Origin of the sequence: Peribacillus sp. TH27, assembly GCF_016650915.1 — a bacterium.
In the GTDB taxonomy this organism is placed as follows: Bacteria; Bacillota; Bacilli; order Bacillales; family DSM-1321; genus Peribacillus; species Peribacillus butanolivorans.
The window spans coordinates 1499459-1730144 of the sequence record NZ_JAEKEV010000002.1 but is presented as its reverse complement, the minus strand read 5'-3'; the positions used below and the strand labels follow the sequence as shown (position 1 = coordinate 1730144).

The following is a 230686-nucleotide window of genomic DNA, read 5'->3' as shown; positions in this document are numbered from 1 at the left end:
TGAAACTCAATCGATAATCCTCACTGATAAGGAACTTGAAAAGAATAAAGAGTTGAGAGGTATGCTGAATGGGGATCTGGTCCGTAGTAAGGACAACAGCTACTCAATCGTAATCGACAGGGAGACGACAGAAGTCTACACTCTATCACCTAAGTCGATTATAAATATTCCTTACCTGTTTGTTATAGGATTGGTTCTTGTTATATTTGGTATATTTATTGCTTTGGTTATTAAACGTTCAAAACGAAACCAGCCAAAATAATCATATACCTCTCGATTTTTGGTAGCTGCAAAACATTGTCCCCTTGGCTTTGTGGAAAACAGAATCGGGAGGTTACAGCATGAATAAGACCTGGTGGAAAGAAGCGGTTTGTTATCAAGTCTATCCCCGTAGCTTTATGGATAGTAATGGTGATGGAGTGGGAGATTTAAGGGGGTTAATTTCAAAGCTGGATTATCTGCAGGAACTTGGAATCGATGTTATTTGGATTTGTCCATTTTATAAGTCACCCAATGCAGATAACGGCTATGATATTAGTGATTATCAGGCAGTTTCTGAAGAGTTTGGTTCGATTGAAGACATTGAACTTCTGTTGAAAGAGGTTCACCAACGTGGCATGAGAGTGATACTTGATCTTGTTTTGAACCATACAAGTGACGAACATCCATGGTTCGTTGAGTCGCGTTCCTCCCGAGATAATCCGAAACGAGATTGGTATGTTTGGAGAGATGGCCAAGATGGCCGGGAACCGAATAATTGGGAAAGTATTTTTTCCGGAAGTGCTTGGAAATTCGATGAATTGACCAATCAATTCTATTTACACCTATTTGCAGAAAAGCAGCCAGACTTAAACTGGAAAAACAAAGATGTAAGGCAGGCTCTGTATAAAATGGTTAATTGGTGGCTCGATAAAGGCATTGATGGCTTTCGAATAGATGCTATCACACATATTCATAAGCGTGAAGGCCTACCGGATATGCCTAATCCGTATTGGCATCAGTATGTACCTGCCTTTGAAATGCATACCAATCAGGAAGGGATTCTGGATTATCTACAGGAATTAAAAGATGAGACTTTTTCTAAGTATGATATCATGACGGTCGGTGAGGCCAATGGTGTCAGGATTGAGCAAGCTGAAGATTGGGTCGGAGAAGTGAATGGAAAGTTCAATATGATTTTTCAATTCGAGCACCTTGGACTTTGGAATCGTGGACAGAATCAGAATGTTGACGTTAATGGTCTAAAACGTACCATGACTAAATGGCAAAAAGGGCTGCAAAACAAAGGATGGAATGCTTTATTTTTTGAAAATCATGACCAACCTAGAAGTGTATCGACATGGGGAAATGATCATCAATATTGGTTGGAAAGTGCGAAAATGATTGGGGCCCTATACTTTTTCATGCAGGGGACTCCGTTTATTTATCAAGGTCAGGAAATAGGTATGACGAATGTCCAATTTGATTCGATAGATGATTATGATGATGTCGGAATGAAAAATTTTTACCGGATTGAGACCTCCAAAGGTCGTTCACATGATGAAATCATGCACATCATATGGCATAGCGGCCGTGATAATTCTCGAACACCAATGCAATGGAACGATAAGAAAAATGGTGGGTTTACGGATGGCACACCGTGGATGAAGGTCAACTCCAATTATCGGGCAATTAACGTAGAACAGCAGAAGAATAATCCATCTTCTATTTATCATTTTTACAAAAAGATGATCGAACTTCGAAAAAAACACCAGGTTTTTGTTTACGGAGAATATGAATTATTATGGGAAGATCATCCTGAACTTTATATTTATACAAGGAATATGAATGGTGATTCAGCTAAGGTTGTATGCAACTTTAGCACAAATTATCATCAAATTGACCTGTCTCATTGGGGGAAAATGGAACTTTTACTAGCGAATTATGATGATTGTCCGGAAGAAACAATGGTTAATTTGCGACCATATGAAACAAGGATTTATCGTTATTAACCTGTAATACCTTTCTGGATTATAAATGGAAATAAGCTTTAAATCCAGTATTGTTAGTCGTCTGACTTCTGTCCTCGCCCAAAGACACATGCTGTTTTTTAGGAGCTGATCTTAAATCAGCTTCTTTTTGATTTTTAAAAGAGAAGTAAAAAACAAAAAAAGTAAGTATTTTCTGAAAATTGTTGAAAACAGTTAAAAAAGTATGGATATAACTATTGAAGTGAGTGTATTATAGATACATACAAATGTATAATTATAAAATAAATTAGAAAAGTGTTTATTGGTTTTCACCTTTTTTTGAATGAAGTCAATAAAGGCTAAAGAGGGGAGAGGGGAAACGCATGGCCGTCACGATAAAAGATGTGGCACAACTGGCGAATGTTGCTCCTTCAACAGTTTCTCGAGTGATTGCTAATAATCCTCGGATAAGTGAAAAAACAAAGGTACGAGTTCGTAAGGCAATGGAAAAGTTAGGATATCATCCAAACTTCATTGCTCGTAGTCTTGCTAATCAATCAACTAGGATCATTGGATTGGTGTTACCAAGTTCGTCAAACGTTTTTTATCAAAATCCATTTTTCCCGGCTATCCTCCAGGGTCTTAGTGAAGGGGCTCAGGAAGAGCATTACTCTCTGTTACTAAGCACGGGGAAAACAGAGGAGGAAGTCTACGAAGGAGTCGTGAATATGGTTCAAGGGGGAATGGTGGATGGAATTATCCTTATGTATTCAAGGATGAATGATCACATTCTAACCTATTTACAAGCAAGGGCTTTTCCGTTTGTTGTCATTGGGAAACCCTATGATTTTATTGAGGAGATAACGTATGTTGATAACGATAATGTCTTGGCTGCCGAACAGGCAACTGACTATCTCATTCAATTAGGCCATGAAAGGATTGGATTCATTGGAGGAGATGTAACTTTTGTGATGACCCTCGATCGATTATTAGGATATGAACGTGCATTGAAAAGGGCTGGTATCGTTCCAATAAGGGAATATACTATACATGAGGACTTTTTACATGAAGGTGGACTAGCAGCAGCGAAAAGATTACTATCGATTGACGAGCCACCAACCGCTCTTGTCGTCAGTGATGATCTTATGGCACTAGGAGTCGTACATTCTCTTCGAGCGATGGGAGTACGGACTCCTGAGGAAATGTCAATTGTCAGCTTTAATAATGTTCTTTTCTCTGAGCTATCACTACCTGCCCTAACTTCTATAGATATTAACATTTTCGATTTAGGACATCAGGCCGCTAAAAGCATCATTCAAAAATTACAGAATGGTGATACTCCGGCAGGGTCCATTATTCCCCATCATTTTGTGGAAAGACATTCTTGCAGACCAATAAAGCAAGAAGCGATGGCTATGACTTATTAAACAAAAAGAGTATTGTGTAAAAGCAATGCTCTTTTATTAAAATTGTACACTGAAGCTTTTGAATGTATGGACACCGGTTCCGTGTTTGGCTAGTTTGTTCTCTTTAAGGTACTGAACGGCTTCCAGGACTTCATCAAAAATCTTTGGTTCGAGACCGAGTTGGTTATGTCCTCCATAGATTTTGGAAACTCCTTTGATCTTAGCAATTTTTTTCAATGAATTAACAAGGTCTACTGGGTTTGTTGAGGGATAAAAGGCGTAAATTGGAGTCTCGGCATAAAGTAAATCACCGGTAAATAAATATCCTGTTTTATAATCTAAAATTGAGATGTGTCCCGGGGAATGCCCCGGTGTGTGAAATATACCTAAGATCCGGTTTCCTATATCAATAGTATCCCCATCTGAAAGGAGCTTATCAGGATTCCCTTGGTATGGCTTGTATGTAAAAGGATCAAATAATTCTGGGACGGGTATGGTGATATCGCGAGACATATCTTTTCTAATTTGTTTCAACGACAATCCTTTAATTCCGTTAATCAGCCAGTCGGCATCATCATTATGAACATAAATAGTATCAAAATCACCGTGACTCCCAATATGATCTGCATGCACATGTGTCGTCAGGACGATAATAGGAAGATCTGTTAACTGGTCTGTTATCCGTTTAATCGTATCTATGCCTAACCCAGTATCAATTAACGCAGCCTGGTTCTCTCCCAACAGTAAAAAGGAATGTACCTTCTCCCAATGACCATATTCACTGATCGCAAACGTTTTCGAGTCTAATTCTTGAACGGTAAACCATGGATCCACAATGTACGTCAAAGAAAATCACTCCTCACTTAGACTTAGATTTCTATATGTTCAGTCAAAATCCTTCGTAAATAATGAAAAAAAACAGTGGATTTCATTTACGAAAACCACTGCTTTTGAAGTTTATTTCATTATCCGTTTACAACGGAACCACCGTTAACATGAATAACTTGTCCGCTGACATAGGATGAATCATCGCTTGCCAGATATACATAGGCAGGTGCTAATTCTTCTGGCTGGCCAGCGCGGCCCATAGGTGTATTTTGACCGAATTTGGCAACATCTTCTTCCCCGAATGAGGCAGGAATAAGTGGTGTCCAGATTGGACCTGGAGCAACACCATTAACTCTGATTCCATCTTTTGAAATAGAATTCGAAAGTGCTCTTGTGAATGCTAAAATTGCGCCTTTAGTTGATGAGTAATCGATTAATTTTGGATTACCTTGATAGGCTGTGATAGAGGTTGTATTAATGATGCTGCTTCCTTTTTTGAGATGTTTCAACGCAGCTTTTGTTAAGTGGAACATCGAGAAGATATTAGTTCGGAACGTTTTTTCTAATTGTTCAGCTGAAATATCAAGGATGCTTGTCTGAACGTGTTGTTCACCTGCGTTGTTGACTAGAATATCCAAACCGCCGAACTCATCGACAGTTTTTTTGACGACATCCTGACAAAAGGCTTCATCGCCAATATCTCCGGAAATGAGTAAACATTTCTGTCCCTCTTTTTCGACCAATTCTTTTGTTGTTTTAGCATCCTGATGTTCATCTAAGTATGCAATTGCAACATTAGCTCCTTCTTTTGCGTAATAGATAGCGACGGATTTACCTATTCCGCTATCTCCGCCAGTTATGATTGCGGTTTTCCCTTTTAATTTGCCGCTTCCTTTATATTCAGGTTTAACCGACTTGGGGTTCGGATTCATTTTTGTTTCCACACCAGGCTGATGCTGTTGATGTTGCGGTGGAAATCCTTGTTTATTTTGGTTTTGATTTTGACTAGTCATTAAAACCCCTCCTGTTTAATTATCTACACTATTCCTATTCCTTGCTTTTGGAATATGAAAACACGGTAAAAATAACCAATAAAATAAATCTGGAGTAAAATCCCCATTACTTTAACTTAAAACAATAGATTAAATCATTTTTTAATAAGACCTGTAGAAAGCCTAGAAGAAGGGCATAATGTCTAAGTAAAAAGTATATGAGATTCTTCGGATATAAGGGAACATGAATAGCATTTCCATATTCCATTATGGTGATTCATTCGGAAAAAGGACTGAGAGCGTCCTAGAACATAAAAAGAGACCCACCCATAGTGGGTGAGCCTCTAATATTAGCGGTAATTTAAAAATTGTACGTCAATGGATAGGTCAGCGCCTCGGATAGCAGAGATAATACCTTGTAGATCATCCCTATTTTTTCCAGTTACACGGATTTGGTCATCTTGTATTTGACTTTTCACTTTAAGTCCGCTGTTTTTAATGATGGTATTGATTTTTTTCGCTTGTTCCTTATCGATGCCTTGAATGAGTTTAGCCCGTTGGCGAACAGTACCACCAGAAGCGCCTTCTAATTTTCCGTAATCCAGGTTCTTAATAGGTACGTCACGTTTAATGAGCTTACTAATTAGAACATCCTTTAATTGATCGAGTTTATACTCATCGTCAGATACTAAAACTAAGTCTTCTTTATCAATGGTAATGCTACTTAAGCTTCCTTTAAAATCATAACGGGTCTGAATTTCTTTCATAGCCATAGTAACTGCATTTGTTACTTCTGAAAAGTCTACTTTGGATACAATATCAAATGAATTTTCCTTTGCCATCACTTACCTCCAGCAGGGTTTATTTCCTTTATTATAGAGAAAGTAGGATAGGAAGACAACCATATAGGCTGTATATGTATATATCGACAACTACATATAAAAAAGCAGGGGACAGCCCCCCGCCTCATTTATGGTCTGTTTTCTTCGAATAAGAGTGCTTACCTGCTTCGAGGTTTTCCTGATAAGAGATATTTCTTTCAGTATTTATAGCTTGGTTATCTTTTGGTTTTTTATTGTTATCAGTTGTTTTTGACATAATAAAACTCCCTTTCATAATCATGATCAATATATATTGTTCACAATTATGAAAGAGAGTATGTATGTTTATGATTTCGCAGGGGTATCGTTTAAGAAGAAGAGAGCAATTGTTCCAGGACCGGCATGAGCACCAATTACGGAACCAATTGAATGAATCATGAACTCAGTTGTCCCAAATTCATGTTGTATGGCGTCCTTCCACTCCAATGCGGTTTCTGCATCGTCACCATGACTGATAGCGATCGTTTGGGTTGTCAAATTTTTGCCTCGTTCATGCATTAATTCGATAACTCGTTTAATTAATTTCTTTTTACCGCGTATCTTTTCGAGTGGAACCAGCTTTCCTTCTTCAACATGCAATAACGGTTTAATGTTTAATAATCCGCCAACAAGGGCAGATGTTTTGGATATACGTCCGCCACGAGCTAAGTATTCAAGATTATCTACTGTGAATAGATGCTCCATATGATGAGTGCGGAATTCGATGTCAGCTAAAATCTCTTCTTTAGAGGCGCCGCTTGCTGCTAGTTCGGCTGCCCTTTTTACGATTAACCCGACTCCCATTGAAGCACATTTCGTATTGACGATTTCAATGTCCAGGTCAGGGTATTCATCTTTTACCTGATTATGAATCATTACAGCTGTTTGATAAGTTCCTGATAACTCAGAGGAAAATGCAATATAGATACCTTGTCTTTTCTCCTTAGCAAACTGTGTGAAAAGTTCTATAAAGTATTCCGGAGAAGCTTGCGATGTTTTTGGAGCTTTTCCGTCAATCATCGCTTGATAGACTTCATGAGAATTAATGGTAAGTAGGTCTTCATAATTCTCCCCATCAAGATGAACTTGTAAAGGGATTAATGATACATTGTTTTCCTTATAGAAAGACAATGGCAAATCACATGCACTATCTGCAAGAATTGTGATAGCCATAATACACCTGCTTTCTTTTTACAATTTTTAGTAAATGGGTTTTACTCTTTTTAGTGTAGCACGTAACGGCAAAATTTCAATCTCTTCATAAATAGAATAAATAATTAAGGGTAAAAAGATAATAGAATTAGGGTGAAATGGAGGTTTTTAGGATGTATAGAAGTGAAATAAGGAAAATTCTCATAGTAATAGTTGGTGCATTATTGAATGCCATCGCGATGAACTTTTTTTTAATCCCGGCTAACGTATATGCGAGCGGCTTTACTGGGGTGGCACAGCTCCTATCAAGGATTATAGGATCTTTTGCACCTTTTAATATATCGACCGGGATTCTATTGCTTTTATTAAATATCCCAGTAACCATCCTTGCTTGGAGAAAAGTTGGAAAGTCCTTTACCTTTTATAGCTTTCTCAGTGTTATCTTAATGTCTCTTTTCATGGAAATCATTCCAATTACCCGCTGGTCACCGGACATATTATTGAACGCGGTGTTTGGCGGAGTTATAGCTGCAGTAGGAGTTGGGATTACCTTGAAATTCGGGGCATCAACAGGCGGGATGGATATTATCGCGATGCTTCTTTCACGGAAGAAAGATAAGCCTGTAGGTACTTATTTATTTCTGTTAAATGGCGTGATTATTGTAACGGCAGGCGCTGTTTATGGACCGGAAAAAGCATTATATACACTTGTTACGCTTTACACATCAACCCGTGTGGTGGACGCGATACATACACGTCATGAAAAGCTTACAGCTATGATTATTACAAAGAAAAGCGAAGAACTTAAACAGGCAATTCATGCTAAGTTAGTTCGCGGTATTACAAGGGTACCGGCAAAAGGAGCATTTACAAACGAAAGTAAGGAAATGCTTTTGATAGTCATTACAAGGTATGAACTGTATGATCTGGAACGGATCATTAAAGAAGTTGATCCACATGCTTTTACCAATATCATCGAAACTTCTGGAATTGTTGGTACTTTCCGAAGGGAATAAGAATATTAACAAAAAGTTAAGGCCATTACACTTCTATGACAAATAGAATTATTGCGGTGTTTTACGTTTATTGCCAGTACAAATCGGCTAATTTTAATAATGTAGCGCCAATATTAAATCTTAATGAGGAGTGATAATAATGGCTAACAACGAAAAAATGAGTAGAGAAGAAGCAGGACGTAAAGGCGGCGAAGCCACCTCGAAAAATCACGATAGAGATTTTTACCAGGAGATTGGACAAAAAGGCGGCGAAGCTACATCGGACAACCATGATAAAGAATTTTATCAAGAGATTGGACAAAAGGGAGGAGAGGCCACTTCCGATTCTCATGGAAAAGATTTTTATAAAGAAATCGGTGAAAAAGGTGGAAAAGCACGAAACAACTACTAATAAAATAAGTAAAAGCCTCCAGAATCCTGGAGGCTTTTACTTATTTTGGGTGGTTTTCCAGTTCCTCTTGAAGTTCGCGTAATTGCTCTTTTTCAGCATCATTCGTATTGGCAAAAGCCGATGAAAGAGCATTTTTAGCGATTTCCTCAGTTTTTTGCTGGTCACCATCATGCTCAGAGTGGAGAGCTTCTTCAACAAATTCTCTAGCTTTCTGGAATAATTTGTTTCCCATTAGAAGCCACCATAGCTTTGTTCTGACATAATTCTCAATCTGTCTTTTTCAGCTTCTGCAAACGTAGTGTGATAAGGGATTCTTTCGGCATGCTTGGCAACACTTTCTTTGCCTTGCTGTACAAATCGTCTGCTTTTACCCATGCTTATCTCCTCCGATTCTGAGCGTTTGACAACATAACAGGAAGCTGTTGTCCCTATTAGTTTGGCTTCAAAAAGAGATTTTATAAAGGTAAAAAATGGCGGATTAGGATTTGGATTTTAAGTTGAATTTTTCCTCAAGAAATACTGCTATGCCATCTTCTTCATTCGTCAAAGTCATCGTATTTGCGACCGTTTTTACAGGGGAAATAGCATTTCCCATTGCGACACCAGTTCCAGCGTAATCAAGCATTTCCAAGTCATTATCTTCATCACCGAAAGCGATAATTCTATCTTTTGGGATGTCTAGATAGTTGGAAACACGTTGCAGACCAACCGCTTTACTTAATCCGCTCTTAATAATTTCGATGATATGAAATGGTTCTGCCCAGCGGCGATGATCAACTAATTCGGCATGAACATCAGATAAATGCTGGCGGATCTGGCCGACATGCTGACTATCTGTATGAATGAGCATCGATGTGGGTGAATCCTCAAGGAAATTACGTAAGTCACCCGTCTTCATTATCGGATTTCCTACATTGAACATGTCCATCAATTTTTCATCATGATAATGGACATATACATCATCACGAACTTCAGCAATTATGTTGTGATATTCAAATTGATCACAAGCTTCTACAATATCTTTCGCAACACTTATATCCAGTGGTGAATGGTATACCCCCCAGCTTGTCTGTAATGGGTGATGCACGAAAGCACCATTGAAATTAACGATTGGTGTAGTCAATCCCAATTCACGGTAATAAAGTTCACTTGAGCGAAACGGACGCCCGGTAGCGATCATAACTTCGTGCCCATTTTCTTTTAGTTTTAGTAGTGTTTGTTTAGTCCTAGGAGAAATTGTTTTATTATCAGTAAGTAAAGTACCATCAAGATCCAATACGATTAAATGTTTCTCATTCATGTACACACCTTCTGTTCTTTTTGATTTCATTATATGCAAATATTGTTAAGACTATTTTAAAGTAATTGTAAATCTTTTTCATTCTTTATGCATTCCTGTATGATATTACTATATGAAGGATTATAATATTTAAAGCATAGTACATGACTAGGAATCAGCAAAGGGACAACGAAAGATTTGTTGAGAAAGCTTCTGAAGCTTCTTTAATGAAAAAACCGACAGTATTTAAATATTCGGAGGGATTATCTTGATAATAATTGAAAAAGAAAAGATTGGACATATTCCTGTTTTACACTTAAGTGAGCAGTCGGCTTTCAATCAAGAACTGCCGCTTATTATTTTTATACATGGTTTTCAAAGTGCAAAAGAACACAATCTTCATTATGCTTATTTAATGGCTGAAAAGGGTTTTCGTGTGCTTCTTCCTGATGTAATTTATCATGGGGAGAGGGAAGTTGGATATAGTGATTCGCAATTGATGCCCCGTTTTTGGGAAATGGTATTACAGACCATCAAGGATTTAGCTTTGATTAAGGATGATTTATTAGCCAGAAAATTAATTGACTCTAAAAAAATTGGTGTAGCGGGTACCTCAATGGGAGGTATTGTGACCAACGGAGCTCTGGCGGCCTATGATTGGATTACAGTTGGAGTTAGCTTAATGGGGAATCCATCCTATGTAGCGTATGCGGAGCTTCAAATAGAGGAGATTAAGAAAAGGAAAGTGAATTTCCCAATCACGGATGAGGAAGTAAATAAAGTGATTGAACAGCTCAAACCATTTGACTTAAGCCTCAATCAAGACAAGCTTTCAAACAGACCGCTTCTGTTTTGGCATGGTGCTAAAGATCCTGTTGTACCATATCAACATGCATATCGCTTTTATGAAGGAGTAAAAGCGGGTTATAATGAAGCACATGAAAAAATTGATTTTATCCTCGATCAGAAGGCTGGGCATAAGGTAAGTAGAGAAGGTGTGCTTCGGACTGCGGAATGGTTCGAGAAACATTTACGACCAGCTGTGCAAAAAGCTTAAGCTCACATGCTAAATCTGGTATGATTCTATTAAGGACATTGTGTAAAGTCTGAATCGGACATTTATTGCCGCAACCGACTATAAACCGATTATTACAAATCGGGGAGTATTATTCATAAAAGGAGTGATTGAAGTGGATCAAGATACAAAAGACATTATTTTTGGAGCTTTAGAGCAGGTCATTGACCCGGAGCTTGGAATAGATATCGTGAATTTAGGCTTGGTGTATGATGTGGATATGGATGATGCAGGACTAACGACAGTAACGATGACATTGACTGCCATGGGCTGTCCGCTAGCTGGAACGATTGTCGATCAAGTGAAACTAGTGCTGGAAGATATTCCAGAAGTTAAAGAAACAGACGTGAAGATTGTGTGGAGTCCGCCATGGTCTAGGGATCGCATGTCCAGATATGCCAAAATCGCGTTAGGAATTAAATAATTAATAGGTAATAGAATATTAAGCCAGTCCAAAAAACAGTGAACCATTGTTATGGAGCTACTTTTTATTGGTCTGGCTTTTTCTAATACGTCCGGTTAGGGGTGGGAAATTGAACCGTCATATAAAGGATTCATTAGACAGGCCGTTAAGGGATTTAAGAATTTCTGTCATTGATCGTTGCAACTTCCGCTGTCAGTATTGTATGCCGGCTGAAATTTTCCATGAAAATTTTCAGTTCCTTCCTAAAAGTGAGCTTTTATCTTATGAAGAAATCGTAAGGATTTCTAAAATATTTGCAAGCTTAGGGGTTAAAAAACTAAGATTGACAGGCGGGGAACCGTTGCTGCGAAAAAATCTTTCTACGCTCATTTCCGAACTTGTTTCAATTGAAGGAATAGAAGATATTGGATTGACTACGAATGGTGTGTTTTTGAAAAAACACGCGGCAGATTTAAAGGTAGCTGGATTACAGCGGGTAAATATCAGTTTAGACTGCCTCGATGATGAGCTTTTTAAGCAGATGAACGGAAGAAATATCGGGACAAAGCCGGTTATGGAGGGAATAGCTGCTGCAAAAGAAGCAGGGCTTGGTGTTAAGGTAAATATGGTTGTTAAAAAAGAAACCAATGAATCTCAAATCCTGCCGATGGCCCGTTTTTGCAAAGAAGAGGGTATTCAATTACGTTATATAGAATTCATGGATGTTGGGCATACAAATGGCTGGCAGTTGAAAAACGTCATAACGAAAAAAGAATTGCTCGAGATGCTGCAGGCTGAATTCGAGCTGGAACCGGTGGAAGAAGATTATTTTGGAGAAGTCGCGAAGCGCTTCCGCTATAAGGGGACGACTACCGAAGTAGGTTTCATAACATCCGTCTCTGAGTCTTTTTGTTCAAGCTGCACCCGTGCTCGTCTTTCTGCTAATGGCAGTTTATATACATGCCTATTTAATGGAAAAGGACATGACTTGAAGTCATTGCTTCGTTCAGAGATGTCAGATGAAGAATTGACTGACTTTATCATTTCACTTTGGAACCATAGAGACGACCGCTATTCAGATGAGCGGGCTGCCGGAACGAGAAAGAAACAGGAAAAAATAGAAATGTCATTTATTGGCGGCTAACTTTCAATGAGCTCAGAAGAACAATGATTTATTTAACTATGTGAAATTATTGTGATTGAAGAGTCTCTAGATAAGAAAATACGGGATGGCAACTATGCCATCCCGTATTTTCTTATGTATAGTTGGTAAGGCCATGAATGTCTGTCCTGATTTGGATTAATTTATCTCAAATGTATTTTTATACTAAATTTATACATTTTTATAATGCTATATCATAATAACTATCCATTTTTATTAAAGTAAAAATAAATCAAATGACCCAGTAAAGAAAGAGATGCAAGGACTTTAAAATGAATCTAATCCATTACATATATATTTAAGGTACTGGTCAGTATATGAAGTATTCTCTGCTAATTATGGAGGGCGGGGGGTTATTCGATAGTACAGATTTCTATTGGGCAATTTTCACAGTCAATTTCCTGCTTTAAATACTCAAGGTTAAGTATCTTAATGCGTCCTTTTTTAATAGAAACTACATTGTTTTTTCTTAATTGAGAGAGCATTCGATTGACTACTTCACGGGATGTGCCGCAAAAATTAGCAAGCTCTTGGTTTGTAAAGGGAAGAGTGATGACTATACCGTCTTCAACTTCAGTACCATAGCTATTTGATAAGCGAATGAGAGTGGAGTAAAATGCGCCTTTCTTACCGTGCAGGAGCATATCGCGGAATTTAGCCTGATTTTTACGATTTTGAGCGGATAACCATGTCATCATTTCAACTGCAAGATGACTATCCGACGCGATTTTCTCTTCTAATAATTCTTTAGAAATAACCGCTACAACACCATCTTCTAACATTTTTGCATTCATCATATATTTAGGGTTCTGAGAAAAAAGGACAGTTTCTCCAACTAGGTCATTCTCTGAACAAATGCGCATTGTCAATTCTCGACCGTCTGGAACAACCTTACTCACTTCAACTTTGCCTTTTAAAATGTAATACAAATCACTAGCAAGGGTGTTCTCCTGAAAAAGGAAGCACCCTTTTTCTATACGTTTAACATGATGTCTATTATCAAAAAATGCATGCATTCGATTAGATAACGTAAATTCGTTCATTTATTACAACCGCCTTTCAGATACCGTTATAACTCAGTTACTACCTTATTTGATTTAAACGGAAAAAACACTAGTAGTCAACAACTTTGGATAAAACTAGAAGTTTGCGCGGTGGAACTTGTTTTTGAAATTTAAGTTTAGAATTTTATAAAAATACATTTGATTTTATTTTTATTCAGTCTTATAATAATAGAATCAAAGAATTGCAGGGACTTAAAATCTAGGAGTTGGTTTTTGTGAACGTATCAATAGTAGGCGCAACAGGGTATGGAGGAGTGGAATTGATAAGGTTCCTGAATAATCATCCTCATTTGAAAATAAAATCACTGCATACGTCATCCCAATTTGGTCGAAGTTTATATGAAGAAAATGCACATTTAATGCATATGAAAGATAAATTAGAAGAAATTGACCCGGAAGCAATTGCAAAAAAATCTGATATTGTTTTTCTTGCTACTCCTTCGGGTGTTTCCTCACAGTTAATTTCGGAATTTTCCGACCTTAATATTAAAGTAATCGATTTGTCAGGGGATCTTAGGCTTCAAACTCCAGGTGAATATGAACACTGGTATAAAAAAACAGCCGCGCCTCAGCATATTATTGAAAAAGCTGTATACGGATTGGCTGAATGGAATGCAGAAGAAATTAGACAATCCACTATTATTGCGAATCCAGGATGTTACCCAACTGCTTCATTACTTGGTCTTGCTCCTTTATTCACTGAAGGATGGGCTACAGCCACAGATGTCATTATTGATGCTAAATCCGGAGTGTCCGGGGCAGGGAAATCACTTTCATCCGATACACATTACAGTGAAATGAATGAAAACTTTAAAATATATAAAGTGAATCAGCATCAACACATACCGGAAATCGAACAACAGCTTGGAAGGTGGTCATCAGATTTACAACCTATAACATTTAATACCCATCTTGTTCCTATGACTAGGGGTATCATGGCTACGATGTATATTAAGGTAAACAGGCAGACTTCAACAGCTGAACTAAGAGATTTGTATGAAACTGTTTATGAGGATCATCCATTTGTACGGGTACAGCCGCTTGATCGCTTCCCGTCTACGAAACAAGTGTATGGTTCAAACTTTTGTGATATAGGCGTCGCATATGATGAAAGAACAGGTAAGGTAACGATTGTTTCAGTTATTGATAATTTAGTAAAGGGTGCTGCAGGGCAGGCCATTCAAAATGCAAATATATTAATGGGGCTAGAGGAAACAGCAGGACTATGGAGCAGCCCACTATATCCGTAAAATTATTGGAGGTAAATAATGAATACACTACAGCCAGTTGAAGAAATCAAACAAATTAAAGAAGGAAACATCTTAATGCCTAAAGGGTTCAAAGCCTCAGGCGCTCATGCAGGGTTGCGCTACTCAAAAAAAGACATCGGCATTATTTATACAGAAACTGCAGCATCATCCGCTGCTGTTTATACACAAAATGTAGTTCAAGCGGCTCCAATCAATGTAACGAAGGATAGCATAGCAGTTACTGGAAAGCTTCATGGCATAGTAGTTAATAGTGCATGTGCGAATGCTTGTACTGGAGAGCAAGGGTTAAAGGATGCTATTGAAATGAGAAAGCTTGCTGCCCAAAAGTTCGGCTTGGAAGATCATTCATTTGCAGTTGCTTCGACTGGAGTTATTGGCGAATTTATGGAAATGGATAAAATTAAAAACGGCATAGATTTATTGGAGCCAACAGATACAGCTGAAGCTGCTGAAGACTTTGGTACTGCTATTTTAACAACGGATATAGTAACTAAAAGCTGCGGTTATGAAACAGTCATTGATGGTAAACGCGTGAAAATGGGCGGAGCGGCGAAAGGGTCAGGGATGATTCATCCGAACATGGCTACAATGCTCGGTTTCATTACAACGGATGCTGTCATTGAACCGAATGATTTACAGGAAGCATTATCTTCTATAACGAATGATACATTTAATCAAATAACTGTTGACGGTGATTGTTCGACGAATGACATGGTGCTGGTCCTAGCAAATGGAGCAGCAAGAAATGAACCTTTGACAAACACGCACCCAGAATGGTCTGTATTTTTGGAATTATTAAAACAGACTTCTGAAAATTTAGCTAAACAAATTGCGAAAGACGGAGAAGGCGCGACAAAATTAATTGAAGTGAATGTCCATGGCATGAATTCCAAACAAGATTCACAAATGATGGCGAAAACGATTGTTGGTTCAAATTTAGTGAAAACGGCAGCTTTTGGAGCGGATGCAAACTGGGGACGTATTATTGCTGCAATGGGTCGAAGCGGAGTAGGGTTCCAACCGGAACAAACAACGATTTCATTTGGTGAAATCATTGTACTGAAAGATGGCGAGCCTATACAGTTTTCTGAGGAAGATGCAAAGGCATACTTGGAAAATGAAAGTATTATCATTAATGTTTACTTGAAAGATGGTAATGAATCAGGAACGGCATGGGGCTGTGACTTAACCTATGATTATGTAAAAATAAACGGAAGTTATCGATCATAAGGGGTGTTGAAAAGAGTGAACATTTTAGTCATAAAGTGCGGCGGTAGTATTATTAACGAGTTATCAGAGTCGTTTTTTACAAGTGTTAAAGAGTTACAAAGCCGCGGTTACCAGATTGTCTTTGTTCATGGAGGCGGCCCTGATATCAATTCGATGCTTGAAAAATATGAAATTGAACCGGTCTTTGAAAATGGTTTAAGAAAAACGACCACTGAAGTATTGGAAGTTGTAGAACTGATGTTGGCAGGCAAATCTAATCGATGTCTCGTCCATAAATTGGAGGCACATGGTATTAAGGCTGTCGGTCTAAATGGTTCGGACGGCGGAATCCTGACTGGTGAGTATATTGATGAAAAGAAGCTAGGGGCTGTTGGTGAGATTCATCAAGTCGATACAGAATTACTTGGACTTCTATTTGAAAAAGGCTATTGCCCGGTATTGACACCGATTTCGACTACAGAAGATGGAAATAAGTTAAATGTGAATGCGGATATGGCTGCAGGTTCTGTAGCGAAGGCACTCTCGGCTGAAATGTGCTTATTTGTCACAGACGTTAAAGGGGTCTTAAAGAATCAGCAGATTATCGAAAAACTGACTGAAACGGAGACACAGGCTTTAATTACAGATGGCAGTATCTATGGCGGTATGATTCCGAAAGTTAACACAGCATTGTCGGTGTTGAATAAAGGAGTGGAGAAAGTGATGATTGTAAGCGGCAAGGATCACTTCTATGAAAACGGGCAATTTATCGGAACGAAATTTCTACAGGAAGAAGGGGTATTTTAATGAGTTCTTTATTTCCTACATATGCAAGGTGGAACATTGAACCGGAAACAGCGAATGGAATGAAACTTATCAGTACAACAGGTAAGGAGTATCTTGATTTTACATCGGGAATCGGAGTTTTAAACCTTGGCCATAGTCATGAAAAGGTGAAAAAGGCTGTTACGGAGCAACTTAATAAATACTGGCATGTATCGAATATGTTTCAAAGTTCTTTACAGGAACGGACAGCAAAAATGCTAGCAGATGCCTCAGGATTAGGTCAAGTTTTCTTTGCCAATAGCGGAGCTGAAGCAAATGAGGCAGCTATCAAACTTGCTCGTAAAGCTACAGGGAAAAGTAAAATTGTCACATGTCTGCAGTCATTCCACGGCCGTACATTTGCAACGATGGCAGCAACGGGACAGGAAAAAATCAAGATTGGTTTCGGGCCGATGCTAGCTTCGTTTGAATATGTGCCATTCAATGACAACGATGCTTTAGAAACTGCAGTAGATGAGGATACGGCAGCGGTATTGATCGAAGTAGTTCAAGGAGAGGGCGGCATTCATGTTGTTCAGCAATCGTATTTGGACGCAATTCAAGCTCAATGTAAAAAATACGGATCACTTCTTATTATCGATGAAATACAAACGGGAATTGGCCGTACAGGCAAACCATTTGCATTTCAGCATTTTAATATCCAACCAGATATCATTACTTCGGCCAAGGGGCTAGGAAATGGTTTACCTATCGGGGCGATGATTGGCAAAGAAATGTTGTCGGAATTCTTTAGTGCTGGAAGCCATGGATCCACTTTTGGCGGTAATCCGGTAAGTGTTGCAGCAGCAGAAGCTGTTTTAAAAGAAATTTTCCAATCGGGATTCTTAAAAGAAGTCGTGGAAAAAGCTGAATACCTTGAATGTGAATTGACAAAGGCATTAAAGGATTCAGAAGAAGTCAAAGAAATTCGTGGACTTGGGATGATGGTCGGGATCGAATGCAAACAAGATGTTCAGTCGTTTTTAATAGAGCTTCAAGAAGATGGCCTACTCGTATTAAGTGCAGGACCTAATGTTCTTCGTTTACTTCCACCTCTGACAGCGACTAAATCAGAGATCGATACTGCAATTAAGAAAATAAAAAAAGTATTAGCAATAAAACAAACAATCTAAATTTAGTGAATTTTTATAGAATAAAATGAATAATTATGCTATTCTATATATAAATATACGTCATCTACAGAGGTGAAGAACATGAAAAACTATCTACATTTAGAGAATGGTTCCGTCTTTGAAGGGGAACTGTTGACTAAATCAATTAAAAAAGCAATCACTGGAGAGATTGTCTTTTTTACAGGAATGACCGGATATCAAGAAGTATTGACAGATCCTTCATATAAGGACCAAATTGTCATTTTCACATATCCTTTAATCGGAAATTATGGAATTAATGAAATTGATTTCGAAAGTAAGAAGCCGCATGTTGCCGGTGTTATTGTATATGAAGGAAATATGAGCCATTCTCATTATCAAGCTAAATATTCCATTGGTGAATATTTAGACAAATGGAACATCCCTCTTTTGAGTCATGTGGATACGCGAGCGGTAGTTAAAAATATACGACAAGAAGGCTCCATGCAGGCAGCCATCACAGCAGAAACTGCATTCACATTCGAATCAAGTTTGAATGATCTAGAAGCGCACGTAGCCGCAGTTTCTACTAAAGAGATTGAAAGCTTCGGGAAAGGTTCTAAACATGTTGTAATGATGGATTTTGGTTATAAAAAATCCATATTAAATTCATTGCTTGAACAGGGGTGCCGAGTTTCAGTCGTTCCCTTTGATACTAAATTCGAACATATCAAGGACTTGAATCCGGATGGTATTTTGCTTTCAAATGGGCCTGGGGATCCAAAACAGCTTGAATATCTATTGGAAAATATTAAGAAAATCATTACGAATTTTCCTACAATGGGCATCTGCCTAGGTCATCAATTAACGGCCCTTGCTTTTGGGGGAAATACAAAAAAAATGCTGTTTGGACATCGCGGTGCGAATCAGCCCGTGGTCGATTTGAAAACGAAAAAGGTGTATATGAGTTCTCAAAATCATAGCTATGAAGTGGATGAGCCAAGCTTACAAGGAACATCACTTCAAGTTCGCTTCCGGAATGTGAATGATAGTACCGTTGAGGGACTTATGCATAAAGATTTACCGATATTTACGACTCAATACCACCCTGAAGCGAATCCAGGACCGATAGAAAGCTCACTATTGTTTAACGACTTTTTACAAATGATAAATGAATATAGCGGGAGAGAAAAAGCATATGCCTAAGGACAACACGATACAGACTATTTTAGTAATTGGTTCAGGGCCGATTGTAATAGGGCAGGCTGCTGAATTCGATTATGCAGGAACACAGGCCTGCCTCGCTTTAAAAGAGGAAGGATATAAAGTCATCCTAGTTAATAACAATCCGGCAACGATTATGACGGATGATATGAACGCGGATGCTGTCTATTTCGAACCTTTAACAGTAGATGTACTGGAAAAAATCATTGCTAAAGAAAAGCCGGATGGCCTGCTTGCTACATTAGGGGGGCAAACAGGATTGAATCTTGCTTATCAATTGGATGATGCAGGAGTGCTTGAAAAATATAATGTCAAACTATTAGGAACACCAATAGACTCCATCAAAAAAGGAGAAGATCGTGAACTGTTTCGTGAACTAATGTTTGAAATTGATGAACCTGTTCCTGACAGTACAATTGTCCATACTTTAGAAGAGGCACAAGCTTTCGCAGACAAAATTGGTTTCCCTATAATCGTTCGTCCTGCCTATACACTTGGAGGTACTGGCGGAGGGATTGCTGAGACCATGGATACATTCAAGGAACTTGTACGAGGCGGACTTCAAGAAAGCCCGATTACACAGTGCTTGATTGAAAGAAGCATAGCAGGGTATAAAGAAGTCGAATATGAGGTTATGCGCGATGGAAACAATACATGCATTACCATCTGTAATATGGAAAATATCGATCCTGTCGGTATTCATACAGGTGATTCCATTGTTGTAGCTCCATCTCAGACCTTATCTGATGATGAGTTTCAAATGTTACGTGCGGCCTCTATAAAAATTATCTCTGCTCTAGGTATCATTGGCGGCTGTAACATTCAATTTGCACTTGATCCGAATAGCAAACAGTACTATTTAATAGAAGTAAATCCACGTGTTAGCCGTTCATCGGCACTAGCATCCAAAGCAACCGGTTATCCGATTGCACGCATCGCTGCAAAACTTGCTATCGGCTATCATTTATCTGAACTTATCAATCCTGTAACGAAGAGTACTTATTCAAGCTTCGAACCTGCTCTTGATTATGTAGCAGTAAAATTCCCACGGTGGCCATTCGATAAATTCACGACTGCCCACCGCAAATTAGGAACTCAGATGAAGGCGACAGGCGAAGTTATGGCATTACACCGTAGCTTTGAAGGTGGAGTCCAAAAAGCTATCGATTCATTAGAATTAAAAACGAATGGACTGCAACTTTTATCATTAAAAGATAAAACTGTTCCAGAACTTTGGGAAAAGCTCGCTGAAAAATCTGACGAACGCATTTTTGTCATTTTTGAAATGCTTCGTAAAGGTGTGACAGTTGAAGAAATCCATAAAGCAACCATCATTGATTATTTCTTCCTTCAATCTTTTGCTTCGCTGATCGAGAAAGAAAATGAAATCACTGCTAAGACAATCGATTTGGTCACCAAAGAAGAACTGCAGCTGTACAAGGAAAAGGGCTTCTCTGACCGTTATCTTGCCTCCGTATGGAAAGTAAGTGAAATCGAAGTGAGAGCACACCGTAAATCACTAGGCATTACCGCCGTTTACAAAACGGTTGATACATGTGCAGCTGAATTTGAATCACATACGAATTATCATTATTCAACATATTTTGGAGAGAACGAACAGAAAAAAACAGATAAAAAGAAAGTATTGATGATTGGCAGTGGCCCAATCCGAATCGGACAGGGAATTGAATTCGATTACTGTTCCGTTCATGGTGTTTATGCACTTCAGGATGAAAATGTTGAAACGATCATGATTAATAATAACCCAGAAACGGTAAGTACGGATTTCGCAACAGCAGACCGTCTTTATTTCGAGCCATTAACCTTGGAATATGTACTGAATGTTATAGAAGCGGAAGGTATTGAGGATGTAATTGTCCAATTTGGGGGACAGACAGCCATAAATCTGGCAAAGGGACTGGAAGATTACGGAATTAATTTGTTGGGTACCTCATTTGATACGCTTGACCAACTAGAAGATCGTGATCGCTTTTATCAGCTTCTGCAAAAGCTGGAGATTCCACATGTGCCGGGTTCGATGGCCAATAGTGCAGAGCAATTAATTGAGTGTGCTGAGACGATTGGCTTCCCAGTTCTATTACGCCCATCCTATGTAATTGGTGGTCAGGGGATGGAAATTATCCGCTCGAAGAAAAGCTTACTGAATAGAATTGAAAATGGAACGGCACTTGTATTTCCTGTGTTAATCGATTCTTATATTCCAGGTAAAGAAGCGGAAATCGATTTGATTGCGGATGGCAAAGAGATTTATATTCCAATTATTGCTGAACATGTAGAAAAAGCAGGCGTCCATTCGGGAGATAGCATGGCATTACTACCAGCTCAATCCTTATCAGAGGATATCAAAAATAAAATGACTATTTTTGCACAAAAGTTAGTAGTAGAGCTTGGTTATAAAGGTCTTATGAACATCCAATTTGTGATTGAAGGCAATGACGTATATGTTTTGGAAGTAAACCCGCGTGCTAGCCGGACGATTCCAATCATCAGTAAAATCACTAATGTTTCTTTAGTACAGATTGCGACAAAAATATTGCTTGGGAAATACTCGTTGTCGAATGTGTTCGAAAAAACAGGGTTAATGGAAGAAATTCCGTATTCAGTCGTCAAATATCCAGTATTCTCAACGTTTGCACTAAGCGGGCTTGATTCAAAAGTAGGACCGGAAATGAAATCAACTGGTGAAGGCATCGCTATCGGAAAAACGATGACAGAAGCATTAACAAAAGTATTTCATGCTCAAAAGGCTAAACATACCTCAGGTGTGTATCAATCCGAATCAGTCCAATTAAGTGAAGAATTGCTTGTACTAATCAATGAAGCTGGGTTGACATTGATGGATTCCGATTTTGACAAATGGCTTAATGAAGGAAATGCAGCTGTTGTTTTAGCTTATGGAACTACAGAAGAAGATAAGAAGCTAAGGTTATTGGCTGCAAAATATCGACTTCTAGCATTTACAGAAGAAGAGACTTTTAAAGCCTATCTTCAATCGTTAGAAAATGCTGATCCAGGCGTTACCGCGCTGCAGGAATGGCTTGTAACATATTCGAAAGGAGTGTCACACGTATGAGTTCACTAACGGCACCGACACAAACGAAGATTTTAAACGGGAAAGATTTTTTGACCATGAAGGAGTCTACACCCACGGCCATTGCAGATCTGTTAAAGCTAGCGCAGACCATTAAAGCCAAATTACAAGCGGGCGAGGAATATACGCCTTTAAAAGGGAAAACGCTGGGGATGATTTTTGAAAAATCCTCCACCCGTACCCGCGTGTCTTTTGAAGTGGGCATGATGCAGCTTGGCGGGCACGCTTTGTTCTTAAGCGGTAATGATTTGCAAATCGGACGTGGAGAATCTATTTCCGATACGGCCAAAGTCCTTTCCGAATATATTGATGGCATCATGATTCGTACCTTCGAGCATGAAAAAATTATGGAATTGTCTGAAAATGCTTCTATTCCAGTCATCAATGGGCTAACAGATCTTGCCCATCCTTGCCAGGTGATGGCGGATTTCTTGACAATTATAGAGTTAAAAGGACAATTAAAAGGCTTGAAAATGAGCTACATCGGTGATGGTAACAATGTGGCACAATCATTGATGGTTGGCTGCGCAAAAATGGGCATGGATTTTTCTATTGGATGCCCGGATAACTATAAACCTGATGTAAATGTTGTCGCCTATGCTCAAAAAGTGGCAAAGGAAAATGGATGTGAAATTGTTGTGACGAGTTCAGCAGTTGAAGCTATTAAGGATGCAGATATCGTCTATTCTGATGTATGGACCTCTATGGGGCAGGAAATCGAAAATAGTATCCGTTTAGAGGCGTTTAAGGATTATCAAATCAATAGTGAACTTGTAAAGCATGCAAAGGATAATTATATATTTATGCATTGCTTGCCTGCACACAGAGAAGAAGAGGTAACCGCTGAAGTCATCGATGGACCGAATTCCGTCGTTTTCCACCAAGCTGGAAATCGTCTTCATGCTCAAAAGGCGGTTCTTGTGGATTTAATGTCTTAAAAAAAAGCGTCTACTCTATGAGCAGACGCTTTTTTTATACCAATACGATTTATTTCCCATGGACTAATTTCCTTTTTGCCCTGAATTTTTCAGACATGAAAGAAGTGAACCCGGTAATAATAAAATGGAAAGCATGTAAAGGGGTGAAATCTATGGGGCAAAATCGTCAATTTAAACCAGGTCAGAAGGCACCTAATAATGGGGCTTACGTAGAAATCGGTGAAACGGGTAGCACGGTATTAAATCCGAAAAAGGTAAAGCTAGAAGCAGGAGATACTTTTCCTGAAACTTCAAATCATAACAGGATATGGACCTATCAGCGAAAGCCATAATAAAATAAAAAGCAGGAAAAGGGACAATTCACTTCCTTTTCCTGCTTTTTTTATGGGAAATAACCTATCCTATTCTTCAGAATAACCGAAAATATTCGAGATTTCTAAAAAACTCTTTCTTAAATATTGGCTTAAGGGATCTTCATAATGATCCGGTATACTTTCAGTGAAGCCAACAGCAGTAATCGCTCCCAATAATTCTGCATTATAGTTAAAAATCGGAATGGACATGGAAGAAACAGAAGGTACTAAAGGCTCTTTTGCAAAAGCAATTTTGTATTTCTGTATCGCTTGATATTCCTTAGTTCCTACATTATTATCTTTTTCTATCCAGTCTGCCGTTATGGAAGAATCCTGGAATACAGTGAATACTTTGCCGGAAGAAGAAGATGGGGGAAGGCGCGTGCCTAGCTGGGCCCCAATATTTAAGTTTTGATTGGAATTCCATATTTTTGCTGTGATTGGTCCATCGTATGTCCAAACGGAAAATAACACCGTGCAGGAGGTATGATGGCTGATTTCTTGTAAATAAGGAGTAATTCGGCTTGTGACGTCCTCATTCCCAATGGCTGCCATACCATATTGAATCAGTTTGCTCCCGAGGGAATACATACCAGTTGTCTTATCGCGATATAGTAACTCGAGTTGGGTCAAAGTATTTAAATACTTATAAAGGTTACTTTTAGTTATTTCTGTAGATTCTTGAATATCAGAGAATCTTAAAGGGTTTCTTTGTGAAGCGAGTAAATCAATAATGCTCATCCCGATTTGCAAGGATTGAATCGTTGAACCAGATTTTACGATTTCCATATGACAATCTCCCTAATCTGTTTTAATTTAGGTCTAGTATATCAGAGTATGTAAAGTTTAAATGAAAATAAATAAAAAGTATGCTCCATAACGTCCGCATAAACACATCTGTTTACTATACTTCTAGTTTTCGATAAGTCTAGTCATATTTGTATTTGTTAAATTTGCTACTGAAAGCCTCATAATGATGTTGATAATATCATTTTCATAAAAATTTTTGCAATACTTTCTTGACAATTTTCCGAAAATTAAGTTATCATGTATATAAATAGTGAACTAAGTTATCTATAAGTGAAAAATTAAAAATTGATGCGAGGTTTAGTTACCATTTGTCCTCTAGTTTGTGAAAGGACATTCTTTTTATAAACAATGCCTTATTTCAGACAAAGACAGGTGCATCGATAAAACAACTAAAAGACAGCTTTTAAAAAATAATGATAAATAAAGGAGAATGAAAAATGAAATTAGTAACTTTTAGCCGTGAAGGATTTACACGTATTGGCGCAATTTATCCAAATAAAGAGATTGTAGACCTAAACTATGCTTATCAAGCACTTCTTGAAAGTGAAGGGAAACTTCGCAGTGAACAAATCGCTGAAGCTTATGTACCTTCAACTATGGAAGCATTTCTACAGGGTGGGAATGAAAGCCTTTCCATCGCAAGAAAAGCTGCGGATTATGCATTGAATAATCGCGATTCATTCAAACGTACTCTGGTACATGCTGTTGAAAACGTAAAGCTTGAGGCACCTGTCCAAAAGCCAGGGAAAATTATTTGTGTAGGACATAACTACCGTGAACACATTGCAGAAATGGGTCGCGAACTGCCTCCATTCCCGGTCGTGTTTGCCAAATTCGCTAATACAGTAATTGGACCTCAAGATGATATTCCGTTTTTCCCCATTTCAGAACAACTAGATTATGAAGCAGAATTTGCTTTTGTAGTGGGCCAACGGGCACGCAATGTTTCTCAAGATGATGCACTTGATTATGTAGCAGGTTATACAATTGCGAATGATGTCACTTATCGTGATATTCAACGCCGTACACTTGAATGGCTTCAAGGGAAAACAGTCGAAGGCAGTGCACCAATGGGACCTTGGCTAGTTACATCAGATGAGTTATCTGATCCTTCTGGATTAAATGTCCGCTTAACTGTAAATGGTGAAGAACGCCAAAAAACGAATACATCTAACTTCGTATTCGATGTGAAATATTTAGTTGAATTTTTATCGAACTTAATGACTCTTGAACCAGGTGACATCGTCCTAACTGGAACGCCGGGTGGAGTAGGAGTAGCCCGCGATCCACAAGTGTTCTTAAAAGATGGTGACGTTGTCAAAATCGAAATCGACAAAATCGGTTATCTCGAAAACCGTGTGAAACGTGCTGGGGAGGGAAAATAAGAATGGCTTATCAGTCAATCGGTACATCGATCCAATCTTTTCAACAATCAATCGATCACATTCTTGAGACAACAGCTAACCTTTCAGAGAAAACAATCCGTTTCAACCCGACAGAGGAAGAGTGGTCAATCATGCAAATCCTTTCTCATATAGCGGAAGCCATTCCTTACTGGCTAGGTGAAGTGGAAACGGTAGTAGCCACTCCGGGCTCAAAATGGGGACGTGGATTGCAAGATCCAGCTCGACTAGCAGCGGTTACTGATACGGAAAAACTATCAGTTGATGAAGTTTTAAAACAAGTGGATGAACTGAAATATAAAGTTGAGAGCGGCCTCGGGAAATTAGATGAAGAAACACTATCTAAAGAATCACCGCACCGGAACTTTGCCAAATTCGGTAACAAACCTGTTTCTTATATCGTAGATCATTTCATCGATGACCATGTTTCAGGGCACTATGACCAAATTAAGCGAAATCTTTCTAAAATTAAGTGATAAAAAATGAAAAAAGAAAGTAGGGAGTAATGTGGCTGAAAAATCAGATTACATGAACAGTGCAATTGTAAAAGATTTTACAAGGGATATTCAGCAGTACAATCTTGGACCCCTATGGGAAGCTATTCCCGCTCTAATGGATCATGAACCTAAACCACATGCCCATGCTTATTTGTGGAAAGAAGAGCTTCTGACAAAAAAGTTGATGGAAGCAGCTGAAATCTTCACACCTGATCGCGGCGGTGAGCGCAGAGCCATTTATTTTCAAAACCCTGGCCTAACTTATCGCCAGCCTTGGGGCTGGGCTTCAACAACCCAAACGCTTTATGCAGCGGTTCAACTATTGTTGCCAGGTGAAGTAGCTCCTTCTCATCGTCACTCTCAAAGCGCTCTTCGATTTATTACGAATGGTGAAGGTGCCTACACAATTGTTCAAGGAGAAAGAATCTTCATGGAAGAAGGAGATTTCTTAATCACACCTAAAAATCTTTGGCATGGACATGGTCATGTTGGAGATAAACCGATGATTTGGATGGACGCTCTTGATATCCCTACTATCTATTCTATTGGCGGTACTTTCTTTGAACCGTATCCAGACCGTATTGAAACGCCGAAACGTCCGGATAATTTTTCGGAACTTCGTTATCAAGGTGGAATGGTTCGTCCGGTATCCGATCGTTATTCACAAGTAGCTCCGCTTGCAAACTACAAGTGGAAAGGCACGAAAGCAGCGATTGAAGGGTTAATGAACTTTGAACCAGATCCATATGAAGGCTTTGCCGTTGAATATATCAACCCATCTAATGGACAAACGGCTAATCCAACGATGGGAGCTTGGATGCAGAAACTTCCAAAAGGTTTCCATTCTAAAGCACATCGCCATACTCATTCAACAATCTATCAAGTACACGAGGGTTCCGGCTATACGGTTATTAATGGAGTACGGTTTGAATGGTCTAAGGGTGACTACTTTGTAGTTCCAAACTGGGCTTGGCATGAGCACGTTGCAGAAGTAGATTCTTACTTATTCTCGGTAAACGATCTTCCAATAATGGAGCGATTTGATTTAGAACAACAACAGTCACTTGATACAAACAATGGTTTCCAAAAAGTTGAAAGTGAATTTAAGGCTGTTTTAGTATAAGAAAAATCAGGTTGGTACTTCCAGCCTGATTGTCATAAATATTACGATAATGCTGGTCGAATGAAAACGCTTACTGTGTTAGTGGTCTACAACTTTGGACTTATGACAACTTATTTTAGGGGGAATTGAATAATGAACACAGAAAAAAAACCATTCATTGTCATCGGTGGAGGAATAGGCGGGTTGGCAACGGCTCTAGGAATTGCGGAAACAAAACAGTATGTAAAGGTCTTGGAGCAAGCTCCTGAATTTGGTGAAATTGGAGCTGGAATTCAGCTTGCTGCGAATGCAACCAATGTTTTACAACGTTTAGGCGTTATGGATAAAATCAACGAAATTGCAGTTTTTCCAAAAAGATTAGTTTTGATGGATGCTTTTTCGGGCAAAGAGCTTTCCGCTTTAGATTTAGGTGACGTATATAAAGAAAGATATGGAGCACCTTATGTTGTGTTACATCGCTCTGATTTGCATCGAGTGTTAGCTGAAGCATGTGAAAGTAGCCCATATATCGAACTTGTAACGAACCAAACCATTATTGAAACGGTAGAAAATGAAGGTCAAGTTACTGTTACTTCTGCAAATGGAGATCAACATTTAGGAACGGCTGTTATTGGTGCGGATGGTTTATGGTCTAATGCCCGTAAATTATTCGTGGAAGATCAACCGGTATGCTCTCAATATGTTGCCTACAGAGGTGCGCTTCCAATGGAAGAGGTAACGAGTCACGGAGATTTAGATGATGTATATATGTGGATTGGACCGAATCTTCATCTTGTTCAATATCCGGTTAGAAGAGGAGAGCTTTACAATCAGGTAGTTGTTTTCAAAAGTTCTCAATACACCGAAGAAAATGAAAAAACAGATCAATGGGGTACCCCGGAAGAAATGGACCGTGTCTTTGCAGGAACTTGTGAGCTTGTTCAAAATGCGATTTCATTCATTCAGCGTCAACGTCGCTGGCCGATGTACGACCGTTTGCCAATTAATAACTGGACAAAAGGCAGGATCACACTTACGGGAGATGCTGCACATCCAATGCTTCAATACTTGGCACAAGGAGCTTGCCAAGCTTTAGAAGATGCGGCTTATTTGACTGATATGCTTCATAAGAATGGGAATAATGTGGAGCAGGCATTTTTGGAATATCAAGAAGAACGCATTCCACGTACAGCGAACGTTCAAACAAGTGCAAGAATGTGGGGAGAAATTATCCACAATACTACCGATGCGGGGATACTGCTTCGTGATACGATTCTATTAAATCGCACGGATAAGGATTTTAAATTTGTTGATGATTTCCACGGTTACAACAAAGCGTTTGTAAAAGCATAATAACCTGCATTTGCTTCATTCATCCAAAAGTTGTGGTTAGCATATTTTTTAAATCAATACTAGATTTTTGCCTTTCTTCCTTATGAAGAGAGGCTTTTACTGTTTATCCCTTAATAACCTTTGTATTTTTTATAACATTTCTTTACAAGGGAAAAATAAAAAGTATAATGAAACCATAAAGGTCAAAAATGGTCAAACGTTGTAAGAGTTCGTTCATGGAATTGATGAATGGGAGGTTTTAAGATGGATATTAATAAAATGACAGAGAGAACCCAACAGGCGTTTATTGGCGGGCAGGAACTAGCCAAGGATAGGGGAAATCCGGAACTGACGGAGCTTCATTTATTAAAAACCTTAATGGAACAGGACGAGAGTTTATTAATTAGAATTTTATCTGATTCCGATAAAACGGTCAGTCGTTTTGAAATAGAGCTAAATAAGGAACTTAATAAATTGCCGGAAGTGAGCGGCAGTGTTGCTCAGGTATATATGTCAGCTTCCCTACAACAGTTATTGACGGTTGCAGAAAAAGAAATGCAAGTGTGGGAGGACGAATATTTATCCGTCGAACACATCCTGTTGGCGTTGTTAAAGGAAAAAAAACCGAATATAAACAGGCTGTTTTCAACTTGTGGAATAGATTACGATAAAGCAAAACAAGTTATACACGATATAAGGGGGAATCAACGAGTGACTAGTCAAAATCCAGAAAGCACATATGAAGTCCTAAAAAAATATGGCAGAGATCTCGTTGCTGAAGTTAAATCGGGGAAGGTTGATCCTGTCATCGGGCGTGATACGGAAATTCGCAATGTCATCCGGATTCTATCACGAAAGACTAAAAATAATCCAGTATTGATTGGGGAACCTGGGGTAGGTAAAACAGCGATTGTCGAAGGATTGGCGCAAAGGATTGTCAGGAAGGATGTCCCGGAAGGACTAAAAGACAAAACAGTTTTTTCACTTGATATGAGTGCTCTTGTTGCCGGGGCCAAATTCCGTGGTGAATTTGAGGAACGTTTAAAAGCTGTACTGAATGAAATTAAAAAGAGTGATGGTAAAATTCTTTTATTCATTGACGAATTGCATACAATTGTAGGAGCAGGCAGAACGGATGGCGCACTTGATGCAGGGAATATGTTAAAGCCGATGCTTGCGCGTGGTGAGCTGCACTGTATCGGTGCAACAACCCTGGATGAATATCGCCAGTATATTGAAAAGGATCCCGCTCTAGAACGCCGTTTTCAGCAAGTTCTCGTTCCCGAGCCAGATGTGGAAGATACTATTTCAATATTGCGCGGATTAAAGGAACGGTTTGAAATTCACCATGGCGTCAGGATACATGATCGGGCGATTGTTGCTGCCTCTGTCCTTTCCAACCGTTATATAACGGAGCGATTTTTACCAGATAAAGCGATTGACCTAGTGGATGAAGCTTGTGCGATGATCAGAATGGAAATTGATTCAATGCCTTCAGAGCTAGATGAAATTACAAGAAAGGTTATGCAGCTCGAAATTGAAGAAGCCGCCTTGAAGAATGAAGAGGATCCTCAAAGTAAAGCAAGGCTAGGTGTACTCCAAAAAGAACTTTCAGAACTTAAGGATCAAGCGAATAGCATGAAAGCAAAGTGGCAAATGGAGAAATCTGCGCTTCAAAAAGTACAGGACCAACGTGAAGAGCTCGAGAAGCTTCGTCATGAACTGGAACAGGCAGAGAATGACTATGACCTCAACAGGGCTGCTGAACTACGGCACGGAAGGATTCCACAGCTTCAAAAAGAATTGGACGCTATGGAAGATGAATTGGAAAAGGAAAAGCAGGAATCACGATTGCTTCGCCAAGAAGTGACGGAAGAGGAAATCGCATCGATTGTTGCGAGGTGGACGGGTATTCCGGTAAGCAAGCTGGTGGAAAGTGAAAGAGAGAAGCTGCTTCGTCTTTCGGAAATTCTTCACGAACGCGTAATAGGCCAAGGAGAAGCGGTGGAACTTGTATCTGATGCTGTTTTACGGGCTAGGGCAGGAATTAAGGATCCAAACAGACCGATTGGTTCGTTTATTTTCTTGGGACCGACCGGAGTGGGTAAAACTGAACTGGTCAAAGCGTTGGCAGAAACGTTATTCGATAGTGATGAACATATGATTCGAATCGATATGTCGGAATACATGGAGAAACATTCCGTTTCCCGACTAGTCGGTGCGCCTCCTGGATATGTTGGTTTTGAGGAGGGCGGACAACTAACCGAAGCTATTAGAAGAAACCCATACTCCGTCGTGCTACTGGACGAAATTGAAAAGGCACATCCGGAGGTCTTCAATATTTTGCTGCAAATGTTGGATGACGGACGTATAACAGACTCCCAAGGTAGAACTATTAACTGTAAAAATACGGTTATTATCATGACATCCAATATTGGCTCCCATTTCTTGTTGCAGTCCAACCGTAGCGATGGAGCCATTGAAGAAGAAATAAAGGATCAAGTGTTCAAAGAATTAAGAGGACATTTCCGCCCTGAATTTTTGAATCGAGTAGATGACATTGTGTTATTCAAACCGCTTACTCAACATGAAATCGTTGGAATTGTAGAGAAAATGGTTCAGCAATTACAAGTGCGGTTAACTGAACAAAATATAAATCTCCACGTCACCGAAGCGGCTAAGGAATTCATTGCCGAACAAGGGTATGATCCGGTATATGGGGCAAGACCGCTTAAGCGATTTATTCAAAAGCATTTGGAAACAAAAATCGCTCGCCGAATTATAGCGGGGACAGTTGAAAACGAAGAAGGAATCACGATTGATTATGTTCATAACGAATTAGTACTAATCTAAAGTTTATGAAATGTAGTTTAATCAAAAGCAAAGAACGGTATAACAAAAAGGACATCCCCAAAGGATGTCCTCTTTTGCTTCTTAATGTTGATGAGAGTCTTTTGTTGGCCCAGCAGGCATAACAGCAGGGATAATACATATTAGAATAGCCGCGACGATTCCTAAAATTGTTCCCTGTGCGACATCGTATGAAACTCCGATCATGGAAGAAACAACATATACAGTCATATGCACTAATAAGAATGTCCAAAAAATTGTCCAAGCATAACGCATCGAATTTCACCTCATTCCACTACATTCATTTTTATCTTACCATAATTAATATACAGTTAAAACGGCTTTTTCATAATAACCATTAAATAATTAAATACAGTATAACAAAGGTAATCTTTTCTGACAGATGGGTTGGGATTGAAAAGAAAAACGATAATATTTCGAGATCTTCACGAAATTATTCCACCTTGATTAATTTATGAAAAGAAAATAGGCGTCTCCCCTGACCTTTTCAATATTTCAACATAAATTAAGTAGTAGTAGTATTTGTAGGAATATTCCTTAAAGGAGTTTAAAAGATGGAACTGGAACAGCGAACTTTTCAAATTGATGACCAATGGAGTATCGTCTATTATCCGGAGCAGCCCAGTGGTTTTTCCGTAATGGTAATCGGAGACCGTAGTCATTTTGTCGAAAAAGACAGCAGCTTTTGGCTCCAGCATCCTGGCAGGTTACGAATATTGGAGTATTTAAAAGAATGCGGATACACACTATTTTCATCCAATTTCCACGGAGCCAGCTGGGGTAGTCCAAAAGCTCTTGATCTTTCCCTTAAACTATATATTCTCTTCATGAAAAAGGAAATAGTCAATCAAAGGTTTCATGTGTTGGCAGAGGGGACAGGCGCACTTCTCGCATTAAGGCTAATGAATGAACTAGGAAGTAAAATACGTTCTGTCGTTCTTATTGATCCGGTTTTTTCATTGAAAGCACAACTGGAAAAAGAAAAGGAAAATAAGTTTTTTTATAAAAAGTGGTTGACTGAGGTTTCGGCTGCTTATGAGATGAACCCAGCCGAATGTGAACAGCATATTCTGGATTCTGAAGATCCGTTAATTGCGGAGAATATCCCTGTAAAAGTAATTCAGGTTTTTGGAAGCTTGCGTAAAGAACAAGCCTCCTTTTATCGGCAAATCCAACTGGCTAGAAAGGCTGACTTGCGACTAACTTATTTATTACCTGAAAAACGCTATAAAATACCTTATCAAATTCAGAAGTTTTTTAATGAGAATGAAGAGTCTTTATAAGAGTGGATATATTTTCACAATAGTTTGCATACGATACAGCATCTAAAAAAACTTGACGTGCCGGATGAAGCGAGCTTGATGGCATACGAGGAGGCTGTATTTATGCAAACATTCATTGTCATTGGCTCTTATCAATTTGTAGGTTTCTATGTGACCCAATATTTATTGAATCAGGGCGAAGAGGTAATCGGAATTGATTGGACAGATTCCCAAGCAAGTCAGTGTATTATAGAAGAAAAGGAACTTGAAATTGGTCGAAGTGCTAATTATATATATTTTCCGATAAATAAACTTAGATTATTAGATATTTCCCAGCAGGACACTGTTTTTATATCTTGTTACGATATTAGAAAAGGTAAAATAGGTAGAATCAATTGTCTTATAGACGATATCGTTTTCTTTCTTGAGAAATGCAAAAAAAATGGCTTAGATAAAACGCCAAATATTGTGATTCTCATGCCTGTTGAAGACGATGTGGAGGATTTTCAGTCAATAATAACCTCAATTGAAGGAATTGCTTCTGTTAAAATCATATTTTTACCGACGATTTATGGCCCCTGGCAACCAGAAAGCATGTGCTTTGAAGCCGGAATCAACCAACTTGAACAATCAGCTATCAAAGCTACGCTTGCTCGTGAATATACCGAGGATGCGCTCTTTATTACTGATTTTGTGAACGCTTTAGAAAGAGTTGCTACCTTATCAGATAGAAACATCCAGCTGTGCAGCAGTATAGATGATCACTGGAATAAATGTGCCAAGTTTATTTTTGGAGAAAGTATTGATTACTTATTTATTCAACCAGCAACTAAGATAATAAAAGGGACCGTCTTTGAGGTGCAAAGTAAAACGGGTCCAGAAGAAGGTGTTTCCTTACAAAGGAAACATAATAAACGATTAAACTTACTTAAAAAGTGGAGAATGCGTGATTAAAGAGAGCCTTTGGTTAAACTCTAGAAGCACTGTTAAAAAGGGTGCGAGTAATTCAAGAAACTAAAAACATGAATATCAAATCCTATTTTAGGTAAATGTATATGACAAGGCAGGTACAGTATCAATAGACATTAATTCTAGGAAAAATCCAAAACCTGTTAATTTGGCCTGTATCTTATATGCCTCATACTTTAATGAATGGAATAAAACTATCAGGAAATTCATTTTTTAATGTCTGTGCCTTTACGAAAGGGCTACGGGGAATTATGATAATAATGAGATATTCTTTAAGTGAAAAAATGATTATCTGGTAAATTATCAAGTAGATAAGGAGGCAACTAAAAATGAGTTCAGATAAAACACTTGAATTTATGGGAATCGCTATGAAATACTTCCCAGAGGCTAAAGCAAAGCTGGAGGCAAATGGAATTCCTTTTTCAATGGATATGGCAGAGCCGTTCATGGACCTGTTTAAAAAAGTTATGCAAGAAGCTTATGAGCTTGGAAAACAAGATGCTCAGCGTTAATTAAGCTTAGGCTGTCCAGTCATGCGGACAGCCATCATTTTTTTCAGTTAATCTTTGTTTAAGAACTTGGTAATCAATGGGTTCATTTTCTGAATGGTTGGTTTGTATTGGTCATATAATCCCATTAATGTTTCTACGCTCACCATCAATTGCATGTAGTCAACTTTTGATTCCTCCTTTTGGAGTTCAGGCTCCGCTTTTCTACCAAACATCAAATCCGAAAAATGATCATCTTGTGTACTTCGATTGTTGCGAGTGAAAATGTCCATAATAAATTCCTCCTTTTTTCTATAATGTATGTCTATAAAACACCTTGGCGTAGGCCCTTGTCCGATTCAAGAAACAGATTCTTTTATACTTTCAAACTGTTAGCTCTTGCAAGGAAGAGTTTTTTTATATAAAATTAGTACCAGGTAATAATAGATGATGATAATTATTTATTAAAATAAATAAGGGGATGGCAAAATGAACGCTGGAATATTAGGGCTTGGACGCTACTTACCCGAAAAAATCGTTACAAATGCGGATTTAGAGAAAATCATGGACACTTCTGACGAGTGGATTCGGACTAGAACAGGTATCGAGCAAAGAAGAATAGCCGATGATAATACAAATACTTCTGATATGGCTTATGGAGCGGCAAACGCTGCATTGATAAATGCAGACATCTCAGCGGACGAGATAGATTTAATTCTTGTAGCTACCGTGACACCTGATCAGTCGTTTCCTTCTATTGCTTGTATGATTCAGGAGAAATTAGGAGCAAATAAGGCGGCTGCTATGGATGTTAGTGCTGCATGTGCTGGCTTTATGTATGCGATGATTTCAGCACAGCAATTTATTCAGTCAGGTGCTTATAAGCATGTGTTAATTGTTGGTGTTGAAAAGCTTTCAAAAATAACCAATTGGGAAGACCGCAATACTGCTGTCCTATTTGGGGATGGAGCGGGTGCTGCTGTCCTTGGGCCTGTTGCAGAAGGAAAAGGGATTCTTTCCTTCGAATTAGGTGCAGATGGAACTGGTGGTAAGCATTTATTACAGGAAGGAGATTATATTTCCATGAACGGACGTGAAGTGTTTAAGTTTGCTGTCCGTCAGATGGGAGAATCTAGCCTGAATGTACTTGATAAAGCGGGATTGACAAAAGAAGATGTGGATTTACTTGTCCCTCATCAAGCCAATATTCGAATTATGGAAGCTTCGAGGGAACGTTTGGGACTGCCAGTTGAAAAAATGACAAAAACCGTTCATAAATATGGAAATACCTCTTCAGCATCGATTCCGATTGCTCTTGTAGAAGAAATGGAAGCGGGCAGGATTAAGGAAAATGACCTAATCGTCATGGTCGGTTTTGGAGGAGGACTCACTTGGGGAGCAATTGCTCTAAGGTGGGGGAAATAAAAATAGAAAACAAAAAAATCGTACGAGTTTTATAAAAGGAAGGAGCCATTTCTAATGACTAATCGCCGTGTTGTTGTAACAGGTATTGGAGCAATCTCTCCAGTTGGTAATGATGCAGAAACTGGATGGAAGAATATAATTGAGGGGAACTCAGGGATAGGGCCATTAACACGCTTGAATGCTGATGATTTCCCTGTAAAAGTGGCTGCTGAAATAAAAGACTTCGATATTGAGACATATATCAATCGTAAAGAAGCGCGTAAGATGGACCGTTTTACGCATTATGCCATTGCTGCATCAGTTATGGCATTAAATGATAGTAAGCTAGAAATAACAGATGAAAATGCCACACGTGTTGGTGTTTGGATCGGTTCAGGTATTGGTGGACTAGAGACGCTTGAAACACAACATGAAAACTTTTTAAATAGAGGCTATAAGCGTGTAAGTCCATTTTTCGTGCCAATGATGATTCCGGATATGGCTGCTGGCCAGGTTTCTATCTTACTAGGAGCTAAGGGAATCAATTCTTGTACGGTAACAGCTTGCGCAACTGGAACAAATTCAATTGGTGACGCGTTTAAAGCAATTCAACGTGGCGATGCCGATGTAATGATCACAGGTGGTGCCGAAGCGCCGATCACGAAAATGTCGGTTGCAGGCTTCTGTGCGAACACGGCTTTATCGACAAATCCTGATCCAAAAACGGCAAGCCGTCCTTTTGATGCAAACCGTGATGGGTTTGTAATCGGAGAAGGAGCTGGGGTAATTATTCTTGAAGATTTAGAACATGCATTAAACCGTGGAGCCAAGATTTATGCTGAAATAGCTGGATATGGATCGACTGGAGATGCTTTCCACATTACGGCTCCAGCGCCTGGTGGAGAAGGCGGAGCAAGAGCGATGAAGATTGCGATTGATGATGCAGGTTTGAAACCGGAAGACATCCAATATGTAAACGCCCATGGAACAAGTACGCCTTACAATGATAAATATGAAACGATGGCAGTCAAAGAAGTCTTTGGTGACCATGCATATAAACTTGCATTAAGCTCTACAAAGTCAATGACTGGACATATGTTAGGGGCGGCAGGTGGAGTCGAAGCAATTTTCACCATTCAGGCAATCAGAGACAGCATTTTGCCACCGACTATTAATATTGAAACACCGGATTCTGAGTGTGATTTGGACTATGTGCCAAATCAAGCAAGGAAAAGTGAAATTAATGCGGCCATCAGCAATTCACTTGGGTTTGGCGGACATAACGCAACTATTCTTTTCAAAAAATATCAATAATTAATGTTAAGAGCAAATCTTTAGAGATTTGCTCTTTTTTTGTTTGTGATGGTCCATGGATCGAAGCGGTTACCTTCATTGATAGAAAGCTTTGTTTCATTCTTAAACATGTATAGGGAAATAATATGTGTCACCCGCAATTATAAAATCATACGATAGTTAAAAGAGGCGGGGGTGTATGGGATGGGTGTTATTTCAACAAATGAATGGTTGAAGAAGGATTTCGACCGCCCGGTTCAGATGATGGACAGACTTAAAGATAAATTCAACAACAATATTAATGGAGATATGATTTATCGCCACTTACAAAAGCACGGCATGTATTCTCCAAATCAAAAAACGAAAAATACATGGGGAAACTTAACAGAAAATAATGTTTGGGAAAAGACACAAAGCCTTTTTACTTCTTATAAGAAGTTATGGGAAGGGCCAGACGTTCCCATTTATATCTTTCCTCTTATGTCTTCAGGTATGTGGAAGCAATCTATTGAAACGAAATCAGGATTGGCCTTTGAAGATAAATTGTTTCTTTTTTATGACAATGGTATAGCGGAAAGGGAAATGGAGGCCCTTTTGATTCATGAATATCATCATGTTTGCCGATTACACCAATTGAAAAAAGAACAGAAAGATTATACACTTCTCGATACGATGATTATGGAAGGGCTCGCTGAAAGAACTGTTTGTAAATATTTAGGAACGAAATATTTAGCGAAATGGACAAAGTTATATCAGGAAGACAAACTCCGGGGATTTTGGAGTAAGCACTTAAAAGAAAAGCATACCATAAAGCGTACAGACCCACTTCATGATGTTCTTCTGCTGGGGAAGAAGGGGTATCCGTATATGCTAGGATACTGTACAGGATACTATCTGGCGAAGAATGCTGAAAAACTCTCTGTAAAAAAATCATTCATTATCCAATCTGAAGAATTCTTAACAGAAAAGAACTAATTTATACGTTCTATTTTTCTTAATCTGTTTTCTAGAATAGGAATAAAATGTCTGGTTCCTGCCTATACTGATTGACAAACAGAAATTTGTTTAAGTGAGGGATGAATGATGTTATATCTTCATGATGTATGGGTTAATTGGTTTGAAGGAGAAGAAAACGGCTATAATATTTGTCATTTTCATGAATGGAGGAAGGATGATGGGATCGAGCTATTAGATCAAGTTCCTCTGTTGAAAGTCTCAGCAACACTCTTCCACTACATAGAAAATGACTTATCAGAATTACCTAAGCCATTGCTTAGCGATGTCTATCAAAAAGCGTATGCAAGGAAAAACCATGAACGAATTCAGCTTGACTATTGTTTTATCGTTACCGATGGAAATGGAATTCTAGCTGTAGATACAATAGGTTATCATATTCCGATTCGGAAAAGCAGAATAATTCCTCGGCAGGAACAAATTGTTTATGACATGATAGAAAACCATGATGAGATGGATTACACTTTTACTGAAAAACCTACATCTGAGAAAGAATATCATATTTTATCGCCGTCACCCTTATTTATGAATGGATTGACAAGAAAAGAAAGACAGCTAAAGCAGCTTCTATTCATGGCCATGGATCAATTATTTACAGCGAAAAACACTGCTGAAATCCGTTATTGGTATACAGAATGGGCTCCAGAAAAATATGAGAGCATTCAAGAAATGGATTTTCAAATAGCTTGGCTTGAGTTATATGAGGAAATGAAGGAAGGCTGGTCAGAGAAACACCTACAACTATGCGAAAACTTAGTAAAGGGGCAGCCATTTTTTGAAAAGCTTTGGCAAGTAGAGACAGGAGATAGTCCATCAATATTATAGGAGCATTTAACATTCTTAAAAAGAAAAGACGATCCGATTAGGATCGTCTTTTTCTTTTATCTTTTTCTGCCAAGCCCCATACCGTTATACATTTTTCTGATCATTTTATTCGCTTCAATGTTCGCTTTTTCTGCACCACGGTCAAGAATTTCATCCAATTCAGGAGAATCAATTAATTTGTAATAGCGCTCTTGGATTGGTAAGATTTCTCCAAGTACTACTTCAGCTAAATCACTCTTAAAGTCTCCGTAACCCTTTCCTACGTATAATTCTTCAATTTCGGGGTAGGTTTTCCCGCTAAAGATGGAGTAAATCGACATTAAGTTGGAAACCCCAGCTTTGTTTTCCTTATCATAACGGACAATACCCTCGGAATCGGTAACCGCGCTCTTGATGTTTTTTTCGATTTGCTTTGGATCATCCAATAGGGCAATCGTGGCCTTTTTGTTAGAATCTGATTTACTCATTTTCTTAGATGGTTCTTGAAGCGACATTATACGCGCCCCTGCCGTCGGAAGGCTGATTTCCGGAATCTTGAAAATCTCGTTGTACTTATTATTGAATCGTTCAGCTAAATCACGTGTTAATTCAAGATGCTGTCTTTGATCTTCGCCGACAGGAACAACATCTGTACTATAAAGAAGAATATCGGCAGCCATCAGCGGGGGATAGGTCAGCAGTGCTGAAGAAACCCCTTCTTTACCGGCTGATTTGTCTTTAAATTGAGTCATACGCTCAAGTTCGCCAATATAAGAGATACTTTGTAATATCCAGCCTGCTTGAGCATGCGCAGGTACCTCTGATTGAATAAAGATTGTATTCTTTTCCGGATCGAGGCCAATAGCCAAATATAAAGCGGCTAATGTTTTAATGTTTTTTCTTAATTTAAGACGATCTTGTGGAACTGTAATTGCATGCTGGTCAACGATACAAAAGAAACAATCATATTCATTTTGTAAGTTAACAAATTGTTTCATTGCTCCGATATAATTCCCTAAAGTAACGGAACCGGATGGCTGAATGCCGGAGAAAATCCTTTTCAACTGCTAGTCACTCCTCTAAATACGTTTATTAAGTAAATGGATATTCGCTCTTCATTATTGTAAAGGATAAATAGAAAATGAAGCCACTTTTTTTGAAAGTAACTGGCGCCTTATTAAGATAGGAAAGCGCTCATTTATATCTCGTGGAGGGGACGTTTTGAAGTGATCACTTCGTGTATCGACGTCATTCCAGAAATACGAATTGTCCACTATAAATGTATTTTAGCATTTATTCATATTAAATGTATAATCGAAACAGCATAAAGACTATTATCGAGCCCATGAAAGGAAATTTTATTTCCTTCTATAACCATTCTGAATTATATAAGACGATTTCAAGAATGTGAGATTGTTTTTTATTTTTCAATGTGTAGACGATTTTGGGGAAGGATACAAGGTAATACGTTTCTAACAAAATTATCGTGTATGACAACGTAATTCAAAGGTACACATAGATTTTATTACCTTTTTTGAGACTAAAACCCAAAGTTTTTTTATTTATTAACTAGATATAGGAGTAAAGTTCAATCGTTGTGGTATTAAAGAAAGGGGTCTGTTGTAATTGTAAAATAAAATTGAAGACTGATGGCGAATGAGGTGGAGAAATGAAACCAATGACTAAATGGTTGATGACAGGGATGTGTATGTTCCTGATTCAGCAGCCTGTTCATGCAGAAAGTATGAACGAGACTAGATATGTAGCACTTGAAAGTAAAGAACTACCTGAGAGGGCCCCGCGTTTTGTATTTAATTCGGGTTTGAAGTTTGACTATCCGGATGCTGTGCGCGGAATTTATGTGACTGGACCTGCAGCGGGCGGCAACAAATTCAACGAACTTATTAAATATGTAGATGAAACCGATTTGAATGCGATGGTCATTGATATTAAGGATGACTGGGGAAACGTTACGTATAAGTCAGAAGATCCTGATTCTCCTTATGCTGGGATTGGTAAAGACCATATAAAAGATCCTAAGGAAATGCTGAGGAAAATGGAGGATAAACAGATTTATCCGATTGCCAGGGTAGTTGTGTTCAAAGATACCCTTCTCGCAAAAGAGAAGCCGGAATGGTCATTTTTAGATGAAAAAAAGGTATGGGAAAATGGTCGTGGAGAATCTTTCGTTAACCCATTCATGAAAGAGGTATGGGATTATAATGTTGGAATAGCTATTGAAGCGGCAAAGATGGGATTCAAAGAAATTCAGTTCGACTATGTCCGTTTTCCGGAAGGGTTTGAAAAAAAAGAAGACGAATTGAAATATAATATGGGTGACTATGATGAAGCAAAAATTAGTCATACTGCAAAAAGGGTACAGGCAGTAACGGATTTCGTCAGTTATGCGAAGAAACAACTAAAACCATACGGAGTGGATGTATCAGTGGATATTTTTGGCTATGCCGCTACGTTACCGGAAGCTCCAGGAATTGGCCAAAATTTCACCAAAATATCTGAAAATGTTGATGTTATTTCCTCGATGATATATCCAAGTCATTGGACATCTTATTTCGGTATCGAGAAACCTGATTTGGAGCCTTATGACCTCGTTAAGGAATATGCAAAATTGGAGAATAGGAAGCTGAAAGAACTGGAAGCACCACCGACTTCTAGACCTTGGCTTCAAGATTTTACAGCTTCTTATTTAGGGGCGGGGAATTATCAAAAGTATGGTAAGGAAGAAGTGGAAGCCCAAATTAAAGCTTTAAATGATAATGGAATTGATGAATATTTATTATGGAATGCAGCGAATCGGTATACCAAAGGGGTAGATTATACGCCGTGAAAAATGGATGACCGTTAGGGAATGGCTTTCGGTCATCCAATTTCTGTAGGAATTACCGTTTCTTATTTCCACCAACTTGATTCCATCCTGACTGAATTCGCTTTGATTGATCGAAAATATGAGAGTGACGTTTACCGCCAAACCATTTTTCGCCGATCCCATTCGTCACTACGCCATTCACGGCTGTAATGCCAATTACGCAAACCGCGACCAAAATCAGGTCTGTAAAATAACTAATCATCCTAACCCTCCTAATATTTTCAAGTTATTTAAGTTCTATTGTAGTGGATAAGAAAAATTGTGGAAAGTAAAAAGTAGTAAAAGAGGAGATTAAATTATGAATTGGTATGAAAAGTTAAATCAGTATTTTCCAATTGAAGAAATGAAGTCAAAAGAGCATATAGAAATTCTTTTAACGGATAAGCAGGAAATTTACAAAAAAGATGAAGGTCCTGACCATGTTTTATTATATGTGGAAGGGGATGAGTTTATTTTCATTGATTACCTGTTTGTTTCCAAGAAATCAAGGGGGCAGGGGTTAGGAAGAAAACTGATTCAAAAGTTGCAAAAAAGGCAAAAAACAATATTACTTGAAGTTGAGCCTGTGCAAGAACATGATGATGATACATTAAAACGACTACGGTTTTATAAAAGGGAAGGGTTCAAGCATGCTTCTTCTATATCATATAGCAGGAAATCGCTTGCTACCAAGGAGAATACACCGATGGAAATCTTATATTGGCCATCTGATTCATCTATAGAAGACGAAGAGGTATTTAATTTCATGAAAGAGATTTACTCTGAAATTCATACCTATAAGGACAATCACCTTTATGGAAAGTCTTATCAAAATGTAGAGGATGTACTGAGTATAAGTATGGGGCATGAAACGGATATATTTGAAGAGATAAGCATGAATAACTAGAGCCGGTATATTACCGGCTCTACAGTCTTTTTTTGTTTTTAAAATTTGACCGTTGATTTCCACTCCAGGCACTCGCTTTCCGCGGGCGGTCTGGGAGCCTCCTCGGCGCCATTGCGCCTGCGGGGTCTCCCTTGGACGCGCTTTTCCCGCAGCAGTCTCGTACCTTCCGTTCCAATCAACTTTGTTTTAACATTTAGATAGAACTCCTTTTGTCTACAAACTGAGAACCGGTAAAATTACCGGCTCTTTTCTTATGTATTTTTTGCTGGGCTACCGAATAAGAATTAACTTCTTGAATATTTACAAATCTCACCCCATTCTGATTCTTTTGATTTACCTTTTTTTTATGTTTATGGTTATATGTGCTAAAAGAATGGTTTTTTGAAAGAAAGGAGGATTTTGTTCTTCATTAAAGAAAATATATTAAAATGAACTTGTTTATTGACAAGGAATGGGGGTAAATAAAAGTAACGAACTAATAAAAAAATATGAGGGCTAAAATGAGAGTTAAATGAGAATGGTAGCTAGGTATTTTCAATTAGAAAAAGTGGATTAAAATGTATTACATAAAAAAATGAATTAGCTATAGTACAGGATAAACAAGAAGTTTTAAAGGATTTTTTCAATTTTGAAAAAGGGTATTCATTTTAAATAAATTAGTGTATAATTAACATTATGAAATACTTATTTAAAATTATTTCAAATTAGAGTGGTACTTATGAATACTAATAGTAGATTTCCCCTCATAGATCACCGATTCTATATTTAGGGAGTGTGAGTAAACATGGTAACATTATATACATCGCCTAGTTGTACTTCATGCAGAAAAGCAAAAGCATGGTTAGAGGAACACGAAATTGGATATAAAGAGAGAAACATTTTTTCAGAACCGCTTACGATTGATGAGATTAAAGAGATTCTGCGTATGACTGAAGATGGTACGGATGAAATCATCTCAACAAGATCAAAAACTTTCCAAAAATTAAACGTAAATTTGGAGAGCCTGCCTCTTCAAGAATTATATAAATTGATTAAGGAAAATCCAGGACTGTTAAGACGTCCAATTATCCTTGATGAGAAAAGGCTTCAAGTTGGATATAACGAAGATGAGATTAGACGCTTTTTACCACGTAAAGTTCGTACGTTCCAGTTACGAGAAGCACAACGTATGGTCAATTAATAAGGTTTTCAAGCTCTGCCGAGAATTGTGCAGAGCTTTTTCTTTATACATAACTGAATTCCCACTTAAATTTCACCTTTTAATCTGGATTTTAGGAAAATGCACCTTTTTGATATTAGCATTCGATTTGGCTACACTTGGTCACCTTTAAAGATAAAAGGTGAATGTAACTCACGATGTTATGTATATAGTAGAGCATTAACTAAAATTAAAGGAAGTTCCGATATAGTTGCATGCGGATGAATTTTTTTATAGAATGTATGGAATATTAGGCAAACAATTGTTTTTTAGAAAAGTAATGTTTTTTATTTCCCTTCTTAAAGGTTTTGTCATAAAATGATGTAAAATAGTCTGTTTTAATGACTAACATGATTTACAGTATTCACTTACGGGTAAAGAGCTTTTAAGAGCAATTTTCGCTTGGGGGTTATTATCCCTTCAAAATGAGAAAGGAAGGGAGAGGGGAATCATGGAAATCGAACGCATTAATGACGATACAGTTAAATTTTATATTTCCTATATAGATATTGAGGAAAGAGGCTTTGATCGCGAAGAGATTTGGTACAGTCGTGAAAGAAGTGAGGAGCTTTTTTGGGAAATGATGGATGAAGTGCATCAAGAAGAGGAATTCATGATTGAAGGACCTTTATGGATTCAAGTTCAAGCTCTTGAAAAAGGCTTGGAAGTTTTGGTCACAAAAGCCCAACTTGCCAAAGATGGTCAGAAACTCGAGCTGCCTCTTTCAGAAGATAAATTAAAGGATTTGAACGTATCAGAGAAGATGGATACACTTCTTGACCAACATTTTCATGATAAGGATGAAGAAAGCGGTATTACCTTTGAAGATGGAATGATTGAATTCATCACAATATTCGAGGATTTCGAAGATGTTATTTCTTTAAGCAAGCGTCATGGCTTGGATAGCTGGACAACGAAACTTTATGTTTATCAAAATAAATATTACCTCTATATCGAATTTTCCGAGGCCGAAATTGACGAGGAAGAAATTGATAATATTTTAAGTCTTTTATTGGAATACAGTCAGGAGTCACCGATAACCGTACACATGCTAGACGAATACGGTAAAATAGTGATAGAAAATGATGTATTCGCAACGGTTGATAAATATTTCGTATAACTAATAACTGTGGAGCCGATTTCAGTAGAAATCGGTTTTTTTCGCCCTAGAATGAATGTTTTTATCTTAGACAGGAAGGTCTTATTAGAGTGTGCCTGTGTTTGTTAATTGGAGGTAGTCTAGGTGAAGAATAAAGTCGGCATTAGTCTGCTTATTCTCTTGTTGGGTAGCACGTGGTATTTTCTATTAAAGGAGATCAATGGAGGGCTCTTCGGTTATTTCAGTCTGATATTGACTCTTTTCTTGGTGATTATTGGATTTATCATCTTCCTCGAAAATCGGGATCCCGCCCATACCATAGCGTGGCTTGTTGTATTTGGTGCTTTCCCAATTATCGGTTTCATGTTTTATTTTTTGTTTGGACGTAATTTCCGGAAAGAACGGATATTTCGTAAGAAATATTTTTTAGATAAGCAAAGTTTCGTAAAAGTAGACAGCGAAGCAGAACTTAATTATCGGAAATTTAAGGAGATGGGGGAGCACCCCCAGAAGTTATTTTCTCTTGCACAAAGGCTTGGGAATAGTCCCATCTCATTTACAACTGAAACTCGAATTTTAACAAATGGAGAGGAAACATTTTCTAATATCATCCAGGAATTAAAAAAAGCCAAACATCATATCCATTTAGAATATTATATTGTTAGGGATGACCATATTGGTGGTGTTCTAAAGGATGTATTGATACAAAAAGTAAGAGAAGGGGTAAAGGTTCGTTTTATATATGATGCGGTTGGCTCTTGGAAGTTAGCCAGATCCTATATTTATGAGCTGAGGAATGTAGGGGTCGAAATTGTTGCCTTTGGCCCGCTGCGTCTCCCTCTATTAAATAATAAATTCAACTTTCGTAACCATCGTAAAATAATTGTGATAGATGGGTCTGTTGGTTTTATGGGGGGACTCAATATAGGTGATGAATATTTGGGACGTAATCCGAATTTTGGATTTTGGCGTGATACGCATCTTATGGTGAAGGGAGAAGCAGTAAGGTCGTTACAGCTCATTTTTTTACAGGACTGGTATTACAGTACCGACCATAGCTTTTTATCTGATGAATATCTCCAAACCAGCCTGCCGCTTCATCATGAACATGGTGGTGTACAAATGATTGCAGGTGGTCCGGATAGTGAGTGGACAATCATTAAGAGCATTTTTTTTAAGATGATTACATCTGCAGAAAAGTCTGTATGGATTGCATCTCCTTACTTCGTTCCTGATGACGATATTTTTCAGGCATTAAAGGTTGCTGCTTTGAGTGGTTTGGATGTCAGGCTGCTCGTTCCGAAGAATCCTGATAAGCGTATTGTATTCCATGCTTCCAGAACATACTTTCCAGAAATGCTTGCGGCTGGAGTCCGGATTTTTCAATATAATGAAGGGTTCATGCATAGTAAAATTGTCATCGTTGATCATCAACTGGCTTCAATTGGGACAACCAATATGGATATGAGGAGTTTTCACTTGAATTTTGAGGTCAATGCCTTTCTCTACCGGACGGAAAGTACACAACACCTGGTGAATGACTTTTTGGAAGATATAAAGGTTTCACAAGAAGTGAATCTAGATGAATTCACCAAACGGAATATGGGGTTAAAAATACTGGAGTCCACTTGCAGATTACTTTCACCACTTCTTTAAGTGCTTGCACCTTTTAATGCCAATCAGGCATTTTTTTTTTGCTTAAATTTAAAAGGAATCCTATGTGATAATAGCGAATGGATATAAATTAAAGAGGTGACGTATGATAACTGCGATAAAAAAGAATGGAACTTGGATTACCCTTCCTGAAAAAATGACAGCAAATTTGCTTGCTGAATTGAGAATGTCAACAGATTATTACTGTCCGTGCTGCAAAGCAGAAATGACAATCAAGGCTGGAATGATTAAAATCCCCCATTTTGCCCACAAAAATAATTCTTCGTGCCGCGCTTCGTCGGAACCGGAATCCGCTTATCATATAATGGGGAAAAGAAAATTGTTTCATTGGTTTTTATCACACCACTATCAAGCTGATCTAGAAGCCTACCTTCCTGAAATAAGGAAAAGGGCAGATATCTTAGTAGCGATAGGAGGTATACGCTATGCAGTAGAGTTCCAATGTTCCGTTATTTCCGAGACTGAATTCATAGAACGAACAAACGCCTATCAAAGTGTCGGTATCAAACCAATTTGGATCCTAGCAGCTAAACACTTGAAAAGAAGGAATCTGCATGAATTCAGTTTATCAGGCTTTCATTGGTTGTTTGTTACTGGCAGCTACAATCACCCGTTTCTTTGGATGTATTGTCCAGAAACTAACCAATTATCAGCTTTAAAAAACCTCACCCCTTTTTCCCCTAGAAACGTGTTTGCCGAATTAACTACTGCTTCATTAGTGATACTTCCACCTAGTCAGATATCGCCTCGAAACTGCTTCAGCTTTCCTTTTCTACCTGCTTGGAGAAGTAAACGAAAAAACTGGTGCCTTAACCGTGTGAAAACTGCACGGAGAAGTGATTCATTTTTCCAGGGACTCTATTCACATCATATTTCGCCTGCGACGATTCCTATTGAAATAGGGGTGCCGGTTAGAGGAATGCTTTTGATCGAAACACCGCCGATTGAATGGCAAGCTTGGCTTTACATGGATGTGTTTCAAAAGAAAAGGCCTGGGGAAAAGATTATTATGAATGATGTTATCTATTTTTTTAAGAAGCGGGCAAAAAACGGGGGAATAAAGTTCAGATCATTGCCCTTGCTTAAGGAAATAGACATAGAGTATCCTGTTAGGCAATATATTCAGCTTTTAGAGCAAATGGGTTTAATATCAGAGTTGGAAGAAGGGGTTTTTAAAATTGTAAATCATTTCTCCCTTCCTTCGACTAGTGATGAAAGTCAAGTGATGGAAAGAATTTTTTATAATGAGCATAAGTTGATGATAGAAAAGGGGAATATCCATAATAATGAGTGATACCAGCGCGATTTACCTTGAATTCAGATGAAAGGGCAGGATTATTTTTGTTAATGGAGAAATAGTAAGAAGAAGGATTTTTATACTTTAAGAAAGCGTGATTGTTGTATATAGTAAATACAACGTTCAATCCGGTTTAAGGAAAGGGTTAGCTAACTGGAAAGTTTTCTATAGAATGGAGAGGAAATTATTATGACACAAGAAACAAAAGTAAATACATTGCCCTCAAGAAGTGAAATTGCAGCTGAAGATACTTGGAGGTTGGAAGATATCTTCGCGACTGAAGAAGACTGGGAAGCTGCCTTCAAAGCTGTAAAAGAAGACCTTAAGAAAGCGGATGCGCACAAAGGAACATTAGGTGAAAGCGCTGAAAAGTTATTTAGAGCCCTGCAATTCCAAGATGAAGTATTTGAGAAGCTAGGGAAAGTTTATTCTTATTCACATATGCGCAATGATCAAGATACAACCAATCCTTTTTATCAAGGAATGGAAGACCGTGCAAAAGCTTTATACGCCCAGGCAGCAGCGGCATTTTCTTATATGGTTCCTGAACTATTGAGTATTGACGAAAGCAAAGTGGCTGGATTTTTAGAAGAAAAAGAAGAATTGAATTTATATAAACATTCATTGGAGGAAATTAGTCTTCAGAGGCCTCATATCTTGTCTGCTGAGCAGGAAGCTTTATTGGCACAAGCATCAGAAGTACTCGATGCATCAGGTAATACTTTCGGCATGCTTAACAATGCAGATTTGAAATTCCCGACCATCAAGGATGAAGAGGGGAATGAAGTGGAAATAACTCACGGAAGGTACATTCGTTTCCTTGAAAGTGAAGATCGTCGTGTACGTGAGGATGCATTTAAAGGGGTATATAGTAAGTATGGAGAGTTTCGCAATACATTTGCTTCAACCCTGTCAGGTGAAGTGAAGAATCATAATTTCAATGCGACAGTTCGAAAATATGATTCGGCACGCCATGCGGCTTTAAGTAACAATAACATTCCGGAGACCGTATACGATAATCTCGTTAAAACGGTCAATGACAATTTGCCGTTACTGCACCGTTATCTTGAATTACGTAAAAAAGTCTTAGAATTAGATGAACTTCATATGTATGATTTATTCACTCCGCTTGTAAAAGAAGTGAAAATGGAAGTGACATATGAGGAAGCGAAAGATTATGTCCTTAAAGGCCTTGCTCCACTTGGGGAAGACTATTTAAATGTTTTAAAAGAAGGATTTGAAAATCGTTGGGTTGATGTGCATGAGAACAAAGGGAAACGAAGCGGTGCCTATTCCTCTGGTACATACGGGACGAATCCTTATATTTTAATGAACTGGCAGAATAACGTGAATAACTTATTTACTCTCGTTCATGAGTTTGGGCATTCGGTCCATAGCTTTTATACACGTAAATATCAGCCATACCCATACGGAAATTACTCTATTTTTGTAGCAGAAGTTGCATCGACATGTAACGAAAATCTATTGAATGATTATTTATTAAATACAATCGAGGATGAAAAGAAACGCATCTATTTATTAAATCATTATTTAGAAGGCTTCCGTGGTACGCTGTTCCGTCAAACGATGTTTGCTGAGTTTGAACATACAATTCATTTGAAAGCTCAAAATGGAGAGGCATTAACAGCAGATATGCTGACGAAGGAATATTATGAACTAAACAAGAAATACTTTGGAGAGAATGTAGCCATTGATGAGGAAATCGGTCTGGAATGGGCTCGAATTCCACATTTCTACTATAATTACTACGTTTATCAATATGCGACTGGTATAAGTGCAGCTACAGCCTTAAGCAAGCAAATACTAGAAGAAGGAGAACCAGCTGTCAAAAGGTATTTGGAGTTCTTAAAATCAGGAAGCTCCGATTATCCAATTGAGGTTCTCAAAAAGGCTGGCGTCGATATGACAAAAGCAGAGCCAGTGCAAGAAGCCATGAATGTATTTGAAGAAAAATTAAATGAGTTGGAAGAACTTTTGGCTAAATAAGAATCGGAAAAAGGACCCGCAAAGATGCGGGTCCTTTTCAGCTTACGTTATAATCCTCTAAAACGATTTCTTTGATTTAAACTGTGAAGAATAATGAAAAAAACAAAAAATAAAATAGGGGAGGTGAAATACAGAGGAATGAGATTCATGATACCGAGTAGCTGGACGAACAGCGACCCTATTAAGAGAATTAGTAAAATAGTGCCTTTCAATTTGGCCACCTCCAACCTGATAGAAGTAGAAAATCTGAAGCCTCCTTATAAGATTTTATGTTTTAGAATAGGCAGTATTCTAAGAATATGACAATAATGTGAAATGACGCACAAAGTGCTTGCGTTAGATAAGTATTATCTGATATAGTACAGATATAGAAGTTATCACATCCAAACATATACCCCTTTGTTTGATCGTCGTGAAATTTCTCCCATCCCCTTTGTTCGTATAAATAGATGAAAACTCGGCAAATTTCGCGATTTGCCGGGTTTTTTTTCATTAGAAAATATATAATTCATACTTTCAGTGATAAATATAGTGAAAAATGCAGGTATTTAAGGGAATTCACTTCTGTAAATTGGTTTTGAGCTCTGTGAATACGTTTGCCAAAAATATTATGTTTTATTAATAAAAAAATATACAAATAAATAAAAAATAAGAAGAAGGGTGGTGTGAATATATTGTGAAATTTTTCACAATATATTCACACCACCTTTAATTATAAAATGAATTTTTAACACTTATTTTGAAAAAGGCTCCAAATCAAGGGTTTATTGATTATATTAATAAGGAACTGCAAATACAGAAAAAATATTTTATGTACAAATTGTGAAATGTTACACAATGTAGTTGAAATATAGGTGAGTTATCTGTTATATTATTTATTGTGAAGTGAATCACAAACAAACTTATACCCCTTTGTTTGATCGTGAAAAGTTTCTCCCATCCCCTTATTTCTTATAAAAAAACCATGCAAAGAATGATTTGCATGGTTTTTCCCTTTTTATAATTAAAAAAGAAGCAGTCATTCTAATGACTGCTTCTCTGTATATCTCCAAAATGTACCGTATTTAGCTGGGATTTTTTCAGCAACTTGTTTTAAAACAAGTTTCTTCATTTCTAACTCGACGTTATTTTTATTCATATTGTAAACCGTTTCGATTTCTTTAGTAGCAACTAGTTTAAAACAACTTAAAAATTCTTCGAGCGATGGCGGTTCAGCAGGGGCAGGAAGACCATTCAGCATGTCTTCCAAAATTTGAACATATACCTCGTAAGAATAGACACCCGAAACTTTTATTCCTTCTTCTTCAATATTTTGATTAAAAAAGACAAGGGAGGGTATTTCTGTTACTTCCATTTCACTTGTGATTTTTAAGTCACATTGAAAGCCCTTTGCTGCACTGGAAGAATTGATATCATGTAGAAATTCCTCAACATCTAATCCTACGGTTTTGGCGCAATCGGTCAGGACTTCTATATTAGAGATATCCCTTTTTCCAATGAATACATGCTCTTGAAGCTGTCTTAAAAAGCGAATCGCTAGTTTTCTGCCCTGTAATTCGGCTGCTTTAATGGCAATGGAAGCTGAATATGGAGAAGAGATTGGGTTTTCTAACCAAAGGCTTCCGTCACAGGACATTCCCGAGCGGCTGGCAGTCTTTTCCCAAACTTGAGCAAGGTTTTCGTAATTTTTATTTTTCCCCATATTAAGAGAATCGATTTTACCGCTTAAAACATGGCGTAAGCTGAATAATTGGCCATATTCTATCTGTAATTTTCTTATAATTGGTTCTAAGCCCCAGCACTCGGGACAAAGTGGATCAACAAAAACATAAATTTCAATTGGCTTTTTTCCTATATCATAACAATGCTGTGTCTTTATCCAATCGGAAATATTGAAAACTGGTTTATGTGCGCTCAACTGTCTTCTCCTTTCCCGTCCATACCGGATGTATTGATCATATGTTGTGCCGTCAAATAGAGGCGGTGATAGAAAAACTCCCGTATTTCACCCTCAAGGCCTACTTCGTCCATAGCTTGATACATGCAGGAAAGCCATGCTTTCGCACGTTCTGGTGTTATTTCAAAAGGTATATGTCGAGCCCGCAACATAGGATGACCGTGTTCTTCAGTATATAAAGAGGGTCCACCTAAATATTGAGTCATAAATTGTTTTTGTTTACGGACCGTTTCTGTTAAGTCGTCAGGGAAAATCGGCTGCAAATCCGGGTGTTGACTAACGTTGGAGTAAAACACATCAATTAACTTGTGTAATTGCCCTTCTCCAATTAATTCATATGGTGTAGGGTTCCCTTGCATCATGCTGATTACTCCTTTTAAAAGAAAGATGGTTGATATTTATTCATATTTTAACAATGACGTACTCATAAAACAATTATATAGCTTGAAGAAAGTTTTACATCTGTATTATGACAAGGGAAAATAAATAAAAAAAACCGCTTTTTTGGCGGTTTTTAAATCTGTGTGAGGTGTAAATATAGCTATATCTTTCCACTAAAAAAAGCTGACCCAATTTAAATTAAGGGCCAGCTTTTTTTAGCTGGAGAATGTGGTGAAAACTTTTTGAACATAGTTTTGTGTTTCTTTAAAAGGTGGAATGCCGTTATATTTATCGACATTACCTGGTCCGGCATTATAAGCAGCAAGGGCAACTTGGATATCTCCGTTATAACGAGTTAGCATTTGGCTCAAATATTTACTCCCACCCATAATGTTTTGTTCTGGATCTGTGATATCATCCACACCTAGGCTACGGGCAGTTGCGGGCATTAACTGCATAAGGCCTGCAGCACCTGCATAGCTAGTAGCTTTAGGATTAAAGTTCGATTCTTGTTTAATAACTGATTTAATTAGTTTTTCTGGGAGATTATATAAAGTGGCCGCCTGGCTGATAATGTCATCATAATTTGTAACAGTTTCGCTAGCTTTATGGCTAGTATTGGCGGTTTTTAACGGATTTATAGATGTCAGGTTGGTGGATTGAAGAATGGATTTTGCTTCAGTTTCCACATTAGACAGCAAGGATCCCAATGACTGCGATGTACCTTTTAAAGTATCACTCGAAACCAGTTCCGACAGCATGTCCTGGAAAATGGATTGAGATGAATTAGTATTTGTGATGTCGCCAGTTGTGAATTTCTGGATGGACAGCAGTTCAATAAATGTCTTGAAATCTTGGATTTTCAAACGCTCCACCTCCGAATTTGGGTTTTGTTAGGATTAGTCCTGGAATTTGGCCATATAAAACCTCTTAACTTTATTTTCGGTTTTTCTTACCGGAATTTGAAGGGTTTCTAGGAGAGTAAGGAAAATTTTTTTTCCAGTTTCAGCATCTGTTACTTCGTATTCAAGCTCAAAGTCTTCCTGATTTACATACGAACTGTGGTCTAAAACAAGAATCCCTCCTTGGTATGGAAATTCAAAACGGTCTGTCTGCAGGGTCCCAAAGCAAGTAAACTCATTAGGATTGAGCCCGCTTTCGAGAATTAGATGCTTGATTGGCCCTTCAGGAAAAGTATTATGGTTTAGAAATAAATAAGCGGTTTCCTTAGTTATATCTTGATTCGTTTCTAATAGTCCTTCTGTTGCCGGTTGTTTTAAAGTTAGCTCGTATCGTTCATTTTTTTCCCTGATTCGAAGTGCAGAGTTTTGATTTTTTAAATTGAATTTCAAAGTATCAAAATAATGATTTTGCTGAGATTTAAAGTTCGAGGTGCAGATTTGAAAATAATCAATTAGTTGACTAAACTCCTTTTCATTTAAAAGGTTTTTAAATTCAATTTCAATATGCTGGCTCATGTGTTTCCTTCCTTTCTGCCTGTTATCTTAGATTAATCATATAAGAACCATTCCTGCTGTCAAATTGAATACAATAATTTTTAGTTATTGTACTTGAATATTTAGGAATCAATTGCCGGATATGATAAAATATAAACGTTAAGCATGATGAAGTGGATTACAGTATATAGAGAAATTATACATATTATTATTTCTGGACGATTTTAAAAGATCCATGTGTAAAGGCAGTTAGCTATAGAGCTGCCGGATTAGAGAGAAGAATCGAAGCGTCCTGCCCATACCAGAGTTGAACAGGCGCTTTTTCGATTGATATAGGTGGTGTGGCAATGGAGAGTTGGGACGATTTCTTGGCGCCTTATAAACAGGCTGTTGAAGAATTGAAGGTTAAGTTAAAGGGATTAAGGAAACAGTTTGAAAGAGAGAATATTCACTCGCCTATCGAATTTGTAACAGGCAGAGTAAAGCCGATTGTCAGCATTTTGGATAAGGCGAGTCAGAAGGATATTCCTATTGATAAATTAGGCACTGAAATACAAGATATCGCAGGCCTTCGGATGATGTGTCAGTTCGTGGATGATATCGAACAGGTTGTAGAGCTTTTACGCGGTCGCAATGACTTCGAAATAGTCGAAGAGAGGAATTATATTTCTCATAAAAAAGCAAGCGGCTACCGTTCTTATCATGTTGTCATACGCTATCCGGTTCAGACAATTCATGGCGAGAAAAATATTCTTGCTGAGATTCAGATTAGAACTTTAGCGATGAATTTTTGGGCGACGATTGAACACTCGTTAAATTATAAATATAAAGGTATTTTTCCCGAAGATATTCAAATACGGTTGAAACGAGCAGCAGAAGCAGCATTTCTGCTGGATGCAGAAATGTCGCAAATACGTACGGAAATTCAGGAAGCACAGCGTCTTTTTTCAAGAAAAAAAGATTCTTAAAAACGATAATAGTGAAATAAGAAGAAATCTAAAATAGTAAGGTGGGATTATATGAAATTTGCGATTACGTCAAAAGGAGATGCGAAATCTAATACTTTAATGCAAAGGATGAGAACGTATCTTCAGGACTTTCATTTGGAATATGACGAAGATCAGCCGGATATTGTAATTTCGGTCGGTGGTGATGGTACATTGTTATATGCTTTTCATCGTTATAAGAACCGCTTAGATAAGACAGCCTTCGTTGGAGTACATACAGGTCATCTTGGGTTTTATGCAGATTGGACCCCGGATGAAATTGAAAAATTGGTGATAGCATTAGCAAAAACACCATTTCAAATTGTTGAATATCCGCTACTTGAAACGATTGTCCGATATCAGCATGGAGGACGTGAAGCAAGATTTTTGGCATTAAATGAATCTACAGTCAAAAGTGTTGAAGGAACCCTTGTCATGGATGTGGAAATACGTGGCCAGCACTTTGAGACGTTCCGTGGTGATGGTTTATGTATTGCGACACCGTCAGGAAGCACAGCTTATAATAAAGCGCTTGGGGGAGCGATTGTCCATCCTTCGATTGATGCAATCCAGATTACCGAATTGGCATCCATTAATAACCGGGTGTTTAGGACGGTCGGATCACCACTTCTGCTGCCGGCTCATCATACATGTATGTTCCGGCCCGTCAATGCCGTCAATTTTCAAATCACGATTGATCATTTAACCCTGCTTCAGGAAGATGTAAAATCGATTCAATGCCGTGTTGCTGATGAAAAGATTCGTTTCGCTAGATTCCGCCCATTTCCATTCTGGAAAAGAGTTCATGATTCATTTATTGCTAACTAAGGAGCTCAGATCACTACATGTCAAATCAAAACTTTTCTTTAACTTGGTCGGTTTCTGAAGAGGATTCTGGCTCTTTACTGCGGGAATTTCTCAGCAAATACGATATCTCAAAACGAGCATTAACGGATATTAAGTTTAAAGGTGGTTTAATCAAGGTGAACGGTTTAGAAGTGACAGTGAGGGAGCGGATTAATACTGGTGACAGCGTCACAGTCATATTTCCTCCGGAACAGGCAAGTGAGGGCCTTCTGCCGGAACCCATCCCACTTCTTGTCAGGTACGAAGATGAATTTGTATTGGTAGTTGTCAAGCCTCCTTCTATGAACACCATTCCATCTCGTGAGCATCCCAATGGCAGTCTTGCGAATGGGTTGGCAGGGTATTATAAGAAGATGGGAATCCATGCAACGATTCATATTGTTACAAGACTTGACCGTGATACATCGGGTTTGGTTTTAATTGCCAAACATCGACATATCCATCATCTTTTAAGTGAGCAACAAAAATCTGGACAAGTTAAACGGCGATACCAAGCAATTGCTGAAGGACTTGTTAACGGACCAAAAGGAATGATAGAGGTGCCAATCGGACGGAAATCGACCAGCATTATTGAAAGGGAAGTTCGGGAGGATGGTCGCTATGCCTGTACTCTTTTTGAGGTATTAGCCCAAACTGAAACCTATACATTTCTTAATTTGGAGCTCCTAACTGGGAGGACACACCAAATCAGGGTGCATATGGCTCATATTGGACACCCGCTTGCTGGGGATGATTTATATGGAGGACACAGGGAAATGATCGCCCGTCAGGCCCTGCATTGTTTCGAATTAAAATTTCTTCATCCTTTTACCAAGAAGGTGATGTTGTTTCAAGAAAAATTACCGCAGGATATGATACATTTGCTTGATGGGAATTAATGGTTGAGAGGTCATTGCATTTGTAATGAAGGTAAAACGTCAAAAATAAGAATATAATTTAAATCTGTCGTCACAAAAGAACTCACCAAAATGGCGAGTTTTTTTTGGTTAATCAAAAGAAGTCCTGAACTTCTCTGCTATATAAGGCATTGTTGAAGGCACATCTTGAAGATCCATTTCAGGATAACGGACAGCAGTTAGTTTTCCACCGAAGACACAGCCGGTATCAATGTTGTATGTATGATTGACTTGTCTTGCCTCCGGAACCGGTGTATGCCCATACACAATCCAGGCTTTCTCTTTGTAGTACTGGGCCCAGTCCTTTCTGACCGGCGAGCCGTCTGGATGCTTGGTGCCATTGATATCTCCGTAAAGGACAAAAGTTTTTACTTTACTTCCATATTGACCGATATAATCGGCCCGAATACCAGCATGCGCAATAATTAAACGGCCCTCATCGATGAGTTGATAGAGTGGGGATCGTTCATACAAATCGATGAATTTTTTTCGGATTTTCTTCTGCTCCCGAACGTTTAAGGATTGATATTCAGCTACTGTAGTCTCTAAACCATGAGATACTTGCACTTTATTGCCTGAAAAATAACGATACAGTTTATTGCAATGATTACCTGGAGCATATAGCGCAATATTTTGGTTAATGACTAATTCATAGACCACTTCAATTACACGGAGAGAATTTGGGCCGCGATCGGTTAAATCCCCTACAAAGCCAAGAATTCTTCCCGAGGGATGGACAGGTATGCCGCTTTCCCAGGTATATCCCATTTTTTCTGTCAGCTGCCTAAATTCGGTGAAACATCCATGGATGTCCCCAATGATATCAATGTTCATTTGTCACACCCTTTGTTTGTTTTGTATATGTTTATGGTATTAGTATAGTATTATTTAAAAAAATAAAATATAAACGAGGAAATTAAAAAATAAGTTTATTGGAGGTGTTTAGTTATGGAAGAGTTGAGGGAACTGGAAAGAAATCAAATGAATAATGAACTATTGCTTGACGCACTTAAAACAGAAAACCTAGATCAGTTCCGCACGGAGTTCCTAGAAATGCATCCATACGATCAGGCTCAATTTTATACAAGCTTGTCGGATGAATTTAGGTCAGTTGTGTACAAATATTTATCTCCGGAAGAAATGGCTGGTCTATTTGAAAACATTGAAATAGATGAAGACGATTACGAAAGCCTCCTCGCTGAAATGAATCCTTCTTACGTAGCTGATATGCTTTCCCATATGTATGCGGATGATGCTGCAGACGTGTTGAATGAGATAAATGATGAGCAGGCCGTTAGCTACTTGACGATCATGGATGATGAAGCAGCTAGTGAAATCCAGGAGCTTCTAAACTATGAGGAATCTACAGCAGGAAGCATAATGACGACAGAGTTCATTGCTATTGAGGCGAACGAAACGGCTCGCTCAGCGATGCAGATTTTGAAACGGGAAGCACCGCAAGCAGAAACGATTTATTATGTATTTGTTACAGACCAAGATAAGAAACTGCTTGGTGTGTTATCGCTCCGGACCTTGATTATCGCTGATGAAGAGGCTTTAATTAGTGATTTAATGGATGACAGGGTAGTATCCGTTCCTGTAACAGAAGATCAAGAAGAGGTGGCCCGTAAAATAAGGGATTATAATTTCCTCGCTGTACCGGTCGTAGATTTTCAAAACCATTTGTTAGGGATCATTACAGTTGATGATATCATCGATGTCATGGACGAAGAAGCATCCGATGATTATTCTAAATTAGCGGGTATATCAGATCTTGACCACGTCGATAAGAGTCCATTTTCAGCTGCAAAAAAACGGCTGCCATGGCTGGTCATTCTCTTGTTTTTAGGTTTGTTGACTGCGAGTCTGATTGGTCGATTTGAAGAGACACTAAGCCAAAAAGCCATTCTTGCTGTTTTTATTCCATTGATTGGTGGCATGGCTGGAAATACAGGAACACAAGCACTGGCAGTAGCGGTTAGAGGAATTGCAACAGGGGAATTAGAACAGGAAAGCAAGTGGAAACTGGTCCTTCGAGAGGCTGGAACTGGCCTTATTATTGGTCTAACATGCGGAATTGCCATCATTTTTATCGTCTTTTTTTGGCAAGATGATTTTATGCTTGGATTATTAGTCGGTATTTCGATTTTCATTACTCTAATCGTTGCCACACTTGCAGGTTCACTTGTCCCGCTCCTCATGCATAAAATGAAGATTGACCCAGCGGTAGCTTCCGGTCCTTTCATTACAACCATCAACGACCTTATTAGTATACTGATTTACTTCGGATTGGCAACATTATTCATGGGGTATTTACTGTAAGCGAAAAGGTTAACCACTCGCTAACAGGATTTCAAAATGTTTAATGCAAGCAGTAGATTAGAAAACGGTGTTTTTCTCACCATAAATTTGTTATACTGTCATTAGTAGCAGGTACTAATAACTTGTATCAAAATAGGAGGTCACATACGATGACTTTTTCATTAGATGGAAAAACGTTTGTCATAATGGGTGTTGCCAATAAAAGAAGTATTGCTTGGGGAGTGGCCCGTTCCTTACACAAAGCAGGTGCCAAGTTGATATTTACTTATGGGAAAGAACGTACAGAAAAGAGCGTCAGGGAGCTATCTTCCACTTTGGAAGGTGAGCCTGCAATCATATTGCAATGTGATGTAACAAAGGACGAAAGCATTGAAAAATGTTTTGCGACGATCAAGGAAGAAGCAGGTATCATTCATGGTGTAGCACACAGTATCGCATTTGCAAATAAGGAAGAGCTGGACGGTGATTTTGTTAACACGAGCCGTGAGGGTTTCTTGCTTGCTCATAATATTAGTTCGTTCTCTTTAACAGCTGTAGCTAAAGCAGCGAAAGAAATTATGACAGAAGGCGGCAGTATTGTCACAATGACGTACCTTGGCGGTGAACGAGTTATGCCAAACTATAATGTAATGGGAGTGGCTAAGGCGTCACTTGAAGCCAATGTACGTTACTTGTCGAGTGACCTTGGTAAGGATAACATTCGTGTGAATGCAATTTCTGCTGGTCCAATACGTACATTATCTGCAAAAGGAGTACGTGATTTTAATACAATCTTGAAGAAGATTGAAGAAGAAGCACCGCTCCGTCGTACGACGACACCTGAAGAAGTGGGAGATACGGCTGTGTTTTTACTCAGTGACATGTCCCGCGGGATTACTGGTGAAAATATTCATGTGGATTCCGGTTACCATATAATCGGATGATAGAAGGGGACCAATCAAGGTCCCCTTTTTATTGATTTTCAATTCCTTTATCCTTCTGTCCATCAAAGATTGGTGTTAATCTTTGTTTTCCGGTATCTTGAATTTCTACATCAATCTGGATAGACCTGAGTGTGTCTTCTTCTAATGGAATTCTCCCTTTGATTTCAATTTTCTTCCAAGCTTTATTATCCTTGCGGTAGAGTGTTTCAGAAAGCCTGAGGAGGTCGATCTCCCTTTTTTGTGTATATTGAAACGTTTTATTTATTTCCTTTTTGATAGAGCGCATTATTTCTTTTTCATATTGTTTACGTGTTATATCCATTATCATCATTTCAACACTAGCTTTAAGTTTCATTTTTACATCAAAACGAACTGTTCCATTTTTCTCTACAACAGGAATTATTTTAGTCTTTTTATCGTAAATAACAACAAATGCGTCATTTTTAGTTTCTGGGAAAATGGTTAAGTTGTCCCGAACGAAATCTTTATTGAACCATCTTCCTCCATTCATCACCTTCTTAGGTAGAATTGTTTTTATTTTATTTTCTGAAATGATAGCTACCCTTTCTATTAATAAATCCTGCTTCTTTTCATTCTGACCGGTCCATTGCTCTGTGATTTTTAGTTGTGGAATCGCCACTTGATGAGCAGGTTCATCAAGTTCAATAATGAGTTCTCTTAAATTAATAGGTGGGATAAAAGAGCTTTGCTTATAGTTACCATCTGGATCGCTTAATTTTGAAAAGGCCATGGAAACATTTTCGATAGGAGAAATGAGCATTGCATCTTTAAGTGGGTCTTTAGCCATAAAAAAGTAAATCCGGTAGCGTGTTTCGCGGTAGCGGTCCAAAAAATCAGCAATATACTTGAGGCCGCCTACTTTCATGGCTTCTTCCGAAAAAATTACAAAAGAGAGATGACCCCAATAAATACGGCGATCGGTCGTATGATACAAATTAAATATGGCTTCGTCCAATGTGTTTCCGGTAGCGCGCCCAACATCTGCTTGGCTAAGTGAACTGAGGTCTCCTCTTGCTTCCGATCTTGCTAACCCTTTCACGTTGATAATTTGAAGGTAAACAATGACCTTCCCGTCTTTGTAATCGATTCCTAAACCGTTTGCATAAACGAGACGTTCAGGTTCATTTGAATCCCAGCAGCCTGAAAGTATAGAAACGCACAACAGTAGGAGGAGTGTATTTTTCATTTTTGTCCATCATCGCCTTTCCTCGTAGGATCTTTTGAAGAAAAGATAGATGGGCGTTTTTTATCCAAAGAGGGAGGTATCTGAAAAAGAGTTTTTACAATATTGGACAAGCTTAAGTTGGCGGTCACTTCCATGTAAGGAACACCTAATATTCGGATATTACATACATACACACATAGAAATAGAGCTACCAGCATAAATGCAAAAAGTCCTAAAAAAGAAGCAGAAATAATAGCTAGGAGCCTTATTAAGCTGATGACGCCATTGATGGATTGATTGACCAATGTGTAAGTAGCGACCGCTGAACCAGCAATGACTACGAGCATGGCGGGACTTGTCAAACCGGAACGAATTGCTGCATCTCCAATGATTAAAGCACCCAATACACTTAATGTTGGCCCGACTGAAGTAGGTAATCGCATGCCTGCTTCTTTGAATATTTCAAACACGATGACCATGGTAATCGCTTCCAATGAAGTGGGAAGTGGCAATCCCCTTCTTGATTCGACTACAGTAGCAAGCAGAATCAGTGGAATTTGGTCTTGATGAAAGGTGGTTAAAGCAACCCAAAATCCTGGCAAAAGCGCAGCGACAAAAATGCCAAATAATCGAAGAGCTCTTTCAAAGGAAGCATAGATAGACGTGTATTCATGATCTTCCGATGTTTTTAACACAATAAATAGGTTGATGGGTGTGATCATTGTGTAGGCAACGCCATCAATTAGAATTAATAGTCGGCCTTTTAAAAGGCATTGCACTGCAAAATCAGGCTTACCAGAATAGTCATGCCTTGGAAAGAGAAAAGAGGGCTGCTCTTCAATTAACTCCATAAATTGATTGCCCCCATATATCCCATCTATATCAATTGCTTCAATCCTTTTAGCTACAGTTTGAACCATTTCAGAGTCAGAGATATCATCCATATATAACAGGGCAACTTTAGTCAATGTTCGCCTGCCCACTTCGAAGTATTTTACACTTAAGGAATTTGTTCGCATTCGCTTTCGAATTAAAGCGACATTAATGGATAAATCTTCAATGAAATTATCTCTCGGCCCTTTTATCGTTACTTCTGTAGTTGTTTCCTCAGGACTACGCTGGGGTCGATTTGCAATGTTTACAGAAACCAAATAGTCGTATCCTTCAAAGTAAATCAATAATTTCCCAGAATAGATATCTGCGAACAACTCTTCCTTTGTGTTTATATCAGCAAGTTGAGGAAGATAAAGAGAGTCCTTTATGTCATTAATAGTTAATGTTCCTTTTGGATGTTTGCGGAAAAATAAAGTTAGCCTTTCAAATACAAGATTATTTAACAATTCAGTATCGACAAGCCCTTCACATCCAATTAATGTGACTTTTATCGGAGACTCATCACGATATAAACTGCTTTGGAAAAATACATCTCCTGAACTATGAAAAATTTCTTTTAAATCGTATTCGTCTTTTATTACGAGCTTCTCTGATTTTTCAATTTTACTATTCGGTTTGGATGGTTGCTTTTTCATTTTTTTGAACACCGGATGAGGACCTCCTTTTTCTACGATTACTGAAGAAAACAAAAATACTTAAAAGTATGGAAACCGCTAAAAAGAACCAGAATGTAATCGGCATAATAAATGTTTTAATAATGTCATATAAAATGACATCACTGAAGCTAAATGAATTGGAAACGATAAGAATAGCTGAATAGATAATGAGCAATTTCGTTTTGTTTCGCTTGTTTTTTATAGATAGCACTTCAAGTGATAAAAACAGGAAAAAGGATACCCTTATGAAGGCTCCAGTTAACCATTGGTAAATCGACAAGAAGTCAAGATGCTCAATGAATCTTCCCAAGGTGACTAATCCCCATTGCTCAAAGGCAGGGTACTTTTGTCTTGAAGCTTCGATTGGACCGAATTCAGTAATGGAGCCAATAAGGGGCCCAAGGATAAGCCAGGTAAGGATAAAGGTATTTATAACAAATACTTTAAATTTTATTTTCCCATGAACTTTTTGTTGCAAACAGAGAAACACGATCAATTCAATAAGCCCAGACAAAGGATAAATAATACCTGCAAAAACAGGAGACCAGCCATGTTCAAGAATTGGTTGCAAAAGTGAATAATTTTTAAATTGAATATTTGTGATTGCTACAAAAAAACCAAACAAGATTACCGCCGATAATACGAACGTATTGACAATAGCAATCGTTTGTATGTTTGTTGAGGCAAGGAAAAGGCATAAACCTGTAAATAGGATTATTTCAAAAATCGGTGGAGTTACGGGCAAGTAGGATACCTTTGTCCAAACAACCATCTCTTTCAATGAAACCGCAGCTAATGAAGTGAAAAAGAGACTCACAGTAATGGATAAAATCCTGCCTGGTACCTTCCCGATATTTTTTTCCACCCATACAAATATATTTGCCTGACCTGTGGCTTTATGGATATAGAATAAGAGCAGACACCAAATCAATATCAGGCCAAAAGCAAATAGAACAGAAATCCAGGCATCCCTTTTGGCAGCCGGTAACAAATGAGGAAGAATCGTTACATGGTTTTTCAGTCCGATCGCAGTCATTACGATTAAAGATAGTTGTACGATTGAAATTTTACCATTTTTAACCATCTATAATATACTCCTTTAATAACCATTATTTTTTTAGGTTACTCCATTAACCCCCAGCTTATCCAAGTTTTAATGAGTGTCCCTTTTTTAGGAGAAGGGCACAACACCAGCATAAAAAAGGGTGAATTTCATATAGTTGATACATAGAGCAGATATTCATTGTTTGGGGAAAATCAGCAGAATCCTGTTTTCTACCTTATTGGGTCGATGAGAAAAGGAGGAGGACATCATGGACGTGAAAAAGGATCGTCTGCCTTGTACTGTTGGTAAGCAAACAGTACACAATACTCCGAAGAGCCAAATAAATTTGAATAGAGAAAACTTCACCACTTCGTTTAGTACCGAAGAAATGGTGGAGTTATTGTCCCGACTTCCAGCCTTTGCACCTAAACCAGTTTGTAAGTTCATCATCAATGGTCGTACAATGTTTGGTAAGTTGGAACATAAAAAAGAATCCAGTCTTTTTATTAGGCATAAATTTGGTAAAAAGGTTGTTCAATACCATATAGAGCAGCTGCAGTCTGTGGATATTCTGAAATATTAAGGAGGATTTGCATGTCAGAGAATAAAAGCGATAAGGACTCCAAACCCCTTTTATATGTCAATCAGGCTAAGATATCGGATCAACGAGGGAATATGCAAAGTGATTACCGAACGAAAAAAGGTACACATCAGGAAACGGTAGAGCATGAATCTGTGGAAACGGAGCAGGGAGAAGAGAAAATAGAAAAAATCAAGCGGGAATTTGGAGTATTTGATGCTATGAAAGAAATTGAATCAGAAATTACGGCTATTAAAAAAATTACTGATCAATATGTTCCAGAGCAGCCATCAGTTGAGCAAACTGAACTTCCTGTACAAGAAGAAAAGGAAAAGGTTGTAAAGAAGAAAAAGAAAAAGGTGGAGAAAAAGGTGGAGGATAAGGTGGAGAAAAAGGAATCCTCAAGTGAAATCATAACTCGTCTATCCAAGCATCAAGGTTATCCAAAGCCGGTATGTGAGGCGGTTATTAACGGAGAAACGCTTAAGTTTCAGGTATTGGGAATGAGGGGGGAATCAGTGAAAATTAAAAGAGGAAATCATATTCGCTTCGTCGGTCTCCCGAATATTATTGATGCCAAAATTATTGAAGAATCCAAGTGAAGGAGCAGAATTGAATGTTTCTCTCACAGCATGAGTTCACCTTAATACTTCTATTAGGTTTAGCTTCATTTAGGCTGACACGCTTAATTGTTTTCGATAAAATTATGGAACCTTTGCGCCGTCCTTTTTTTAAAGAGATAGAAGAAAAGAATGAAAAGGGTGATGTGGAGATTTATTTAATTCCTAAGGAAAAGGGTTTGCTTGGCTGGTTTGGACAATTGCTAAGCTGTTTTTGGTGTGTGGGTATCTGGGTCAGTCTATTTCTGGTTTTGCTTTATCTACAACAGTTATTTATAGGGGAAGTGCTGATTTTAATCCTCGCAGTTGCCGCAGTAGGGTCAATCTTAGAGGTTATAATCAGCAGAATTTTGGACATTTGATTGGAAACAACTTGTCTCTTCAATCATATAGTATGGTATAGAGGGAAAAGGGGGAGTCACAATTGAATAACAAGCAAAGTCCATGGACGTATGCAAAACCGGTGAAAAAGGAACAACCGGTCAAAATAAAAAAAGACTGTGGCTGCAATAATAATAATAAAAATAAGGGCTATTGAATGAAAAAAAAACCTTTCCGAATTGGGAAGGTTTCAGTTTGTAGACAAAAGGGGTCCAGAATGTTTTAATTCTGGACCCCTTTTGAAATTCCCTTTGAATTTTGATCAAGATTAAGAGATTGGGCCTCTACGAGCCCACGCCCACTTTATTAAGCCATTATTGGACCTTGCCATGTCCAATTGGCAATCTTCTTTAAATTCATGGCAGCGAATGTAAGCATCGCCTGCATCGACAATTTTTTAAGTCCCCTTAAAGTAGTCCAACGCATACCATGCTTTTCTTTTGCATCTGCGAATACACGCTCTATTGTTTCTTTGCGTTTCGCATATATAGGTTTTACATCCTTGTGGTGACGCAGATGATCTGCTTCTTCCATATAATTTTGCCAGATATGGCGTGTCACCACTTTTTGATGGTCTTTGCTTACTGTACACTGTGATAAAAATGAGCATGTCAAGTGTGTTTGGGTGATTTGTACTCGCGATAGCCCTCTTTATTTGTTGTTGAGTACTTTAAAATCTCGCCCGATGGGCAGAGATAACAATTAAAATGTTCATCGTAAACATAGTCATACTTGCGAAAGAACCCTTCTTTTGTTCGTGGACGTGTATAGGGTAAAGCTGGTGTGATTTCTTTCCCAAAAAGGTAGCTTGTAATGGCTGGTGTTTTGTAAGCTGCATCTGCGGCAACAGCTTCAGGTTTTCCAACTTTCTCAATCACTTGTTCAACAAGAGGCTCTAAGATATGACTATCATGCGTATTTCCTGGTGTTACAATCGTCCCCAGCACAAAACCGTTGGGGTCTGCAGCCGCATGAAATGAATAGGCAAACTGTTTTGTTCGTTCATCTTTTACATAGTAGCCACTCTCAGGGTCAGTTGAACTTTCTTTAATTTCTTTGGTTTCTTCTTTATCAAATTTATCCGGTGGAAAAGGCTTCTTTCCATTGTTTTCACGATCTTGATTTATTTCTTCTTGAAGGCGTCCTTGATATGCTCGTGTTTCCTTACGAACGATTTTCTTTTCGAATTTCCGCTTATTCGCACTGGCTTTCACATGTGTTGAATCAACGAATACGTGCTCTGCACTAATTAACTTTCTTTCTGAGGCTGTCATTAAGATACGATAAAAAATCTGTTCAAACAGGTCTGTATCTTTAAAGCGAAGCTCATAATTTTTCCCGAACGTTGAGAAGTGAGGTACTTTATCATGGAAACCGTAACCTAAAAACCAACGGTAAGCCATATTCGTTTCAACTTCTTCAATCGTTTTACGCATCGAACGAATACCGAAGGTATATTGAATGAATGTCAATTTAACTAAAATAACTGGATCAATACTTGGGCGGCCTATCTCTGAATACATCTCTTTCACCAAGTCATAAATGAAAGTGAAGTCAATGGCCCCCTCAATTTTACGAACCAAATGGTTCGCTGGCACCAGTTGATCCAAAGTAATCATTTCAAGTTGATCTCGCTGAATAGAATTATGTTTCGAAAGCATCGTCATCACCACAAGTTTTAATACTCCTATATTAAAACAAAAAAGACTGTAGGAAAAAGTGTTTATTTCTAATTGTTAAAACAAAGTTGATTGGAACGGAAGGTGCGAGACTCCTGCGGGAAAAGCGTGTCCAAGGGAGACCCCACAGGCGCAAAGGCGCCGAGGAGGCTCCCTGACCGCCCGCGGAAAGCGAGTGCCTGGAGTGGAAATCAACGTTCGAATTTTTACAACCCCTCAAAAAAACTGTAGACAAACTCGATTTTCATCGAGTTTGTCTACAGTTTGAAACCTTTCAGAATTGGGAAGGTTTTTTTATTTCCTAATCCTACCATTCATAAAAAAACAGTTAAACAAGAAAATAAAAATAGAACAATAAATTAGGATGTGATTCTATGTTCAGACGAGGAAGTTATTTATATGTTATCTGGATGGTTTTTGCAGTAGTTGTGTGTTTGCTAACAGCCTGTAGCAGTAAAGGAGACGGAAAAACAGAAAACTTAGCGTTAATTAAGCGCACGAATCCTGAACCGATGGATATCATTAATGGAATGGATGAAAAGGATGAAAAAGGACTCATTTCAAAGGTCAAGGAGACAGTAGCCAACGAAGACACCATCTATGATGTAATCGTGGTGAAAAATGGAAAAAAGATTATCGTCGCCTATAAAGTTAAGCACTTGAAACGTTTTCATATGAAAAAAATTGAAAAGAACGTGACTGGCAAGTTGGAAGAAAAGTTTCCAAAGTATGATTTTATCGTTTCGAGCGATTATAAAATCTTTTTGGAATCTTTAAGATTGAATGAGTTTCTTAAGGAAAAAGAGGTTCCTGAGAAAAAGGCAATAAAGAAGTTCAAGGAAATTGAAGAACTTCAAAAAGAATTAATATAGAAAGAGAGGTTTCTCAATATGAGCAGCAAGGAGAACACAACCCCCCAGCAGGATGCGTATAAAGAGCTTCAAGAGAAGCATGAAATAAAAAGGCCAATCCTGAAGAATTGTATAAAAGCCTTTTTAGTAGGCGGTATTTTCTGTTTAGTAGGACAAGCTATTTCTTACTTTTATATTTATTTTTTCAACTTTACGGAACAGACAGCCGGAAGCCCAACGACTGCGACCATGGTGTTTCTCGCACTTTTAATGACTGGCTTCGGATTTTACGACCGCATCGGACAGTTTGGGGGAGCAGGGAGTGCTGTCCCAGTAACGGGATTCGGTAACGCAGTTATTTCAGCAGCAATCGAACACCGGACGGAAGGATTTGTTCTTGGTGTTGGTTCCAATATGTTTAAATTGGCCGGATCGGTGATTCTATTTGGTGTATTTTCAGCCTTTGTCGTGGCGTTGATTAAAACGATTTATCAAATGATTGGGGGCTAAGCGGTGTTAAAGGGAAAACAAACATGGACGTTCGCCAATAAACCGGTCATTTTGGAAACAGGGGTAACCGGTGGGCCTTTTGAGGCAAATGGAGAAATCGCCGGAGATTTCGATATCCTGTACAGTGATTTATGGATGGAGCAGGATTCGTATGAGAAGGCTCATCGTCATTTGATGGAGAAAGCGGTGGAGCTTGCATTGGAGAAAGGTAAGATAGACAAGGAAAAGGTACAATTTTTCTTGGCGGGTGATTTAATCAATCAGATTACACCCACAAGTTTTGCGGCTAGAACAAATGGTATTCCATATTTCGGTCTGTTTGGTGCCTGCTCTACTTCAATGGAGGGGCTTGCACTATCGGCCTTCATAACCAATTATGGAGGAGCGAACTATGTGTTAACGGGGGCTTCAAGCCATAATGCAGCTGTTGAAAAGCAATTCCGTTATCCGACTGAGTATGGCGGGCAAAAACCACCCACAGCTCAGTGGACGATAACAGGGGCAGGGGTAGCGCTGGTTGCTCCAAACGGTAGCAAGCAGGGAGTATTTCCCCATATTGTTTCAGCCACTATCGGTAAGGTCATTGACATGGGATTGAAAGATCCTTTCAATATGGGAGGAGCAATGGCCCCAGCGGCTGTCGATACGATTTTAGCACATTTCAACGATACGGGTCTGACCCCAGATGATTATGATTTGATCATTACAGGTGATTTAGGACAAATAGGCAGAGAAACGGCAATGGATCTATTAAAGCAGAAAGGCTGCAAGATCAATCAGGAAAAATTCAAAGATTGCGGTTTGATGATATTTAAAAAGGACCAGCCTGTTATGGCAGGCGGTAGTGGCGCGGGATGTTCAGCAGTGGTTTTATATGGCCATATACTTAATGAAATGATTCAAGGTAAATATAAAAAAATCCTGCTTGTTGCAACAGGAGCATTATTATCACCGCTATCTGTTCAACAAAAAAATTCAATTCCATGTATTGCCCATGCGGTGGCCATTGAGTATGGGATGAATTCGTGAAAAAGGAGAGATTTGGATGTTAGCAATGTTTTTTTGGGCCTTTGTCATCGGGGGCTTGATTTGTGTAGTCGGCCAGCTTCTTTTCGATGTGGCTAAGCTGACACCAGCACATACCTTAAGCCTGTTCGTTGTAATTGGAGCTGTACTTGGAGGGTTTGAATTATATGAACCGCTTGTTGATTTTGCCGGGGCAGGAGCTACCATACCAATCGTATCGTTTGGGAATTCGCTTGTAGGCGGTGCCATGCTAGAAGCGGATAAACATGGACTCGTTGGCGTACTTACCGGTATGTTTGAAATCACGAGTTCCGGTATCTCGGCAGCCATCATCTTTGGATTCATCGGTGCCTTAGTCTTTAGACCTAAAGGATAAAGTTTCAGTAGAATAGGCAGCCTGGACTAGGACATGGCCTATACATATTTGTCCTGACCTACATATGTTATCAGTAAGCTAAGCGAGAGCGAGGTGAATGAGTATGTTTGGTTTCGGTGGCTACGGCGGCGGCTACGGCGGATGTTGTGGCGGTGGCGGTTATGGATATGGCGGCGGTTTCAGCGGTGGATCTACGTTCGTTGTAATTGTTGTTTTGTTTATCCTATTGATCATTGTAGGGGCTTCCTTCTGCTAAAAGAAATGGAATAGGCAGAAGAAGCCTATTCCATTTCTTTTTATTTATATTTACATAATCCTTGCACCATTTTTCTGATACTTCCATAGGATAGGTACAGAAAAGGAGGGGCTTAGGCATGGATAATAACTTTTTTAAAAACATAGAAGGTAAAACGGGCGTAAATATGAAAGATGTATTAGAGTTGGCAAACTCTCTACAGGGTGCCAATTTTAAAGATGAATCTACTGTAAGGAGCGTTATTAAACGTGTTTCGAAAATAGCTAATAAACCTGTTACTAAGGAAATGGAGGATAAAATTGTTCACTCCATCGTAGCTGAAGGGAATAAACTGGATTTCGGGACGATTTCTAATATGATAAATAAAAAATAATCAAAAACAGGGGCCTGCGGTAGATGCAGCCCCCTGTTTTAATATCTAGTTACAGGTTAACCTTGGGTCAAAACTTTAAGAATCGTGAAGGGTGGGCGGTTCGTCCGCGTCTAGTTTGCAGGACGGAAAGGTAAAGATCCTTCTTCGCCCGGGTTGCTGCTACGTAGAGCAAGCGTCTTTCCTCTTCAAGAGGTGCAAGTTCCCCTTTCCGGTATGATTCAAGCGCAAAGTCATGCGGAATGCTGCCATCGACAGCAGCAAGAACGTAAACAGATTGATATTCAAGCCCTTTGGAACGGTGTATGGTCGTTAGTTGTATGGCATCTTTAAAATGTTTTGACAGCTGTTTAACCTCCTGGACCATGGCTGTCATATGGTCGACATGGTCTAGGAAGGAGGCGACGGTTGGAAAACGGTTTGCAGCCACTTTTAGGTCGCGGATATCATCAGAACCTTTTTCGAGATTGGCTTCATTTCCGCGTTTTTTTACATATTCTTGATACCCTAAATCTTTCTCGATGATTTCTAAAGCTACGAGCGGTGACATACTTTTTATAGCACGGATTTGTGTCGGAATCGTCTTTAATTTCCGTTCCTGAAAAGCATGTCCCGTTTTAACAAAAGCAAATGCATCAATAAAATCACAATCCTGAAGTATCGTCTGTGCCTTTAATTCCTGTAGTATACTTTGCTTTAAAAATAATGAAGAAAGGACATCCGATGCTGCCTTGCTATCCTGAGGAAATAGACTCAAACGCATGAAGGCAAGCATACCTCGAATCACTCGGCGCTGATAAAACGAATCCGCATCTTTTTCAATTACAAAGGGCAGATTTGAAGCTGCTAGTCTTTCAAAAATGGCCCGCGACATTGTATGTGTTCTGTACAAAACTGCAAAGTCACCAGGGTTTGCTCCTTTGGCGATTTTTTCCTGGATATCGGATACAATCATCGTGGCCTCTAATTCCTCATCATGAGGATAAAATAACACAGGAGGATTGCCATGATTATGCTGTGCACGCATCTTTTTTTCCATTCTGTGCTGATTGCGCTTAATCATCCGGTTGGCTGTAGCGACAATTTCATGTGAAGACCGGTAATTTTCGGTTAGTTTTACAACTTGAGAACCGGGGAAATCGTAATTGAAATTTAGAATATATTTCGGATCACTCCCACGGAATGAATAGATGGCTTGATCGTCATCTCCGACGGCGCAAACATTTTTTGATTCAGCCGAAAGAAGTTTTATCAGTTCATATTGAACTTTATTTATATCCTGAAACTCATCAACTAAAAAATAGTGAAACCTTTGCTGATACTTTTTTAAAAATTCTGGGTGATTTTTAAAAAATGTATAACAGCCGACAAGCATATCATCAAAATCGTATTTTCCTGTTTGCTCTTTATATTCTTCATAATTCTTATATAAAAATAGACAGGATTTTTCCCATTCGTCATTCGGTTTGATATCGTCTGGAAAAACCAATGAGTTTTTCCAAAGACCAATTTGCTGAAGAGCTTGATCATATGCAAATTCCTTATCATCGAGTTCCAATTCTCGACCAGCCTGTTTCAATATTTTTTCTTTCTCCCAATCCCACTTTAATAGTAAATCCCGTTGCCATTTGGTTGGCTCATGGAAAATCAGTATTTTATAAAAGATACTATGGAAGGTACCACTAACGATTTGAGAAACAAGGGAAGGAGTCATATAAGGGTAGCTTAGCAGGCGCTGTTGCATTTCCTTGGCGGATTTCGCCGTAAAGGTTACAAGCATGATACTTTTTGGATTGATCTTTTTTACCGTTAGCATATAAGCAGTCCGAACAGTTAATACCCGAGTTTTTCCGCTGCCGGCTCCTGATAGGACAAGAAGTGGTCCATCAATCGTCATTACTGCTTTTAATTGCTCCGAATCGAGTACTACTCCTCGTGCGGATAATTCTTGAAAGTAAGGGACTTCTAGTTGTTCTAGGATAGAAGGTTTATCTGTAAAAGGCGGGTTACCTGTAATCGTTCGGCTTTTTAGGTAAGGTTCAGTAATTGTTTTCGTTTCAGTAATGGTCCGTGATTTAGGAATCTTAAACCCATTCTGTTCCATATATTCTAATGGTTTATCCTCATTTATTGGTTCCAAATTTGGCACTTCACAGTCTGACCGTGAAGGGTCACTATGATAAAAATAGGGTGTCTCATGGATCCCGATAAATAATTTTAATGGTTTATGACAAATGATACAAGAAAGCTGGTCACGTTTTCCTTTTTCAAAAAGTGTCTGCAGCTCACCAGCTGAAACAGTATGTAAATGTACGATTTCATTGCCAGATTTTGCTTGATTCATATAAATGGATACCTCTAATCTATTAAAAATATCGGCAATATTCATCATACCAGAAGATTAGTAAAATAAGAATGTGAAAATGATGTTTCAATATCATCCCAGATGGGTAAGTAAATTAAATAACATTATTTCTATTTATAATGGAAAGGGATAACGATGGGATACATAGCACCTGTAACACAATTTGATTATATTCAATACGCCAACCGGATAGTCAAGGCTGCAGAGAATGTAAGAAATGTGAAAGAAACAGCACCCATTCAACCTATCCGTTATAATCAAGTTATGGAAGACGTAACGGAACGTTTTGAAAAAAAAACCAAATTTATTACCAAAACCAGGAAATAACAAATGGAACAGGAACTTATAAGATTCAAATCGGGATGAGGAAGAAAGAAGTACTAACGGCTGAAATAACAGGAATAGGGGGGATTTTAACGAAGTAGTGTAAATCTTTAATAAAAACAAAAGAGGACACGTAAGTGTCCTTTTTGTTCTTTCTTAAAGAATGTCTATTTCTACAATTAAAGCTAACAACAATTGCAGTAAAAGTTGGATGTTAATAGCGATATCTGCATCAGTTGTTGTAATATCGATATCACGGCTGTTTTCAACAATCGTTTTTTGGCGTGTAATTTGTCTTACATTAGAAGATTGAATTAACTCTTGGGTAATTCGATCAGCATTTTCAGAATCTGCAATGGAAATACTTACGATGACCGCAATTGCTGCTTGTAGAGCCGCTTGTAATGAAAGTGCCGCTTTAACATCTGTAGAAGTAACATTTACATTACAAGAATCTTTAATGTAAATTAGTTCTTCAGAAAGTTGAAGTTGAGAATTCTCCTGTCTTGCCTCTTGTTCAATCTGGTTTTCTTCGTTGCAGAATCCTGTTAAGGGATGGCGTGAAGCGGAATCTAGAGCCGACCATGATCTGTCAGAGTCTTCATGAGTGTTACAGTTGCTACGAAATACATTTTGGTTCATGTCGTTTTTTCCTCCTTAGGTTTTATTCCCTATTAAAATATGCTTGGATGGTTAATCTGGTTGGACGAATAAATCAATTCATTCGTCTATTTTTTAATACTTAAGAAAATTATTAGTGAGACGGGGATGAAATTATAACGAAGCTGGAACTTTAGGAATGAAATGTAAGTGTTGCTAGGTCTAGTTTTACTTAATTCTCCAGCAAGTAAGGTTTCTTTAGATAAATAATGGTGAAGTTATTTATCTTTCGAATCCCTATATTTGGTTTGATAAGAATTTGTTACTGGGTTAACATCATTTTCCGTGATTTTCTTTTCTTGGTTTATGAGAATTTGTGATTGTTCCTGTAAATAGCGGATGGTTTCTTTTAAGTTGTTTCTCTCTTTTTCAGACAAATCAACTTTCTCTTTTTTGAAACCATTTTTTCTCAAAGTCCGTGAAACCAGCAGTTCCATTAGTCTTTTTTGAGACTCCTCCAGGTTAAATTCATTGTTACTCATAAAATTTTCCCTCCTTCTTGCTTTCTATATATAGACTATGTATATTTGCGAAGATTGCCATTGAACGGAAACGGTTTTTTTAAAAGATTTAAAAATTAACTCGTGAAAACAAAAAAAAACGCTGCCCATCCAGAAAAATGGATGGACAGCGTTTTGTATTATTAAATGTTTTTCTTCATCGTTTTATGGGGTATGCCAGCGTCCATAAATTCATCGGAAACAATCTGATAACCTAGTTTCGAATAAAAAGGAATCGCGTGTAGCTGAGCATCAAGCTTTAATTGAGGAATTTTATTTTGTTCGGCAAATTCCCCAATAGCACTCATAATCATAGCACCAGCTCCATTTTTTCGTTCTGTTGAAAGTACACATATGCGCTGGACCTTACCAACGCCGTCAATGACCCTGAATCGCCCGGCCCCAACCGGCTGTTCTTGTTCATTATATAAAACGAAGTGAGTGGAGTCTTCTTCGTATTGATCAATCTCTTCTTCAATTGGGACATTTTGTTCATCGACGAATACTTTTTTTCTAATCATATAAGCATACTCACGCTCTTGGGTGTTCTCGGCAATTTTTACAAACACGAAATTATTCAGCTCCTAATCTAAATGTTTCATATACAGTCCATGCCCCATCTTCAAGCTGGTACAATAAGTGGATTCGCTTTACTTCTTCTTCCTGGCTAACATCTAGCATACTAAGTTGGCCTAAAACATCAGAGTGCTCATTATCGGATAAATCCTGAGCAATCGTAATATGCGGAACAAAGGCATGTTCACTTTCACTTTTACAAAATTTCTCATCGTGAAGTGCTACATGCAGCTCTTGAAGTTCCTCGGATAATTCGACTTTAAAATAAATTGTATTGCTCACGGGTTGGAAAGACTTCGCTTTCGTTACATTTAACTTAAAAGGCTGGAATTTTTTTGCAATGTCTTTTAATCGATCTGCAACTGTAGAAATTTCCATATCCGTAGCTTCAAACGTTTGTTTAAGTGTAATATGTGGTGGAATGAAAGCGTACTTCGTATCATAACGTTTTCGATAGGAGTTAGCTAAATCTTGAAGTTTTTTTGAAGGGAAAATTGCAACACCATATTTCATAATTGAAACCTCCTGAAATTTTTAATAGTTGTAATATTGTATTTGGATATGTTTTATAGAAACCTTTCTTAAAAGAAGGGTTTCTAGTTTTGTTAGAACATTTCCAATAGTGCTCTTTTTAAATCTGCCTGCCAATACTTCCAGGTATGATTACCTTCAAATTCTTCATAGAAGCAAGGAAATCCTTTTTGGTTTAATAATTTATGCAATTCCCGGTTAGGTTCTATAAAGTTAGCCCGATTTCCATCTGTCGTGGGAACATCGGTTTCCTCGGTCCCAATTACATGATAAAGTTCTAGGAGATGCGGATTCTCAAAATTACGGACGGCATCCAATACTGCTTCATTTGCAAGAGGAGATTGCATGATGCACTTCCCAAATGTATGAGGATATTGAAGAGCAGCCAATAAAGAAACAGTGCCACCAAGAGAGTCACCGATTAAAGCACGACCATGCCCCATTTGATAGGTTGGAAATTCATCATCTAAAAACGGAACAAGTTCATGGGCGAGAAAACGTATGTATTCAACGTGCTGTTCCCCATCTGGATGATATTTACGTCTGCGGTCAAATCGATCTTTATAAGGAATACCGACGACGATGATATTCTCAATTTCATCGTTCCCTAATAGTTCATCGGCTACGCGACCAATCCGTCCCATCTGAAAGTAATCACGGCCATCCTGAGCAATGACAAGCGAATATTTATATAGTGGAGAAAAATTAGCAGGCAAGTAAACAAGTAGCTCCAATTCTTCTGCTAAAGCTTCACTTTTAAACATGTACTCTTTTATCGTGCCTTTACGTAAACTCATTCTTCCGCACCTCTATAATTAATAATGAAAAACCACTTACTTGGCTATTTTATCACAGCTTCGCATCTTTTTCTCGTGACAAGAATTTCAAATAGAAAAATTTCATTTTATTTTCTGAAAATTTGAAATATAAGATGCTATAATGAAAGGATATAGAAAAATATTACAAAAAAAGAGGTGGCAGAGAAATGACAGATGTACACGTACACAGCAGGGAAGTAACAAGAGCGGCCAAGCAAACATTAATAGAACGTGGTGTCAGTGTGGAAGCCATTGCAGAAATTGTATATGAATTGCAGTTCCCTTACAAAGCTGATTTGAAATTGGAGGAATGCATTCGCGGCGTAGAGCGCGTTCTTTTAAAAAGGGAAATTCAACATGCTATTTTAGTCGGTGTGGAGCTTGATAAACTTGCTGAGCAAAAGAAGTTATCAGAACCGCTGCAATCAATTGTTGAATCGGATGAAGGCTTGTTCGGAGTGGATGAAACCATTGCCTTTGGTGCAGTTCTAGGCTACGGAAGCATTGCTGTGACAACCTTTGGACATTTAGATAAAAATAAAATAGGTGTCATTCACGAACTGGATAAGAAGCAAGAAGGAGTCGTTCATACATTCCTGGATGATATCGTTGCAAGTATTGCTGCGAGTGCCGCTTCAAGATTAGCACATCGTCTAAGAGATGAAGAAGAATCGTTAACTGAGAAAGAAAAGAACATTCAGGAAGAGGAAGAATTAATCGGTTAAATTTTTACGAAATAATACCATATTTTTCATCCGGATCTATCATACCTAGGTTTAATAAGGCGGGCAGAAAGAATATTGTCCATTTTAAATGTTCGTTTTGTCTGCCTTAGAAAACAATAGGCACGAATATGTCCTGGATTTATTTCAAGCACCTGAATTTTCCGCTGGGTAATCTTCCCTTGTTCGGAAAGATAAATAATCTCTAAGGGAATATTTCCCTCCATATGTTTACGAAGAATATATTTCATTTTTTATCACTCCTTAGCTTACTTTTATTATATGCGAACGTATGTTTTTTATGCAAATAAAAAAGAACGCTAGTTCGTATTTTTGGTAGAGAAATTCCTTTAAAGATAAACATAAAATTTTTTTGAAATAATTCGTTGACTTTTTATTAAAAAAACTTATAATAAATTATGTACTTAAGTAGTAGAACAAGCTAAATAATACATACGACTTGTTAGCTCAGTGGGAGAGCACTTCCTTGACAGGGAAGGGGTCGTGGGTTCGAATCCCTCACAGGTCATCCGAACGGCGGAAGCATTGTTAAGCAATGTTTTTGCCGTTTTTTATTTTATCATTTTACTATACAAAGAAGATCGTTACGTATAAACCTTACCCTCGAATATCTTGTTCGGGGGTTTTCTATGTCAATAGAATAGAATGGAACAGTGTCGATAATAGATATTTGAAAATGTAAATTTCTGTAGGAGGAAATGCTAGTTTCGGAGAAAAAATCATGAAAGACTAAAAATTCAATTGCAAGGAAAATATTAAAAAGGTAATTAAATGGTAAAATAACTGTGGGAACAGAGTAGCAAAAATAGATACTTTCATTGTTATATTAAAAGGTTAGCTGGTAGCAGGAAAGGGCAATATATGTGGAAGGATAGTAAAGTGAAGGGGAACCATGTATTTTAATAAAGAAGGAGAGATTACATGCGATTAGTAGGAAAGAAAATTATCAGTCTTGTGCACCATGATTTCGAAGATTTAGAGCTCTGGTATCCAATCTTGCGTTTAAAAGAAGAGGGAGCGATTGTTCACCTCGCTGGAGAAAAGGCAAATGAAACATATATTGGAAAATATGGTGTGCCTGCTGTATCAGATTTTGCATATAGTAGTATTAAAGCGGATGAATATGATGCCATCCTTGTCCCAGGAGGTTGGGCCCCTGATAAAATTCGTCGTTTTCCTGAAGTGATTACACTTATCCAGAACATGGAAGAAAGTAAAAAGCCAATCGGACAAATCTGTCATGCAGGATGGGTCTTAATCTCTGCTAAAATTTTGCAGGGGAAGAATGTTACGAGTACACCTGGTATTAGAGATGATATGGAGAATGCCGGGGCAACATGGATAGATAAGGCTGTTGTAGTAGACGGACATCTTGTATCCAGCAGACGTCCTCCAGATCTTCCAGATTATTTAAGAGAATTGATAAAAGTAATTGAAAAACGTTAAAACATAATATGACAAAAAAAGTGGTTTTTCCTCCTGGAGAAATCACTTTTTTATCAATGAATTTCTGATTAATTTTTAGAAAATATAATAAAGAACGAACCCGAAATGTTAGTAATTATGGTCTCAAAATTGTAACCGACTATACAGTAAAATTCAGGATACAGTAAACAAGGGCCTTGGGCACTGGTTGGGAAGTGTTATTGAGATGTTTGAAGGTAAGGTAAAAATCAGAAGAGGATAAAAAGTATTCGTACCAACTAGCAATTCTTTATTAAAAGAAATAAGTCAAAAAAAAGAAATAAGTCAAAACTCTAAGAAGCGGGTGTAGTTATCGACACCGGCTTCTTTTCAATATGGGGAAAGACTATGGATATGTTTACTTAGTATTGATCGAGACTATTTTTCGAATAATAGTAACAAAAAACTATTTGCGCGGGGGTAAGGTTTGAAAAATATTCGAGAAATTTTCATTGACGATTTAAAAAGTATTTATAGGAATTTGTTTGTCTGTATCGTTGTTGTTTTTCTAATGTTTATCCCGTCTATTTATGCTTGGTTTAACATTGTTGCTTCTTGGGACCCTTATGCAAATACGGAAGGAATCCTTGTCGGTGTTTCCAATAATGATAAAGGTACAGAGTTAAATGGTAAAGCCGTGAACTTAGGCAATGAAGTTATAGAGGGGCTAAAGGGGAATTCAGATTTAGGCTGGAGATTCACAACAGAAAAAGATGCCATTGCAAAGGTGAAAAAGGGAGATTATTACGCATCTATCATCATTCCAGCTGATTTTTCAGAACATATTGCGACCATCATGACAGATGACCCCATTAAAGCGGAGATTGATTACTATGTTAATGAAAAAATCAATTCCATTGCTCCTAAAATGACTGCTGCAGGGGCTAATAGTATTGTGGACAATGTGAGCAAAAGCTTTATTAAAACAGCTAGCGGGAGTATCCTTTCAATCTTTAATGAACTGGGAATCACGTTGCAAAATGAGTTACCGACCATTCAAAAAATGAAGAATATGGTGTATTTATTAGAGGAGAAACTGCCTGAGCTTGAGCAAAATATCAAAACGGTCCAAACACATGTAAAAAGGGCTGAAGACATCATTAAGATGGTTAATGATGGTCTGGATTCAATTGAAGGAATAACGTCACAAAAAGACAAATTAGTGTCAGACGTTTCTAGTTATGTAGATTCAACAAGGCAGGCATTCGAGGGGATCAATCCACTATTAGAAAATGATCTTGCAAATGTAAGAAGCGATAATGAATCTATCTTAGTGCTAGCAAACCGGTTAACGAATCAGGAGTTGCCTAGCGATGAAGTGGATCAGATAGTTGAACAAGGGATAACGAGGATAAAAAAAGAGTTGTACCTGTTGGACAGTATGTATAATTTATTGGTGAGAGTCAATCAATTTAGTGAGAATAACTGGCTTCAACCAGAAATAAAGCTAATGGATAATCTGCGGGATAATGCTTCGAATCAACTTCAAGCGCTGAATAACCGTTCCTTTGGCTCACTTATAGATCTTGGTGAGAACAATGATAAAGTCTTGGCAAGCTTCCAGGATAACTATTCAAAGGAAACAGGACCAAAATTCAATGAAATTTGGAATGAAACGGATTCCATATTGAAAAAAGTTCAGCTCACAATGGAAGAGGGTAGCCAGGTTCTTCCCGAAGTAAGGACACTGTTAAATGAGACCAATCGAACGTTGGAAACTCGCACAGGAGAAATCGATAAGTTACAGAATAAGTTTCCAGAAATCGAAACGAAAATAAAGGCTCTAGCGGCTAAAATGAGAGAAATCGATAAGTCTTATAACATGGAAGAAGTGATTGCTTTCTTAAAAAATGACATCGAGCAAGAAAGCGACTTCTTTTCAGAACCAGTGCTACTCAATAAACACAGTTTATTTCCGATTCCAAACTATGGATCAGCCATGTCCCCATTCTTCACCGCACTTTCACTTTGGGTGGGTGGCACAATATTAATTTCCATGCTAAGCGTGGATGTTTCTCATAAAGTTTACAGCCCGTATCAAATATATATTGGGCGGTACCTAATATTCTTCATCATTGGGTTAATGCAGGCACTCAGTGTTTCTATAGGCAATATTATCCTAATTGATGTATATGTAGCTGATAAATTTGAGTACATCGTGTTTTCTGTCTTGATTAGTACAGTATTTACACTCATTGTCTACACCTTTGTTTCAGTTCTTGGAAATGTGGGAAAGGGAATAAGTGTTGTCTTAATGGTCCTCCAAATATCAAGTTCAGGCGGGACCTTCCCTATTCAAGTGACACCACCATTTTTTCAACATATCAATCCCTTCTTGCCATTCACCTATGCAGTTGGTTTACTTCGTGAATCGGTTGGGGGAATAACCTGGAGTGTCGCTGGCAAGGATATTTTTGTCTTATTTCTCTTTTTAATAATCACTCTCATCTTAGGTATCGTTCTGAAGAAACCATTGCATGCTAGAACGCAAAAAATGAAGGATAAATTATATGGAAGCAGAATTTTTTAAAATAGAAACGAGAATATATGTATGTCTCCAGTTCGTCAAATAGGTAGGGTAGTCTTTGAAGTCTGTCAAGTATGTTTGCGCTAGAAATTGGTCCAACTACTTTTCTTAAATGTGAAAGGTTTGCGCGTTTACAAAAATAATCATTGCAGAATAGTCTGGATCTTTGTTTTATTAAGGGTCTCAGGCTATTTGTCTATTTATGGGTTGGAACTAGAATAATGTTTCTTACGAAATTAAGTAGTATTGTTTTATTTATACAATAAAAAGAGTTGATTGAAAAATACCGATAAATTAGAATTTTTGCATTTTTATAGTTGACAAAAACCATTGGATTAATCATTATTAAGAAATAATGTTTAGTAAATCAATGCGATTTAAAAGTGGGGTGACTTTATGTATTTAACAATAGATGGAATTGAAAAAAGTTTTTTGAATGAAAAGAAAGAAAGCATAAAGGTGCTCGATGAGATTAACATAGAGGTGGAGAAAGGAAGCTTCGTTTCGATTGTTGGGCCATCAGGCTGCGGTAAATCGACACTCCTGTATCTAATTGCTGGTCTGGATAAGGCTGATAAAGGGGAGATCCGTGTAGCTGGAAAAAAGGTGATGAAGCCAGGACCGGAACGAGTCGTAGTGTTTCAAGAGGCAGGGTTATTTCCTTGGTTAACGGTACTTGAAAATGTTACATACGGATTGAAGTTAAAGAAAATGCCCAAAGAAGAGGCGAAATCGAAGGCATTAGACATTTTAAAAATGGTTCACCTCAGCCGCTATGTGGATTCCTATCCACATCAGCTCTCAGGGGGCATGAAACAGAGGGTAGCCATTGCAAGAGCGCTGGTTATGGAACCGGATATTCTGTTGATGGATGAGCCATTTTCTGCGCTTGATGAGCAAACGAGGATGGTCTTGCATAAAGAGCTGCTCGAAATCTGGAGAAAAACAAAAGTGACAATCTTTTTTGTTACCCATAATATTCGTGAGGCTGTTCAGCTTTCTGAAAAAATTATCGTCTTTGCAACCCGTCCCGGGAAAATTAAAGAGACGATTTCCGTCCCATCCATGAAAGATGGAGTTATGCCAGATAGTGTAACTTTGAACACTGAACAAAGGGTTCTATCGATCTTGCAGGAGGAAATTGAAAAAGTGTTGAAGGAGGAAATGGGGAATGATTACAGCTTTAAGACGAATCATATTCATCGCGATGATAGCGGGGATATGGGAAGTCACATCTAGACTTTCCAGTCTTCCAGATTTCATGTTTCCGAGCCTGACTCAAGTGTTGGAAACTCTGTTTAATGGACTAGTTAGCGGACAAATAACCGATGCTATCGGAAAAAGCCTTGGCCGTATCCTGATCGGCTTCACGATTGCCATTATAATAGGTCTGATATTAGGATATTTCATTTGGCGCTTTAAACTGGTTGAAGATACGCTTGGATTCGTCGTGACGGCTTTACAGTCCATACCGAGTATCGTTTGGTTCCCTTTAGCAATAATTTGGTTTGGATTGAATGATTTTTCGATTCTCTTTATCGTCACTATCGGCGCAACTTGGACGATGACAGTTAATGCAACCAGTGGATTCCGGAATGTGCCCCAGCTGTATCAACGGGTTGCCAAAACATATGGATCGACCGGGTTTCATTTTCTACGTACCGTGATTTTACCAGCATCTGTTCCACAAATAATATCCGGGCTGCGAATTGCATGGGCATTTTCTTGGCGTGCATTGATGGCAGGTGAATTACTTGGCGGTGGCGGCGGTCTTGGACAATTGCTAGAAATGGGTAGATCGCTCGGACAAATGGATTTGGTCATCTCCGTAATGATCATTATCGCAATTATCGGAACAATCGTGGATAATGTTGTCTTCTCACGTCTAGAACGAAATGTTCAACTGAAATGGGGAGTAAATCAACGGTAGTTTAATAAGATTATATTTTAAAAGGAGAGGGAAATATGCTGAAAAAATCATTTTTTGCCCTTATTATGTCTGTATTGTTAATCGGAATAGTAAGCGGATGCACACAATCCACAAGTAAAGAAGAGGGAAAAGGCACTGGGAAACAAACTGTGAAAATTGGATATTTTCCTAACTTAACTCACAGTGCAACGATTATTGCACTTGAAAAAGGCTTTTTTGAAGAAGAGTTCGGTGAAGATGTTAAGATTGAAACCAAAACAGTGGCTAATGGTGGGCTATTTATGGAAGCAATGGCTACAAACGCTATTGATGTCGGAACAGTTGGGCCTGGTCCATTACTTAACTTTTACGTTAAAAACCCGGAATACCACCTGATTTCTGGAGCTGTTAATGGTGGGGCCGTTCTTGTGGCTAGTGAGGGCAGCAAGGTAACGGATTTAAAAGATTTAGACGGTAAAAAAGTAGCGATTCCTGTTATAGGGAGCACACAGGATGTCATGCTTAGAAAAGCGCTTCAAGACGTTGACTTAAAACCGACTACTAACGGAGGAACAGTTGAGTTATATGCGGCAGCACCCGCTGACACAACAGCACTTTTTGTCCAAAAATCAGTCGATGCTGCAGCTACCCAGGAACCATGGGGATACGTATTGGAAAACCAGGCAAAGGGAAAGTTAGTGCTTGACTGGGATCAGTTTGCATGGGGAAAAGATTCACCAAACACGGTAGTGGCTGCAAGTCAGAAGTTCTTGGATAAAAAGGGGCTCGCCGCATCTTATTTGAAAGCTCACAAAAAAGCAGTGGATTTTATCCAAAACAATCCTGAAGAAAGCCAAGAATTAGTTATTAAGCATTTAAAGAAACTAACTGGAAAAGAATTAAGCAAAGAAGAAGTTACCTCTGCGTTTTCACGCTTAGAAGTAACGACGGAAGTTAATGAACAAGTTATTCAGGAAATGGCTGATATAAGCAAAGAAGCGGGATATGTTCCTAGCAGTGATATTAAGGGTATGGTTGACTTATCTATTCTTAAAGAAGTATCCAAGTAATTAATGTAAAAAAACGCCTCAGCCGATTTTTGGCCTTGGGCGTTTTTTTTGTGCGCCTTAATAGATTTGAGAAATATTGAATGTTAAATACGGTTTATATAGTAATGTGAAAATGTTTTTGCAAATCATATGAAAGTAATAGATGAATTCGAATATCAAGCGGAGAGGTTTGAAATGAGTCAAAAGAGTAGTCAAACAACCATTGCTGTTAATTTCCCAATAACTTCTTATGATAAATCTGAAAATTTAACATTCTTAGTAGATGAACTGGGTAAAGTGGAGCTGAAGGCAGTTAAAAAATAAATGGTAGAGAGAGCCTCATGCCTTAGACTGATATAGGTTTGAGGCTTTTTACTTTACCTAGGAGCAGGCAATTTTTCTCTAGCTTACTTTGGGCAAACTTGATTTAAGGCCTCAATAACATGATCTACTTCTTCCCACGAATGGATGGTTGCACCGGCAGCAAATGAATGCCCTCCTCCATTGAATTGCCGGGCAATTGAAGAGATAGGGATATTTCTTGAACGAATTCTGACACGGATTTCCGTCGGATATTCGATAAAGAACGCCCAGATTTTGTTTCCTTTAATAGAAGAAAGGGTGTTAACTAAATTTGAAGCTTCTACTCGGTCTACACCATACTTATTTAACAGTTCCTTTGTCATAATAAAGTAAGCTACCCCTTTATCGGTTACTTTGAAGCTCATAAGAATATCTTTTTGAAGCCTTGAAGAATTTTTAGTCTTTGTATTAAGGAGGTTATGGATTCTTTCTGGCTGAAAATTATAAGTTCGTAAGAGCGAAACCGTTTTTAAGGTCCTAGGAGAAGTATTTCCATTCAAGAAACGCCCTGTATCACTAATTATCCCTGCATAAAATGCTTTAGCTGCTTCTTTGTTTATTTTAAAATCCTCTGGAAAATTCAAAAATAAGTCAACAAGCATTTCACTTGCAGAGCTATAAGAAGGGTCAACCCAAGAAAGGTCACCGAATTGTTCATATTCGGGGTGGTGGTCAATTTTAATCAACATGTCCCCAAGTGTATATCGGGAATCACTAATGCGTGAAGTGTTAGAAGTATCGCAAACGATCACTAATGCGCCCTTGTAAGTTTTATCAGGGATAACTTCCATTTTACTAATAAACAACAGGCTATTCACTTCTTCTCCTACCACATAAACCTCTTTGGAAGGGTAGGAATGTTTAATTAGTTGTTGTAGACCGACTTGTGATCCTAATGCATCCGGGTCCGGATTAATATGACGGTGAATGATAATAGTAGAATAGTTCTTGATGGCTTCGACTATTTCGTTTTTAATATTTTCCATTTTGCCATCTCCCTTTGAATCATTAATTACCTCGCCGATCAATATTAAATTTTAAAAAATTTAAATAAGAAAAGAAAGCAAGTACTCTTGAATCATATTTACATATAGAAATAGGTACTCTAATCATCACATGTCACAACTATTAAGGCAATTCCAAACACCATAAAGATGAGTATAGAGAGATTTCAGAGTGTATTAGGAATGTCAATATTTCAAATTCATAATTAAACAGTTTAGAGGGGGTACAATTAAATTAGCTATTATTAAGTAATAAACAAAATTATTGCAAAATTCAATTAATAGTTTTATACTTAATTTACCAAACCGATGACGGCAAGTTACCTTGCTGCAAAGCCGGCTTGGTTTAAACTTAGAATTTATAAAATTGACTTTGTTCACTTGATCTTCCTTTGCCGGTAGACAAGCCATGGATAAGAGTCAGTGAAACGTTCAATGTAATAACATTGTTGGTTTTGCTGGCTCTTTTTGTGTATCCCGAAAGTTAGAAAGGGGTGATAAAATGAATGGAGCTTTGGATGGAGTCCGGATTATCGATGTATCCCGTGTTTTGGCGGGGCCGTTTTGTTCAATGATTCTCGGAGATTTGGGAGCGGATGTAATTAAAATTGAGCACCATGAATCAGGTGACGAAACGAGAGGCTGGGGTCCACCGTTTGCCCAAGGAGAAAGCGCTTACTATTTATGCGCCAACCGAAATAAGCAAAGCATGACTTTGAATTTAAAGTCTGAAAAAGGGAAAGAGATTTTCCGTAAGCTGGTGTCTTCGGGGGATATAGTGGTTCAAAACTTTAAGACAGGTACCTTGGAAAAAATGGGGATAGGTTATGAGGAATTAAAGGAATTCAACCCCCAATTGATTATGGCCTCGATCACAGGGTTTGGTTTAACCGGCCCTTATAAAGATTTACCTGGCTATGATTATATCATTCAAGCGATGAGTGGTTTGATGAGCATCACGGGAGAAACGGATGGGAGTCCCATGAAAGTCGGCGTTGCTATTGCTGACATATTGACTGGTTTATATACATGCATAGGCATTTTATCAGCTTTACATCATAGGGAAAAAACGGGGGAAGGACAGGAAATTGATATTTCGTTAATGGATTGTCAGGTTTCTTCGTTAGTAAATGTTGCCAGTAATTATTTATTCAATGGAATAACTCCTGAGCGAATGGGAAATCAACATCCGAATATTGTGCCTTATCAAACTTTTCATGCAAGCGATGGAGAGTTAGTCGTGGCTGTAGGAAATGATGAGCAGTTCAGGCGATTCACATATGTTTTAGAAAGACCGGATTTAGCGGAGCAGGAACAGTTTAAGCGTAATGAAAATCGTTTGCTTAACAAGGAAGAATTAATACCGATAGTTGAAGATTTGTTAAAAAGAAAGACAAAAAAAGAGTGGAAAATGCTGCTTGATGACGCGGGGATTCCAAATGGACCAATTAATACTATCGCAGAGATGTTAGAGGATCCCCAAATAAAAGCGAGAGACATGTTGGTGAATATGGAGCATCCTACTGTTGAAAATCTGAGAGTAACAGGATCCCCCTTAAAACTTTCGAAAACACCTGTCACGATGAGAAAGCATCCACCCCTGTATGGAGAGCATACTGATTCGATTTTGGCTGGAATTGGGTATAAACCAGACGAAATAATCAAATTTAAACAAAATAAAATTATTTAGGAGGAATTTAGATGATGAATTTCGAATTAACAGAAGAGCAGCAAAGTGTGAAAAAAGTGGTAAGGAAATTTGTGGATAAGGAAATTATCCCATACATTCAAGAGTGGGATCGACAAGGACAGTTTCAACCTCATATTCTAAAGAGATTGGCAGAATTGCAGCTGATGGGTGTTTGTATCCCTGAAGAGTATGGTGGAGTCGGAATGGATTATAATACCCTCGCTATCGTTTGTGAAGAGTTAGAGCGTGGTGATACGGCTTACCGCACTGCAGTTTCAGTACATACAGGGTTGAATAGCATGACTTTATTGCAATGGGGAACTGAAGAACAAAAACAAAAATATTTAGTACCGCAAGCAAAAGGAACTAAGATTGGCGCTTTCGGACTGACTGAACCGAATGCAGGGTCTGACGTAGCAGCAATGAAATCAACGGCTAAGCGTGATGGGGATTATTACATTTTGAATGGATCAAAAACTTGGATTTCTCTCTGCGATTATGCGGATCATTTCCTCATTTTTGCTAAGACGGATCATGATCTTGGCTCCAAAGGGATTACTGCTTTTATTGTAGAACGTACTTTTGAGGGAGTGGAATCCAAAGCCATTAAAGGAAAATTAGGAATTCGCGCAGGAAATACAGGCGAAGTCTTTTTAACGGATGTAAAGGTTCCAATTGCGAATAGACTTGGTGAAGAGGGAGAGGGCTTCAAAATTTCCATGTCAGCATTGGACAGCGGTCGTTTTACAGTAGCTGCAGGTGCTGTAGGGTTAATCGAGGCAAGTCTAGAAGCAAGCTTAAAGTATTGCCATGAGCGCAGTACATTTGGAAAAGAGATTGGTAGGCATCAGCTTGTTCAACAGATGATTGCTAAGATGAGCGCGAATCTAGAGATTTCCAGATTGCTGGTCTTTAAAGCTGGAACATTAAAAAACCAAGGCAAACGTAATACCAAGGAAACATCACTTGCTAAGTGGGTTTCATGTAATGCAGCGAACGAAGCAGCGAATGATGCGGTTCAAATCCATGGTGCCTATGGCTACTCGGATGAATATCCGGTGGAACGTTTCCTACGGAATTCAAAAGCTCCAGTCATTTACGAAGGAACGCGTGAAATTCATACTGTAATGCAGGGGGAATACGCTCTGGGCTTCAGACAAGATAAAGAACTACGTAAGCAATTGCCTGCATGGCCCTTCGAGCAGGTTTCCGTACATTAATTACAGACAGAGGAGATCAGATGATGAACACATATTTTATTGCAGGACATGCAAAACTTCCACAAGGTATGGCAGCGAGGAATGTATATGATTCCATCACAATCACTGTAGAATTGGACTTTAAATATGGTGTTATCGTTGATGCATCCTGTACCCTTGCTACAGAACATGGCAGGGAATACATTCGTCAACTACTTCGCGGTTATTGTCTTAAAGATGGTATCGAAGAATTGATTGATCGTGTGCAAATGTATTATCGTGGTAAGGCAGGTCAAGCGATTCAAGCAGGGCTGAAGGATGTATATGCACAGTTCGAATTGGTCTCCGTTAAATAAGAATTAAAATGGATCGTGCCGGTCTTAAAGCCGGTAGGATCCTTTTTTTGACTGCATTGCAAGGTACGCACTTTCATTGTGCAAAAATAATGAAGGTGGTCCATGCCCCCCTAATTGGGCATGTGTTGAATTGCCGTTAATGCATATGGTAGTAATTCTGATTTCTACATTGGGTGATCGTTCATGAGATTTGACAGATTCTTTAGTAGTTTAAAAAAAGCTAGTTATATTTTTTCATAATAATAGAGGTGATAAAAAAGTATCACCTCTTTAAAAATATTTTCAACGTTCTGAAGTTGCCTCTTCTAAAGATTTCTCCTCAAAACATTCATACAATTAAAAGTTCCATCTACAATTATTTCGGAAGCAAATGGAAGGCCTTCTATGGCATCGCCGATTGTTGGAAGAACGTCGATTTCCGCAAGAACGCCGATTTCTGCTAGTACGTCGTTCAGTCCTGCAGGTAGATCTCCTTCTCCAGCAAGAGCCTAGTTGAGTCCTGCAAGTACATCTCCTTCTCCAGCAAGAGCGTCGATGAGACCTGCAAGTAGAACGGTTCCTGCTGGTGCGTCGGAGAGACCTGCAAGTAAACCGGTTCCTGCTGGTGCGTCGTTGAGTGCTACAAGTAGAGCGGTTCCTGCTGGTACGTCGTTGAATGCTACACGTGGCCCGATTTCTGCTGGTGCGCCGTGGTGAACGACGAGTACTCCGCCTTTTTCTATTCTTTTTCCTCGTAGAACGGGCTCTTGAACGAGGGTCCTGATACATGAAGTCGCTTAACCCAAAAGAATTAGCCCTATCCACCGCATTTTGTATATCACGAGAAATATTTGACATATATTTATCCTCCTTTTCCATAATAAACTATGTTGCTTGTACGTAATGTGCTATTGATTATCACAAAACCTTTTTAAAAAAATTAGTTATTTTTGTGGCATCCTTCGCTTTCTTTCATAAATTAAAATGAAAATGAAAGGGAAGGGTTATATGAATGCTGACAAGGAAATACCTATATATCAGCTTTTTATTCCACCTGTAAATTTAATGGAACTTCGTAGAGACATTTGGTGCAATGATCCGGTATGTGCAAAGTTAACAATAAACAGAAAAAAACTCGATATTGATATCGTTTACCGTGGCTCCCATATCCGAGATTTTCGGAAGAAGTCCTATAATGTAATCTTTTACAAGCCAAATACTTATCGAAATGCCAAAGAAGTGCATTTAAACGCTGAATATAAGGATAAATCTTTACTAAGAAATAAATTATCATTAGATTTTTTTGCAGATATAGGAACTTTATCACCAAGATCCCAATTTGTTTTCCTGAATTTGAATGGGAAGGACGAGGGGATATACCTAGAATTAGAATCAGTAGATGAACATTATTTGAAGAATGGAAACTTGCCTAAAGGATCTATTTTTTATGCAGTTGATGGAGATGCTAATTTCTCGTTAATGAGTGATTTAGACAAAGGAATTAAACAATCTTTAGAATTGGGCTATCAAAAAAAATGTGGGACAGCTCAGGATGAATTATATTTACAAGAATTAATTATCAATATTAATACAATTCCAAGAGTGGATTTTGAAAAGGAAATTGTAAAATATGTAGATGTGGAAAAGTATCTGCGGTGGCTGGCTGGTGTCATTTTCACACAAAACTTTGATGGATTTGTTCACAATTATGCTTTGTACCGAAATGGAGACACTGGACTATTTGAAATCATCCCGTGGGATTATGATGCGACATGGGGGAGAGATGTAAATGGAAAGGTGATGGAGGAGGACTATGTTGGTATTAAAGGTTTTAATACATTGACTGCAAGAATTCTGGATATAGATACATTTCGTCAAAAATATCAACGTCTTTTAAAAGAGATTATGAACAATCAGTTTAACGTAAGATATATGGAACCTATTATTCAGGATATGTATAACCAAATCAGACCGTATGTTCCGAAAGATCCATATATTAGGGATAATATTGAAATTTTCGATAAAGAACCTGATTTCATCCTCAATTTCATAGAGTCACGGGCAAATTATATAAATAGTCAAATGCATACATTAGATTAATTACTTGTTTAACATTCACTTGTTTTTCCAATCGAAGTTGTAAGATATTGCGTATATTTTTTAGCTTTAGATGGAGGAAGGTAAATGGTTAAATTTTATTAAAAACGGCAGGTACGCTGAAAGAAAAGCGTTCCTGCTGTTTTTCGTCATGATTCTATTTGCTTTTCTAATCTTTTAAAGCTATGTTTGATAGAAAGATATAATCTAAAGTATTATGAAGGATGGGAATACATTGAATAATCATAGCCGTTTGCCGGCATATATATATACCTTTACGTGCAGCCCAGATGAACGCTCTTTATGTAATATGGAGATGCGCTCGTTCTTCGGTTTAGAAACATCAGTTAATATTTTGAAAAGTAATATTGAAATTGAACCGAGCAGAAGTCCGTTTATTAAAGGACGGGTCGAGGTGATGTACGAAGGGGAAAGCATATCCGAAATTGTTGAGCAGGTAAAAAATATTCACTTACCACATTCAACATTTAAAGTGTTATTTGTTAAAATTAATGATTTGGATAAAGAAGCAAAAATAGATTATGATGGACAACGTGAAATTGAACGGGAAATTGGCTGGCACATTCAGGGAAATGCCGATGTACGTAATCCTGATCAGGTCTTTGGTATTGTGCCACTTGGTGGTCGTTGGTATTTCGGGAAATATGTTAAACCGGAAGCTGTTTGGTTACATCATATGAAAAAGCCTCGTGAGTATTCAACAGCACTTAGCACAAGAGTAGCCAGAGCCATTGCTAACATTGCGGTTCCACATCCAGATGGAGTGAAAGCCATTGATCCATGCTGCGGCATTGGGACAGTGTTAGTGGAAGCCCTATCAATGGGCATAGATATTGATGGTCGCGATATCAATCCTCTTGTGACAGATGGATCGAGAGAGAATATTGCTTATTTCGGACTCGAAGGTGATGTAACAACCGGTCCAATCTCAGATGTTACGAAAAATTATGATGTAGCGATTATTGATATGCCTTACAATCTATATACACATGCGACTCCGGAAGATCAACTCTCAATCCTTAAACATGCCAAAAGCTTTGCTGACAAGGTGGTTGTCGTAACCATTGATACGATGGATCACATGATTGAAGAAGCCGGGTTTGAAATTGCAGATCGATGTGTGGCCAAGAAAGGCATTTTTTCCAGACAGATTGTTTTGTGTGTATAAGCTTAATTGGGAAGATAAAAAGGCTGAAATCTTTGTGGATTTCAGCCTTTTTGATATTTACTTAACGTAATAATGAACCACATTTTTGATAATTTCCTTGTTGATCTTTTCCTGATATTCTAAGTAATCTAAATGACCAATAATTTCTGACATGACAAGCGGGAACTCTTTTACATATTTTTCTTTGTAAAAGGTTTTCGCCAGTTCATTACCCGTCGAAATTCCGGATTCTATTAAAGCCAAGATTTTTTGTGATTTTGACTCAATACTGTTGAGTCTTTTTTCAATTAAAGAACCGGGGTGTTCGATGATATTACCATGTCCTGGTAAAATGAGATTAATCTGTAATGATAAACACCGCTTTAATGAATCGATATGATCCACAAGCGTCAGCATTCTATTGCCGTTTTCATCAGGTTCAATCAAGGCGTTACTTGAAATATGTTCAATCAATAAATCACCAGCAAGCAGCCGTTTCTCTTTTTGGTCAAGGAAGGCTATTTGATCCGGGGCATGTCCGGGAAATTCGATTACTTCAAAGTTCAGCCATTTTTTTTCCGTGATTTCAATGATGTCACAATTCAGTCTTTGATCTTTATTATTATCAACGGCATTGAATAAATAGGCGACTTGTTTATCACCTAGTTCACCACAGCCCATTTGAAGGTAAAGCTGTTTATAAAATTCAATTCTCATACTTAAGAAGTCAGGATCCCGTTTTAAACGAGGAACGGATTTAGAATGGGCATAAACAGGAATCGGGTGGAGTGCAGTAATCCGGTTAACCAAACCTACATGGTCTCCATGGTGATGGGTTAACAAAATTTCTGTAATATCCTTAATGGTAAAACCATTTTCCTTTAATGTATTCTGTAATGCATTCCAGCAAACATCGTCATTCATACCAGCATCTACTAATGTTAAAGATTCATCCTGTTTTACTAAGTAAAAGTTTATGCTTTTCAATGATAAAGCACTTGGAGCCATAATTGGATAAATTTCAAGTAATGTATTAGTTTTCATGAACGTCGCCTATCCTCCCAAATTGAGATTAACTAAATAGTGATATTACTAATAATGAGCAAGTATATATAAAGGGTTATTAATCTATGATGAGATGAATGAAATGAAACTGTCAAGCGGAAACTTCTAAATGAAAAAGATTTTAATAGAGAAAATAACTGGTAATGGATGGTTTATTTATCTTGTTTATTTTAAAATTGAATAAGCATCTCAATAATTGAGCCAATATTCTTATAATTAATTTTGGCTGTTGAGGTTTCATATTCATGTATATTTTATAACTAAAACTGAAGATGTAATGTATGTTGAGAGAAAGCGTTCTATAGAAAATAGAAAGTGTATAGGAGGGACTAGTTTGAAACCTAAGATTTATATTACAAGGAAATTGCCAGAACAAATAGTTAATAGGCTGAGAGGGAATTATCGTGTCACGATGTGGGAACAAGAGGATATACCGGTTCCTAGAGATGTGCTTGAAAAAGAAATAGAAGAAATTGATGGGCTGCTTTGTTTGTTGACGGAACAAATAGATGAGGCGCTGATTGAAAAGGCGGTTAATCTAAAAATCATTGCCAATATGGCGGTTGGTTATAACAATATTGATATACATAGTGCAATAAAAAGAGGCATCATGGTCACGAACACGCCGGGGGTTTTAACGGAAACAACAGCCGATTTAACCTTTGGCTTGCTGCTTGCAACGGCAAGAAGGCTGATAGAAGCAGAAGATTATTTAAAGAGTGGACAATGGGAAACGTGGTCACCTATGCAGCTGACCGGGCAGGATGTACACGGTGCAACGATGGGAATCATCGGGTTAGGGAGGATTGGTGAGGCACTGGCTAAAAGAGCTAAGGGCTTTGATATGGATCTAGTTTATTTTAATCGAAACCGTAAATATGAACAGGAAAAAGAATTAGGAATTGAATATCAGCCCCTTGAAAAATTGCTCCAAGTTTCGGATTTTGTCTGTGTAATGTTACCGCTTACTCCGGAAACCACTTATATGATTGGCGCAGATCAGCTGGATTTAATGAAAGAGACGGCTGTACTCATAAATACGGCAAGAGGTGGGATTGTTGATGAAAAGGCGTTATATCAGGCGTTGAAAAACCGAGTAATTTGGGCGGCAGGATTAGATGTATTTGAAGAAGAACCAGTTTCATTGGATCATCCGCTGCTAACATTGCCAAATGTGGTTACGTTACCGCATATCGGGAGTGCCAGCATTGCGACAAGATTGAAAATGGCAAGCCTTGCTGCACAAAACTTGATGGATGGCTTAGCAGGTGATACTCCTCGTAATTTAGTAGTATTATGAAAATGACATGTGAAAAAAGGACTCCAAAAAAAATGGGGTCCTTTTTTGAGAGTGAAATATCAACCATAATGCCTTTTTTATTAAAGTCCTCCTGTCTCTAAACCGTCAATTTCTATCCCTCTACTAAAATCACGTGTGATTTTTAATTCATTATTTGTGGTGGATAAGGTTAGTTCTCCTTCTTTCTCATAAACTTTAGATGACTTCTCGTCATACACCTTAATATTGATAGACTGCTGTGTACAGGTTAATATGGTGCAAAGCAATTTGAATCCCCTCTTTATCATTTTAAAAGAGTGCTAAATAGAATTACTCGGATTATCTTTAACTTAAGGAAAGCATACTTATCGTAAATTGACTGGATTTTTTGTAAAATAAAGAAGATCACGTATTTTTTAGTAAAAACAACTTGTTAAAAGGGATAGGGGTAGTAATGATTGAATTGAAAGAAACAATTTCATCAGGTAACGAAATGACTAAATCCAAAAGGCTGTTGATGGCTCTTATGCTTGGTTCCTTTGCAGCGATTGGACCATTGTCACTTGATATGTATTTACCAGGTCTGCCTACGCTTGCTGAAGATCTAAACAGCAGTACGTCTTTAGCCCAGCTTAGTTTGACAGCCTGTTTATTAGGATTGGCGTTAGGGCAGATTTATCTAGGACCACTAAGTGATGCAAAAGGAAGACGGGTACCGTTAATCATTTCACTATCTATTTATTGCGTTTCATCTCTGTTATGTGCTTTTGCTCCATCCATTGAATTGCTTTTATTATTACGTTTTATTCAAGGTATCGCAGGAGCAGGAGGAATTGTCATTTCCAGGGCCATTGTTCGTGACCTTTTTTCAGGAACGGATTTGACAAAATTCTTCTCCATGTTAATGCTGGTAAATGGAGCTGCGCCGATTTTGGCTCCAGTTTTTGGAGGTCAGCTGTTACAGTTCACATCTTGGCGGGGAGTTTTCATAGTCATTTGTGTATTAAGTGTGCTTATGGTTGCCGCAGCATTTTTCGGTGTAAAGGAAACATTATCTCCTAATCATAGAAGTGCGGGAGGGGTAACCGATACACTCCGAACTTTTGGGAATTTATTAAAAGACCGTGTATTTATGGGCTATGCTTTTTCACAAGGATTCGTAAGTGCCGCAATGTTTGCGTACATTTCCGGTTCGCCTTTTGTTCTCCAAAATATCTTTGGTGTCTCTCCCCAAACGTTCAGTCTTATTTTTGCAACAAACGGAATGGGTATCATTATTGCCTCTCAAGTGACTGGAAGGCTGGCAGGTAAGGTAAAAGAGGAAAAACTCCTTCAAATAGGATTATGTCTTGCATTATTTGGAGGGATCCTACTTCTTTCATCTATCCTTCTCGAAATTGGGTTAGCAGGAATCTTGATAGCTTTATTCTTCTCCGTTTCTAGCGTTGGAATTGTCGGTACAACAAGTTTTTCTTTATCGATGCAGAATCAGAAAAAAACAGCAGGCAGTGCCTCGGCCTTAATTGGACTGCTCCCTTTTATATTAGGGTCACTAATGGCTCCCCTAGTGGGTCTAGGTTCAGGTGATTCACCCCTTCCGATGGGTATTGTGATGGTAAGTTGTCATGCCATCGCCATGTTGGCTTATCTAGTTCTTGCCCGCCGTGGGTTAAAGGGATTAGCATAAAAATAAAAATAAAAAGCTGAATCCCTTTTATAGGGTTTCAGCTTTTTACCTTGTTTAGAAAGTACTCCTGATAAAAATCAGGGCTGCTTTTTTCAATTCTTATAACAGTGATTCCGCTCCGTCAATATAAACTTCCGTGCCTGTTACATGGGAGGACATAGCTGAAGCTAGGAACAAGACAAGGTCCCCTGCTTGCTCGGTAGTGCCGGCTTTTTTTGCAAGGGGCTGTGAACCTTCCGGGTATTCAATTGGGATTCTGATTTTTTTTAAGTTTTCATCTTCTGGGAAAGTGTTGTCGTGAATGTTCGTATCGATGGAGCCGGGACAAATGATGTTGACTCGGATTTTATATTTTGCCAATTCGAGTGCCGCCATTTTACCGAAAGCAACTTGACCAGCTTTTGATGAGCTGTAGGCGGAAAAACCAAAATTCTTGAAAAATCGGTTTCCATTGATGGAGCTATTGATGACGATGCTGCCACCTGTTTCCTTCATATATGGAATGGCGTATTTGACAGTGAGGAAGGTACCCTTTAGGTTGATGGTATGTGTTTGATCCCAGTCCTCTGGCTTTATGTCTTCGATGGGGGCTATCACACCGTTGATGCCTGCGTTGGCGAATACGAAATCAATTTTCCCGAAATGGTCAAAGGCTACCTGGTATGCCTTTTCAACTTGATCGGCTTTAGAAACATCGGTTTTGACGATTAAAGCCTCTCTACCAAGGGATTCTACTTCTTCCTTCACCTTTTCGGCATTTTCAACTGTCCGATCAAAAAAGACAATATTTGCACCGTTTTCAGCTAGCTTTAGTGCAGCTCCACGGCCAATTCCTGATCCGCCACCCGTAATTATTGCGACTTTATTTTTCATTAAATCTGTCATAAACTTCACACGCTCCTTTTTAGTTTTCTTTCCCGAATAGGTAGTATGTAGAAACATCATGGCAGTAGTAATATAGAAAGATTATAAAGGAAAATTACCTGAAAAATCCAATTTAAACCGTCGTTGGTCGTCATTTTCCTTTGTTTTTTAGTGAATTGTCTGTATATTGAGGACATAATAAGTTAGCTTGAAAGGGGATATGATGTTGATACGTTTAGGAGTAATAGGAACAAACTGGATCACTGAGCGATTTTTAGAGGCAGCAAAGCTTGTGGAGGAGTTTTCTTTAACCGCTGTTTATTCACGTACAGAAGAGAAGGCTAAGGAATTTGCCGGAAAATATGGAGTTTCTACGATATTTACAAATTTAGAGGAAATGGCCGCAAGCGATGAGATTGATGCTGTATATATTGCAAGTCCTAACTCTCATCACAGCAGGCAGTGTTATTTTTAGATAATAAAAAGCATGTGTTATGTGAAAAACCATTAGCTTCGAATGCAATGGAAGTTAAGAAGATGATTGACGCTGCCCAAAAAAATGAAGTGCTATTAATGGAAGCAATGAAATCAACAGTAATGCCTAACTTTGAAAGTATCGAGAAAAATATTAGTAAAATAGGTACCATACGGCGATTTTCAGGAAGCTATTGTCAATATTCATCACGCTATGACGCGTATAAAAAGGGCACAGTTTTGAATGCGTTCAATCCGGAATTTTCAAGCGGCGCATTAATGGATTTAGGGATTTACGTCATTTACCCACTTGTTGTACTGTTCGGTAAACCAAATAAGATTCAGGCAACAGGAACATTGCTTGAATCAGGGGCAGATGGACAGGGAACCATATTACTTTCCTATGACGAAATGGAAGCGGTCGTAATGTATTCGAAAATTACGGAATCCAACCAGCCATCCGAAATACAAGGCGAACATGGCAGCATTCTCATTAATAAGATTTCCGGACCCGAAGCAGTGGATATCCATTATCGGGATGGTTCTAGGGAAAGTATTTCGGTTAAGCAGGACATGCCTTCCATGTATTATGAAGTTAAAGAGTTTGTTGAATTGATTCATCAGGGTAAAATAGAATCGGATAAAAATTCATTCGCGAATTCACTATTGACTATAGAAATCATGGATGAAGCAAGAAAGCAAATTGGCATCGTTTTTCCTGCTGACCGTTGATAAGCATTTAAATAGACACGGTCTTGGAAGAAGAGTATAAATGGATGTTACAGATATCCTTTAATTGGGTAGAATTTTAGTACATAGATAATATTTATGTTGGAGGAATGGATATGAAATGCAAAATTAACCGTAATGCAGCAAAAGTTTTACAAAATATGTTGAGCAGTGAAGAAGCCGAAGGCAAAATGATTCGAGTATATATCACGCATATGCATGGTGATCATGCTCACTATGAGATGAAACTTGATACGCCGACAGAACATGATGAAATTGTCAAAACAGATAAAGATATAGATATTTTGCTTGATTCACGTGAGGAATTTCTTGATGGGGTATGGATTAAATATTTTTACGTTCCGGAAGAAGGTTTTGAAATTACTAATCCTTCGAAAGAACCTCACGGGCATCACCACCATTAAGAAAAAAAGGGGAGAATGGTATGAATCAAAAATACGAAAAGATCTTTCAACCATATAAATTTTCTTCAGGGGTAGAAGTGAAAAACCGTATCATGATGGCTCCGATGACAACTTATTCTTCGGATGATCATGGCTTTATAACCGAAGATGAACTGGCTTATTATGCGGAACGCTCGGCAGGTGTTGGTGCGGTGATTACGGCTTGTGCTTATGTAATAGCTGGAGGAAAAGGGTTTCCAGGTCAATTTAGTGTAGATGACGATTTATTTATCCCTTCTTTGAGAAAATTGGCTGAGACGATTCAAGCTAAAGGGTCAAAAGCAATTTTACAAATATATCATGGTGGTCGGCAAAGTCCACCCGAATTAGTACCTGATAACCAACCTGTTTCCGCGAGTGCGATTGCTTCCAAACAAGATGCACCGGTACCACGGGAAATGTCGGAAAACGAAATTCAGGACGTTATTATGGCATTTGGAGAAGCGACTAGAAGAGCCATCGAAGCAGGATTTGATGGCGTAGAAATTCATGGGGCCAATACGTATTTGCTTCAACAATTCTTTTCACCACACTCGAACCGTCGTACAGATAAATGGGGAGGAACTCTAGGAAAACGATTGATTTTTCCGCTTACCCTTGTAAACGAAGTGGAAAAAACAGTGGCTGAGCATGCGAAAAAGCCATTTATTATCGGCTACCGCATTTCTCCTGAAGAAGGCAGCAATCCTGGAATCACTTTGAATGACACGCTCCAGTTCGTCGATAGACTAGCTAATCAAAACTTAGATTATCTGCATATATCGGTAGGTCATTTCTGGAATGGTTCATTCCGTGAGAGTGATAGGACAAAATCCCGAATCGTTAAAATTCATGAAAAGGTTGGTAATCGTATCCCGATAGTCGGTGTAGGCTCTCTGCACACACCGGAGGAAGTAGCAGAAGCTATGGAAACCGGCGTGCCATTTATCGCCCTCGGTCGAGAACTGCTTATGGAACCGCATTGGATTGAAAAAATCAGGGCAGGAAAAGAAATTGAAATACGTACGACTCTTTCCAAGAAAGATCAGGATGAACTTGTCATTCCAGATCCACTTTGGGAGAAGTTGATTAATATAAAAGGTTGGCTTCCGGTAGTAGAGTAAGTGTAAAAAGCATTAGAAATATATAATACCTTAAACCCGTCCTCTCTTTATTGAGGACGGGTTTTTGTATGGGCAACTTATGCATAGATGGTCTCAATGGATTGGAATGTTCAGATTCCTTTTCCTGGAAAATGAGCATTCCAATAAGATATATGTTGAGGAAGGCAATTAAAATAGTATTTCGGCTACATTTGAACTTGCCTAAACAAATGATACGGGCATCCGTAGCTCATTTTGTGAATTAACCCAACAATCAGTATCCCTAGAGTTACAGATAATCAGACTTATTCCGTTCAAACGGAAAATATCTCTCTATTGGATAAATCAATTTAATATATGCCGAAGAATAGGCAATTAGTCGAACATTCCAATTCCCTGCATAGTAGTCATTACTTCCGGCTTCAAAATAACTAGTCTGGACGTATCGTCCCAGTTTGTAATATAAACGTAAAAATATGTAAACAAATGTTAACTTTGCTAGTAATGTACAGTTCTACGTTTTACTGTATAATGTTGAACCGTAGTTGATAACCATGTCAAATAACTTTACAAAGGAGAATACAGATGACGATTATTTCTTCGGTTTTATTTGCCCCTCGCATGTTTGTTGTAAACAGAAAATATGTCCGTTGGAAGAAGTTACGTTCCCTCTATATATTTACTTAGCGTATACAATTATACGTATTTGAACGAGTAACTCCTCTAAAAAGCAAGAATATATTCCGATAATTGTAGAGTTCAATCTTAAAAACAACTAAGGATGTGAAAATGAAGAGAATGATAAAAGATACGAGATTCCAAGGATATAACATGAGAGGTTTTCAAAAAGACGTTACGGCAGGATTGGTTGTAGGTATTGTTGCCATTCCTTTGGGATTAGCTTTTGCAATTGCGTCAGGAGTTGAGCCAATATACGGGTTATATACTACGATCATCGCTGGAATCCTCATTTCCATTTTGGGAGGATCCAAGTATCAAATTGGTGGACCGACTGGAGCTTTTGTGCCTTTGTTATTTGGTATTGTTATGCAATATGGATATGATAGTCTGCTAATTGCGGGATTTTTAGCTGGATTGATACTAGTTGTGATGGGACTTCTTAAATTAGGTAATTTGATGAAGTTCATTCCCCGCCCTGTCATCATTGGGTTTACAACAGGAATTGCGATAATTATCTTTTCTGGGCAGATCGCCAGCTTCTTCGGTATGAGGGTGGAAAAACATGAAACGTTTATGGACAACATGAGGGAACTGGTGGTTAAAGCAGATACGATTAATGTTTATAGTGTGAGTGTTGCGGCTATATGTTTTATCGTTATCTTGCTTTCACCGAGGATTCTGCCACGAGTGCCAGGACCGCTACTGGGTCTACTCATTTCCACAATAGCAGCCTACTATTTATTTCCCAATAAGGTTGCTACAATCGGTTCTACGTATGGAGCGATTCCAAGAGGATTTCCTGAATTTAAAGTGCCAGAGCTTTCAATGGAAATCATTATCACACTTCTTCCCGTTGCTTTTACGATTGCCTTATTAGGAGGCGTTGAGTCTTTGTTATCCGCTACCGTGGCAGATAATATGGGCGGTTCCAAACATGATAGTAATAAGGAATTGGTTGGACAAGGGATTGCAAACATTGCTACTCCATTCTTTGGGGGGATACCGGCTACAGGTGCTATTGCCAGGACGGCTACCAATATCAAAAGTGGTGCAGTCTCTCCAATGTCCGGAATCATTCACGGAATTGTCGTTTTGTTGGTTTTGCTTGTACTTTCTCCATATGCAGCGCATATACCTTTGGCAAGCATGGCACCCATTTTGATGTTTGTTGCATGGAATATGAGTGAAAGAAAGGAATTCGCTCATGTTTTAAAAACGAAAACAGCAGATTCGGTCGTTTTGCTAGTTACCTTTCTTGTTACTGTTTTCACTGATTTAATCATGGGAGTCGGAATTGGCTTATTGATTGCATTTGCCACCTTTATTAAAAAAATGAGCCACACATTAAAAATTAGAGAAAGAAATCATGAAGTTCATCATGAAATTGTTCCAAGCGATAATTTGGATTCAAAGATCAATGTGTATATTTTGGAGGGGCCATTATTCTTTGGTTCGATTGATGTCCTGGAGTCATCCATTTTAGCAAACTTGGATAATAAAACGAAAGTTTTGGTATTAAGTATGCGGAGGGTAACATATATGGATACGTCTGCAGAGGCTGCACTTCTGGCTATTGTTAATCGTTTAGGAAAATATAAGGGGAGATTAATCATTTCTGGAATTCAGCAGCAACCAAAGGAATTGCTGATCAGCACTGGATTATACCATAAAATAGAAAAACAACATTTTTTTAAATCGAAGGAAGATGCCCTTTATTTTGCCAAGAAGCAGTTGTATGTTAATTCGGATAAAGTAGTCTAATAGTTTCATCCTCGAAGTCACCTTTTTGGATTGTTATGTTATAGTAACGTTAACAGTAGATTTTAAAAGAAGGTGACTATCTGGGTGAATATATATCGGATTGGCCAGCTTGCTGAACTTGCGAATGTTTCGAAGAGAACCATCGACTATTACACACAATTAGGAATGCTGAACTATGAAAAAAATGGGTCAAGATATCGATATTATACAGAAGATGCTCTCAATCGTCTTCAAATGATTAATCGGTACAAAGAACAAAATATGCCATTGACTGAAATTAAGGAACGGTTACATGTCTGGTCAAAAACCACTGTGGTTTCTGGGCAGGTGCTCGTGAAAGTGGACAAGATATCATCAGATATCAAAGAACTGGAAAAAGAACTGCTTGAATTAAAACCGCTATTGGATCAGCTCGATGATCAGCAATTAAAATTTGCTGCAAAACAGCTGTCCGTTCGAGGAGGGTCTTTATTAAGCATCATTACTATGCTCACCTAAATATTTTGCCTCGATCAACAAAAAAGACCTGAATTGGTCTTTTTTTGTTTTGATTTAATAAATTTCACATCAGGGGAATCATCATTTTGAATAGATTTGTCCATTTTCATCTATCGTTATATGAGTGGATAACTGATTTAACTTGTTTATAATATTTGGTTAAAAGTCTTATCCATGAACAGTGGTTGTCCACTAATAATTTTGGCTGGAGTAATATTCGTGGTCGTATGCCCACTAATAGGAATGTCCACACAATTGCGTTTCTAATCCTTAAGGATGATTGGAACACCGGAATATGAAGTTGACTATGAGTAGAACATTTATTTGAATTATTTTTGGTTGAAATAGCCTTATAAATCTTTTTTCGATAAAGATGAAGGATATAAGGGAATGGAAAAAGAAGAACTTAAGTATCTATAAATATAAGAAGAGGTGAGAGTGTATGATTGGATCAATCGTAACGACGGCAAAAGGACATCTTCAAGGTACTATGGAAAACGATGTATGCGTTTGGCGTGGAGTCAGGTATGCGAAAGCGCCAATTGATGCTTTGCGTTTCCACTCGCCGGAGCCAGTTGAAAAATGGAGCGGTGTCTTGGATGCAGTGGATTTTGGTGCTGTTCCTCCACAGCCGATGGATCGGGCTGTAAGAACAGGAATGGCTGGCAATGAAAAAATGGATGAGGATTGCTTGTTCCTGAATATTTGGTCACCAAGAGCTGATGATAAGAAGCGCCCGGTCATGGTATGGATTCCTGGTGGGGCATATATAACGGGAGCTGGATCTATTGATATGTACAATGGACATTTGTTGGCTAAGAATGGAGACGTAGTCGTAGTAAGCATCAACTATAGGTTAGGTGCACTTGGATATTTGGATTTTACTGAGTTGACAGATGATGGAGAAACATTTGAAACCAACTTAGGCTTACGTGATCAAGTGGCTTCTTTGAAATGGGTGAAAGAGAATATTGAAGCCTTTGGCGGCGACCCTGAGAATGTTACGATATTTGGCGAATCAGCTGGAGGAAATGCCGTAACAACCTTACTTACTGTACCTTCAGCGAGAGGTCTTTTTAAACAGGCTATTGCAGAAAGTTCTGCTCCAACATCTGTTTACGGAAAAGCATTTGCACGACAATTCAGTGAAAAATTCCTGGATATCTTGGGAATTGGCAAGAATGAAATCCATCGATTAAAAACACTTCCAGTTCAAGAAATTGTCGCCGCCTCTTACCAACTCTTACAGGAAAACTCACAAGCTATGCCTGGTTCCCTATCTTTTGGACCTGTCGTTGATGGTGACTTCCTGCCTGATTATCCACTAGATTCGATTCGGTCCGGAAAAGCCAAGGGGATACCCTTGCTTATAGGAACAAATAGAGACGAAGCGACATTATTTGAACAAATGGATCCCCCTTTAATCCCAACTAATGAAGAGATGATTCATAAAATGTTCGAAAATACTGATCCAGAGGCGAAAGAGCGAATTACGAATGCTTATATGAACTTCCCTAAAAAGGAAGCGGCGCTTGGCATTGGCCGCGATGCGACTTTCCATATTCCTTCCGTTTGGTATGCGGAGGCGTACAGTCGTTTTGAAAAAACGTGGATGTATCGTTTTGATTATAAAACGCCGGCACTGCGTTTAAGCAAATTAGGGGCGACCCATGGAATGGAAATTCTATTTGCCTTCCAGACATTCGACTCGGCATTGGGCAAACGGATTACTTCTTATGGATCCAAGACAGCAGCGCTTAAGGTTTCCCAAAGGATTCAAGGTCATTGGGTTAACTTTGCGAAATATGGAAACCCAAATCCCGCAGAAGGGGAAATCTGGCCGAAATATGATGAAAACAACCACTACACTATGATTTTTGATAAAAAGGATTATATTGAAAAAGATCCTAACAGAATGATAAGGTTGGCCTGGGAGGGAGTAGGGATTTACAAGTGAAATATAGTGGATAGGAAGAAAGGACGGACAACATGGATATAAAAAATTTTATGTCTACGAAAGAGTATGCGAGAACTTTGGATCAGCAAGATGCCTTAGTTTCATACAGAGAGGAATTCTATTTGAATCCCGGAATGATTTATTTGGATGGGAACTCATTGGGACTTTTATCGAAGCGGGCGGAAAAAAGCTTAATGAGGTCATTGGAAGACTGGAAAAGGTTTGGGATAAATGGGTGGACGGAGGGCGCTGAGCCTTGGTTTTACTTTTCTGAGAGATTGGGAGAATTGAGTGCCCAATTGGTAGGGGCTGCAGGGGATGAAGTGATAATGAGCGGGTCAACGACAGCTAATTTACATCAGCTTGCGGCAACTTTTTTTGAACCGAAAGCTGGTAGGAACAAAATCATGGCGGATGAGCTAACGTTTCCCAGTGATATTTATGCGCTCCAAAGCCAGCTGCTATTACATGGACTTAATCCTGCGACACATTTAGTTCAGGTGAAAAGCCGAGATGGGAAATTCCTTAAGGAAGATGACATCATTGCAGCGATGAACGAGGAAATAGCCTTGATTGTACTGCCGACGGTCTTGTATCGGAGCGGTCAGATCCTTGATATTGAAAGGTTAACCAAGGAAGCCCATGCACGTGGGATCATTATTGGGTTCGATGGCTGTCATTCTATAGGTGCTGTTCCGCATTGGTTTGACAAGTGGGAAGTGGATTTTGCATTTTGGTGTAATTATAAGCATTTGAATGGTGGGCCAGGTTGTGTAGCTGGGTTGTATGTGAACCGTAAGCATTTTGACAGGAAGCCGGGATTGGCAGGCTGGTTTGGATCGAGGAAGGATAAGCAGTTCGATATGGAACATTCCTTTACCCAGGCAAATTCTGCAGGTGCTTTTCAAATTGGAACTCCCCATATATTAAGCATGGCCCCTCTTTTAGGTTCACTTGAAATGTTTGCAGAAGTGGGAATAGAGCAGGTTCGGTCAAAATCTTTGAGGCTGACGAAATATCTAATGGATTTAATCGACTCGGAACTTACTGATTACGGATTTAAAATTGGTAGCCCAAGGGATGAATCAAAAAGGGGCGGTCATATCATCCTTGAACATAAGGAAGCGGCAAGAATATGTAAAGCATTGAAAAAAGAGGCTATCATACCCGATTACCGTGAACCTAATATGATCCGACTAGCACCTGTTGCTCTTTATACCTCTTTTCAGGAAGTCTTTGAAACGGTACAGGTCCTTAAAAAAATCATGGACGGAAGGTTATATGAAAACTATGAAAATAAACGGGGAATCATTGCCTAGGATGGGAGAACCGTATGGAGAAAAATAAGTTGCATCGTAAGTTATCGTCAAATCAAATCACAATGATTGCCATGGGTTGTGCAATTGGTACCGGTTTATTTTTGGGCAGCGGCCTTGCGATTTCGACCGCAGGCCCAAGTGTATTAATCAGCTATGCAGCAGGTGCATTCATTGTCCTCCTATTGATGGGCTGTTTGGCAGAAATGACTGTAGCCTATCCAACATCAGGGTCATTTGGAACGATTGCTGAAAAATATATCAGTCCATTTGCAGGCTTTGTTGTGCGATATTCATATTGGATAGCGAATGTCCTTGCTATTGGAGTCGAAGTGAGTGCAATCGCCGTGTACATGAAATATTGGTTCCCTGATGTAGCTGGAAGTGTGTGGATTTTTCTTTTTGCTGCACTGCTTATCTATGTAAATGCAACGAGTGTCAATACATTCGGAAATTTTGAATATGTATTTTCAATGATTAAAATTAGCGCTATTGTTATTTTTATTTTACTTGGAGCATACGTGGTGATTGGCGCCGAACCCTCAAGTGGTATTGGGGTAGAGAATTATGTCAATGACGGAGGGTTTATGCCATTCGGGTTTTGGGGGCTTTGGGTTGCAATATTTATTTCTCTCTTCAGCTTTTTAGGGACGGAATTAATTGCAGTGACAGCGGGAGAAGCAAAAGACCCCGATATTGCCGTGCCCAAAGCTTTAAAGGCAACTGTTTTCAGACTTGCTACTTTTTATGTACTGACAATCGGTCTTATGTTGATGATTGTACCATGGCAATCTGCTGGAATCGATAAAAGCCCATTTGTAAAGGTAATGGAAATTTTGAATATTCCAGGAGCATCAGGAATAATGAATTTTATTGTGCTAACAGCCGCTCTATCTGCGATGAATAGCCAGTTATATGCTTCTACAAGAATGATATTTTCATTATCCGAGCAAAAGCAGGCTCCTGCATTATTTCAAAAGGTGAGCCGAAAAGGTGTTCCATTACGTGCCCTACTCATCTCTACACTGGGCATTTTTCTAGCTGCTGGTGTAAAAGTTCTGCTTCCGGATACTTCATATGCGTTCATGATGGGGATTTCGATGTTCGGAGCTATTTTCACCTGGTTTATGGTGTTTATCTCACATTTGTATTTTAGAAGGAATTGGGAAAAAACTGGAGGGCGGAAGTTGCCGGTGAAAATGTATGGCTTTCCATATTTAACGATACTAGGTGCATTTCTGCTGTTTGCTTTGACGGTATCGACTTGGTTCACTGGTCCATTTAAAATCGTTCTCCAGTTCGGTGTTCCTTGGCTGATCTTTCTTTGCATCGCTTATTTGTTAATGATGAAAATAAAAAGAACGTAAAAAGGGGAGAGAGTATGGATAAGGGACCGACTGATAAGAATCGTTTAGAAGAAGGAATGGTTACTGATTTTGAAAAGGATATGTCCTATGGGGACTATCTACATTTAAATCAAATTCTATCGAGTCAGCACCTGCTTTCCGGTCATCATGATGAGATGTTGTTTATTATCATTCATCAAACAAGTGAATTATGGATGAAACTGATTCTTCATGAATTAACAGCAGCAACAGACAATATCAAGGCAGGACGTTTGGAGCCTTCCTTTAAGATGCTATCTAGGGTATCAAGGATTCAACAACAACTTGTTCAATCGTGGAATGTTCTCTCGACCTTGACGCCATCGGATTATATGGAATTCCGTGAGAAACTCGGAAACTCTTCTGGCTTTCAATCATTTCAAAACCGGTTGATTGAATTTGCAATGGGCCAAAAGAATACGCAAATATTGACCGTTTTTCGACATCAGCCTGAACTTTATGAAACGATGATGGTTAATTTAAATAAACCTAGTATTTATGATGCTGCGATTGGGGCCTTGGCTGCAAGAGGTCTTCCGGTTGATGCATCCGTTTTGAAAAGGGATTGGTCTGAAACATATCGAATAAATGCCAGTGTGGAGAGTGCCTGGCTGACGGTCTACCGTGATGTTCATAAATATTGGGACTTATATGAGCTGGCCGAAAAGCTTGTTGATATTGGTAGTCAGCAACAATTTTGGAGATTCCATCATATGAGTACGGTAGAAAGAATCATCGGCCAAAGAATGGGCACAGGTGGTTCGTCGGGAGTGAGCTACCTAAAGAAAGTGGTCGACCAGCCATTTTTCCCTGAACTCTGGACACTGCGAACAAAGCTGTAAGCAAGACTGGAGGGGAAAATAGATGAAACTATGGAGAGATATTTCTCAGCGACTGAACGAAAATACGCCATATTGGCCAGGAGATACACCGTATTCATATCATCTGAATTCTTCAATAGCAAAGGGATCATCAGTCAATGTTGGGGAAATTAGGATGAGTACACATTTAGGAACACATATTGATGCTCCTTTCCATTTTGATGAAAACGGAAAAAAAATCATTGAGCTCGATTTGGATTTATATATTGGCCCAGCACTTTTAGTAAAGATAGATGCTACTAAAAGTATTGGAGTTGAGGCTTTTACAGGTATCGACTTTACAGGCATCGAACGGTTATTACTGGCAACAGGACAGTGGAAGGATCTCAGCCGTTTTCCTGAATGGATTCCTACAATTGATCCTGAATTAGCACCTTATCTTGCTGATAAAGGAGTGAAGTTGCTTGGACTTGATTTGCCTTCCGTTGACTATCTCGACAGCAAAGAATTGCCTGCCCACCATGCTCTGTCAGGTTGTGGTATTCATATCTTGGAAGGTCTAGTCCTAGAAAGCGTGGAGCCGGGACTGTATGATTTGGCAGCACTGCCGCTTGCGTTAGAAGAGGGAGACGGCAGTCCGGTCAGGGCTGTGCTGAAAAGGAAGGGTTAAACGAGGGGGAATAAGAGATGGGCAAAATTGGAGTTTACGGATCTTCCTTCGATCCAGTTACGAATGTCCATTTATGGACAGCATCTACCATTGCACATCGTGCTAAGTTGGACAAAGTTATTTTTTTACCTTGCGCCGATAATCGGATTGATAAACAGATGAAAACGAGTAATGAACATCGCTGGGATATGCTTGGGCTAGCTATCGAGGACAACCCGCTGTTCGAAGTTAGTGATTATGAAATTAATGAACGGGCTGGGACGAGTAAACAGTATACTTGGTATACGATGGAATACTTTAAACAACAGTACCCGAAGGATGATGTTTATTTCATTATGGGTGCCGATCTTCTTGAAGATATTGATAATCAGGAATTACCGGTACACTTACGCTGGAAATTCAGGGAAAAGTTGATTGCCAATCATAAATTTATCGTCATGGCCCGGGATGGAATAGATATGCTGAAAATCATTTCCAAAAGTCCGTTGCTGAGAAATTATGATGATGGCAATACATTTCACCTTATTGATAAAGGTCTCTCCATGGAAATCAGTTCGACATATATAAGAGATGAGTTCGCGATGGGTGGAGAACCGAGATATTTACTGCCTGGTCAATGTTATCAGTATATTGTGGACAATAAGTTGTATCAGAAAGAATCAAAATCTTGAGTTTTTAGTATAAGCGAGAACAAAGAATGCAAAAGAGCTCAATCTAATGAGATTGAGCTCTTTTGCATTGGTTATATAATTCCATTAATACAGACTATATTATTTTAATCTAAATAAGCGTCGCGGAAAAGATAAAAAGAAAAAACATAGTTGACAACTTGGTATACTTTGTTTTATGGTAGTGATACATAAAAACAGAATATTTGCTGATCAGAAAACTGAAGGCATACTATCTCCTTATATATTAATTGAAGGAAATAGTATGTCTTTTTTGTTGGAAAAAGTGAAAAACGGGGGAAGTTTATGAAAAAGTTGATGGTATTTTCAAGTTTGATTTTAGCCTTTGGAGTACTAGCAGGATGTAATTCAGAAAAAACAGAAGGAGAAGGGAACTCTAAGTCTGTGGAGCTTTTGAATGTGTCATATGATCCGACGCGTGAACTGTATCAAGAATTTAATGATGCGTTTGTGAAACATTGGAAAGAAGAGTCAGGTCAGGATGTAACGATTCAGCAATCTCATGGCGGTTCTGGTAAACAAGGTAGAGCGGTTATTGATGGGTTGGAAGCGGATGTCGTGACACTGGCATTGGCTTATGATATTGATGCCATTTATGAAGCTAGTAACTTATTAGCGGAAGATTGGCAAAAACGTTTACCTGAAAACTCGACACCGTACACATCAACTATTGTGTTTTTAGTAAAAAAAGATAATCCGAAAGGTATAAAAGATTGGAATGATTTAATCAAAAAGGATGTTTCCGTAATTACGCCAAATCCAAAGACAAGTGGTGGAGCAAGGTGGAATTACCTGGCTGCATGGGCTTATGCAGAAAAGAGTTTTAATAATGATGAAACCAAAGTGAAGGGTTTTATGAAAAAGCTTTATCAAAATGTTGAAGTTTTGGATTCAGGAGCACGAGGTGCAACGACCACATTTGTGGAAAGGGAAATTGGTGACGTACTAATTGCTTGGGAGAATGAAGCTTATTTAACACTAGAAGAATTCGGTGATGATAAATATGAAATTGTGAATCCGTCGATTAGTATTCTAGCTGAACCTCCAGTAGCTATTGTTGATAAAGTGGTTGAGAAAAAAGGAACGAAGGAAGTAGCTGAGGCCTATCTGGAATACCTTTATACAGATGCCGGTCAAGAAATTGCAGCAAAGAACTTCTATCGTCCGAGGGATGAGAAGGTTCTTGCTAAATACAAGGATCAGTTTGCAAATATTGATATGGTGACTGTTGATGAAAAGTTCGGCGGGTGGAAAAAAGCCCAGGAAACACATTTCAATGATGGTGGTACATTTGACGAAATTTATCAACCACAATAAGCGTTGGAGGAGAAGATGTAAATTCACATTTTCTCCTTCACTAATCAATCAGAAAGAGCTGGGGCGAATCGATGAATATAGCGGAAGTTAAACAAAAGAAAAAAAGAACCATACCTGGTTTTGGACTAACGATGGGGTTTACATTGCTGTATCTATCCATCATCGTTTTGATTCCATTATCCATGGTTTTTTTAAACACATTTACAATGGGGTTTCAGGATTTTTGGGCGACTATTACCGAACCGAGGGTCGTTGCTTCCTATAAACTAAGCTTTCTGACAGCTTTAACTGCGGCCTTTGTGAACGCAGTTTTTGGCGTTTTAATTGCCTGGGTGCTGACTCGTTATGAATTTCCTGGCAAACGAATCATCGATGGTCTAGTTGATTTGCCTTTTGCCCTGCCGACTGCTGTAGCGGGGATTACATTGACCACTTTGTACTCACCGAATGGGTGGATTGGCCAATTTTTCAGCTTTAAAATTGCCTTCACTCCCATCGGGATTATCATTGCCCTGATATTTATCGGTCTGCCTTTCGTTGTCCGCATGGTCCAACCGGTGCTTGAAAATATAGAAAAAGGAATGGAAGAAGCATCTGCTTCGCTAGGGGCGAATCGAATGCAGACGTTTATTAAAATTATCTTTCCTGAATTGATACCAGCGATTTTGACGGGTTTTGCACTTTCTTTTGCAAGGGCGCTTGGAGAGTATGGATCCGTTGTGTTCATTGCAGGAAATATGCCTTTTAAAACAGAGATTTCACCGCTTATCATCATGACAAAACTCGAACAGTATGATTATCAGGGTGCAACTGCTGTGGCCACCGTCATGCTTATTATTACATTTCTAATTTTGTTCACCATCAATATCTTACAATGGTGGACTAGCAAAAGATATACCGGGAAATAGGAGGGGACATGTTGGCAAATCACAATTCAGTGGCTGCAGAGACGAACAAACCAGTCATTTTAACGAGAAACGCAACGAAAGAGCCTAAATCTATACAGTGGATTCTTATTTCCATTGTGTTGCTATTTCTTACTTTATTTTTAGTTGTTCCATTAATCGCAATCTTTGTAAAAGCCTTTGAAAAGGGGGCTGATGCTTATTTTGCGGCCATAGCCCATCCTGATTCTATGTCTGCCATTAAATTAACATTAATCGTTGTCCTAATCACGTTACCGCTTAATGCTATATTTGGGGTAGTGGCGGCATGGACGATTACAAAATATGAATTTAAAGGAAAAAACTTTTTAATAACTTTGATTGATCTACCCTTTTCGGTTTCACCAGTCATTGCTGGATTGATTTTTGTACTTTTATTTGGCTTACATGGGGCCCTTGGTCCATTGTTGCAAAACTATGATATTAAAGTGATCTTTTCGATACCAGGGATTGTCATCGCCTCTATTTTCATTACCTTCCCATTCATTGCACGTGAATTAATTCCGCTCATGCAAAGCCAGGGAACGTCTGAAGAAGAGGCATCGCTCACACTAGGAGCAGGAGGATTCAAGACGTTTTGGTATGTAACGCTTCCTAATATTAAATGGGGCCTTTTATATGGAGTCATTTTATGTAATGCGAGGACAATCGGAGAATTTGGGGCCGTATCGGTCGTATCAGGCCATATACGCGGGATGACGAACACGATGCCACTTCATATTGAAATCTTATACAATGAATATCAATTTTCAGCGGCCTTTGCCGTGGCATCACTGATGTCCATTTTTGCAATCATAACGTTGGTTATTAAAAGTTTCATAGAATGGAAAACAGACTTTAAATCATCAAAAGTAAGTTAGGAGGGAAAGTAATGAGTATCGTCATCGAAAATGTTACAAAATATTATGGGTCTTATCAAGCCCTCCAAAATATCAATCTGGAAATAAAAAGCGGGGAGCTTGTAGCGCTACTTGGCCCCTCTGGTTCGGGAAAAACATCATTGCTACGTATCATTGCTGGACTTGAACAGGCAGAGAACGGAAATATCTTATTTAATGAAGAGAATTACACCAATAAGCATGTGAAAGATCGGAATGTGGGCTTTGTTTTTCAGCATTATGCTCTTTTTCGCAACATGACCATTTTTGATAATGTTGCCTACGGTTTAAAGGTTCGTCCAAGAAAAATAAGACCTAGTAAAACAGCGATTGAACAAAAGGTTACAGAATTGCTTCAGCTAGTTAAGTTGGAAGGATATAAGGACCGTTATCCTTCTCAATTATCAGGCGGCCAGCGTCAGCGTGTGGCATTGGCAAGGGCTCTTGCTGTAGAGCCGAATATTCTTTTGCTTGATGAACCATTCGGGGCACTGGATGCTAAAGTGCGTAAGGAACTTAGGCGTTGGCTAAGAAGACTTCATGATGAATTCAATGTTACGAGTGTCTTTGTAACACATGATCAGGAAGAAGCGATGGATGTTGCTGATCGAGTTGTAATCATGAATGAAGGGAAAATTGAACAGATTGGAACTCCGGAAGAAGTATATGATCAACCCAAGAATCCATTTGTTTACGATTTTCTCGGTAGTGTCAATCTTTTCAAGGGCAAGGTTCATCAAGGGAAATTGGCAACAGGAAATGTGGAAATACATGTTCCAGACAGTGAGGATGGAGAGAGTACTGGTTATGTAAGAGCTCATAACTTTATCATAGAAAGAGAATCATTAGAAACGGATTCGATTGCATCTGTTATTGACCATATTCATACAATTGGACCTATTGTCCGTATTGAAGTGATTCGTCAGGATATAAATGAACCGCTTGAAATCGAACTTACTAAAGAACAATATAATAATCTTGAATTAAAAAAAGGAGAAATAGTGTTTGTCCGGCCCAAAGAATTGAAGGTCTTTGTTGACTATATGGCTGGAATCTAACAGGAAGTCGATAAGTTAACCAAAAAACCGCTAATTAGCGGTTTTTTTATTATCATTAACTAGCGTCAATATCTAATTTTATTAATAAAAAAACATTGACTTCTAAAAGAAACTCTTTTAGAGTGGATTGGTAAACTAAATATCCTCGTTAGGTGAGGCTCCTGTGTAGGAGATATGCTACTGCCCAAAAATGTCGAAAGACGCCAATGGGTCAACAGAAACCATCGACATAAGGTGGTTTTTAATGTAGCTGGCGTTGTCCTATGCCACACAGTGCTAAAGCTCTACGAATGGAGGAACAGGATTTCTGCTATGTATTTGTCATTCAGACAATGTACGTATGTGTATTTGTCATTCAGAAATGTACGTAAATGTACCGTGTGAACACCTCCATTTGTAATGGAGGTGTTTTTATATTTTTCTGGGAGGTGAGGATAGTGGATAACTATTCACGACCTTATACTCGAAGCATAATAAATATCAAATAAATACAAAGATTAAGGAAGGGGAATTATAAAATATTTTTCTTACTTTTAATATATCGTTAAGGGGAAATATTTTTTGCTCCTCAAAAAAGGAGTGGCGAAGATGATAAAAGACATGACTGAAGACCAAATAACTCTTCAAATCATAAAAGCATTAAAAGAAGGAAAAAAGAAAGAATTTCAAGCAATATTAGAAGAACTCCAACCTTATGATATTGCTCGAATTTTTGAGGGGCTTCCAGAAAAACATCATACACGTTTCTTATTGTTTCTTACTCCAGAACAAATCGCGGAACTAATACAGGAACTTGAAAAAGTACATCAATTAAAAATTCTTACTAAATTAGGAATTGAAAAATCAGGTCAAGTAATGGATCTAATGGATAATGATGATTTAGCTTCATTGTTAGAGAACCTATCTCCGGATAAAATTGAAGAACTTCTTTCAGGTATGAAACAAGAAGAATCTAAAATCGTACAAAATATCATGAATTATCCCCCTGAAACGGCAGGACGAATAATGACAAACCGTTTTGTGTGGATCCCTCAACACTATACGGTTCGTGAATCAGTTGAAAAACTTAAAATATTTGCGGAGTTCTCGGGAACGATTAACTATCTGTATGTAATTGATAACGATAAAAAATTAGTAGGTGTAGTCTCATATCGAGATTTAATAATAAATGATGAGAATGAAAAAATACAAGATATTATGTACAGTAGAGTTATCTCCGTATTCGCTTATGAAGACCAAGAAGAGGTAGCACATGTTATTGAGCGTTATGATTTTTTATCAATTCCTGTTGTAGATAATAATAATGAGTTATTAGGAATTGTAACCGTTGATGATATTATTGACGTTGTCATTAAGGAAGCAAACGAAGATATTGAAAAACTTTCGGCATCTGGTAAAGCTATTGATTTTGACACAAAGGCACATGTGGCTGCGTATCGCCGACTTCCCTGGCTTATTTTACTTTTATTTATCGGATTAGTGTCTGGAACTATTATTAGTGGTTTTGAAGAAACATTGTCTAAAGTTGTTGCACTTGCCTTCTTTATGCCGATGATAGCAGGGATGACTGGAAATACAGGTACTCAATCATTAGCTGTTGTTGTAAGAGGTCTAATTACTACTGATACGGATAAAGGAGTTGTTTTTAGACTTATTATCCGAGAACTTAAAGTTGGATTGATAATAGGCATTACCTGTGGAATATTAATTTCCATTATAGCTTTTGTTTGGCAAGGAAATCCTGTTCTAGGGTTAGTGGTTGGAAGTTCATTAGTTATGACCCTAATTATTGGGACTTTAGCTGGGACCATTATTCCTCTAATATTATATAAATTCAACATCGATCCAGCAGTGGCCTCTGGTCCATTAATTACAACACTAAATGATATACTATCGTTACTTATCTACTTTGGCATTGCAACAATGTTTATTTCAAAATTGATGTAGTAAAACCACGATTAAATTCTGTTCTTCGTGGTATTCTTTAAAAATAAATAATTATAATAATTTGAAATAATGGATATTACGCTAAATAGCAGAATAGTAATAATGAATGTTAACATATTCAACCAATTATTTGCAGAAAAATGGTAATAGAAATAATCAAATTATCTCAAGGGGCGATAACTGAATGGACATTGTTACTGTTCTGCTTGTCATTCACATTATTGCAGGCAGTGTTTGTTTATTGACAGGGGCGATAGCATCAATAGCAAAGAAAAAGAAAGGCAATCATACTACCATTGGAGAAGTGTATCATGGTGGGTATCTTGTAATTTTCATAACCTCTCTTGTAATGGCAATCGTGAACTGGTCAGAAAGTGCTTATCTTTTCTATATTGCAATTTTTTCTTATAGCTTAGTTCTTTTGGGATACTTAGCAAGAAAACTACGTTGGAGAAATTGGTTGAAGATGCATATAGGAGGAATGTTAGGGTCTTATATTGGAATTATTACGGCTACTTTAGTCGTTAATGGTTCAAAGATTCCATTAGTGAATGAAATCCCTTCTCTCTTATTATGGTTTATACCTACAATCATTGGAACACCACTCATTACTATAGTAAGTAGGCGTTATAGCAGTCGGACTAAACCAAAAGAGTTTATACAATAATAGTTGCATAAAAATCTTTATTCATCTTTAGAGAATCGAGAATTGAAAAGAAGATTCTGTTACAAAAAAAACGAAGTATAACTGGAAATAAACTCTCTAAATTATGACCCATTTTATACGTATCTCGGCTGAACCCTTACTTTACCATCCGAACTATTCAGACAAAAGAACAACAACATCGTCTAATTGTTCTTCAACAAACGGGCGCATTTCTGGATAAAGAAATGCGCCCTTCCTAATGAATTGGACCAGATTATGAAATAAGGAAATGGTACATATTAGTCATGTATAATATGTACCACCTTTTATTTTTATTACTTTTTACAATATAGGTTCTGTTAAGTTTAAAATTATCAACCTCATAATCTATTTTTTAGCACCGATAACTTTAACATCATCAAATAACACCCTGGATGTTCCACCTGACATTAGAATTCCAACATGAGTTTTACCAAGATTTGTTGGAGAGTGCTGTTTGATCTTTATTCAACAAATGGGCCATATTCTTGAATAAGAGAAGAAATTATTAGACGGTGAATCGAAGTTCTAAGTTATTCAAAAATGGAACAATTTAGTTGAACATGGGTATTCACTAATGTACGTTTATTTAAGGATAGTAATCACTATGAAACTTGTGCTTTTCAATCAATGTGTATTTCAGGAAAAAGTGTTACCTTCTAATAAGTAAAAAGGAGGAAATTATTATGATTAAAGCTGTTATTTTCGACTTTGATGGTTTAATTTTAGACACGGAGACGGCTTGGTATGAGGCTTATAAAGAAACTATGGGTTTTTATAAATCTGATTTGCCTCTCGAACATTTTGTTAAATGTATCGGAACAGATAATACTGAACTTTATAAGTTTTTCCAAGAAAAACTGGGGGAAAGTTGTAATATTGAAGAAATTGAAGCTAGAGCAAAAAGCTTACATAAAGTAAAGATGAAAACATCCCAGGCACGTGAAGGTGTAAAGGATTATTTAGAAGAAGCAAAAAAATTTGGATATAAAATTGCCCTTGCTTCAAGTTCAACAAAAGAGTGGGTCACTCATTATTTGGGTGAACTCGGACTGCTAAACTATTTTGAAGTTATTATCACAGGGGATGATGTTGAAAAAGTAAAACCAGCGCCTGATTTGTATTTAAAGGCAATCGAAGTTTTGAACATTCATTCCACAGAAGCCGTAGCATTTGAAGATTCGTTAAATGGACTTCAATCGGCTCTAAATGCTGGATTAAAGTGTGTAATCGTACCAAATCCCGTTACAGAAGCTTTAGCTTTTGAAAATCATTCTTTACGTCTTCAATCTATGGTAGAAAAGAGCTTGACTGATGTTATAAAACTTATTGAGCAATAAGGTGTTCGGAAAATTACTTCGCCCTAATGTTAATATGATTATGGTGAGGTTTTCATAATAAATCAGTACAATTAGAATGGAACACTATTAAACAAGTGGCTTTAGTAAAAATAACTGAGAAGCCATTTTTACAGATCTTTCGCATTTTTCAATATTCCGCAATCGGGCGCTATTACTGAAAAAGGATAGCGCTCTTTTCCATGTCTCCTAACGATACTTAAAAAACTTATTTACACTATCTTAAACCTCAAAATTATTAAAATACCCACTCTAACCCCTTGCAGACAAAGAAAAATGCCATCTTTAACGATATTATCTATTTAACTCCTTCTCTCAAATGACGACTACTCAGCCTTTTGTCCCCCATCCGTTAACAAAACCTTCACAAATTATAGGTCCAATGAGTGGTTGAGATGGAATTTTATGGGGTATATAATTAACAGGAATGAACATTCATTCCGCATTTAATTAATGAAAGGCTGAATTATTATGCAAACTGCTGTAAATAAACGAGACAGCATAGTATCCAGCGCTTTGGTACTATTTGCTGAGCGGGGATATGATGCGACGACGATTCCAATGATTGCTACATCGGCAGGAGTTGGAGCTGGTACCATCTATCGTTACTTTGAGAATAAGGAAGTGCTCGGGAACAAGATTTTTCAAGAGTACCTGAATATTTTTACTGAAACACTTGAGAATGGATTTCCTTATGATGAATCGATTCGAAATCAGTTCCACCATATTTTTATATCAATGATTCACTTTACAACCGAGCACAGTCAAGCGCTTTATTTTATAAAAACACATAGTAGTGCCCATTTTTTAAATGAAGAAAGTCATTCTAGCTTTCAAGGGCTACTGAATATATTAAAAAGTTTCTTTGATTCAGGAAAAGCAAAAAAAGAAATTAAGGAGCTTCCTTCTGCAGCTTTGATTGCCATTATTTACGGAGCATTTCTTGAGCTTCAACGACTTGTCCGTATTGGGGAGTTAGAACCTGAAGCAAAACTTTTAGCAGATGTAGAAGAAAGCATTTGGGATGCTGTACGATTACACGTTTGAGAAAAATTTGATTTTTCATTCACTTAGCGGAATGAATGTTCATTCCGTTAGCTAATTTATTTAAAGAGGTGCTAAAAAATGACAAATATAACTCAATTTCCACAGCCAAAAACTTATGGACCCCTCGGAAGCCTGCCTGTTATTGATAAGGATAAGCCACTTCAGTCATTCATGAAGCTGGCTAGGGAACTTGGACCGGTTTTTCAGTTTCAATTTCCGGGTCGTATTAGTACCTTTGTATCCAGCGCTGCCCTTGCTAAAGAAATTTGTGATGAAACAAGATTTGATAAGAAAGTCGGTCCTGCCCTGCAAAAAGTGAGAGCATTTGGTGGTGATGGCCTTTTCACAAGTGAAACATCGGAGACAAATTGGAAAAAGGCTCATAACATTCTGCTGCCTAGCTTTAGCCAGCAGGCAATGAAGGGCTATCATGCAAAAATGGTAGATCTTGCTACCCAACTCATCCAAAAATGGGCTCGCTTAAATCCCGCTGATGAGATTGATATTCCTGAAGATATGACACGCTTGACCTTAGATACGATTGGACTCTGCGGATTTAATTACCGCTTTAACAGTTTTTATCGAGAGACCTCCCATCCCTTTGTCGACAGTATGGTGCGTGCATTAGATGAAGCGATGAGTCAAACGCAGCGACTCGGTGTTCAAGATAAACTGATGATTAAGTCTAAAAAACAATTCAGAGAAGACATTCAATACATGTTCTCACTTGTAGATGAATTGATTACAGAACGAAAACTAAATGGTGATCAGGGAGAAGATGACCTTCTTTCCCATATGTTAAAAGGGGTTGATCCTGAAACTGGTGCAGCACTGGATGATGAAAATATTCGTTATCAAATCATTACCTTTTTAATCGCTGGACATGAAACGACGAGCGGTCTCCTTTCTTTCGCCATCTATTTTCTTATGAATAACCCGGAAAAGTTAAAAAAAGCACAGCAGGAAGTCGATGAAGTACTGGGTGACGAGGTTCCTGATTATAAACAGGTGAAGAAATTGAAATATGTTCGGATGGTGTTAAATGAAGCGCTTCGTCTGTGGCCAACTGCTCCGGCGTTTTCTGTTTATGCGAAAGAAGACACCACATTAAACGGAAAATACAATGTGAAGAAAGATGAGGTGTTCACTCTTCTTATTCCAGAGCTTCACCGTGATCCATCCGTTTGGGGAGAAGACGTAGAATCCTTTATTCCAGAACGTTTTGAGGATCCGGTCTCAATTCCATACCATGCTTATAAACCGTTTGGAAACGGACAGCGTGCCTGTATCGGGCAGCAGTTTGCTCTTCATGAAGCAACTCTGGTGCTCGGAATGGTTTTACAACACTTTGACCTGATAGATCATAAAGATTATCAATTGGATGTTAAAGAAACTTTGACTCTTAAACCGGATGGATTAACCATGCGTGTTTCACCTAGGAAGCCGGCGATGTCATTTACCGTTGCTTCTCCAGAACCAGTGTATGCGGATTTAGAAGCAACGGAAGCTTCTATTGAATCTGCACATGGCACGCCATTACTCGTTCTGTTTGGATCAAACATGGGAACCGCAGAAGGAATAGCTCGTGATCTCGCTGAAACGGGGAGTCAACAAGGTTTCTATACCGAGGTTGCTCCTTTAAATGATTACACAAATCATCTTCCTCAAGAAGGAGCTGTTCTCATTGTCTCAGCATCTTATAATGGAAATCCACCAGACAATGCAAATGACTTTGTTTCATGGCTGAAGGAAAGTCAGGATGGAACATTGGACGGTGTTCACTATGCTATCTTTGGATGCGGAGACCGCAATTGGGCCAATACGTACCAACGTATTCCAACCTTCATTGATGAACAACTGGAACAAAAAGGAGCTAATCGTCTGTCAGAAACAGGTTATGGAGATGCAAGCGATGATTTTGAAGGGGATTACGAGAAATGGACAGAAGCCCTTTGGCCGAAGCTTGCCCAAACCTTGAACATTGAACTAAATATAAATGATAGAAAAAACAGCTCGATTATGATGAATTTTGTAAGTGATGTGAGCGACACACCGCTCGCCCGCACTCATCATGCTTTTACAGCTGTTGTGAACAGGAGTGTCGAATTACAACATGAGGATAGCGGAAGAAGTACACGGCATATAGAGTTAACTCTTCCAGAGGGTATTCATTATCAAGAAGGCGACCATGTCGGGGTTCTTCCTCAAAATCCATCGGAACTCGTTGAGCGAGTGCTCAGTCGATTCAATTTTAACGGCCAAGACTATGTCAAACTGACTGGAGATTCGGGAAAAGCTGCCCATCTTCCTACAGAGAAACCTGTAAAATTACAGGAGTTACTATCTAACTATGTGGAGTTACAAGAACCTGCTACCCGTTCTCAAATTCGGACGCTTGCTACTCACACGGTATGTCCTCCCCATGTAAAAGAGCTTGAAAAGCTTCTAGAGGACAGTACCTATAAACAAGAAATTCTGAACAAACGCATTACTATGCTTGACCTGACAGAAAAGTACCTTGCATGTGAAATACCATTTGAAGGATTTCTAGCTTTACTGCCTCCTTTAAAGGCAAGATACTACTCTATTTCAAGTTCTCCACTTCACAAGGAAGGAAAAGCAAGCATCACTGTCAGTGTCGTCCGTGGAGATGCCTGGAGTGGCAACGGAGAATACAAAGGAATTGCATCAAATTATTTAGCAGAACGTTCCGAAGGAGACAAGGTAGCCTGCTTTATCAATACACCGCAATCCAACTTCCAGCTTCCGGAGCAAACAGGGAAACCTATCATTATGATCGGTCCTGGAACAGGAATTGCACCGTTCAGAGGATTTATTCAGGCTCGCCGCGCCCTAACAGAAAAAGGTGAAACACTAGGGGCGGCCCATCTTTACTTTGGATGCCGCAATCCCGAACACGATTTCCTATATCAAGAAGAACTCGTGCAAGCTGAACAAGATGGTCTTATAACACTGCACACCGCTTTCTCAAGATGTCCTGGTCAAGAAAAAATGTATGTCCAGCATCGGTTAGCAGAAAACGCTCAAGACATTCTTTCTTTATTAAAAGAAGGCGGACACTTATACATCTGCGGGGACGGAAGCAAAATGGCACCGGATGTTGAACAAACGTTAATCGAAAGCTATATGCATTTGTATCAATCATCTAAAGAAGAAGCCACAGAATGGTTGCAATCATTAGAGGCGAATGGTCGATATGCAAAGGATGTTTGGGCAGGAGCATAAATGGAGGAGAGCAGCGATCCCGGGGGGATTCGCTGCCTTTTTTAATATTCGCTCTGCTGTAGGCTTTCTAGTAAATTGTGAAAATCAGTAGCTTGATATAACAAAGCTATAATTTAATATAAGCCAAATGTTGAAGGTTTCTTGCTTTATTGCTTTCTATTAAAGTTAAGCGGATATTTTCCATAACAAGACTGAACTTATTTTGGAAATAGCAGCTTTTTATCTTACTTTCAGAATATAGTTCTTTGGTGCTAAACGCTAGATAGAAAGGAAAATGAAGGAACTTGTAAATATATGGTCGTTTTATATCGTGAAAAAGTCGAAATTTTACGTTTGATGTTAAAAATGAAATGTAATTGTAATATTATTATTACTTATTTGACAAAATCTGATGTTATACTACGAATTAGGTGAAATACTTAGTAGAGTTTCAGAATTTATTATTATATTGTTACAACCTTAGAAGATTACATAATGAGTAAAAAAATAGAGAAGAGTTCCTAGTAATTTATTTTGGCTACTATTTTCATAGAAGAAAGAAGTAGGTCAATTGAAATGCACAGGGAGGAAAGCAGGGGAAATGAGTTTGAAGAAAAAACTAATTATATTAAACACGACTATTATGCTCGGCTTAGGAAGCGCTTTTGCGATACCATCAGTAAAAGCTGAATCTATCTCGGAAATTCAATCAGAACGCACAGGAATCCAATCAGATATTTCAGCGGCAGAACAAGTTATTCAGGAATTGAAAAAAGAACAATCGAAAATGAATTCCCAAATTGCACAAATTGAAACAGCAATGAAAGAAAATGACGAAAAAATTAAAGATACTAAACAAGAAATTAAAGACACGGAAAAAGATATAGATTCTTTAAAGAAAGAAATTAAAGCTTTGGAAGAAAGAATCGCAAAACGCGAGGAAGTCTTGAAAGAGCGTGCCCTTGCATTCCAAGAGAGCGGTGGAGATGTTAACTACCTTGAAGTTCTTTTAGGTTCTAGTAGTTTCCGTGAACTTGTTGATCGTGTTGGAGCAGTAGCTGCAATTGTAGAAGCAGATCGGGAGATTCTTAGTCAGCAGGAAGCAGATAAAGCTGAATTAGAAAAAAAACAAGCGACTGTAGAGAAAAAATTGCAAAGCCTAAAGGATATGGACGTAGAGCTTAAAGGTATGCAATCTCAAATTAAAGAACAACAAGCAGAAACCGTTAATATGAAGGCAAAGCTTGAAAAGAAAGAATCAGAAACAAAAGCTCTTAAACAGGCTTTAGAGAATAAAGATGCAGGTTTAGAGGCTAAAATTGCATCCATCCGTGAAAACATCAAAAAAGAAGAAGAACTTAAAGCATCAGAGAAAGCTGATCTTAACCGTGCCGCGGAAGAAGTGAATTCTTCAAATGCTTCAAGTAAAGAATCATCAAATTCGTCTAAAGGCGAAGCATCGGCATCAAGTTCTTCTAAAGGCGAGGCGTCGGCATCAAGTTCTTCTAAAGGTGAATCATCTTCAAATTCATCTAAAAACAGTTCTACTGATAAACCTACAGCTAGTAAAACTGAAACATCAAGCAAGCCAAGTAGTGCAAATACAGGCTCTGCAATTACAGCAGGCTATAAATATATCGGTAACTCAACGTATGTATTCGGTGGCGGAAGAACAGCATCGGACATTGCTAATGGCCGATTCGATTGTTCAGCATTTGTTGCATGGGCTTACAAACAAGCCGGTGTGAATTTACCAGCAAGTACAGGTGCCTTGACAAGTGCAGGACGCCAAGTATCTAAAAGCCAGATGCAACCTGGAGATTTAGTATTTTTCAATACCTATAAAACGGATGGACATGTTGGTATTTATGTTGGTGGCGGCAAATTTATCGGTTCTCAAAGTTCAACAGGTGTTGCTATTGCTAATATGGGAAGCGGATATTGGGCAGAAAAATTCAATGGACGTGTAGTTCGTGTAAATTAATAGCTCATCAATAAGCAGGGGGAGAGCATACCCTGCTTATTTTTTTTGGGATTTTTTTTTGAAGAAATATAGAAAAAAGTGAAACTTATTTTGATTATCAACGTAAATACTATAAGATAAAATAAAGATAGGTGATGTGGACTTTCAGCAAATCTGAAAAGATATTTAATGAAACAACATTCCATACTATTAAAAACGGAGGAAAAAAATCATGATGAAAAAATTTATGGCAGCTCTACTCACGATTACATTAGCATTCTCGCCAGTTGGCACCTACGTATTCAAAGATCACTCGGAATCAGTAGATGCAAGGGGCTATAAGTCTGGAAAAAGAAGTTTTAACAGCAACACTAATAGTAATAAATCGAATTTCCAAAATAAAGAAACGAAAAAATCTGATGCGACTACGAACAAAGCAAAAACAGATACAAAAAGCGGAAGCTCGTTTTCTAAAGGCGGCTTAATGAAAGGGATAATGCTAGGAGGACTAGCAGGTCTACTATTTGGTAGTCTATTCGCCAATATGGGAGCGCTAGGTTCTATACTTGGTCTGTTAATTAACGTGTTAGCGGTTGTTGCATTAGTGGTTGTAATCCGTAAAATTTTCACATATTTCAAAGATAAGAAGAAAAAAGAGGATCCAAACCCATGGAGAGGCTAAGAATTTCCGAACAAGATATCATTAATGCAGTTTGTGTTTACATTGCTCGTAAAAAGCAGGTACAACCTAATGAGGTAGAAGTCGAGTTGATGTTTGATGATGATTACGGTTTTTCCGCTGAAACGTATGTTGACGGCCGGAAACAAGTGTTAATTACCATCAATTTGATTGAGGCTCTTCGCCAATGGTTGGATGAATATTTGAACATAGATCCATATTCAGGCATTGAACTTGTTTTGGATGATGAAGAGGGTATAGTTGCCTTAGTAAGTGAAAGTAATAGATAAACAAAAAGGATGTTCCTAAAGGGAGCATCCTTTTTGTTGTTTAAATACTATATTGATAGTTTTTTTGTTATGTTATTTTCACTGTGTTTAATTTCCATTTGTTGCAAAAAGTGGTTGATGCAAGTAGGATGAATATATACTCATGGTAAAGGAGGAGAGTAAGTGACAGGTTATATAGAAGATATCATTTTTTTAAATGAAAAGGCAATAAAGTTTGGCAATGAAACAATAGAAGCAATACTTGTACCAGTCTTAGGAAGTAATCTTCTCTCATTTAAGTTCAAACAGAATGATATTGAGTTGCTGCGAACACCGAAAACGTTAGAAGACTATAGAGAAGTTCCAATATTATATGGCATGCCAATCTTGTTTCCTCCTAATCGGATTGAGGGTGGCCAATTTACATATAAGCAGATCACGTATAAATTTCCGATTAATGAAATAGAAAAATCAAATCATATTCATGGTTTATTATATGATAAGCCATGGCAAGTTATTAAAAGAGAAGTAAATGGAGAAAAAATCGTAATAACAACCGAGTTTTTAAGTAGTGATTTTCCTTTTCTAAAAAGATATTTTCCACATGATTTTACAATATATATGACTTTTTCTTTAAACGATAATGCATTGGATGTACAACTAGAAATCATCAACAATGGCCAGGAGCCCTTTCCATGGGGAGTGGGTTATCATACGATATTCAATTTTCCATTTGTACCAAGCAGTAAGTTGATGGATTGCAGGATTTCACTGCCTGTAAATAAACAATGGGAGTTGAATGACAGGTCATTACCAACTGGGAAAATTCAAGCAACGCCAAATACGATGGAAATTCAAAATGGGTTCAGCATTGAGGGGCGACAGTTTGATGATATATTTGGCTATGATGAGGATTTGGAAAACGAGTGCGTACTCACCGATCAAGAAGCAGGTCTACAAGTCTGCTATCATGGTGATGACCATTTTAAGTTTTGGGTATTATTCAATCAGAAGGGGTTTGTATGTCCTGAACCATATACATGGGTAACGAATGCTCCTAATCTAGATTTGTCAGCAGAATTAACAGGATTGAGGGAATTAGGACCAGGAGAAAGGGTTCGGCTGAGGACGAAACTAAGTTTGAAGCAGATATAAAGAAACGCCTTGGCATAGTTGAATGCCAAGGCGTTTTAGGTTTATGCTTTCTTTCTCATCCAGAGTGGGTATAGCACGATTCCAAGTACATATAAGGCAATGCCTAGTTTGAACGTATCCATGTCAGCTGTACCTGTCTTAATGACCCAGACGGAGTAAACTAATGCCAGGATAGTGATAATACCATCGCGACTTCTTGAACCTTTCATGAAATCGTATGTTTCCCCAGTTACGACTAATTTCAATTGATATAAGGTTGATACGAGATAAGGAATCAGGTATGCAAGTGTAGCGACAATCATAGAGAATTTATAAGCTTCTAAAATCGTTCCAGAGATAGTGGAGAATAAGAATATTTGTGTCATGATATTTGTAATTGTCATAGAACGAACAGGTGTTCCGTTTTTATTCGCTTTCGCAAAATAAGTCGGGAATAAATCTAATTTCGCTGCCTGGTAAGGAACTTCAGATGCAACGACAATCCAGCCGATTGTTGAGCCTAACAAGGAAATGACAGCAAGAGCGGCCATAAGATACGTACCGTTTGAACCAACCACAGCTTGTAAAGCATCAACAAGTGGCTTTTGTGAAACTTTTAAATCGTCTTGTGAAATAGCACCCATTGTCAATAAGGTAATTCCAATATAAATGACAACAGCGATAAGCAAACCAAGAATCGTTGCTTTTTTTACATCATTTTGTGACTTAGCGCGATTTGAGAGCATCACAGCTGCTTCAATGCCGATGAAGGCCCATAATGTTGATATCGCTGCAGCATTAACTTGAGCACCTAAGGAGATGGATGTCCCAGCTGTATCGTAAAATTCTGCACCGTTTCCAAGATTAGAAGAATCAAAGATGAAAATCGTAACAATAATGAAAAACAAGAATCCAAGCACTTTTGTAACTGTTGCAACAAGGTTTAGTTTTCCTGCACTGTTAAAACTTCTTACTAAAATTGCCTGAATCCCCCAAAGAGCAATGGTACATACTGCAAATGTTAGTGCTTTACCGAGTTCGAGATTGAAAGAACCTGTTGTATAAATCACTTTCGTACTATGCATGACAGGGAAAAACGTCGATAAGTAACCAGCAAATGAAATGATGACAGAGGCTGTTGCAGCCCAGTTTGCAGCCCAATAACCCCAGGCCATACTGTATCCTGATAGCCTTCCTTTTGTAGGAGACTTAAATAATGACTGAGCATAACTTTGGGGACCGGCTTTCAGCTCCGGTTTCCGTACAGCTAAGTTACCAAATACGAGTGCTATTAAAAATACTCCTAGTCCAGTAACCATCCATGCCAAAGTAGCACCTAATGGACTTGAAACCTGTGCCAATTGAGCAGGGAGCATGAAGATTCCACCGCCGACCATATTTCCAATTACGAATGTGGTCAAAATCAATAAACCCCATTTTTTATTTTCCATTTATAATCGAACCTTTCTTAAATACAGTTTGAATTTATATACCGACAACTTATACTAAAATAGTATATCTCGAATCGTTTAGTTTGGTAAAGTGCTAATTAGGTAAAATGTAATACGCAGATTAATCAGAAAATTTAAATGATAATTGACAAAGAGTGGTTATTGGATTATAGTGGTAATACCAAGTTAGTTGGTAAGAATAGTGTAATTTACCGGTGTAAATTGAATTGTTAAAATTTGCATGATTGATTTTTTATGTAACTATTGGACTCATAAAAATTGCCGATTAGTCAACTAAAGGCACCCTTCCATCTATCCTGTTAGATGTAGGGTGCCTTTTATTTTCTTAATATTTGAAGGGAGGAGAATATGGAGTTTAATATGAACTGATTATTTCTTATCCAGAGAGATAAAAGGAAGAAAAAACAGAAGATGAACCAATTTCCTAAAGCAAGTTTTAGAGGTGTGAAGAGTACGTGTGAATTTTTCGTACAATCTCTTTTTATTATTAGGTATGAATGGTGCTTAATTACCATTATTAAGAGGAGGATAATATGGAAAAAAAAGAGGAGTTAAAAATCAGACATATCATTTCCAGCTTGGAAGATCTACAATATGGATCGGTTATTATAACTGTTCATGATGGGGAAATCACACAGGTGGATACCACTGAAAAGAAACGATTCCCCTTAGCAAAGGGACGACCTGCAAAAGCTAGATGAATTAATTCCAGACCACAACGGAGCTTTCGATACGAAGGCTCCTTTTGTTTTTGGGAAGTGAAAACCTTTTATTTGTTCTATAATGAAAATTTAATCAATATAGAATTTGTAGAAGATTGTACTGCTTTTTGCATGATAGAATAAGTAAGGGGAGTTTTTAATAGTTAATTTGTTGAAATCTTAAGGGGGAAAGAGAATCGATGACTTTACAAACTATAGAGCACGAAATCTTAGCATTAGTTGAAACATTTGATGGAAGAATTGCTTATAAAATTGAAAATGCCGATGGAGATACTATCAGCTATCACGATGATGAATCCTTCCAATCAGCGAGTTTGATCAAAATACCAATGATAATCGAAGGCTATCGTCAAAGTGAAGAAAAGAAAATCTACTTAAATCAGCCGGTGACCATTCCGCCTAATGAAGTGACTGGAGGATCGGGCGTCCTGCACGTCTTATCGAATAAAGTATTTTTAACCGTTGAGGATTTATTGACTTTGATGATAACTGTATCTGATAATACATCCACGAATATGATGATGACTTTGCTAGGTCATGATGAAATTAATCAATGCATCAAAGAACTTGGTCTGAAAAATACTATTCTCGGGCGCAGAATGCAGGATTTCAAAGCATTAAAGGAAGGGCGGGATAATACAATCTCGGCTGAAGATACGATTACCTGCCTAAAAGCCATACATACAGGCGACTTTTTAACGAAAGAAAGCCAGGAAAAAATCTTACGAGCTTTTGACAATCAGCAATTAAGAGATAAACTCCCATCACTAATGGGGAAAGGGGTAAAGGTCGCAAGCAAAACGGGCGCAATTCGGGGCGTTGCACATGATTGTGCGATCATTCGTTCAGAATTTCAAACCGTTTATGCTGTCGTCCTTACCGAAGATATGAAATCAGAGGATGAAAGCCGTCAAGTCATCAGTAAAATTGGTAAATTGATTTATGATGACATAATGGCTGAATAGAATAACCTTTATTAGTATTAGAATGTTTGTGGTCTTTGCGATAGAATCGGGTTGAGTAAGCTTAGTCCTTAAGGCCATTCTAAGTGCAATAACGCGGGAAGTCACGTTGATTTCCCGCTATTGTGCGTCTACAGCATTTGGTTATAGTTATGTGGTGAGTTATGGTAAAACATGTTATATAATGGATAGAAAATGAAACGGGGAAGTAGTTTTGAAAAAGGCGGTAAAATTTGTTGTAATTGGTGTTGTTGCTTTACTAGTGTATTTTGGGGTTTTACATATGAAAATTCAAGAGAGCAGTCATCAGCCAATTCCTGAAGATGCCAGTTACCTTATTGTCCTTGGGGCCAGGGTTAAAGGAACAGTTCCATCATTATCTTTACAATACCGGATTGATAAGGCTGCTGATTATTTAAAAGCAAATAAAAATACGATAGCCATTGTATCGGGCGGCAAAGGTCCTGGCGAAGATATTTCAGAAGCTCAGGCAATGCAGCAAGAGTTAATCAATCAGGGAATTGAAGAGGCAAGGATCATTATGGAAGACAAATCAACAACAACCATTGAAAATATTGCTTACTCAAAAGATCTTATTCCGAATCCAACAGCTACAGGATTGATTGTTACTAATGATTTCCATATCTATCGTGCGGTGGAAATGGCCAAAAGCGTAGGCTTGGACATGACCGGGATACCAGCAAAGACACCAAAAGTGGTCCTGGTCAAATCTTATATTCGTGAATATCTGGCCATTACCAAATACTATTTGACAGAGCTGTTTGGAATTTAACTATTCCTGAACATAAATTCTAAATCGAAATCCCTCCCCTGCACGGTGGGGGGCTTCTTAATTGTAGGTTATTCAACATCAGGCACTTCCCAAAATTCTTTCACTTGATAGATTTGCTCAAGTGTCTTGTACAGGGAATGCCTAGTATATGAAACCTCGACTCTTTCATCAGCATCAACTTCTTCTATATCTATATTATCAACAAAACCAATTTGGTCATCGATTTCCTTCAAAAAAAAATCCAAGTGCTTCATAACCGCTATATGCTACGATTACCTTACTGTCAAAACCGCATATTTCATTGATAGACCTCCTAGTTATTTGCTCTTATTGAATGTAAATAGTACTGTTTCCTATACACTGATATGGCCCGTTCATCCTTATCTGAACCATATAATTGGAAGGAAATGAAAAAATGCGATGTCACAAGCAGAAATAGAATGAATGAAATAACTCTTGCGAATTTAAAATATCACCAGATAATTTGCTATCTTTATCATTTCATGTTACTCTAATAAAGAATTGTTTTTGATTGTGGGAGAGCATACTAGTTATTGTCTTAACCAAACGATCAAAAATAGTAATACATTGTGTGTTAAGCACTAGGAGGCAACAAAAATGGAACAAGGTACAGTTAAATGGTTTAATGCAGAAAAAGGTTTTGGATTTATCGAGCGTGAAAATGGAGACGACGTATTCGTACATTTCTCAGCTATCCAAAGCGAAGGCTTCAAATCTTTAGACGAAGGTCAAAAAGTAACTTTCGACGTTGAGCAAGGTGCTCGTGGAGCTCAAGCAGCTAACGTTCAAAAAGCTTAATTTTAAAATTAAATTGTAACCTATATGAACAGACTCCTCGATGGGAGTCTGTTCTTTATTGTGGGAAAAAGACAAAGAAAAACCCTACTAATATGGTAGGGTTTTTTTGTGCGTATTGTAAAATCAAAATCTTACGCCTTTTTTAATTCTTCTTCAAAGAAAAAAGTAGTTGGATGTTCTTTGACAGTATAAGAATATCTTTTCATGTTTTTTACATATGCCCATTTATTAATTGTTACTAATTCATCAGTATCTTGAATAGTTACTGTTTCACCGCTATTATACTTATTGCTTTTCAATATATGCACCCTCTTTACTAATAGTATAACATATTTCACAATAAAAAATGTGTCCAAGATATTCCATGGGATATTATGTGATTCATGTGTATTGACAAAAAAATGAAGTTCTGGTTTAAGCTGATAAACATGCTTAAAAGCGTGAGATTACTGTTAGAACGGAGCTTATTGATTTGAATAAAGATAATTGTAACCAAATGTGACCAGAAAAGGAGAGATAATCTTTATGGTCAACCATTCTATCGTTCACTTACAAAAAACCTCAATACTTAAACTTCCCGTTCTTCTTAAATGAATGCTATCCCCGAAATCGGCAAATTGTGACAAAGGTCGTACTCCCAAACTTCATTAGTAGTTCAGTTTCAGCGGTATGCGTGATAATTTGAGCTTTCGTTTCAACAACTTGGCAGTTTCAAGGCGTTCTTGGATTTTCAGTTTCTCGCTCGTTTCCTTTTGAATAAGTAGCTGAGGTTTTTCTTGAATAATCATCAGATAATAAATCTGCCTCTTTTTTGTGTAGCATGACAAAAGAATGAACCAAGCTGTCTGAAGTTGCATTAAATATATTAACAACGAAAAGAGGTGAATTATATGTCTGTTATTCCTACTACTGTGGATGTAGTTACGATTCTTTGGGAAAGAACTTCGTTAATACCTTTAACTCAGCAAACAATTGTACAAGCTACAGTGATTGGAAGTGCTGCTCCTTGCGATAACACTTTAAATCCTGGTGATTGTTTCATTGCTGCTGTACTTTGTTTACTTGGAAATGGATTTGTACAAGTATTGAACCTTGACTCTGGTCTAACCGGAGTTGCCGTGTTCATCCGTTTACGCTAGGATATTAATTTGAGGACAAAGTATTTTTGATTTAAAATACTTTGTCTTTTTATATATACATAAACCCCACCAGTCATTAAGATTGGTGGGGTTTATCCATTTTACTAATACAGGAATGCTAAGAAGGACGCGGAACATTATCTTAGTGACTATTCAAATTACGTTAGACAAGTGTAGCCACGTGCTTCCTAGTATGTAGAAACACGTGGCTGATGAACTTGATAATTTGTTTCGTAAAGAAATGTGACCATTTCTGTGAGCACTCAAGGTTTTTTTTGACGTTCAAACCCTTCTATATCAATGCTCTTCTTAAAACGCCCAATCCCCATTACGGAAGACAGGTTCGCTTGTGCCGTCCTGTTTGATTCCTTCAATGTTCATTTTATCAGAACCAATCATGAAATCTACATGGGCAAGGCTTTCGTTAAGTCCATTTTCTGCAAGCTCTTCTGGACTCATGGTTTTTCCGCCTTCAATACAGAAAGCATAAGAGCTTCCAATCGCTAAATGGTTAGACGCATTTTCATCAAATAAAGTATTGAAAAATAACACATTCGATTGAGAAATTGGAGAGTTGAAAGGAACAAGTGCTACCTCTCCTAGATAGTGGGAGCCTTCATCGGTTTCAACTAATTGCTTTAGAATTTCTTCGCCTTCTTCAGCTTTTACTTCAATGATGCGGCCATCCTTAAAGGTCACAGAGAAGTTATCAATGATGTTTCCTCCGTAACTAAGCGGTTTGGTACTCGAAACCGTACCGTTTACACCCGTTTTTAATGGAACCGTGAACACTTCTTCAGTTGGCATGTTAGCCATGAATTCATGCCCCTTTTCGTTAATGCTGCCTGCTCCGACCCAAAGATGTTTGTCAGGTAACTCAATTGTTAAATCTGTTCCAGGAGCCGTGTAATGCAATTTTTGGTAATGTTTTTCATTTAAATAATTAACTTTTTCATGAAGCGTGTCGTCGTGCTTTTTCCATGCCTCTACAGGGTCCGTCACATCAACACGAACAGCTTTGAAAATGGCTTCCCACAGTTTATCAATGCGTTTTTCTTCTGCTTCATCAGAGAACACCTTATCAGCCCAAGCCTTTGAAGGCACCGCGACTATCGACCAGCTCACTTTATCGGATTGCATATATTGACGCCACTTTTTCAGTGCAGTACCAGATGCCTTTTGGAAGTTTGCAATCCTTTCAGGTTTTACACTTTTTAATAAGTCTGGGCTCGAGGAGATGACAGATAGATAAGCAGCACCGTTTTCTGCAAGTTCAATCGTCTCTTTTGCACGCCACTCTGGATACTCGTTGAACACCTCATCCGGTGCCAACTCGTATTTGGTGCGTCCGACGATATCGTCATTCCAATTAACAATGACATTACGCGCGCCGCTTTCATAAGCTTTTTTTACAATAATTCGGACAAGATCAGCGCCCTCTAATGTAGTGTTCACCACAAGAGTTTGTCCTTGTTGAATATTGACGCCAACTTTAACAGCAAGTTCTGCATATTTTTCTAAATTTGTTTGAAATTCACTCATCATTTATAAACTCCTTTTCCATTTTCTACATTTATAATTGTACTGATTGTTTATTAAAAAAGAAACTTTTTACTCCATTGTATAGAAAAAACAGTGCGGAATATATTGTAACTCAATAAAGGAGGAGTATATCTTAATTAGGAAGAAGCTGAATTCAAACCCCAGTGGGTTGGACTCAGCTTCATAAGAATATTAATTACAGCTGGTGATGGAGCTAAAGTTGGCCATTAATCTTCTCAGTTAAATCATAGGAGAACGTTATGTGGACCATGATATACTGAAAAATTAATAGCAATTTCAAACTTAGGAAAAAATGCCTCCTTTTTATAACTATTATTGTAAATAGGTAAAGACTCTAAAGTGATTATCCAAATAAAAATGTGTGAACTATAAGAAAGAGGGTCCCCTTTGAGACCCTCTCTTTAAAATCACATAAAAAATTACTTATTTAGATTGACCCAGACGCTTTTTACTTCAGTATAGTTATCAAGTGCATAGGATCCCATTTCACGTCCGATTCCAGATTGTTTGTAACCACCGAATGGGGAAGCTGCATCAAATGCGTTATAACAGTTCACCCAAACGGTACCTGCACGAAGTTTTCCTGCCACATAATGGGCATTGGCTAAATCACTTGTCCATAAACCGGCAGCTAATCCATATTCACTGGCATTGGCACGGTTAATAACATCGTCTAAATCCTCATAAGGCATTGCCGCAATAACCGGACCGAAAATCTCTTCTTTGGCAATTGTCATTTCCTCTTCTACACCAGCGAATATAGTAGGAGAAACAAAATAGCCTTCTTCACCCGGTTTACTTCCACCGACAAGGACTTCTGCACCTTGATTTTTCCCTTTTTCAATATAGCCAAGAACGCGGTTTTGCTGTTCCTGAGAAACAAGCGGTCCAATTTGTGTATTCGGATCTAAGCCTACCCCTTGTTTAATATTTTTAGCATGGCTAGCCATATCGGCAACAACATTATCATAGTGTTTCTTTTGAATATAAACCCGAGATCCGGCACAACATACCTGGCCTTGGTTAAACATAACACCATTCAAAGCACCAGGAATAGCTTTCGAGAAATCTGCATCTGGAAGGATAATGTTTGGTGATTTTCCGCCAAGTTCCAACGTGACACGTTTCAATGAATAGGAGGCAGAGCGCATGATTAGTTTTCCAACTTCAGTAGAACCGGTAAATGCAATTTTATTGACCTGTGGATGATCGACAAGAGCTTGTCCAGCTGTTTCACCAAAACCAGGAACGATATTGACGACTCCATCCGGGAAACCAGCCTCAGCGATTAGTTCAGCCAAATAAAGCGCAGATAATGGAGTTTGCTCAGCAGGTTTTAGAATAACTGTACAACCTGTAGCAAGTGCTGCACCGAGTTTCCACATCGCCATTAGGAGTGGGAAGTTCCAAGGGATGATTTGACCTACCACACCTACAGCTTCGTGTTTTGTGTAGTTAAAGTAATTTCCGCTTACCGGAATAGTCTGTCCAACAATCTTAGTCGACCAGCCGGCAAAATATCTCATATGTTCAATGGCTAATGGAATATCAGCATTGGTTGTTTCACTGATGGGTTTCCCATTATCCAATGTTTCTAACTGCGCAAGCTCTGTTTTATTTTCTTCCATTAAATCTGCTAGTTTATACATTAGCCTACTGCGGGCAGCTGCGCTCATCTTTGACCAAGGACCTTCATCGAATGCTTTGCGTGCTGCTTTAACGGCTAAGTCAATATCTTCTTTATCTGCTTCAAATACATCGGCAAGTTTTTGTCCTGTGGCAGGATTTGGAGTGGAGAAGGTTTTCTTTGAAACACTTTCTACAAATTGACCATTAATAAAAAGCTTTTTAGGTCCTGTTAAAAATTTTTGCAACTTTCCACTTACCTCTAACGTTAGATTTGTCATAATTACCCTCCTGAATATAATGGTTTAATTGGGCAAAACATGCTGACTTATTGATAACGCTTTGATTTATGCCAATTTTTATCATAAATGAAAAAAAAAGAATATTCAATCATTATTATTCGACATAATAATTATCTCAATAAACAACTAGTTATAAGTGTTTCTTCTTAATTTCACAAAGAAATATGTGTTTTTTGTCATGACATCTGTAAATACTATAGCGAAAATGATATTTAATAGTTAAAATTAAGAAGGGATAAAATAAATAGAAGTTCTAAAGTTTTTCAGGAGGATTCATATGGGAAATAATGCGAAAATTATATCGCAACGTAAATTACTTGGTGTAGCGGGTCTCGGATGGATGTTTGATGCACTTGATGTGGGTATGCTTTCTTTCATTATTGTTGCGTTGAAACAGGAATGGAACTTAACCAGTGAACAGGTTGGGTGGATTGGCAGTATTAACTCCATTGGTATGGCTGTGGGGGCTGTTTTTTTTGGAGCAATGGCAGATAGGGTTGGACGAAAGAACGTCTTTATTATTACATTATTATTATTTTCTATTGCTAGCGGTTTGTCTGCAGCAGTCAGTACACTTAGTTTGTTCTTGATTTTGCGATTTTTGATTGGAATGGGGCTCGGAGGAGAACTTCCGGTTGCCTCGACACTTGTCTCTGAAAGTGTTGAAGCGAGTAAAAGGGGACAAGTTGTCGTGCTTCTTGAAAGTTTTTGGGCTGTTGGATGGATATTGGCAGCACTTATTTCTTTTTTCATCATTCCGGTCTATGGCTGGCGCGTTGCATTATTATTAAGTGCTGTTCCAGCTTTATATGCGCTTTATCTGCGTTTGAAACTACCAGATTCACCTAAGTATACGGAACTGGAAAAGAAGCAGAGGCCATCCGTACTCAATAATATGAAAAGCGTTTGGAAAAAGGAATATTCACGTCAGACCCTCGTGTTGTGGATTCTATGGTTTTGCGTGGTCTTCTCTTATTATGGAATGTTTTTATGGCTGCCAAGTGTCATGGTCTTAAAAGGCTTCAGTATGATTCAAAGCTTTGAATATGTCTTGATTATGACGCTAGCTCAGCTTCCAGGATACTTTTCAGCTGCATGGTTGATTGAGAAGATAGGACGTAAATTCGTTTTGATCACATACTTAATTGGAACGGCTGTCAGTGCATTTTTCTTTGGTTCAGCAGAAGAGTTAGCACTCTTAATCGTATCCGGGATGTTCCTATCATTCTTCAATTTAGGTGCATGGGGTGCGCTCTATGCGTATACTCCAGAACAGTATCCAACGGCAGTTCGAGGTACAGGTACTGGTTTAGCTGCTGGAATTGGTCGAATTGGCGGTGTCTTGGGACCATTGCTTGTCGGTTATTTAGTTGCTGCAGGTACACCAATTTCAACAATTTTCACTATATTTACAATTGCTATTTTAGTGGGGGCAGTTGTCGTAGCTTTTGGAAAAGAGACAAAGAATACTATTTTGACATAACATAAAAGAGAGGGACTAAATTTAGTCCCTCTCTTTTTATTACTTAAAGTCTTTTATTATGCTTAAAAGGAATTCAGCGGCATGCTGTGGACTATTTGCATTCATGATTGCGGAAACTACCGCTGTACCAGATACTCCACTTTCTGAAAGAGATGAGATATTTTCGGCGGTAATACCTCCGATAGCTACTGCAGGAATCGATATACTGCGGCAAATTTTCTCAAGTTCTCCGTTTGCCATTAAGGTTGCATCTTGCTTTGTTTTCGAAGGGAAAATAGAACCAACACCGATATAGTCCGCTCCATTTTGTTCGGCTTCGATAGCTTCTTCTAGAGTTGAGACTGATACACCGATAATCATATTGTCAGGCACTAATTGTTTGATGACTGAAAGTGGAAGGTCATCCTGTCCGATATGAACTCCGTCTGCTCCAACAGCAAGTGCTATATCTACCCGGTCATTAATGATCAGCGGAATAGAAAGTTCGTGTAGTAACTGTTTTAATGCAGAAGCTTTTTTATAAAAGGAGAGGGAGGAATTGTTTTTCTCTCTAAGTTGTACGATCGAGACTCCTCCAGAAACCGCCTCTGCTATGATTTTGGTCAAATCTTCTATTGCTATGGACTCTTCTGTCACTAAATATAGGCTTAAATCAATTTGAGACTTCTTCATATAATTTCACCTCATTTATCCAAATTTCCTTATCTATTCTTGATATCGCATCGATTAATCGCACACGAAACGTTCCAGTTCCTTCATCTTTTTGAAGTTTTGCAGCAGCAAGTTCCCCGGAAATGCTCATTGTTGAGATCCCGGCAACTGCCGCAGCATAGAAATTGTCTGTGACTCCGGAAAAAGTTCCGATAAGAGCAGTAGCCATACAGCCAGTACCTGTAACACTCGTTAATAGAGGATTACCATTATCGATAATGGACGTATTTTTACCATCGCTAACAGCATCTTTGGCGCCACTCACTACGACGACACAATGCAATTTATTAGCCGCACGTGCTGCCAGTTCTGCATTGCTAATCGCAAGTTCACCTGAATCCACTCCACGTGTAACGATATCCCCACCCATTAACCGATGGATTTCACTCGCATTTCCGCGGATGATTTGGAAGGTAACTTTCTTCAGGAGCTCTGCCACTTGTTCTGTACGATAGGAAGTTGCACCAACTCCCACTGGGTCCAAAATAACTGGGATATTAAGGGAATTCGCTGTCTTACCGGCAATCTCCATTGCTTCCAAGGCTTTATCATCAATCGTACCGAAGTTCAGGACCAGAGCATCAGCCAATTTGACCATCTCCTCGACTTCTCTTGGGCTAGATGTCATAACAGGTGAACCACCGATGGCAAGAGTGGCATTGGCACAGTCATTGACCGTAACAAAGTTAGTGATTTGGTGAACGAGCGGTTTACTTTCTCTGACCTGAAAGAATAAGTCTGAAACGGAAACATTCATATTAAATCACTCCTTTCTTCTTTTGAAAATGAATAAAAATGATGGACGGGTCCGTGCCCCTTACCGAGTGAAAAGCTATTTCGTATGGCTTCAGAAATATATGTCTTGGCTTGTTCAATGGATTGTCTTAAAGGTAGTCCGTTTGCCAGATTGGATGTAATGGCGGATGACAGAGTACAGCCTGTCCCATGGGTGTTTTTTGTATGAATGCGTTCTCCTTTAATCCAGAAAAAGTCAGTTCCGTCATAAAAAAGATCATTTGGATTCCCTGCTGAATGGCCTCCTTTAAGTAAAACCGCTTTTGCCCCAAGTTCTTTAATTGATATACAAGCCTCGTAAAAATCTTGCTTCGTTCGAATCGACAAGCCAGTAAGGACTTCGGCTTCGGGTACATTCGGTGTTACAAGTGTTGCAAGCGGCAGTAATTCTGTTTTTAAAGCAGAGACAGCTTTTTCATCGAGCAAATGATGGCCGCTTTTGGAAATCATGACAGGATCAAGGATAACGATTGCGGGTAAGAAGGTATTTAGAGACGCGGCGACTGTTTCAACTATTTCTTTTGATCCAAGCATACCTATTTTTACTGCATCGACGTGTATATCTTCAAAAATAGCTGCAATTTGATCCGTTATGATACCTGTATCTATAGCTTGTACTGAACGTACCTCCATTGTATTTTGTGCCGTTACAGCTGTAATGACAGACATTCCAAAAACCCCATGTGCAGAAAATGTTTTTAAATCAGCTTGTATTCCAGCACCGCCCCCTGAGTCAGAGCCTGCGATGGTTAACGCTGTTTTCATAAAAAAACCCCTTCATATAATTATTTTTTAAAAGTATTTTCAGTAAAATGAAAGCTAAAATGGCACCTGCGAATGAACTAAGCATAAAAGCTGGTAAAAAACCAAAAATAGCTGCTTTTTCTCCCAATAGGAGGACAGCAAGGGGATAACAAGCTAGGGATCCAAGAATGCCGGTCCCTATCACTTCCCCTAAACAAGCGAATTTCAAGCTTTGTGTTTTTCGATAAAGGACGGCAGCCAATAGTGCACCGATCATGCTGCCAGGAAAGGCGAAAATTGAACCTGTACCAGACATGTTTCTAATGATGGAAACTAAAAAAGCTTGTGTTACCGCATAAGCCGGTCCCAATAAAACGGCTGTCATGACATTTGCCAGATGCTGAATCGGAAAGATTTTTGCAAATCCGGCCGGGATGAAAATGAATGAACTAGTTATGGTAGTAATGGCCGTGATCATGGCAGTCAACGTCATTTTCTTGATTGGATTCATCATCATGCCAACATCCTACAGTGGCCAATCCTGCTCATTTTGAACCATATCCCAGAATAAATATTCATAACGGGAAGTCACCAAAAAATGCTTCTCTAATCTAAGAAGTTCCTTTTCAGGCATGCCTTCTGTTAACTCTTCCAACAAAGCAATCAGCCATTTGTGTGCTTCACCGAATTCAGGAGACGAATATGATTTAATCCAATCAGCATAGCGATTGTTTTCTAATGCTTCACCATTTTGTTCTTTTAATAGCAAACCGATCTCATAATAATCCCAGGCGCATGGAAGGAGGCAGGCTATCAGGTCGGCCAAAGTCCCATTTTGGGCTGCATTTAGCATGTAACCCGTATAAGCTAGAGTGGTTGGAGTAGGTTCTGTATTTTCCAATTCGATTGAGCTGATTCCGAACTCCAAAGCATAATGTCGATGGATATCCATTTCTACTTGAAGGGTTTCATTCAAAATACTTGCAAACTTAGCCATGGTTTCGAGATTATGAGCTTTGATGACTCCTAACGCAAAGAGTTTGGAATAATCCATAAGATAGATATAGTCCTGCTTTAGGTAATAGGCAAATTTCTTTTCTGAAAGCGTCCCATCTCCAATCGCCTGAACAAAGGGATGTGTATGGTTCCTTTTCCAGATTCCTTTTGCCCGTTCATGAAGTCTATCACTGAAGGTTTCTAATTTTGTATTCTCCATGGTACATCCTCCTTGAAATTTAAAATTTACTAAAATTGTAAAGTGTGCATACACTATCTGATCAACAAAAAAACCGCTCTCTGAAAGAAAGCGGCTGTTACCGAGGAAGAAGCAAATTCCTTCTTACAGCCTGCTTCCCTCCGCTGGTATGACCAGATCAGGTGCAAAGGGTTTGATTCTCAGCAAAAGTGCTCCCCTAGCAGTCTAATTATTCACCTTTTCCATCTGAAAAAAAAAACCGCTCCTGAAATACGGAGCGGGGCAGATGGATAAAGTCATGTGTTTAAAGACGATATCATCCACTTCCCTCCGCCGGTATGATCCGGTTCAGGTTCAAAGGGTCCGGAACAAATTCCATCTCAGTCTTAAAAAGACTCCCCTAGTGGTGTGAATGTATGTAATTACTGACATCATATCAGAAAGCCAGGAAATTGCAACCCAATTTGAATGGGGTCTATAGAGAATACCTATCAAAAAAAGGGAGAACCATGTGATTGACTTTTGAAGAATATTGGGATAAAATCATGTCTACATCATTTATATATTGAATTCTTATCCAGAGAGGTGGAGGGACTTGGCCCAAAGAAACCTCGGCAGCAGACCCATTTTGGGAACTGTGCTACATCCAACAAGCATACGCTTGGAAGATAAGAAGAGCCGAACGGACTACTGTAAGCCTCTTCTTGAATTAGAAGAGGCTTTTATTTTTGTGAAATAACGTTTAGTGACATAATAGAAAAGATATAATTTGGTGAAAATGATACCTGTTACTACAATTTAGCTCATATGAAGGCGGGCTGATGAAGACAAGGAAAGGAGCCATTTACATGGCAGAATTATTTAAGAGAATTGAACAGAGGAAGGCATTGCTGATTGAAGAGTTATTAGCGAATGGAGTTTATAAAACCTCTGATGAAAGACATCTTTATGATGTTCCTTTAAAAGTGCTTGAAGATGAATATAAGATTGTTATAAATAGACCTAATATCGAGTCTCCTTCAGAGTGGATGACATAGTAAGAGTTCTTAAAATACTTTACTATCTTAAAATATTATTTAATCTGATGAATATTATTAAAGCATTCGCAGTGTACATGAGTGAATGCTTTTTTATATTTGTCAAGAATATAAAATGTCACAAAAAATACACAAACAGGGAATAGAATAGGCTTTTTGTCACATTTACCTTGTGGAATAACACATTTTAATTTCCATATATGGTTGATTTTAACTACTTATTTCTTTATCATAAAAGATGTAAGAAAATTGAATAAATAGGAAGTGACTATAGATGCCCCCACAGATAACCGTAGAAAGAATAGAAGAAAAGAGACGGGAAATGATTAAATTGGCAGACTGATTATGGTTTTACAAGCCTTCTAACTGTTCAAGCAAGTCAAGAATTGGATTCGCTGTTAAATGCTATAACAAATAAATGAAAATCACAATATTTTTTGCTTAAGAAAGTTTATAGTGATTTTTAAATTTCGTCAGTGACTTTAAAATAGATTTCTTCATTGAAACTAAAAAAGGCTACTGCTGAATGAAGGCAATAGCTTTTAAATAATGAAATTCAAATATTAACACGCTTACCAAGGATTACTAAATCCCGTTCAATACCATCTAGCTCGGCAACTTGAGGTAAATGCGCCCATTCTTCAAAACCAAATTTAGAAAACAGTCTTATGCTCGGTGTATTGTGAGCAAATATGAAACCAAGTAGTGTCTTAACTCCTAATTTTGGACTCACTTCAATTGCCTTTTGAATCGAAATTTGTCCAATTCCTTTTCCCCGGAAATAATCATCAATATATATGCTGATCTCGGCAGTGGAATCATAGGCTGGCCTACCATAGAAAGATTGAAAACTCATCCATCCAGCAGTTTTTCCTTCGAATGTAATAATATAAAGCGGTCGTTTTTCTGAATGATGTTCCTCAAACCATTTAAGCCTCGATTGCACTGAAACAGGTTCTGTATCTGCAGTGACCATCCTTGAAGCAATAGTCGAATTATATATTTCGACTACTCTTGGTAAATCTGTTAGTTCTGCATCCCTAAAATCTATATACTGATCCATCATTTTAACTCCTATCCTTATTATGTATACAATCTCCAGAAACATGGGATTCCCACCCTATTTATGAATAAAAGGAGGTTGACGAAAATCCGTTCCATTGAATGCTTTTATTGTATCATACACTTTTTACAGTTTATCTGACAATTCATTTTTTTGCATGTTAAGTATGTTCATTTTTGGGGTAATTACAAGATAAAATACTTCATAGTAAATACATTACATAAGGAGAAACAAATGAAAAAAATAGTAGGTTTATTTGTAATTGTACTAGTTATTTGTTTTGTCTGCATATAAGTTTCAGGCTTCAGAGTCGGAAGATGTGATGGCTTTTGGAGATTCGTTAACCTATGGAAAAGGTGATAAGGATGGGGAAGGTTATGTAGAAGGTCTGGAGGATGAATTGAATAACCCTGATTCTGAAAAAAAGGTCCGTTTTTGGAATTACGGTATTAAAGGCCAGGAAACAGATGGTGTCATTGATCAGCTTGAAGATAATCAAATTAACACGAAATTGGACAAAGCCGACACGTTTATTGTTTATATTGGAACAAACGACTTGATTAACAGTAATGGAGGTAACTTGAAAAAAATAAGTGATCAAAAAATAAATGATGGTAAACGAGAGTATATCGACCATCTAAATAAGATTCTTTCTACACTATTAAAGAAAAACAAAAAAGCGGATATACTTGTAGTTGGGCTGTATAATCCAAAAAAAGATGATCAACGACTTGAAAAGCACGTTCATGATTATAACAAATCAGTAAACGAGGTAGTAGAAGAGGATAAAAGAATGATATTTATCCCTACTAATGATTTATTTGAAAATAAAAAGAAAAAAGAGTATTTCAGTGATAAAATTCATCCAAATGAAAAAGGGTATCAGCTCATTACCAATCGGATTTTAGAGAGCTATGATTTCAAATAAATTCAATAAAAGTGCACAGAAGTAATACTTCTGTGCACATGGCTTATTATATATAAATCGGACCCTGTTTCATTGAAGGCGGTTGTGCAGTTGTTATGTAATAGCCGCCTTCAATTGAGGGAATTGCAAGTCATGAAGCTGCCTATATCTGCCGTTACTTGTCAATAACTGTTCATGCGTTCCTTTTTCATGGACACTGCCTTTTTCAAGAACGATTATTTGGTCAGCATTTTGAACGGTTGATAATCTATGCGCAATGACAATTGAAGTCCGATTTACTAATAAACGTGACAATGCTTCCTGGATTAAATGCTCGGATTCCGTATCTAATGCTGCTGTCGCTTCATCGAGAATGATGATTTGTGGATTCTTCAAAAGTGCCCTAGCAATGGCGATTCGCTGCTTTTGTCCTCCTGAAAGTTTGACGCCTCGCTCTCCAATTTGAGAATCGTAACCATTTGGAAAGGCCCTGATAAAGTCATGAGCATTGGCTGCTTTAGCGGATTCAGTGATTTCATCGTCTGTTGCATCAAGTTTTCCATAAACGATGTTATCGCGGATTGAACCATTGAATAAAATGATATCCTGAGAAACAATCCCCATTTGGCTACGTATAGATTTCAACGACACATCACGGATATCAAGACCGTCCATTTTGATTGTTCCTTGTTGTGGATCATAAAATCGGATTAAAAGGTTTGTAATTGTCGATTTCCCTGCACCAGAAGAGCCGACGAGAGCTGTTATTTGACCAGCTTTCATCGTTAGGTTTAGATTGCTAAGAACCGGAACACTTTCATCATAAGCAAAATCAACTGATTGAAATTCAATTTGTTTTTTTATTGAAGGAAGCTCAATTGCATTTCCTTTGTCTCTGATTTCAGGTTGTGTTTCCATAATTTCTGTAATACGCTCAAAAGCTGCAGCTGACTGCTGGACAATGCTGATTACTCGGCTGAAATTGCGAACAGGACTCTGCAGTAATCTCAAATAGGCGAGGAAAGCTACTATTAATCCCACTGTAAATGCACCTTCCATCACTTGCCAAGCCCCAAACACAATAACAGCAACAAGACCAATATTGTTCAATAAATCGATAACCGGACCAAACATGGATCGCAGGCGAACCGATTTAATGTTAGCTACCATGTTTTCATGATTACGTTCTGCGAAACGTTTCGATTCAAATTCTTCATTGGTAAAAGATTGAATGAGTCGCATTCCAGAGATAGAATCCTGTAACTGGTTGCTGACATCTCCTGCAGAACTTTGAACAGACCTAAACGACATTCGAATACGTTTTCCAAATACCCTTGTGATATAGAACATGAACGGGAATGTAAAAAGAAGGACAATGGTCAGTTTCCAATTAATGAAAAGCATATAGACAGCGACTGCAACAAAAGTTACCATGTCTGTTACGACTTGCAGCATGCTTGAAGAGATGAGTTGTTGTAGTAAATTGACATCATTAGTCAGCCGTGACATTAAGTCACCCGTTCGGTTTTTATCAAAGAATTTCATATCCAGCCTTTGAATATGTTCATACATGCTATTTCGTAAATCCATAATCGCTTTTTGACCGACTTTGGAAACGATATAGCTGTTAAAGTAATTTAGTAAAGCTAATAAAATAGCAGCTCCAAGAATTCCTGTGCCTACCCAAATCAAGGAGTCATATTTTTTTTCGGGAATGATTTCATCAATCGTATACTGAGTCAACTGTGGGATGGAGAACTCAAGTAAAGAAATGAACAACATTATACATAATATCAAGGAAGAAAATTTCCATTTAGATGGGACACGATTAAACATTTGCCTTAGCATCGTCCAAATGCTTCCTTTGGAAGGCTTTGCATTAATGACGCTACGTCCTTTGTGGCTGAATGGGATATGTCCTCCGCTCATAACGATCACTCCTATTTTGACTATCTTTGATGAATTTTAAAAGTCATTTGTATTAGGTGAATAGTACCTTTATGACTATCATAGAGCTTTTCTAAAAATAGACAACTTTAAATCGGTTTTCTTCCTATCTAAAAGTGTTTTTATTTTACACCTTTATACAGAACATGGAATAATTGATGGAGTTTAACTAAGCTTTCGGGAGGAGATGCTAAAATGGAAGATAACAAAAAAATTAGGGAAGAACTATTAGAAGCGGTTAACAATTTATCGGATGAACAGCTGAATGCCCATCCAGAAGAAGGCCGCTGGAGCATTATCCAGGTATTGAATCATTTATATTTAATGGAGCGAGTGATAACAAAGAGTATTGCCGACAAGTTAAAAAGCGATGAGAGTATCCCTGCAGAAGATAAACCGATAGAGTATACTCTAAATCGTGAAGTGAAGGTCTCGGCGCCGCCATTTGTCATTCCATCAGAAGCATTTCAAACTTTGGACGAGGTTAAGAATAAATTGTCCGAATCCCGCCAGGCATTTATACAAGTTGTTGACAGCGCAAATGAAAAAGATCTTGAACAAAAGTCATTCCCTCATCCATTGTTTAAAGAATTAAGCTTGAAGCAATGGATTCCGTTTGTGGGTTTGCATGAAAAACGACATTTACTGCAAATAGAAGAATTGAAGTCAAAGTTATAATAGAAGAAAAACTCATCCGCTTTTGGTTGAGTTTTTCTCATTCAGACAGTTATTCGTAAAGGAAGGATTGTTCAGTGAAGGTTAACTGGGTAAAGGCATGTCTGATAATAGGCTTTTTCGGGTTACTGTTAGGGTTCATGCTTAAGCATTTGCTCCCCCCCGATCTAGATAAAATTAAACTGACTGACGAGTTGCATCCGATAGTCGCTGAAAAAAAAGAAAAGCTCATTCAACAGGCTAATGAAAAAGGTATCCTGGTAATCATAACGGCTGGATTCCGTACTTTAGAAGAGCAAAATGACCTCTATGAAAAAGGACGTTTAAAGTCTGGAAGCATTGTAACTAATGCAAGAGGAGGGGAGTCGCTTCATAATTTTGGATTGGCGATAGATTTTGCACTCCTTAACAAACAAGGGGAGGCTATTTGGAATATGGAATATGACGGCAACGATAATGGGGAATCGGATTGGATGGAAGTCGTCTCTATCGCGAAAGATTTAGGATTTGAATGGGGAGGAGATTGGTCAGGTTTTAAAGATTATCCTCATCTACAAATGACCTTTGGCTTGAGCTTACGAGAGCTACAACAGGTAAAGAGCCTACAGAACAGTAAAAGTGAATAAACGTAGAAATATTTTTTGTCGAATAATTCCAACTAAAAGCAGGAAAATAAGCATGTGTGTTGCTTTACAGTGAAGAATTCGATAAAGTTAACTAGTGAGAAATTAGACATAAAGGAGTGCAGTCACCATGGAAGAAATAAAACATTGCCGGGACTCTTTGGTCATAAAAACGAGCCTTGTTCTCCCGCCGGATACAAATAATATTGGCACGATGTTTGGAGGCAAATTGATGGCTTACATTGATGATGTTGCAGCTATATCTGCGATGCGTCATGCGAGAAGTAATGTCGTTACGGCATCAACTGATTCTGTCGATTTTCTGCACCCTATTCACGAAGGAAATGCAGTATGTCTAGAAAGCTTCGTAACTTATACGGGCAGAACATCTATGGAAATCATTGTAAAAGTTATTGCGGAAGATTTAGTTACGGGAGACCGGAACTTATGTGTTATTTCCTTTTTGACCTTTGTTGCCATCAATGAAGATGGAAAACCAATACCGGTTCCGCGTTTGGTTCCAGAGACTGAAATGGAGATGAATTTAAACGAATCAGCGAAACAGCGGGCCCAAGTAAGGAAAAAAAGAAGAGAAGATACTCAGTTCATTGCCAGTACCTTTGGTGTAAAACAGCCGTGGACTGAAAAATCAGAGCCTGGACTATATAAATAAAAAAACCGGGCAGATAATGCCCGTTTTTTTAATCTTCGCTAGATAAAATACCAAAGAAACGTAGGATGTTAATAAAAAGGTTAATGAAATCAAGATACAGATTTAAGGCCATAAGTGGTACTTCCTCTGCTGTAACCCCGTAATGCTTCATTCGATTAAAATCATATAAAATATATCCACTGAATACAAGAATCCCAATAAATGAAAAGATTAGCATTGCTGTAGAACTTAAAGGTGAGAAAAGGTTAAAAATACTAATGGCTACTAAAGCTAACAAGGCGGCAAACAACATTCCTCTTAAGAAAGAAAGGTCCCTCTTGGTTGTTGTAGCATAAATAGCTAGTCCCCCAAATACAACTGTTGTCGTCACCCCGGCTAACATCACAACATTCGCCCCTGCAGTGGCAAGATAGTGTGCAATAATCGGATAGGTGGTAATCCCAGAAATTAACGTAAAACTATACAGGAATGTGTAGCCAATAGATTTTTTCTTCCGCATGATAAAAGCGCCAATTAGCATAGCAATTTCCAGAATCGCTAAGGGAAGAAATAAGGATGGTGGAACTAGAGTTCCAACAGCCATCCCTAATACAGAGATTGCGAGAGAAAGAGCAAAGGTACGCATAACAGATGGCATATATGTGTTTACAGTTTGTGAATACATTCAATCACCTCATTATTTATTGTCTACCGGTTTCTACGAAAGAGTTTTAAAAAGGTTTCAGTGCATTTAAAAATAATATTTAAGGTGTTTTTTAAAGAGATATGAAATATACATGATAGTATTACTAATTTTATGATATTCTTACAATTAAGCTAATTTTTCTGAAATATTAAAATTTTCAAACTGTAACAAAATAAGTACTTTTTCCCTAGGTGAAATTAAGTGATTTAATATTTTTAGTGGAATATTTAATCATTATTTCAAAATAAGAAAATTAAAATGTTTTATTCTATGCTATAAATAGGACTTCATAACTTTACTGTGTAAAAGTTATGAAGGAAACTATTTTTATATTGCAGAAAAATATTCCTAAAGTTATAAAATATGAAAAAAATGTGATTATTTTCTACAAAACTATTGAATAAATGTTAAAAATTGATTAAAATTTTAAATAATTATCAGAAGATTTATTATTTTCCCGAAAAAATAGTTTAGGGGGAGCAGGGATGAAGAAAGCTATATTGCAAATTGAAAACCTTACTACCTCATTTCGAATTCAGAGCAAATATCATGCGGCGGTGGATGATGTTTCGTTTACTGTAAATGAAAATGAAATTGTAGCGGTGGTTGGAGAATCAGGATGTGGAAAGAGCGCACTGGCCCTTTCTATCATGCAATTACATAATAAACAGAGAACGAAGTCAGAAGGTACAATACATTATAAAGGTCAAAATTTACTTACACTGAATGATACACAAATGAATAAAGTCCGCGGAAAGGAATTAGGGATGATATTTCAGGAACCTTTGACAGCATTGAACCCGCTGATGACAATCGGAAAACAGATTGAGGAAAATCTTGACTATCATACTGAACTTTCTAGAGATGAAAAAAAGAACAGGACAATCGAACTTTTAACACAAGTGGGTATCCCTTATCCTGAACGGACGTACAAGCAATATCCGCATGAACTATCAGGCGGAATGCGTCAAAGAGCAATGATATCGATTGCCATTGCTTGCAATCCTGCACTAGTTATTGCTGATGAACCAACGACAGCATTAGATGTTACCATTCAAGCGCAAATACTTGATTTGTTGAAAGATATTCAAAGTAAAACCAAAATGGGGATTATATTAATTACCCATGATCTGAGCGTTGTAGCAGAGGTAGCTGATCGGATTGTTGTCATGTATGCTGGGCAAGTAGTAGAGACGGGAAGTGTTAAAGAGATATTTAACAATCCACTTCATCCATATACTAGGTCGCTATTAAATTCAATCCCTTCGGCTACCAATGAAAAAAACCGTTTGCACGTTATTGAGGGAATTGTTCCATCGATAGCAAAAATGGACAGGAAGGGATGTCGGTTCCAAGATCGTATTCCATGGATTCCTAAACAAGCTCATGAAGAGTCGCCTCATCTTCACGAGGTAGGTCAGGATCACTTTGTACGGTGCACCTGCTATAAAGAATTTTATTTTCAAGCTGAAGGAGATGCATCGACTCATGACATTACTCAAAGTAGATAATTTAAAAGTGCATTTTCCAATAAGAGGCGGTTTTTTCCGAAGAGTAGTTGATCATGTAAAAGCCGTTGATGGTGTGTCCTTTGAGCTGCAGCAAGGGGAAACATATGGTTTGGTAGGAGAATCAGGAAGCGGCAAGTCAACGACAGGTAAGGCAGTTGTCAAGCTGAATAATGTGACATCCGGACAAATCCTGTTTGAAGGCAGGGATTTAGCAGCTTTAAGTAGAAAAGAGATTAAACCATTCAGAAAAGATATCCAAATGATTTTCCAAGACCCATATTCATCATTGAATCCCAAGAAGAGGGTGCTGGACATCATTGCCGAACCGCTGAGGAACTTTGAACGGTTATCACCTGCAGAGGAAAAGAAAATCGTTCAGGACTTCTTGGACAAAGTCGGACTCAGTCCGGAATCGATTCACAAGTATCCTCATGAATTTTCAGGGGGGCAGCGCCAGCGGATTGGAATTGCTAGATCATTAACATTAAAACCCAAACTGATTATTGCTGATGAACCGGTATCAGCCCTCGATGTATCGGTTCAGGCGCAGGTGTTGAATTTTCTTCAGGATCTCCAACAGGAGTTCAATTTAACTTATTTATTTGTTGGTCATGACCTCGGTGTAATCCGGCATATGTGTGATCGGATGGGCGTTATGTATCGCGGTAGATTAGTAGAGGAAGGCAATAGCGATGAAATCTATGAAAATCCCCAACATATTTACACAAAGCGTCTGATTGCTGCCATTCCGGATTTAGAGCCGGAAGTTCGTGAGGAAAAAGTACAGCTTAGAAAAAAATTATCAGCAGAGTATGAGTCGTCTTATTCAAAATTTTTCGATGAAAATGGACGTGCTTACGACTTGAAGCCAATCTCATCAACACATAGAGTCGCATTACAATAAGGAGGTGGAAAGGATATGTGGAAGTTTATCCTCAGGCGTTTTTTAGTTATGATCCCGCAGCTCTTTTTATTGAGCATTATCGTTTTCATGATGGCAAAAGCAATGCCGGGAGATGCCTTGTCTGGTCAAGAAATCAATCCTAGGGCTAATCCTGCTGAGCTTGAAAGACTCAGAGAAGAATTGGGCTTGAATGATCCTTGGTATCAACAATATATAAGGTGGGCATCTAATGCTGTACAAGGGGACTTTGGTATTTCCTATACACATAAAACGCCGGTTATGGATGTTATAGAAGACAGGCTTTGGAACACGGTTTTCCTTGCGTTGGTAACACTTATCTTTACATATATGCTTGCCATTCCATTAGGTATACTTAGCGGCAGATATAATGATACCTGGGTGGATAAGACCGTTACGGGTTATAGTTATATAGGATTTGGCACACCGATATTTATCTTTGCGTTAATTATGTTATTTGTTTTCGGATTTGCCCTGGATTGGTTCCCGTCTGGAGGCAGTGTCGATTCCAAAGTGGATGAAGGTACATTCGCATATGTTGTAAGTAAGATCAATCACCTGATTTTACCGGCTTTAAGTACGGCCTTAATAGCTACAACAAGTACAATTCAATATTTACGAAATGAAATAATTGATAATAAAATAAAGGATTTCGTAAGGACTGCGCGTTCAAAAGGTGTACCTGAATCCAACGTATATTCACGGCATATCCTAAGAAACTCCTTTTTACCAATTGCAGCATTCTTAGGCTATGAAATTACTGGGTTGATCGGCGGCGCTGTCATAATAGAGACTATTTTTAGTTATCCAGGACTTGGACAGCTTTTCCTTAGTTCCGTCAGTTTACGGGATTTCAGTGTAGTGACGGCCATCGTCATGATGACGGGATTTGCCACTCTGCTTGGCACTCTTCTTTCAGACATCATACTAAGTGCGGTCGATCCGCGCATACGGATAGAATAGGAGCGGGGTGAGCGTATGGAAATGAAAGTAGAATCCGGAAAAATCATTCAAACGAAAGATGTGAGCCCATCAGGTATGAAAATCATATGGCAGGAAATTAAAAAGGATAAACTTGCTATGGGCTCATTGATTATATTAGTAGCTATATTGGTTTTCGTTTACGGCGCGTCGTTCTTTATGGATGCCAAGGAAATTGCTAAGGTCGATTTCCTCTCCATTTATATGGAACCATCTTCAGACTACTGGCTCGGAACCGATTATGGTGGACGGGATGTATTCGGACAACTGATCATCGGTACGAGAAACTCATTTACCATCAGTTTGTTCATTACCTTATTTACGGCTATCATTGGTTTATCTTTCGGGCTTCTAGCTGGATATTTTGGCGGGGCCACCGACAATGTGATCATGCGTGTAATCGATTTTGTGATTGCCCTTCCGCAATTGATGTTCATCATTGTTGTAGTCACGATTGTACCAGTATTCAATGTGTATGTTTTCATATTAATCATGACGATGTTTTTATGGACAGGAAAGGCACGGCTGATTCGTTCAAAGGCTTTGTCAGAGCGTGAGTTGGACTATATTCACGCCTCACAAACACTTGGTACACCACATTGGAAAATCATCCTTTTTCAGCTTCTTCCTAATGTCAGTTCACTGATTATAGTTAATTTTATTTTGAATCTAGCAGGTAATATTGGCCTAGAATCCAGTTTGACTTTCTTAGGATTCGGTCTTCCAGAGAGTACCCCGAGTCTAGGGACGCTCATCAGTTATGCTCGAAATCCAGATGTTTTGGAAAACAAATGGTGGATATGGGTACCCGCATCGCTCATGATTTTAGTGTTGATGCTGAGTATAAATTTTGTTGGTCAAGCGTTAAAACGCGCCGCAGATGCAAGACAAAGAAGAGGATAAAAAAGGGGAGTGTATGTCATGAAGATCAAAAGTTATAGCAAGGTATTAAGTGCATTGGCTATATCGTCTCTACTGCTTGCCGCATGTTCAAATGATACGGAAAAATCGTCAACAAAAGAAAAAAAAGGGAAAGATGTCGAACAAGTTGATACATCGCTATTCCCGACAAAAACAACAAATCAGGGAGAGCCGATTGAAGGCGGCCATCTGACTTACGGATTGGTATCAGATACCCCGTTTGAAGGGATATTAAACAAAGTTTTCTATCAAGGAGATCCGGATAACCAAGTTATCACATTCCTTGATGAAGATTTACTGGATACAGACGAAAACTATGTTTTCACAAATGACGGTGCTGCTTCTTATGAAATTTCAGACGATAATAAAACGGTAACACTTACAATTAAAGACAATGTTAATTGGCAAGATGGGAAGCCTGTGACTGGGGCTGATTTAGAGTATGCATACCTTGTCTTGGGGAGCAAGGATTACAAAGGTGTACGCTATGATGAACAAATGGCTTTAATTGAAGGTATGGAAGAGTATCATGCCGGAAAAGCGGATAGTATTTCGGGTATTAAAGTAGATGGTAAGAAAATCACCTTTACTTTTAAGAAAGCAAATCCATCTGTAACAACTGGATTATGGACATATCCGCTTCATAAAGAATACTTAAGTGATGTTCCAATTTCAAAGTTGGAATCTTCTGATAAAATTCGTAAAAATCCGATTGGTTATGGACCATTTAAAGTGAAGAAAATTGTTCAAGGTGAAGCAGTTGAATTCGAAGCGTTTGAAGGGTACCACCGTGGAGCGCCTAAGTTGGACAGCGTTACTTTAAAAGTTGTGAATCCGTCCGTTGCTGTTAAGTCACTGGAAAATGGGGATATCGATGTAGCTAGTATTTCTGCTGATCAATATGACCAGGCAAAAGCATTGGACAACGTTGAAATATTAGGAAAAGTCGATTTAGCTTATTCTTATATTGGTTTCAAGTTCGGTCATTATGATAAGGAAAAAGCAGAAAATGTTATGGACAACCCGAAATTCGAAGACAAACGTCTTCGCCAGGCAATGGCTTATGCCATCAATAATGAAGAAGTCGGCGAAAAGATGTATAAAGGGCTTCGTTTCCCTGCCAACTCAGTTATCACACCAAACTTCAAGTATAATAATAAAGATGTTAAGCCATATGAATATGATCCTGAAAAAGCTAAAAAACTTTTGGATGAAGCCGGATATGTTGATACAAATAAAGATGGACTTCGTGAAGACCCAGATGGAAAAGAGTTCAAAATCAACTTCGCTTCCATGAGCGGCGGAGATATTGCTGAACCGCTTACCAATTATTACATTCAACAATGGCAGGAAGTAGGCCTAGACGTTCAAATGCTAGATGGAAGGCTGCATGAGTTCAATTCATTCTATGATCTGTTGAAAAAAGATAATGAAGAGGTTGATATCTATCAAGCGGCATGGGGTGTTGCTTCCGATCCAGATCCATCTGGTCTTTGGTCAAAATCCGCAGCATTTAACTATACTCGCTGGGTGAACGACAAAAATGATGAGCTTCTTGCGAAAGGAATCTCAGAGGAAGCGTTTGATGATCAATATCGTATTGATACCTACAATGAGTGGCAAGAACTGATTCATGAAGAAGTTCCAATTATTCCAACATTATTCCGTTACACTACGACTGGAGTAAATAAGCGTGTCTCTGGTTATGATTATCTTGCGGAGCGCCAATATAAATGGTTCAATGTTGGTGTCACTGAAAAAGAAACAAAATAATAAATCCAATCGGCTGCCTGTGTAGGTGGCCGGTTTTTTACGTTTCACTATGTGAATAAAGGATATATACAATTAGTAAGTAATTGGAAGGGTGATTTTGATGGAAGTGAGAAATCCTAATGAAACAAAGAGAGAGTTAGAAATATTGTTTACTGAATCGGTTGGTCGATTACTGAAACCTCTTGAAGAGGCAATCATTGCTGACATTGTAGCCTATCCAGACGAAAAGAGAATTGCCTTCTTGGAATATATGAAGGAAATGTCCAACAAGCAAAGACAGATAAGGTAAATTGAAATTTCGTCATGAGGAGGATTTTTCATGAATAACGAAGATATGAGCAGATATAAAGTATGGCGTGATAAGTGGAAAAGGAAAATGAATATGGAAAATTTCGCGATATATGGTATTACTACATTGGTTATGGCAATCTTGCCTGTTCTGGCCCAAATGAGTTAAATCAATCAAAGGACTGTCTCAGGGCGGTCCTTTGTATGTTAAAAGTTGGCATAAAAAGATATAATAAACAAAGAGGAAAGGAGAGATAGGCATGAGTGTTATCAAAGAAAAAGAGATCGTTACTTACATAAAAGAGTTAGTATCAATACCAAGCCCATCTGGTTATACCGATCAAGCAATTAAGTATGCGGCTAAATTCATGGAGAGCAAGCAGGTACCCTATCAAATCACGAATAAAGGAGCATTGCTAGCTACGTTAAAAGGTGAAGATGAAACCAGACATCGTTTACTGACAGCCCATGTCGATACACTAGGAGCGATGGTAAAGGAAATTAAGTCGAATGGCCGTCTGAAATTGACGATGATCGGAGGTTTCCGCTGGAATTCAGTGGAAGGGGAATACTGCAAAATTCATACTGCTGACGGAGCTTTTGTCACTGGGACGATTCTAATCAATCAAACGTCTGTGCATGTGTATAAAAATGCCGGTGATGCCAAACGTGATGAGGAGACAATTGAAGTCCGCATTGACGCAGTTGTGAAATCAAAAGCGGAAACAGAGGCAATTGGCATCTCTGTTGGAGACTTTGTATCATTTGAACCAAGGGTAGAAGTAACAGAGACTGACTTTTTGAAATCAAGGCACTTGGATGATAAGGCAAGCGTTGGCATTCTTCTTCATATCATTGACCTGATTTCTGCAGGTAAGATTAAATTGGCATATACCACTCATTTCTTGATTTCTAATAATGAAGAAATAGGCTATGGTGGGAATTCTAATATCCCAGAGAAAACAGTTGAATATCTAGCCGTTGATATGGGAGCGATCGGTGATGGCCAAACGACGGATGAATACAGCGTTTCCATTTGCGCCAAAGACTCTTCCGGTCCGTATCACTATAAATTGCGTCAGCATCTTGCCTCACTTGCTAAAGCAAACGGTATTGACTATCGCGTCGATATTTATCCGTATTATGGATCGGATGCTTCCGCAGCAATCCGAGCAGGATACGATTTGGTTCATGGCTTGATTGGTCCGGGAATTGACGCATCTCACGCCTTTGAGAGAACACATATCTCTTCATTAAAGCATACAGCCAATCTAATCTTGCATTATATACAATCAGAGCTAGTATGATTGAAAAAAAGCCCACACTCATTATGTACCGAGTGTGGGCTTTTTAGGCAGAAGCAAATCCTTTTTGAAATTTTAGCGATAATCCAAATTTTACTCGTGATTTTAAATCATTTACTCGTGAATTTTGCCAATTTACTCGTGAGTTTTGATCATTTACTCGTAAGTACATGAGATTTACTCGTAAATTAAAATTACCTTACGTCCCGACAATTTTTATAATTGTAATTCTTGTGGAGGTTCACCATTGTTATTCATCAAACGGATGCTTTCAGGCTTAATTTGAAGGAATAGATAGTTTGGATCTTCTGGTCCGTCAAACCAATTTTTAAATGACGTATCCCATAATTTTTTCTTTAGTTCCTGTGAGTCGTTTATTTTCGAGGTCCCTGAGATTTCCACGTAAGAATCGCCGAATCCTTTATCTTCATAGCCGATTAGGATATGAACATTAGGATTCTTTTCAATTTCATCTATTTTTTCTGTGGATGCACTTGTTGGTGTATAAAAAGTTAATTCGTCGTTGAAAAATGTCATATAACGTGAATGTGGTTTGTTATCTTCTACTGATGATAGAACACCTATTTTATGATCGCCGATGATATTCAATACTTGTTCTTTTAATTGGTTTTGGCTCATTTTTACACACTCCTTTTATTATTTTCTCTATTACTTTTCCTCTAATGTCATTAAGTTAAACAAAATTCTACAGTTTGCTAAATTTATGAATGAAGACTATGACAAAAGGCCATACTATTCATTATGTGTTCTGTTTAGAAAAACTTCATGATTTTAATCCATATGTAAAGGTGAGTATGAGCAATGAATTGTGGTGAATTACTTATCATCGGTGGGGCTGAGGATAAGTGCCTTGAAGGTGAAGTATTAAATAAATTTGTCGAACTCGCGATACGCGCTAAAGGTGGAATTGGCATCCTGCCTACAGCGAGTGAAATTCCTGAAGAAGTGAGTAAAGAGTATATCAGGATTTTTAGAGACTTAGGCGTGAGCAAGGTTGAAGTTATCAAGTTGAATTCAAGAAAGGATGCAGAGGAACAGGCCATTTGTGAACAACTGGCCTCTTTTTCAGCTATCTTTATAACCGGAGGAAACCAAAGCCGATTATCCGAGCTTATTGGGCAGTCAAAATTTCACAATACTCTATCAAAGGCCTGGCATAATGGAATGGTTCTAGCTGGGACAAGTGCGGGTGCTTCAATTATGGGTAAGCAAATGATTGTCGCAGCTGACACGATGCTGAATGATGATAAATTAAAAGTGGAGATTGGAAAAGGGTTCGGCTTTCTAGACGGCCTGCTTATTGATCAACATTTTTCGCAGCGTGGTCGCTTTGATCGACTTTTAAGTGCGATAGCAGAAAATAAAGAAATTATTGGTATAGGTATTGATGAAAATACAGCAATATTAGTGAAAGATGGACAATTTGAAGTATTTGGTCAACATCAGGTTTTAGTGCTTGATGGAAGCAAAAGTGATTATATCAATATCACGTCTTCTGAAAATGGCAGTGAAGAGTTGACCCTCTCAGGGTTTCAGCTTCATACACTTACAAGAGGCTATCGTTTTGACTTGCATACAAGAAAATTGTTGATGAAAAAGGGGATCCAATCATGATAATCAATCGAGTCCGTTTTTTAAAAGGGCCAAATTATTTTTCTTATACACCAACGATCTGTATAGAATTAGATATAGAGGAACTGGAAAAACAGCCATCTGATGCTATTCCTGGGTTTAATGAAAAGTTGTTAAAGACTCTCCCTAACCTTGGCAGCCATACTTGTTCACAAGGATATCAAGGCGGATTCACTGAGAGGCTGAAACGGGGTACTTGGATGGGCCATATTTTGGAGCATATGACGATTGAACTCCAAAATATGGCTGGAATCAATGCCATTCGTGGAAAAACGATTATGATGAAAAAACAAGGGCTTTATTATGTTACCTATGACTATCAGGAGCCTAAGTCAGGTCTTCAAGCATTTTTAGCTGCAAAAGAAATCGTAGAAGCTATCCTGAATGATGAAAAACATATTAATGTACAATTATATGTGAACCAAATTGAACAGTTATATTATAAAAATAAACTTGGTCCTAGTACCGAAGCCATTTATCAGGCGGCTCACTCAAAAAAAATCCCTGTCGAACGAATAGGCGAAGAGAGTTTACTGCGCTTAGGAACTGGTTCAAGGCAGAAGTATGTCCAGGCGACAATTTCAAGCCAAACTTCAAATATCGCCGTTGAGAATTCCTGTGATAAATCATTGACCAAGGCTATTTTAAAAGGTTGCAGTCTCCCAGTACCAGAAGGAGAAATCGCCTACTCAATAGAAGGTATATTTGACTCAGCCGACAGGCTTGGTTTCCCGCTTGTTATAAAACCGTATAACGGCAGACAGGGCCAGGGTGTAATAACCCATATCAAAAATAAGGATGAGTTGTTTAATGTGATCCATTGTTTGGATTCTCATGTGGAAAAATACATTGTGGAACGTCATTTTGAAGGACATGATTATCGGTTACTGATAGTCAACGGAGAGCTAACAGCTACAAGTTTGCGGCTTCCTCCCTATGTTATTGGGAATGGAAAAGAGACGTTACGCAGATTGATAGAAAAGGAAAACCTCAATTCGTTGCGGGGAGACGGACATGAAAAGCCGATGTCAAAAATTCCACTTACACATACGGTAACGTGTTACTTGGAGAAATCGAACCGGAACCTTGATACTATTCCGAAACAAGGTGAGCTGGTCCAAGTTGTCGGTAATGCGAACCTTTCAACTGGTGGAAAGGCAATTGATGTAACGGACCAGGTTCATCCAACTATTAGGAATATGGCGATAGCTGCTGCCAAAGCTATCGGATTGGATATTGCGGGAATAGATTTAATCTGTCAGGATATATCAAAACCTTTCAATCATTTAAAAACGGCAATAATTGAAGTGAATGCTGCACCAGGGATTCGAATGCATCATTATCCAAGTGAAGGAAAAAAAAGGGATGTTGGCAAAGCCATCGTAGATTATTTATTCCCAACTCAAGAAGAGGCCACTATCCCGATTATTGCAGTAACTGGAACAAATGGAAAGACAACAACAACCCGATTGGTTCATTATTTTCTTTCAGATGTGAAAACAAAGGTTGGAATGACGAATTCAGATGGAGTGTATATCGGCGAAGAGGTATTGGTACAAGGTGACTGCAGTGGCCCTATTAGTGCAAGAACGATATTGGCCCATCCTGAAGTCGATGTAGCTGTTTTAGAAACAGCACGAGGAGGAATTCTTCGTGAAGGTCTAGCTTTTCGTCAATGTGATGTTGGTATTATTACAAATGTGAGTGAAGATCACCTTGGCTGTGATGGTATTGAAACACTAGACGATCTCGTTAAATTAAAGAGGCTAGTAGCTGAGGTCGTTCAAAAAACGGGTTATTGTGTTTTGAATGCCGATGATCCGAATGTAGCTGCTATGGCAGAGTATACTGATGGAGAGGTTATATACACCTCTACATATGCCACTCAGCCATTGGTGAAAGCCGCGATTAATGAAGGACGTAAGGTTTGGTTTGTTGATGAACAAGGTATAATCAGTTATTCATCAGATGGTGTGATACATCAATTTATGGATTGCACTCAAATCCCAATAACGATTTCTGGCATGGCGCGACATAATATCGCTAATTTACTTCAAGCGTTAGCCGCGGCACATACGCAAGGTATTTCAATGGAAGAATTACGAAAGAAGGCTATTGCGTTTATGCCTGATAAAAAATTGTCTAAAGGACGTTTCAATTTAAAAAAACTAAAAGAACGAACCGTTATTATCGATTACGCCCATAACGTAGCAGGGTTGCAGGCCATTTTCGATACGGTTAGTGCCTATAACAGAAATCGCATTATCACTGTTTTGGCAGGACCAGGAGACCGTATTGACGAAGAAATCATCAGATTGTCAGAGGTCGTAGCAAAACATTCAGATCTGTTCATCATTAAAGAAGACGATGATTTACGGGGAAGAGTACCGTTGGAGGTAGCCGAGCTGCTTCGGGAAGCTGCGATAGAAGAAGGATTACATAAAGATAAGACATATATCGTACCTAATGAATTAGACGCATTCGTAAAAGCGTGGGAAGTATCACAACCGGGTGATCTTTTATTATTCTTTTACACGGATTTCGACTATGTAGATCAGTTTTTCGAAACAGTTTCAAAAAATCTATTGCCGAAGAAATAAAAAAGTAAATTCCGCTCAATCTTGAGGGGGATTTACTTTTTAATTATATAAACTTCCCTTTTTCTATCTATGGAATTAGATAAATGTCCTTTTCAAAGCAGGGAAGATGTGAGGCATTTTATAGAGTCAAAGAAAATTGCACTAATATTTGTATTAAAAAAGCCATGCTTCCGGCCGTTAGGCATAGAAAGCATGGCTTTTGCATTTTACTTTTTAGCGTTAATCCAAAGCTTACCTGCCGCTCTTTGTGTTGTAATATTACCATAGCTATCTGCTGCTTTTACTTCCACAACAGCACCAGGTGCCTTTACATTCGTTGTGGCGGTATAGTAGCCGACATAATGTCCTGAAGATGTTTCTTTCATTGGTAATTCAGTTGCATTCGCAATGCCTCCTGCATTTGTCAGAGGCATCAAAATGGAGAAATTTGCTGCCAAGCCAGGTTCACTGTCGAATTCGATTTTAACCGATTCACCGCTTTTTAAGATTTTATCCTCATTTGGCACTAAATCGGAAATTTCTGGAGCGGTATATTTTACATCGATGGAGACAGATTTAGTGACTTTATTGCCTGCCTTATCTTGAGCAACCACCTTAATTTTATTGATTCCTTTGTCCAGTAGAAGGCGATAGGAGAAGGTGTTATCTTTCACATCGGCCTTCTGTCCGTTTACTTTAACTGAATTAAGATTATCATCCGAAACTGTTCCCTTAACAGTAACTGTTTCACGATTTACTTTGCTGCCATCTGTAGGTGAAGTAATTGCTAGTTCCGGATTAGCGGTATCCAATATCACCTTTACAGGCAAAGAGGCCTCAGTTGAACCTTGGCTTGTCCGAGCTTTTGCTGTCAAAGTATTTTCACCGTTGCTTAATGTGACCGGAACAGCGAAGGTTCCTTTATCAGTAGAATCCGTACTTGCTACTTTCTCCCCTTTGTTAAAAATATCTACTTTTGTTGTAGGTGCAGATGTACCTTCAACCGTTACTTCTTTTTGATTTGAATAAGCACCGTCTTTAGGTGAGATAATTACAGGTTCCTTCACTTCGTAATCGACAGTGGCACGAATCATATAATTTCCTTCCTCAGTTGGGGATTGCGACCATGAATTGCTGACTCCCTGCCAGCTTCGTCCTGCATTTGGTCCATCTTCATCAGTAGCTAATCCTGGTGCATTCGGATTGGCCTTTGTTTGGGTATAAACAATAAAGAAATCACCTTCAACCATGATTCCATGTTCGCTCAAATCAACATGTGTCCATTGACCGTCGCGCAACGCAGTCTCATTAAAAGGACCTGCGATTTTTTTGCCTGGCGACCCATCTGTTCCCGATGCATCATACACCGAAACTTGGAATTCAGTCCCGCCTGGAGCAGGCCATGTGGTATCCCAGAAACGTAAAAGGGCGCCGGTTACATTTGCCGTTTTATTTCCCGAAGCTAACGACATTTTCACAGCCCAGCTATTGCCTGCCGTATTAAAGGCTCGGGCGTTTTCTGCTGTTCCGTCGTCATACTTAATCTCATCTGGGTACCCGATGAACGGTTTCAGTTCAATATCTTTCCTAGAGCTGTTACCGTCCGAAATCGTTACGGATGCTTCACTGCCGTAATAAGAAGGAGCCATGACTTTCAAAGTATATTTTCCTTCATAAGCGGATAGAGTGTATTCACCGTCCGAATTTGTAGTCACTGGCTTAATAGCGGCATCCTCAAGAAAGTATACGGTAGCACCAGAGACTGGTTCGCCAGTAATTTTGTTGGTGATTGTACCGTTGATTGTTCCTTTTGGAATTTCTTGAAGCGTAAAGTTAGCAGTTGATGTTGCATCTTGTTCGACGTTGACTGTTGCTGTTTGTGATCGATAACCGTATGTTTCTGCTTGCAATGTGTATGAACCTGATGCATGCGTAAGTTGGTAAGATCCATCTTGCGGGTTTGTATAAACAGATCTTCCAGTTTCTAAAACACTGACCTGTGCCTGTAATGGAAGAAGTACTGGGGCAGGCTGGTCTTTTTCAGGTGCTTTTTTCACTTTATCTGCAATTGGCTTAATTTTATCAGGGTCAACTTTTGGCTTAGCTGAAACAGAAGAGTCAGACTTGATAACGCCTAGTCCTGTTTTAGCTTTTGCAGCCGGCTGCAGGGAAGTATCAGCCAATTTAACATCATCAATATACCAGCCAGGTTTTTGGACTGAACCATCAGATGTGACATTAAAGGCAATATAGATTCTTTCTCCAGCATATTGGCTTAAGTTAACTTCACCATCGATCCAACTATTTGACTTATCATTAAAACGAGCCGCTTGTACCCAGTTTGTTCCGTTTGTAGAGATAAATACATGTCCGAAATCATAATTTTTTTCAAGTTCGAACCAATGTTTAAATTGTAAATAGCTTGTGCCTTCAGGAACATCGACTGGAGGCATGGATAGGCTCATATTGGCACTATTAGCATAGTTTCCAGCCAGGTTTGTAGCATAAACCTTTTGACCTGATGCTGCAGAGCCAGGTCCACTTGTCGGAATACCCCATTCCCAGTTATTGTTTGTGCCGGAAGAGGTCCATCCAATAGGATCTTGTTCAAAGTCCTCTGTATAACCCACACTGATTCCTGGCAATAGCTCAACGGTATAAGAGTCAGTAGCTGTTACTGAGCCTCCGAAGTCAGTTGCGGTCCATTTATAAGCGACTGAATCTTCAGTCAGCTCTGAGCCTGGAATCGTGGCTTCATACGTTCCTGATTTATAGTCACCGCTCGTTCTCTCAGCCTTGACTTCAACCCAAGTTCCGTCGGCTTTTTGGTAGCTAAGTTTAACGGTAGTGACACTTACATTATCTGACACTTCAGCTTGAAGTGTTATATCCATTTTTTTATACGAATTTTTTGGTGCCTTATGGGAAATGACAGCTGCTTCTGAGTCATCTCCAGCTTTGGTAACTTTACCCTCAATTTTCCCAAGTCCGCTTACAACAGAGGAAACTGCATCAAATGCATTAACAAGGCCATAGCCGTAAGCATGGTTGGGACTTGTCGGATAATTATTGTCTGTCAAAGGAGTGGAAGTTGTAAGTAAGATTTCCTCAAGCTGGTCAACAGTTAAGCTGGCATTTGCTTGTCGTAATAGAGCAGCAACCGCTGAAATGTGAGGACCTGCCATTGAAGTGCCATTCCAGCCGCCTTCATATGCACCGCCAGGAATGGCAGAACGAATGTTAACGCCTGGTGCGGAGATGTCAGGTTTAATTTCTCCATATGGAGATGGACCACGTAAAGAGAAACTGCCAACTTGGTTGTTAAGATCTGTTGCTCCAGTGGCAAAGGCCTCTGGATAGTTTGCTGGATTTGCTACTGAACCAGCACCGCCGGGATTAGACAATGTGGTATTTCCAGCAGAGAATTCAGGAAATATCTCGGCAGCTTTCCATGCTTGTACCATTGGGCGATACCACTCGTCGAGTCCAGCTCCGCCGCCCCAAGAGTTATTGACAACATCTGGTGCTTTCTCAGGATGAGGATTACCAGCAGCATCTTTTGGAGCGATAACCCATTCGCCTGCTTCTAATAAATCAATGTCTGAACCGCCATCGTTAGAAAAGGCTTTAACTGAAATGAATGTGGCACCTGGAGCAACTCCGATTTGATTTGCACCATTTGGTTCAGAGCCCACCATCGTACCAATTGTGTGAGTTCCATGATCTAAATCATCATATGGTGAAGCTTGTCCGCTTACAGCATCAAACCAGTTATATTCATTATTTGGAACATCTGGATTGGCAGGGTTATACCCGCGGTACTTTGTTTTCAAGGCCGGGTGGTTCCATTGGACACCTGTATCGATAGAAGCAATAACCGTTCCTGCTCCATCAATGCCCATGTTCCATACAGCAGGAGCACCGATTTTTTCAATATTCCACTCAATTGAAGAGGTATCGGCTTTTGTTTTGCTCGCTTCTGAGCCTTTAAGGGTCTTTGCAGCTGCAGTCTTACTTGCCGGCTGAATTAGCTGCCTAGTCTCATTTGGCATAATTTTTTCTACTTCAGGAAAAGCAGCGATTTGCTCCATAACATCCTTTGTAGCTGTCACGGCAATCGCATTAACAATATAAAAGGATTGAAAATCTTTCGCCTTACCAGCTTTTTCTTGCTTATCTAAGTAGTTTTTAATATTCGCTTGTGTTTGAAGAGCTGTAGCACGAAGCTCAGATACTACACTTGATCGTTTAAGTAACTTTGAATTACTCGCAGATAACTTTTGTGATTTTGCTGTTTTTGCAGCCTTTGAGGATACGTCTTTGGTGTCTACTTGCTCTTTGAATTTAACGAGAAACGTTACCTGATCATTTTTTTTAAACTGAGTAAGTACTTTTGAGGCGACTTTCTTTTGATTCTTCCCCGTTAATTCATCTTTAGCGGAGGTATGGATTTTGTTTGAAGTTGCTGCGATAGAGTTTGTTGGAATTATCAGCGATCCAATAAGCATGATAGCGAATATTAACGCTAACCATTTCGTTCTTCGTTTTTTTTGCAATTTTTTTCCCCCTATTCTATTTTCAAAGAACAAAAAATTCGACCAGTCTACAGGTACAATGCACCTCCATTCTTTCTAGATGGCCAGTATGTAGAACACTGATGTTCCTTTAATGATAACGAACAGGTAAACAAGAAAATTGTCATATTTTGGGATGTAAAACTCGGATTATCGAAAATGAACATATTGTAGGAATGTATATTTTGGGAAAATAAGGAATTATACCTTTCTTCGTGATAAATATAATGGTAAATTATAGAAAAAATATACTATTATACGAGTGTCAAAAGAACTTTCTTTGTATTAGATTATTAAAAATGGTAATAAAGAATTAAAAATACATGCTCGCAGAAATTTATTGACATGTTTATTATTTTTTATTTTTTTGGAAAGAAAGAATGAACCTACAATTTTTGTATTTATTATGGTTAAATAAACGAAAAAAAGCTAATCCAATTTGGATTAGCTTTTTTTCATAATCGTTTCTTTTACGACAGTGACAGCGGGTTGATCTTTCTTATATACTCGCTGAAGTACAATAGACTGAACAATCATAAATAATCCACCTATTGACCAATAAAGAGGTAATGCAGCAGGCGCAGAGAAAGAAATGAATAAAATCATTGCTGGTGAGAGCAGGCTCATCATTTTCATTTGTTTCTGCTGTTCCTCTGGCATTTGTCTCATTGAAATGACCGATTGGAAATAATAGATGACGCCGGCGATGATTGCCATGGCGATATTCGGTTGGCCAAGGCTGAACCACAGGAAGCTATGTGTCGCAATTTCATGAGAACCTTGAATCGCATAATAAAAGCCCATTAAGATTGGCATTTGAATCAAAAGTGGAAGACAGCCCATATTTAAAGGATTGACTCCATGTTTTTGATAAAGCTGCATCATTTCCTGTTGCAGAGCCTTTTGTTTTGCTGGATCCTTTGTTTCTTTAATTTTCTGTTGTATTGCTGTCATTTCTGGTTTTAGCCCATTCATTTTGGTTTTCATACTGAGCTGTGTTTTATATTGCTTGGCAGTCAATGGAAGCAAAACGAGACGTATGAAAAATGTCATCATAATGATGCTTAGACCATAGTTCCCGTTAAATAAATTAGCATTAAATTCAAGCATCTTTGTCATTGGGTTAACCAATGCAGTATGAAATGGGCCGCTTGTAGCTGCCGAACATCCTGTCAACAGGATGGTTGATAAAAATAGAGCTGAAATAAGTAAAATATTTTTCTTTTTCAAAATAATTTCCTCCTCGAATTGTTTTTAATTAAACAATGGAAAGGAGGCTTGGCTCATCTGAATCATCAGGCGAGTCCTTTTGACGAATATAAGTGAAAAAGCGCTGTGCTCCACGCCAGTCATAAATGCTACCTGTATAAACAGCGGATTCACCATGACCTGAATGAACAGAAGCTTGATATTTATCGTTTAAGAGTGACTGCTTTTTATTTAAGAAGTAAAACGCTGCCAGTGGAAAGACAAAGGTAAACAAGTATCCTGCCCATACCGCATGGCGAACGGTTTGATAATCAAATTCTAACAATAATTCCCACATAGGAATCCCTCGTTTTTTCTAAGATAAAAAAATTGTAAGATTGGTTCTCGGCTAACAAGAGAAACGCTTTAGAGCCAAATAGCGACTATATAATTTTTCAAAATATAAATCACTAGTAACACTATAACAAATTCTAGGCCAAGAATGCTAAAAATATAGGGATTTTTTCAAAAAATAAACAGGTAATTTTTTCTGATATATAATTCTGATCATTAATACATCATTAGAAAGCTGCATTAAGAGAGGTAAATAAAGCACACATGGTCATTCGTCTACATATGGATAAATGAAGTTCAAATATGAGGTGAAAAGGTATGAAATCATACGAACCATCTAATCAACAAAACGACTATAACGGTATTGAAAATAACCTTTATCCAAATGAATATACCACATATATTGACAATGGTTTCTTGTCGGACCCATATCATTTAGGAAATCAGGTTTTAGGAGAAAGACAGCGGCCACCAGGACCACCGCAAGGAGGAGGTCAACCGCCGCCGCGACCACCACAAGGGGGAGGAGGTCAACCGCCGCCGCGGCCACCACAAGGGGGAGGAGGTCAACCGCCGCCGCGGCCACCACAAGGGGGAGGAGGTCAACCGCCGCCGCGACCACCGCAAGGAGGAGGAGGTCAACCGCCTCGACCACCACAAGGAGGAGGACCTCCTCACAAAGCGCCGCCGCTATTTATTCCACAGTTTCCTGGTGGAATGATTAAGGCCATTGACGCTGGTTCAATGAAAGGATGTTTATACCAAAATACGTATGTATGGTTAATAAATGGCCGCTCATTTTGGTTTTACCCTACCTATGTTGGCTATAATTCTGTGGCTGGATATCGATGGAGACCAAGTCAGCAACGTTGGGCCTACTATGGAACGGACGCGAGTGAAATACGCTCTTTTCAATGTTATTAAAAAAACCAATCCACAAAAGTGGATTGGTTTTTTTGTAAACTAATTTACCTATGAGGTTTAATCTATAAAATAATCTGGGAAATCGGATATGATTCCATCCAATTTCATCTTCTTTAACATGTGAATTTGTTTTTTATTGTTGACGGTCCATGTAAATACTTTCATCCCGTGCTCTTGGATTCGCATTTGCAGCTTGGTACTCAAAATGGTTTGTTTTGGATTTAAAAACGAAGCAAACTCTGCTATTTCTTTCAATTTTTGATCAGAAATACGCCGCTTTATCAATACCCCGACTGGAATGTCTGGCATTAATTGATGAAACCTTTTCATGGATTCCATATCAAACGAATGAACCAGAATTCTTTTTTTATCTGATGTATAATCCTCTCTTTTGCTTAATTCTTCTGCAAGTTTCTTTTCAACTCCAGGGTAAAGAGATGGATGCTTTATTTCTATTAATATTCCAACCTCAGACCGGAAATTTTCAAATATCTCGCTAAGTAAAGGAACTCTTTCGTCCTTAAAACGAGCATGAAACCAGCTTCCAGCATCCAATTCCTTTAATTCAGCTACTGTGTAATCTCGAAGGTTTCCTTTTCCGTTTGTAGTTCGATCGAGTGTAGAATCATGATGAACCACTAGGATACCATCTTTACTAAGATGAATATCGACTTCTAGGAAATCAGCGCCCAATTCAATCGCTTTATAATAGGATGCCATCGTATTCTCAGGGCAATATCCAGATGCCCCGCGATGTCCAATCTTGAGGGGGGAATGCTGCATAGTGAAGTTGTCTGGGAAGTTACTTTTCGTTTTTTTTAAGTAGAGCACCAACAGGACCAGTATAGTTACCAAGATAAGAAAAAATGCTATCACCTTGCACACTCCCTTTGCTAACATTAATCAAAACTTTTTGCAATCTTTTACCCCTATGATAAATAAAATAAAAGACCTCTGTATACTGATAACCTCTTTTAATCATGTATTTTAAGTGGTAAGAAATCATGAATTGGATCTGGCTTTCATTATGCAGCTAATTATTGTTTTTTTATCTTAAAAGGATTTTATAGGTATGTATGGAATACTTATAAATTAAGTCTATGATAAGGGGGAAGGCAGATGCAACTGCAATTGAAACCGAATTCTAAAAAATGGAAGGGTAATCTAAGTTTATATTTTTCCCTTCCAATTCTCTCTTGGGCCTTTTACGATTTTGCCAACACGATTTTTTCTTCTAATATTAATACAATTTTCTTTCCCTTCTTTCTTCAGGAACAAATCGGAGAAAATGCTGTTCTTGATCAGATTGCTAGTACCTTCATTTCTTATGCGAATGCGATTGCCAGTTTATTTCTTGTTCTGTTTTCTCCACTATTTGGTGTAATGATTGACCGAACAGGAAAGATGAAGAAATATATCATAATTTTCACATTGGTTTCAGTTGCAGCGACTTTTTTAATGGGGATTTTTGGTGGTCTATCGTTGGAAGGAAATCTTCTTGGTATCCCAATTTCCTTAGTGATTGTCATTATTTTATTTGTGATAGCAAAGTTTTTCTATCATTCAAGTCTTGTTTTCTATGATACGATGATGAGCGATCTAGGCACGAAGCAGCAATTGCCGCTAATATCAGGGTTTGGTGTCGCTGTAGGCTACATTGGAACGCTTGTCGGTCTGTCCATCTATCCATTTATTAGTAAAGGGAGTTCACATGAAGCCTTTATCCCCACCTCTATCTTATTTCTGATTTTTTCCCTTCCATTATTCTTTTTTCTAAAAGATACGCCAAAACAGCAAAAGGTAAAACAACCTTTTTTTTCAGGTTATAAGGAAATTATAGCAACATTTAAAGAGATGAGATCTTATCAATTAGTATTCACATTTATGATTGCGTATTTTTTCTTAAATGATGCAATTGCGACAACAATTGGCATGATGGCCGTTTACGCGAAGACCGTTGTTGGATTTTCTTCAGGTGGATTCATTTTACTTTATCTGGTCTCAACGGTATCCAGTATTATTGGTTCGTTTCTATTTGGGTATATAACTCAGGCAAAGGGCCCACGGCTTGCAGTTACATATGTGGGTATTCTGCTCCTAGTCGCCTTATTTGTGGCGGTCTTTGCCCAAACGCCTCTTTGGTTCTGGATTGCCGGGAGCATGTTTGGCATTGCACTCGGGTCGATGTGGGTAACATCCCGGACATTCATTATTGAATTGACACCAGTGGAGAAAAGGGGGCAGTTTTTTGGACTCTTTGCATTCTCAGGAAAAGTTTCTTCAATAATAGGTCCTCTTATGTATGGAACAATTACGTTAATTTTCCATGACCTCGGCACACTGGCTAGCCGGATGGCATTAGGCTCACTGATTATCATGACAGTAATCGGGCTATGCTTCCTATTGAAAATGAAGAATTTAGAAGGAGTTAAATAAAAAAGAATGAGCTCAGCAAAGGCTGGGCCCATTCTTTTAAAAAAAAATGAATGTTTATACCAAATTCAATGTCACGTCGAGATTCCCACGAATTGATTTTGAATAGGGACAGGTCATGTGAGCTTTTTTTGCAAAGTCTTCTGCTTCTTCCCGGCTAAGATCAGGGATGGAGATATCCAGCCTGACAGCCAATTTGAAACCACCGTCTTCTTCATCTTTCCCAATTGTGACATTTGCGGTCACAGAAGTATCAACTTTCTTTTTTGCTTTCTGCAGGACAAGATTCAATGCACTGTCAAAACAGGCAGCATATCCGGCGGCGAATAACTGTTCCGGGTTGGTTGCTTTCTCACCGGATCCACCTAATTCCTTCGGTGATCTTACATCAAAATCAAGAATACCATCCTCTGATTTCACATGTCCTTCACGACCACCGTGTACAGTAACGACTGCTGTATATAATGGTTTCAATGAAAACAACTCCTTTTTATATTCTTAAATTCTTTAGTTCCCTAATACAAGGCTAATTAAACAAAAGAATGAGAGGTAGGATAAGAATATGAACTATGTAATACTTCAAAAAAATGGTTTTAAATTGGAAGAAAATGTTTTATAATGAACTGTATTAGGAAGAGTAATACACTATGTGCAGAGAGGGGGGTGATGATGTTCGAGTTGGATGTGCAAAGTAGAAAACCTATTTATGAGCAATTGATGGATAAGATTAAGGAACTTATGATTAATGAAGTTTTGCAAGAACATAATCAACTTCCTTCTGTTAGAATATTGGCACAGAAATTGACCATCAATCCTAATACGATTCAAAAAGCTTACAAACAGCTTGAATTGGACGGATATATTTATACATTGCCGGGCAAAGGAAACTTTGTGGCACCTCCTAAAACTTTGAAGAATTCCTTAAAAGAAGAGAAGATAAAATCCGAACTTACAAAGGTTCTTGCTGAAGCACTGTATATTGGAATTGATAAAAATGAAATCTACAAGTTAGTTAAAGAAATTAGTGCTTTAGCCAAGGGGGGAGAGTCATGATTGAAATAAAACAGGTGAGTAAATTATATGAAGGAAAAGAAGCAATCAAGGATGTAACCTTGGTTATTCATGAAGGCTCAATTTTTGGGTTGTTAGGATCTAATGGTGCCGGAAAAACGACCCTTTTAAAAATGCTTTCGGGCAATTTAATTCAGGATTGCGGCGAGGTACTTATTGATCAATCCCATGTCTTTGAAAACCGAGAAGTGAAAAATCGTTGTTTCTTCCTTCCTGACACACCTTATTTCTTGGCTAACTATACTATTATGCAAATGGCAGGCTTTTATAGTCATATTTATAGTGACTGGAATCAAGAACGTTTCTATCAATTACAGGAAGTGTTTCCCATTCCCTTTCAAAATAAAATACATAAATTGTCAAAGGGGATGCAGAGACAGGTTGCTTTTTGGTTGGCTCTCTCAACCATGCCGGAAGTTCTCATTCTTGATGAACCCTTTGATGGGCTGGATCCGGTTATGCGCAAAAACGTGAAACAGTTGTTGATTCAGGATGTATCTGAACGGAAAATGACAATTTTGATTTCGTCCCACAACCTCCGGGAAATTGAAGATTTAGCCGATCATGTGGGAATATTACACAAAGGGGAACTTATTATCCAAAAAGATTTGGACGATTTAAAAGCGGATGTACATAAAGTACAGATTGCCTTCAAAAATAAGATTCCTTACGGGATTTATCGCGGAGTTCAAGTTCTTAATAAGGAGAGGCGAGGCAGCGTGATTGTATGCATTGTTAAGGGTAAGAAATCCGAGATTGAATCCCACTTTAATCAGTTTCAACCAGAAATATTCGATATGCTACCCCTTACTTTAGAGGAAATATTCATTTATGAAATGGGGGATATAGGTTATGTCATCCAGAATAACCTTGTTTAATAGAGAACTGATTATCTATATTTTCAGATGTTCCGGCTGGATAGGTTTCCTTTATTTTATCGGCCTCATCTTTGCGTTGCCTTTAGAAATTTTGACGATTGTTTTAAATGAAAATAGTGAATATGTAAAATTCGAAAATCTTTTTTCCAGTCAGCAGATGATACAATTCGTCTTAGTCATAGGTATCCCAGTGTTGCTTGCCATCTTCCTATTTCGGTTTTTGCAGATAAAACAAGCTTCGGACTTTATACATAGTTTACCGATTACTAGACGCAGCATTTATTTTCATATGATTGGAACGGGAATTGGCTTTATTATACTGCCTATTTTACTTACAGGCTTAATATTGATATTGTTCCACTCGGCAATAGATGTAGAGAGGCTGTATACCCTTGCAGATATTTGGTCCTGGATGGGAATTACATTTTTCATGGAAGCAATGATCTTTTCTGTGGCTGTTTTAGTAGGAATGGTTACGGGATTATCTGCCTTGCAAGGCCTACTAACTTATATCTTGCTTGCTTTACCGGTTGGCTTATTTGTTTTGTTTGTTGCTAATGTGAAGTTATTGCTAGCGGGATTTTCTGCAGATTATTATTTAAGTGCCAATATCAATAGCATTTCTCCATTATTAGCTGCAACTGAGATGGAAAAAATGGAATTTTTTTCAGTTAATATATTAATCTATGGACTATTAATCTTGCTTTTTCTACTGATTTCGCTGTTTCTCTATGAGCGGAGAAAGTTGGAGCATGTCTCACAGGCATTTGTTTTTCCTATGATAAAACCGCTATTTAAGTTCGGATTGACGATAAGCATGATGTTGTTTACAGGATTTTATTTTAGCGAAACTACAGGGAAACTAGGATGGATATTTTTCGGCTATATTGTCGGATCATTGATTGGATATTATCTAGGTGAAATCGTCCTGCAAAAGACATGGCGAATCCGTGTCAATTTGAAAGGATTTGTATCATTTGCGGCGGTTATTATTTTGCTTGCTGTCATCCTAAAATTAGATCCTGTTCATTATGAGTCAAAGGTTCCTGATATAAAGATGATTAACCAAATTTATATTGGAAACAATCCACTACTCTATTATGAAGATAACTCTTCAAATGGTGAGTTCAATTATTTGAAAGAAAAAGAAAATATAGAAGCGCTGAGGTTATTGCATCAGCAAATTATCGAAAAAGGTAAAAAGGCTTCCATTGGTGATTTAAATATAAATCACTCTGTATTTCTTATGTATGAACTTAAGGATGGAAAACGAATAGCAAGAGAGTATCATTTGCAAAACTACGATTCATACCTGCCACTACTGGCGAAAATCTATGAGTCTAGTGAATATAAAAAAAACGTTAATGAGTTATTAAATGTGTCAACTGAGGATGTTTCTAAAATCAATATAACTGCGAGCGGAGAATTGGACAAATCTGTAAACATTACGGACAGTCAGGAGCTTAAAGAAGCTATACAGGCATTATCGGAAGACCTGAAAAATCAGTCGCTGGCTCAAATGACAAATTCTATTGGAGATTATGCGTCGATTGACATTCTTTTGAAGAATAACAATATTATTTATTTGAATTGGGATTCTTCTTATACTCAGTTTTCGAATTGGATGGAACAAACTGGGCAAGCAAAAGAGGCTAGGTTAACGGCTGATGAAATCTCTTATATTCTAGTAGCAAAGACTGATCCACAAATTTTTAATTCGATTTCTGAAAGTGAAGTTGTACAGCGAATTGAGAAGCAGTCAAATCGCTTAAAGCTTGATCAGACCTCGGAAATCGAGTCGGCAATTGATAACGCTCAAATCGATTGGGGAGGAGATTATTTAGCTGCCTTTTATTATAAAGATAGCAGAAATATTGATATCAAGAGCTTTTCTGGTGATCATGTTCCCGGCTTTATTTTGGAGCACTTTAACGAATGAGATGCGAGGAGGAACGAGTGTGAAAGAAAAGCGTTATTGCCAAACGCAAGATTTCACTTTGGTTTATCAATCCTTTTATAAGCGGATTTATTATATAGCCTTAGCGATTATTAAATGTCCTTTTCTGGCAGAGGATATTACCCAAGAAACCTATATAAAAGCCTATAATAAACTTCATACGATCAACAATAGGGAGAAGATAGGAGCATGGCTAGCATGCATCGCTACGAGAACAGCAATTGATTTTTCCCGTAAGCAAAAAAGGGGATGCCAATTAATTCAGCAGGAGATGGTGGATTGGGTAGAGAGCCAGGCATGCAGACAAGTGGTAGAGGAGAACGGTATTGATATTTGGACATTAAAAGAAGATGTCTCCAATCTCTTATGTAAATTGACTCAAAAACAAAGGGAGATATTGCTGCTGAAGGTAAATGGAGGATTAAAAGAACGTGAAATTGCCGCTATACTTGAGATAAATCAAGCAACTGTCAAAGTTAATCTATTTCGAGCTAGAAAACAGTTGAAGTACGCATTACAAATGCAGGCAGTTGCTTAAAAAGGAATGGATGCCGTCCAGGTTGGGCGGCATCCATTTGCATATGGTTTCTATTCTTTATAGTTTAATGACGTTCTTAGCTTGAGGTCCGCGATTTCCATCTTCAATTTCAAATTGTACTTCTTGACCTTCATCAAGAGTCTTGAAACCATCGCCCTGAATAGCGGAAAAATGTACGAATACATCATCTTCGTTTGGTACTTCTATAAATCCAAACCCTTTGTCACTGTTAAACCATTTTACTTTACCTGTTACTGTCATTCGATGAATCCTCCTAATAATTTTAAAAATATTAATGGTGACTGTTTTTCCTTACAGGAAAAAATCAATTTCACACATTATCAAATACCCTCATTTAAGTTGAAATATCATACGAAGATACTTGATAATATGTGAATCTTTACTGGAAGTATTTAGCTGGGGTGTTCTGTATCGGAACCTTCTGGAACAATTTCCAGTTTTTTAGTATATACCCACCTTTATAAAGGATAAAACAAGAGGATGTAATTTATACATATTCATTTGGGGAAATTAATATTATGGTTGTTTTATGGGGGAGAGGTCCAATCCTAATGATGAGGAGGATTATATTGAACTATGAGGTGCTTGAAAATGAGATGAATCTAAGCTTTCCTTAGTCCTGGCGTAAAAAAATTCACGTCAAAATGGTGTAAGCAAAAGCTAGTATTGATTTACTTAAGCTGAAAGAGGAAAAATAACTCTTGGAATCAAAGTTTTTTATAAAGATATTCGGGTATAGGATAAGAAAGAAAGGACTGATCAATAATGAAGAAATTATTAAAAAGAGCTGTCGTTTTTGCTGCTCCTATAATATTCAGACAAGTAAAGAAACGTTGGAAAAACAAACGTAATCAAAAAGCAATGAAGACAGCAAGATAAGTTGGTTAAACTATGAGTAAATGAACGATAACCATATGAACTTGGATAAGAGGCGCTGATATAGCGTCTTTTGTTTTGCTATAACATCAAATCCGCTTAAGGTGATTCATTCACCTCTACATCTTTCCTTCATATCGTGTTAAAATAGTAAGGTTGATTGAAATGAATGCTGAGTAGCCAAGGCTTAAGCCTTATGATATATTTTTTCATACATATATTGTGTATGTTGGTTTACATACAAAGAAAGGTTGACATTCCAATGTGAAAAATCTAATTAGCCTTCCTATAAATATATTTAGTGATGACTCCAATAATGAAAGGAACATTTTATGACTACATTAAAAGACGAGGTTCAATCCCGACGGACCTTCGCAATTATCTCCCACCCGGATGCCGGGAAAACAACTTTGACAGAAAAATTATTACTGTTTGGTGGCGCCATTCGTGATGCCGGGACAGTTAAAGCTAGAAAAACAGGGAAATATGCAACAAGTGATTGGATGGAGATTGAAAAGCAACGGGGAATTTCCGTTACATCTTCAGTCATGCAGTTTGATTATGATGATTTCCGTGTGAATATCCTCGATACACCAGGTCACCAAGATTTCAGTGAAGACACATATCGTACATTGATGGCTGTTGACAGCGCCGTGATGATTATCGATTCGGCAAAAGGGATCGAGGATCAGACGGTTAAATTATTCAAAGTGTGCCGGATGAGAGGAATTCCGATTTTTACATTTATCAACAAAATGGACCGCCAAGGGAAAATGCCGCTCGAATTGCTTGCTGAACTTGAAGAAGTACTGGGCATTGAAACATACCCAATGAACTGGCCAATTGGGATGGGAAAAGATTTTGTCGGCATTTACGACAGGTTTAATAATCGGATCGAACAGTTCAAAACAGAAGGCGATGAGCGCTTCCTTCCATTGAATGACGAGGGTGAACTCGAGGTGGATCATGAACTTAAAGATTCACAGTTGTATGAGCAAACTTTAGAAGAAATTATGCTGTTGACGGAAGCGGGGAACCAATTCTCTGAAGAAAACATTGCGAATGGTAAACTTAGCCCTGTATTTTTCGGAAGTGCTTTAACAACATTTGGGGTTCAGACGTTTTTGGATGCTTATCTGCAGTTTGCACCTGCTCCTCAAGCCCGTATGACAACTTCAGGTGAAATGAGTCCTGTCAGCAATGATTTTTCTGGTTTCATTTTCAAGATTCAAGCGAATATGAACCCAAAACACCGTGATCGGATTGCTTTTCTTCGTATCTGTTCTGGTAAATTTGAGCGTGGAATGAGTGTAAACTTGAGCAGAACAGGTAAACCAATTAATCTTTCTTCTTCAACTCAATTCATGGCTGATGATCGGAACACGGTAAATGAAGCAGTAAGCGGAGATATTATTGGTTTGTATGATACCGGGAACTACCAAATTGGTGATACTATAACGACAAGTAAAGATATGTTTCAGTTCGAACGGTTACCTCAGTTTACCCCAGAACTATTCATGCGGGTAACAGCTAAAAACGTTATGAAACAGAAGCATTTCCATAAAGGAATTAACCAACTAGTACAAGAAGGGGCCATTCAGCTCTTCAAAACAGTTCGGATGGAAGAATACCTGCTTGGTGCGGTTGGTCAACTTCAATTTGAAGTATTTGAGCATCGGATGAGAAATGAGTACAATGTTGAGGTCATGATGGAGCGTATGGGTAGTAAAATCACTCGCTGGGCCGAAGATGAAAAGCTTGATGAAAACCTTCACAGCTCAAGAAGCATACTAGTTAAAGACCGTTTTGAGAAATACGCCTTCCTGTTTGAAAATGAGTTTGCACTTCGTTGGTTCCAGGATAAAAATCCTGACGTGGAATTATATAATCCAATGGATTTGAAATAATGGAGAAGCCCGTGTATATACGCGGGCTTTTTTTATTATCTGGAGCATTATTAAATATCGAAAGATTTTTTGATAGTAGCTTAGCCAAGTATCCATAGCTGTATTTACCTGTTCTTATGTGAAATCACCTAAAGAGCAGATTAATGGAGGAACTTCATGATCAATAATTTATGTATCTCGTGAGAACTGATATTCAATTTTATGAGAAAAGTTCTTTGTATCAGAGGAGCCTTTAATGAATGGAAATGGTTGGTGAAGGTGAACTTGGAAGCTGATTCTGTCAGTCGTTGGGAATGTGGGGTAATTTCCCTTGTTATCTTAGGATATTTATGAACCTGTACTAATCGAAGTATGGGTTTTCGTTTTATGAGAAGAATGTCGATTTTATTAAGAATCAAAATCTACTAAAAAAGATTATTATTCCTTTGACAATCTTAAGAAACTCATTTATATTTATCTAGTGCTTTAGTACTTAAAAGCGTTTCAGCAATTGTGAGGAATTAAAAGGTCCATCCTTACCTCAGAGAATACACAACATGAAAGCGGGGAAATACATCATGCGTCTGGAAGATGCAAAGCTAAAACTCTCCTTACCTGAAGCAATTGGGGTTTTGGCAATTCTTTTCTTAATCATTGCAACTGGTATCATACATTATGGACTTGCCCCCCATATTCCAATAATAGCTGCTATCCTATTTCTATTTGTTTATGGAAAGTTCAAGAAGTTGCCATTTTCGATTATGGAGGCGGCTATCGTCAAAGGTGCAGTTTCTGGTATGGGAGCTATCTATATATTCTTTTTCATTGGAATGCTAATTTCGATCTGGATGGCAAGCGGGACAATCCCTACCATCATGTACTATGGGTTTGACTGGATTTCTGGTGAATATTTCTATGCGGTCACATTTCTGGTGTGTTCGCTAATTGGGCTCTGTATCGGGAGTTCACTTACAACATCAGCCACGATCGGAGTTGCTTTCATAGGTATGGCGGCGGCGATGGATTTATCGTTGGCGATTACAGCCGGTGCAATCATTTCCGGTGCATTTCTTGGGGATAAAATGTCTCCATTATCCGACTCGACCAACCTTGCTTCGGGAACGGTTGGAGTACCATTATTTGAACATATTAATAATATGCTTTGGACAACGATTCCAGGTTTTTTAATATCACTTATTATCTTTTATTTCCTTTCACCGAATGTCAAACTGGCTCGTGTTGAGGAGGTTGAAGCAATGACAAAAGCCTTGGAAATGGAAACGAACATTAGCATATGGAGTTTGATTCCGTTTGTCATCGTTCTAGTCATGGCTTTGAAAAAGGTGTCGGCGATTCCGACTTTGTCAGCAGGAATTGTTTCGGCCGCTGTCATTGCTTTCATACAAACGCCAAGTTTGACCGTTGCAAAGCTAGCGGATATCTTATACGGCGGTTTTGTACTGAAGAGTGGAATGGATCAACTTGACTCAATCCTATCGCGGGGCGGCATTGAAAGTATGATGTTCTCCGTTTCGATGGTGTTGTTGGCATTGGCGATGGGCGGACTATTGTTTGAATTAGGGGTCATCCCTTCTATTTTAAATGCGGTCCAGGATTCATTGACGAGTGTAGCGAAAGTGATTTCAGCTACCGTATTTGCAGGAATCAGCGTGAATTTCCTAGTGGGGGAACAGTATTTATCAGTTATACTGCCTGGGAAAGCCTTTCAGCAGAAATATGAAGATTTAGGCTTGCAGCCAAAAACGCTTGGGAGGGTACTTGAAGATGCGGGAACAGTTGTGAATCCTTTGGTTCCTTGGGGGGTCTGCGGTGTATTCTTGACACAGGTATTGGGTGTTTCAACCTTGGAATATGCTCCATTTGCATTCTTCTGTCTGCTTTGTCCTTTACTTAGTTTAATTGCTGGCTTTACGAAAATCGGGATACACTATAAGTAAAAAAACAGGCGGTCGATTTCGACCGCCTGTTTTTTAGTTGAATTTGATTCCAGGTTATATTAATCACAGACACAGCAGTATTATATATTTAGTTAAATTGCTGTAAATTAAAAACCCCCAACATACTGATAAACAGAATGCCAGGGGATAAAAAACTAGAGTTTTATTTTGAAGAGGCTATCTCTTCTTTTGGGATGGTAGTAATCTTTTCTTTCTGTTCAAGTATATTCATTCGCATTACGACATTTTGGAAGATTCCCATTGAAATCATAAGCAGTAGTAAGGAAGAACCTCCATAGCTGATAAATGGAAGGGTAATCCCGGTAATTGGAATAAGCCCAGTCACTCCGCCAACGTTGATGCCTACTTGAATGCCAATCATGGATGATATGCCGATTAATAGCAGGCTTCCGAATGGATCTTTACATTTGGCAGAAAGCACAAAACCCCTCAAGACGATAAAACCGAGTGTCAAAAGAACGAAAGCTACTCCGAATATTCCGAGCTCTTCCGCAATTATGGCCATGATAAAATCTGTATGTGATTCAGGCAGGTACCCGTATTTTTGTACACTGTCCCCAAGTCCGACACCTGTTACACCACCTGAACCTATTGCGAACAATGAATTCACGAGCTGATATCCGTCTTCTCCTGCTGTACCAAAAGGGTCTGCAAAGCCGGTAAAACGAGACACTTTATTTTCAGATAAAACGGATGAGAAATTACCTGTCACAAGAACTCCTAAAGCAAAAATAGCTACGAACACTAGTGTTATTAAAGAGAGTTTGAAGATGCTTTTAAAAGACATTCCAGAGGAAATGATCATGGTACTTGAAATTAGGAAAATGACGGCTGCCGTTCCATAGTCCGGTTGTATCCCGATTAAAAAACAAATAAATACTAAAAAGAAAATCGGAGGAATAACAGCTTTATCAATACTATTGATTCGATCCTGTCTTTTTCCGTAAATGGCTGCCAGGTAAATAATCATGACTAGCTTTGAAAATTCTGCGGGCTGAATAGATTTTGAACCTAATTTAAACCAGCTTGTGGCATTTCCTGCAGTATGGCCAAAGATGAAGAGCATCAAAAGGATACCTGCCATTCCAAACATCATTAACATTAAAAAGTTTTTGTTTTTGTACATCTTATAAGGAAGAATCATCGTCACAATCATTGCTAAGAAAGAAATGATAAAGGCCATTTTTTGTTTCTCAAAGAAGAAATCCATGGACTGGCCGTATCGAGCAACTGCAGTAATCATGCTCGCACTATAAATCATGACTAAACCAAATAGACAGAGTAATACGACAGCGATAAAAATAGGGAAGTCGTATGCTTTAATTATTCTTTTCACTTGTGCGCTCACCTCAAATATGTATGCGCGAAAAAATCGCCTTCTTATATAGTAACGGAAAATCGCCTATATAGATAATAATTTTTATTCAATATATGAATTTACCCTCTAAATCTTATTATTAAACCCCTAATCTGATAAATTTATAGACAATCTACTAGATTACTCTTTAAAGAAGAATCCTACTAGGTACCTTCGATAGAAAATGCAAATACTCCTTCAAAATGGAAGTATTTTTTTCTATTATATTCCATTTAAATAGTAATAATATGTAAAGTAACTTACAATCAAGGTAGGTAAACTGAGGGGGAATAATCTATGGAGCATGTTTATTTATTCACAGGATTTCCGGGTTTCATCAGTAATCAGTTGATCATGGAGCTTTTAAGGCGTGATGATGCCTTAAATAAAATCTACCTGCTTGTTTTGCCTGAACAAAAGATAAAAGCAGAAGCAGAAATCAAATCTATAGAAAATGAACTGGATGGAGCAAAAATAGTATTTGAAATGGTGATAGGCGATATAACGAAAGAAAATCTGGATATTCCATTTGATTTAATTCATAATCTTCAACAAGAAATTACCCATGTTTTTCATCTTGCAGCGATATACGATTTAGCTGTCCCTGAAAAAATTGCTCAGCTAGTTAATGTCGTGGGTACGAAACATGTAAATGAATGGGTTAAAGGGTTAACTAAACTTAAGCGATATACCTATTTTAGCACGGCTTATGTTGCGGGTAACCGGGAAGGAAATCTGTACGAGCATGAAATGGTCTTTCCAAAAAGCTTTAAGAACCATTATGAACGGACTAAATTTGACGCCGAATTATTGGTCGAGGAGCTTAAAAAAGAGGTTCCGACTACCATCATTCGACCTGGTATCGTAAAGGGGCATTCTCAAACAGGGCAAACAATTAAATTTGATGGACCCTATTTTATCCTTAATTTTCTTGATCGGTTAAGCTTTCTCCCTTTATTTCCATATATTTCTTCAGAAAGGGAAACAGTCGTGAACCTGGTTCCAATTGATTATATTATACAGGCTACTGCATATCTGGCATTATATAAAGAAAGTGCTGGAAAAACGTATCATTTAACCGATCCTAATCCATGTACGGCTACTGAAGTTTATGAACTATTTGTTGGAGAATTATATAAGAAAAAACCAAAAGGTTATGTACCAATGGTATTGAGTCAGGCGTTTTTATCAATTCGTCCGGTGCGGGCGTATTTAGGAGTTGAAAAAGAAGCCTTGGATTATTTTACTTGGAAGGGGCGGTTTGATAGCAAGGAAGCCCAAAAAGACTTAGCTGGTTCTGGAATCGTTTGCCCTAATTTCAGGAAAGGTGTTCCGGCTATGGTTGATTTTTATTTAAGGTATAAAAATGATAAAGAGTATCAGATTAAAATAAGGTAAAACAAGGGGAGAAGTTATGGAAGAATTACATACCAAGTGGGAAGTGTATTCTCCGGCAACAGGTGAGAAGATTGCCGAACTTGATGAAACGCCACTGGAGTCTATTCCTCATTTATATACGAAATCAAGACAAGTGTTTCAGACCTGGTCAAAACTTCCTATCAAAGAACGTCTGCAATATTTAAAGCGCCTTCGTTTACTGATGGTTAACAAAATGGATGAAATAGCTGAGGTTATTTCAAAAGATACAGGCAAAGTTAAAATTGAAGCGCTTGTCGCGGATATCATGCCAACTATTGATGCAATTAAGCATATTGAAAAACATGCAGTGAAAGCTCTTTCTAGACAGAAGGTTCCCACACCATTAATGTTAATTGGGAAAAAATCTTATATTGATTATATGCCCCGTGGAACTGTTCTCGTCATTTCACCTTGGAATTATCCGCTTCAACTAGCAATGGTCCCGATCCTGAATGCTCTTGCCGGTGGGAATACCGTTATTGCCAAACCTTCAGAGGTGACACCTTTAGTGGGAATGTGCATAGAAAATTTATTCCATGAAGCAGGTTTTCCAGAGGGGACCGTTCAGTTTGCTCATGGAGGGAAAGATTTAGGTGCGTCATTAACTGAGCAGAAACCGGACTATATTTTTTTCACTGGTTCTGTCAGGACCGGAAAAATAATTGGTGAAGTTGCAGCAAAACAGCTAATTCCAAGTACTTTGGAGCTTGGTGGAAAGGATCCGATGATTGTCCTGCGTGATGCGAACTTGGAACGGGCTGTTAATGGAGCGCTTTGGGGGGCTTTTACAAATAGCGGGCAGGTGTGTATGAGTGTTGAACGAATATATGTGGAACGTCCCGTTTATAAGGAGTTTCTGTCTTTGCTTAAAGAAAAGTCTAATTCTTTAAAACAGGGGACACGATTAACGGATGATATTGGTTCAATGACCTTCCCGGCTCAGATTGATATTGTTGCTGGACACCTAGAGGATGCGCTTAATAAGGGTGCCATACTTGAATCTGGAACCTCACCGAATGATTGGAAAACGGGTCAGACCTATTTTATTCCGCCGACGATATTGTCCAATGTCAATCATACAATGAAAATTATGAAAGAAGAAACGTTCGGTCCAGTTCTGCCAGTTGTACCATTCGATACGGAGGAAGAGGTCGTCCGGCTAGCAAATGATACTGAGTACGGACTTAATTCGAGCGTTTGGACAATGGATACGGTAAAAGCAAATCGGGTAGCATCCCAGTTAGTGACAGGAGCGGTAACGATCAATGATGTTCTGATTACTGTTGCTAATCATTACTTACCCTTTGGTGGTACAAAGCAAAGTGGTATCGGCCGTTATCATGGCGAACAAGGAATGCGGATTTTTTGTCATGAAAAAGCAATCATGAAAGACAATGGAAAAAAGAATTCGGAAATTCAATGGTATCCATATGAAGGGAAGTATACGAAGTTTTTATCACTGTTCCAACACTACTTTTCTGAAAAAACCAACTGGATTCAATTTGGTAAAGAATATTTACAATTAATTAAGATATCCAAGGAAAAACGAAAATAGAAATTCTAGAATTTTTATCTTATAGAAAAAAAGATTGTAATTTTCACCATTAGCACGTATACTATTATTATACTTAATAACTGATTTTCCTTTTACAAAGGGGAGTAGCGTTAGGGTTCGCCCTAAAACAAAGTCGTCATTACGTGAGTGGAGACATTCATCGGCTTTGTTGACATGTTTTCATGTTCAGCAAGACCTTTGCCTATACGGCAGAGGTCTTTTTATTTTGCCAATGCCGATAGCGAGGGAAATACAAACTATTGGAGGTTGAATGCATGGAAGCATCAATATTATTGGAATATGGCTGGGTCCTTCTTATCTTGGTTGGATTAGAAGGAATACTCGCTGCAGATAATGCAGTCGTTATGGCTGTCATGGTTAAACATTTACCAAAAGAACAACAACGAAAAGCCTTGTTTTACGGTCTGATGGGAGCTTTTGTTTTCCGCTTTGCAAGTTTATTCCTTATTTCCTTTCTTGTCGACGTGTGGCAAGTTCAAGCAATCGGTGCCATTTACTTACTTTTCATTGCTTTTCAGCATATTTACAAAAAATACGCTAGGAAAGGTGAGAAGGAAGTCACTAAACCCAAGAAACAATCTGGCTTCTGGATGACAGTGGTAAAGGTAGAGGCTGCTGATATTGCATTTGCGATTGATTCCATGTTGGCTGCTGTTGCACTGGCCGTTACACTTCCTGCAACAGGTTGGATGAAAGTTGGCGGAATTGACGGGGGGCAATTCGCTGTAATGTTCCTCGGTGGTATGATCGGGTTGATTATTATGCGATTTGCAGCTAATGGATTTGTGAAATTGCTTCATCAGCGTCCTTCACTTGAAACTGGAGCATTTTTAATTGTAGGTTGGGTTGGGGTAAAGTTAGCGGTATACACACTTGCACACCCTTCGTTAGCTGTCATCGATCACCATTTCCCGGAATCAACACTTTGGAAATCGATTTTCTGGGTTGTATTAATCGGTATTGTCATAAGTGCATGGATCATTTCAAGCAAAAAAGAAAAAGAAAAAGAAAAACAAATACAAGAAGCATAAAAAAAATCAGGCGTGCAAGTCGCGCCTGGTTTTTTTAATTGTAAATCAAAATCCATTATATGGGTTTTGGGGTGTGACCCACAAAAATTCAGACCCTTTTACGAACGATATGTTAAAAGAAGTAAATATTAAATTTGGGTAAAAAAAATGACAATTGCCCCATTGATTTGTGAAATAACTAGAAAAAAGTTATTTTACTGTAATTACACTGTAATAAACGAGAAAAAACTAAGTATTTTTTCATGTGGATATATTTTGTGATTTCGATATCATTGAAAAATAGTTCTTTTGGTACTGTCTTTTAGACTCCCTCCGCTTAAGATAAATATGTTGATCGTTTTTCCGTTCAACAGGAGCGAGGTGAGCAAATGCTTGGTTTGTTGTTTACAGCATTCAAAAAAAAGCGTTCTTTAGAAGAAACCGTTTTGAAAATTCAACAAGGCGATATTAGCCTTCGTAACGATATTATAGAATCATTTAAGCCTTTTATAGCCAAAGCCGTCTCGTCAGTATGCAGACGCTACATATACGAATCAGATGATGAATTCAGTATTGGATTGATTGCTTTTAATGAGGCGATAGATAAATATTCCCCGGAAAAAGGCCGTTCTTTGTTGGCATTTGCCGAAACCCTTGTTAAGCGAAGGGTTATTGATTACTTAAGAAGCCAATCAAGAAGCAAAGAAATTATTCTGGATTTTTCTCAAAACGAAGAAAATGATCAAAGCCAAATATATCTGGATAATGAAAATTCCATACAGGAATACGAAATACAAAAGGAATCAGAAAAAAGAAAAGAAGAAATTCAACTTTATATAAGCAATCTACAGGATTTTGGTCTGTCGTTTGATGATCTCGTTGAAAACTCTCCAAAACATGCAGATGCTAGGAAGGGAGCGATAATGATTGCTAAATTGTTAATGGACGATGACGACTTGAAAGAAATCCTGTTTACAAAAAAGCGGCTGCCAGTAAAACAGCTTGAGGGAAAGGTAGATGTAAGCAGAAAAACAATCGAACGGAATCGAAAGTACATCATTGCTGTTGCAATAATAATAAACGGGGATTTTTTGTATTTGAATGATTATATAAAAGGGGTTATTAATGGATGAAAAAAGGAGTTATTCTTTCAATAAATAAGCGTTTTGTAACCCTATTAACCCCCGAAGGCGAGTTTCTAAAAACCAAAAGACAGGAAAGAACGTATGAAGTGGGCGAAGAAATAACTTTTTCACCTTTTAAACCAAAAGTAACTTTATCTTTTTCTAGCTTTCATTTATCTTTCAAAAAAAAGGCGGTGCTTAGTGTAACAGCTGCCCTTCTGATTCTCTTTTCTATTCTGCCATCGTATTCTTCTGAGCATGTCTCTGCATATATGACAATTGATGTGAATCCAAGTATTGAACTAGAGCTGAATGATCAATTAGAGGTTCTCAAACTTACCGGCTTAAACGAAGATGGTAAGCTTGTTATTAATAAGTTGACGAACTGGAAAGGTAAAGAAATTAAGACGGTCACAAACCGAATTGTTGAAACAACAAAGAAACTCGGTTATTTGAAAGGAAATAAACAAATAGTTGTTTCTACAACGTTATTGGATAAAGATAAAAAACTGGATAAGAATTTAAAAGAAGAGATTAAAGAAATTTCAGAGCAGGGAAATGTTTCACAAACAAAGATGAAAGTTATTCAAGCAACGAAAACTGATCGGAAGCAGGCTAGGAAACAAGGCATGTCTACCGGAAAATATGTTGAAAAGAAGTTGAATGAGGATAAAGAGAAAGTTAAAGTGAACACAAGGGAACCTGCAACGGATAAAAATGTCGAGGGTAATACCGAAACCTTGGAAGAGAAGAGAGAATCGCAGAGCAATAAAAACAAGTCGAATCAAGAAAAGGAAAAAGTGAACAATCCAAGTGAGAAAAAGGAAAAAGTGAACATTCCAAGTGAGAAAAAGGAAAAAACAGTTATCAAAGACGAACTAACCGAAAAAAGGGAAATGCAAAAACAATATAAGCAAAAGAAGGAAACATCAGATAAAAAAGAAAAAAATGGACAATATAGACCATATAGACCATATAACGGAAAAAACAAAGAGAAAAATACCTTTCAAGAAAAAAACAAAGAGAAAAATACCTTTCAAGAAAAAAACAAAAAACCGAACGGGAAATCAAATAGAGACCATAGCAACCATTCAAAAGACAAGCAATCGAAAGAGCGGAAGTGGGTCAAATCAAATGAAAAGACTGAACAGAGAATTGATAAGCAAAGACACCCATCAGTCAAAGAAAAGGCAAAAGAAAGTGAAAAAAGTAAAGACCATCGTATAAAGCACGAAACTAAAAAGGGCAATAAGACAGAACGGAATAAGACAGAACGGAATAAGAGGGAAATGAATAATAAAGAAAACGGTAATGAACGGAATATTAAAAAGAGTCCAGCTTAAAAGCTGGACTCTTAGCCATTGATATTCAATTGTAATAGGATTTATTGACCTTTAAGTTGAGATTGAGCTTGCTGAACAAGACGTTTTGTAATTTCTCCACCAACTGAACCATTGGCACGTGCGGATGTATCGGAACCTAATTGTACACCAAATTCTGATGCTATTTCATATTTAATTTGTTCAAGTGCTTGTTCGATTCCAGGAACAAGAAGGTTGTTACTGCTGTTAGCCATTTGAATCTCCCCTTTACGTTTTCAACGGCTTTTGCCGCTGTAATGATAGTATAAGTAGAAAAAGGAGTTTTACTTATGTAAGCAGTATCAAACTTATTGGTAAACCTGCCTTATTGTTGCAAGTAAGACAGTTTCAAAAGAGAATGGAAAAAAGAATGAAAAAAGGGTACACTAGATTTTTAATGGTTATGTGATTCACATAATTATAAAGGAGTAAGAAAGGAAAACTCTGTATGTTTGCTATCAAAAAACTATTAGCAAAATTAACACCAGCACAGCTTATCGTCGGTTATTACTTTTTAGCTGTCAGTATCTCGACCATACTGTTGAGTCTGCCGGTTGCTCTTAAGCCAGGCGTAAAATGGGGATTCATGGATGCTTTATTCACAGCCGTAAGTGCAGTTAGTGTGACAGGTCTAACAGTTGTTAGTATGCCCGAAGTGTTTAATGAGGTAGGCTATTTCATTCTAATGTTTGTTCTCCAATTTGGTGGTATTGGCATTATGACACTTGGAACCTTTTTCTGGTTGATTTTGGGTAAGAAAATCGGCTTGAAGGAAAGACAATTGATCATGACCGATCAAAACCAATCGAATCTATCGGGGCTTGTTAAATTATTGATTCAAATCATTCAGATATTTGTCGTAATTGAAATGATTGGGGCTCTTGTTTTAGGCATTTACTTTCTGAATTATTATCCAAACTGGAAAGAAGCCTTTTTAAATGGCTTATTTTTAGCTGTAAGTGCCACCACGAATGCTGGTTTTGATATTACCGGTATTTCAATGATTCCATTTAAAGGCGATTATTTTGTACAGTTTATCACGATTATCCTACTTACCCTTGGAGCAATTGGATTTCCGGTTTTAATTGAGTTGAAAGAATTTGTATCCAATAGTGCACGTACTTATAAGTTTCATTTTTCTTTGTTTACAAAACTGACATCAGTCACTTTCTTGTGTCTTATAATTGGGGGAACTATCCTTATCTTCCTGCTAGAGATGAACGGGTTTTTAAAAGATAAGAGCTGGCATGAATCATTTTTCTACTCTCTATTTATGTCTTCGAATACGAGAAGTGGTGGCCTAACAACGATGAATGTGAGCGATTTCTCGGAACCAACCCTTTTATTGATGAGCATATTGATGTTTATTGGAGCATCTCCTAGCTCAGTGGGAGGAGGTATCCGGACAACAACCCTGGCTATAATGATTCTCTTTTTATGGAATTTTATGAGGGGAAGGCGATCTATTAAAGTATTCAAACGCGAGATTCATCCTGATGATATTCGTAAGGCGACAGCAGTTATGATCATGGGATCCCTATTATGCATTATGGCAGTATTCATTTTAGCAATTACTGAGAATTTTACTTTGATGCAAATCATTTTTGAAGTATGTTCGGCTTTCGGTTCTGTGGGTCTTTCAATGGGTATCACTCCCGAACTCAGTAATATCGGTAAAATTGTAATTATGATTATCATGTTTATTGGCCGGGTCGGGATTACGTCCCTTCTCTATATCATTGGTCATAAAGAAGTTACGGAGAATTACCATTATCCAAAAGAACGCGTCATTATTGGATAATGTTTTAGCTATATCAGAGACCTTTCCATTGTGGAAAGGTTTTTTGAGTTGTTTGCAGGAATCGAAGTAATTATGTTGAAATGTACCTATAAGATAATTAATTACCATTTTAATGTAAGGTATATGCTAAATTCAAATCCTAACTTGCTGGAATTTAATCGATTATTTTTTTAATTATTTTGGTAAGGAGGTGGAGGAAATAAAGAAATACGTTGGAAGGATTTTTGTTCCTGCACTATTTTTTATATTAATATTGCCATTTATAGGATGGATGTATTTTGAAGTACATAAAGTTTCCACCTTTGCAGGAATATATATAGTCGCAATTGTATCTATAGCTTGGTTATTAGGCGCTACCTATGATAAAAACCGAAAAATGATTGAGTTATTGAAGGATAGTGAAGGGCGTTATCGAATTTTCTCTAAGTACTCGAAAGAATTGGTCAATAGCTTCAATGAAGTTATATTCCAAACAGATGAGAAAGGAAAATGGCTATATTTAAATCCTGCCTGGAAATTGATGAGTGGTACTACTGTTAACGAAACTCTCGGGCTTCACTTTTCTAAAAGTATGGATAATACATCGTATCAAGAAGTTTTGAAAACGTTTGCAGAATCCTTTCATCAAGGAAAAAAATATTTTCGTGTGGATATTAAATTGAATAATTCGAAAAAGGAGACGACCTGGGTCGAAGCATTTGTCAAATTAATTCATGACGAGGCAGGGAAATTCATCGGAACGGCAGGAATATTATCAGAAATTAATGAACGGAAGCATGCAGAGGAAAAGCTTGTAAGTTTGAATGAAAATTTAGCGATTACTTCCAGTAAATTATCTACGGCTGCCCAACTTGCTGCAGGGATTGCTCATGAAGTTAGAAATCCCATGACAGCGATTTTAGGTTTTGTAAAACTGATCAGAGACGGGGGTGCCGATAAACAGGAATACTATGACATTATTTTTTCGGAAATAAATCGAATCGAGCAAGTCCTAAATGAACTATTGCTGCTTTCCAAGCCAAGTGAAGAGGAGTTTCTTAAGAAAGATATAAAAAAACCTGCAATCATGTGATTACTTTGTTGGAAACCAATGCCGTACTTAATAATATTCAAATTCATAAAAATTATAATGAACAGTCGATTTATATATATTGTGATGAAAATCAAATCAAACAAGTACTAATAAACCTTATAAAAAACTCCATTGAATCGATGACAGATGGCGGAAATATTTTTGTGAATATATATGAAAAAGACAATGAAGTTTATATAAGCATTTTGGATGAGGGGGAGGGGATTCCAGAAAACTCTCTTCAAAAAGTTGGTGAACCATTCTTCACTACGAAATCAACGGGAACAGGATTAGGACTTTCAGTATGTTTTAAAATCATTGAGAAACATGGTGGTAAAGTATTCATTACTAGCGAACTAAAAAAAGGTACGAAAATCGTTTGTGTCTTCCCGATAGTTGAACCAAGAGATATGGATGTTCTGAAGCAAGGAAGTGGATTAGCAGGAAATTAATTTATTTAATAATTGAAAAAAAAGGAAAAATAGTTGTATACTGTAAAAAGAAAGTTAACATACTAACCGGTTAGTGAGTTGAAAGGGAGGAATTAATTTGAACTTTGAACATACACAAAAAGTAAAAAATCTGGAAAAGAAGTTAACAGAATTTATGGAGAAATACGTATACCCAAATGAATCGGTGTATCATAAGCAGCTCGAAAAACAGAAAAGCCGCTGGAGTGAAATACCGCCGGTTTTATCTGAATTAACTGCAAAAGCAAAGGAAGAAGGACTCTGGAATTTATTTTTACCGGAAAGCAATTATGGAGCTGGTTTAACCAATCTTGAATATGCGCCGCTTTGTGAAATTATGGGAAGATCGATGATAGGACCCGAAATTTTTAACTGTAATGCGCCTGACACTGGGAATATGGAAGTATTGGTTCGTTATGGTACTGATGAACATAAAGAGCGCTGGTTGAAGCCGTTGCTTGCTGGGGAAATCCGCTCATGCTTTTCAATGACAGAGCCAGAAGTGGCATCTTCTGATGCAACCAATATTGAGTGCCGAATTGAAAAAAGCGGTAGTGAATATGTAATAAACGGTCGGAAATGGTGGTCTTCTGGAGCTGGTGATCCACGATGTAAAATTGCTATTGTTATGGGTAAGACCGATCCAGACGCCTCTAAGCATGAACAACAATCTATGATTCTCGTACCGCTGGATACACCGGGAGTCAAAATTGAGAGAATGCTCCCTGTTTTCGGTTATGATCATGCACCTCATGGACATGCTGAAATAACTTTTGAAAACGTGAGGGTCTCAAGCGAGAATATTCTTTTGGGTGAAGGGAAAGGGTTTGCTATTGCTCAAGGAAGGCTTGGTCCTGGAAGAATACATCACTGTATGAGGCTTATCGGAGCTGCAGAAAGAGCGCTTGAAGAATTATGTAAGCGTATTCAAAATCGTGTCGCTTTTGGAAAACCTTTGGCGAGACAAGGTGTGATTATGGAATGGGTGGCAGATTCCCGTATTGAAATTGAGCAAGCCAGGCTTTTGACTTTAAAAGCTGCATATATGATGGATACTGTAGGAAACAAGGAAGCGAAGGCGGAAATTGCCATGATAAAAGTGGTTGCACCTAACATGGCATTAAAAGTGCTGGATCGTGCCATCCAAGGGTTTGGCGCAGCAGGTATATCTGATGATTTCCCTTTTGCGGCTCATTGGGCAAATGCCAGGACATTGAGGCTTGCCGATGGTCCGGATGAGGTACACCGTTCGCAAATCGCTAAAATTGAACTTCGCAAACACCAAAAGCATGAGGTGAAAATATGAAAGCGACTGATCTATTTGATTTAACCGGAAAGACAGCGATTATTACAGGTGGAGGAAGAGGGCTTGGAGAACAAATAGCGACTGGCTTTGCCGAAGCAGGGGCCAATGTGGTTCTTTGTTCCAGAAAGAAGGAGGCATGTGATGAAGTTGCATCGCATATCGAGAAGCTGGGAGTGAGGGCGCTTTCCATCAAATGTGATATTACCAACCCGGTAGATGTACAGGAAGTAGTGAACGTAACTTACAGAGCATTCGGATCTATAGATATTTTAGTAAATAATAGCGGGGCATCCTGGGGAGCTCCTGCCGTTGATATGCCCCTTGAAGCCTGGCAGAAGGTAATGAATGTCAATGTGACTGGAACCTTCATCATGAGTCAGACTGTAGGTAGGATCATGATCGATCAGGGGTATGGAAAAATCATAAACATTGCTTCTGTCGCGGGACTTGGCGGGACGGACCCAAGGGTCCTTGATACAGTCGGCTATAATACGAGCAAAGGGGCAGTAATTACCTTAACAAAGGATTTAGCCGTTAAATGGGGCCAGCATAATATTAATGTAAATGCGATAGCACCTGGATTCTTTCCGACAAAAATGACCAAAGGCGTTCTTGAGAAAGGAAAAAATCCTATCTTGGAATCCACTCCGCTTAAAAGGTTAGGGAGTGATGATGATTTAAAAGGAGCTGCGATTTTCCTAGCCTCGAAAGCCTCCGATTATGTGACGGGGAATATCTTAATAGTTGATGGGGGTTCGCATGCAATGTAATGAAAAGTAATTAAATATGGCTGGAGGGTATGTAATGATGAATGAAAAAAAGTGGCTGTCAATGTATCCTGATTCAATACCTAAGGAAATAAAAGTTCCTGAGTTTCCGATGCAGCAGATCCTTAAAAACACATTTCAGTCCTATCCAAACAATACAGCAATTACTTTTTATGGTCGAAAGATTTCTTATCAGGAGCTTTTCTTTGCATCACAAGCTTTCGCTTCAGCTCTTCAACAAAAGAGTGTCCAAAAGGGTGATCGTGTAGCAATAATGCTCCCTAACTGTCCGCAATACGTCATAGCTTACTATGGCTCATTGACTACAGGTGCCATTATTACACAAATCAATCCAATGTTGGTTGAAAGAGAGTTGCAGCATATTTTACAGGACTCTGGTGCCGAAACAATTGTGGTGTTAGACGGACTATATCCAAAAGTGAAAAGTGTGCAGCAGAATGTAAATGTGAAAAATATTATAGTAGTCAGCCTACAACCATCTGATGCAGATTTCCAACCTGATATTTCATTTGATCAATTTATAAAAACAGGCGATGGCAACATTACTCCAGTAACAATTGATCCGGGAAATGATATAGCCGTACTTCAGTATACAGGAGGCACAACGGGACGTTCGAAGGGTGCAATGCTGACACACAGCAATATTCTGGCAAACGTAGTTCAATCTTATGAGTTCTTCAAGCATGAACTAAAAATAGGTTGTGAACGAACTCTGACGGTCATACCACTTTTTCATGTGTTTGGAATGACGTCTGCAATGAATTTATCGGTGTATATTGCGGGTGATTCAATTATACTGCCACGGTTTGAAATAGAGGAAGTATTAGAAACAATTAAGCGTGAACAGCCTACCATTTTCCCTGGTGTACCTACTATGTACGTCGCGTTAACGAACCACCCTAAGGCTGAAGAATACGGTATGGGTTCGATTCGGGTCTGTAACAGCGGGAGTGCCCCGATGCCGATGGAACTGCTTCGTGAGTTTGAACGAAAATCAGGGGCGAAAATAATGGAAGGCTATGGTCTTTCGGAAGCTTCCCCATCAACGCATTGTAACCCTATATTTGCTGAAAGAAAGACCGGTAGTGTCGGGATTGGTTTCCCTTCCACTGATTATAAAGTGGTGGATCTAGGAGACGGAACAAAGGAAGTAGCTACGGGTGAAATGGGAGAGTTAATTATCAAAGGACCGCAAGTGATGAAAGGTTATTGGAATATGCCTGAGGAAACGGCGGTGACTCTGAAGGATGGCTGGCTTTATACAGGTGATATTGCCAAGGTTGATGAAGGCGGGTATCTCTATATTGTCGACAGGAAAAAAGATTTGATTATTGCAAGTGGCTATAATATTTATCCGCGTGATGTAGAAGAAGTGCTTTATGAACATCCAGCTGTTCAGGAAGCGGTTGTTATCGGAGTTCCGGATACCTATAGAGGAGAGTCCGTTAAAGCAGTGCTTGTTCTTAAAAGTAATCAGAAGGCAAGCGAACAGGATATCATCGATTATTGCCGTGCAAACCTATCGGCCTATAAGGTCCCGCAACTTGTAGAATTTCGTGAAGTGCTTCCGAAAACAAACGTCGGAAAGATTTTAAGGCGAGCTTTAAGAGAAGAATTTTCTAAAAAATAATATGGCTTGATAATACGAAAGCGTATGATATCAATTCACCTGAAATTTTAAACAGAATGCGAGGATGCTTACATGAAAGAAAAAATGACAGAAAATAGCATACGTTTATTCGAAAAGAAGGGCTTTAGTGAGACGTCTATTCAGGATATTGTTGAATCGATTGGTGTGACGAAGGGAACGTTTTATTATTACTTTACGAGCAAAGAACAGTTGCTTATGGATATTCATCTGGCTTACATAGATGAGCTCCTAAATGAGCAGGAAAAAATCATTCAGGTTCTTGAAAAAAGCTGCAAAGATAAGCTTTTCGAAATGGTTTATATGCTTTTAAAGAGTATCAAAACAAAAAAATCAAGCGCTACGGTCTTTTTTCGTGAAATGAAAAATCTAAGTGAAGAAAAACTGGCTCAGATCCTTCCTAAGCGTGATGAATTCCGTAATAGAATTGAGCAGTTGCTTAAAAAAGGTATCGAGAGTGGAGAGTTTCGCTCCAATCTCGATACATCTATCATCTCGTTTGCGATTTTGGGTGTGGCCAATTGGAGCTATCATTGGTTTGATCCAGATGGGGAAAAAACAGATCAGGAAGTGGCAAGGATTTTTATGGGAATGATTTTACAGGGAATTGAAGAAGGAAGATAAATTACATACTAACTAGTTAGTAGAAGGGAGAATGACGTTATGCCGAACAAGCAAATTAATTCTATAACCGTAATTGGAGCCGGCCAGATGGGGCATCAGATTGCGATGCTTGCAGCACTTGGAGGATTCGAGACAGTTCTCCAGGATGTTCAAGAAAATGCTTTAATAACAGCTAAGGAAAAATTGGAAGATATTTTGGCTAAGTGGGTCCAAAAAGGAAAATTGACTGAAGATCGTAAACTGGCAGCCTTCAGTCGCCTTCAATATACTACCAATTTGGAAAAGGCGGCAAGCCGGGCGGATCTTATCATCGAAGCGATTGTAGAAAAACTTGATGTGAAACAGGAAGTCTTCGCCAAACTAGAGGTGTTGGCACCAGCAGAAACAATTTTTGCGACTAATAGTTCAACTATCGTCAATAGTCTCCTTTCGGGTGTGACAAATCGTCCAGATAAGTTTATTAATATGCATTTCTTTTTTCCACCTTTAGTAATGGATTGTGTTGAAGTTGTCATGAGTGATCAAACATCTGAAGAAACAGCAAAGCTTGCAATGGAAGTAACTCAGAAAATGAACAGGACAGGCATTTTATTACGGAAAGAAATATCAGGTTTTGTTGCCAATCGAATTTTAGGTGCATTACAGCGTGAAGCATTATTTCTGTATGAAGAAGGAATCGTTGATTACAAGGATATCGATTTAATTTGTCGAAAAGCATTAAGCCATCCAATCGGCCCGTTTGAACTGATGGACTTATCAGGTATTGATGTAAGTTATTTCGTCATGCAACAGCGATATGACGAAACTGGAAATCCTGAAGATAAACCAAATGTTTGTATTGAAGAAAAGGTGAAACAAGGACATTTAGGAAGGAAAACAGGTAAGGGCTGGTATGACTATCCAAACAAAGGAGTGAAAAAATGAGAAATTTAGTGAGAGTGGAAAAGGAAAATAAGCTTGCTATTGTAACCATTGATAATCCTCCATTAAACGTAATCAGTAAAAATGTATTTAAGGGTTTGTTGGAAGTATTTACTGAGCTTGAAGAAGATAATGAAACGGTAGCAGTACTCATTACTGGTGCAGGCGATATTGCATTTGCTGCAGGTGCGGATATAAAAGAATTTCCACAAATGATGGGAAATCCGAATATGAAAGAAACTGTAAGGGAAAGTCATGCAATCTTAAATAAAATTGATCATTTTCCTAAACCGACGATTGCTGTCTTAAACGGTATGACTTTAGGAGGCGGATGCGAACTAGCTCTGGCCTGCGATTTGCGGGTAGCCGAAGCACAGGTGCAAATCGGCCTGCCGGAAGTGAAATTAGGCTTATTTCCAGGAGCTGGGGGTACACAGCGTTTGTCTAGACTTGTTGGGAATGCAAAAGCAAAGGAAATTATTTTTACCGGTGATTCACTTAATGCAAAAGAAGCAGAAAAGATAGGGCTCGTCAATAAAGTCGTCGAGCAGGGATGCGGGTTAACAGAGGCAAAAAATTTAGCCTCACGAATGACGAGACATTCACTTCAGGCGCTTTCGAGAATTAAAAAGGCTATAAATGAAGGAAGCGAATCGACACTTGAACAAGGATTAGAGATTGAAACAAATCTTTTTGAAGAAATCTTCCAAACTGAAGATGTGAAAGAAGGAGTTTCAGCATTCTTAGATAAGCGGAAACCTGCTTTCTTACATCGATAAAACAAGGAGGGACATAATGCATGAATTAAAAGTTAACGTCCGCTTTTCAGAAACGGATGCCTTGGGCCATATCAATAACACAAGTTATTTTATTTACCTCGAAGAAGCCCGCATGAAATTTTTTGAAGCGTTGGGATTAGCGACAAATGTCGAAGAGTGGAATTTTTTGCTTGCTTCCACAAAATGCGATTTTATTTCTCAGGGGTACAACCAGCTTTTAACTATTCGGACATATTTGACAAAGGTAGGCACGAAAAGCTGTGAAATGGTCCATGACATCTATTGTTCACAAACTGGAGAGGCCATTGCAAAGGGGAGTGCGGTCTTAGTTTGTTTCAATTTTACTGAACAGAAAAGTGAACCTATTCCTGTAATGATAAAAGATAAGCTTATCTCACATCTTGTTCATACCTAGATTCACTAAAGTGTAAAGGAGTGAAGGAAATTGGTTGATGATACGATTCCTGTTCGTTCCGGTGAGGAACTGAATTTAAGTACATTAGAAGATTTTCTGAGAAAAAATGTTTTGGACCTACCAAATGAACCGTTAGAACTGCAACAGTTTTCTACAGGGTATTCCAATTTGACCTATCAGTTGAAGATGGGAGAGTGGGAAGCTGTATTAAGGAGACCGCCGCTTGGTCCTGTTGCTCCAAAGGCACATGATATGAAACGGGAACACCATATTCTTTCATCAATCAACCCGTATTTTCAAGCAGCTCCTGAACCTATACTGTTTTCGGATGATGATTCAATCGTCGGATCTCCCTTTTTTCTAATGGAAAGAAAACATGGAGTTGTAATAGATTCTAAGTTTCCCGAAGGAGTCGAACCGACTTCAGAGAGGTGTCGTCAGCTTTCTTATGTCATGGTTAATCAGCTTGCTGACCTCCATTCAATTCCATATGAGAAGACGGGATTAGCGGAAATCTCCAAGCCTGAAGGGTTTATCGAGCGACAAGTACACGGTTGGATTTCCCGATATGAGCGGGCAAAGACAGATGAAATCGAAGAAGTAGGGCCACTTATCGATTATTTGCAAAAGAATATACCACAGTATAGCCAAACTTCCATTATCCATTATGACTACAAGATTAATAATGCAATGTTTAACCAAAACCTAAGCGAAATGGTAGGATTATTTGATTGGGAAATGTCCACCGTTGGCGATCCGCTGGCAGATTTAGGAGTTGCTTTGAGCTATTGGACTGAAAGCAGCGACCCAGAATTGATTAAATTCGGTTTGGGACAAGCGTCAGTTACAACCTTGGATGGTTTTCTGACCCGACAAGAATTTATTGAAGCCTATGCAGTGAGAAGTGGCAGGAATGTTTCCAACATCGATTTTTATTTAACCTTTGGATACTTTAAGTTAGCTGTCATCCTTCAGCAAATCTATTACCGTTATAAAAAAGGACAGACCAATGATCTCCGCTTTTCTAAACTTGGAATAACGGTCAAAAGCTTAATCACCCATGCAGCCCATGTTGCGGCGAAGGAAGCTTGAGAATATGGGACATATACAAAACATACATTTGCTATTAAAAAAAGAAGAGATAGATAGGGAAAAGCTTTTAGAAGGAGAGAAAGTGGCCATCATCCTGGATGTTTTATTAGCGACTACAACTATCATTTCATCTCTTCATAATGGAGCCCGACAAGTAATTCCTGTCCTTAACCCTGTAGACGCCCTATTGAGAAGCAAGGAATTGGATCATGAGGATTATTTATTGGCAGGAGAACTTAAGGCTAAGCCGGTTGATGGATTCATGTATCCGAGTCCGACGCTTTTGAGTAAATTAGTTCTCAATAAAACGCTTGTATTATCTACGACTAATGGGACGGTTGCACTGAGAAACTCTGCTGCAGCCAAAAAGGTGTATATAGCGTCCTTGTTAAATAATCCCTCTGTTGCTGAAAAAATAAAAAAAGATCATCAGACCGAAACGATAATTATCGTTTGTTCGGGGAATTCGGGTGAATTTAGTTTGGAAGACTTTTACGGAGCAGGTCATTTGATAGAGTGCTTGATTACTGGAGCACATGGAACGTTCAGTCTGAATGATGCAGCAATTGCTGCTTGCACTTTTTATCAGACGAATACCGACAATACTTTTGATATTCTGCAATCATCACATGTCGGACAGCTGTTTGATAAACATGACTTGATTGATGATTTGAAATTGGCTTCTCAAAAAGGTTCGATAAATCTTGTTCCTGAGTTGATAGATGGGAGAATCGAAGCTGAATTGAAAAGGCAGGAAACGTAATAACATGTTATCAAATCCAGTTGAAGAGGTGAAGGAATGAGGTTTTTACAGTCAATAGCGGTGGTAACAGGTGCAGGATCTGGAATTGGAAAGGCTACAGCAATGCGCTTATCGGACGAAGGAGCAAAGGTTTTATTAGTGGGCCGGACGAAAGGAAAGCTGAAGGGAGTAGCTGCTGAAATCAATGCCCGGCATACAATTCCCGTGGCCGATATTTTTCCTGCAGATGTGACGGAAGAGGAAGATATAAAAGAGTTGGCGCTGTATGTAAAAGAACAATATCGGGATCTTCATATTTTAATCAACAACGCAGGTGGATCGAAATCCTCGAAGCTTCTGGATACCTCTACAGATGATTGGGATATGATTCAAGATGTCAATTTAAAAAGTGTCTTTCTTGTTTCGAAGTACTTAGGAAAAGTGATGGAAGAAGGTGCTAGAAATGGGAATGGTGACTCCGTAAACCGGGCAATCGTGAATGTTGCTTCACTCTCAGGACATCAAGCTGGAGCATTTATCCCACATTACAGCTCCGCTAAAGCAGGAGTAATCAGTTTGACTAAATCTCTAGCACTGGAATTAGCTGGAGTTGGCATACGTGTCAATTCCGTTTCACCTGGGTTTATTGAAACACCCTTAACAGAGGATGGTCTGCAGAATGAAAAATTCGTAAAGTCCATTCAACGGAACACGGCCCTGGAAAGAGTAGGTAAAGCGGAGGAAATTAGTAATGTCATTACGTTTGCTGCTTCGCCGGAAGCTTCCTATATGACAGGAACCGATATTTTGGTTGACGGCGGCTGGTTGATTAAGTAGAAAAGGGGATGGGTAAATGTTAAAAGAACACTTATTAACAGAAGTAAATAATAATGTATTAATCGTGACTTTGAATCGTCCTGAAAGCTTGAATGCCTTTAGCCCAGATATGATCTCAAACTTAACGAAAACGATTACCGATGTTAAGCACAAGCCTCATATAAGGGCCGTTGTCATCAAAGGGGCTGGACGTTCTTTTACTGCAGGAGGAGACGTTAAGTCGATGGGTCAAGCCTCGGCAGGACAATTGTATGATCATGTTGGTAAAATGAATGATTGCATTTTGGCGATGGATTCTTCTGAGGTTCCTATTATTGCTGCAGTTCATGGATTTGCGGCAGGAGCTGGTTTCAATTTGGCACTCGCATGCGATTTAATTGTGGCTTCCGATGATAGTCAATTTGCAATGAGTTTTTCACAGGTGGGCTTGATTTCAGACGGAGGAGGTTCGTACTTTTTACCAAAATTAGTAGGTCCTCATCTTGCAAAGCAGCTGTTCTTTTCGGCTGAACCGATTTCGGCCGAGCGCTTATATCAGTTAGGTGTCATTAATTATTTATTTCCACTAAATCAACTAGAAGAAGAAACGTTGAAACTTGCTGACAACCTTGCCAATGGACCGACAAAGGCATTTGGAATGATGAAAAAACTCGTTAGTCATTCATTTACGGCCACACTAGATGAAATGCTCGAACAGGAACGAATTACCCAAACCTTGATGGCGTCTACAGAAGATCATCTAGAAGGAGTTGCGGCATTCAAAGAAAAACGTAAACCTGAATTTACTGGAAACTAACAAGGGGGAACAGTGATGAAAGCCATTCAATTTGAAGAATACGGTGGACCGGAAGTACTGAAAATGACTGATAAAGAAAAGCCGGTGCCAACTGGACATGAAGTGCTGATTGAAATTGACTGTGTCGGCGTTAATTATGCCGATACAGCAAGAAGGGAAGGGCAATACGTGGTTCCTACACCACTACCTTTCATACCAGGTGCGGAAATAGCTGGAGTGGTGGTGGAGGTTGGTGAAGAAGTAACCAAAATCAAACCGGGGACAAGGGTCGTGAGTCTGATTGAAGCGGGAGGATATGCCGAATATGCCTTATCGGATGAATTCTCTGCAATTCCTCTTCCTGATGTGATTCAGTTCCATGAGGCTGTTGCCTTACCGCTACAAGGGTTAAGTGCCTATCACATTATAAAAACGATGGGACGCCTGCAACAGGGTGAAACGGTACTTGTCCATGCAGCTGCAGGAGGCGTTGGAACGATTGCGGTCCAGCTTGCCAAAATCTTCGGGGCTGGAAAAATAATTGCCACCGCAAGTACTGAGGAAAAGCTGGCGCTAGCTAAAAAGCTGGGGGCCGATATTCTCATCAATTACACCAAAGAAGGTTGGGAGCAGGAAGTGCGTGAGGCCACTGGAGGAAAGGGTGTCGACGTCGCACTGGAAATGGTTGGTGGAGACATATTCAATAAAACACTGAAATGCTTGGCTCCATTTGGCCGACTTGTTGTTTTTGGTAATGCTAGCCGTGAGGCATATACGATGAACCCACAGGTTTTAATGCGCCGTAATCAATCTGTGGTAGGTTTTTTCCTGCCGCAGATTATGAAAAAACCAGATTTGCTGCTACCAAGCATCAAAGAGCTCTTTTCTTACGTAGCGTCTGGTAAGCTAACGCTGACTATCGGAGGTATTTATCCGTTTGAACAGGCTGCTGATGTACATGAAGAAATGAGCTCCCGCCAAACAAAAGGAAAGTTGATTTTGCAGGTTAAATAAGGAAGGAGGGTGTACCGGACTTACCGGGGACACCCTTATTTTATGTGGGTATTACTAGTGAATTTTGGCTATATGACTTGTGAGTCATTTAATCCGTTTTAATACTCACATCTTTATCAGGATGCATGAAAGGGGCTTGTGGGGCTCTTTTTGCCTCTAACAGTTCGCGGTTTTCAGTTGAGTTCCATCCAATATCATTAGTTGGGTGTATCCATTCGTCTCCAGCCATGATTTCTGGGTCTGTATCTTCGCTCCAATTTTCGAGTGGTGAGTTTTCTGATGCATATTTGCTGTCCCCAATGACGACTCCATAATCATTAACAAAAGGAGCTTGCGGTTTTATCCCGGTACCTTTAAAGCTCGGTGCGTTAATTTGGTGAGGTTGGGTATCATCCATTATTGGATTATCCAATTTCCTTTTCATAAAGTATCTCCCTTTCGTTTTAGGGTTATTTTACTCGACTACCCATATATTATCCCTGAATAATTTTTAGCGGAATTACCCCATTCTAAAAAGTAAAACTTTTTAAAAAAGGTGGAATGAACATGAAACGGAAAGCCAATGTAGATGGAGCAATCAAAGCAAGTACGACGCCAAAGAAAAACCAAGCAGTAGAGGAATATTCAAATGAATTCGCAGTTGAAGAAAACGCCATGAAAGGTGCCAACCGTAATTCAAAGCAAGGCAGAAAAGGTAGAAGTTAATGGATAAAAACAAACGCAACTCTCAAGAAAAACGGGTAGAAGAAATAGTACGAACGGAATTCGGAATGGAATTCAGTGGTGATATGAATGCATCCAAGATCTATGAAATATTGTCTACAGAAAATAAAAAACGTGAAAATAAATAGAGAATAAAGGACGGACCCTTTTTGGGATCCGTCCTTTATTCTTATAAAATGATGCTATCAGATTTTGAAAGAGAAAAAATGGATGAGCCTTTTCCGCTCGGATCAAAATAAGCAAGCATAATCGATGGTTTATTAACAATGGTTCCATCTGCTAAATATGTTTCTAAATCAAAGGGAAGTTCTTCAAGTAATGTGTGTTTGTGAATTTCTTTTTCATTTAGTCCCAAGGCAATGAAAGAAGATCCAAGATGTTCAGGTTTATTTAAAATTTCTTCATAAATCTCTTTGCGCCCTTGTTTATCAAGAGAAGCATCCCACCATGGTTTACGTGGTTTGTATTTTTGATTCATGAAATAATCCAATTTCATGAGTCCGATAATGGTTTTTAAATCAGCTGATTCTCTGGAAGATAAAAACTGCTGTAATCGACGGAACAAGTCTTCAAGTTGATGTCCGATTCGTGACCAGCCTTGTTCATCCCAGAAGGTACCAAATTCTTGGAAAAAGTCGAATGGTGAATTAAACACCGATTCAACCAGAAACTCTGTCGTATGATCCATTCTGTGATCGTTCCAGTATTTTTCAAGCACATCTTCAACTTGTTTAATACGGACAATGTCGTCAAAGGACAAAACATTATTCCCAAGAATTTCATAAGGAGCATGATCACTGTAAATATAGTCGTGATCATTGGCACGTATCCGTAGGCCTGTACCACGCAGCATTTTTAAGAAACCAAGCTGCATTTCTTCGGGCCTTAGTTCGAAAACATCATTGAAGGTCTTCCTGAATGAAAGATAGTCTTCCTCAGGCAAACCAGCAATCAAGTCAAGATGCTGATCAATTTTTTGACCGTCTTTGACCATGGTGACTGTCCGTGTTAGTTTTTCGAAATTTTGTCTTCTCATGACCAAATCATTTGTATGATCATTCGTCGATTGTACGCCGATTTCAAATCGGAATAGCCCTGCTGGTGCATGATCATTCAAAAATTGGATAACTTCCGGACGCATGATGTCCGCTGTGATTTCGAATTGGAAAACCACTCCAGGATGATGTTCGTCAATTAAAAATTGAAACATATCCATGGCGTAGCTCCGGCTGATATTGAAGGTACGGTCAACGAACTTAATAGTTTTTGCACCATTTTCCATAAGGTACCTAATATCTTCTTTGATCTTTTCCCGATCAAAATACCGGACACCTACTTCGATCGATGAAAGACAAAATTGACAGCTAAACGGACAACCACGGCTTGTTTCGATATAGGTGACACGTTTGGATAGCTCGTCGCGGTCTTCTTCCAATCGATAAGGGGTAGGGAGGGATTTCAAATCCACCTTGCCATTCTGTGGCTGAATAACTTTTTTTCCATCCTGTCGATAGGCAATCCCACCAACTTTTTTATAATCGTTAGCACCTTCAATTTCAGATAAAAGAGCTTTAAAAGTAACTTCCCCCTCGCCAATTACGATAAAATCAGCTCCGGGAATCTGGTCAAGCCATTCACCAACATCATATGTGACTTCAGGTCCGCCGAGAATGATAACCAATTCAGGATTGATTTTTTTCAGCATTGCCACGACTTTCATTGTTTCCTCGATGTTCCAAATATAGCAACTGAACCCGATGACATCAGGTTTTTTGGAATAAAGGTCGCCAACGATGTTCATAATCGGGTCTTTTATCGTATATTCTGCCAGCTGTACATCATAATCTGGCTGAGCATAAGCTTTTAAATATCGGATGGATAGCGATGTATGGATGTATTTTGCGTTAAGAGTACTGATTATTATATTCATGTTAAAGGGCGTAAAAGAAACGCCTGGCTCCTTTCGTGTACATGTCTTTTTAAGCCAACAAGCACTAACGAGTAATTTTACCATAGCCTGCTCCATTTGAAAAATGCGTTATTATTAATGAAGGGGAATCTATTGCCTTTGCTTTTGGCTTGTAAGTTGGTATGGAATTATGTTTGAAAAAACGGATAAAGCAGAAACTGCTTTATCCGTTCAGTTTGTAGACAAAAGGGGTCCAGAATGTTTTAATTCTGGACCCCTTTTGAAATTCCCTTTGAATTTTGATCAAGATTAAGAGATTGGGCCTCTACGAGCCCACTTTATTAAGCCATTATTGGACCTTGCCATGTCCAATTGGCAATCTTCTTTAAATTCATGGCAGCGAATGTAAGCATCGCCTGCATCGACAATTTTTTAAGTCCCCTTAAAGTAGTCCAACGCATACCATGCTTTTCTTTTGCATCTGCGAATACACGCTCTATTGTTTCTTTGCGTTTCGCATATATAGGTTTTACATCCTTGTGGTGACGCAGATGATCTGCTTCTTCCATATAATTTTGCCAGATATGGCGTGTCACCACTTTTTGATGGTCTTTGCTTACTGTACACTGTGATAAAAATGAGCATGTCGCACAAGTGTGTTTGGGTGATTTGTACTCGCGATAGCCCTCTTTATTTGTTGTTGAGTACTTTAAAATCTCGCCCGATGGGCAGAGATAACAATTAAAATGTTCATCGTAAACATAGTCATGCTTGCGAAAGAACCCTTCTTTTGTTCGTGGACGTGTATAGGGTAAAGCTGGTGTGATTTCTTTCCCAAAAAGGTAGCTTGTAATGGCTGGTGTTTTGTAAGCTGCATCTGCGGCAACAGCTTCAGGTTTTCCAACTTTCTCAATCACTTGTTCAACAAGAGGCTCTAAGATATGACTATCATGCGTATTTCCTGGTGTTACAATCGTCCCCAGCACAAAACCGTTGCGGTCTGCAGCCGCATGAAATGAATAGGCAAACTGTTTTGTTCGTTCATCTTTTACATAGTAGCCACTCTCAGGGTCAGTTGAACTTTCTTTAATTTCTTTGGTTTATTCTTTATCAAATTTATCCGGTGGAAAAGGCTTCTTTCCATTGTTTTCACGATCTTGATTTATTTCTTCTTGAAGGCGTCCTTGATATGCTCGTGTTTCCTTACGAACGATTTTCTTTTCGGATTTCCGCTTATTCGCACTGGCTTTCACATGTGTTGAATCAACGAATACGTGCTCTGCACTAATTAACTTTCTTTCTGAGGCTGTCATTAAGATACGATAAAAAATCTGTTCAAACAGGTCTGTATCTTTAAAGCGACGCTCATAATTTTTCCCGAACGTTGAGAAGTGAGGTACTTTATCATGGAAACCGTAACCTAAAAACCAACGGTAAGCCATATTCGTTTCAACTTCTTCAATCGTTTTACGCATCGAACGAATACCGAAGGTATATTGAATGAATGTCAATTTAACTAAAATAACTGGATCAATACTTGGGCGGCCTATCTCTGAATACATCTCTTTCACCAAGTCATAAATGAAAGTGAAGTCAATGGCCCCCTCAATTTTACGAACCAAATGGTTCGCTGGCACCAGTTGATCCAAAGTAATCATTTCAAGTTGATCTCGCTGAATAGAATTATGTTTCGAAAGCATCGTCATCACCTCAAGTTTTAATACTCCTATATTAAAACAAAAAAGACTGTAGGAAAAAGTGTTTATTTCTAATTGTTAAAACAGAGTTGATTGGAACGGAAGGTGCGAGACTCCTGCGGGAAAAGCGTGTCCAAGGGAGACCCCACAGGCGCAAAGGCGCCGAGGAGGCTCCCTGACCGCCCGCGGAAAGCGAGTGCCTGGAGTGGAAATCAACGTTCGAATTTTTACACCCCCTCAAAAAAACTGTAGACAAACTCGATTTTCATCGAGTTTGTCTACAGTCTGAACGGATAAAGCAGAAACTGCTTTATCCGTTTTATTTCAAAATGCTTGTTTAATATACTCTTTTGTTTTAGTCATGAAACGTTTTGTTTTGGTTGCTTTCAATTCGATGATTGGCTGGGCCATTGTAGCAATCATTTGGCTTGACAATAACACAGTGATCAAGAATGAGAGGCCGGCAAGCATGATAAAACTCTCTGTATTACTGAAGTAGTCCTGTATCGTGCTTTCACGGAAGAAACGAATGAGGAAGCCGTGCAGCAGATACACATATAAAGTTTGTTTACCCCAATTGGTAAAGAAATATTGTCCGCGTGGGATGAAGGATAGAAAGCTAAACACTGAAATTACGCTCAATCCATAAAATCCTAGTCGCTTAAACATGGACACGATTGTCGCATCTTCAAGCTCGGCATAGGGTTTCGAACCGAGCAGCCATTTATAATTTATATCGGTATTTAAATAAAAGCCGATAAAAATCACTAACATGACACCAAGTGAAGCCAAACGAACTTTGGGTGTGAATAACTTTTTTAAATGATCTTTGCTTAAATGGTAACCGATTAAAAACATCGGGAAAAAAACGAATGTCCTTGAGAGACTAAGGTAATTGGAGATATTGTCAATATACCCAATTAATAAAGCGATTAAAATAGATAAACCTATGCCTACTGAAGGCTTTAGCTTTGAAAAACCAAGTAGCATGATGTTCCAACAGAATAAACTGATCAAGAACCAAAGCGACCATTGAGGATCAAGCAAGTCTACTGTGATGGCAGTACGTTCATATAAGAAATAATAGTAAACGGTATATATCAATTGGAAAATAATGTAAGGTAAAATTAATTTTTTTGTAATTTTAGCTAAATACCCTTTTTGATAAAAACCTTTTGCAAAGAACCCTGAAACAAGTATAAAAGCAGGCATGTGAAAGGAATAAATGGTTTTATATAGAGCGTAAATTGTTTCACTGTCGTGTATATACGTATTTAGTAAATGTCCAAAGACGACAAAGGCCATGAGAATGAACTTGGCGTTATCAAAGAAAAAATCACGTTGTTTCATATTTGCCTCCATTAATAAATTTTAAGGTAGCTAGAAAGCATTGTTATTTATATACCCTTAATTCATAGAATTAAATCTCATATTAGTAATTTTATTAAATCATTCTTAAATTAAGCTTAACTCTAAGTATTAGTCGATTCAACATACTATAATTTAAAATAAAGTAAAATTTTGGATTTTGAATGGTGATATGATTTTACTGATTTTTGAAAATACCGAGGAGATTTAAGATAGTTGTCGAATAAGGTTGGGTAAGTATTGGTCTTTGAATAAGGGGTGTAAATATGAATTTAGGTTATGAGAATGAAACGGGATATAAACAAAAAATTATAAAATTAAATAAACAGATTGAAAGATATAACGAAATTTTCAATTCTATGTTAGAGCCCTATATTAGGGTAGATGAGGAACTAAGGTTCACTTATGTGAATGAGGCAGCTTGTACTCTGTTGGAAACACCGAGAGAGCAGCTGGAATTACTGAAATTAACTGATTTTCTTCAGGTCATCCCTTTGACTCATGAAGAATTCGGCTCACAAAGTAGTAGCGAGGAAAGAGAAAAGAAAATGATTCAACTTCATACAGGAGCGCTAAAGCAAATTGAATTTTTGCGTATTGGAGCGCCTTCCGAAGGACAGCAAATTTATCGTTTGGAGGATGTGACATTGGATGTTTCATCCTCCCGGGAAACATTAATGTCACGGCAGATGTTTTTGGACATTTTTGATACAGCCATTGAGAGCATCGTGCTTTTTGATAGCTCAGGAATAATCATAGAAGTGAATCATGCATTTATCCATGTCCTGGGCATTCCGAAAAAGGATATTGTCGGAAAAAATATGACGGATCTCATTTCCCAAAAATATAAGTCATATTGGGAAGAAAGTATTCGAAGAGTCTTCAGTGAGTCGAACTTCAGAGGAGAGGTAGAGATAATAGTCCATGATGAGCCACATCCATTTATTTTTTCACTTAGTTCGACAGTCGGAAATGAATTATATATGTCGGTGTTTCGAAAGCTTACTGAATCGAATTTAATGGAAAAGAAGTTAGAGACGAGCGAAAGGATTTTTGCAGAATTATTTGACCAGTCAATGGATGCGATAATATTTTGGAATGATGACGGTATCATTTTTCGAGTAAATCATTCAGCCTGTAAAATATTTGAGTCTAGTAGGGAAGACTTGATAGGCAGTTATATTTGGAAATATGTCTACAGCAATAATCAACATTTTAATCAGATGATGGATACGTTTGAAAGAGACACCCAGGTCAGGGGAGAACTGATTTATAAAATGCCGAATAATCAAATTAAATTACTTGAATTAACTTCAAAAAAACATGAAGGCGATGGTTATAATGTGACAATCTTTCGGAATGTCAGCGAGCGCTGGCTGATTGAGAAAGAATTACGGGATAGTGAAAAGAAATTCAGGAAAATTTTTGAGGGAACATTAGATGGCTTGATTTTATGGAATGATAAAGGGTTTACAGACATTAATGAGGCGGGACAGGAAATTTTGGGGATTTCGAAGGATAAACTTCTTTCTTTAACTATTAAGGAGTTTATTGAAAAAATACCTGGGAATGCAGCTGATCTGAACGCTCATATTGAAAAAGTCTACAAACATGGGGTTTACTCATCTATCATCCCGATAATGTTTGAAAATGGAAGAGTTAAGCATATTGAATTTTTAACTAGAGAAAATTTATATTCGAGCGTGCATTTAACCATTTTTCGTGATGTGAGTAAAAATCTTGAAATGCAGGAGCAAATTCGGAAATCAGATACCTTAAATGTTGTTGGTGAACTGGCTGCAGGGATTGCCCATGAAATTAGGAATCCAATGACGGCTTTAAAAGGGTTCATCCAATTGCTTGAGGATGGTGTCAAGGGTGATTTCTCTACATATTTTCATGTTATTACCTCTGAAATTAAGCGGATTGAAACCATAATCACTGAATTTTTGGTGTTGGCAAAGCCTCAAGCACTTAAATTTTTCAAACAAGATGTCCATACAATTCTGAAGGAGACGCTTGAGTTGCTTGCCGCTCAAGCTCTACTGGAAAATATTCAATTTGAGACGAACTTTGAAGAAGAAGAGTTTACTGTTTTCTGCGAAGCAAATCAGCTAAAACAAGTATTTATTAATATTATTAAAAATGCATTGGAAGTCATGCCGGATGGCGGTTCTGTTCGTATTAAGACGAGAAGATTTTCCGAGAAGTACGTTTGTATATCAATTATCGATCAAGGGATGGGAATCTCGGCGGAAATGCTGAAAAAGTTGGGTGAACCTTTTTATACGACAAAGGATAGAGGGACAGGGCTGGGGCTTATGGTTAGCTATAAAATTATTGAGGAACATAAGGGCTATATCGAAGTGGAGAGTAAAGTTGAGAAGGGGACTAGCTTTCATATATATTTACCATTCGCGAGTTAAACAGGAGGATGAAGATAGGTTGCTTGCAATTTGAAGAGTAGCAGATGAATTTTCTTCCCCTATTTTGTTATTTTTTCAGAAAGCATAAGTAAGTCTGAATGTTAAGAAGGAATCCCTCTTCAATGGATTCCTTTTTTGAATTTCATACCTCAACGCTAATTTCATTGAAATTAACGGAGGATTCAAATTTAGAATCTAATTGAGATTTACAGGTTTAATGTAAAATCCAACGGTTATTGCTTGCCATTTTGTTAATGAAATTCTATTTTCCTTGAAGTGAATGAATCTCTTTATGCACTCTATTAACTTATTACTTATTGATAATTTCGTTCTAGTTTGCTAAGGTGGTAAACTGTCGAAGTATTTTAGCAAGTAACAAAACAGTGAAAATTAAATATGAATAATATTGGCTCAAGGTCCAGAGTTAGCAGTATGTAAAAACGATTTAAGACTTAGGATCCTAAATCAAAACAAGTAGATTATGATAAGAAATTCCCGTCATATCATGTCCGCTGAAGGGTCAGGCTTTATCGCAATTTAAGAAGTTTTGTCTTTTTTTGCGAATCTATTTACATATAAGGCATATTTTGTAATACTTCATTATTATAATGTAACTTTAAAAGGGCAGGAGTAGTGAGTGTTGTTATGAATTCTAGGAGTACTACGGAAATTTGTTCTGAAATTCGAATGAAGCGTTGGGAAATGATGGAGTTGGCAAAAATGTATGGGATGAGTCATGAGTATACCCTTCGCCAAAGCGAGCAACTTGATAAACTGATAAATGAGTATTTAATCCTTCAACATCATTCGTCAGTTGAAGTGAGAAATAAACGAGAAGAAATGGTTGTTATTGTACAGAAGCCCTTTAATGATGATTTTACATATTAAATGGATCTGAATGAAATGACTTTGTAAATTAGAAATGGAAAAACATAAAAGGGAGTAAACTCTCATATGGTGTATATATTTTTTTTCAATCCTGTTAGTAATGAACTATGGAAACGTAAGAACAAGGATGGAATATAAATATATATATGCGGAGAGAGAAGCCGGGCTGCTTTGTTTTAAGAGATTGATGAACGTTGTGATGTGCTGTCTGCTTATATGATTTCAAAAGATTTGATACAAAGATCATTAAAAATAAGGGGATAGTTTATATTTATTTTTCTCTTAGTTTGGACAACTTGCAGAGGAGTGAACAGAGGAAGACTCTGAGGACATTCTTTGTGTTGCAGGAAAAGTTCAATTTGGTTAAAAAACTAGAAAAGTTCAATTAGTTGGGAAAATAGAGTGTTAGGTTTATATGTCGGAGTAAGTTAACTCAACAGAGGTACATAGTATTCTTTTATGATTGAGGGGTTCAATAACTAAACCACTTTCTAAATATACAGAAAATTACAGGTGGTTAATTGTATGAAGGCAGCTTCATAGGTGTATCTGGCTTAAATGACAACTTTAAAAATATATCATTAGTCTGAGATGCAAAAACTAAAGGCTGACTCATTTTAAAGGGCCAGCCATGAATGCACGAGAATTATAAAATTTCCAATAATATAACCATAAACAATAGGCCGACAATGAAGGAATAGGTGGATGTGCGCTCATTTCCATCCCCATGGCTTTCAGGGATTAATTCTTTATAGACGATGAAAAGCATAGCACCAGCGGCGAAAGCGAGGCCGTATGGAACTAAAAAACCAATGTAAGAAGTTAAATAAAAACCTATTAGGCCTGTGATTATTTCGATGGTACCGGTTAATGTGGCTATGATGAACGCCGTAAACTTTCCGATTTTTTGATTGATTAAAAACAAGGCGACAAGCAAACCTTCCGGAGCATTTTGCAGACCAATAGCAAAAGCAATTAAATTGCCCGTATCAGCTGCATCTGAGGCGTAACTGACCCCAACAGAAAGACCTTCCGGGATATTATGCAGTGTAATGGCTGTAATGATAAGCAAAGCCTTTTCGTCGAATTGAATGCCACTCTTCGTATGACCGAGATCGATATGTGGAATGTTTTTCTCCATAATTGTTAATGTCATGACCCCGAGAAAAACCCCAATAACAAGCTGAATATACCCCCCAGTGGCTAAAGACTCGGGAATCAGGCTCAGTAACGAAGCAGCCATCATAATACCGGCAGTAAATGCCAGAAGCGTGTCTCTAAAGCGATGTGTGATTGAACCTTGAATGAACAAGATGGGTAACGCACCGGCCCCTGTAGACATAGCAGATAGGATGCTGCCTAATAAAACTCCACTCATAAATTTCTCCTTTGTATGGTACTTATCGTTACTTTTGTGTGTTTTCTGAGTGAAACAATATATTGTATTGAGATGATAAAAATAGGTTCCAGGAAAAACTCATTTGGTAGTACTGTAATTCTTTATGTGTTTTATTCTTCGGCATACCATTTTTTTAGAGTGAGATCAGTTGGTAGCAACAAACTGATGATTCCTAACAAAGGCAAGAATCCTACAAGCTTAATCATGGATGCGATTCCGATGACATCTGCAATTGCCCCCAATGAAACAGATCCTATGGCGCCCATTCCAAATGCTAGGCCGACGGTCAAGCCAGCCATTGTTCCTACTTTGCCTGGAACTAGTTCCTGTGCGTAGATTACGGTAACTGAAAAGCTGCTCATAATAATAAATCCCGCGATCAATAATAGGATAAAGGCGGCTGTAGGCGGGACGAATGGCAACAGAGCGGTTATAGGCGTACTGGCAGCGAAAGAAAACAAAATCACGTTTTTACGGCCGAACCGGTCCGCAAGAGGTCCGCCGAAAAACGTTCCTACAGCCCCAGCAGCTAAAAAGGCGAATAGGAAGATCTGTGCGGATTTTATCGTGAATAAATGCTGCTCGATTAAATAAAAACTGTAAAAGTTCGTCATACAAGAGACATACCAGGAACGGGCAAAAATAATGAATAAAATTAAGACCAGAGCTTTGGCCACTTTATGGGAGCGCTCTTTATTAATTACTTTAGCTGCAACCTTTTTTGGCTTGAAGTGCACCAGCTTTTGAGAATACCATTTGGCAATATACAGTAATAGCATAACGGCTGTAAAGGCAACTAAGGCAAACCAAAGTGCACCTTTTTGACCAAATGGAACAAGTACGATGGCAGTAATGAGAGGGGCGAGAGCTTGCCCGCTATTCCCACCAACCTGATAAATTGATTGTGCCAGGCCTCTCCTAGGACCTCCAGCCATGTATGCAACCCGGGAGCCTTCCGGATGGAAAATGGCTGACCCAAAGCCCATTAGAATGACTGCACCAAGGATTATAGTATAGTTTGGTGCAAGTGCGAGAACGATGACCCCGATTAAAGTGCTGGTCAATCCAATAGGTAATGCAAAGGGAAGTGGCTTTTTATCTGTATAAAAGCCAACAGCAGGTTGGAGAAGCGATGAGACGATATTCAAGCAGAATGCAATCATCCCTAGCTGTGTATACGTTAGAGACATTGATTTTTCAAGAATGGGAAACATGGCCGGTACAACGGCCTGAAGGGAATCATTCATTAAATGACATATTCCTATGATAATCATGATCTTCAGTGTCATATCTTTTTTTTGCGGTTCTGGTTTAAATGCAGTGATACTTGCCATATGTATATTTCCTTCTTTCTAAAATAAGAATCTTACATATTCCAATCATTCGCTCGCAAGTGTGCTCTGTATGTATTACACCCTTGTTTAAATCAATTGTTAGTGTTCGTATTGCCCAACATATGAGAAATAAACTCATAAATGATCGTATTACTCCAAGTTGTCATTTAATATGGGTAAACTAATAATAACTGTTGTACCTTTTAAAGGTTTACTTGTAAGCTCGATCGTTCCATTAAAAAGTTCAATAATTCGCTTGCACACGAAAAGACCTAATCCAGTTCCTTCTTTTTTGGACGTGTAGAATGGCTCGAACACTTTACTGATGTCTTTTTCATTCAGCCCATGCCCAGTATCGATGATTTCTATTTTTGCCTTTTCATTTTCTCTGTAAATTTGTATGGTTAGCTTTTTGCCAAGTTCCATTGCCTCCAGGCCATTTTTGGTAATATTAAGAATGACTTGTTTGAGTTGGTCCTTTGTACAATAAACCATGATTGGTTCCTTTACGATGTTCCATTCCAGCTCAATATTTAAGTAACGTGCTTCGGATTCTATTATTGGTCTTAATTCAGCAATAATACTGCGAATATCGTATAAGGATAAAGTATGTACTATGGGTTTTCCTAAAATTAAAAACTCGCTGACAATGCTATTTATTCGTTCAATTTCTTTCATGATGACAGAATAATAAAACTGGTCTTGTTCTTCAGGGTGTTTTTCAACAAGTAATTGGACTAGTCCCTTAATGCCGGTGAGGGGATTTTTTATTTCATGTGCAGTACTAGCCGCCAGTGTACCGACAAAATCAATTTTTTGCATTTCGTTTAATTGCTTTTGTTTTTTCTTCTCTCTACGAACGATTTGTTCCTCCACAACTATATATATCATGTGAGTAATAAAGAATGTGAAAAAGACAAAAATTAAAAAAACATTCATGTTGATGGTGTTAAGCCGGTCGGGCATTTTAACGGAAAAAGTCCAATCTACTTCAGTCAAAGGAACATTCACCCATGTTGAATTTCCAGTAACTCCTTCGGCATTTATCTCCAGAATGCGAGTTTTATTGCTCGTTTCTAGTTTCACCGATTGATTAGGGATAAGCATTTTTAAACCGTTTTCTATATAATCCAACCTAATATGTGCCAATAAAAAACCTTGAACCTTTTTGTCGTTATCCAAAATAGGGGCGAAAATGGTAAAATAATTAAAACTCGAGTTATTTAGCTCCCTCTTCCCAACAACAACGGCTTTTTGGGTTTCAACTGCCTTGTCTATATCATCCTGTTCAATTAAAAAGTAATGGAGGAAATCCTTATTTGTCCCTGAAATAGAAATGCCATCTTGATTTAGCCAATATACTCCTGCGTACCTCGGATCTGTATCTTTAATCCAGTTCATAAGGAGTTTTGTTTTTTTATCCTCCATATATAGAACAGAACTGCTAAGACTTAGCAGTTCCAGATTTTCTTTCGTTTCACTGATAACTTCGTCTATGTATTCTTGACAAACTGATCCAACCCATTCAGCTTGATCTTGTCGCTCTTTATGGATGGATTGTTCTAAGTACATCCAAAAAATGATAGATAGAATAATTAATGGTAAAATAACAATAAGCAGATATGTGGTAAATTTATGCCTAGTTTTCATGATTGTCACTACTTTAGCTTTTTTTTCTAGTATATCAAACTGTATGATTAAACAATAGTACATACTGATTAGTCAAATTGACAAAGAAGCCGTAATGTCATATAATAACTTTTAATTCAAGATATTTTAATTAAAAATTTTAAGGTTGTGAAGTTATGGAGAATAATAACATCCAACAGTCTTTAAAGCTGTTTATTGTGATGTCGAGAGCTCATCGGTCCATTAATGATGTTGTAAATAAACATATAGCTGAAGAGGGTTTGAATCCAACAGAGTTTGCAGTACTAGAATTGCTTTATCATAAAGGTGATCAACCTCTTCAGCAAATAGGTGGAAAAATCCTGCTCGCGAGCGGTAGTATAACATATGTCGTGGATAAGCTCGAACAAAAGGAATATCTACAGCGGATAGCATGTAAAGAAGACCGCCGTGTAACTTTTGCCAAAATAACGGATAAGGGAAAGGCCTTTATTGAAGGAGTATTTCCTGAGCATGAAAAAAGAATCGATGATATCATGAGTGTTCTCACAAAAGAGGAAAAGGCTACCGTGATAGAATTACTTAAAAAAATTGGTTATTCCGCTCAAAAGTAGCTTATTAAACCAGCACCTTTAATTAATAAATTAGGTGCTGGTTTTTTTTTGGTCGTTTTATCGATTTTCTCGCACAAATAAATCAGTGGGTTTACCTGGTTTGGTTAGCACATACAAGGGGAAACATGGCTAGGGAAATCCGTATTTGTTTCTAGGTATAGGCAGGTTTTTCTTTTTACTGTGGCGAATTTAACTATATCACGATAACCATTAAAAGGAGGATGTATAAGACGGCTTCTATTGATGGTAATTGTGGCATTTAGGCAAATGTCTTAGATAAAATGTATAAAAAGGAGTGGACATATGAAATTTAATGAGTATGAATATAGACGTCCTGAAATGGATGAAATCAAATCGAAGTTCACGAAAGTTTTGGAGAAGTTTAGGGATGCACAAGAAATAGACATACAAGTGAAAGCGATGGAAGAAATAAATGAAATTCGAAATTATGTAGGTACCATGTTAAATTTGGTCTATATTCGACATTCCATTGATACAAATGATGAATTTTATAAAGCTGAGAACGACTATTTAGATGAATTCTCTCCTGAAATGGAGGAGCTGACTTCCATATTTTATACTGAGCTTGTTCGGTCGAAGTTTCGTCGGGAGCTTGAGATGAAATGGGGGAAACAACTATTTGACTTGGCAGAGGCCCAACTCAAAACGTTTTCACCTGAGATTATTCCGCATCTGCAAAAAGAAAATAAACTATCAAGCGAATATTCACAGTTAATCGCCTCTGCAAAAATTGAATTTGAAGGAGAGGAGCGTACACTTGCACAACTTCAGCCTTTTATGGAGTCAGCGGACCGTGAGCTAAGAAAAAATGCAAGTGAAGCATATTACAGCTTCTTTGAAAAACAACAGGCAGAATTGGATCGAATATTTGATGAACTTGTGAAAGTACGGCATGAGATTGCGACTATGCTAGGGTATAAAAATTTCGTCGAGCTCGGATATAATCGAATGACAAGGACTGATTATAATGCGGAGATGGCTGCTGCATTCCGTAAGCAGGTGAAAGAGGATGTGGTACCGCTTGTTACCCGATTGAAGGAACGTCAGCGTGAACGACTTGGATTGGAGAATCTATGCTATTTTGATGAAAATTTTCAATTTAGAACGGGGAATGCGATCCCTAAAGGTGATGCTGAGTGGATCATCGAAAATGGCAAAACGATGTACCGTGAACTTTCAACTGAAACGAATGAGTTTTTTAATTTTATGATAGATAACAATTTGATGGACCTTGTGGCGAAGAAGGGAAAAGAAAGTGGTGGTTACTGTACCTTCATAGAAGATTACAAAGCTCCATTTATCTTTTCAAATTTCAATGGGACCTCCGGAGATATAGATGTTTTAACACATGAGGCGGGTCATGCATTCCAAGTATACCGGAGCCGTAACCACGATATTCCGGAATATTACTGGCCTACATATGAGGCTTGTGAGATCCATTCGATGAGCATGGAATTTCTTACATGGCCATGGATGGAGCTGTTTTTTAAAGAAGATACAGAAAAGTATAAGTTCTCTCATTTAAGTAGCTCACTTGTATTCCTGCCATATGGGGTAGCTGTGGATGAATTTCAGCACTTCGTCTATGAAACTCCCGACGCCTCTCCACTTGAAAGAAGACAGGCGTGGCGTAAAATCGAGAAGGATTATTTGCCTCACCGTGATTATGAAGGAAATGAATTTTTAGAAAATGGAGGATATTGGCAGCGCCAGAGCCATATCTATCAGTCTCCATTTTATTATATCGACTATGCATTGGCTCAAATCTGCGCCTTCCAATTTTGGAAAAGATCAGTAGAGGGGGATGTGGCGGCTTGGGAAGATTATTTGAATCTGTGCCAACTTGGAGGCAGCAAGTCTTTCCTTGGTCTCGTAGAATCGGCGAATCTGAAGTCACCATTTGCTGATGGGACAGTTCAGTCCGTTGTCAAGGTGATCGATGAATGGCTTTCCTCCGTCGATGATCAAACATTATAAAAGGTGATGAGCTGAGTTTTAAGTGGAAATAAGTATCACAATAAATTCCATGATGAGCCACAACTTAATCGTTGTGTTAAAACGCTTGAGGATATTTTTCCTTAAGCGTTTTTTTACGTTCCCTGCCAAGTGAACTAACTTGTATCTATTGTTTTGGTCTATTAGATACTATTCATTTCTCATTTACTCAGTGCTGTGTTAAAGGTTAATGTTCTTAGAAAGTTTAAAAGGGGCTGACTCTAAAATAAGTCTACTTTATATATTGTTTGAAAGAGTTTAATATCAACAAGATTATTTTACAGAGCCTAAATCAATAGGGAATATTACTTGGCTTGTCTTAAATGCCTCCACCTGACATATAAATGTAGAGAGGAGGGGAAAGTATGCTGTCAAGGTGGTCAGGGATTTTTCAGATTGCAGCCGTTTATGTAGGTACAGTCGTTGGAGCTGGTTTTGCAACTGGAAGAGAGATTGTCGAGTTTTTTACCCGTTATGGCATTTATGGCTTTATCGGGATTTTAATAGCAGGTTATATTTTTATTTTTACCGGAACGAAGATCATGCTTATTTCTACAAGGATAAGAGCTACTTCTTATGAAGAGTTCAATCAATTTTTATTCGGTAAGAAGTTAGCAGGAATCATCAATATCTTTTTCCTTATCATGCTGTTAGGTGTGACGGCCGTCATGATTTCGGGTTCAGGGGCAGTTTTCGAGGAACAACTTGGCGTTCCTAAAAGTGTGGGAAGCTGGTCTACCATCATCTTGGCATCATTAGTTCTGATGATGGGGATGCGCGGCGTTTTCACAGTCAATTCTTTTGTTGTTCCAATCATGATCTGTTTTAGTTTGATTCTCTTTTTCTCTACTTTGGGAAATGGTGACTTTTTGTCTTTTCTTACGCAAGTTCCTGATGAAGGGATTTCCTTGAAAATGATTTTCTCTCCATTTGCATATACAGCCTTTAACCTGGCTTTAGCGCAGGCCGTTCTGGTTCCGGTTGCCAATGAAGTCCGCGACGAAAAGATTATTAAGCATGGGGCCATCCTTGGTGGTATCTTTCTCACAATAATCTTACTAACTGGGCATTTTTCACTTATGACACTTCCAGATGTAACTAGCTATGAAATTCCCTCGGCGGTTATTATGAGAACTGCAGCTGGGCAGTTATATTGGATGTTTATTTTGGTGATTTACGGGGAAATCTTCACTTCGGTTATTGGGAATATTTATGGATTACAAAGGCAAATTAGCAGCTATGTTAAAGTACCAAGCATGCTAATCATAGCTATTATTTTTTTAATAGCTTTGATCATCAGTGAATACGGATATGGAAGGCTATTAGGATATATCTATCCGGTATTTGGATACATAAGTCTGCTTTTTTTAATGCTGGTCTGGAAAAGCAAGGCAGGGAAGGAGAAATGAAAAATGGAGGAAAAAGAAGGTATGAGCTTTTCCCTCCGTCTGGAGTCAATGAATTATTATTTTCTCATCAGCGTTTTAGCCATCTCTAGAAAGGCATCTCGGTAATCTTGATTCCTCTTAGTGAACATTGTTAAGCGGACAGGGGATTTTTCACTTTTGAGCAAAATGGATGTAATCACATCATCCCCTTTTACGACTTCAAATCCCGACCCGTTATCAACGTCAAGTGCTGGATCCTCAATTGTTTCTGAAAGACTTTTAAGTTGGGTTTGGACATTTTCTTCGACTTCATCCCAATTAACATCACCCGTTAATAATTCAATTCTCATAAAAATGGAGTCATCTGTAGTCAGGAATACTATATCTTTACCTGGTTCCTCAGCACTTAACTTATATTGCTGCAGAACATAGAGGCTGAATGGTTGATTATCGCTATTTTTTAAGAAAGCTGTTTCTTCTTTAGCCTCCCCATTACTTGTATATTGCAGATTTTGTTCCATTAGTCTTACTTTGTTGTTATGGTCGGAACTGCTATCATTGCCATTAGAAGCACCGCCTTTGTTCTCTTCCTTCACTGAATCTTCCTGTGGCTCAGCCGTCTTCTCATCTGTGGTTGTCCCACAGCCAGTCAGCAGAAATGCAGCCAATGTGGCTCCACCTAAATAAGGTGTCCAATTAGTCATCTTTTTTCCTCAACTTTCTGGAATGTTTTCTAATGTGTGTTAAGTGATTTCATGCCTTCCAAAGGTCTGGTGACGAATCAACTTTTATATATAGACGGTATGAAATGAAAAAAAGTTACAAAAAATAACAGATTTGAACGAATTATTAATTAACTAAAGTGAAAACGGAATGGTTTAAGAAACCATTCCGTTTGATTACGTTAAATTACCCTATGATTTTATAGTTCTTATGATTGACGACCGTTTTCTGTTCAAGTTCTAAATCACGGTAATTTTCCATATACGTGACGTCCACGATTACTGAGTTCTCGTTCACTTTCTCGACGATTCCTTGTAAGCCTTCTCTAAATTCAATGATATTTCCGACTTCCGCTTTCTTCATGGTAATCATCCTTTCCCATTTCATTTTCAATGATCAAAAAGTAACTATGGAGTAATTGGATTATTCGAACATCTTGCCGTTTAGATTTTGACCTGGGGAGTGCAAGTAAGAGAATTAGATATCTCTTCGGTCGGCAGAGCAGTAGGTTGAACTTTTAAAGAAAGTAAAAATTGAATAAAGCAGTAGTAATGATATGGCATATTTTGGTATCTTATGTAAGCGCAGCTATGCCAACCTGTATGTAAATAGATGGTATTTAAAATGCCAATCAATTTACATTATGATATTTTACTATACAGTTTGCACTATTTTGGGTGATTCGTAAAGAATAATGTAGTAAAGTAAGGAACAAAAAAATCTGATTTATATTTGGAGTTAGGCTTATGTTAAAATAGAAACGGAATTTCTCCTGTCTGATTATTATTGAAACGATTAAAAATTAAGGAGGATATTAGAATGGATGCTCAAGAAGCGAAAGATGTACTTGATAAATTGGCAAACCGTGAAATGAATGAATTCAGGATAAAAAAGGAAGACTTTTTAGGTTTTCGTGAAGTGCTTGTGAAAAGAGAAGACTTTAAACATTTTCGAGGAAATGCCCAGCATAACGGTGAAATAATTTATACTTATTTAGAAGAAGCGAGAAGTTAAGGGAATGGATATTAGGGGTGGCTCAGTATGATGAGCCACCCCTTTTCCTATTTACCAAGAAAAATCCGTTTTTTTCCTTAATTTAAGGAGGGCGGATTTGCGCCATGATTTAACGGCTGCAGTGGTTACCTGATACATATCAGCAATTTCGGATGTGGTTTTATTCCCAATAAATGTATGGAGTAGCCACCGTTGCTGGTTTAGTGTCAAGGTTTCCGTATAGATTAAGATATTTTCTAAAACGAAAGCCTCTTCATGCATTGTAAAACGGTCCTTAACTTCAAGGATAGCGGAATCAAAGGGCCTGGTATGTGTTTCATATTTATGATGACGCTTTAGCTCGTTAATGATCCTGCCTTTTATTACGGTATAAGCAAAGTTCGAGAATTTTCCGTTTTCTTCATTGAACTTCTCATATGACTCCCATAAGGCAATCAAACCAATTTGAAAAAAATCATCCTTATTTTTATAGATTGAGAGAGAGCGGATAATGTGATGAATCATCGGGGTGAATTCAACCGTTACAGCTGAGAAATCTTCCATTAGGCAACACCTTTGGAAAAGTGCACTTTACATGTATTCCCGGGTGCTTTTACCTTAAGTAATTCTCCCAGCAATAGCGAAATAGCCTAATGGTAAAATGGATGAAATAAAAGATGAGTTTTATGACTTTAAATAGTAACTTAATCAAGTGAAGGGTGAAATTTAGAAGTATTGTAAGGTGTTTTGTATGTTCGGGATGATCAAATAAAAAACACATCCAAATGCTTGGATGTGTTAAATAAATATACTAATTCATTTTCCGACAGGTTTTCAGATCTGGTTGATGACTTTTCATCTTCATTCAAAGTAAAGCCGTAAACATATGAGGCTATTCTTTTCTTTTACCAGATAATTTTCTCACGCAGTTTAATGTCATCACTATTAATTATAAAAGTAAGTAATAGATAGAGGTCGACTTTCTTGAGTAGTTGAAGAGTAGTCTGGAATTTTACATAGCGGGAACTAATACTAAGAACAGATATGTACCCATTTCACCTTTTGTATTTTATGTGAGATCTAGCAAAAATAATTCAGGGTGATGTATTTTGTTAACGCTGCGATTTACGGAATCCAGCATTTAGAGCGTCTTGTTCGGTACAAAAAAGTTCTTCTGGTTTAGTTATTTCGTAATATTGGCCAGTAGGTATGTGATAGATTTTATCGCCCTTAGAATTTATATTACCTTTAATTTCAGGTTTACTGCAAGATGTGCTTTTAGCGTTTTTTTTCTCTGTTACTACTTCAGTATTCGAATCATCAAATCCTTTTGAGGTTGCATAGTTTTCTATCGACCAGATGCCTATTTCTTCTTTTTTGGCTTGTTTCTGAATACCCTCTAATTCATCAATATATTTTGTGTTCGGGGCATAAACATAGGCGACACGGGCTAGTCCTTTTTCAAGCAGGAGTTTATTCACCATTTTTCCATCTACATAAAAATAGGCTAGCAGCCGTCCATATTTATCTCTCTCACTGATGCCGGTTTCTACTTCGACTTCCGAGCCTGCAGGCATTAACTCTTTGGTGAACTTGCTTGCTTCAGGTCCAAAAGGCTGAACAGGCTTAGAGGGATGTACGGTTTCTGGTGTATCTATTAATAGAAGCCTGACCGTTTCTTCATTTCCACTCGGCAGTTTAATTTTTACTGTATCTCCGTCGATGACCCTGACAATCTTGGCCGTGAACGTCTTGCCTTTTTCTTCATTTGAAGAATTGCTGCTGGATTTTGTGTCTGAATTGGACGTCGAATCCTCTTGTTTAGTTGATTCATTAGTTAGGTTATCTGATACCTCCTGGCAGCCAAATAAAGTGATCATGCAGATGGCAATTAGGAGAAGCACATGCAGATAAGAATGAGATAAGGAATTACGGTTCATTATTAAGCCTCCAGTTCAAAGATATTTTCCATGTAGTCATGGATATGTGGGCAGGAATAATACTAACCTATTAAAATGGGAAAGAAAATGAAAACTCATCAAGTTTTTACAAACTTTACTATCTACTATGACGAATGTTTCTTATAATAAAATCGTGGATAATGAAAGGTAGGCTTGAAAAAGTATGTTTAGGCTAGAAAAGATTAGATATAAAGGTATTTTAAATATTGATAGTATGAAAATTTCAGCAAATAGGGTTACGTGTTTGACTGGAGAAAGTGGAGCCGGAAAAACTTCACTGCTCCGATTATTGAACAGAATAAATGAACCGGACAGCGGCTCGGTATTTTATCAAGATCAGTTGCTAGATAACCTTAATCCGATAGAGCATCGTCGTAAAGTCACGATGCTGTCTCAGACACCTTTCACTATACCGGGCACGATTGAAGAAAATCTTCAATTGGGTCTAGAATTGACATATAGAGAAAAGAAATCGAAGGCAGAGTTCGTGAAAGCCCTTGATACGGTTCTATTGCAGAAGTCTTTATCCGATGATGCGGAGATTCTGTCTGGCGGTGAGAAACAAAGGCTGGCACTGGCAAGATTACTTTTGTTAAAACCCGAAGTGTATTTGCTGGATGAGCCGACAGCTGCGCTTGATGAGGAAACAGAATTGAAGGTCATGAGCAGATTTTTAGCAGAAGTGAAGCGAGGAAAAGGAACGGTCATCATGATTACCCATTCCAAACAACTTGCGGACATATGTGCTGAAAAGATGATTATTCTGAAAAAGACGAAGGAGGGGGACTATTAATGGACAGTAACGGGATAATAGATATTGAGTTCTGGCGTCTATGTGCGGCCTATCTATTTGTTGTGCTGCTTCTTATTATCGTGAAGTGGCGCGGCATTTCACGGGAAAAGCAAATCATTCTCGCTACGGTTCGGATGACTGTTCAACTCATTCTCGCCGGTTATGTATTGACGTATATATTTGAAAATCCAAACCCATTACTTTCTATAGGGTTTTTATGTGCGATGTCCCTTTTCTCAATCCATAATATTTTTAAGCAAATATCATTTACGCTTAATAAGAAAATAAAACGAATGGTTATTCTTAGTATGCTGACGGGCCCCTTGGCCGCTTTGTTTTATTTTAATCTAGTCGTCATACATTTCACTCCATGGTATGAGCCGAGGTATTTTATCCCGATTGCAGGAATGATTGTCGGGAATGCGATGACTGGGGTTACATTAGCGTTAAAAAACCTGCATGACGGGATTACTAGTAATCGTGAGAAGGTAGAAGCAATGTTGATGCTTGGAGCCACTCCAGCAAAAGCGGTCAAAAAATATGTCGATGCAGCATTTGATTCAGCCGTGCTGCCCACCCTGAACAATATGCTTGGTATGGGAATTATTTTCCTTCCAGGAATGATGACAGGGCAAATTCTGTCGGGGATCAGTCCACTCATCGCAATTGAGTACCAAATTGCCATACTGATTGGTATTCTCGGCAGTGTTTCGCTAACTGTGATTCTTTTCATTATGCTGAGTTTTAGAGCTTTTTTTACCAAAAATGCACAGCTATCCATTTAAACATTAAAGAACCTGAAAAGTAATAGTTGCAGTTCTATCCATATTTTTGTACTATTTTTTAGGTACTAGATAGTTTTGGTTTGTTTGTTGGGTATGATAATGCTATTCTGAAAAGGAAGAGGGCATTTCTTTTTTCGTTACTTTTTCTAACTGAATAGGGAATACCGCTTACATAACCTATTTTTTGTTATTTTATCTTAAAGGAGATTGATTTATATGGTAGAAAAAACATTTACAGTAACTGCAGAAACAGGTATACATGCTCGTCCAGCTACATTGCTTGTACAAGCTGCCGGAAAGTTTGATTCAGAAATTAACCTTGCACATAAAGAGAAAAAAGTGAACCTTAAGTCTATTATGGGTGTAATGTCTCTAGGTATTGGTAAAGGAGCAGAAATTACTATTTCTGCTGAAGGAAGCGATGAAAATGATGCTCTTAAAACACTAACTGACACATTGAACAGAGAAGGATTAGCAGAATAATGTCCACTTTGATAAGTGGAATAGCAGCTTCTAACGGAATAGCCATCGCTAAAGCCTATCGACTAATTGAACCAGAATTATCAGTTGAAAAAAGAAGCATAGAAGATGTCGAGGCGGAAATATCCCGTTTTAAGGAAGCTATTCAAAAATCAACAGTTGAATTAAAAGTAATAAGGGATAAAGCCGAACAGGATTTAGGAGCAGATAAGGCTGCCATTTTTGACGCACACCTACTTGTATTGGCTGATCCGGAACTTATAACTCCAATTCAGGATAAAATTCAATCGGAAAACGTCAATGCTGAGTTTTCTTTACATGAAACTGCAAGCATGTTCATTACTATGTTTGAACAAATGGATAATGAATATATGAAGGAACGTGCTGCAGATATTCGTGACGTTACGAAACGGGTGCTGTCGCATCTTTTAGGCGTACATATTCCAAATCCTAGCATGATTGCTGAAGAAGTGATCATCATTGCTGAGGATTTGACGCCTTCTGATACAGCTCAATTGAACCCAGTTTACGTTAAAGGATTTACGACCGATATCGGTGGACGTACATCTCATTCAGCAATTATGGCACGTTCATTAGAAATCCCAGCTGTAGTTGGGGCTAAATCGGTAACCGATTCCATTGTAAATGGCGATTTGATCATTGTAGATGGCTTGAAGGGTGAAGTGCATATTAATCCTACTCCTGAACTCGTGAAACGCTATGAAGAGGCCCAGGAAGCCTATGCTTCACAAAAAGCTGAGTGGGCGAAGCTAGTTCATGAACAAACGGTTACACAAGATGGTCATCATGTTGAACTGGCTGCCAATATCGGCACGCCTAAGGACCTAGAAGGTGTTCGCCAAAATGGCGGTGAAGGAATCGGCTTATATCGGACGGAGTTTCTTTATATGGGCAGAAATGACTTTCCAAGTGAAGAAGAGCAGTTCGAAGCATACAAAACCGTACTGGAAGGGATGGCAGGAAAGTCTGTTGTCGTCAGAACGCTTGATATAGGCGGAGACAAAGAGCTGCCATATTTACAGCTTCCTAAGGAAATGAATCCATTCCTTGGATACCGCGCGATTCGTCTCTGTTTAAATGAGCAAGAGATTTTCCGGACCCAGCTTCGTGCCCTGCTTCGGGCAAGTATCTACGGAGACTTAAAGATCATGTTTCCGATGATTGCTACATTATCTGAATTCCGGGAGGCTAAAGCCATCTTGGCAGAAGTGAGGCAAGAATTACTTGATAATGGTGTCCAAGTTGCTGAGAAAATTGAGGTCGGAATCATGGTTGAAATTCCATCAACTGCAGTTATGGCAGACATTTTTGCTAAAGAAGTCGATTTCTTTAGCATAGGCACGAACGACCTGATTCAGTATACAATGGCTGCTGATAGAATGAATGAGAGAGTTTCTTATTTATATCAGCCATATAATCCAGCGATTCTACGCCTGGTTAAAATGGTCATTGATGCAGCTCATAAAGAAGGAAAATGGGCTGGAATGTGTGGCGAGATGGCAGGAGATGAAGTAGCTATTCCAATTTTAATCGGAATGGGTCTCGACGAATTTTCCATGAGTGCCACTTCGATTCTAAAAGCACGCTCCTTGATTAGCCAACTTTCGCTTAATGAGATGAAAAAACTGTCTCAGGATGTTTTGGTGATGGATACAAATGATAAAGTGAAAGAAGCTGTACTTAAAGCAGTAAATATATAATCAAAAAAGTCAGCACTTCATCCACAGAGAAATCCTCGGATGAAGTGCTGTAAAATTTTATATTACTTTTTTAAAAATATGTTTAATGAAACACCATGTGGGTATATAAAAGCAAGCACAGTTGTTTAGCTCGATTAGAGCAGCTGACATTCTCATTTCCCCCTTTGACGCCGGTTGGGCTTCCCAACCGGCAATTTTTTGTGTGTTTTAAGAGAACTTCAAAAAAACACATGAAAAATGATTATTCAGATTTTTCACTTTTCAAATGAAACGATATAATGAAAGTATATTTTAATGAAAATGGGGGAGTTGGAATGGACTTACATTTGCAAAAGAAAAATGCTTTGATTTTGGCTTCAAGCCAAGGATTGGGGAAGGCAATAGCGGCAGAACTAGTTAAAGAAGGAGCCAATGTCATGCTTGCCAGCCGTGATGAAAAAAAACTTGCGGTTGTGCAAAGAGAATTATCACAGCTTGGGGCAGGCAAAGTGGCTTATATGGTAACGGATATAACAAAACCTGAAGATATTAAAACCTTAGTTGAGCAAACTGCAGTAGAGTTTGGGGGTATTGATATCCTTATTAATAACGCTGGAGGTCCTCCAGGGGGTGCATTTTCTGATTTCAATGATGAAGAATGGCAACAATCTTTCGAACTGAATTTACTGAGCTTCATTCGGACGATTCGAGAGAGCCTGCCACATCTAAAAAAACAAGGTGGTAAAATTGTTAATATTGCTTCTTCGTCTATTAAGGAGCCGATTCCAGGACTTGTATTATCGAATACATTCCGGACTGCAATTGTTGGATTATCAAAAACGTTAGCAACTGAGTTAGCTCCAGACCAGATATTAATCAATACGGTTGGTCCGGGTAGAATCGCAACAGACCGCATTCAGCACCTTGATCAATTTAATGCAGAGAAACAGGGAGTCACTACTGAAGAAATTACTGAAAAATCGATAAATAAAATCCCTCTTGGCCGTTATGGGGAGCCTGAGGAATTTGCGAGATTCGTTACTTTCCTTGTCTCAGGGGCTAATACATACTTAACTGGCCAGTCCTATTTAGTTGATGGAGGCATGGTAAAGTCTATTTAATAAAGTAATTAATATAAGTAGAATTGAGGAGATTGGTCTTGACGAAAATGAACACAGTAATCGGATTTATTGGTATAGGAGTAATGGGAAAAAGCATGGCCGGAAATCTACTAAAGGCAGGATATGAGGTATATGTCTATACTAGGACGAAAGAAAAGGCTAGCGATCTAATCTCTCAGGGGGCAAAATGGGCAACAACACCTAAGGAAATCGCACAGCAAACTAACGTAATTATCTCCATGGTTGGATACCCAAGCGATGTCGAAGAAATATATCTTGGTGAACATGGGCTTATCGAGAATGGGAAAAAGGGTACCTATTTAATTGATATGACTACCTCCACGCCTTCTTTGGCCGTAAGAATAGCTGAAGAAGCGAAGAAAAAAGGCATGGAAGCACTTGATGCCCCCGTTTCTGGAGGGGATATCGGTGCACGGGATGCAAAACTTACCATTATGGTCGGCGGAGACATTAAGGCTTTCGAAGCTATTCAGACAATTTTTGATATCATCGGCAGCAATGTTGTCTATCAAGGTCCAGCGGGATCGGGACAGCACACGAAAATGTGTAATCAAATTGCAATTGCATCTAATATGATCGGGGTTACTGAAGCGATCTCTTATGCCAAAAAGGCCGGTTTGGATCCAGACCGCGTTCTGCTGAGCATATCATCGGGGGCTGCCGGAAGCTGGTCATTGTCTAATCTTGTACCTCGAATGGTAAAAGGTGATTTTGAACCTGGTTTTTATATCAAGCATTTTATTAAAGATATGAAAATTGCACTTGATGAAGCGGAAAGAATGGGAATGGATGCTCCTGGATTAACCTTGAGCAAATCCTTATATGAGAACCTTGCAGAGGCTGGCGAGGAAAATAGCGGTACTCAGGCTTTATATAAACACTATAATAAATAAAGTGCTACCTTCTCTTTCTTTTGAATAAGCTGAAAGCGACAGCCTTTACAAAAAGGAGCGATCGTTTATGGGCGAATTCGATGACATTAACATGAAATTTCAAGAATTAGAAGATGGCCGATACATTGTCCGGATTGAAGGTTTTAAACGCGAAAAAACCATTAACCAAACAAAGCCCATTCGATGGGAGTTAAAATTAATGAATGAAAGTCCACTAATTCTGCCGGTGAAATTCAGCCATATTGAAACAAATGCCGGTTTCCAGATTCTGATGCGTGAGTTAAAAAGTTTAGGTCATTCGAAGCCGCGCTCCGCAGAGGAATTTGAAGAAGTGATGGCAGATTTACTTGGATCAATCGTTGAGGTGAGCCTTACGACAACAAATAAGGAAGAAGGTTATCGCGAAATTCGGTTTTTACGGAGATTATATTAACCAAATAAAAAGTTTTGTGGAGAATTGTTAGTAGCATGAAAATTTTTAAGAATAGGAAAGTGGCCTTCAATAGTTCAATCAATTGAAGGCCACTTTTTTGTTCAATTATTCTTAAGTAAAAAAGCTTCAATACGGTCTAAAGCCATTTTCAGAGTTTCCATTGAATACGCATATGAAATCCTAAAGTACCCTTCACCTAGTGAAGAAAAAGCATCACCGGGGACTACAGCCACTTTTTCCTGTTTCACAAGTTTGAGACAGAATTCAAGTGAAGAAGTGAAACCTTCAGGCAGCTTCACAAAGAAGTAAAAGGCACCATTTGGTTTGACTATTTCTAAATTCATTGCTTGTAAGCGGTTGTATACGTATTCTCTTCTCAGGGCATACTCGGACTTCATGGGAAGGGCATCATCCTTGCCAGCTGTTAAAGCAGCCAGAGCAGCCCTTTGAGAAATGGAAGAGGCACAGGTCACATTATATTGATGGACCTTTAGAATATGCTGAGAGATAGCTACAGGCGCAAATAGAAGGCCAATTCTCCAACCGGTCATCGAATGAGACTTGGATAAACCGTTTAAGACGATGGTTTGGTCCTTTAAATAAGTGGCAATCGATACATGTTTTTGATCAAATACGAGCTCGCTGTATATCTCATCCGCCAAAATGAAGATATCTTTGCCCCGTACGAGCTCGGCGATATCCTTTAATTCGTCAGCAGACAATGTGACTCCAGTTGGATTTGAAGGATACGGCAGAACGATGCATCGTGTATTATCAGTTATGTATTGTTCAATGATATCTGCAGTTAAACGAAATCCATTTTTGGTTGTATCCGCATAGATAGGGGCTGCTCCACACATTTTGATAATCGGTTCATAACCTGGATATACAGGGCCAGGGAGTATCACTTCATTCCCGGGGGTGAGAATAGTCCGGAATGTAACGTCGATACCCTCGCTTGCACCTGAAGTCACTATGACTTCATTCGCTGGATCATAGGTAAGCTGGTATTTATCTTTTACATATTCAGATGCGGCTTCCCTTAATTCTAAATAACCGGCATTATGAGTATAAACAGTATAATCATTATCAATAGCTTGTTTGGCCGCTTCTTTAATATGCAGCGGGGTTGGAAAATCTGGCTGTCCTATCGTTAAGGAAATGGTTCCTTCGATATCTGCGACCATATTGTAAAATTTACGGATTCCTGATATTTGAACTTCTTTTACTAGAGGGTTTACTAAATGCTCCATCTATGAATATCCTCCCTTTTCATACTTCATGAGATTATGTACTATGTTTGACGGATTCACTCTATTTTATCATTTAGTTTGGATGGGGGAGAAATACTTTTTGAGATTAATGAAATAAAGGTATAATGAGAATTAAGAAAATTTTGAGGGTTGATACATATGATAAGGACTTGCGCTATAACTTCAGATCAGGAAGTCAATTTTGATTTGCCACTAGTAGAAATGAATAATCCGGATATTGAGTGGTATTGGGTAGATTTTTCAAATCCTACAGAAAAGGAAATTGAACTTTTATCGAGTCATTTTCACTTTCATCCGCTGGCTATTGAAGACTGTCTGGATGACTTTAACCAGCGTCCAAAAATGGATTTTTATGAGGAGTACCAATTTATTGTTATACATGCTCTCAGGCAAAAGGTCTTTAGAGCTGTCGAACTTGATATGTTTGTGGGCGAAAAATGGTTAGTCACATTTCATAAGGAGGAGCTGCTGGAACTTGAGACGGTGTGGAAGGAAATCCATCAAAATAACATGCTAAAGCAGGGTCCTTTTTTTCTAATGCATAGATTGATTGATCGGATCGTCGATGAATTTTTTCCACCTGTATATAAAATGGAAAGCGAATTAAGTAGTATCGAGGATAATACCGAAAATGAAACCATTACAGACTTGATGGATCAGTTATTTGATTTACGTACGGATATGTCAAAACTTCGCCGAACTATACTACCGATGCGTGATTTACTTTACAGGATGATTTCGTCCGAGCGGCTTAATTATTTAAAAGATCAGCATCTGTATTTTAATGATGTTTACGATCACCTACTTAAATTAACGGAAATGTTGGAATCATACCGGGATTTTTCATCTGATATCCGGGATAGCTATTTGTCTGTTAACTCTAATAATATGAATTCGACGATGATGACTTTGACTGTCATTACTACCATTTTCATGCCGCTGACTTTTATAGTAGGTGTGTATGGGATGAACTTTCAATATATGCCCGAATTAAACTGGCACTATGGCTATTTCCTGGTCCTCGGAATGATGGGGGGAATTGCGCTGATGATGTTTTTATACTTTGTTAAAAAAGGTTGGCTGAATCCTAGAAAAAGATCAAGAAAGAGCTAAAAATATCCAGCCAATCAGCTTTTTCAATGAAATCTATATTAATTTGATACTTTATTTTGATATAATTTAAAAAAAGAATAAAATACCAAATTTATGAATATGAGGTGTTTGAATGGAAGTTGGGGTTGTTGAAAGGCCAGCAGTGGAAAGAGGAGAGTATGCTGGATTTTGGCTGCGCTTTGGCGCGAATATTATTGATGGTATTATAATCGGAATCCCTACCGGAATCATATCGGTTATTGTAAGTATTTTTTGGAGTGGCGCGATGATGGAATTACAGGAATCGACAATCGATCCTAATTACGAGGCATCATTGAGTGATATATTCGTTTTCATGGCAGGAGCAATTATCATTCTATTTTTATCTTTACTTATAAGCTTTCTTTATTATACTTTATTACATTCCTCGAAATGGCAAGGCAGCGTCGGAAAAATACTCCTAAATATTAAAGTGACGGATTTAAATGGAGGACGAATAGGGTTTGGTAGAGCTACAGGGCGTTATTTTGCGACGATCATATCAGGGATGATCTTTTATATCGGCTATATCATGGCAGGGTTTACATCGAAAAAACAGGCACTTCACGATATGATTGCAGGAACGGTAGTAGTCAAAAAATGATCATGGAAAAAAGGGGACTCTGATATGAGCTCCCTTTTTTTGTTTGGCTTAAATAGATAATCTCTTCTTGATTCTATTTTTCTTACCATTGCACTAAACAAAAGACGAAAGAAACCGAATTATTAGGTATGAGTTCATTTAAAATATCATCGTAGGTCTATTTGACCAAAAAAAATATTTTTTTAGATAATGGATATATATGAAAAAGTAAGGGAAGGGCGAGATAAAGCAATGGAAGCAAATAAAGGGATTTTACTAGAAAGTGGAACGAATGAGCTAGAGATTGTTGAATTCGGCATAGGAAAGAATAAATTTGGCATTAATGTAATTAAGGTAAAGGA

220 protein-coding genes, 1 tRNA gene, 6 pseudogenes and 4 riboswitches (2 of these 231 cut by a window edge) are annotated in these 230686 nt (G+C 38.3%); of the genes and pseudogenes, 158 read left to right on the top strand and 69 right to left on the bottom strand.

Features of this window, described 5'->3' with window-relative positions:
- The 3 genes from JFU24_RS09745 to JFU24_RS09735 form a co-directional block, all read left to right on the top strand.
- Positions 1-262: the final stretch of an alpha-amylase family glycosyl hydrolase gene (locus JFU24_RS09745; protein WP_201221679.1), read on the top strand. It extends 1274 nt beyond the left edge of the window; 262 of the gene's 1536 nt are visible here — the last part of the coding sequence; its start codon lies beyond the left edge, outside the window; the stop codon is at positions 260-262.
- Positions 263-341: 79 nt separating this feature from the next.
- The gene (locus JFU24_RS09740; protein WP_201221678.1) at positions 342-1991 is read left to right on the top strand and encodes a glycoside hydrolase family 13 protein; all 1650 of its coding nucleotides are present in this window, start codon (positions 342-344) and stop codon (positions 1989-1991) included.
- Between the two features lie 341 nt (positions 1992-2332).
- Positions 2333-3376 (top strand): LacI family DNA-binding transcriptional regulator, encoded by a 1044-nt coding sequence (locus tag JFU24_RS09735; RefSeq protein ID WP_201221677.1) that lies wholly within the window; start codon positions 2333-2335, stop codon positions 3374-3376.
- A gap of 36 nt (positions 3377-3412) precedes the next feature.
- Here JFU24_RS09735 and JFU24_RS09730 read toward each other — a convergent pair whose 3' ends face one another.
- From JFU24_RS09730 to JFU24_RS09710, 5 genes are all read right to left on the bottom strand, one after another.
- Positions 3413-4201 (bottom strand): MBL fold metallo-hydrolase, encoded by a 789-nt coding sequence (locus JFU24_RS09730; protein WP_207196282.1) that lies wholly within the window; start codon positions 4199-4201, stop codon positions 3413-3415.
- Positions 4202-4320: 119 nt separating this feature from the next.
- On the bottom strand, positions 4321-5196 hold the full coding sequence (locus tag JFU24_RS09725) for an SDR family oxidoreductase (protein WP_201181887.1): 876 nt from the start codon (positions 5194-5196) through the stop codon (positions 4321-4323).
- A 329-nt stretch (positions 5197-5525) separates the two neighbouring features.
- On the bottom strand, positions 5526-6017 hold the full coding sequence (locus tag JFU24_RS09720; protein WP_053344966.1) for a YajQ family cyclic di-GMP-binding protein: 492 nt from the start codon (positions 6015-6017) through the stop codon (positions 5526-5528).
- A gap of 124 nt (positions 6018-6141) precedes the next feature.
- The gene (locus tag JFU24_RS09715) at positions 6142-6273 is read right to left on the bottom strand and encodes a DUF3941 domain-containing protein (RefSeq protein WP_201221675.1); all 132 of its coding nucleotides are present in this window, start codon (positions 6271-6273) and stop codon (positions 6142-6144) included.
- A 68-nt stretch (positions 6274-6341) separates the two neighbouring features.
- Positions 6342-7208: a DegV family protein gene (locus JFU24_RS09710; RefSeq protein ID WP_201181883.1), complete on the bottom strand. Its 867-nt coding sequence runs from the start codon at positions 7206-7208 to the stop codon at positions 6342-6344.
- Positions 7209-7360: 152 nt separating this feature from the next.
- On the opposite strand from JFU24_RS09710, the gene JFU24_RS09705 reads away from it, so the two are divergent.
- Both JFU24_RS09705 and JFU24_RS09700 read left to right on the top strand, forming a co-directional pair.
- On the top strand, positions 7361-8203 hold the full coding sequence (locus JFU24_RS09705; RefSeq protein WP_201181881.1) for a YitT family protein: 843 nt from the start codon (positions 7361-7363) through the stop codon (positions 8201-8203).
- Positions 8204-8342: 139 nt separating this feature from the next.
- Positions 8343-8588, top strand: a pseudogene (locus JFU24_RS09700) (KGG domain-containing protein); the annotation flags it as partial.
- Positions 8589-8634: 46 nt separating this feature from the next.
- Here the strand turns inward: JFU24_RS09700 and JFU24_RS09695 are convergent.
- The 3 genes from JFU24_RS09695 to JFU24_RS09685 form a co-directional block, all read right to left on the bottom strand.
- Positions 8635-8826 carry a DUF3813 domain-containing protein gene (locus JFU24_RS09695; protein ID WP_201181877.1) on the bottom strand — a complete coding sequence of 64 codons (192 nt, stop codon included), beginning with the start codon at positions 8824-8826 and terminating at the stop codon, positions 8635-8637.
- Positions 8826-8969 carry a hypothetical protein gene (locus JFU24_RS09690; RefSeq protein ID WP_201181875.1) on the bottom strand — a complete coding sequence of 48 codons (144 nt, stop codon included), beginning with the start codon at positions 8967-8969 and terminating at the stop codon, positions 8826-8828. The genes JFU24_RS09695 and JFU24_RS09690 overlap by 1 nt, the downstream gene beginning before the upstream one ends.
- A gap of 103 nt (positions 8970-9072) precedes the next feature.
- On the bottom strand, positions 9073-9924 hold the full coding sequence (locus JFU24_RS09685) for a Cof-type HAD-IIB family hydrolase (RefSeq protein WP_116822313.1): 852 nt from the start codon (positions 9922-9924) through the stop codon (positions 9073-9075).
- A 217-nt stretch (positions 9925-10141) separates the two neighbouring features.
- Between JFU24_RS09685 and JFU24_RS09680 the strand changes: the two genes are divergently transcribed.
- The 3 genes from JFU24_RS09680 to moaA all read left to right on the top strand — a co-directional run bounded on the left by JFU24_RS09680 (position 10142) and on the right by moaA (position 12495).
- A complete protein-coding gene (locus tag JFU24_RS09680) occupies positions 10142-10930 on the top strand; it encodes a prolyl oligopeptidase family serine peptidase (RefSeq protein ID WP_201221674.1) in 789 nt (262 codons plus the stop codon).
- 133 nt (positions 10931-11063) lie between these two features.
- On the top strand, positions 11064-11372 hold the full coding sequence (locus JFU24_RS09675) for a metal-sulfur cluster assembly factor (RefSeq protein WP_053344973.1): 309 nt from the start codon (positions 11064-11066) through the stop codon (positions 11370-11372).
- A 109-nt stretch (positions 11373-11481) separates the two neighbouring features.
- Positions 11482-12495 carry a GTP 3',8-cyclase MoaA gene (moaA, locus tag JFU24_RS09670; RefSeq protein WP_201181871.1) on the top strand — a complete coding sequence of 338 codons (1014 nt, stop codon included), beginning with the start codon at positions 11482-11484 and terminating at the stop codon, positions 12493-12495.
- Between the two features lie 371 nt (positions 12496-12866).
- Here moaA and JFU24_RS09665 read toward each other — a convergent pair whose 3' ends face one another.
- On the bottom strand, positions 12867-13556 hold the full coding sequence (locus tag JFU24_RS09665; RefSeq protein WP_201181869.1) for a Crp/Fnr family transcriptional regulator: 690 nt from the start codon (positions 13554-13556) through the stop codon (positions 12867-12869).
- A 236-nt stretch (positions 13557-13792) separates the two neighbouring features.
- Here JFU24_RS09665 and argC point away from each other — a divergent pair, with 236 nt between their 5' ends.
- The 8 genes from argC to JFU24_RS09625 all read left to right on the top strand — a co-directional run bounded on the left by argC (position 13793) and on the right by JFU24_RS09625 (position 23579).
- On the top strand, positions 13793-14827 hold the full coding sequence (argC, locus tag JFU24_RS09660) for an N-acetyl-gamma-glutamyl-phosphate reductase (protein WP_201249890.1): 1035 nt from the start codon (positions 13793-13795) through the stop codon (positions 14825-14827).
- Positions 14828-14845: 18 nt separating this feature from the next.
- Positions 14846-16078 (top strand): bifunctional ornithine acetyltransferase/N-acetylglutamate synthase, encoded by a 1233-nt coding sequence (gene argJ / locus JFU24_RS09655; RefSeq protein WP_056528154.1) that lies wholly within the window; start codon positions 14846-14848, stop codon positions 16076-16078.
- A 15-nt stretch (positions 16079-16093) separates the two neighbouring features.
- Complete coding sequence (argB, locus tag JFU24_RS09650) at positions 16094-16864, top strand: acetylglutamate kinase (RefSeq protein ID WP_201221671.1); 771 nt, start codon at positions 16094-16096, stop codon at positions 16862-16864.
- Positions 16864-18015, top strand: a complete 1152-nt coding sequence (locus JFU24_RS09645; RefSeq protein WP_201249889.1) for an acetylornithine transaminase — start codon at positions 16864-16866, stop codon at positions 18013-18015. The genes argB and JFU24_RS09645 overlap by 1 nt, the downstream gene beginning before the upstream one ends.
- A gap of 81 nt (positions 18016-18096) precedes the next feature.
- Complete coding sequence (locus tag JFU24_RS09640; RefSeq protein WP_201221669.1) at positions 18097-19179, top strand: carbamoyl phosphate synthase small subunit; 1083 nt, start codon at positions 18097-18099, stop codon at positions 19177-19179.
- Positions 19172-22291 (top strand): carbamoyl phosphate synthase large subunit, encoded by a 3120-nt coding sequence (locus JFU24_RS09635; RefSeq protein WP_201225002.1) that lies wholly within the window; start codon positions 19172-19174, stop codon positions 22289-22291. Before JFU24_RS09640 ends, JFU24_RS09635 begins: the two co-directional genes overlap by 8 nt.
- Positions 22288-23247 carry an ornithine carbamoyltransferase gene (argF, locus tag JFU24_RS09630; RefSeq protein WP_201181855.1) on the top strand — a complete coding sequence of 320 codons (960 nt, stop codon included), beginning with the start codon at positions 22288-22290 and terminating at the stop codon, positions 23245-23247. Before JFU24_RS09635 ends, argF begins: the two co-directional genes overlap by 4 nt.
- Before the next feature lie 152 nt (positions 23248-23399).
- Entirely contained in the window at positions 23400-23579 is a 180-nt protein-coding gene (locus tag JFU24_RS09625) for a YjzC family protein (protein ID WP_053344981.1), read from the top strand.
- Positions 23580-23648: 69 nt separating this feature from the next.
- Here the strand turns inward: JFU24_RS09625 and JFU24_RS09620 are convergent, their stop codons facing one another.
- On the bottom strand, positions 23649-24389 hold the full coding sequence (locus JFU24_RS09620) for an IclR family transcriptional regulator (RefSeq protein WP_201181853.1): 741 nt from the start codon (positions 24387-24389) through the stop codon (positions 23649-23651).
- A 458-nt stretch (positions 24390-24847) separates the two neighbouring features.
- On the opposite strand from JFU24_RS09620, the gene JFU24_RS09615 reads away from it, so the two are divergent.
- From JFU24_RS09615 to clpB, 5 genes are all read left to right on the top strand, one after another.
- Positions 24848-25795 (top strand): fumarylacetoacetate hydrolase family protein, encoded by a 948-nt coding sequence (locus tag JFU24_RS09615; protein WP_053344983.1) that lies wholly within the window; start codon positions 24848-24850, stop codon positions 25793-25795.
- 2 nt (positions 25796-25797) lie between these two features.
- Positions 25798-26289, top strand: coding sequence for a DinB family protein (locus JFU24_RS09610; protein ID WP_201181851.1), 492 nt, complete (start codon positions 25798-25800; stop codon positions 26287-26289).
- Positions 26290-26320: 31 nt separating this feature from the next.
- Positions 26321-27433 (top strand): cupin domain-containing protein, encoded by a 1113-nt coding sequence (locus JFU24_RS09605; protein ID WP_201181849.1) that lies wholly within the window; start codon positions 26321-26323, stop codon positions 27431-27433.
- Between the two features lie 132 nt (positions 27434-27565).
- On the top strand, positions 27566-28765 hold the full coding sequence (locus JFU24_RS09600) for an FAD-dependent monooxygenase (RefSeq protein ID WP_201181846.1): 1200 nt from the start codon (positions 27566-27568) through the stop codon (positions 28763-28765).
- 243 nt (positions 28766-29008) lie between these two features.
- Entirely contained in the window at positions 29009-31597 is a 2589-nt protein-coding gene (gene clpB / locus JFU24_RS09595; protein ID WP_201181844.1) for an ATP-dependent chaperone ClpB, read from the top strand.
- A gap of 81 nt (positions 31598-31678) precedes the next feature.
- Here the strand turns inward: clpB and JFU24_RS09590 are convergent, their stop codons facing one another.
- Positions 31679-31870 (bottom strand): YjzD family protein, encoded by a 192-nt coding sequence (locus tag JFU24_RS09590; protein ID WP_201249888.1) that lies wholly within the window; start codon positions 31868-31870, stop codon positions 31679-31681.
- A gap of 299 nt (positions 31871-32169) precedes the next feature.
- Here JFU24_RS09590 and JFU24_RS09585 point away from each other — a divergent pair, with 299 nt between their 5' ends.
- From JFU24_RS09585 to JFU24_RS09575, 3 genes are all read left to right on the top strand, one after another.
- Positions 32170-32898 (top strand): alpha/beta hydrolase, encoded by a 729-nt coding sequence (locus tag JFU24_RS09585; RefSeq protein WP_201249887.1) that lies wholly within the window; start codon positions 32170-32172, stop codon positions 32896-32898.
- Between the two features lie 102 nt (positions 32899-33000).
- On the top strand, positions 33001-33831 hold the full coding sequence (locus JFU24_RS09580) for a hypothetical protein (protein ID WP_201181840.1): 831 nt from the start codon (positions 33001-33003) through the stop codon (positions 33829-33831).
- A 344-nt stretch (positions 33832-34175) separates the two neighbouring features.
- Positions 34176-34358, top strand: coding sequence for a ComZ family protein (locus JFU24_RS09575; RefSeq protein WP_053344991.1), 183 nt, complete (start codon positions 34176-34178; stop codon positions 34356-34358).
- A gap of 47 nt (positions 34359-34405) precedes the next feature.
- On the opposite strand, the gene JFU24_RS09570 is transcribed toward JFU24_RS09575, so the two are convergent.
- Complete coding sequence (locus JFU24_RS09570; protein ID WP_053344992.1) at positions 34406-34627, bottom strand: hypothetical protein; 222 nt, start codon at positions 34625-34627, stop codon at positions 34406-34408.
- A 196-nt stretch (positions 34628-34823) separates the two neighbouring features.
- Here JFU24_RS09570 and JFU24_RS09565 point away from each other — a divergent pair, with 196 nt between their 5' ends.
- The 4 genes from JFU24_RS09565 (at position 34824) to JFU24_RS09550 (ending at position 38870) form a co-directional block, all read left to right on the top strand.
- The gene (locus JFU24_RS09565; protein ID WP_201221667.1) at positions 34824-35759 is read left to right on the top strand and encodes a beta-ketoacyl-ACP synthase III; all 936 of its coding nucleotides are present in this window, start codon (positions 34824-34826) and stop codon (positions 35757-35759) included.
- Between the two features lie 54 nt (positions 35760-35813).
- Complete coding sequence (gene fabF, locus JFU24_RS09560) at positions 35814-37052, top strand: beta-ketoacyl-ACP synthase II (RefSeq protein ID WP_201181836.1); 1239 nt, start codon at positions 35814-35816, stop codon at positions 37050-37052.
- A 183-nt stretch (positions 37053-37235) separates the two neighbouring features.
- Positions 37236-38006: a DUF2268 domain-containing protein gene (locus tag JFU24_RS09555; RefSeq protein WP_201249886.1), complete on the top strand. Its 771-nt coding sequence runs from the start codon at positions 37236-37238 to the stop codon at positions 38004-38006.
- A gap of 108 nt (positions 38007-38114) precedes the next feature.
- Positions 38115-38870, top strand: a complete 756-nt coding sequence (locus JFU24_RS09550; protein WP_053344996.1) for a YjbA family protein — start codon at positions 38115-38117, stop codon at positions 38868-38870.
- Between the two features lie 56 nt (positions 38871-38926).
- Here the strand turns inward: JFU24_RS09550 and trpS are convergent, their stop codons facing one another.
- Positions 38927-39913 (bottom strand): tryptophan--tRNA ligase, encoded by a 987-nt coding sequence (gene trpS / locus JFU24_RS09545; protein WP_053344997.1) that lies wholly within the window; start codon positions 39911-39913, stop codon positions 38927-38929.
- Positions 39914-40557: 644 nt separating this feature from the next.
- Between trpS and JFU24_RS09540 the strand changes: the two genes are divergently transcribed.
- Entirely contained in the window at positions 40558-41697 is a 1140-nt protein-coding gene (locus JFU24_RS09540; protein WP_242485454.1) for a putative glycoside hydrolase, read from the top strand.
- Between the two features lie 52 nt (positions 41698-41749).
- On the opposite strand, the gene JFU24_RS09535 is transcribed toward JFU24_RS09540, so the two are convergent.
- On the bottom strand, positions 41750-41938 hold the full coding sequence (locus JFU24_RS09535; protein WP_053344998.1) for a hypothetical protein: 189 nt from the start codon (positions 41936-41938) through the stop codon (positions 41750-41752).
- 96 nt (positions 41939-42034) lie between these two features.
- On the opposite strand from JFU24_RS09535, the gene JFU24_RS09530 reads away from it, so the two are divergent.
- From JFU24_RS09530 to pepF, 6 genes are all read left to right on the top strand, one after another.
- A complete protein-coding gene (locus JFU24_RS09530; protein ID WP_201221664.1) occupies positions 42035-42622 on the top strand; it encodes a GNAT family N-acetyltransferase in 588 nt (195 codons plus the stop codon).
- Between the two features lie 784 nt (positions 42623-43406).
- Positions 43407-43802, top strand: a complete 396-nt coding sequence (gene spxA / locus JFU24_RS09525) for a transcriptional regulator SpxA (RefSeq protein WP_034314502.1) — start codon at positions 43407-43409, stop codon at positions 43800-43802.
- Positions 43803-44271: 469 nt separating this feature from the next.
- Positions 44272-44940, top strand: a complete 669-nt coding sequence (gene mecA, locus JFU24_RS09520; RefSeq protein ID WP_053345000.1) for an adaptor protein MecA — start codon at positions 44272-44274, stop codon at positions 44938-44940.
- Positions 44941-45063: 123 nt separating this feature from the next.
- Positions 45064-46575: a cardiolipin synthase gene (gene cls, locus JFU24_RS09515; protein WP_201221663.1), complete on the top strand. Its 1512-nt coding sequence runs from the start codon at positions 45064-45066 to the stop codon at positions 46573-46575.
- 103 nt (positions 46576-46678) lie between these two features.
- Positions 46679-47887, top strand: coding sequence for a competence protein CoiA (locus tag JFU24_RS09510; RefSeq protein WP_201249884.1), 1209 nt, complete (start codon positions 46679-46681; stop codon positions 47885-47887).
- A gap of 192 nt (positions 47888-48079) precedes the next feature.
- Complete coding sequence (pepF, locus tag JFU24_RS09505; protein ID WP_056528213.1) at positions 48080-49897, top strand: oligoendopeptidase F; 1818 nt, start codon at positions 48080-48082, stop codon at positions 49895-49897.
- Positions 49898-50915: 1018 nt separating this feature from the next.
- Here pepF and JFU24_RS09500 read toward each other — a convergent pair.
- The 4 genes from JFU24_RS09500 to JFU24_RS09485 all read right to left on the bottom strand — a co-directional run bounded on the left by JFU24_RS09500 (position 50916) and on the right by JFU24_RS09485 (position 53713).
- Positions 50916-51815, bottom strand: coding sequence for a ClpXP adapter SpxH family protein (locus tag JFU24_RS09500; RefSeq protein ID WP_082527662.1), 900 nt, complete (start codon positions 51813-51815; stop codon positions 50916-50918).
- Positions 51812-52216 carry a globin domain-containing protein gene (locus tag JFU24_RS09495; RefSeq protein ID WP_053345004.1) on the bottom strand — a complete coding sequence of 135 codons (405 nt, stop codon included), beginning with the start codon at positions 52214-52216 and terminating at the stop codon, positions 51812-51814. Before JFU24_RS09495 ends, JFU24_RS09500 begins: the two co-directional genes overlap by 4 nt.
- A gap of 234 nt (positions 52217-52450) precedes the next feature.
- Positions 52451-53110 carry a lytic transglycosylase domain-containing protein gene (locus tag JFU24_RS09490; RefSeq protein WP_342214681.1) on the bottom strand — a complete coding sequence of 220 codons (660 nt, stop codon included), beginning with the start codon at positions 53108-53110 and terminating at the stop codon, positions 52451-52453.
- Positions 53111-53134: 24 nt separating this feature from the next.
- Positions 53135-53713: a CYTH domain-containing protein gene (locus JFU24_RS09485; protein WP_201181814.1), complete on the bottom strand. Its 579-nt coding sequence runs from the start codon at positions 53711-53713 to the stop codon at positions 53135-53137.
- 326 nt (positions 53714-54039) lie between these two features.
- Between JFU24_RS09485 and JFU24_RS09480 the strand changes: the two genes are divergently transcribed.
- The 3 genes from JFU24_RS09480 to JFU24_RS09470 are packed head-to-tail and all read left to right on the top strand — an operon-like array spanning position 54040 to position 56423.
- Complete coding sequence (locus JFU24_RS09480) at positions 54040-54660, top strand: GTP pyrophosphokinase (protein WP_053345007.1); 621 nt, start codon at positions 54040-54042, stop codon at positions 54658-54660.
- Positions 54661-54711: 51 nt separating this feature from the next.
- Complete coding sequence (locus tag JFU24_RS09475) at positions 54712-55506, top strand: NAD kinase (RefSeq protein ID WP_053345008.1); 795 nt, start codon at positions 54712-54714, stop codon at positions 55504-55506.
- A gap of 17 nt (positions 55507-55523) precedes the next feature.
- The gene (locus JFU24_RS09470; protein WP_201249883.1) at positions 55524-56423 is read left to right on the top strand and encodes an RluA family pseudouridine synthase; all 900 of its coding nucleotides are present in this window, start codon (positions 55524-55526) and stop codon (positions 56421-56423) included.
- Positions 56424-56531: 108 nt separating this feature from the next.
- On the opposite strand, the gene prpE is transcribed toward JFU24_RS09470, so the two are convergent.
- Complete coding sequence (gene prpE, locus JFU24_RS09465) at positions 56532-57275, bottom strand: bis(5'-nucleosyl)-tetraphosphatase PrpE (RefSeq protein WP_201181809.1); 744 nt, start codon at positions 57273-57275, stop codon at positions 56532-56534.
- Positions 57276-57389: 114 nt separating this feature from the next.
- Here prpE and mgtE (JFU24_RS09460) point away from each other — a divergent pair, with 114 nt between their 5' ends.
- On the top strand, positions 57390-58763 hold the full coding sequence (mgtE, locus tag JFU24_RS09460; RefSeq protein WP_201181808.1) for a magnesium transporter: 1374 nt from the start codon (positions 57390-57392) through the stop codon (positions 58761-58763).
- Positions 58764-58912: 149 nt separating this feature from the next.
- Positions 58913-59686 (top strand): enoyl-ACP reductase FabI, encoded by a 774-nt coding sequence (gene fabI / locus JFU24_RS09455; protein WP_201249882.1) that lies wholly within the window; start codon positions 58913-58915, stop codon positions 59684-59686.
- 28 nt (positions 59687-59714) lie between these two features.
- On the opposite strand, the gene JFU24_RS09450 is transcribed toward fabI, so the two are convergent.
- Genes JFU24_RS09450 through JFU24_RS09440 form a run of 3 tightly spaced genes read right to left on the bottom strand, consistent with a single transcriptional unit; the run spans position 59715 to position 63506 of the window.
- Positions 59715-60893 carry a Ger(x)C family spore germination protein gene (locus JFU24_RS09450; protein WP_201249881.1) on the bottom strand — a complete coding sequence of 393 codons (1179 nt, stop codon included), beginning with the start codon at positions 60891-60893 and terminating at the stop codon, positions 59715-59717.
- Positions 60890-62413 carry a spore germination protein gene (locus tag JFU24_RS09445; RefSeq protein WP_309558768.1) on the bottom strand — a complete coding sequence of 508 codons (1524 nt, stop codon included), beginning with the start codon at positions 62411-62413 and terminating at the stop codon, positions 60890-60892. Before JFU24_RS09445 ends, JFU24_RS09450 begins: the two co-directional genes overlap by 4 nt.
- On the bottom strand, positions 62373-63506 hold the full coding sequence (locus tag JFU24_RS09440) for a GerAB/ArcD/ProY family transporter (protein ID WP_201249880.1): 1134 nt from the start codon (positions 63504-63506) through the stop codon (positions 62373-62375). The genes JFU24_RS09445 and JFU24_RS09440 overlap by 41 nt, the downstream gene beginning before the upstream one ends.
- A 229-nt stretch (positions 63507-63735) precedes the next feature.
- Here JFU24_RS09440 and JFU24_RS09435 point away from each other — a divergent pair, with 229 nt between their 5' ends.
- The 3 genes from JFU24_RS09435 to JFU24_RS09425 are packed head-to-tail and all read left to right on the top strand — an operon-like array spanning position 63736 to position 65029.
- Positions 63736-64050, top strand: coding sequence for a hypothetical protein (locus JFU24_RS09435; protein WP_053345015.1), 315 nt, complete (start codon positions 63736-63738; stop codon positions 64048-64050).
- An 11-nt stretch (positions 64051-64061) separates the two neighbouring features.
- On the top strand, positions 64062-64649 hold the full coding sequence (locus JFU24_RS09430) for a hypothetical protein (protein WP_201249879.1): 588 nt from the start codon (positions 64062-64064) through the stop codon (positions 64647-64649).
- Between the two features lie 14 nt (positions 64650-64663).
- Entirely contained in the window at positions 64664-65029 is a 366-nt protein-coding gene (locus JFU24_RS09425; RefSeq protein WP_053345017.1) for a DUF1360 domain-containing protein, read from the top strand.
- Positions 65030-65354: 325 nt separating this feature from the next.
- Here JFU24_RS09425 and JFU24_RS09420 read toward each other — a convergent pair.
- Positions 65355-66709: pseudogene (locus JFU24_RS09420) on the bottom strand (IS1182 family transposase).
- Positions 66710-67101: 392 nt separating this feature from the next.
- On the opposite strand from JFU24_RS09420, the gene JFU24_RS09415 reads away from it, so the two are divergent.
- From JFU24_RS09415 to JFU24_RS09390, 6 genes are all read left to right on the top strand, one after another.
- Positions 67102-67599 (top strand): YhcN/YlaJ family sporulation lipoprotein, encoded by a 498-nt coding sequence (locus JFU24_RS09415; protein ID WP_098174851.1) that lies wholly within the window; start codon positions 67102-67104, stop codon positions 67597-67599.
- An 18-nt stretch (positions 67600-67617) separates the two neighbouring features.
- On the top strand, positions 67618-68088 hold the full coding sequence (gene spoVAC / locus JFU24_RS09410; RefSeq protein ID WP_053345019.1) for a stage V sporulation protein AC: 471 nt from the start codon (positions 67618-67620) through the stop codon (positions 68086-68088).
- 3 nt (positions 68089-68091) lie between these two features.
- Entirely contained in the window at positions 68092-69117 is a 1026-nt protein-coding gene (gene spoVAD, locus JFU24_RS09405) for a stage V sporulation protein AD (protein WP_057217808.1), read from the top strand.
- A gap of 16 nt (positions 69118-69133) precedes the next feature.
- Positions 69134-69490: a stage V sporulation protein AE gene (gene spoVAE, locus JFU24_RS09400; protein ID WP_053345021.1), complete on the top strand. Its 357-nt coding sequence runs from the start codon at positions 69134-69136 to the stop codon at positions 69488-69490.
- 103 nt (positions 69491-69593) lie between these two features.
- The gene (locus JFU24_RS09395) at positions 69594-69746 is read left to right on the top strand and encodes a YjcZ family sporulation protein (RefSeq protein WP_201221655.1); all 153 of its coding nucleotides are present in this window, start codon (positions 69594-69596) and stop codon (positions 69744-69746) included.
- Between the two features lie 118 nt (positions 69747-69864).
- On the top strand, positions 69865-70119 hold the full coding sequence (locus JFU24_RS09390; RefSeq protein ID WP_053345022.1) for a stage VI sporulation protein F: 255 nt from the start codon (positions 69865-69867) through the stop codon (positions 70117-70119).
- A 67-nt stretch (positions 70120-70186) separates the two neighbouring features.
- On the opposite strand, the gene JFU24_RS09385 is transcribed toward JFU24_RS09390, so the two are convergent.
- Positions 70187-72460 (bottom strand): ATP-dependent helicase, encoded by a 2274-nt coding sequence (locus JFU24_RS09385; protein WP_201225000.1) that lies wholly within the window; start codon positions 72458-72460, stop codon positions 70187-70189.
- Between the two features lie 156 nt (positions 72461-72616).
- Here JFU24_RS09385 and JFU24_RS09380 point away from each other — a divergent pair, with 156 nt between their 5' ends.
- Positions 72617-72808, top strand: coding sequence for a hypothetical protein (locus tag JFU24_RS09380; RefSeq protein WP_201249878.1), 192 nt, complete (start codon positions 72617-72619; stop codon positions 72806-72808).
- A 153-nt stretch (positions 72809-72961) separates the two neighbouring features.
- Here JFU24_RS09380 and JFU24_RS09375 read toward each other — a convergent pair whose 3' ends face one another.
- The 5 genes from JFU24_RS09375 to JFU24_RS09355 all read right to left on the bottom strand — a co-directional run bounded on the left by JFU24_RS09375 (position 72962) and on the right by JFU24_RS09355 (position 75869).
- Positions 72962-73447, bottom strand: a complete 486-nt coding sequence (locus tag JFU24_RS09375) for a spore coat protein (RefSeq protein WP_201181794.1) — start codon at positions 73445-73447, stop codon at positions 72962-72964.
- 236 nt (positions 73448-73683) lie between these two features.
- Positions 73684-73947 carry a hypothetical protein gene (locus JFU24_RS09370; protein ID WP_056528256.1) on the bottom strand — a complete coding sequence of 88 codons (264 nt, stop codon included), beginning with the start codon at positions 73945-73947 and terminating at the stop codon, positions 73684-73686.
- Positions 73948-74108: 161 nt separating this feature from the next.
- Positions 74109-74534, bottom strand: a complete 426-nt coding sequence (locus JFU24_RS09365; RefSeq protein ID WP_201221651.1) for a GNAT family N-acetyltransferase — start codon at positions 74532-74534, stop codon at positions 74109-74111.
- Positions 74535-74538: 4 nt separating this feature from the next.
- The gene (locus JFU24_RS09360) at positions 74539-75054 is read right to left on the bottom strand and encodes a YjcG family protein (RefSeq protein WP_201221649.1); all 516 of its coding nucleotides are present in this window, start codon (positions 75052-75054) and stop codon (positions 74539-74541) included.
- Between the two features lie 92 nt (positions 75055-75146).
- The gene (locus JFU24_RS09355; protein ID WP_053345028.1) at positions 75147-75869 is read right to left on the bottom strand and encodes an alpha/beta hydrolase; all 723 of its coding nucleotides are present in this window, start codon (positions 75867-75869) and stop codon (positions 75147-75149) included.
- A gap of 188 nt (positions 75870-76057) precedes the next feature.
- On the opposite strand from JFU24_RS09355, the gene JFU24_RS09350 reads away from it, so the two are divergent.
- Entirely contained in the window at positions 76058-76615 is a 558-nt protein-coding gene (locus JFU24_RS09350; RefSeq protein WP_201249877.1) for a phosphatidylglycerophosphatase A family protein, read from the top strand.
- 26 nt (positions 76616-76641) lie between these two features.
- Here the strand turns inward: JFU24_RS09350 and JFU24_RS09345 are convergent, their stop codons facing one another.
- Positions 76642-76863, bottom strand: coding sequence for a hypothetical protein (locus JFU24_RS09345; protein WP_201221645.1), 222 nt, complete (start codon positions 76861-76863; stop codon positions 76642-76644).
- Between the two features lie 206 nt (positions 76864-77069).
- Here JFU24_RS09345 and JFU24_RS09340 point away from each other — a divergent pair.
- The 7 genes from JFU24_RS09340 to JFU24_RS30725 all read left to right on the top strand — a co-directional run bounded on the left by JFU24_RS09340 (position 77070) and on the right by JFU24_RS30725 (position 83906).
- Positions 77070-77141, top strand: a tRNA-Val gene (locus JFU24_RS09340).
- A 413-nt stretch (positions 77142-77554) separates the two neighbouring features.
- A complete protein-coding gene (locus tag JFU24_RS09335; protein ID WP_201221643.1) occupies positions 77555-78079 on the top strand; it encodes a type 1 glutamine amidotransferase domain-containing protein in 525 nt (174 codons plus the stop codon).
- A gap of 445 nt (positions 78080-78524) precedes the next feature.
- Entirely contained in the window at positions 78525-80627 is a 2103-nt protein-coding gene (locus tag JFU24_RS09330) for a YhgE/Pip domain-containing protein (protein WP_201181785.1), read from the top strand.
- 393 nt (positions 80628-81020) lie between these two features.
- The gene (locus tag JFU24_RS09325; protein ID WP_053345033.1) at positions 81021-81863 is read left to right on the top strand and encodes an ABC transporter ATP-binding protein; all 843 of its coding nucleotides are present in this window, start codon (positions 81021-81023) and stop codon (positions 81861-81863) included.
- Positions 81796-82554 (top strand): ABC transporter permease, encoded by a 759-nt coding sequence (locus tag JFU24_RS09320; RefSeq protein ID WP_053345034.1) that lies wholly within the window; start codon positions 81796-81798, stop codon positions 82552-82554. The genes JFU24_RS09325 and JFU24_RS09320 overlap by 68 nt, the downstream gene beginning before the upstream one ends.
- 35 nt (positions 82555-82589) lie before the next feature.
- Positions 82590-83603 carry an aliphatic sulfonate ABC transporter substrate-binding protein gene (locus JFU24_RS09315; RefSeq protein ID WP_201181781.1) on the top strand — a complete coding sequence of 338 codons (1014 nt, stop codon included), beginning with the start codon at positions 82590-82592 and terminating at the stop codon, positions 83601-83603.
- A gap of 174 nt (positions 83604-83777) precedes the next feature.
- Positions 83778-83906: a hypothetical protein gene (locus tag JFU24_RS30725; protein ID WP_274606908.1), complete on the top strand. Its 129-nt coding sequence runs from the start codon at positions 83778-83780 to the stop codon at positions 83904-83906.
- Between the two features lie 83 nt (positions 83907-83989).
- Here JFU24_RS30725 and JFU24_RS09310 read toward each other — a convergent pair whose 3' ends face one another.
- Positions 83990-84931: a DHH family phosphoesterase gene (locus JFU24_RS09310; RefSeq protein WP_201181779.1), complete on the bottom strand. Its 942-nt coding sequence runs from the start codon at positions 84929-84931 to the stop codon at positions 83990-83992.
- A gap of 520 nt (positions 84932-85451) precedes the next feature.
- On the opposite strand from JFU24_RS09310, the gene JFU24_RS09305 reads away from it, so the two are divergent.
- The 4 genes from JFU24_RS09305 (at position 85452) to JFU24_RS09290 (ending at position 88890) form a co-directional block, all read left to right on the top strand.
- On the top strand, positions 85452-86639 hold the full coding sequence (locus JFU24_RS09305) for a CaiB/BaiF CoA transferase family protein (protein WP_201181777.1): 1188 nt from the start codon (positions 85452-85454) through the stop codon (positions 86637-86639).
- A 14-nt stretch (positions 86640-86653) separates the two neighbouring features.
- Positions 86654-87859: an acyl-CoA dehydrogenase family protein gene (locus JFU24_RS09300; protein WP_201183407.1), complete on the top strand. Its 1206-nt coding sequence runs from the start codon at positions 86654-86656 to the stop codon at positions 87857-87859.
- 23 nt (positions 87860-87882) lie between these two features.
- Entirely contained in the window at positions 87883-88194 is a 312-nt protein-coding gene (locus tag JFU24_RS09295) for a DUF3870 domain-containing protein (RefSeq protein ID WP_053345038.1), read from the top strand.
- Positions 88195-88686: 492 nt separating this feature from the next.
- Complete coding sequence (locus JFU24_RS09290; protein WP_201181775.1) at positions 88687-88890, top strand: hypothetical protein; 204 nt, start codon at positions 88687-88689, stop codon at positions 88888-88890.
- Positions 88891-88953: 63 nt separating this feature from the next.
- Here JFU24_RS09290 and JFU24_RS31290 read toward each other — a convergent pair.
- Positions 88954-89031 (bottom strand): annotated as a pseudogene (locus JFU24_RS31290) (CotG/ExsB N-terminal domain-containing protein); the annotation flags it as partial.
- Positions 89032-89181: 150 nt separating this feature from the next.
- Between JFU24_RS31290 and JFU24_RS09285 the strand changes: the two are divergent.
- On the top strand, positions 89182-90273 hold the full coding sequence (locus tag JFU24_RS09285; RefSeq protein ID WP_201249876.1) for a CotH kinase family protein: 1092 nt from the start codon (positions 89182-89184) through the stop codon (positions 90271-90273).
- Between the two features lie 232 nt (positions 90274-90505).
- Positions 90506-91459, top strand: coding sequence for a TRM11 family SAM-dependent methyltransferase (locus JFU24_RS09280; protein ID WP_201221635.1), 954 nt, complete (start codon positions 90506-90508; stop codon positions 91457-91459).
- Between the two features lie 57 nt (positions 91460-91516).
- Here JFU24_RS09280 and JFU24_RS09275 read toward each other — a convergent pair whose 3' ends face one another.
- On the bottom strand, positions 91517-92482 hold the full coding sequence (locus tag JFU24_RS09275) for an MBL fold metallo-hydrolase (protein ID WP_201249875.1): 966 nt from the start codon (positions 92480-92482) through the stop codon (positions 91517-91519).
- Between the two features lie 355 nt (positions 92483-92837).
- Between JFU24_RS09275 and JFU24_RS09270 the strand changes: the two genes are divergently transcribed.
- Complete coding sequence (locus tag JFU24_RS09270; RefSeq protein ID WP_201249874.1) at positions 92838-93803, top strand: 2-hydroxyacid dehydrogenase; 966 nt, start codon at positions 92838-92840, stop codon at positions 93801-93803.
- Positions 93804-93883: 80 nt separating this feature from the next.
- On the opposite strand, the gene JFU24_RS09265 is transcribed toward JFU24_RS09270, so the two are convergent.
- A complete protein-coding gene (locus JFU24_RS09265) occupies positions 93884-94069 on the bottom strand; it encodes a hypothetical protein (protein WP_201221629.1) in 186 nt (61 codons plus the stop codon).
- A gap of 167 nt (positions 94070-94236) precedes the next feature.
- Between JFU24_RS09265 and JFU24_RS09260 the strand changes: the two genes are divergently transcribed.
- Positions 94237-95469 (top strand): multidrug effflux MFS transporter, encoded by a 1233-nt coding sequence (locus JFU24_RS09260; protein WP_201181763.1) that lies wholly within the window; start codon positions 94237-94239, stop codon positions 95467-95469.
- A gap of 99 nt (positions 95470-95568) precedes the next feature.
- On the opposite strand, the gene JFU24_RS09255 is transcribed toward JFU24_RS09260, so the two are convergent.
- Positions 95569-96354 (bottom strand): SDR family oxidoreductase, encoded by a 786-nt coding sequence (locus tag JFU24_RS09255; RefSeq protein ID WP_201183405.1) that lies wholly within the window; start codon positions 96352-96354, stop codon positions 95569-95571.
- A gap of 205 nt (positions 96355-96559) precedes the next feature.
- Here JFU24_RS09255 and JFU24_RS09250 point away from each other — a divergent pair.
- The 24 genes and pseudogenes from JFU24_RS09250 to JFU24_RS09135 all read left to right on the top strand — a co-directional run bounded on the left by JFU24_RS09250 (position 96560) and on the right by JFU24_RS09135 (position 125385).
- Positions 96560-97539 (top strand): annotated as a pseudogene (locus tag JFU24_RS09250) (Gfo/Idh/MocA family protein).
- A gap of 113 nt (positions 97540-97652) precedes the next feature.
- Complete coding sequence (locus JFU24_RS09245) at positions 97653-97961, top strand: heme biosynthesis protein HemY (protein ID WP_053345048.1); 309 nt, start codon at positions 97653-97655, stop codon at positions 97959-97961.
- 20 nt (positions 97962-97981) lie between these two features.
- Complete coding sequence (locus JFU24_RS09240; RefSeq protein WP_201221625.1) at positions 97982-99103, top strand: NADH-dependent flavin oxidoreductase; 1122 nt, start codon at positions 97982-97984, stop codon at positions 99101-99103.
- A 777-nt stretch (positions 99104-99880) separates the two neighbouring features.
- On the top strand, positions 99881-101524 hold the full coding sequence (locus JFU24_RS09235) for a SulP family inorganic anion transporter (protein WP_201250900.1): 1644 nt from the start codon (positions 99881-99883) through the stop codon (positions 101522-101524).
- An 84-nt stretch (positions 101525-101608) separates the two neighbouring features.
- Positions 101609-102022 carry a MerR family transcriptional regulator gene (locus JFU24_RS09230; RefSeq protein WP_309558773.1) on the top strand — a complete coding sequence of 138 codons (414 nt, stop codon included), beginning with the start codon at positions 101609-101611 and terminating at the stop codon, positions 102020-102022.
- A gap of 442 nt (positions 102023-102464) precedes the next feature.
- Positions 102465-103979 (top strand): carboxylesterase/lipase family protein, encoded by a 1515-nt coding sequence (locus tag JFU24_RS09225; RefSeq protein WP_201221624.1) that lies wholly within the window; start codon positions 102465-102467, stop codon positions 103977-103979.
- 32 nt (positions 103980-104011) lie between these two features.
- The gene (kynU, locus tag JFU24_RS09220; RefSeq protein ID WP_242485312.1) at positions 104012-105298 is read left to right on the top strand and encodes a kynureninase; all 1287 of its coding nucleotides are present in this window, start codon (positions 104012-104014) and stop codon (positions 105296-105298) included.
- A gap of 14 nt (positions 105299-105312) precedes the next feature.
- The gene (locus JFU24_RS09215; protein ID WP_201249873.1) at positions 105313-106662 is read left to right on the top strand and encodes an amino acid permease; all 1350 of its coding nucleotides are present in this window, start codon (positions 105313-105315) and stop codon (positions 106660-106662) included.
- A gap of 14 nt (positions 106663-106676) precedes the next feature.
- On the top strand, positions 106677-107522 hold the full coding sequence (kynA, locus tag JFU24_RS09210; protein ID WP_201181753.1) for a tryptophan 2,3-dioxygenase: 846 nt from the start codon (positions 106677-106679) through the stop codon (positions 107520-107522).
- Positions 107523-107544: 22 nt separating this feature from the next.
- A complete protein-coding gene (gene kynB, locus JFU24_RS09205) occupies positions 107545-108171 on the top strand; it encodes an arylformamidase (RefSeq protein WP_201249872.1) in 627 nt (208 codons plus the stop codon).
- 17 nt (positions 108172-108188) lie between these two features.
- Entirely contained in the window at positions 108189-108842 is a 654-nt protein-coding gene (nadD, locus tag JFU24_RS09200) for a nicotinate (nicotinamide) nucleotide adenylyltransferase (protein WP_201221620.1), read from the top strand.
- Positions 108843-109145: 303 nt separating this feature from the next.
- The gene (locus JFU24_RS09195; RefSeq protein ID WP_201249871.1) at positions 109146-110177 is read left to right on the top strand and encodes a sulfate ABC transporter substrate-binding protein; all 1032 of its coding nucleotides are present in this window, start codon (positions 109146-109148) and stop codon (positions 110175-110177) included.
- 71 nt (positions 110178-110248) lie between these two features.
- A complete protein-coding gene (gene cysT, locus JFU24_RS09190) occupies positions 110249-111085 on the top strand; it encodes a sulfate ABC transporter permease subunit CysT (protein ID WP_053345054.1) in 837 nt (278 codons plus the stop codon).
- A gap of 29 nt (positions 111086-111114) precedes the next feature.
- Positions 111115-111981 (top strand): sulfate ABC transporter permease subunit CysW, encoded by an 867-nt coding sequence (cysW, locus tag JFU24_RS09185; protein WP_377372447.1) that lies wholly within the window; start codon positions 111115-111117, stop codon positions 111979-111981.
- An 11-nt stretch (positions 111982-111992) separates the two neighbouring features.
- Positions 111993-113057, top strand: a complete 1065-nt coding sequence (locus JFU24_RS09180) for a sulfate/molybdate ABC transporter ATP-binding protein (RefSeq protein WP_057216649.1) — start codon at positions 111993-111995, stop codon at positions 113055-113057.
- 137 nt (positions 113058-113194) lie between these two features.
- Positions 113195-113360, top strand: a riboswitch (M-box (ykoK) riboswitch).
- Between the two features lie 285 nt (positions 113361-113645).
- The gene (gene mgtE / locus JFU24_RS09175; protein WP_056530868.1) at positions 113646-115004 is read left to right on the top strand and encodes a magnesium transporter; all 1359 of its coding nucleotides are present in this window, start codon (positions 113646-113648) and stop codon (positions 115002-115004) included.
- A gap of 184 nt (positions 115005-115188) precedes the next feature.
- Positions 115189-115671, top strand: coding sequence for a DUF2306 domain-containing protein (locus JFU24_RS09170; RefSeq protein ID WP_201181747.1), 483 nt, complete (start codon positions 115189-115191; stop codon positions 115669-115671).
- Positions 115672-116375: 704 nt separating this feature from the next.
- Positions 116376-117029 carry an HAD family hydrolase gene (locus JFU24_RS09165; protein ID WP_201249870.1) on the top strand — a complete coding sequence of 218 codons (654 nt, stop codon included), beginning with the start codon at positions 116376-116378 and terminating at the stop codon, positions 117027-117029.
- Positions 117030-117518: 489 nt separating this feature from the next.
- Positions 117519-118094 carry a TetR/AcrR family transcriptional regulator gene (locus JFU24_RS09160; RefSeq protein WP_057216637.1) on the top strand — a complete coding sequence of 192 codons (576 nt, stop codon included), beginning with the start codon at positions 117519-117521 and terminating at the stop codon, positions 118092-118094.
- Positions 118095-118172: 78 nt separating this feature from the next.
- Positions 118173-121340, top strand: coding sequence for a bifunctional cytochrome P450/NADPH--P450 reductase (locus JFU24_RS09155; RefSeq protein WP_201249869.1), 3168 nt, complete (start codon positions 118173-118175; stop codon positions 121338-121340).
- Positions 121341-121920: 580 nt separating this feature from the next.
- Positions 121921-123303 (top strand): C40 family peptidase, encoded by a 1383-nt coding sequence (locus JFU24_RS09150; RefSeq protein ID WP_201181735.1) that lies wholly within the window; start codon positions 121921-121923, stop codon positions 123301-123303.
- Between the two features lie 214 nt (positions 123304-123517).
- Complete coding sequence (locus JFU24_RS09145; RefSeq protein ID WP_201183396.1) at positions 123518-123964, top strand: hypothetical protein; 447 nt, start codon at positions 123518-123520, stop codon at positions 123962-123964.
- The gene (locus JFU24_RS09140) at positions 123952-124251 is read left to right on the top strand and encodes a YxcD family protein (RefSeq protein ID WP_201221606.1); all 300 of its coding nucleotides are present in this window, start codon (positions 123952-123954) and stop codon (positions 124249-124251) included. Before JFU24_RS09145 ends, JFU24_RS09140 begins: the two co-directional genes overlap by 13 nt.
- A 162-nt stretch (positions 124252-124413) precedes the next feature.
- A complete protein-coding gene (locus JFU24_RS09135; RefSeq protein WP_201221604.1) occupies positions 124414-125385 on the top strand; it encodes an aldose 1-epimerase in 972 nt (323 codons plus the stop codon).
- Positions 125386-125426: 41 nt separating this feature from the next.
- Here JFU24_RS09135 and JFU24_RS09130 read toward each other — a convergent pair whose 3' ends face one another.
- Entirely contained in the window at positions 125427-126815 is a 1389-nt protein-coding gene (locus JFU24_RS09130; protein ID WP_201181730.1) for an amino acid permease, read from the bottom strand.
- A 554-nt stretch (positions 126816-127369) separates the two neighbouring features.
- Between JFU24_RS09130 and JFU24_RS09125 the strand changes: the two genes are divergently transcribed.
- The 3 genes from JFU24_RS09125 to JFU24_RS09115 all read left to right on the top strand — a co-directional run bounded on the left by JFU24_RS09125 (position 127370) and on the right by JFU24_RS09115 (position 129313).
- Positions 127370-127537, top strand: coding sequence for a YezD family protein (locus JFU24_RS09125; protein WP_082612767.1), 168 nt, complete (start codon positions 127370-127372; stop codon positions 127535-127537).
- Between the two features lie 200 nt (positions 127538-127737).
- Positions 127738-128523 carry a serine hydrolase gene (locus tag JFU24_RS09120; RefSeq protein ID WP_056530792.1) on the top strand — a complete coding sequence of 262 codons (786 nt, stop codon included), beginning with the start codon at positions 127738-127740 and terminating at the stop codon, positions 128521-128523.
- 211 nt (positions 128524-128734) lie between these two features.
- Positions 128735-129313 carry a YdcF family protein gene (locus JFU24_RS09115; RefSeq protein WP_242485310.1) on the top strand — a complete coding sequence of 193 codons (579 nt, stop codon included), beginning with the start codon at positions 128735-128737 and terminating at the stop codon, positions 129311-129313.
- 68 nt (positions 129314-129381) lie between these two features.
- On the opposite strand, the gene JFU24_RS09110 is transcribed toward JFU24_RS09115, so the two are convergent.
- Positions 129382-129546 (bottom strand): hypothetical protein, encoded by a 165-nt coding sequence (locus JFU24_RS09110; RefSeq protein WP_201249868.1) that lies wholly within the window; start codon positions 129544-129546, stop codon positions 129382-129384.
- Between the two features lie 385 nt (positions 129547-129931).
- Here JFU24_RS09110 and cspC point away from each other — a divergent pair, with 385 nt between their 5' ends.
- Positions 129932-130132 (top strand): cold shock protein CspC, encoded by a 201-nt coding sequence (cspC, locus tag JFU24_RS09105; protein ID WP_010331195.1) that lies wholly within the window; start codon positions 129932-129934, stop codon positions 130130-130132.
- A 131-nt stretch (positions 130133-130263) separates the two neighbouring features.
- On the opposite strand, the gene JFU24_RS09100 is transcribed toward cspC, so the two are convergent.
- Positions 130264-130431 (bottom strand): hypothetical protein, encoded by a 168-nt coding sequence (locus tag JFU24_RS09100; RefSeq protein WP_162878786.1) that lies wholly within the window; start codon positions 130429-130431, stop codon positions 130264-130266.
- Between the two features lie 591 nt (positions 130432-131022).
- Between JFU24_RS09100 and JFU24_RS09095 the strand changes: the two genes are divergently transcribed.
- Complete coding sequence (locus tag JFU24_RS09095) at positions 131023-131271, top strand: hypothetical protein (protein ID WP_201221602.1); 249 nt, start codon at positions 131023-131025, stop codon at positions 131269-131271.
- A 309-nt stretch (positions 131272-131580) separates the two neighbouring features.
- On the opposite strand, the gene JFU24_RS09090 is transcribed toward JFU24_RS09095, so the two are convergent.
- Together JFU24_RS09090 and JFU24_RS09085 are read right to left on the bottom strand one after the other, a co-directional pair.
- Positions 131581-132813, bottom strand: coding sequence for an aminopeptidase (locus tag JFU24_RS09090; RefSeq protein WP_201249867.1), 1233 nt, complete (start codon positions 132811-132813; stop codon positions 131581-131583).
- 440 nt (positions 132814-133253) lie between these two features.
- Positions 133254-134741 carry an aldehyde dehydrogenase family protein gene (locus tag JFU24_RS09085; RefSeq protein ID WP_201249866.1) on the bottom strand — a complete coding sequence of 496 codons (1488 nt, stop codon included), beginning with the start codon at positions 134739-134741 and terminating at the stop codon, positions 133254-133256.
- Between the two features lie 298 nt (positions 134742-135039).
- On the opposite strand from JFU24_RS09085, the gene JFU24_RS09080 reads away from it, so the two are divergent.
- Positions 135040-136245 (top strand): MFS transporter, encoded by a 1206-nt coding sequence (locus JFU24_RS09080; protein WP_201181724.1) that lies wholly within the window; start codon positions 135040-135042, stop codon positions 136243-136245.
- A gap of 39 nt (positions 136246-136284) precedes the next feature.
- On the opposite strand, the gene thiE is transcribed toward JFU24_RS09080, so the two are convergent.
- Genes thiE through tenA form a run of 5 tightly spaced genes read right to left on the bottom strand, consistent with a single transcriptional unit; the run spans position 136285 to position 139711 of the window.
- Positions 136285-136917, bottom strand: a complete 633-nt coding sequence (gene thiE / locus JFU24_RS09075; RefSeq protein ID WP_201249865.1) for a thiamine phosphate synthase — start codon at positions 136915-136917, stop codon at positions 136285-136287.
- A complete protein-coding gene (gene thiM / locus JFU24_RS09070) occupies positions 136898-137713 on the bottom strand; it encodes a hydroxyethylthiazole kinase (protein ID WP_201181718.1) in 816 nt (271 codons plus the stop codon). The genes thiE and thiM overlap by 20 nt, the downstream gene beginning before the upstream one ends.
- Positions 137710-138516, bottom strand: a complete 807-nt coding sequence (gene thiD, locus JFU24_RS09065) for a bifunctional hydroxymethylpyrimidine kinase/phosphomethylpyrimidine kinase (RefSeq protein ID WP_053345073.1) — start codon at positions 138514-138516, stop codon at positions 137710-137712. The genes thiM and thiD overlap by 4 nt, the downstream gene beginning before the upstream one ends.
- Positions 138485-139006, bottom strand: coding sequence for an energy coupling factor transporter S component ThiW (gene thiW / locus JFU24_RS09060; protein WP_053347998.1), 522 nt, complete (start codon positions 139004-139006; stop codon positions 138485-138487). Before thiW ends, thiD begins: the two co-directional genes overlap by 32 nt.
- Before the next feature lie 15 nt (positions 139007-139021).
- On the bottom strand, positions 139022-139711 hold the full coding sequence (tenA, locus tag JFU24_RS09055; RefSeq protein ID WP_201181714.1) for a thiaminase II: 690 nt from the start codon (positions 139709-139711) through the stop codon (positions 139022-139024).
- Positions 139712-139829: 118 nt separating this feature from the next.
- Positions 139830-139919, bottom strand: a riboswitch (TPP riboswitch).
- 79 nt (positions 139920-139998) lie between these two features.
- Positions 139999-140102: riboswitch (TPP riboswitch) on the bottom strand.
- A gap of 158 nt (positions 140103-140260) precedes the next feature.
- Positions 140261-140365, top strand: a riboswitch (SAM riboswitch).
- Positions 140366-140511: 146 nt separating this feature from the next.
- On the opposite strand from tenA, the gene JFU24_RS09050 reads away from it, so the two are divergent.
- Both JFU24_RS09050 and JFU24_RS31285 read left to right on the top strand, forming a co-directional pair.
- Entirely contained in the window at positions 140512-140727 is a 216-nt protein-coding gene (locus JFU24_RS09050) for a Fur-regulated basic protein FbpA (RefSeq protein ID WP_082527750.1), read from the top strand.
- A 347-nt stretch (positions 140728-141074) separates the two neighbouring features.
- Positions 141075-141149 (top strand): annotated as a pseudogene (locus tag JFU24_RS31285) (Spo0E family sporulation regulatory protein-aspartic acid phosphatase); the annotation flags it as partial.
- A gap of 134 nt (positions 141150-141283) precedes the next feature.
- Here JFU24_RS31285 and JFU24_RS09040 read toward each other — a convergent pair.
- A complete protein-coding gene (locus JFU24_RS09040) occupies positions 141284-141790 on the bottom strand; it encodes a GNAT family N-acetyltransferase (protein ID WP_201221588.1) in 507 nt (168 codons plus the stop codon).
- A 322-nt stretch (positions 141791-142112) separates the two neighbouring features.
- Between JFU24_RS09040 and JFU24_RS09035 the strand changes: the two genes are divergently transcribed.
- Positions 142113-142718: a DUF459 domain-containing protein gene (locus JFU24_RS09035; RefSeq protein ID WP_201249864.1), complete on the top strand. Its 606-nt coding sequence runs from the start codon at positions 142113-142115 to the stop codon at positions 142716-142718.
- A gap of 93 nt (positions 142719-142811) precedes the next feature.
- Here JFU24_RS09035 and JFU24_RS09030 read toward each other — a convergent pair whose 3' ends face one another.
- Complete coding sequence (locus tag JFU24_RS09030) at positions 142812-144626, bottom strand: ABC transporter ATP-binding protein (RefSeq protein ID WP_201249863.1); 1815 nt, start codon at positions 144624-144626, stop codon at positions 142812-142814.
- Between the two features lie 213 nt (positions 144627-144839).
- Here JFU24_RS09030 and JFU24_RS09025 point away from each other — a divergent pair, with 213 nt between their 5' ends.
- The 3 genes from JFU24_RS09025 to JFU24_RS09015 all read left to right on the top strand — a co-directional run bounded on the left by JFU24_RS09025 (position 144840) and on the right by JFU24_RS09015 (position 146615).
- On the top strand, positions 144840-145322 hold the full coding sequence (locus tag JFU24_RS09025) for a DinB family protein (protein ID WP_201181706.1): 483 nt from the start codon (positions 144840-144842) through the stop codon (positions 145320-145322).
- Between the two features lie 74 nt (positions 145323-145396).
- Positions 145397-145945 (top strand): M15 family metallopeptidase, encoded by a 549-nt coding sequence (locus JFU24_RS09020; protein WP_342214679.1) that lies wholly within the window; start codon positions 145397-145399, stop codon positions 145943-145945.
- 127 nt (positions 145946-146072) lie between these two features.
- Positions 146073-146615 (top strand): acyl-CoA thioesterase, encoded by a 543-nt coding sequence (locus JFU24_RS09015; protein WP_201221582.1) that lies wholly within the window; start codon positions 146073-146075, stop codon positions 146613-146615.
- Positions 146616-146643: 28 nt separating this feature from the next.
- Here the strand turns inward: JFU24_RS09015 and JFU24_RS09010 are convergent, their stop codons facing one another.
- Positions 146644-147279 (bottom strand): Bax inhibitor-1/YccA family protein, encoded by a 636-nt coding sequence (locus tag JFU24_RS09010; protein ID WP_053345082.1) that lies wholly within the window; start codon positions 147277-147279, stop codon positions 146644-146646.
- A 506-nt stretch (positions 147280-147785) separates the two neighbouring features.
- Here JFU24_RS09010 and JFU24_RS09005 point away from each other — a divergent pair.
- The 8 genes from JFU24_RS09005 to JFU24_RS08970 all read left to right on the top strand — a co-directional run bounded on the left by JFU24_RS09005 (position 147786) and on the right by JFU24_RS08970 (position 155003).
- Positions 147786-148811: an ABC transporter ATP-binding protein gene (locus tag JFU24_RS09005; RefSeq protein ID WP_056530752.1), complete on the top strand. Its 1026-nt coding sequence runs from the start codon at positions 147786-147788 to the stop codon at positions 148809-148811.
- Entirely contained in the window at positions 148789-149715 is a 927-nt protein-coding gene (locus tag JFU24_RS09000) for an ABC transporter ATP-binding protein (protein ID WP_056530750.1), read from the top strand. Before JFU24_RS09005 ends, JFU24_RS09000 begins: the two co-directional genes overlap by 23 nt.
- A 15-nt stretch (positions 149716-149730) precedes the next feature.
- Positions 149731-150696, top strand: a complete 966-nt coding sequence (gene opp4B, locus JFU24_RS08995) for an oligopeptide ABC transporter permease (protein WP_201181702.1) — start codon at positions 149731-149733, stop codon at positions 150694-150696.
- A gap of 21 nt (positions 150697-150717) precedes the next feature.
- Positions 150718-151617: an ABC transporter permease gene (locus JFU24_RS08990; RefSeq protein WP_201183392.1), complete on the top strand. Its 900-nt coding sequence runs from the start codon at positions 150718-150720 to the stop codon at positions 151615-151617.
- Positions 151618-151635: 18 nt separating this feature from the next.
- Positions 151636-153408, top strand: coding sequence for an oligopeptide ABC transporter substrate-binding protein (gene opp4A / locus JFU24_RS08985; protein ID WP_201221578.1), 1773 nt, complete (start codon positions 151636-151638; stop codon positions 153406-153408).
- 100 nt (positions 153409-153508) lie between these two features.
- Positions 153509-153697 carry a hypothetical protein gene (locus JFU24_RS08980; protein ID WP_201181698.1) on the top strand — a complete coding sequence of 63 codons (189 nt, stop codon included), beginning with the start codon at positions 153509-153511 and terminating at the stop codon, positions 153695-153697.
- 30 nt (positions 153698-153727) lie between these two features.
- A complete protein-coding gene (locus JFU24_RS08975) occupies positions 153728-153865 on the top strand; it encodes a hypothetical protein (protein ID WP_201181697.1) in 138 nt (45 codons plus the stop codon).
- 91 nt (positions 153866-153956) lie between these two features.
- Positions 153957-155003 carry a M42 family metallopeptidase gene (locus JFU24_RS08970; RefSeq protein ID WP_201249862.1) on the top strand — a complete coding sequence of 349 codons (1047 nt, stop codon included), beginning with the start codon at positions 153957-153959 and terminating at the stop codon, positions 155001-155003.
- Positions 155004-155216: 213 nt separating this feature from the next.
- Here the strand turns inward: JFU24_RS08970 and JFU24_RS08965 are convergent, their stop codons facing one another.
- Positions 155217-155639 carry a pyridoxamine 5'-phosphate oxidase family protein gene (locus tag JFU24_RS08965; RefSeq protein ID WP_056530738.1) on the bottom strand — a complete coding sequence of 141 codons (423 nt, stop codon included), beginning with the start codon at positions 155637-155639 and terminating at the stop codon, positions 155217-155219.
- 183 nt (positions 155640-155822) lie between these two features.
- On the opposite strand from JFU24_RS08965, the gene JFU24_RS08960 reads away from it, so the two are divergent.
- Together JFU24_RS08960 and cphA are read left to right on the top strand one after the other, a co-directional pair.
- Entirely contained in the window at positions 155823-156635 is an 813-nt protein-coding gene (locus tag JFU24_RS08960) for a cyanophycinase (protein WP_053345089.1), read from the top strand.
- The gene (cphA, locus tag JFU24_RS08955; RefSeq protein WP_201221576.1) at positions 156632-159253 is read left to right on the top strand and encodes a cyanophycin synthetase; all 2622 of its coding nucleotides are present in this window, start codon (positions 156632-156634) and stop codon (positions 159251-159253) included. Before JFU24_RS08960 ends, cphA begins: the two co-directional genes overlap by 4 nt.
- A 206-nt stretch (positions 159254-159459) precedes the next feature.
- Here the strand turns inward: cphA and JFU24_RS08950 are convergent, their stop codons facing one another.
- From JFU24_RS08950 to JFU24_RS08940, 3 genes are all read right to left on the bottom strand, one after another.
- On the bottom strand, positions 159460-163788 hold the full coding sequence (locus JFU24_RS08950) for a S8 family peptidase (RefSeq protein ID WP_201249861.1): 4329 nt from the start codon (positions 163786-163788) through the stop codon (positions 159460-159462).
- A 462-nt stretch (positions 163789-164250) separates the two neighbouring features.
- Entirely contained in the window at positions 164251-165036 is a 786-nt protein-coding gene (yidC, locus tag JFU24_RS08945; protein WP_056530728.1) for a membrane protein insertase YidC, read from the bottom strand.
- 28 nt (positions 165037-165064) lie between these two features.
- Positions 165065-165352, bottom strand: a complete 288-nt coding sequence (locus JFU24_RS08940; protein ID WP_201181692.1) for a hypothetical protein — start codon at positions 165350-165352, stop codon at positions 165065-165067.
- Positions 165353-165666: 314 nt separating this feature from the next.
- Here JFU24_RS08940 and JFU24_RS08935 point away from each other — a divergent pair, with 314 nt between their 5' ends.
- Positions 165667-166272 carry a transporter gene (locus tag JFU24_RS08935; protein WP_242485308.1) on the top strand — a complete coding sequence of 202 codons (606 nt, stop codon included), beginning with the start codon at positions 165667-165669 and terminating at the stop codon, positions 166270-166272.
- 57 nt (positions 166273-166329) lie between these two features.
- Here the strand turns inward: JFU24_RS08935 and JFU24_RS08930 are convergent, their stop codons facing one another.
- Positions 166330-167148, bottom strand: coding sequence for a glycerophosphodiester phosphodiesterase family protein (locus JFU24_RS08930; RefSeq protein ID WP_201221570.1), 819 nt, complete (start codon positions 167146-167148; stop codon positions 166330-166332).
- 243 nt (positions 167149-167391) lie between these two features.
- On the opposite strand from JFU24_RS08930, the gene JFU24_RS08925 reads away from it, so the two are divergent.
- Positions 167392-168708 carry an MFS transporter gene (locus JFU24_RS08925; protein ID WP_201221568.1) on the top strand — a complete coding sequence of 439 codons (1317 nt, stop codon included), beginning with the start codon at positions 167392-167394 and terminating at the stop codon, positions 168706-168708.
- Between the two features lie 54 nt (positions 168709-168762).
- Here JFU24_RS08925 and JFU24_RS08920 read toward each other — a convergent pair whose 3' ends face one another.
- The gene (locus tag JFU24_RS08920) at positions 168763-169179 is read right to left on the bottom strand and encodes an organic hydroperoxide resistance protein (RefSeq protein WP_053345094.1); all 417 of its coding nucleotides are present in this window, start codon (positions 169177-169179) and stop codon (positions 168763-168765) included.
- Positions 169180-169374: 195 nt separating this feature from the next.
- Here JFU24_RS08920 and JFU24_RS08915 point away from each other — a divergent pair, with 195 nt between their 5' ends.
- The 4 genes from JFU24_RS08915 to JFU24_RS08900 are packed head-to-tail and all read left to right on the top strand — an operon-like array spanning position 169375 to position 173149.
- Positions 169375-169758 carry a GntR family transcriptional regulator gene (locus JFU24_RS08915; protein ID WP_053345095.1) on the top strand — a complete coding sequence of 128 codons (384 nt, stop codon included), beginning with the start codon at positions 169375-169377 and terminating at the stop codon, positions 169756-169758.
- Positions 169755-170654 (top strand): ABC transporter ATP-binding protein, encoded by a 900-nt coding sequence (locus tag JFU24_RS08910; RefSeq protein ID WP_053345096.1) that lies wholly within the window; start codon positions 169755-169757, stop codon positions 170652-170654. Before JFU24_RS08915 ends, JFU24_RS08910 begins: the two co-directional genes overlap by 4 nt.
- Positions 170629-172593, top strand: coding sequence for a DUF6449 domain-containing protein (locus JFU24_RS08905; RefSeq protein ID WP_201249860.1), 1965 nt, complete (start codon positions 170629-170631; stop codon positions 172591-172593). The genes JFU24_RS08910 and JFU24_RS08905 overlap by 26 nt, the downstream gene beginning before the upstream one ends.
- Before the next feature lie 19 nt (positions 172594-172612).
- Entirely contained in the window at positions 172613-173149 is a 537-nt protein-coding gene (locus JFU24_RS08900) for an RNA polymerase sigma factor (RefSeq protein ID WP_201181684.1), read from the top strand.
- A 57-nt stretch (positions 173150-173206) separates the two neighbouring features.
- Here the strand turns inward: JFU24_RS08900 and JFU24_RS08895 are convergent, their stop codons facing one another.
- Positions 173207-173410, bottom strand: coding sequence for a cold-shock protein (locus JFU24_RS08895; RefSeq protein ID WP_201181683.1), 204 nt, complete (start codon positions 173408-173410; stop codon positions 173207-173209).
- Between the two features lie 968 nt (positions 173411-174378).
- Between JFU24_RS08895 and JFU24_RS08890 the strand changes: the two genes are divergently transcribed.
- The gene (locus JFU24_RS08890) at positions 174379-175953 is read left to right on the top strand and encodes a peptide chain release factor 3 (RefSeq protein ID WP_053345100.1); all 1575 of its coding nucleotides are present in this window, start codon (positions 174379-174381) and stop codon (positions 175951-175953) included.
- A gap of 557 nt (positions 175954-176510) precedes the next feature.
- Positions 176511-177890 carry a Na+/H+ antiporter NhaC gene (gene nhaC, locus JFU24_RS08885; RefSeq protein WP_201221563.1) on the top strand — a complete coding sequence of 460 codons (1380 nt, stop codon included), beginning with the start codon at positions 176511-176513 and terminating at the stop codon, positions 177888-177890.
- Between the two features lie 163 nt (positions 177891-178053).
- Here nhaC and JFU24_RS08880 read toward each other — a convergent pair whose 3' ends face one another.
- A complete protein-coding gene (locus JFU24_RS08880) occupies positions 178054-179247 on the bottom strand; it encodes an FtsW/RodA/SpoVE family cell cycle protein (protein ID WP_313889033.1) in 1194 nt (397 codons plus the stop codon).
- A 318-nt stretch (positions 179248-179565) separates the two neighbouring features.
- Between JFU24_RS08880 and JFU24_RS08875 the strand changes: the two genes are divergently transcribed.
- From JFU24_RS08875 to JFU24_RS08855, 5 genes are all read left to right on the top strand, one after another.
- Positions 179566-180666: an SDR family oxidoreductase gene (locus JFU24_RS08875; RefSeq protein WP_201221561.1), complete on the top strand. Its 1101-nt coding sequence runs from the start codon at positions 179566-179568 to the stop codon at positions 180664-180666.
- Positions 180667-180682: 16 nt separating this feature from the next.
- On the top strand, positions 180683-182242 hold the full coding sequence (locus JFU24_RS08870) for an aldehyde dehydrogenase family protein (RefSeq protein WP_201249859.1): 1560 nt from the start codon (positions 180683-180685) through the stop codon (positions 182240-182242).
- A 275-nt stretch (positions 182243-182517) separates the two neighbouring features.
- Entirely contained in the window at positions 182518-183294 is a 777-nt protein-coding gene (locus JFU24_RS08865; protein ID WP_201181680.1) for a TerC family protein, read from the top strand.
- 368 nt (positions 183295-183662) lie between these two features.
- On the top strand, positions 183663-184406 hold the full coding sequence (sigI, locus tag JFU24_RS08860; protein ID WP_201249858.1) for an RNA polymerase sigma factor SigI: 744 nt from the start codon (positions 183663-183665) through the stop codon (positions 184404-184406).
- Positions 184403-185740 (top strand): anti-sigma factor domain-containing protein, encoded by a 1338-nt coding sequence (locus tag JFU24_RS08855; RefSeq protein ID WP_201249857.1) that lies wholly within the window; start codon positions 184403-184405, stop codon positions 185738-185740. The genes sigI and JFU24_RS08855 overlap by 4 nt, the downstream gene beginning before the upstream one ends.
- 41 nt (positions 185741-185781) lie before the next feature.
- On the opposite strand, the gene JFU24_RS08850 is transcribed toward JFU24_RS08855, so the two are convergent.
- Positions 185782-185973, bottom strand: a complete 192-nt coding sequence (locus tag JFU24_RS08850; RefSeq protein ID WP_034314196.1) for an alpha/beta-type small acid-soluble spore protein — start codon at positions 185971-185973, stop codon at positions 185782-185784.
- Between the two features lie 233 nt (positions 185974-186206).
- Here JFU24_RS08850 and JFU24_RS08845 point away from each other — a divergent pair, with 233 nt between their 5' ends.
- The 15 genes from JFU24_RS08845 to JFU24_RS08775 all read left to right on the top strand — a co-directional run bounded on the left by JFU24_RS08845 (position 186207) and on the right by JFU24_RS08775 (position 200042).
- On the top strand, positions 186207-187559 hold the full coding sequence (locus JFU24_RS08845) for a TrkH family potassium uptake protein (RefSeq protein ID WP_201181675.1): 1353 nt from the start codon (positions 186207-186209) through the stop codon (positions 187557-187559).
- Between the two features lie 271 nt (positions 187560-187830).
- Positions 187831-188631 carry a histidine kinase dimerization/phospho-acceptor domain-containing protein gene (locus JFU24_RS08840; RefSeq protein ID WP_201221555.1) on the top strand — a complete coding sequence of 267 codons (801 nt, stop codon included), beginning with the start codon at positions 187831-187833 and terminating at the stop codon, positions 188629-188631.
- A gap of 5 nt (positions 188632-188636) precedes the next feature.
- Positions 188637-189083 carry an ATP-binding protein gene (locus tag JFU24_RS08835; RefSeq protein WP_201249856.1) on the top strand — a complete coding sequence of 149 codons (447 nt, stop codon included), beginning with the start codon at positions 188637-188639 and terminating at the stop codon, positions 189081-189083.
- A 97-nt stretch (positions 189084-189180) separates the two neighbouring features.
- Positions 189181-190407: an acyl-CoA dehydrogenase gene (locus JFU24_RS08830; protein ID WP_057213375.1), complete on the top strand. Its 1227-nt coding sequence runs from the start codon at positions 189181-189183 to the stop codon at positions 190405-190407.
- Positions 190404-191177: an SDR family oxidoreductase gene (locus JFU24_RS08825; protein WP_201181671.1), complete on the top strand. Its 774-nt coding sequence runs from the start codon at positions 190404-190406 to the stop codon at positions 191175-191177. Before JFU24_RS08830 ends, JFU24_RS08825 begins: the two co-directional genes overlap by 4 nt.
- Positions 191178-191214: 37 nt before the next feature.
- Complete coding sequence (locus JFU24_RS08820; protein ID WP_274606932.1) at positions 191215-192825, top strand: long-chain-fatty-acid--CoA ligase; 1611 nt, start codon at positions 191215-191217, stop codon at positions 192823-192825.
- A gap of 72 nt (positions 192826-192897) precedes the next feature.
- Positions 192898-193467, top strand: coding sequence for a TetR/AcrR family transcriptional regulator (locus JFU24_RS08815; RefSeq protein ID WP_201181668.1), 570 nt, complete (start codon positions 192898-192900; stop codon positions 193465-193467).
- A 39-nt stretch (positions 193468-193506) separates the two neighbouring features.
- A complete protein-coding gene (locus JFU24_RS08810) occupies positions 193507-194391 on the top strand; it encodes a 3-hydroxyacyl-CoA dehydrogenase family protein (protein ID WP_201181667.1) in 885 nt (294 codons plus the stop codon).
- Positions 194388-195167 carry an enoyl-CoA hydratase/isomerase family protein gene (locus JFU24_RS08805; RefSeq protein ID WP_116821739.1) on the top strand — a complete coding sequence of 260 codons (780 nt, stop codon included), beginning with the start codon at positions 194388-194390 and terminating at the stop codon, positions 195165-195167. Before JFU24_RS08810 ends, JFU24_RS08805 begins: the two co-directional genes overlap by 4 nt.
- A 16-nt stretch (positions 195168-195183) precedes the next feature.
- Positions 195184-195582, top strand: a complete 399-nt coding sequence (locus JFU24_RS08800) for an acyl-CoA thioesterase (protein WP_201249855.1) — start codon at positions 195184-195186, stop codon at positions 195580-195582.
- Between the two features lie 30 nt (positions 195583-195612).
- On the top strand, positions 195613-196674 hold the full coding sequence (locus tag JFU24_RS08795) for a phosphotransferase family protein (RefSeq protein WP_201221551.1): 1062 nt from the start codon (positions 195613-195615) through the stop codon (positions 196672-196674).
- A 4-nt stretch (positions 196675-196678) separates the two neighbouring features.
- Positions 196679-197437 (top strand): 2-phosphosulfolactate phosphatase, encoded by a 759-nt coding sequence (locus tag JFU24_RS08790; RefSeq protein WP_207196294.1) that lies wholly within the window; start codon positions 196679-196681, stop codon positions 197435-197437.
- Positions 197438-197473: 36 nt separating this feature from the next.
- Entirely contained in the window at positions 197474-198253 is a 780-nt protein-coding gene (locus JFU24_RS08785; RefSeq protein WP_053345118.1) for an SDR family NAD(P)-dependent oxidoreductase, read from the top strand.
- A 16-nt stretch (positions 198254-198269) separates the two neighbouring features.
- The gene (locus tag JFU24_RS08780) at positions 198270-199049 is read left to right on the top strand and encodes an enoyl-CoA hydratase/isomerase family protein (RefSeq protein ID WP_201181663.1); all 780 of its coding nucleotides are present in this window, start codon (positions 198270-198272) and stop codon (positions 199047-199049) included.
- 15 nt (positions 199050-199064) lie between these two features.
- The gene (locus JFU24_RS08775) at positions 199065-200042 is read left to right on the top strand and encodes a quinone oxidoreductase family protein (protein WP_201221549.1); all 978 of its coding nucleotides are present in this window, start codon (positions 199065-199067) and stop codon (positions 200040-200042) included.
- 88 nt (positions 200043-200130) lie between these two features.
- Here JFU24_RS08775 and JFU24_RS08770 read toward each other — a convergent pair whose 3' ends face one another.
- Positions 200131-200466, bottom strand: coding sequence for a DUF3905 domain-containing protein (locus tag JFU24_RS08770; RefSeq protein ID WP_201221547.1), 336 nt, complete (start codon positions 200464-200466; stop codon positions 200131-200133).
- A gap of 122 nt (positions 200467-200588) precedes the next feature.
- On the opposite strand from JFU24_RS08770, the gene JFU24_RS08765 reads away from it, so the two are divergent.
- Positions 200589-200747, top strand: a complete 159-nt coding sequence (locus JFU24_RS08765) for a hypothetical protein (RefSeq protein ID WP_056530653.1) — start codon at positions 200589-200591, stop codon at positions 200745-200747.
- Positions 200747-200893, top strand: coding sequence for a hypothetical protein (locus JFU24_RS08760; protein ID WP_169787512.1), 147 nt, complete (start codon positions 200747-200749; stop codon positions 200891-200893). Before JFU24_RS08765 ends, JFU24_RS08760 begins: the two co-directional genes overlap by 1 nt.
- 41 nt (positions 200894-200934) lie before the next feature.
- On the opposite strand, the gene JFU24_RS08755 is transcribed toward JFU24_RS08760, so the two are convergent.
- The 3 genes and pseudogenes from JFU24_RS08755 to JFU24_RS08745 all read right to left on the bottom strand — a co-directional run bounded on the left by JFU24_RS08755 (position 200935) and on the right by JFU24_RS08745 (position 205721).
- Complete coding sequence (locus JFU24_RS08755) at positions 200935-202695, bottom strand: B12-binding domain-containing radical SAM protein (RefSeq protein WP_201250897.1); 1761 nt, start codon at positions 202693-202695, stop codon at positions 200935-200937.
- A gap of 320 nt (positions 202696-203015) precedes the next feature.
- Positions 203016-204374: pseudogene (locus JFU24_RS08750) on the bottom strand (IS1182 family transposase).
- 321 nt (positions 204375-204695) lie between these two features.
- Complete coding sequence (locus JFU24_RS08745) at positions 204696-205721, bottom strand: acyltransferase family protein (protein WP_201249854.1); 1026 nt, start codon at positions 205719-205721, stop codon at positions 204696-204698.
- 284 nt (positions 205722-206005) lie between these two features.
- Here JFU24_RS08745 and JFU24_RS08740 point away from each other — a divergent pair, with 284 nt between their 5' ends.
- Positions 206006-208165, top strand: coding sequence for a PAS domain S-box protein (locus tag JFU24_RS08740; protein ID WP_201249853.1), 2160 nt, complete (start codon positions 206006-206008; stop codon positions 208163-208165).
- Positions 208166-208810: 645 nt separating this feature from the next.
- Entirely contained in the window at positions 208811-209053 is a 243-nt protein-coding gene (locus JFU24_RS08735; protein WP_201181650.1) for an aspartyl-phosphate phosphatase Spo0E family protein, read from the top strand.
- A gap of 646 nt (positions 209054-209699) precedes the next feature.
- On the opposite strand, the gene JFU24_RS08730 is transcribed toward JFU24_RS08735, so the two are convergent.
- The 3 genes from JFU24_RS08730 to JFU24_RS08720 all read right to left on the bottom strand — a co-directional run bounded on the left by JFU24_RS08730 (position 209700) and on the right by JFU24_RS08720 (position 213436).
- Positions 209700-210431, bottom strand: coding sequence for a ZIP family metal transporter (locus JFU24_RS08730; protein WP_201181648.1), 732 nt, complete (start codon positions 210429-210431; stop codon positions 209700-209702).
- A gap of 131 nt (positions 210432-210562) precedes the next feature.
- Positions 210563-211786, bottom strand: coding sequence for an MFS transporter (locus JFU24_RS08725; RefSeq protein ID WP_201181646.1), 1224 nt, complete (start codon positions 211784-211786; stop codon positions 210563-210565).
- Between the two features lie 150 nt (positions 211787-211936).
- A complete protein-coding gene (locus tag JFU24_RS08720) occupies positions 211937-213436 on the bottom strand; it encodes an ATP-binding protein (protein ID WP_201181644.1) in 1500 nt (499 codons plus the stop codon).
- A gap of 155 nt (positions 213437-213591) precedes the next feature.
- On the opposite strand from JFU24_RS08720, the gene JFU24_RS08715 reads away from it, so the two are divergent.
- The 3 genes from JFU24_RS08715 to JFU24_RS08705 all read left to right on the top strand — a co-directional run bounded on the left by JFU24_RS08715 (position 213592) and on the right by JFU24_RS08705 (position 217454).
- A complete protein-coding gene (locus JFU24_RS08715) occupies positions 213592-214029 on the top strand; it encodes a MarR family winged helix-turn-helix transcriptional regulator (protein WP_053345129.1) in 438 nt (145 codons plus the stop codon).
- Positions 214030-214332: 303 nt separating this feature from the next.
- A complete protein-coding gene (locus JFU24_RS08710) occupies positions 214333-216027 on the top strand; it encodes a M3 family oligoendopeptidase (RefSeq protein ID WP_201221539.1) in 1695 nt (564 codons plus the stop codon).
- Between the two features lie 383 nt (positions 216028-216410).
- Positions 216411-217454: a YkvI family membrane protein gene (locus tag JFU24_RS08705; RefSeq protein WP_057213407.1), complete on the top strand. Its 1044-nt coding sequence runs from the start codon at positions 216411-216413 to the stop codon at positions 217452-217454.
- A gap of 56 nt (positions 217455-217510) precedes the next feature.
- Here JFU24_RS08705 and JFU24_RS08700 read toward each other — a convergent pair whose 3' ends face one another.
- On the bottom strand, positions 217511-218137 hold the full coding sequence (locus JFU24_RS08700; RefSeq protein WP_201221537.1) for a hypothetical protein: 627 nt from the start codon (positions 218135-218137) through the stop codon (positions 217511-217513).
- Positions 218138-218342: 205 nt separating this feature from the next.
- A complete protein-coding gene (locus tag JFU24_RS08695) occupies positions 218343-218519 on the bottom strand; it encodes a YkvS family protein (RefSeq protein WP_082527747.1) in 177 nt (58 codons plus the stop codon).
- Positions 218520-218975: 456 nt separating this feature from the next.
- Between JFU24_RS08695 and JFU24_RS08690 the strand changes: the two genes are divergently transcribed.
- Positions 218976-219170 (top strand): hypothetical protein, encoded by a 195-nt coding sequence (locus JFU24_RS08690; protein ID WP_201221535.1) that lies wholly within the window; start codon positions 218976-218978, stop codon positions 219168-219170.
- Between the two features lie 51 nt (positions 219171-219221).
- Here JFU24_RS08690 and JFU24_RS08685 read toward each other — a convergent pair whose 3' ends face one another.
- Both JFU24_RS08685 and JFU24_RS08680 read right to left on the bottom strand, forming a co-directional pair.
- Positions 219222-219713 carry a sigma-70 family RNA polymerase sigma factor gene (locus JFU24_RS08685; RefSeq protein WP_201221533.1) on the bottom strand — a complete coding sequence of 164 codons (492 nt, stop codon included), beginning with the start codon at positions 219711-219713 and terminating at the stop codon, positions 219222-219224.
- A gap of 548 nt (positions 219714-220261) precedes the next feature.
- Positions 220262-221089, bottom strand: a complete 828-nt coding sequence (locus JFU24_RS08680) for a thermonuclease family protein (protein WP_242485307.1) — start codon at positions 221087-221089, stop codon at positions 220262-220264.
- A 184-nt stretch (positions 221090-221273) separates the two neighbouring features.
- On the opposite strand from JFU24_RS08680, the gene JFU24_RS08675 reads away from it, so the two are divergent.
- The 7 genes from JFU24_RS08675 (at position 221274) to JFU24_RS08645 (ending at position 227336) form a co-directional block, all read left to right on the top strand.
- Positions 221274-221903: an ABC transporter ATP-binding protein gene (locus tag JFU24_RS08675; protein ID WP_201249852.1), complete on the top strand. Its 630-nt coding sequence runs from the start codon at positions 221274-221276 to the stop codon at positions 221901-221903.
- Positions 221903-222688 carry an ABC transporter permease gene (locus JFU24_RS08670; RefSeq protein ID WP_201181633.1) on the top strand — a complete coding sequence of 262 codons (786 nt, stop codon included), beginning with the start codon at positions 221903-221905 and terminating at the stop codon, positions 222686-222688. The genes JFU24_RS08675 and JFU24_RS08670 overlap by 1 nt, the downstream gene beginning before the upstream one ends.
- A gap of 216 nt (positions 222689-222904) precedes the next feature.
- Positions 222905-223171, top strand: a complete 267-nt coding sequence (locus JFU24_RS08665; RefSeq protein ID WP_053345137.1) for a phosphocarrier protein HPr — start codon at positions 222905-222907, stop codon at positions 223169-223171.
- Entirely contained in the window at positions 223171-224889 is a 1719-nt protein-coding gene (gene ptsP / locus JFU24_RS08660; protein ID WP_201249851.1) for a phosphoenolpyruvate--protein phosphotransferase, read from the top strand. Before JFU24_RS08665 ends, ptsP begins: the two co-directional genes overlap by 1 nt.
- A 314-nt stretch (positions 224890-225203) precedes the next feature.
- On the top strand, positions 225204-225989 hold the full coding sequence (locus JFU24_RS08655) for an SDR family oxidoreductase (RefSeq protein WP_201181630.1): 786 nt from the start codon (positions 225204-225206) through the stop codon (positions 225987-225989).
- A 47-nt stretch (positions 225990-226036) separates the two neighbouring features.
- On the top strand, positions 226037-226903 hold the full coding sequence (locus tag JFU24_RS08650; RefSeq protein ID WP_201224990.1) for an NAD(P)-dependent oxidoreductase: 867 nt from the start codon (positions 226037-226039) through the stop codon (positions 226901-226903).
- Positions 226904-226970: 67 nt separating this feature from the next.
- Positions 226971-227336 carry a hypothetical protein gene (locus JFU24_RS08645; protein WP_201249850.1) on the top strand — a complete coding sequence of 122 codons (366 nt, stop codon included), beginning with the start codon at positions 226971-226973 and terminating at the stop codon, positions 227334-227336.
- A gap of 101 nt (positions 227337-227437) precedes the next feature.
- On the opposite strand, the gene JFU24_RS08640 is transcribed toward JFU24_RS08645, so the two are convergent.
- Positions 227438-228589: an aminotransferase A gene (locus JFU24_RS08640; protein WP_056530612.1), complete on the bottom strand. Its 1152-nt coding sequence runs from the start codon at positions 228587-228589 to the stop codon at positions 227438-227440.
- Between the two features lie 159 nt (positions 228590-228748).
- Between JFU24_RS08640 and corA the strand changes: the two genes are divergently transcribed.
- The 3 genes from corA to JFU24_RS08625 all read left to right on the top strand — a co-directional run.
- Positions 228749-229723 carry a magnesium/cobalt transporter CorA gene (corA, locus tag JFU24_RS08635; protein WP_201181629.1) on the top strand — a complete coding sequence of 325 codons (975 nt, stop codon included), beginning with the start codon at positions 228749-228751 and terminating at the stop codon, positions 229721-229723.
- A gap of 112 nt (positions 229724-229835) precedes the next feature.
- Entirely contained in the window at positions 229836-230345 is a 510-nt protein-coding gene (locus JFU24_RS08630) for an RDD family protein (RefSeq protein WP_201181628.1), read from the top strand.
- Positions 230346-230576: 231 nt separating this feature from the next.
- Positions 230577-230686: the beginning of a chemotaxis protein gene (locus tag JFU24_RS08625; RefSeq protein WP_201224989.1), read on the top strand. The gene runs 796 nt beyond the window's last position; 110 of the gene's 906 nt are visible here — the first part of the coding sequence; its start codon is at positions 230577-230579; its stop codon lies beyond the right edge, outside the window.

Bases quoted from the DNA above. Each gene is read 5' to 3' on its own strand.
- JFU24_RS09030 (WP_201249863.1), bottom strand. From the start codon at position 144,626: ATGAGCGGAGGACATATCCCATTCAGCCACAAAGGACGTAGCGTCATT.
- mecA (WP_053345000.1), top strand. From the start codon at position 44,272: ATGGAAATCGAACGCATTAATGACGATACAGTTAAATTTTATATTTCC.
- JFU24_RS09350 (WP_201249877.1), top strand. From the start codon at position 76,058: ATGACAGATGTACACGTACACAGCAGGGAAGTAACAAGAGCGGCCAAG.
- JFU24_RS08820 (WP_274606932.1), top strand. From the start codon at position 191,215: ATGAATGAAAAAAAGTGGCTGTCAATGTATCCTGATTCAATACCTAAG.
- JFU24_RS09510 (WP_201249884.1), top strand. From the start codon at position 46,679: ATGATAACTGCGATAAAAAAGAATGGAACTTGGATTACCCTTCCTGAA.
- JFU24_RS09240 (WP_201221625.1), top strand. From the start codon at position 97,982: ATGAATCAAAAATACGAAAAGATCTTTCAACCATATAAATTTTCTTCA.
- JFU24_RS09315 (WP_201181781.1), top strand. From the start codon at position 82,590: ATGCTGAAAAAATCATTTTTTGCCCTTATTATGTCTGTATTGTTAATC.
- JFU24_RS08790 (WP_207196294.1), top strand. From the start codon at position 196,679: ATGGGACATATACAAAACATACATTTGCTATTAAAAAAAGAAGAGATA.
- mgtE (WP_056530868.1), top strand. From the start codon at position 113,646: ATGATAAAAGACATGACTGAAGACCAAATAACTCTTCAAATCATAAAA.
- JFU24_RS08770 (WP_201221547.1), bottom strand. From the start codon at position 200,466: ATGAAAAGGAAATTGGATAATCCAATAATGGATGATACCCAACCTCAC.
- JFU24_RS08805 (WP_116821739.1), top strand. From the start codon at position 194,388: ATGAGAAATTTAGTGAGAGTGGAAAAGGAAAATAAGCTTGCTATTGTA.
- JFU24_RS09695 (WP_201181877.1), bottom strand. From the start codon at position 8,826: ATGGGAAACAAATTATTCCAGAAAGCTAGAGAATTTGTTGAAGAAGCT.
- spoVAE (WP_053345021.1), top strand. From the start codon at position 69,134: ATGTTAGCAATGTTTTTTTGGGCCTTTGTCATCGGGGGCTTGATTTGT.
- spxA (WP_034314502.1), top strand. From the start codon at position 43,407: ATGGTAACATTATATACATCGCCTAGTTGTACTTCATGCAGAAAAGCA.
- JFU24_RS08875 (WP_201221561.1), top strand. From the start codon at position 179,566: ATGGAGCATGTTTATTTATTCACAGGATTTCCGGGTTTCATCAGTAAT.
- JFU24_RS08720 (WP_201181644.1), bottom strand. From the start codon at position 213,436: ATGAAAACTAGGCATAAATTTACCACATATCTGCTTATTGTTATTTTA.
- JFU24_RS09080 (WP_201181724.1), top strand. From the start codon at position 135,040: ATGGGAAATAATGCGAAAATTATATCGCAACGTAAATTACTTGGTGTA.
- prpE (WP_201181809.1), bottom strand. From the start codon at position 57,275: ATGAACATTGATATCATTGGGGACATCCATGGATGTTTCACCGAATTT.
- JFU24_RS09570 (WP_053344992.1), bottom strand. From the start codon at position 34,627: ATGGACATTTTCACTCGCAACAATCGAAGTACACAAGATGATCATTTT.
- JFU24_RS09035 (WP_201249864.1), top strand. From the start codon at position 142,113: ATGGCTTTTGGAGATTCGTTAACCTATGGAAAAGGTGATAAGGATGGG.
- JFU24_RS08965 (WP_056530738.1), bottom strand. From the start codon at position 155,639: ATGAGCCAAAACCAATTAAAAGAACAAGTATTGAATATCATCGGCGAT.
- JFU24_RS09015 (WP_201221582.1), top strand. From the start codon at position 146,073: ATGGAAGAAATAAAACATTGCCGGGACTCTTTGGTCATAAAAACGAGC.
- JFU24_RS09050 (WP_082527750.1), top strand. From the start codon at position 140,512: ATGAAGACAAGGAAAGGAGCCATTTACATGGCAGAATTATTTAAGAGA.
- JFU24_RS09470 (WP_201249883.1), top strand. From the start codon at position 55,524: ATGTCAAATCAAAACTTTTCTTTAACTTGGTCGGTTTCTGAAGAGGAT.
- JFU24_RS09335 (WP_201221643.1), top strand. From the start codon at position 77,555: ATGCGATTAGTAGGAAAGAAAATTATCAGTCTTGTGCACCATGATTTC.
- JFU24_RS09125 (WP_082612767.1), top strand. From the start codon at position 127,370: ATGGAAAAAAAAGAGGAGTTAAAAATCAGACATATCATTTCCAGCTTG.
- JFU24_RS08810 (WP_201181667.1), top strand. From the start codon at position 193,507: ATGCCGAACAAGCAAATTAATTCTATAACCGTAATTGGAGCCGGCCAG.
- JFU24_RS08800 (WP_201249855.1), top strand. From the start codon at position 195,184: ATGCATGAATTAAAAGTTAACGTCCGCTTTTCAGAAACGGATGCCTTG.
- JFU24_RS09155 (WP_201249869.1), top strand. From the start codon at position 118,173: ATGACAAATATAACTCAATTTCCACAGCCAAAAACTTATGGACCCCTC.
- JFU24_RS08775 (WP_201221549.1), top strand. From the start codon at position 199,065: ATGAAAGCCATTCAATTTGAAGAATACGGTGGACCGGAAGTACTGAAA.
- JFU24_RS09390 (WP_053345022.1), top strand. From the start codon at position 69,865: ATGGATAATAACTTTTTTAAAAACATAGAAGGTAAAACGGGCGTAAAT.
- JFU24_RS08940 (WP_201181692.1), bottom strand. From the start codon at position 165,352: ATGTGGGAATTATTGTTAGAATTTGATTATCAAACCGTTCGCCATGCG.
- JFU24_RS09580 (WP_201181840.1), top strand. From the start codon at position 33,001: ATGCAAACATTCATTGTCATTGGCTCTTATCAATTTGTAGGTTTCTAT.
- JFU24_RS08780 (WP_201181663.1), top strand. From the start codon at position 198,270: ATGTTAAAAGAACACTTATTAACAGAAGTAAATAATAATGTATTAATC.
- JFU24_RS08745 (WP_201249854.1), bottom strand. From the start codon at position 205,721: ATGAAACAACGTGATTTTTTCTTTGATAACGCCAAGTTCATTCTCATG.
- JFU24_RS09480 (WP_053345007.1), top strand. From the start codon at position 54,040: ATGGAGAGTTGGGACGATTTCTTGGCGCCTTATAAACAGGCTGTTGAA.
- fabI (WP_201249882.1), top strand. From the start codon at position 58,913: ATGACTTTTTCATTAGATGGAAAAACGTTTGTCATAATGGGTGTTGCC.
- cspC (WP_010331195.1), top strand. From the start codon at position 129,932: ATGGAACAAGGTACAGTTAAATGGTTTAATGCAGAAAAAGGTTTTGGA.
- JFU24_RS09355 (WP_053345028.1), bottom strand. From the start codon at position 75,869: ATGAGTTTACGTAAAGGCACGATAAAAGAGTACATGTTTAAAAGTGAA.
- JFU24_RS09010 (WP_053345082.1), bottom strand. From the start codon at position 147,279: ATGTATTCACAAACTGTAAACACATATATGCCATCTGTTATGCGTACC.
- JFU24_RS09295 (WP_053345038.1), top strand. From the start codon at position 87,883: ATGAACACATATTTTATTGCAGGACATGCAAAACTTCCACAAGGTATG.
- JFU24_RS08715 (WP_053345129.1), top strand. From the start codon at position 213,592: ATGGAGAATAATAACATCCAACAGTCTTTAAAGCTGTTTATTGTGATG.
- JFU24_RS09215 (WP_201249873.1), top strand. From the start codon at position 105,313: ATGGAGAAAAATAAGTTGCATCGTAAGTTATCGTCAAATCAAATCACA.
- JFU24_RS08785 (WP_053345118.1), top strand. From the start codon at position 197,474: ATGAGGTTTTTACAGTCAATAGCGGTGGTAACAGGTGCAGGATCTGGA.
- thiM (WP_201181718.1), bottom strand. From the start codon at position 137,713: ATGAATGTTTCCGTTTCAGACTTATTCTTTCAGGTCAGAGAAAGTAAA.
- JFU24_RS09450 (WP_201249881.1), bottom strand. From the start codon at position 60,893: ATGAAAAATACACTCCTCCTACTGTTGTGCGTTTCTATACTTTCAGGC.
- JFU24_RS08865 (WP_201181680.1), top strand. From the start codon at position 182,518: ATGGAAGCATCAATATTATTGGAATATGGCTGGGTCCTTCTTATCTTG.
- nadD (WP_201221620.1), top strand. From the start codon at position 108,189: ATGGGCAAAATTGGAGTTTACGGATCTTCCTTCGATCCAGTTACGAAT.
- JFU24_RS08960 (WP_053345089.1), top strand. From the start codon at position 155,823: ATGAATTGTGGTGAATTACTTATCATCGGTGGGGCTGAGGATAAGTGC.
- JFU24_RS08895 (WP_201181683.1), bottom strand. From the start codon at position 173,410: ATGACAGTAACAGGTAAAGTAAAATGGTTTAACAGTGACAAAGGGTTT.
- JFU24_RS08975 (WP_201181697.1), top strand. From the start codon at position 153,728: ATGAATAACGAAGATATGAGCAGATATAAAGTATGGCGTGATAAGTGG.
- JFU24_RS09165 (WP_201249870.1), top strand. From the start codon at position 116,376: ATGATTAAAGCTGTTATTTTCGACTTTGATGGTTTAATTTTAGACACG.
- JFU24_RS08765 (WP_056530653.1), top strand. From the start codon at position 200,589: ATGAAACGGAAAGCCAATGTAGATGGAGCAATCAAAGCAAGTACGACG.
- JFU24_RS09705 (WP_201181881.1), top strand. From the start codon at position 7,361: ATGTATAGAAGTGAAATAAGGAAAATTCTCATAGTAATAGTTGGTGCA.
- JFU24_RS09305 (WP_201181777.1), top strand. From the start codon at position 85,452: ATGAATGGAGCTTTGGATGGAGTCCGGATTATCGATGTATCCCGTGTT.
- JFU24_RS08740 (WP_201249853.1), top strand. From the start codon at position 206,006: ATGAATTTAGGTTATGAGAATGAAACGGGATATAAACAAAAAATTATA.
- JFU24_RS09380 (WP_201249878.1), top strand. From the start codon at position 72,617: ATGGGATACATAGCACCTGTAACACAATTTGATTATATTCAATACGCC.
- JFU24_RS08680 (WP_242485307.1), bottom strand. From the start codon at position 221,089: ATGAACCGTAATTCCTTATCTCATTCTTATCTGCATGTGCTTCTCCTA.
- JFU24_RS09720 (WP_053344966.1), bottom strand. From the start codon at position 6,017: ATGGCAAAGGAAAATTCATTTGATATTGTATCCAAAGTAGACTTTTCA.
- JFU24_RS09195 (WP_201249871.1), top strand. From the start codon at position 109,146: ATGAAAAAGTTGATGGTATTTTCAAGTTTGATTTTAGCCTTTGGAGTA.
- JFU24_RS09645 (WP_201249889.1), top strand. From the start codon at position 16,864: ATGAGTTCTTTATTTCCTACATATGCAAGGTGGAACATTGAACCGGAA.
- JFU24_RS09310 (WP_201181779.1), bottom strand. From the start codon at position 84,931: ATGGAAAATATTAAAAACGAAATAGTCGAAGCCATCAAGAACTATTCT.
- argJ (WP_056528154.1), top strand. From the start codon at position 14,846: ATGAATACACTACAGCCAGTTGAAGAAATCAAACAAATTAAAGAAGGA.
- JFU24_RS09685 (WP_116822313.1), bottom strand. From the start codon at position 9,924: ATGAAATCAAAAAGAACAGAAGGTGTGTACATGAATGAGAAACATTTA.
- JFU24_RS09425 (WP_053345017.1), top strand. From the start codon at position 64,664: ATGTTTCTCTCACAGCATGAGTTCACCTTAATACTTCTATTAGGTTTA.
- JFU24_RS08890 (WP_053345100.1), top strand. From the start codon at position 174,379: ATGACTACATTAAAAGACGAGGTTCAATCCCGACGGACCTTCGCAATT.
- corA (WP_201181629.1), top strand. From the start codon at position 228,749: ATGATAAGGACTTGCGCTATAACTTCAGATCAGGAAGTCAATTTTGAT.
- thiW (WP_053347998.1), bottom strand. From the start codon at position 139,006: ATGAATCCAATCAAGAAAATGACGTTGACTGCCATGATCACGGCCATT.
- JFU24_RS09395 (WP_201221655.1), top strand. From the start codon at position 69,594: ATGTTTGGTTTCGGTGGCTACGGCGGCGGCTACGGCGGATGTTGTGGC.
- JFU24_RS08870 (WP_201249859.1), top strand. From the start codon at position 180,683: ATGGAAGAATTACATACCAAGTGGGAAGTGTATTCTCCGGCAACAGGT.
- JFU24_RS08855 (WP_201249857.1), top strand. From the start codon at position 184,403: ATGAAAAAAGGAGTTATTCTTTCAATAAATAAGCGTTTTGTAACCCTA.
- JFU24_RS09435 (WP_053345015.1), top strand. From the start codon at position 63,736: ATGGACGTGAAAAAGGATCGTCTGCCTTGTACTGTTGGTAAGCAAACA.
- JFU24_RS09715 (WP_201221675.1), bottom strand. From the start codon at position 6,273: ATGTCAAAAACAACTGATAACAATAAAAAACCAAAAGATAACCAAGCT.
- JFU24_RS08665 (WP_053345137.1), top strand. From the start codon at position 222,905: ATGGTAGAAAAAACATTTACAGTAACTGCAGAAACAGGTATACATGCT.
- JFU24_RS09585 (WP_201249887.1), top strand. From the start codon at position 32,170: ATGGAACTGGAACAGCGAACTTTTCAAATTGATGACCAATGGAGTATC.
- JFU24_RS09095 (WP_201221602.1), top strand. From the start codon at position 131,023: ATGTCTGTTATTCCTACTACTGTGGATGTAGTTACGATTCTTTGGGAA.
- JFU24_RS09740 (WP_201221678.1), top strand. From the start codon at position 342: ATGAATAAGACCTGGTGGAAAGAAGCGGTTTGTTATCAAGTCTATCCC.
- JFU24_RS09610 (WP_201181851.1), top strand. From the start codon at position 25,798: ATGGCTTATCAGTCAATCGGTACATCGATCCAATCTTTTCAACAATCA.
- JFU24_RS09385 (WP_201225000.1), bottom strand. From the start codon at position 72,460: ATGAATCAAGCAAAATCTGGCAATGAAATCGTACATTTACATACTGTT.
- JFU24_RS08650 (WP_201224990.1), top strand. From the start codon at position 226,037: ATGAACACAGTAATCGGATTTATTGGTATAGGAGTAATGGGAAAAAGC.
- JFU24_RS09555 (WP_201249886.1), top strand. From the start codon at position 37,236: ATGGGTGTTATTTCAACAAATGAATGGTTGAAGAAGGATTTCGACCGC.
- JFU24_RS08655 (WP_201181630.1), top strand. From the start codon at position 225,204: ATGGACTTACATTTGCAAAAGAAAAATGCTTTGATTTTGGCTTCAAGC.
- JFU24_RS09615 (WP_053344983.1), top strand. From the start codon at position 24,848: ATGAAATTAGTAACTTTTAGCCGTGAAGGATTTACACGTATTGGCGCA.
- JFU24_RS09225 (WP_201221624.1), top strand. From the start codon at position 102,465: ATGATTGGATCAATCGTAACGACGGCAAAAGGACATCTTCAAGGTACT.
- JFU24_RS08705 (WP_057213407.1), top strand. From the start codon at position 216,411: ATGCTGTCAAGGTGGTCAGGGATTTTTCAGATTGCAGCCGTTTATGTA.
- JFU24_RS09625 (WP_053344981.1), top strand. From the start codon at position 23,400: ATGGGGCAAAATCGTCAATTTAAACCAGGTCAGAAGGCACCTAATAAT.
- kynU (WP_242485312.1), top strand. From the start codon at position 104,012: ATGGATATAAAAAATTTTATGTCTACGAAAGAGTATGCGAGAACTTTG.
- JFU24_RS09345 (WP_201221645.1), bottom strand. From the start codon at position 76,863: ATGAAATATATTCTTCGTAAACATATGGAGGGAAATATTCCCTTAGAG.
- kynB (WP_201249872.1), top strand. From the start codon at position 107,545: ATGAAACTATGGAGAGATATTTCTCAGCGACTGAACGAAAATACGCCA.
- mgtE (WP_201181808.1), top strand. From the start codon at position 57,390: ATGGAAGAGTTGAGGGAACTGGAAAGAAATCAAATGAATAATGAACTA.
- JFU24_RS09600 (WP_201181846.1), top strand. From the start codon at position 27,566: ATGAACACAGAAAAAAAACCATTCATTGTCATCGGTGGAGGAATAGGC.
- JFU24_RS09300 (WP_201183407.1), top strand. From the start codon at position 86,654: ATGAATTTCGAATTAACAGAAGAGCAGCAAAGTGTGAAAAAAGTGGTA.
- JFU24_RS09495 (WP_053345004.1), bottom strand. From the start codon at position 52,216: ATGATGCAAGGGAACCCTACACCATATGAATTAATTGGAGAAGGGCAA.
- JFU24_RS08735 (WP_201181650.1), top strand. From the start codon at position 208,811: ATGAATTCTAGGAGTACTACGGAAATTTGTTCTGAAATTCGAATGAAG.
- opp4B (WP_201181702.1), top strand. From the start codon at position 149,731: ATGTGGAAGTTTATCCTCAGGCGTTTTTTAGTTATGATCCCGCAGCTC.
- JFU24_RS08675 (WP_201249852.1), top strand. From the start codon at position 221,274: ATGTTTAGGCTAGAAAAGATTAGATATAAAGGTATTTTAAATATTGAT.
- JFU24_RS09375 (WP_201181794.1), bottom strand. From the start codon at position 73,447: ATGAACCAAAATGTATTTCGTAGCAACTGTAACACTCATGAAGACTCT.
- JFU24_RS08730 (WP_201181648.1), bottom strand. From the start codon at position 210,431: ATGAGTGGAGTTTTATTAGGCAGCATCCTATCTGCTATGTCTACAGGG.
- JFU24_RS09170 (WP_201181747.1), top strand. From the start codon at position 115,189: ATGGACATTGTTACTGTTCTGCTTGTCATTCACATTATTGCAGGCAGT.
- JFU24_RS08845 (WP_201181675.1), top strand. From the start codon at position 186,207: ATGTTTGCTATCAAAAAACTATTAGCAAAATTAACACCAGCACAGCTT.
- JFU24_RS08935 (WP_242485308.1), top strand. From the start codon at position 165,667: ATGAAATCATACGAACCATCTAATCAACAAAACGACTATAACGGTATT.
- JFU24_RS09415 (WP_098174851.1), top strand. From the start codon at position 67,102: ATGTTCAGACGAGGAAGTTATTTATATGTTATCTGGATGGTTTTTGCA.
- JFU24_RS09535 (WP_053344998.1), bottom strand. From the start codon at position 41,938: ATGATTAGTTATTTTACAGACCTGATTTTGGTCGCGGTTTGCGTAATT.
- JFU24_RS09040 (WP_201221588.1), bottom strand. From the start codon at position 141,790: ATGGATCAGTATATAGATTTTAGGGATGCAGAACTAACAGATTTACCA.
- JFU24_RS08640 (WP_056530612.1), bottom strand. From the start codon at position 228,589: ATGGAGCATTTAGTAAACCCTCTAGTAAAAGAAGTTCAAATATCAGGA.
- tenA (WP_201181714.1), bottom strand. From the start codon at position 139,711: ATGGAGAATACAAAATTAGAAACCTTCAGTGATAGACTTCATGAACGG.
- JFU24_RS09590 (WP_201249888.1), bottom strand. From the start codon at position 31,870: ATGCGTTATGCTTGGACAATTTTTTGGACATTCTTATTAGTGCATATG.
- JFU24_RS09025 (WP_201181706.1), top strand. From the start codon at position 144,840: ATGGAAGATAACAAAAAAATTAGGGAAGAACTATTAGAAGCGGTTAAC.
- argF (WP_201181855.1), top strand. From the start codon at position 22,288: ATGAGTTCACTAACGGCACCGACACAAACGAAGATTTTAAACGGGAAA.
- JFU24_RS09640 (WP_201221669.1), top strand. From the start codon at position 18,097: ATGAAAAACTATCTACATTTAGAGAATGGTTCCGTCTTTGAAGGGGAA.
- JFU24_RS08755 (WP_201250897.1), bottom strand. From the start codon at position 202,695: ATGAATATAATAATCAGTACTCTTAACGCAAAATACATCCATACATCG.
- JFU24_RS09440 (WP_201249880.1), bottom strand. From the start codon at position 63,506: ATGGTTAAAAATGGTAAAATTTCAATCGTACAACTATCTTTAATCGTA.
- JFU24_RS09150 (WP_201181735.1), top strand. From the start codon at position 121,921: ATGAGTTTGAAGAAAAAACTAATTATATTAAACACGACTATTATGCTC.
- pepF (WP_056528213.1), top strand. From the start codon at position 48,080: ATGACACAAGAAACAAAAGTAAATACATTGCCCTCAAGAAGTGAAATT.
- JFU24_RS09120 (WP_056530792.1), top strand. From the start codon at position 127,738: ATGACTTTACAAACTATAGAGCACGAAATCTTAGCATTAGTTGAAACA.
- JFU24_RS08630 (WP_201181628.1), top strand. From the start codon at position 229,836: ATGGAAGTTGGGGTTGTTGAAAGGCCAGCAGTGGAAAGAGGAGAGTAT.
- JFU24_RS08695 (WP_082527747.1), bottom strand. From the start codon at position 218,519: ATGAAGAAAGCGGAAGTCGGAAATATCATTGAATTTAGAGAAGGCTTA.
- nhaC (WP_201221563.1), top strand. From the start codon at position 176,511: ATGCGTCTGGAAGATGCAAAGCTAAAACTCTCCTTACCTGAAGCAATT.
- JFU24_RS09325 (WP_053345033.1), top strand. From the start codon at position 81,021: ATGTATTTAACAATAGATGGAATTGAAAAAAGTTTTTTGAATGAAAAG.
- JFU24_RS09275 (WP_201249875.1), bottom strand. From the start codon at position 92,482: ATGAAAACTAATACATTACTTGAAATTTATCCAATTATGGCTCCAAGT.
- JFU24_RS08700 (WP_201221537.1), bottom strand. From the start codon at position 218,137: ATGACTAATTGGACACCTTATTTAGGTGGAGCCACATTGGCTGCATTT.
- JFU24_RS08710 (WP_201221539.1), top strand. From the start codon at position 214,333: ATGAAATTTAATGAGTATGAATATAGACGTCCTGAAATGGATGAAATC.
- spoVAC (WP_053345019.1), top strand. From the start codon at position 67,618: ATGAGCAGCAAGGAGAACACAACCCCCCAGCAGGATGCGTATAAAGAG.
- sigI (WP_201249858.1), top strand. From the start codon at position 183,663: ATGCTTGGTTTGTTGTTTACAGCATTCAAAAAAAAGCGTTCTTTAGAA.
- opp4A (WP_201221578.1), top strand. From the start codon at position 151,636: ATGAAGATCAAAAGTTATAGCAAGGTATTAAGTGCATTGGCTATATCG.
- JFU24_RS08970 (WP_201249862.1), top strand. From the start codon at position 153,957: ATGAGTGTTATCAAAGAAAAAGAGATCGTTACTTACATAAAAGAGTTA.
- JFU24_RS09575 (WP_053344991.1), top strand. From the start codon at position 34,176: ATGAGTTCAGATAAAACACTTGAATTTATGGGAATCGCTATGAAATAC.
- JFU24_RS08915 (WP_053345095.1), top strand. From the start codon at position 169,375: ATGTTCGAGTTGGATGTGCAAAGTAGAAAACCTATTTATGAGCAATTG.
- JFU24_RS08670 (WP_201181633.1), top strand. From the start codon at position 221,903: ATGGACAGTAACGGGATAATAGATATTGAGTTCTGGCGTCTATGTGCG.
- JFU24_RS09090 (WP_201249867.1), bottom strand. From the start codon at position 132,813: ATGAGTGAATTTCAAACAAATTTAGAAAAATATGCAGAACTTGCTGTT.
- JFU24_RS09370 (WP_056528256.1), bottom strand. From the start codon at position 73,947: ATGAGTAACAATGAATTTAACCTGGAGGAGTCTCAAAAAAGACTAATG.
- JFU24_RS09085 (WP_201249866.1), bottom strand. From the start codon at position 134,741: ATGACAAATCTAACGTTAGAGGTAAGTGGAAAGTTGCAAAAATTTTTA.
- JFU24_RS09690 (WP_201181875.1), bottom strand. From the start codon at position 8,969: ATGGGTAAAAGCAGACGATTTGTACAGCAAGGCAAAGAAAGTGTTGCC.
- JFU24_RS08645 (WP_201249850.1), top strand. From the start codon at position 226,971: ATGGGCGAATTCGATGACATTAACATGAAATTTCAAGAATTAGAAGAT.
- JFU24_RS09550 (WP_053344996.1), top strand. From the start codon at position 38,115: ATGTTATATCTTCATGATGTATGGGTTAATTGGTTTGAAGGAGAAGAA.
- clpB (WP_201181844.1), top strand. From the start codon at position 29,009: ATGGATATTAATAAAATGACAGAGAGAACCCAACAGGCGTTTATTGGC.
- JFU24_RS09540 (WP_242485454.1), top strand. From the start codon at position 40,558: ATGTTCCTGATTCAGCAGCCTGTTCATGCAGAAAGTATGAACGAGACT.
- JFU24_RS08850 (WP_034314196.1), bottom strand. From the start codon at position 185,973: ATGGCTAACAGCAGTAACAACCTTCTTGTTCCTGGAATCGAACAAGCA.
- ptsP (WP_201249851.1), top strand. From the start codon at position 223,171: ATGTCCACTTTGATAAGTGGAATAGCAGCTTCTAACGGAATAGCCATC.
- JFU24_RS30725 (WP_274606908.1), top strand. From the start codon at position 83,778: ATGAGTCAAAAGAGTAGTCAAACAACCATTGCTGTTAATTTCCCAATA.
- thiD (WP_053345073.1), bottom strand. From the start codon at position 138,516: ATGAAAACAGCGTTAACCATCGCAGGCTCTGACTCAGGGGGCGGTGCT.
- JFU24_RS09565 (WP_201221667.1), top strand. From the start codon at position 34,824: ATGAACGCTGGAATATTAGGGCTTGGACGCTACTTACCCGAAAAAATC.
- JFU24_RS09180 (WP_057216649.1), top strand. From the start codon at position 111,993: ATGAGTATCGTCATCGAAAATGTTACAAAATATTATGGGTCTTATCAA.
- JFU24_RS08760 (WP_169787512.1), top strand. From the start codon at position 200,747: ATGGATAAAAACAAACGCAACTCTCAAGAAAAACGGGTAGAAGAAATA.
- JFU24_RS09005 (WP_056530752.1), top strand. From the start codon at position 147,786: ATGAAGAAAGCTATATTGCAAATTGAAAACCTTACTACCTCATTTCGA.
- JFU24_RS09255 (WP_201183405.1), bottom strand. From the start codon at position 96,354: ATGACAGATTTAATGAAAAATAAAGTCGCAATAATTACGGGTGGCGGA.
- JFU24_RS08815 (WP_201181668.1), top strand. From the start codon at position 192,898: ATGAAAGAAAAAATGACAGAAAATAGCATACGTTTATTCGAAAAGAAG.
- JFU24_RS08685 (WP_201221533.1), bottom strand. From the start codon at position 219,713: ATGGAAGATTTCTCAGCTGTAACGGTTGAATTCACCCCGATGATTCAT.
- JFU24_RS09260 (WP_201181763.1), top strand. From the start codon at position 94,237: ATGATTGAATTGAAAGAAACAATTTCATCAGGTAACGAAATGACTAAA.
- JFU24_RS09285 (WP_201249876.1), top strand. From the start codon at position 89,182: ATGAATGCTGACAAGGAAATACCTATATATCAGCTTTTTATTCCACCT.
- JFU24_RS09160 (WP_057216637.1), top strand. From the start codon at position 117,519: ATGCAAACTGCTGTAAATAAACGAGACAGCATAGTATCCAGCGCTTTG.
- JFU24_RS09475 (WP_053345008.1), top strand. From the start codon at position 54,712: ATGAAATTTGCGATTACGTCAAAAGGAGATGCGAAATCTAATACTTTA.
- kynA (WP_201181753.1), top strand. From the start codon at position 106,677: ATGGATAAGGGACCGACTGATAAGAATCGTTTAGAAGAAGGAATGGTT.
- cysT (WP_053345054.1), top strand. From the start codon at position 110,249: ATGAATATAGCGGAAGTTAAACAAAAGAAAAAAAGAACCATACCTGGT.
- JFU24_RS08925 (WP_201221568.1), top strand. From the start codon at position 167,392: ATGCAACTGCAATTGAAACCGAATTCTAAAAAATGGAAGGGTAATCTA.
- JFU24_RS08980 (WP_201181698.1), top strand. From the start codon at position 153,509: ATGGAAGTGAGAAATCCTAATGAAACAAAGAGAGAGTTAGAAATATTG.
- JFU24_RS09360 (WP_201221649.1), bottom strand. From the start codon at position 75,054: ATGAAATATGGTGTTGCAATTTTCCCTTCAAAAAAACTTCAAGATTTA.
- JFU24_RS08840 (WP_201221555.1), top strand. From the start codon at position 187,831: ATGTATTTTGAAGTACATAAAGTTTCCACCTTTGCAGGAATATATATA.
- JFU24_RS08690 (WP_201221535.1), top strand. From the start codon at position 218,976: ATGGATGCTCAAGAAGCGAAAGATGTACTTGATAAATTGGCAAACCGT.
- JFU24_RS09635 (WP_201225002.1), top strand. From the start codon at position 19,172: ATGCCTAAGGACAACACGATACAGACTATTTTAGTAATTGGTTCAGGG.
- JFU24_RS09725 (WP_201181887.1), bottom strand. From the start codon at position 5,196: ATGACTAGTCAAAATCAAAACCAAAATAAACAAGGATTTCCACCGCAA.
- JFU24_RS09140 (WP_201221606.1), top strand. From the start codon at position 123,952: ATGGAGAGGCTAAGAATTTCCGAACAAGATATCATTAATGCAGTTTGT.
- JFU24_RS08825 (WP_201181671.1), top strand. From the start codon at position 190,404: ATGAAAGCGACTGATCTATTTGATTTAACCGGAAAGACAGCGATTATT.
- JFU24_RS09735 (WP_201221677.1), top strand. From the start codon at position 2,333: ATGGCCGTCACGATAAAAGATGTGGCACAACTGGCGAATGTTGCTCCT.
- JFU24_RS09710 (WP_201181883.1), bottom strand. From the start codon at position 7,208: ATGGCTATCACAATTCTTGCAGATAGTGCATGTGATTTGCCATTGTCT.
- JFU24_RS08905 (WP_201249860.1), top strand. From the start codon at position 170,629: ATGTCATCCAGAATAACCTTGTTTAATAGAGAACTGATTATCTATATT.
- JFU24_RS08910 (WP_053345096.1), top strand. From the start codon at position 169,755: ATGATTGAAATAAAACAGGTGAGTAAATTATATGAAGGAAAAGAAGCA.
- JFU24_RS09000 (WP_056530750.1), top strand. From the start codon at position 148,789: ATGACATTACTCAAAGTAGATAATTTAAAAGTGCATTTTCCAATAAGA.
- fabF (WP_201181836.1), top strand. From the start codon at position 35,814: ATGACTAATCGCCGTGTTGTTGTAACAGGTATTGGAGCAATCTCTCCA.
- JFU24_RS09620 (WP_201181853.1), bottom strand. From the start codon at position 24,389: ATGGAAATCGTAAAATCTGGTTCAACGATTCAATCCTTGCAAATCGGG.
- JFU24_RS09245 (WP_053345048.1), top strand. From the start codon at position 97,653: ATGAAATGCAAAATTAACCGTAATGCAGCAAAAGTTTTACAAAATATG.
- JFU24_RS09665 (WP_201181869.1), bottom strand. From the start codon at position 13,556: ATGAACGAATTTACGTTATCTAATCGAATGCATGCATTTTTTGATAAT.
- JFU24_RS09145 (WP_201183396.1), top strand. From the start codon at position 123,518: ATGAAAAAATTTATGGCAGCTCTACTCACGATTACATTAGCATTCTCG.
- JFU24_RS09320 (WP_053345034.1), top strand. From the start codon at position 81,796: ATGATTACAGCTTTAAGACGAATCATATTCATCGCGATGATAGCGGGG.
- JFU24_RS09430 (WP_201249879.1), top strand. From the start codon at position 64,062: ATGTCAGAGAATAAAAGCGATAAGGACTCCAAACCCCTTTTATATGTC.
- JFU24_RS09485 (WP_201181814.1), bottom strand. From the start codon at position 53,713: ATGAGCCAGCATATTGAAATTGAATTTAAAAACCTTTTAAATGAAAAG.
- JFU24_RS08990 (WP_201183392.1), top strand. From the start codon at position 150,718: ATGAAAGTAGAATCCGGAAAAATCATTCAAACGAAAGATGTGAGCCCA.
- thiE (WP_201249865.1), bottom strand. From the start codon at position 136,917: ATGAAGAAGTCTCAAATTGATTTAAGCCTATATTTAGTGACAGAAGAG.
- JFU24_RS09130 (WP_201181730.1), bottom strand. From the start codon at position 126,815: ATGGAAAATAAAAAATGGGGTTTATTGATTTTGACCACATTCGTAATT.
- cphA (WP_201221576.1), top strand. From the start codon at position 156,632: ATGATAATCAATCGAGTCCGTTTTTTAAAAGGGCCAAATTATTTTTCT.
- JFU24_RS09235 (WP_201250900.1), top strand. From the start codon at position 99,881: ATGATAAAAGATACGAGATTCCAAGGATATAACATGAGAGGTTTTCAA.
- JFU24_RS09530 (WP_201221664.1), top strand. From the start codon at position 42,035: ATGAATTGGTATGAAAAGTTAAATCAGTATTTTCCAATTGAAGAAATG.
- JFU24_RS08725 (WP_201181646.1), bottom strand. From the start codon at position 211,786: ATGGCAAGTATCACTGCATTTAAACCAGAACCGCAAAAAAAAGATATG.